Origin of the sequence: Spirulina major PCC 6313, from assembly GCF_001890765.1 — a bacterium.
In the GTDB taxonomy this organism is placed as follows: domain Bacteria; phylum Cyanobacteriota; class Cyanobacteriia; order Cyanobacteriales; family Spirulinaceae; genus Spirulina; species Spirulina major.
Window position 1 is genome coordinate 4,479,338 of the sequence record NZ_KV878783.1, and the last position, 230,686, is coordinate 4,710,023.

The following is a 230,686-nucleotide window of genomic DNA, read 5'->3' on the forward strand; positions in this document are numbered from 1 at the left end:
GTCAGAGGGGTGGTATCGCTCAATCCACCCGGATCATTGTTGCTGTCTGGGGTGATGATCAGTTCATCTCCCGGTAATGTTTGGGGTAATGGATCATCGGGAGATTGTAAGAAGCGATCGCGGTTCGGGTTGGCTTCACTTTGGGCCACAGTATTGAACCGCAGCAACGGGGCTTCGATTGTAACCGCATCCATGCGAGCCAGATCGGTACGGGTGAAAAGAGTTTGAGCCGATGTGGCTGTGGGTGTGAACGTACTACAAAGAATGAGCGTGGTTAACAGGGTCTTGGCTTGGGTCATGATCGTAACGTGGTAAGCTGATCAGCATCTAAATTGCATTGACTGAGTTTCCTTTATTTTTGATATTCCGATGCCACTTAATCACTAGTTCTCCTTCATTTAGTAATTTATGTAACAAAATCTCTAACTCTTGAATCGAATCAAAAAATCGGTTCGCGATAAATTCTTTCGCTGAATGCCACACCAGTTCTATCAAGTTGTAGTCTGGACTGTACTCTGGTAAGAACTCGATAATTAAATTCGGCATCTCTTTTTTTATTTTTTCTAAAAACTCTTTTGTTTTATGAATACTTGCATTGTCTAAAATAAGAACAATTTTACAGCCATCTTTTTCAAAGTCTTCTGCATTTTATCTTCCCCAGCCCATTCATATTTTAGATGTTCATAAAACTGTTTTAGTACATGATAAAAGTTTTCTCCTGTCCCTTTTTTTAGAAAGTCTACATACCGTTTCTTATCAGACAAGCGTAAACCCCCCATCACATTGATTCTCCCTTTTCTCCGTTTTCCTGATACCTTTTTTCGCTTTCCTTTCTTTGTCCAGTTTTTTCCCCTAATTGGTTTCAATCCAAAGCCAGCTTCATCCCAAAACCATATCTGGAGACGTTCTGGCGATTCTTTTGCTATTTTTACATATTCATTCAACTTTGTTCTAAATAATGCTCTTTTCTCTGGATTTTGCTGATCTTCTAAGCTGTATTTTGACCAAATGTACACAAATTTGTTTTTTTTAGAATCCTTCTGACCTGACTAGAACTCAATTCAATTCCAGTCTCTTGCTCTAAATGCTTTGCTAATCTCTCTGCTGTCCACCTTCCATATTCATACCCAAATTCTTTCGGTTCTTTGTCGATGATTTCTATCAATAATTCTATATACTCAGGTGTAGCTTTATGGAAATTCCCTTTCATTCTTTCGTCAACCAGGCTTTTCAAATTATTCGGATCTCCATGAGTACACCAGTAGGCAACTTTTCTTAATGAGCAACCCAAAAAATCGGCAATCTCTTGATATTTTTTGCCATCATTTCTTAATAAGAGCATCAAGATTCTTTCTCGAATATCTGGATTCTCCTGATACTTGAGTTCATGCTGCAATATTTTTTTCTCTTCCGTGGTTATATAGTTTTTAATCGGCATATCAATATGGTATTGTTTTTGTACTATTATATGTGATTTGGATGCCGATTAGCTTACTCCTCACAGGTAAAAATCAAAAGAATTGAACATTGAAAGAATCTAGGGTGACTCTATCCACAGCAAACGCTAAATCATTCAGCAACGGCTAGGGTTGAAATGCCTTGGGTCAGAGGCCATTTCAGCGTAAAAGCCAGGCGAATTAGAGACACCCAATGTCTGCCCATAAACCCTAGGATGACTGGACAATTCTCATCGCCCAGTCGCCTAACTTTGAAAATCATCAATGACGTTGAGCGACAAGATTTAAAAACTGCTGAAGGGCAGAAACTGCGCACCGTCCCCATCGTTATCATTCATCGGCAGACAGTCTTCATCAAGGTCGATTCCATCAGTCGCATTGAGGTCTTCTTCGATTTGTTCCCCGTCTTCTTCGTCGTCTTTTTCGAGTTCGATTTCTGGGATAGTTTGACAACTATTACTTCGCAGGAATTCATCAGTTAGATTCTCGGTTTCTTCTTGAGAATCGAAGAGATCGGCATTAAAAGCAGTAGCAGCAGCAGCAGCAACAGGAGGATTGGGATCAACCGCCCCAAATTCATAGGCTCCGATATCCACCTTGCCGTTAAAAATCCCCGGAATAAAGCCCCGTTGATCCCCACTATTGCGAATGCTGGGGACTAAGCCATTATTCCCCGCGTCAATGGCCGGGCTACCGGCCAAGAGGGCGTGGGTTTGGGTGGGGCCGCCGTTATTGGCCAGAGGGCCGAGTTTAGGGTCAACGCCGATGATGTTGTTGCTGCCGGTAATGGTTGCTCCGGTAGAGTCTTCAATCAGGCTGTTAGTGGCAGTTATCGTTCCTCCCGCTCTTAAATCTGGTGCGGTGCCGTTGTCGGTGTTGTTGGCAACAATACTGTTTGTTAAGGTGATGTTGCCGTTTTCCGCAAACAAACCACCACCAACGTTACCAGCACTATTACCACTCACTGTACTGTTCGTTAAGGTGATGTTGTTGTGTCTCGCAAACAAACCACCACCAACGTTACCAGCACTATTACCACTCACTGTACTGTTCGTTAAGGTGATCTTGCCGTATGCCGCAAGCAAGCCACCACCAACGTCGTTACGAGCACTATTACCACTCACTGTACTGTTCGTTAATGTGATGTTGCCGTATAGCGCAACCAAACCACCACCACTACCAGCACTATTACCACTCACTGTACTGTTCGTTAAGGTGATGTTGCCGTTTCTCACAAACAAACCACCACTATAACCAGCACTATTACCACTCACTGTACTGTTCGTTAATGTGATGTTATTTCTCACAAACAAACCACCACCAGTGTTAACAGCATTAACACTCCCATTCTGAATGGTTATATTCTCAATCGTCGCATTGGTTGCCGAGATATTGAAGACCCGCGAATTTCCTCCCCCATCGACAACAATTTTGCTCCCTCCATCCAGTGTTAAATTATTCGTTGCCCAAAGAATCTCTCCATTGGTTCCTGATCCTGTCCCTGCAAGGGTAATTGTCCCACTCACCCCAAACGTAATCATGTCTCCTGCTGCTGCATCGACTTGAATCCGTTGTCGCAACGACCCTGCCCCTGTATTATTTAAATTGGATACTGTTAATGTAGCTAATTTCCCATCCCATCCTGAAAGCGTCTCTGCCTCAAAAGGATTGCCTGCTTCTATACTTCCCGTGCTGGCTTCTAACGTCCAATCACCGCCATAGTTCGCACTCCCCGTCGCATTCGTCGAAGCCGCCACATCCATCCCGGTGAGATTCGCCAAAGAACTGACCAACGCCTCGCCTGTGGCTCCCAACGCCGTGAAGCAACTGTACAGCAGTAAATCTGCACCTTCGCTAAGACTGGCTGACCACATCGCCAACTGTTGCGCCTGATCATTAACCGTCTCATCCGTAATCCAGGTATTCCCTAACCAGAAATTCCCCTCATTCCCCTCCGCTGTGATGCTCACCGCGTCCACTTGACCACCCTCGGCGGCGATGTCTGCGAGTTCTGCGGTGATCACCTCAATGCCGTTTTCGTCGCGGTCGATGATTTTAGCGATCGTTCCTGCTGCACCACCATAGAGCAAGTCATAGGGATTATCGGCGCGGGAGTCAATCACGCTTAACGTGTTGGTTCCACCTGCTTCCGGGAGACGTACAACCGTTGTGTCGCCTTCGACTAAGGCCGGGTCGGTGACTTTAACCTGATTGGCGGCGATCAGATTGACATTTTCCGCCGTGACCCGGTTTGCGATCGCTACCTCCCCATCCACAACCTGCATCTGAGACCCCACCAGCCACAGTTCACCGTTTTCAGTGCGGACGACTTCGTTCGCCATGCCGAGGCTGTGGCTGCCGTTGAGATAGCTGGGCAGGTCTGCGGCGCGGATGCCTAGGGGGGTATTGGGTTGAACCTCATCGACGGCCAGAGCATCAAACAAGAAACTCAACACCATGCCCTCGTGTTTGAGGGCGACTTGGCTTTGGCCGGGGACGGCAGCGAGAGTAATGGTTCCATTGGGGGCGGCGATCGCTCCGGTGTTGATCACAGAGCCGCCCACCATCCAAAGGCTACCGCTATTGACGCTGAGGTCAGCGGTGTTGATGATTGCGCCGGGTTGAGCAGAGTCAAAGATGAGGCTGCTGGGGTTGCCGATTAATGTGGCGTAGTCGTTGCCCCCCACAGCGTTAAAGAATGCATCACCAAACCCGATCCGGTTGGCGGTGGTGACTCCGAAACTGCCGGGAACGTCGAGGCTGGCTCCGTTGGTGAAGACCCATCCGGCAGGATTCATCAGGAATAAATTAGAGTTGCCGCCAGAGAGTCGGATTAAGCCCTCGATGATGCTCGGATCACCGCCGACAACTCGACCCACGACATTTTGAATGGCGGGGTTACTGAGGAAATCAGCGATTTCGCTCGGTTGTAAGCCGAATTGTTGAAAGGAATGAAATAAGTTCGCTCCGGCTTGGGTTCCGCCGCCGATGGTATAGGTGTTGCCGTTGTATTGGATGATGCTGCCAGTTCCATCGGGCGCGGGGGTAATGCTTTGGGCGATCGCATTTTGGGGAATGCCCAGAGAACCTAGGGTTAAGAGGGGAAGAAGGGTACGCTTCAGGTTTTGGGCTGATTGACTGACAAAAGAAGTGGTAGGGATAGCTAAAGAGGTTGCCCTGACTGAAATACAGAGAATTAAGAAATGGGAGTCAGTCCTCTAGAATTGAGTTACCACAACAAAACTCTGGAGAACTGTGAAAAAAACTCCCAAATTTACAATGCCCTGAAAACCTGGTTGGGTCAAGACATCCCCTGGGCGCATCTGAGCCACCTGACTACCTGCATCTGGATGGTCATCGCCGTCATCCAAACCGGAGCAGTCAACCTCACGAAATGGCTGCCGTATCTGCCCTGTCGAGGATTGTTTGCCCAAAGTAAACAGCGGCGAGTCCGACGCTGGCTGGGCAATAGCCGCATCAATATTCATCGACTCTACAAACCCATCATCAAAGCCGCCTTAGCCGATTGGCAGGATGAGGTGATGTACCTGAGCTTAGACACCTCACTATTTTGGGATGAGTATTGTCTGATTCGGGTGGCTGTGGTGCATCGCGGTCGTGCTTTACCCCTAGGCTGGCGTGTGTTGGCTCATCCCAGTGCCTCGGTTGCCGCCAACACCTACCGAGAACTGCTCCAAGATGTCGCTCGACTCCTACCGCAAGGGGTGAAGGTGGTGCTGCTGGCTGACCGTGGCTTTGTGCAGACGGAGACTATGACGCTGGTGCGCACCTTCGGCTGGCATTATCGCATCCGCATCAAAAGCAATACCTGGCTTTGGCACTCTGCCAAGGGCTGGAGACCAACCAAAAGCGTTTCATCTCAAACCCGGTGAAGCCCTCTGCTGGCACAACGTCAAACTTCACAAAGGTGGAATGGTATGGTCCGGTTCATGTCATTTTCGGTCGCAACAATGTCAATGGCGAGTTTTGGGCGGTTGTCAGTGATGAACCGACCCACCTCCAGACTTTTGCTGAGTATGGTCTCCGGTTTGATATCGAGGAGGCGTTTCTCGATGAACAGTCTGGGGGGTTGGCACCTCCAATCTTCCCAACTTCGCTCAGTTTGTGTTCTTTCCCGTCTCTGCTTCATTCTGGCTCTGGCGACTCTCTATGTCTCAGCTCAGGGTCTTGAGGTTGTCCAATCGGGCAAGCGTCGCTGGGTTGACCCCCATTGGTTTCGCGGCAATAGCTATTTTCGTATCGGTCTTGAGTGGATTCGTACTGCTCTCCTTGAGGGCTGGCGCTTGATTCGGCTTGTTGCTTTCTTTTCTAATTCTGACCCTGAACCGGCTATGGCTTCTCGTCCTCAGCATCGGCAACGCTCTTATCGCCTTGAATTCCAGTTTTGCTCTTTTTCTTACTCCCCTGACTGAATCTTTTGTCCGTCAATCAGGGTTTTGGGAGAATATCATCACGCTTTAGGAATTGTTAATAAGTAACAGAGTCAGCGCGACATAATGACTCAAGACACTGGGAGTATGCCAAACTTTGCCGCAAAATACAATGTCAGGATATACCATTTTAAAATTCGCTTTGACCAAGAGCTGCGTTTGTTATGAGCGATCGCCTTTCCCTTGCACCGATCGCCGATCGTTCCATTGGATCAGAGGAAATTTCAACCCAAAAGTAAGGAGGGTTGAGGACACCGAATGTCTGCCCCAAAACCCTGACTGGACAATTCTCATCGCCCAGTCGCCTAACTTTGAAAATCATCAATGACGTTGAGCGACAAGATTTAAAAACTGCTGAAGGGCAGAAACTGCGCACCGTCCCCATCGTTATCATTCATCGGCAGACAGTCTTCATCAAGGTCGATCCCATCAGTCGCATTGAGGTCTTCTTCGATTTGTTCCCCGTCTTCTTCGTCGTCTTTTTCGAGTTCGATTTCTGGGATAGTTTGACAACTATTAGACTTCAAAAACTCATCGGTGAGATTCTCGGTTTCTTCTTGAGAATCAAAGAGATCGGCATCAATAGTGGTACTGTTCGCAGCAGCAGCAGTAGTAGCAGCAGCAACAGCAGCAACAGCAGCAACAGGAGGATTTGGATCAACCGCCCCAAATTCATAGGCTCCGATATCCACTGTGCCATTAAAAATCCCCGGAATGAAGCCCCGCTGATCCCCGCTGTTGCGAATGCCGGGGACTAGGCCATTATTCCCGGCATCAATGGCCGGGCTACCGGCCAAGAGGGCATGGGTTTGGGTGGGGCCGCCATTATTGGCGAGGGGGCCAAGTTGGGGGTCAACACCGATGATGTTGTTGCTGCCGGTAATTGTTGCTCCGGTGGAGTCTTCAATCAGGCTGTTAGTGGCAGTTATCGTTCCGAACGCTTTTAAATCCGGTGCGGTGCCGTTGTCGGTGTTGTTGGCAACGATACTGTTCGTTAAGGTGATGTTGCCCGCATACAAACCACCACCCCGATTATTAGAACTATTGCCACTCACTGTACTGTTCGTTAATGTGGTAGTGCCGCCGTCCGCATACAAACCACCACCGTCACCACCAGCACTATTGCCACTCACTGTACTGTTCGTTAATGTGATATTGCCGTTCGCCCACAAACCACCGCCAGGACCATTATTACCAGCACTATTGCCACTCACTGTACTGTTCGTTAATGTGATATTGCCGTTCGCATACAAACCACCACCACTATTACCAGCACTATTGCTACTCACTGTGCTGTTCGTTAATGTGATGTTGTTCGCACGCAAACCACCACCAGGACCACCAGCACTATTGCCACTCACTGTACTGTTCGTTAATGTGATGTCGTTTCTCGCAAGCAAACCACCACCAGAACCACCAGCACTCCCCCCTGAAATCGTCAGATTTTGAATCGTCGTGGTTCCTGTGTTTGCCGTACTCTCAAAAATTTGGAACGTATTGTTACCCTGAACCGTTGACCCATTGCCATCAATCGTCAGGTCGGCTTGTGCCCATGTAATGTTTGAAATCCTGCTCCTGCTGCCAAGGTGACAGTCCGCGCCGAATCAAACAGAATCAAGTCCCCAGCCGTTGCCGCTCCAATCTCAACCCGCAGGGTTCCCGCCGTATTATCATCTGCGGAACTCGTCACTGTTCGGGTTGCCAACTTCCCATCCCAAACACTGAGGGTAAGATCACTAAACGGTGTGAGGACTTCAATGTTTCCCGTGCTGCTTTCTAAGACCCAATCACCGCCATAGTTTGCGCTCCCCGTCGCATTCGTCGAAGCCGCTACATCCGCCCCCGTCAAACTCGCCAAGGAAGTCATCAGCGCGTCACCCGTCGCCCCCAATGCCGTGAAGCAACTGTAGAGCAGTAAATCCGCGCTATCGGTCAACGCCTCACGCCACGCCACAAGTTGAGCGCTGTAGTCCTCAACCGACTCATCCGTAATCCAGGCATTCCCTAACCAGAAATTCCCCTCGTTCCCCTCGGCTGTGATGCTCACCGCGTCGAGTTTGCCACCGTCTGCGGCGATGTCTGCGAGTTCTGCGGTGATCACTTCAATGCCGTTTTCGTCGCGGTCGATGATTTTAGCGATCGTGCCTGCTGCGCCACCATAGAGCAACGCTTCCGGGTTATCGGCGAGGGAGTCAATCACACTTAACGTGTTGGTTCCTCCCGCTTCGGGTAGACGCACAACCGTTGTGTCGCCTTCGACTAAAGCCGGGTTAGCAACTTGCACCCGACCCGCTGCAATCAGATTGACATTTTCCGCCGTGACCCAGTTTGAGATCGCTACCTCCCCATCCACAACCTGCATCTGAGACCCCACCAGCCACAGTTCACCGTTTTCAGTGCGGACGACTTCGTTCGCCGTGCCGAGGCTGTGGCTGCCGTTGAGATAGCTGGGCAGGTCTGCGGCGCGGATGCCTAGGGGGGTATTGGGTTGAACCTCATCGACGGCCAAAGCATCAAACAAGAAACTCAACACCATGCCCTCGTGCTTGAGGGTGACTTGGCTTTGGCCGGGGACGGCAGCGAGGGTAATGGTTCCATTGGGGGCGGCGATCGCTCCGGTGTTGATCACAGAACCGCCCACCATCCAAAGGCTACCGTTATTGACGCTGAGGTCGGCGGTGTTGATGATTGCGCCGGGTTGAGCGCTGTCAAAGATGAGGCTGCTGGGGTTGCCGATTAATGTGGCGTAGTCGTTGCCCCCCACAGCGTTAAAGAAGGCATCACCAAACCCGATCCGGTTGGCGGTGGTGACTCCGAAACTGCTGGGAACATCAAGACTCGCCCCGTTGGTGAAGACCCAGCCGGCGGGATTCATCAGGAATAAATTAGAGTTGCCGCCGGATAGCCGAATGAGTCCCTCGATGACGCTGGGGTCACCGCCGACAACGCGACCCACGACATTTTGAATGGCGGGATTACTGAGGAAATCAGCGATTTCGCTGGGTTGTAAGCCAAATTGTTGGAACGAGTGAAATAAGTTCGCTCCGGCTTGAGTGCCGCCGCCGATGGTGTAGGTGTTGCCGTTGTAGTGGATGATGCTGCCAGTGCCATCGGGCGCGGGGGTGATGCTTTGAGCGATCGCAACTTGAGGAATACCTAAAGAACCTAGGGTTAAGAGGGGAAAAATGGCATGCTTTAGGTTTTGGGGAAATATCATTACGCTTGAGAAATTATGAATCGTAAAAAGTCAGCGCAACATAACGACTCAAGACACCGGAAGTATGCCAAACTTTTCAGCGAAATACAATTTTTTTTTCTACATGGGTAGTTTTTTAGCGTTCGTTGTGCTCAATTGCGGCGCTGGTGATGTGCGATCGCGCTTCAGAATGCACAGGGATTGAGAGGGCGATCGCTCCATAGGATAAGATTTACTTTTGCCTTGACCCTACCGCCATGACCTTAACACTCTACAATACCCAAACTCGCAGCGAAACCCTGTTTACTCCCCTGGAGCCGGGCGTTGTCACCTTCTATTGTTGTGGGGTGACGGTGTACGATGCCTGTCATTTGGGCCATGGGCGATCGTACATTGTTTGGGATGTGTTGCGGCGATATCTGCAATGGCGAGGCTATCAGGTGCGATATGTGCAAAACTTCACGGATATTGATGACAAGATTTTGCAGCGGGCCGAGCAGGATGGGGTGACGATGGAGGCGGTGAGCGATCGCTACATTGCCGAATATTTCCAAGACATGGATCGCCTCAATATTCTCCGCGCCGATGCCTATCCCCGCGTCACCGAACATATCCCCCAAATCTGCGACCTGATCGCCACCCTCATCGATCGCGGTCTCGCCTACGCTGCCGGGGGCGATGTCTACTACAGCGTTGAGCATTTCCCCAGCTACGGCAAACTCTCCGGCCGTAAGTTAGCCGATCTGCAAGCCGGGGCCGGGGGCCGCGTCAGCACCGATGAACCCGGAAAAAAGCGCCACCCCTTTGACTTTGCCCTCTGGAAAGCCGCGAAACCGGGCGAACCCTCCTGGGAGTCTCCCTGGGGAGCAGGGCGGCCTGGTTGGCATATTGAATGCTCGGCGATGGTGAAGTCAATTTTGAGCGATACCATCGACATTCACACCGGGGGCAGTGATTTGATTTTCCCCCACCACGAAAACGAAATCGCTCAATCCGAAGGAGCTACCTCGCAACCGCTGGCCCACTATTGGCTGCATAACGGCATGGTGAAAATTGGCGGCGATAAGATGTCGAAATCCCTGCAAAATTTCGTCACGATTCAAAATTTTCTCGAACGTTACCCTGACCCGATGGTGTTGCGGTTGTTCGTTCTTCAAGCGCAGTATCGCAAGCCGTTGGATTTCACGGAGGAGGCGATCGCATCGGCGGAAAATGCCTGGCACACCCTCAAGGATGGGCTACGGTTTGGCCTGGAGTATGGCGATCGCTTGGGCTGGCATCAACCCGATCGCCGCGAGACCGACTACACCCGCCGCTTCCGCTCCGTGATGGATCAAGACATCAACACGCCCAACGGATTAGCGGTTTTATTTGAATTGGCGAAGGAGTTACGGCGGGTGAAAAATATCCTCGTTCACGAGGGCGAAATGCCCAGCAACACGGGGGATCTTGAAGCCCAGTGGCGAACCTTGGTAGAGTTGGCGGGGGTGTTGGGGTTGGATGCGACCTTGAACGATGGCGAACCGGCCGAGGTGTCTGGGTTGAGTGATGGGGAGATTGACGGCTGGATCGCCCAACGGACGGCGGCCCGAAACGCGAAGAATTTTGCCGAGAGCGATCGCATTCGTGACCACCTCAAAGCCCAAGGCATCGTTTTAGTCGATACACCCACCGGCACAACCTGGCATCGCGAGGCCTAACCTCCCAGAACTGACGCACATTCTTGCCCCAATTCTTCACCCCTAACCCCACTCCCACCGGGCTACTGTTCATCCAGAAATGGATTGACTTTTTCCGACCTTTTCAGACTTGACAGTCGCAACCTTGCGGCTCAAGCTGGTGGATAGGGCTTTTGGGAAGAGGATTTAGGGTCGGGTTAATATCCAGTGTTTTGGAGGTTAGCGGTATGGATGAGGTGGTGCGGAAGGTGGCGGCGTTGGGGTTGCCGGGGATCATCCTAGTGGTGACGATGGCAACGACGGGTTTAGCCGGGGCGGCGGCGATTACGGCGGCGTTGGCTTTTCTGGGGCCGGGGGGGATATTGGGAGGAATTGCCCTCTTGGGGGTGACGGGTTTAATCACCGATGCCCTGACAAAGGTGGGCATTGAGCAGTTTTTGCTAAATATCTATCAACATCGCTCTAAAACCGAGGCGCGATCGGCTTTGCTTCGAGAAATTGATCGGTTGCCCATCTCCAAAGATTTGGCGCGATCGCTCAAGGACAATTTATCTTGATTAGGTTATAAATAACATGAAATATCACAAAATCATTTCTTGCTTAACATCTGTTTTGCTGTCCATGAATATTTTGTTGATCAGTATTCCTGGGCTAACTCAGGATAGTTCAACAGCAGCACAACATCGCCCGATACAGAAAAATTTAACTCACGCAATTGAGAAAAGAGTCATTAAAGAAACTGTGACTCATGCTCCACAAATTGGGAAAGCGATCATTCAACATCCCAAAACAACGGTGAAGGTTGTTAAAACAGGGTATGAAGTTTACCGTGATTACAAAAAAGTCAGTCAGGGTGTAAAACAGGTAACATCACGGCTATCTCAGAGTGATTAAAATATAATTACCGAAAAGCTGATTTTTTGTTAAATAAGGACTCAATCATGCAAACTATTAAACGAATCATTCTCTCTGTCATCGCTTGTTGCCTCATCTGGACAATTGCCCAGCCTGCACTGGCAACCAAAGCAGTAGGATCACCAAGTCATGGCTATTATTGGTTACTAACTGATAATGGTCGCTGGCAATGTCGTTCAACATCTAACCCACGCATCCAGCCTCATAAGAAATGTATCGAAGCTGGAGCAATCAAGCCTCAGTAAAGTTAACCCTTTACTTCTAAAACTCATGAATCTATTTTTCTGGATTAATTCAATCTTCTTGCTGAGTCAATCAACTGCTGAATCAGCATTAGCTTGCAAACCCATTGGCACTGCTGAGTTGATCTTGATTGTTAGTTTGCTTGCTGGTCTTTTTACCTTAATTGCTACTGCTGCACCAGGTGCAATTACTCTGGGTACTGGAGGGCTTTTTGCAAAAATGGCTTTACCTGGTGTTCTTGCTAAAATTATTGCCAGCTTAGGAGTCGGAGCTTCAATGACACAAATTATAATTCCTTTAAAAGGGTTCCTTGAAATAGCAGCCGTCGTCAAGGTTGTAGATGCAATCAAAGCTATCCTAGAGTGTTATTCACCTTGAGGTCATATTTTGTTCAAATATGCTTTCACCTATTTCAGAAACTCTTTACCATGAAAAGACAAATCAAAAATATTCTAGGCTTTACGACAAGCGCGATCGCTGTGCTAAGTTTAACCACTAGCGGAACCGTCAGCCAAGCTCAAACACAAACAGAACCCATTCAAACCATTGCCCAAGCTAATCCAGTGGTTCATTGTTTGGTTGTCAACATTGAACGAGGACAGTTAGCCGTTCGCCGCCGTCCCAATGGAGAAGCAATTGCGGGGCTAGATAATGATAATTTAGTTCGGTTTATTGATCATCAAGATATGTGGTATTACATTCGCGTAGTTCGTGGCCCTAATCCACGAGTGAATGGAATTGAAGGATGGGTAAATAGTCACTATGTTGAGTGTGCCTGGGATTAGTATTTAAGTCAGTTTTAATCTAAAAATCACGAGGAATCATGAAAAAACGGTTATTTTTGAAATCCGCCTTGGCTTTATTTTCGACGGTTGTAGGCTTGAATATTTTTGCGATCGCAATTGCAAGACCTGCTGTTCCTTTTGGCTGGATTCTCGTTAATGTTGCCGCAGTAGATGGTCTGATGGGAGGACGACTTGAGGTTCCTGATAGAAATACAACGGTTGACGCGGGAGGTGGTTTACGGCGCTATGATGTTCACATTGCTAAAATGTTTGAAATCACCTACTACTCTTGCCAAGAAGCTCGGCGCGATGGATATGAATTTAATGGGTATTCTTGGGATTATTCGGCGGGTAATGGCTCAATCGATATGGGACGATTTCCGATCACTTGTCGTTTAGCTCAAGATATTGTCACCGCCTATGGTTTAGGCAATCCAGAACGAACCGAAATCACCTATTATCGTGCTGATAACGTTGTAAATATTCCAACTCTGAATATTGTAGGTGGCAAAGTTGATCGGTGGCGGCAATTTACACACAATTTTTTACCCCGTTAGATTTGGATATTTACATACTCAAGAAATTCTTAGGAGATTAAAATGAAAAAACTTCTCATTAGTTTGGCACTCGGACTCATTACAACAGGTTTAGCTCTAACAACAGCACAAGCACAATATCGTACACATTGTTTTGCTCACTTAACCGCAAGCGATCGCAATGCTCGTAGATCGCAATGCTCGTATTACCTTACGCTCAGGCCCAGGAACACAGACACGAAACCTCGGTTATGGTTTAGTTAATGACTTTGTTTACTTAATTACAGACAGTCCTCCAGAATTAGAGTATGTTGTTGATCGTGCTGGTTATACATGGTATCGCGTTGAATTTTCTGAAAGCAGGGCCAAGGGGTGGATTAGGAGTGATTTTTTAAACATTCGATGTCACCACACCGAAGATTAATCAATAAGCACGAATTGATGGGGTGAGTGAAAACAGTGGGGGGCGGGGTTGGCGTGGGGCGAAAAATTTTTCGCCCCTACAATTTTTAATTGAAAAAATAGGTTGGAATTGGTAATGATCCCAATTAGCACTGAATTTAAGATAATGCTTTCTTGGTGCTGCTGGTTAACAGGGAAGGAGGCAAAACCTCCAAGCGGGTATGACTTAGCAGAGCCAAGCAACAAGGGAAATGGAAAATTTGATTAAATAATGGAAAATTTGATTAAATAACCGTAGGGGCGAAAAATTTTTCGCCCCCATAACCTCAGCGATCCACGACTAAATCCCCGCTGCTGATGCCCTATAACCCACAGATCCATCATCGCCAATCTATCCGGCTGCGGGGCTATGACTATAGCCAGATGGGGGCATACTTTCTTACCCTTTGCACCCACAACCGAGAATGCTTTTTTGGAAGAATCACCAACAACATCATGCACCTCAACTCCGCTGGGCAAATCACCCAACAATGTTGGCAACAAATCCCTACCCATTTTCCCCATGTTCAACTTGACCAGTTCATCATTATGCCTAACCACATTCACGGCATTATTTGGATTGTTAACCCCCCCACCGTAGGGGCGAAAAATTTTTCGCCCCAATCTTCGCCCCAACCCCAAGGCACATCAAAAACCATTGGTTCCATTGTTCGAGGTTTTAAAATTGGTGTCACTAAATGGATGCGACAAAACACCTCTATTTACCAAATTTGGCAACGCAATTATTGGGAACGCATTATCCGTAGTGAGCCTGAATTACACCAGATTCGAGAATATATCCAAAACAACCCCCAACAATGGGAAACCGACCAGTTATACCCACCCTTCTAAACAAAATTGAAGAGAGGCTTTGAATGGGAGGCAAGCCCCGCGTGGGGGCGAAAAATCTTTCGCCCCTACAATTTAGGGGGAAGATCTAGGGTTAACGTCATGTCGCGCTCCACAACACTGGCCCCAAAACCCCGCCCTCGTTGAGGCGATCGCCCCCTTAAACTCATGACTCCTACCCAATCCGAGCAGCAAAATTAGCCCCCCCAGCATTCGCTATCCGTCAAGACAGTATTAATCTTTGTAAAAACTGGCACACCCATTCATAAAATCCCCCCTTAGCTCTGGAAAGACTAGATAGAACGTCCACTGTATTTCTGGGGTGGGTTAATCATGTCGAGTGCAACCTGTAGCGGTCACGCCTCCTGTCCGAAGTGCGAAAAATACACCATGATTCGGGAGAGTGAGAAAGTTTTTAAATGTCTCAATTGCGACTTTAAAAAGGATTTTTCACCCCCCAAACCTCAAAAACCGCTGCCGATCTTCGCTATTTTGATCATTGGTGGCGGTCTCGTTGTGTTTTTAAACTTTCTCCACGAAACCCGCGATCATCACACTCCCTACGATCGCCAAACGCCCCAAGCGATCGCGCCCCTTTCTAGCCCAGCCGCCAAGATCGCCCCACAAACCGCATAAAATAAGAGTCCAGTACAGTGTTAGGACACCATCCCGTAGGAGCAGTAACCGTGGAATCCCGCTATCAAGCCGATGCGATCGAATCAAAATGGCAACAGTATTGGGCTGAACAGGGGTTAGACCAGACATCAACCGACCCCAGCAAGCCGAAATTTTACGCCCTGTCTATGTTTCCCTACCCCTCCGGGAATCTGCACATGGGCCATGTGCGCAACTATGTCATTACCGATGTGATCGCCCGCTTGAAGCGGATGCAAGGGTATCGCGTGCTGCATCCGATGGGGTGGGATGCCTTTGGCTTACCGGCGGAAAATGCGGCGATCGATCGCGGCATTCCCCCGGCGGATTGGACATTACAGAACATCGCCCAGATGCGCGAGCAGTTGAAAGAGTTGGGGCTCTCGATTGATTGGGAGCGCGAGGTGGCCACCTGTGCGCCGGACTATTACCGTTGGACGCAATGGCTCTTTTTGCAATTTTTTGATAGTGGTTTGGCCTATCAAAAAGAGGCGGCGGTGAATTGGGACCCCATCGATCAAACGGTGCTCGCCAATGAGCAGGTGGACGCGGATGGCAATTCTTGGCGGTCTGGGGCGAAGGTGGAGCGGAAACTGTTGCGGCAGTGGTTTTTAAAAATTACCGACTATGCCGAAGCCCTGTTACAGGATTTAAACCAGCTTGATGGTTGGCCCGATCGCGTCAAACTGATGCAAGAAAACTGGATCGGCAAGTCCGTCGGGGCCTATTTAGAATTTCCCATCGTGGGCAGTGAGGAAAAAGTGGCGGTGTTCACGACGCGCCCCGATACGGTCTATGGTGTGACCTATGTGGTGTTGGCTCCGGAACATCCGTTAGTGCAGCAGGTGACGACGAGCGATCGCACCGCTGCCGTGGCCGCCTTCATCGCCGCCATGGCCACCACCAGCGAACAAGACCGCACCGCCGAAGACCGCCCCAAACGCGGCATCCCCACCGGGGGAATGGTGGTCAATCCCTTCACCGGGGAGGCAGTGCCGATCTGGATCGCGGATTATGTGCTGTATGAGTACGGTACAGGGGCCGTGATGGGGGTTCCCGCCCACGATACGCGGGACTTTATCTTTGCGACCCAGAATGAGTTACCGATTAAAACCGTGATTATTCCCGACGGGGGCGATAAAGACGAACCCTTGACGGCGGCCTATACCGAGCCGGGGATTATGGTGAATTCTGGCGCGTTCGACGGTACACCGTCCGTTGAGGGCAAGGGCAAGGCGATCGCCTTCGCCGAGGCCCAGGGCTACGGCAAAGCGCGGATTCAATACCGGCTGCGGGATTGGTTGATTTCGCGGCAACGGTATTGGGGTTGTCCGATTCCGGTGATCCATTGCCCCAGTTGTGGGACGGTTCCGGTTCCGGCGGATCAGTTGCCCGTGGAACTGCCCCGACAGGTGGAATTTTCGGGGCGTGGGCCGTCGCCCTTGGCGAAGATTGGCGATTGGGTGAATGTGCCTTGTCCCAGTTGCGGCGAACCGGCCCAGCGGGAAACGGATACGATGGACACCTTTATTGATTCGTCGTGGTATTTTCTGCGCTATACCGATGCGTTGAATGCGGAGACGGCGTTTAGTGCGGCGGCGGCCAATGATTGGATGGCGGTGGATCAATATGTGGGGGGAATTGAACACGCGATTTTACACCTGTTGTATTCGCGCTTTTTTACGAAGGTGTTGCGCGATCGCAACCTGATCACCGTCGATGAACCCTTTAAACGCCTCCTCACCCAAGGCATGGTACAGGGTCTCACCTACAAAAACCCCAAAACGAGCAAATACATCCCTTCAGATCTCGTCAACCCTGATGATCCCAAAGATCCCACCACGGGCGACCCGTTGGAAGTCTTTTACGAAAAAATGTCCAAATCGAAATACAACGGCGTAGACCCCAAAGCCGTTTTGGGCAAATATGGGGCGGATACGGCGCGGATGTTCATTCTTTTTAAAGCGCCGCCGGAAAAGGATTTGGAATGGGATGATGCGGATGTGGAGGGGCAATTCCGCTTTTTAAATCGGGTGTGGCGGTTGGTGCAGGAGTTTGCCGGGACGACGACCCAGGCGAGTAGCGGCGAATTAACCAAGGTAGAGAAGGAGTTACGGCGGGCGATTCATGGCGCGATCGCCGCCATTTCCGAAGACCTCGACGGCGATTATCAATTTAATACCGCCGTTTCGGAGTTGATGAAACTGAGCAACGCCCTCAACGATGCCACCTGTACTGCGTCCCCCGTCTACCGCGAAGGGATTCACACCCTCTTGCCGTTGCTCGCCCCCTTCGCCCCCCACCTCGCCGAAGAACTCTGGCACCAGTTGGGGCAATCCGGCTCAATCCATCAACAACCCTGGCCCGAAGCCGATCCCGATGCCTTAACCGTGGACGAAATTCCCTTAGTGGTGCAGGTGATGGGCAAAAAACGGGATCTGATCCAAGTCCCCGCCGGAGCGAGCAAAGCCGAACTCGAAGCCTATGCCCGCGCCTCGGACAAGGTGCAGAGCTATCTCCAAGGCAACGAGATCAAGAAGGTGATTATCGTGCCGGGCAAACTGGTGAATTTCGTGATTGTGCCGCGTTAACGGGCGTAAGGGTGACCGATTCATAAACACAGGCAAGGGGCTTAGGCCCCTTGTTTTCGTTGGGAGGCCATGCAGTGGTGAGCCGCCAAAATCCTGCTGCTGAGTGCGGAGAACCCGCCGCATCTGTCGGTTGTCCGCATCCGGATAATTTGAAACAAATTAGGGGAATTTATTTTTCCTGATGGTCACAAGAAACTCCGTATCAGGAAATAGATACCTGACACGGATGTTAATTATGTACAAGTACATTGTAGTCGTACTTTTGACCATTGTTTCAGTTCCCTTTGCCGGACTGAATAGTTTCGCTCAAGTCTCTGATCTTGAAACTCAGAATGCTCAACTGGTTTTTGAACCCTCAGAAACGTGTGGTGATCAGTGTAGCGATCGCGGCAGTGGCCGTCGTGATCAATACAAAGACACAGCAAACGAAATGAAGGAGCGAGGCAGTGGACGACTGGAAACAGACTCAAAAGATAGCAAATAAGGGCATCATTTAAACCAATCATCAGGGACACAATTGTGTGTCCCTTTTTCATGGCCCATTGTGACAGAATAAATGGGAGATTTACGATCTTTTTGGCAGGGTAAGGGTGTGGGTAATCACTGTTTTTAAGCGGGTGCGATAGCGTTCCCAGGTGTAGATTTCAGCACGACGGCGGGCGGCGCGACCCATGGCGGCTAATTCGTCGGGATGCTCAACGCACCATTGCAGACGAGATGCGATCGCCTCAGCATCACCGGCCGGAATGAGCCAGCCTTCAACGCCATCGGTGAGGATGTCCGCCGCGCCGGAATTGGGGGTGGTGATGATTGGCAAACCGCAGGCCATGGCTTCGAGGAGGACGAGGGCGAGACCTTCGATCAAGGAAGGCAGGACGAAAACGCTGGCGCGGTGGTAGTGGTGGATCAGGTGGTGATGGGGGATGGAGGGGTGGTAGGTGAAGCGATCGCGCTCCGGATCGAGCCAACCGGGAGGGAATTCGTTAATCCCGACGAGGTGCAGTTCCGCCGCGAGGGGTTGGAGCGATCGCCACCCTTGGATGAGGTGGTGAACCCCTTTGCGCGGGCCGACCCGACCAACAAAGAGAATCCGAACCGGGCGATCGCGCTGGGGGGATGGATAGAGATAATCCACCGGCGCACCAAAGGGAACGACGCTCACCCGGTCAGGGTCAATCCCGGTGGGGGCAAGGGATTGCTTCACTTGGGTAGAGGGGACGATGATGCGATCGGCGTGGTGCAACTCGAAATCCTTGCGGGCCAGTTTAGCGGCGGGTTCATGGAGAGAAAGCAGGGCGGGGGCAAGTTCGGGGAAGCGGTCCGCCTCGGCCTGTTGAATCTGTTGGCTGCGGCGATAGTAGACAATGGGCAGATCATAAAAGCAGGTGAGACCGAGGGAAGCGGCGATCGCAAACATCGCCGCCGCCCCATCTTCATAGGCATAGACCCCCGCCCAGCGGTGCAGATGGTGCCGCGCCACCGCCCGATCCACCCCCCGATAGACCCAATCCGTCAGCCGTTGGGGATTGTAACCACAGCGTTGGGGCAGCCCCGTGCGCAGGAGCAGGAGGCGAAGAATTTCGCGAGTCGGGTAGGGATAAAGCGGCACACCCGGCGGCGCGATCCAGGTGCGGCGGCTGAGTTCCTGGGCGAGGGCGGGGGCACGGTGGCTTAACGATTTGGCCCAGGGGCGATCAGGATTGTAGGCGAGGCTGGTGGCGATCGCCCCCAACTCCCCCAATTCCGCCAAGGCTTGGGCCGCCTGTCGCGCAAAAGGATTACCCGTAGGATGAATCAGACCAATCGGCATAGTGTTGTTGCTGCTCGTACCATAACTGTTGCTCTCGCCAATTCTCCACCCGTTCCAACCACGGCAACATAAAAATAAACCCGGTGTAAAACCAGTAATACAACGAGAACGTATTATGAAACACCATTTGACTGATAAATAAAATCAAGTGAATCAACGTTCCAGCCAAGGCTAAATCCCGCAAAAATCGCCGTTTTAACGCAAAAAAAGTCAGCAATAATGCACCAATGATCGCCACACGCATCCCATACCAAAACATAAAACCGATCGGGCCCAACTCCAGCGCCACCCGTCCCATTTCCGGTTCTAATTCCACCGGCAGCGGACTCCCCGCCGCCAACCCTAACGCCCCTCGCAACGACAGCCCCCCCACATGGGTGGCCCCCGCCCCATAGCCATCTAATCCCGTCAAACTCACTAAATCAAAGGGCCCCACAAAACCCAGAAAAATCCGACTCCCTAAATCTGAGTTAGAGGCAACCCGCGCCCAAAAAGATTCCACCACCTGCCGAAAGCCAAACCAAAAAATCGGCCCCGCCACTAATACAAAGGGAATTAAGCGACCCGTCCAGATCAACAGATTTTCTGGTTTGTTAATCGCCCGCATCCCAAAATAGCCGATTAAAAATAAAATCGCGGTGATCACAGGGGTGCGTGAACCCGTCATAAAACTATTGAGCATGAGGAGGAAAACGGTGCAATATAAAATCAGTTGCCAGCGACGTGATTTAGGAACCGAGAGCAACGGGATGATCAGACCAAAACAGGATGAAAGATAACCTTGGTAACTATTGAGATAGGAGAATGTGCCAGTAATGCGGACATTGAAAGATCCCCCAAAGCCAAAGGTAGCGATCGGCTCATTTCGCCCTGGAATGTATTGATTGATCGGGCTATCAATGGGGCTAAAAAATTGCACAATGCCGAGGATACCGACGGGAATAAAAACGGCAAGGTGATTGCGCAGAAAAATATACAGTTCTTCTTCCGATCGAAATAAGGTCGGCAGCATCCACAGCATGGGGATGTAGAACAGATAGGCTTTAACACCAAATAACCCGACAATGACTGATCCTAAGCGAGGATTGAAGGCTTGAAAAATACACCAACCAGAGGCGAGAAGAATCAGGATTGTAATGAAGTTGTTTTGGAGGGGATGGCGGGGTTCGTCGGGGTTGGGATAGAAGTAATAGCGGAGATAGGCCCCGAAAAGGACAAAGTCTTTGAGGAAGTAAAGGGCTTCACTGGCTTGAGGTAACACCCATTTTCGCAGTGCTCCATCAAAAATCAAGATGAAAAAGACGGATTTCACCGCTCGTCGCCAATCTCGAAATGAGACATAGATAATGATAGTTAAGACGATAAAGCCAATCAGCAACGTACCCAATGAAAAGTCCTCCCTGGTGAAAAGCAAGCCGTAGGATTCTAATGTTTGACTGACTTCTGGTGGGAAGAAAACAAGTCCAAGGGGTAGATGCGGCATAGTGGGGTTCCCATCAATTAAAGACCAGGATGTCAAATCAAATTAACCGTGATTTCACGATTTTATCGACTGGAGCGCCTTGAGGTAGCGGCGGGCTACGGTGTGGCGTTGGTGGGCGTGGAGGTGGGGGGGGATGTGGGGGTGGTAGTGGGTCCATGGGTCGGGATGGGTGAGGAGGGTGGTGAGGGCGGTGGCTAGAGCGGCGCGATCGCCGTTCGGAACTGTCACACCTCCAGGGCCGATCGCATCCTTTAATCCGCCATCTTCTGACCCCACCACGACGCAGCCACAGGCGAGGCCTTCGAGGGCAACGATGCCGAAGGGTTCGGGCCAGCGGGAGGGAACGACAAGGATGCGATGGCGATTGAGGTGGGCGGCGACGGCGGCGGGGGGAAGGGGGCCGGTGAAGGTGAGGCGATCGCTTAATCCTAATCGCTCGCCTTGGGCTGCGAGGGCGGCGCGATCGGGGCCGGAGCCGACGAGGGTTAACTGAGGGAAAAGTCCCGCTGGGGCTAAATCTGCGAGGGCATCGAGGAGGAGGTCTACGCCTTTGTCGGAGACGAACCGCCCGACAAAAATCAGGTCGCGATCGCGCCTCGCGGTGGGATCAATTTGAAAAATATCGTCGGCGTAGGGGTTGCCGATCACGATGGCGGGGCTGGGAAGATGGGCGGCGATCGCCTGACTAGCGGCAATGTTCACCGCAGCAAAGCGGGTGGCGAAGCGTTTCAGGTGGTCTTGCCAGGCGGTGCGGCCATTGGGGCGACGATACCAGGTTTGATGACTAATCGCCCAGGGTTTGCCCAGGAGCAGGATCGGCCCCAGCCCTTTTAAACTGACACAAATATGGACGACCCAATCCGCTTCCCCCACCAGTCGCCAGAGTTGGATCGCGCTTGGTTGGCGGACGACGGTGAAGGGGTACGATCGCGCCGCCGGATCGGGGGTGTGGCAAAGGACGGTGACGCTGTCCCCTAGGGCCGTCCATTCTGTTGCCAACATCTCGGCAACGGCTTCAACCCCTCCAACGCTGGGGCTAAATTGGGGTGAATAGATCAGAATCTTCAATCCTGGTGCTGGCCTCGGAGCGGTGGGTTTGGATCAGGCTAAGGATGCCCAGTTGCGGAACTATCTTCCTAGTGTATCTTGGATGCGATCGCCCCTTCCTGCCCACCGCCGCACTGCCTGCGCACCCACGCAAACCCCACACGATCTGAAAAAACGAGGAGCGATCGCCCCTCGTTTTTGAATCAATATTTAAGATTAAGGAGAGTTCAGATTGATCCCGACAACGGCTCGATCCTTAGCGTTTGATGGACTTCGCCATTTGGCGGAACATATCCATGGTGCTGTCTGAAGCCTTCCGGCGCGGGGTTTCTGACGGTGCAGAACTTGAGGGAGAGACTTCCGGAGTGAATGCCGTGGGCTGGGATTGATCGGCATCTCGCTTTTCCATGGAGTTGATCTCTGTACTGATTTCAAACCCGCCGCCGTTGCCTTTGCTTTTGGGGAATTTGTGGGTGACTTTGTTGGGAGTTCGCATATATTCGATGTCGCCGAAGGTTTTCGCGTCATCGGGATCGAGGAAAAAAGCGCCTTTTTTTGCCATGGTTCCAAGGGTGAGAGATATATTGCAATTGATTACGAGTTATTAATAATTCTAATGTATTTTGTGAAAAAATGTAACGAAAGATGTTGTGATCTCAAAAACATCGGGCTTGCTGTGGTCTAAAAAGCCCGGTACAAGCACCATACAGAGGGTCAAGAGGCTAAATCTTCGGTGCGATCGCGATCAATCCATTCTGAGAGGTCGCGAGCGATCGCATAACGTAGCTCAATCGGCGCTAAGAATACCGTGATTGATGCCGGTGGTTCCGTTGCTGCGGTGCTGTCGTCCATGGCTTGAAAGGGATCATCCGTGCGGCGATAGACATAGATCGACTGTTCATCAAAACTCAACTGCCCCAACACCAGCACCGTCGGCACGATTTCCCCGCGACGATCGACGGTAATCGCAGCCATCGGTTCACCGAGGCCGTATTCTCCTAAATCCTCTGGGGCAACGTCGAGTTGCTGTTGACGCTGACCCTCGGTGAGGATGTTGGTTAAAAACGAAACCGTGGCGGCGTTGGCGATCGCCCGTTCCGGCTCCGTCATCCGCCAGAGATTTTGCGTCCGGGACTGCTGTAGGACGATGCGCTCATCCGGCGTAGTCACAATAATGCGACGAATTTGGGCGACCTCTAAGGCCGGCACAAGGCGCGATCGCGCCGCGTCCTGTCGCCGTTGTTGCTGAGGGATGACCCCCTCAACCACATACACCACGCCACCCAAAACCAAAGCCGTCAGCAACAATGCCCAAGTCGTGCGGGAAAAATGCAGAGAAAACACAATGATTTTATTGATCTCAGTGAATCTAGTTCAGAACTCAGCGACCCTTAGCACCCTCGATACTTAGCCCTGGGGGGACGACTCTCCTTGGTACAGGCTAGGCGGGTTGATTATCCCCCCCCAAAGCATAGAGGATCGCCATCCGCACCGCTACCCCGCTGGTCACCTGCTGCGACACTAAACTCACGGCGGGATCATCCATCACCTCCGAACTCAACTCCACGCCCCGATTCACCGGGCCCGGATGGAGCACTTTCACCGTGGGGCGGCAGAGTTGGAGGCGATCGCGCGTAATCCCATAGACACGGTGATATTCCCGCACCGTTGGTAACAGATGCTGCGCCATCCGTTCCCGCTGCAACCGGAGCGCCATCACAAAATCCGCATCCCGTAACGCCGGTTCTAGATCCCAATGCACCTGCACCGGAGCCAACCGCGCAAACCCTTGGGGTAACAACGTCGGCGGCCCAGCGAGATGCACCTCCGCCCCCGCTGCGGTCAAGCTCCACACATTCGATCGCGCCACCCGCGAATGGAGAATATCCCCGACGATCGCCACCTTTTTCCCCGCGAGTAACTTTAATCGCGGCGTTTCTTCGTCCAGCGTCGTGCAGAGGGTGAACAGATCGAGCAACCCTTGGGACGGGTGTTCGTGTTGACCATCGCCCGCATTGAGCACCCGCACCCCGGATTGGATGCGGTCGAGTTCGGTGGCGATCGCCTGGGGCACACCGGCCTGCTGATGGCGAATCACCATAATATTTGCCCCCATGGCCAGATAGGTTTTCGCCGTATCGAGGATCGTTTCGCCTTTGGTGAGGGAGGACGTACCGGGCGCAAAATTGAGAATATCCGCCGAAAGCCGTTTCGCCGCCAGTTCAAAACTGCTGCGGGTGCGGGTCGAGGGTTCAAAAAATAAATTCGCCACCACCTGGCCCTGCAAGGCGGGGACTTTTTTCGTCCGTCCGGCCAAAACAGCACGAAAGCTCGCCGCCGTCTGGAGGATGGCATCGTATTCTGAGGCAGTAAAATCAGCTAAACCGAGGACATGGCGGCGTGTCCAAACTAACGTAGCGGGCATAACAGGCGAAAAAAGGGGCAACGCTAACCTATCACCCTTTTGGGGTCACTGTCTGCGATAGGGTGCTCGGATTGCGATCGCCCATCCTCAACTAAGGACAGCGGGGAATCTCAATCAAAAACTCCGATCCCTGTCCTGGTGTGGAGTGGCAGCATAGTCGCCCCTGATGCCGTTCGGTGATGATTTGATAGCTAATCGACAGGCCCAGACCCGTCCCTTTGCCCACGGGTTTGGTGGTGAAAAAGGGGTCAAACAAGCGGGTTTGGATCGTGGGGTCAATGCCGGGGCCATTGTCCGTAATGCGAACGCGAATCCAATCTGCGGCGGTGTGTTCGGTGTGGATCGTAATCTGACTGGGGGCATCGGGGTTGAACTGGGTGCGATCGCGCTCCTGCAACGCATCCACCGCATTACTGAGAATATTCATAAACACCTGATTCATCTGGCCGCCATAGCAATACACCGGCGGTAGTTCGCCATACTCTTTGGTAATCACCACCTCCGGCCGGTGGCCCAAGGCCTTGAATTGATTGCTGAGAATCAACAAGGTACTATCTAACCCTTGATGGAGATCCACCGGCTTCACCCCGGCTTCGTCCATGTGGGAGAAGACTTTCAGAGATTGAACAAGCTGTTGAATGCGGGACGTGCCCATGGTGATCGACTCCACCAGTTTCGGCAGATCGCTGCGGACAAATTCGATCTCGCAGCGATCGCGTTCCGCTTGGATTGCGGGGGTGGGGTTGGGGTATTGGGTTTGGTAGGTTTGGAGCAGGTTGAGGAGATCGGTGGTGTAGTCCCTGAGGTAGGACAGATTGCCATGGATGAAGTTGATCGGGTTATTGATTTCATGGGCAACCCCCGCCACCAGTTGCCCCAAACTGGACATTTTTTCCGTTTGGATCAGTTGGGTTTGGGTATTTTGGAGCTTGCGGAGCATTTTACGGAGGTTGAGGGCTTGGCGTTTGAGTTTGGCTTCGGAACGTTGGCGATCGCGAATATCCCGCCCCATCATCGCCAACCCCAAGGATTCCCCCGTCTCCGGGTTGTCGATCATAAACACCATCAAATCCATAGCGATCGCTCGCCCCGTCTGAAAATGCCGAAACCGAAACTCTCCTTCCCATGATCCCGACTGCATCACCGTCTGCATCACGTCAGTTTGATAGGATTGAAGATCCTCCGGAAACAGGAAATCGCTCAGATGCAGCGTCGTCGCCTCCTCCAAATTTGGCAACCCCACCAACCGTAACCCCGCCTCATTCAAAAAGAGAATATCCCCCTCTTTATGGGCGACACTGATCAACTCCGAGCTATTTTCCACCAACACCGCCAAGCGTTGCCGTTCGGCTTGGATTTTCTTGCGGTGGGTAATGTCCGTCGTGATTCCCAAAAAGCCCACCACATCACCGTGATCATTGCGAATCACATCCGCCCGCAGCAAACATTGTCGCAACCGACCCCGACAGGACCGCTGCTCCACTTCCCCAATCCACGATCGCCCCTGCTTTAATGTGATCAACACCTCTTGATACACCGCCGGATCAGAAAACAGGGCCCCTAGCCCCCCTGCGGCCCGTAACTCCGCCACACTCAAGCAGTCAAACAACCGACAAAACGCCGCATTTTGATAGCTCGGCTCTCCTTGCAGGTTGGTAATGGCGATCGCATGGCTGCTACTTTCCACCGCGTATTTATAACAGAGCAACGCTTCTTCCGTCGCCCGCTTTTCCTGGAGTAGCTGCAATTCCGCTTCCTTCACGGGGGTGATATTCATTAACACCCCGTCCCAAAGAATATCTCCATTGGGCAATAATTCCGGCTGCGACGAACCATAGACCCAGCGCACCTGACCACTGGGCAGCCGTAACCGTCCTTGCCAGTGCCACGGTTCGAGGGTCGCTTCGGATTCGTTAAAGGTGGCGATGAAACTGGCGCGATCGCTGGTGTGAATCGCATTGATCAACACCTGGGGATCGGCTTCGATGCGATGGGGCGCGATCCCATATACCGATTCACAACTAGGACTCACGTAGGGAAACCGCACAGTTCCGTCTCGCTGCTTTAAACATTGATACACCACCCCTGGAATATTGGCTGCAATGCGCTGGAAGGGGTTGGGTGATGAGGGTGATGTCAAAACGGATGTTGTGGATGAGTTTGATAAAGGTGTCATTCAGCTTTAAATCGGTAAAAACGGCAAATACTAACGGATGTGATTTAAAAAAGCGGGATCAAAAAAAGGGGTTAAATAAAAAGGAGCAACAGATCGATGGGACGTAAGCACGCCGTAATGGGCGTTAGACCTGCGATCAACCGCAGAAACTTCATGAACTTAGAGAATATCGTCATCGGTATAACGGCGGAATAATCCACTCCCGACGCGGCATGACCTCATTTTGTTCATGGAAATTCATAAAAATCCTGGCGTTTTCTGCTTATTATCCGGCTGCTTTTCATGAATTGTAATTTTCTCTTCAAAATTGTTAATTGTAAATTACAAAAATTAACGAGCACGGCAATGGATCGATTGTCCCAGACAGAATGACGATCTGCCTCCGAAACTCGCCCCAATAACGGCGGTACACTGGAATGGATTAGTCCTGCATCTAGGGATTGCTGATGACCACCCTCGATCTTTCTGTGATTGCCCTGGCTCCGGGACAATTGCCCTTTCGTTTGGAGCATTTACCGCCGCCGGTTTATTTTGTGGGCGGTACGGTGCGGGATGCGTTGTTGCAGCGACAACGGCCGGATTTTGATGTGGATTGTGTGGTTCCGAGGGACGCGATCGCCACCGCGCGATCGCTGGCGGATGCCTACGAAGCCGGGTTTGTGGTGCTCGATGCCGAGCGACAGATTGCGCGGGTGGTGTTTCCCAACGGTACCGTGGACATTGCCCAAATGGTGGGGGACAGCCTCGAAACGGATTTACAGCGGCGAGATTTTCGGATCAATGCGATCGCCTACGACCCCCACGCCCAAGAACTCTTCGACCCCCTCGATGGCATTGCTGACCTCGAAGCGGGTGTGATTCGCATGGTGGCCAAGGCCAATCTGCGCGACGATCCCCTGCGCATTCTTCGCGCCTACCGTCAGGCCGCCCAGTTGAACTTCACGATCAAGCCCAAAACCCGCGCCGCTCTCCGCAAATATGCCCCCCAACTCACCACCGTGGCCGGGGAACGGGTACAGGCTGAGTTAAACATCCTCCTGTCCACAGCTCACGGTGCGGACGGGATCGAGGCAGCGGATCATGATGGTGTGCTGCACCTGTGGCTGCCGATGATTACCCCAGCGGCGATCGCTCATTTGCGGCAAGTGGAGCAAGTGGCGTGGCTGTTGGGGAAAATTTGGGATGAGTTTTCGACGGAATTAACCGCCTCAGTTACCCCCACGGCCCTCTCGCGCCTCAGCTTGGCAAAATTAGCCTGTTTACTGGCTCCCGCACCTGAGGCGATCGCGCCCACCTTAGCCGCCTTAAAATATTCTCGCCTCGAAACCCGCGCCGTCGAAACCGCCCTCCGCCATCTCCCGCCCCTACTGGGCTTGGCGGATCAAGAGATGAGTTTGGCCGAGCAATATTTTCTCTTTCAGTCCGTGGGGGATGTATTTCCGATCGCCGTCGTCTTGGCTGTAGCGATCGCCTCCTCCCAGGATATTCTCCGGGAAACCCGCGCCGTGGGGATTATCGCCCCGTTGGTGAATGCCTATCTTGACCCCAATAGCCAAGTGGCGCACCCGACTCCGCTGGTTTCGGGAACGGATCTGATTAAACATCTGTCATTATCTCCATCCCCCCAAGTCGGAACCCTACTGACTCAAATTCAGCTTGCCCGCTTGGAGGGCACAGTGACCACAGCCCAAGAAGCGATCGCCTTCGCCAAGGCCCAGCTTCCCTCCCTGTAAGTCCTGGTCTTTTCATTCCATCCAACCCAGTTCAGTTTAAAAATCATGGTTTACTCCCTTCGCCTCGCCTCCCTCTCCCTCGCCGCAGGTCTCACCCTGCTCCTCGGTGGTCTCAACACCCCTGCGATCGCCAATGGTCGCACCGCCGCCGATTGGTCAGACACGGAAAAACAAGGCTTCTTAAACGGGTGTCAATCCCGCGCTAATCCGCCCGGTGTCTCGGAGCAACAACTCCCCGCCTACTGTCAATGTGTCCTCAATGCCCTCGTCCGTAACGCCGTCCCCCTCAGCGACATTAACGCCATCCGCACCAACCCCAACCCCCGCGAATGGTCGCCCGACGTGCGCCAAGCCATGGTAAGCTGCCTCCCCCGCCGTTAAGCAGCACCCAAAAAAAGGGGTGCAATCACAGCAAGCGTCCATTAAGAACAAGAACTGGATTACACCCCTTGGGAACACGAGTGGTTTGTGTTGGGTGATTGGTGATGACTCTTCTAAGATCGCCGATATCCCAGGCGAGTGACAAGATCACTCCCGTTCAACCTAGAACTGAGAGTCAGTGATCCTAAACTGATCTTGCGATTTTAAAAAATATAGAGTAAACAAAAAACAATTTAATCAGCCCAGATCAGGCGGTTTTGTTCCCTTAGATCTGGGCTGTTTTGTATTTTAAGCGTTGAAAATTTGGCTCTCTTCAAGCTGCCGCCCTCACCCTAAATCCCTCTCCCAAGCAGGGAGAGGGACTTTGAATCCGGCTCCCCTTCGCCCTTTTTGGGAGAAGGGGCTGGGGGATGAGGGCAGATAAAGCAGTCAGTGGTAAAAGTGGGATGCTCCCCCTAACACAAGGGCAATGGGGTCAATTAACGTGCAGTCTGGATCAGTGAAAAGCCTGGCTTCTCAGTTCACTAGAACTATGATTTTTTCGTGAAACTGTTGGAAACATTGCCTTACCCGAAACTCACGTCGATTATGATTGAGGGATGTAAGCTCTAGTGCCGCGTCAAGGAATAGTTTTAGGAGACTTGTAGGGTGCTGTTAGCGAAGCGTAACGCACCGTCACGTTGAACTTCAGACCTTCACTAGATGAGCAATGGCGATTTACGAATGTTTCACCGTAACGTCTTACCCAGTGTAGGGAAAATAGTTGGGAGAGGGTCACCTCCTGGTTTGATTAAATGGCGCGATCGCCACCAAAACTATCAGGGTCTGTTTCAACAATCCACTCGCTATGAAAACGCCATCTACACCATGGTTCATGTTCGGGATCATGAGCGCCGCAATGATTGTGGCAGGACAAAGCACGACCCAGGCGCAATCCATCATCGCCAACCCAGACAACACCGGCACCACCATCATTCAAAACGGCCAAACCTATCACATTCAGGGGGGACAACAGGCCGGCGCCAACCTGTTCCACTCCTTCCAAACCCTGGGGTTAACCAGTGGCGAAATTGCGAATTTCCTCAGTAATCCGAGCATTATGAATATCTTTGGGCGGATCACTGGGGGTGATCCGTCGATGATTAATGGGTTGCTGCAAGTGACGGGGGCAAACTCGAATTTATACCTGATGAATCCGGCGGGGTTTGTGTTTGGGAATGAGGCGCGGCTGAATGTGGGCGGGGATTTCTTTGCGACGACGGCGGATCGGATTGGGTTTAATGGGGGGGCGTTTAATGCGTTTGGGGAGAATGATTATACGACGTTAATCGGTGCGCCGAATCAATTTTTGTTTTTGCAGGAGAATCCCAGCGCGATCATTAATACGGGTGTTTTAAGCAGTCAAAATGCGGTGCATCTATCGGGGGGAACTGTGCTGAATGAAGGGCGCATTTCTGCTGCGGTGGTGACATTGGCGGCGATTCCGGGGACGAGTTGGGTGAATCTATCGCAGCCGGGGTTGTTGTTAAGTTTGGATCTGCCCAGTAGCGCGATCGCCCCCTCGCAACCCCTCAACCCCCTCACCCTTCCGGCATTATTAACTGGAGCCGTCACTAATGAAGGCAGCATCCAAGGCGACAGGGTGGATCTCTACGGAGCCACGGGAGTTACTACCGCCAGCCCGGATGATGTGCAGGGTGAAACGCGGGTGATTCGCTGGAGTGAAACTGGGGAAAACCCTAGCCAAGCGGTGTTTATTGATGGCCGGGTGAGCAGTCCGGAAACGCTGCTATTCGGTGGCGCGGCGGGAACCGTGACCCAACTGGTGAATGGGGATGAAAATGGCGTGACGGCGGTGGGTGAGGGTTTGGGTGCGATCGCTGCCTCCGTGGGTGAGTTGGAGTCGGTGGCGATTGTGGCGGAGGGGAATGTGGGGACTGTGTGGCTGGGCAATCAATGGTTAAAACCGGAGAATTTCAGCGATTATGGAGCAAATTTAGCCACCTGGGGCGATGCTCTCACAGATAATGGTGATCTCTTGCTCTATGGCAGTGGGACAGTGTCGGGCGGCATGGGGATGACCTGGCTCAATCAAGGGGCGATCGCAACGGGGGCGGATGTGGCAGCCTCGGTAGACGCGACGGGACACGCCACCTTAAACGGCAATTGGACTCTAGAAGCGCAAACCGGAACCATCGAGGCCGCGAATCCCTTCACGACCGCCACCCTCAGTAATTGGGAACACACATTATCGGCATTAACCGTCACCGATACGGCGGATACGGTGGCCAATGATGGAGAATTGACGCTGCGGGAGGCGATTTTAGCGGCGAATACCGGGGGCGCGATCGCAGGTCAACAGGGCAATGCAGGAACGGACAAAATCCGGTTTGATACCACCGGAACCTTCGCCACGCCCCAAACGATTACCCTCCAGTCTGATCTCGACACGATTACCGAAGATTTAGTGATTACGGGGCCAGGTGAAGATCAATTAGCCATTGATGGTGATGGTGTTGTGAGCAACATTTTCAATGCCGAGACCCCAAACTTCACGGTGGAACAATTGACGTTGCAAAACGCAGCGACAGGAATTTACCACAGCAGCCCGACGGGTGAATTGACGGTTAACCATGTGACGATTACGGATATGGGGTCTAGGGGGATTGAGCGTGATGTGAGGGTTCCGTCTGCTTCAGATAGCATCTTTAATCCTAGTTACGACACACGGGTAACGGTCAATCATGCTACCCTCCGCAACGCGGGGATTCTCAGCGATGCCGCCATCATGGAAATCCATGACACCCAAATCACTGGGAATTCGCTTGGTATTCATCATGTTCCTTGGTTTGGTATGCCCATGCCCCCTCCCCAGGGTCGCCCTAAACCTGTTGACGAGATCGCCCGTTTGCACATTACCGATTCCGCGATCGCGAATCTTACGGGTCGTAGTTTGCGTTCGGCCGTTAGGTCTGGCCGAGGGGATGTGATCATTGAACGCACCACGATCGCGGATATCCCACTCTTCGCCTCCGGTTCAGCTTTGAGGATAGATCATCGCGATCGCAACAATGACCCCGCCCAAGTCATCATTAACGATTCCCTCATCGCTCGCAATTCCGGCTCCATTGACGCCAGTGGCATGACGATTCGGGGAACTGCACCGATGGCGGTCACCCTCGCACGGACAGAATTTGTGGATAACGAGGGGGGGACATTGCAGTTGAGGTCGGGTCAGACGAGGCAGGGTGTGGATGATATCTATATCTCGAATGGTAATGCGTCCTTTGCAATTACGGATTCCGTGGGGGATGTCAACCTCGATATGGGCGGCGCTGCCGAGGAGTTCAAGATTAATAGTCGGGGGGCAATTAATCTGAGTAGTTCGTTAGTGGTGCAGGGGGATTTAAGCCTCATTGCCGAGGGAGACATCAACACCAGCAGCTTAACAACCACCAGGTTTGGCGAGGATGGGGGTGATGTGACGCTCATTAGTCGGCAGGGCAGCATTAACACCACCAGTAATGGATCGGTGGGCGCGATTTATACCCGGTCGTTGTTGGGCAATGGCGGACAGGTGACGCTACAGGCGGCAGGGGAGATTGTCACGGGCGCGATTAACACCGAAGCCCAAGCCGGAGCCGGGGGACGAGTCACGCTCCAGAGTGACGACACCATTCGCATTGATGGCACGGTGGAAAGTTCGTTTGTGGATTTTCCGGCGAGTATTTCCACCGCTGGCGCAACCCAAGGCGGCACTATCACGATCCGCCACGGGGGGCAGGGCATCATTCCCTTTATTGTCGGCGATGCTCGTGTGAATGGCACCAGCGACGCGATCGCCGCTGGCAGTGGCTTTACCGTCGCGACCACCCAACGGTTTCTCCTAGAACATCGTCAACCGGGCATCCTGATCACCCCTGGGCTGATTAATACACCGCTTGATCCGGTTAACACCAACGCTTTGAATGTGATCAGCGGATCTGATCCTGTGCGTTCCCTGAACCCCATCGACTTTACGGTTAACGCCGACGTTTGGGGGTTCATTGCCGGAGCTAACCCGGTGCGCCCCCTGAACATCTTCGACTTTGTGCATTCAATGGCTCGTCAAATGGGAGCCACAGTCACGAATGTATCCTATGGCGATCAGCAACATTCTTCAGAAGTCGGTGAAGGTGAAAGCATCCTACTTTCAATCACTGAAAATGTAGTAGATGCTTGGCTCAGGGTGAATGGACTCGCCGTGCAAATTGAGGAAAAAGGGGTAAACCAACCAAACCTAGGGCAAGTGGATCAGTTGATGAGTGATAGTTTTAAGGCCCTACTGGGGAACGAGTCTTTGGAAGGCGAGTCTTTGGATGACGAGTCAGCGGTGAGTGAAGAGGACGCGAGTAGCGACGAGGATGACGACACGAATTCCGTTGCCAACATTCGCGAAATCTTCCAGCGCATCACCGCCCAAACCGGAACCGTGCCCGCCCTGGTCTATGCCATCAGTCAGCCGGATTTTTTAGAATTAATCGTCATCACCCCTGATAATCAACTGCGCCGCGTCGTGGTTCCTGAAGGCGATCGCGCCACCCTCCGCCGCACCATCGCCCAGTTCCGCCGCGCCATCCAAGACAAAACCGACGACTATCTAATCCCCGCGCAACAACTCTATGATTGGCTGATTCGCCCCATTGAAGCCACCATTGATGCCCTCGATGTGGATAATCTCGTCTTCTCCATGGGCGAAGACTTGCGAGCGTTGCCGTTGGCGGCGTTGCATGATGGCGATCGCTTCTTAATTGAAAAGTACAGCATCGGTCAAATTCCCAGCTTGAGCCTCACGAATAGTGATTATCAGCCGCTTCATGATGCCAGCGTCTTAAGCATGGGGGCCTCAGAATTTAAAACATTGGAACCCTTACCCGCTGTTCCGGCTGAACTTGCGATCGTGCAAGCGATAAAACCCAGTGTCACGTATCTCAATGCAGAGTTTACCTGGGATAATCTCTATCGCGAAAGCAATCAACGACAGTTTGAAATTGTCCATCTCGCCACCCATGCCGAATTTCAACGCGGCTCCGCCACCAATGCCTATATTCAACTCTGGGGTGATGAGCGGATCACCCTCAAAAGCTTGCGCGAATTGGACTGGCACGACGCGCCCCAAGTGGAATTATTGGTGTTGAGTGCCTGTTTAACGGCGTTGGGAGATTCCCAAGCAGAATTAGGATTTGCCGGACTAGCCGTACAAGCCGGGGTTAAATCTGTGTTAGCGAGTTTGTGGCAAATTTCTGATGTGGGAACCTTGCAACTCATGCATGGCTTTTATGAACACCTACACAATCCGCAGATCACCACCAAGGCCGAGGCCCTGCGTCAAGCACAATTAGCCATGATTCGCGGCGACTTTGACCCGCTCAATCGTCAGGACATTCGGGCAACATTAACACCAGAAATGCAAATTGATCTTCAATCTTCAGCCCTCAGCCATCCCTATTATTGGAGTAGCTTTCTTTTGGTCGGCAGTCCGTGGTAAAAATGGCAGATCATTAGGACTAATGGCGGGATTGAAGGGTTGAGTTTATAATTTGAGTGATGCTAAAAAATGTATGAAAAAATATTACTAATTGTTGCATTCAGAATGCCATAACCTCCGCTTGGTTAGAGTCAATTAAGGGGAATCAATTAATATAGCGGATTGCGAAAAGATGAGAACGCGACTTCCCCCTTTAAAAGGGGGATTGAGGGGGATCTTTGTACCGCAATTTTATGAAAACCGCTATATTCCAGATCAAACGTTTTAATCTCTCCCTTGGAAATCATGTTTTTTTCACTCCTACGTCCCTTGATTCAACAGCATCCCCAACGAGTTCTGGGGATTATCTCTGTTCTGCTGATGAGTACGGCGGTTCCGGCGATCGCCAAACCCGAATCCGCCCCCGAAAACCAAGGCGGCACAGGACAGCCCACCACCTCCCGCACTGTCAGCGGTGGCACGCGGAGCGAAACCCTCCTCGCCTGTGCTGCGGTTGATGCTGGGTCTTCGAGGGCGGCGTTTGTCCCGTTGATGCCTGAAAATGGCACGATCGCCACCCAAGCCGAACGGGTCAATCTCTACATCTACATCCCAGCGGGGAGCGATCGCCCTGGACGGTTAACCCTGCGCGATCGCGCCACCAATACCCTCATTTTTGCCCAACCCGTCAGCAGCCTCAGTGGCGGCACGATCATGCGCTTTGTCCTACCGAATACCGTCCAACTCACCACCTCCGAAACCCCGGAACAGGGCTACAGTTGGGAACTTCAGGTCTATTGTGATGAGTTTAATGACGAAAAAGATGTGCGCGTGACGGGGGAGATTCATCGTCTTTTACGTGAGAATGCGATCGCCCCCCCCATCCTGTGGCACGAAACCCTCGAAGCCGCTTACGCCCAACGGGAGAGCAACCCGGAACCGTGGCAGCAAATTCTCGCCGCCCATGCGATCGCCCCCAACAGTGCCATTCATAACTATGCATGGGATGCTACCGTAGCTACAGACCCTCTCCTTGCAGACAAATAGTCTTAAGTCGCTACCGAATTCACGATTCATTTTGAAAACAATTCGTGGCCTAGTCACTCAGTATCCTGGCTTTTGTGTTGCCACCATTCTCGCCACTGGACTCGTCCTCAGCCTGCGCTATGTGGGCTTGTTGCAACCTTTAGAATGGGCAGCCTACGATACTTTTTTGCAAACCATAACCCCCACTCGCTCCCACCTCGACGATCGCATCAAACTCGTCACCATTGACGAAGCTGATCTACAAGCCAACGGCCAAGCCCTCATTTCCGATCGCGCCCTCGCCACCGCCCTGCGCCGCCTCGCGGCCCAACAGCCCCGCGTCATCGGCCTCGACCTCTATCGCGACTTACCCGTCCCCCCCGGTCATCCCGAACTCAAAACCGCGTTGCGCGACATTCCCAACATCGTCGGCATCCAAAAAATTGGTCAACCCACCATCGCCCCGCCGCCCATCTTAGCCGCCGATGGTCGCGCCAAGGCCAGTGATTTTTCACTCGATGGTGACAATCGTATCCGGCGGGCCTATCTCTTTTTACAAGATGCCAAGAATCAACCCATATCCGGTTTTGCCGCCTATTTGGCCCTGTGGTTTTTAGAAGACGAAAAAAATATCAAATTCACAAAGTTATCTCCCGATCGCTGGCAACTCGGCGCGGCCACATTTCAGCGATTCAAGGCCTTTGATGGGGGGTATGTTCGTGCCAATGCGGAAGGATTTCAATTTTTAATTGACTATCAAAACCCCGTTCATCCCTTTGAAACGATCCCGTTACGTGAGGTATTAGCAGGAAATTTACCGGATGATTGGGGGCGCGATCGCATTATTTTAATCGGCACAACCGCCGAAAGCATGAATGATCTGTTTGCCACTCCCTTTAGTGAGTTCGGTAATACAAGTACACCAAAATTAATGGCTGGGGTTGAAATTCATGCCCGGATTATTGCCCAACTCTTAGATGTTGCCCAGGGAACCCGCCACCTCAGAAAAACCAGCCCGGAATCACTGGAAATTCTTTGGATTATGCTCTGGTCATGGCTGGGAGCGAATTTCATCGGGCCCTATACTCGCAAAAGTACGATGCGAACAACCTGTACCCCTCAGCAACAAGTCCAGCTTTTAGGGGGTGAAGTTGTCATCATTGGTGCTTGGCTAACTCTCCTAATTGGTTTTAGTTATGGTGCATTTGTCGGGGGATTTTGGATTCCGGTGGTGCCACCGCTGATCGGTTTTTTAGGGGCTGGATTAGGGAGTTTAATTCACACGGCCAATCAGGTCAAAACATTACGCATTCAAAATCAATTATTAGAAAATTTGGCGAAGGTTGATTCCCTCACTCAAGTCGCCAATCGACGTTCATTGGACGATTATTTAAAAATCCATTGGCAACAGGCACAACAACAACAGCATCAGATTGCTGTGATCCTCTGTGATCTTGATTATTTCAAGCAATATAACGACACCTATGGCCACTCTGCTGGAGACGATTGCCTCCAGCAATTTGCTCAGGTTTTGTCGCGCCTTGTCCCGAATCACATCGGTTTAGCGGCTCGCTATGGTGGGGAAGAATTTGCGATCGTGTTGCCCTATGGGTCACGTTCAGACGTGGAGACCCTCACCACCCAAATTCATCAGCACACCCGACAGTTAGCGATCGCTCATTCTGCCTCTGGGGTCAGTAAAACGGTGACGGTGAGCATTGGGGTGAGCCACGACATTCCCACGCCGAAAGATGATCTCCAGGAGTTTATCAATCGCGCCGATTGCGCTCTCTACCACGCGAAAAAACAGGGGCGCGATCGCACCGTCTTTTTTACGAACACCTTAGCTTAAGCTGGGTTTCAAGGGTGATGCATCGTGGATGACTGTTACGAGCGGCGGCGGAATTTTTGGGTGAGGCGGGTTTGGAGCATTTTGAGTTCGGGGAGGCGGAGTTGCATGGCGGAGGTGGTGAAAATGACGAGGGCGACGAGGGTTCCGAGGCTCAATTGTAAAACCACTACGGCGATGTTTTGGGTGTCGAAGAAGCGATCGCACAATCGACTCACCCCCCAACTGCCGAACCCCGCCAGCGTCGCGCTGCCCATCAATCCCAACAATAAGAGACCCCATTCCACCAACGGCAACCCCCGCAACCGTCGATGTAAAATCCCAATAAACAGCGCCATTGAAACGATATTCACCCCGATCGTCGCCATCACTAACCCCGGCGTTTGGAACGCATTCACCAAGAAATAATCCAACACCCCATTGAGCAGAATATTAAACACACTGATCCGAAACGGCGTTTCTCCGTCCCCCAGGGCATAAAAGACCCGCACCAACACATCCCGCCCCAAGTAGAAAAACATCCCCACCCCATAGGCCATCAACACCGGAACCACCAACCGCGAGGCTTGGGCATCAAAGGCAAACCGTTCGTAAATGATCCGCACGATGGGCCCGGCTTGGGCGATAAAAATAGCCGTCAAGGGCAGCATGGTTAAGGCGGTGAGGAGCAGGCCTTGGCGGATGCGGATTTTGAGGTCGTCCCACTGTTCCGGGGCGGTGAGGCGGGAGAATACGGGCAACATCGGCACAAGGATCATGTTCGACAAAATCCCCACCGGAGTCAGGACAATGAAGTTGGCGTAGCGCATCGCGGCGGCGGCTCCGGCGATCGCAGAGGCAAAATACAAGTCCGTGTAGACGTTGATGTGCAACATCCCCGATGAGAGGGTCGCCGGGCCCATGACTTTCATCACGTCGCTCACACCGGGAATGCGCCAATTGAAGCGGAGGCGGAGGGTGCCGAGGTTCGATTGCCATTGGGCGATCAGTTGGGCGAGCCATTGCAGCAGGCCGCCTGCGAGGGTTCCCCCAGCGAGGACGAGGCCGCCCAGTTGAGCAAATTCTGGGGCATTGACGCGATCGCCCAATTGCCAAATCAAAAACCCCACCCCGCCGATAATCGTCACGCTCGAAAACAGGGGGCTAACACTGGGGAGCCAATATTGATCGGCGGCGTTGAGGGTTCCAAAGCCGATGCCGATCAAGCCCGCCAACATCGCCAGCGGGGCCATGATCCGCAGTTGCAGGACGGCCATGGCGCGGGTGGTGTCATCGAGACCGGGGGCCAGCACATCGATGCAGGGGCCTGCACCGAGGATCAGGCCGACGGTGACGAGAAGCAGAATGGCGGTGACGAGGGTGGTGACGGTTTCGACGATGGGGGCGGCTTCGGATTTGTCGCGCTTGGCGAGGACGCTGACGAGGGCACTGTGGAAGGGGCCATTAATGCCGCCAAGAAGGATGAGGAGAAAGCCGGGGATCACGTAGGCGTAGGCGTAGGCGTTGACGACGGGGCCAACTCCAAAGGCGGCGGCGATCGCTTGTTCACGCACCAGGCCGAAGACTTTACTAATCAGGGTGGCGATCGCGACGATCCCTGCAATCCCGGCAAGGGAACGAGAAGGTTTTGGCTTCATGGATGACTACGATGTTGAAACCGCATGATGAAAAATCTTTTGTATCTAAACATACAGCCCCTAGCGTGGAATCATTGATGGCGTTTTAAAAACAAAGTAGAACAAAGTAGAACAAATTATTTGTCTAGAGTGAATCATTCTATAGTGATTCCGCTAAGCTGGGAATATATTCAGCCATTGACGACTTTCTACGTCAAAATCCTCTCAATCTACCACTACGCAACGCTAAATATCAGCCTTCGGGGCCGGGTGCATGCTTCTGAATCAATTGTCTTTCAGATCTTTACTCCACTACCTATGTTTATTCGGCTGTTTATCGCCTTGGTCTCGCATCCGGCTGAGTTCCATTGACCCAATACCTTGATATGCACCAAAAAGCCTGTGTTCGTGAAATCCATGCCGCTGTAATTAATATCAGCGGTCGTCAACGGATGCTCTCCCAACGGGCTGCCCTCTATGCCACACGCTATGTCTATAGCCATGACACGGCATTCCGAGATGAGTTGATCCACATCATCGCCAAGATGGAGGCGGCTCATCAGGGCCTGCTGCGGGGCGATGCTGATTTGAAGTTGCAGGGTGAACTGTCGATGGCGATGCAATGTATCTACTTCCAAGCTCCCTGGCAGTTGAATGACCAAGTGCGGGACTTTATCCAGGCGGGTCGTCAGTTAGCGATCGCCCCCCTCGCCAGCCTTACCCCCGATTGTGACGATTTAACCCGCATCCAAACCGCAGCAGACGGGCCCCTCTTGGCCGCTCTCGATGCAGCGGTGAGCCAATATCAACAGGAAGCCGAGGCGCAAATTCAAGACCTCGATCAGCAACAGCAGCGGCTCTTTAGCGAGGTGCAAACCGCCCACTTCCACACCAAAGCCAAAGCCAAAGCCCTCCAAGAGGCCCTCGATCAACTGCAATCGGCCCAAACCCAACTCCTCCACGCCGAAAAAATGTCTAGCCTGGGCCATTTAATGGCTGGCATTGCCCATGAAATTAACAACCCCCTCAACTTCATCCATGGCAATCTTAACTATGCCAAAGAGTATTTAGGGGATCTTTGCCTCGCCTTGCAGTTTTATCAAACCCACGCGCCCCAATTCACGGCACAAATCCAAGAAACCTTTGATGATTTGGAGTTTGTCCAAGAGGATTTCGCTAAACTGTTGCAATCGATGCAGATTGGCAGTGGTCGCCTCAAGGAAATTGTGTTGGGGCTGCGGAATTTTGCGCGATCGGATGAGTTGATTCTCGAATCCGTTCCCCTCCGGGATGGGATTGAGAGTACCCTGATGATTCTGGGCCATCGCTTGAAAGCCCAGGGCAATCGTAAACAGATTCAAATTCAGCGGCATTATCCCCCGAAACCGATGCAAATTAAGTGTTTCACGGGTAAGCTCAATCAGGTGTTTATGAACCTGTTGAGTAATGCGATCGATGCGTTAGAACAGGCGGCGGATCATAAACCATCGGATTGGCAGCCGCAGATTACGATCGCAGTCATGATTGGGAAGGGCGATCGCGCTGAAATCATCATTCGCGACAATGGTACAGGAATTCCCGAATCGATTCAAAACCAGATCATCACTCCCTTTTTCACCACTAAACCCATCGGCAAAGGCACAGGATTAGGCCTCTCCATTAGCCATCAAATCATCGTGGACTACCATCAGGGCACATTCCAATGGTCATCGATTCCCGGTGAAGGAACGGAATTTCACATCACGATTCCGCTGCACTTGACGGACACCGCCACGCTCAATAACCGGACTCTCTTCGCTCAAACTTAACCAGGGGTTTCCCCAGGGGACAGCAGGGCAATCATCAGGCATTCCCAAGCGAGGCGGGGCTGTCCGTAGCCGAGAAGGGCGCGGCGGGTGGCTTCAAAGGCGGCGAGGGGTTCCGGGTCGTGGTGTTGCTGCCAATGTTCTTGCTGCCAATAGTCGAGGAACCACAGTTGAGTTTCAGGCTCTAGATCGCTGGCGAGGGTTTTGGCCCGCAGGAGGGCATTGGTGACAGTGGTGGGGGGATGACGGATCAGGTTGAGGAGTTCCGGGGCGAGGGTTTGCCGTTGTTCCCAGGCGAGGAGGGCGGCTCCGGGGCTGCCTTGGGCGATCGCTAACAACGCCTCATCGGCGATCAGGTCATCAATATCTGCCTGTTCCTGACGACGGAGCACCTCGGTTAAATCCGCCCGCGACAGGCGATAAAAGGGAATCCGCTGACACCGTGACACCAGCGTGGCGAGGAGATTTTCCGGACTGGGGGCGATCAGGATTAACGTGGCTTGGCCCGGTTCTTCGAGGGTTTTAAGTAGGGCATTGGCGGGGCCTTCGGCCATGGTGTGGGCCGCTTCAATCACCACCACCGATCGCGAGGCTTCTAAGGGTGGGCGGGCGAGGAAGTGGGTGATCTCCCGGATTTGCTCGATGCGAATTTGGGGCGGGGTTTTCCGTTTGACCCCGGCGGCGGCGGCTTCGGCGGGGGAGAGGAGTTTGCCTTGGTGTTGATAGGTGGGGGAGACCCAGAGGAAATCGGGGTGATTTTGCTCTCGGACTTTGCGCTCAATGGCCAGGGCACGTTCCGGGGGACGGTGGTGGCTCAGGAGCAGGGTGGCGAAGCCTTGGGCGGCACGGCGACGGCCAACCCCGGCGGGGCCCGCAAAGAGGTAGGCGGGGGCGATGCGATCGCAAGCGATCGCCCGCTCCAACAGTTCCACCGCCGCCCCCTGGCCCACTAACTCCGCAAAGGGTTCTAACATCCCTCAGCGCCTACGCACCACCCCAACGGGCCCGATAGGGACGAATATCCAAATGGATCAAATTCGGATAGCTGCGATAGATGCCCATACCACCGGGCCAATTACCCAAGCGTGATGCTATTTGCCGCCCCGACATCCCAGAACGCAGCAGATCCACCGCCTCACCGGTTTTATGGCGCGAATATCTCGCCCCACCCGCTCGGCTATTCCACGGCTCCGGCCGATACCAACTCGTCACCGTCATCGGAAAACCCCCTAAACGGGCCCGCACATCCTCCAACCGTTGCGCCAACGCCAGGATGTTATCCACATGGGACTTATGTTTGGGAATCCGTTCACCATTGTGCAGCGCCTCCCGCCAGGTGAAATTGCCATTGGGCAAAATCGGATCACTGAGGAAAAACGTACTCGTGTAGCCGGGGAGATTGAACCCATCGCCGCGATCGTTGGTTTGGGGGGCTTCGTCCTCCGGCTCCATTTCCAGCGGCTGCCCATCTTGCCAAATTTCGATGTGGTCGTTAAAGGCATACCAGGTATTAAACCCATTGAAGGTCACATTTAACAGCGCCGCTTTGACATGGTTGCCTTCTTCATCCCAACTGTGGAGGGGCAGTTGTTCCCCTTCTTTGATCTCGTATTTAAGATTGGCATCGGTGATCTGGCTGCTATCGACGGTGTCTTGCTTTAACACCGTGTCGCGAATAATTTTTAACGCCAGCGTCGGGACGGGTTGGCCCATGAGCAAGCCCCAGGTTTGCGGCCCCACAATGCCATCAACGGTGATCGACTTTTGGCGTTGGAAGGTTTTCACCATTTCCGCGAGGCGATCGTCATAAATACCATCGATCGCTGCCCCCAAACGATATTCTAAATAGCGCACCGCCACCCCATCGGCATGGTTGGGGCGTAAAATCGGCTGGGACTGAATTTCATCTAAGGCTTTCCAGGTCAACACCACCGGCCGGCCCGCTGCATTAATTCCCACCAACTGGTGAAAGCGTTGGGTCGCCGATTCGGTGGCGGGGCCCGTGAGTCCATCCTCAACCAGAGCTTGATTGTTCGCGTCGGTGATTTGCAGTTGATTGAGGGCTTTTTGCAGTTTAAGCACTTGGGCATCGCTGCCTCTGGTGCTGGTACTGCCGCCGGTGCTGCCGCCGGTGCTGCCGCCGGTGCTACCGCCGGTGCTGCCGCCGGTGCTGGCTTCATTGGGCAGTTTTCCGGCGAGGCCTTGGACGATCGCATTCACCATTGCCTCGGTGTTGTACAGCTTCATATCCTTTTCAGAATCAATGAAGCAGCATTCAATCAAAATGGCTGGCATATTGGTAGACCGCAGCACATACAGATGGGCCCCATCTTTAACCCGCCGATTCGTAAAACCAAGCCGCACGATATTATCAAGCACCGGCTGGGCAATTCGACGGCCCGAACTGCTAATCGCATACACTTCTGTCCCATTGGCGGAACCATTAAAGGCATTGAAGTGAATCGAAACATACACGTCAACATTGTTGGCATTGGCGGTATTGACCCGCTTGCGGAGTGAATCCATCACACTGGTTGCACTGCTGGGCGTACAGTTGACCGCTTCATGGCCAACGGCGCGCAGTTTATTGATTACTTGTGTACCCACTTCCTTGGTGAGACGGTCTTCACTGCCATAGCGTGACGATGCACCAACGTCGGGCGGGGCATTATGTCCCATATCAATGCCAAACTTCATGGGTTGCTCCTTATCCAGTCAATTGAGGTTAATGGGGATGAGTTGTCCGAAGACATCACAATATTAGGATTACCACGGAACCTCGGAAACAGTGTGTTGGCTTAATATCACTTTGTGCGAAATCCGTGCGTTGGGAATCGGGTGACAGGTGCGATCGCTACCAATTCAACGCCTCCACAATCAAATCCCCCAACAACACCGGATCAAACGGCTTCGTGAGCACCGCCTTCACCCCCAATTCTGCATAGCGGCGCTGTTCAGCCGCCTGCACCTTCGCCGTCAGAAAAATCACCGGAATTTCCTGAGTCTTTGAATCAGCCTGTAATAGCTCCCAGGTGGCAGGGCCATCAAGATCGGGCATCATCACATCCAGCAAAATCGCATCCGGCATCTGATCACAGGCCAACTGAAACCCTTCGGTTCCCGATGGTGCAGTAATCACTTCCCAGTCTTGATTAATTTCTAAGCTCAGTTGAGCGACTGCTCGAATATCTGCTTCATCATCAATAATTAGAATTTTGCGAGTTCCCATGGTTTAACGCTCAATAGCCCCAAGGATAGAATTGTACCAAGCTTGGTCAAATTCCTTGCAGGTCTAGGCAACTGTATTACTGTAGACACTCGATCGTGACGGGGGAAATCGATTGGCCCCTCTAGCTTTGCCCTAGGGGAGCCAATCGAGCAGTAATTGGGTCACTTGCTGACAGTCAAAGGGTTTGGGAATAATGCCATAAATCCCCATTTCCCCTAGGGCCTGGCAGTCACTGGCCCGAACGCGATCCAACATGACGGCTAAAACGATGTTGTGTTGGGTCGTTAACTGCTGAAAGCATTTGAGGAGCTTATGTTCAAGGGACAGGGTAAAGGGCAGATTCAAGAGGATGACTTTGGGCATCAAGATGGGAATCAGAGCAAGCCCTTCATCATAGGAATGGGTTAAATAGACCTGCCATGTCGTTGTCAGTTCTAGGCTGGTTTGGATAATGGCGCGGATATCCGGTTCAGGCTCAATCACTAAAATGTCACAGGCAGGGGTGAGGGCATGGTCAGAGAGCACAGGACAATGAGATGGCTGGAAAGGAAACCGGCAATAGGGGGGGCTAGTCGTTGCGGAAATCATTAAATCCTTCTTCCTCATCTCCCTAATGACTAGATTGGATGGCTTACGTCAGGAACTGGATGTAACACTCGTCACGATTCAATGTAATAAAGGTCACAATAGGGGCAAAGTTGTGAAAATCCTGTGAAGATGATGGGAAAATAGGGCCAAATTGATGTTGCGCTGTGTTGTTTTTGGCGTGGGTGTGATAATCCCATTGAGGCGACCTGGGGCTAGGGTTGGTTATGGGTGAGAGCGTCTTTTGTCTCCCGTGGGAAGCGGCGGCGGGAAAGGATGTCACGTTTAAGGGGTGCCGTCATGTCAGATCAGAATACGCTTTTGACCCAAAAGGTGGCCGCAGGTTTGCTGCTGTGGTTGTTTTTTGGGATCTCGTTGACGACGTTGGGCTATCCGTTGCTGTTGAATATTGTGGTGGGGGCGATCGCAGGTGGTGCAGGGATTTGGATCATCACCTGGTGGCACGACACCAGCCCGCCCACCCTGTCCGAAGACACCAGCGAAGAAAGTACCTGGGGGTTTAGCTCCCTGTCTCCCCTCGTGCCCAATCGTCGTAACACCCATGCCCCCGGCATTGAAGAAGCCCAACGATTGCGCATCGAAGCCGAAGCCCGCCGCCGCCAAAACCCTAACCGCCGCCGCCAATTTTTCGCGATTCCGAGGGTCTTTCGCCGTCGAGGTCGGAGCCGCCGCCGTTAGGGAAAATCCTGGAAATATCCGGTGCTTTCGGCTCTGAAGTCAGAGAATCCAACAGGTTCACCCGAAACTTTTTTAAAATGGTTAGGAGAACGGAGCCACCCATGCATAGATTATGGGTACTTCGTCCCGATGGGTTCTTTGGGAACCGTTGTAGTTAAGGAGATTGAATGTTTAAGACTGTATATCAGGCAACTCGGCGAATACGCTTTTTAAAATCCATTGTCGTCATTGGCTTAATTGTCTTACTCAGCTTTGGCCCTGCGTCCGATGCGTTGGCGGCTCGGAGTGGGGGACGGATGGGCGGTGGCTCGTTTCGGATGCCCAGTCGTTCGCTGCCGAGTCGTTCTGCACCGATGAGTCCGGCGGGGGGCGGCTACGCACCGCGAGGCATGGGTGGCGGGTTTGGTTTTCCGTTTCTGATTCCGTTTTTCGGGTTTGGGGGCGGCTTTGGTGGGCTGTTCACGATTGTGATCGGTTTGGCGTTGGTGAATTTCATTGTCAATGCGTTCCGCAATAGTGGCTTTGGTGGTGCGGAGGGCGATCGCACTCCCTCAAAAGTCTCCGTGGCCAAAGTCCAAGTGGGCCTCCTCGGCTCCGCCCAAGGCCTCAAAACGGAACTCGAACAATTAGCCCAGAACGCCGACACCGGCACGGCCAACGGCCGCGCCAATGTCCTCCAAGCCACCAGCTTAGCGATTCTCCGCCATCCGGAACTGTGGGTCTACGGGGCCGCAGAGTCGCAATACACCGCCCTCGAAGCGGCCGAGTCCACCTTTAACCAATTGGCCCTCACCGAACGCAGCAAGTTCACCGCTGAAACCCTGTCCAATGTAGACAGTGCCCTCCAACAATTGGAACTCCAAGTCAAGACCCCACAGGAGGCCTTAGTGGAGCAAGGCGAAGTGGGAGAATATCTAGTTGCGACGATTATTGTGGGAGCCGTGGGCAAGCTGGATTTACCTAAAGTGACCGATGGGGACAGCCTCAAAACGGTCGTGCAGCAGCTTGGCAGTGTGGGAGGCGATCGCCTTTTGGCCGTCGAAATTCTTTGGACACCCCAAGCCGACGGCGATACCCTGTCCACGGACGACATTTTGGCCAACTATCCCAACTTGACCCTGATTTAACTGCAAGATTTAACTGCAAATTGATGCCTCAGACTTGGCCGTCCGGTCAACCTCTGTTCACAGTCAAAACCCCCCGATCAATCATGATCGGGGGGTTTTGATGATGCGGAACGCGAGACTTGAACTAGGCTAATGCCGTTCATATCGTCCGAAACGCTTGAGAACATGTCACCCTAACCATCTACCGGAATCTACCAATTAATCAATCTGGTAGATAAATGGTAGACACTAATGCAACGAAAAACGGTAAATCTAACGACGATACCCCCATTAGTAAATCTAATGAATACAAGGGGTATGCTGATACACTTGAACTCTACAAGCGTAAGGCTAAGGATTGTCCCAAGGGGGTACGTTTGAAACTGCAAAAATCTAAATTTTTGATGATTCAATTCATTAACCCTGATACAGACAAAATCACGGTTAAGTCTAGCGGTGAACAATTTGATGACGCTGGCATTATTAACGCTGTAGATAAATGTTGGAAAATTAGTCAAGCGTTAACAGAGTTTACCGTTAGCGGGGATTTCTGGAATTGGTATGAGGAAACGATACTATAGCGTTTTCGTGACTCATGAGGCAAGTGGATCAATACCCCTTCTGGTATTCCTATGAACAAATCTATGCCACTGAAGAGCTTGACTTGATGCCATCCTTCCTCCCAGAGTAGCTTACTGGTTAAGGCGACAATCGTTGAGTCTAGGGGAAACATTGTCAACCGTTTTAGGTTGCTCCCTTTCTGCTTTTTTTGCTCCTTCTTCAGGTCTTCATACAAGTCGATGAATATCTTTTTTCTCTCAACTTACTCGCTTTGGAAAACGTAGATATATCCATCCCTATTCCTCGGTTGTTCAACCTTTTGAATAGGTCTCTCATACTAGTTACGCTCTGATCCATGGCAAAGGATAACCATGTTGATACAAAAGTTTGCGTATTGAGGACTGGATAATCATCTTGCGGCAGTTTTCCGAGATGTTTTTTGACGATTGCAGGGAAATTAGATAAAATGGTTCTAACTTTTTTATTGGATTTACAAGCTCTCATTTTACTAAATTGAGAGCTTCTTTTTTTGTTTTTCTTCTGGCATTCAACACTTCTGCATTTAAGGAATTCAGAAATAGGTGTACACCCTCAAAGATTGGGGGTGTTTTTTTTGCGATCGCTGTTGTGGTCGTTACCAGATGATTGTCCTGTAACCGCGTTAGCTGTCCCACAGAGAGACATTCCCTCTGGCAACAAAGAAGAATGGGTCACAGACTAGCGAACACAGTCGATGGGGTAAGCGTAGGCACGGAATGGACGTAGGGAATGAGTACCGTAGCGACCGTTAACGGTGTGAGTGTCTGTGATACGCTCTCCCACTGCCTGAGAGAATGCCTCTGATTCATCATCGGTGCTTATTCCCTGTACCACTGGTAGCGTCTACCAGATTACCAATGGGTATAATGGGCTTAGTAGATTTTTGGTAGATGGCAAAAAAAATAGCCCTAGCAAATCGCTAGAACTATTGACCTTAAAGGGTTTACTGTTTATGCGGATGGCGAGACTCGAACTCGCACGGGCAAGCCACACGCCCCTCAAGCGTGCGTGTCTACCAATTCCACCACATCCGCTTTTGGTTGCAGTCAACTTTCGTCAACGAGAAACTAGCATAACACAAGTTTTCTGCAATGACAAAGCCCTTTTTTGTTACGGTAGAGGGTGGAATTTGGATGGCTGAGGACGAAATCTGTGACTGTACGAGTACGAATTGCACCAAGCCCGACCGGGAATCTCCACATCGGAACGGCTCGAACGGCTGTGTTTAACTGGCTGTATGCCCGTCGCCAGGGGGGGACGTTTATTCTCCGGATTGAAGATACGGATACGGAGCGATCGCGCCCTGAATACACCGAAAATATTCTCAGCGGTTTGCAATGGCTGGGGTTGCAGTGGGACGAAGGCCCGATCCACCAATCCGATCGCCTCGATCACTATCGCCAAGCGGTGCAAACCCTGCTGGACAAGGGCCTCGCCTATCGTTGCTATTGCACGCCGGAGGAGTTGAATGCGTTGCGCGATCGCCAAAAAGCCCAAAGCCAAGCCCCCCGCTACGACAACCGCCACCGCACCCTCACCCCCGACCAAGAAGCTGAATTTGTCGCCGCTGGGCGCAAGCCGGTGATCCGCTTCAAAATTGACGACGATCGCCAAATCATTTGGGAGGATCAGGTGCGGGGCAAAATGGTGTGGCAGGGGCGCGACCTGGGCGGCGATATGGTGATTGCCCGGACTCCGGCGGGGGATGAACCCTTTGGGCAACCCCTCTATAACTTGGCGGTGGTGGTGGATGATCTGGAGATGCAGATCAGCAATGTGATTCGCGGTGAAGACCACATCGCCAACACCGCCAAGCAAATCTTGCTTTACGAAGCCCTCAGCGGGACAGTGCCGACGTTTGCCCATACGCCGCTGATTCTCAACACCGAAGGGCGCAAGCTCTCGAAACGGGACGGGGTTACGTCCATTGATGATTTTCGGGATTTGGGTTTTACGGCAGCGGCGATCGCTAACTATATGTGTCTCCTCGGCTGGACTCCCCCGGATTCAACCCAGGAACTGTTTACCCTAGACGAAGCTGCCGCCCAATTTGACCTCGATCGCGTCAACAAGGCCGGGGCCAAATTCGACTGGGACAAACTCGATTGGATCAACAGCCAATACCTCCACAGTATGCCCATCCCTGAACTCACGGATCTGCTCATCCCCCACTGGCAACAGGCGGGCTACGCCATTGACCCCCAAGATCGGGACTGGCTCGAACAACTCACCGCCCTCGTGGCTCCCAGCTTGACCCGCTTACCCGATGCCGTCGCTGAAGCGCAACTCCTCTTTGGGGACAGCCTCAGTTTTGATGAAAAAGCCACCGCCCACCTTCAACAAGCGGGCGTGAAAGAAATCATCACCGCCGTTCTTGATGCCCTCAACAGTGAGGAAGAGTTCAGCCTCGACCGTGCCAAGGCCTTAGTGAACACCGTGACCAAAACGGCCAACGTCAAAAAAGGGTTGGTGATGAAGTCGATGCGGGCGGCGTTAACCGGGGCATTGCAAGGCCCGGACTTGATGCAATCTTGGGTGTTGCTCCATCAGCAGGGGCGCGATCGCACCCGTCTCCAGCAAACCCTCGCCCATCTTGAAGCCTAATGTCCCCCAGGAACGCTTAACCCAGCGCGTTAAGCGTTCCTGCTGTTCACTCCTTGTCGATTACCATGAACTCGCCTCAAGCCGCCGACCTCACCCCCATTATCGAATCCCTTGGCATTCCGCAGATTCAGCGCCATCTATTCCTCTGTACTGACCCAACAAAGCCGAAATGTTGCCCCAAAGAGGATAGCCTCACCGCCTGGAATTATTTAAAAAAGCGGCTTCAGGAGCTTGGCCTCGATCGCCCCACCGAACTTCGCCCGGACTGCATTTTCCGCACCAAAGCCGACTGCTTACGAGTCTGTACCCAGGGGCCGATTTTACTCGTCTATCCCGATGGGGTGTGGTATCGCAACGCCATGCCGGAGGTGATTGAGGAGATTATTCAACGCCATGTGCTCAAGGGGGAAGTGGTGGCAGAGTATGCGATCGCTCAACATCCCCTCCCCGATCCACCGCCCTCACCCTCCGTATGATCCCGGTATAATTGCCTCATCAACAATTAACAGGTCTACGCGATAATGAAGAAAGGTGATAGATATAGCGCACTAGCCAAGGCAGTTAGGATATTCAGAAACTCTGAAACAAGGGGCTTAAGCCCCTTGTCTGTTCTCAAAAATTTGTCCACTGCTCTCAATCCCCATTGACCAGTGATCTTCAAGAGTATTCTTCAGAATTTCAGTGATTAATGGTTTGACGCAGAGATGAACCGATATCCATTCATCACCATTCAGGGTTAATTTCACATCATCTTCGCAACACAATCACAACATTGACAGAGGGTCAGAATCATGAAGGAACCAAAACGATTGGCTAAAACAAAACTTTTACTGGTTGATGATGACCCAAACCTGATTCTTTTGGTGAAAGACTATCTCGAATTTCGAGGCTATGAAGTCATCACCGCTGAGAATGGTCGGATTGCCCTAGAGATTCTTGAAGCGGCCGATCCAGACATGATCATTTGCGACATTATGATGCCGGAAATGGACGGCTACACCCTCGTTGAAAAGGTGCGGAGTAATCCAAAAACCAACTGGATTCCGTTCCTGTTCCTGTCTGCTAAGGGCCAGAGCCAAGACCGGGTGAAAGGATTAAGCCAAGGGGCGGATGTGTATATGGTGAAGCCCTTCGAGCCGGAAGAATTGGTGGCTCAAGTGGAATCGTCCCTCAAGCAAGCGGATCGGTTGAGCCAACATTACAAAGGCACGGACGCGCCGCCGACGATCCATGTGCCCCATGATGTGAATCTGACTCCGAAGGAACTCGAAGTGGTACAAATGGTGGCCCAAGGGATGTCAAATCGAGAAATTTCGGTGCATCTCAACGTCAGTCAGCGCACGATTGAAAGCCATGTGTCTAATATGCTGAATAAAACCAGCTTGAATAATCGCACGGAGTTAGCGCGGTGGGCGATCGAAAGTCATCAGGCTTAAACACGTTGCGATTCAACCGGCTCCGTGTCCCGATCAAATGGGCCGATCGCGGCACAATCCGGCGCTTGATGATTTTGGGTGGACTGTTGATCCTATTGGGTTTAGGAGGGTATCGGGCGATGATTTGGATACCGGGCCAGAGTTATCGCGGCGAGTTGCCACCGTTGACCCCAGCGGTGGAGGCGTTGGCGGTGGAGTTGCGCACGGAGGTGGAGGCGATCGCATCTCGGCCGCACAATTATGTCGCCTATCCCGAATTAGTCCGGGTCGCGCAATACCTCGAAACCACCCTCGCCCAAACCGGCTATCCCGTGGAAGTGCAAGAATACAAGGTCGCAGATCAAACCTTTCAAAACCTGATTCTCGAAATTCCCGGCCAGACGAAACCCGATGAAATTGTGGTGGTGGGGGCCCATTATGATTCCGTGGTGGGTGTGCCGGGGGCGAATGATAACGGGTCAGGGGTGGCGGCGGTGCTCGCGATCGCCCGTCGCCTGGCCAATCAAGGGAGCGATCGTACCCTCCGCCTCATCGCCTTTGCCAACGAAGAACCCCCCTTTTTCTGGACCGATGACATGGGCAGCCTCGTCTATGCCAAACGCTGCAAAGCCCGCCAAGAAAAGATCGTCGCCATGGTCAGCCTCGAAACCCTCGGCTACTACGACGACACCCCCGGCAGCCAAACCTACCCCCTCGGCCTCCTCGATCGCATCTATCCCATCCAAGGCAACTTCATTAGTTTCGTCGGTAACTTCGCCTCCGCTGCCCTCGTGCGGCAGGTGGTGGGCGCATTCCGCACCGTGGCTCAATTTCCCTCGGAAGCGGCCATCCTGCCCAATGCCGTCGCTGGCGCAGGCTGGTCAGATCATTGGTCATTCTGGCAACAGGGCTATCCCGCCCTGATGGTCACCGACACCGCCCCCTTCCGCTATCCCCACTACCACACCCTCGACGACACCCCCGACAAACTCAACTACGATCGCTTTGCCCGCGTCGTCCAGGGCTTAGAAGCTGTCATCCAAAGCCTGATCAATAATTGACGTACTCCCCCGCATAAATGACGGGGGATTCTGGGTTCAGACAGCAATTGCAGGCGTAGCCCGTCTTATCTTGCCTAGCCCAATGGACAACGCCCTGCCCATAAGGTGCTCACCCCGGAATTTTACTTCGCGCTAGCGAACGCTTTTATTGTATCACCACCGAATCAATTCGGTTATTCGCTTATATCCCCCGAATAAAATTCAGGGGGCTTTACGCATCACGCTCGTAATAGCGGATGACTGGCGCAGGGGAATCTGGATGATGAACGTGCTGCCTTGTCCTAACGTAGAGTGGCAGAGGAGTTTACCCTGATGTTTTTCCGTCACAATTTGATAACTAATTGATAGTCCTAGCCCCGTGCCTTTGCCAATGGCTTTAGTGGTGAAAAAGGGATCAAACAAACGGTTTTGGGCGGCTGCATCCATGCCTGGGCCGTTGTCTGCGATCGCCACCTCTACCCACTGGGTTTCTAAAACCCTGGTGCGAATCGTAATCTGATCGGGGTGCGCCTTGATCCCATCCACAGAACGAGTCAGACTCATTTCATCAAAACCATCGATCGCATTGGCCAAAATATTCATAAAGACCTGATTCAACTGACCCGAATAGCATTCCACTAAGGGTAATTCGCCATACTCTTTTATCAACTGAATCGCGGGGCGATCGCTTTTAGCCTTGAGGCGATGTTGCAGAATCATCAAGGTACTATCAATCCCCGCATGAAGATCCACTTCTTTAATATCCGCCTCATCCAATCGCGAAAAGGTGCGTAATGATTGGACAATTTCTCGAATTCGCTCACTTCCCACTTTCATCGAGGCAAGTAATTTCACAAAATCTGCTTTGATGTAGTCTACATCGAGTTCTTCAAGTTGTTCTTGGAGTGCGATCGAAGGGTTGGGATATTCTCGCTGATAGACTTCAAGAATTTTGATGAATATGGATACATACTCATTGGCATAGGTTAAATTGCCATAAATAAAATTAATTGGATTATTGATCTCATGGGCTAACCCAGCGACTAATATCCCCAAACTCGACATTTTTTCGGCTTGAACCATGCGAGTTTGAGCCTTTTGTAAATCATGCAATGCTTGGCGCAGTTCAGCGGTGCGTTCGGTCACTCGTGTTTCGAGTTGTTCGTTGGTTTTTGCCAAGGCCGCAAAGGATTCCTCTAATTGTTGCACCATCCGGTTAAAGGAGTCAGACAATTGGGCAATTTCATTAATCTTAGACGTGTCTAACTGTTGCGATATTTTGCCCGTGGCGATGTTTTGGGCGGCGCGATTGAGCTTGAGAATGGGCTGACTAATCCAACGCGAGGTGTAAATACCGAGCCAGGTTGCGATCGCTAATGCCACCCCACAGAGCACAATGGTTGTGCGCGTATTGGCATTGATTTGCGCCATAAAATCCGACTCTGGCATCACCACCACAATCAGCCAATCTAAACCCTGGAACTCTAACGGAATAACCCGGACAAACTGCCGCTCACCCTCTAGGGTGTAGCGAAATTGGACCGGCTCGGTTAGTTCACTAAAATCGGCAACCTGTTGGGTGAATGCAGCCACTGTTGACTGAATCGCGGGGTATTGACTTTGACGGGCCGAAAGCCGCTCCACCTCCCCATCGGGGTCATCCCCTGGAATATAGGGCTTTTCGGTGGTGGATGATGCCACCAATAGCCCCGATCGCTCCATGATAAACGTTGTGCCATGGGGGGAACCGGGCACAGATTTGAGAAACTGACCTATGCCCGTGAGGAGGTAGTCCACCGCCAGCACGCCCTGAGGATTTCCCGACCCATCAAAAATCGGGTGGGTGGCGGAAATGCCAATCTGGTTATCGATAAAAATATAGATATCACTCCAACTGGGTGCTCCGGCAGCGATCGCATCCTTGTACCAATCCCGACGGCGGGGATCATAATCGGGTTCGGAATACAACAACTCCGTGCGTTGCCCCTGATCATTCGTCAGCCAACTTTGAAAATCCCCCGGCACAAAATTCGGCGTGCCCTCAATCGTCACCGCTGCGGGTTCTGATTCTCGCCCCGCCCCAATGTACCCCCCTTGGGCACTGGCAAAATAAATATATTGCACATCGGTATAGACCCGAATTTGTTGCCAAAAGCGACGTTCTAAACCGCTGATATCTGTTGTGTTTAAGACATTAATTCGTAACGATTCAGCATTAAAGGTATTTAACTCGACAGGTTTTTCTAAATAATTATTCAGGTGTTGAGTAATGCGATTTTCAACCTCAAGTTGCAGTTGTTGAACTAGATCGTTCACTGCTTTTTGGCCATTGCGGAGTGAGAGCCAGCCGGTTAAGCCCACAGCCACAGTAATTTGCAACAGAAAGGGCACGATCAAAATTGATCGTAACGGAATTTTCATCGCAACTATGGATGATATTGAATTAATATTTTTTTCAGACATAGGAATGAATTAAATGACGTTTTAATTGATCTTGATTGATCTTGCAAAATAATTACCCTGGATCGCTTTTCCTTAATGTCCTGCAAACAAAAAGCAGAATCCTCAGGAAATAATGCACCGGATCGGGATGAACGCACTGGATAGGGTGGGCTGGATACGGTTGAGATCAAAGCGAACCGTCACCATCCGTTTACCAATGATGGCACATCAATTATGAAGAGAGTCTGAATCCTTCCGGTGCGATCGCGCTCCTAGTGCCGTGTCAATACTTAGTATTTGGATCGTTTTAAATGTTCAACGCTCCATGGGATGGTGCATTATGCTTCGCTAATAGCACCCGACAGTCAACCTAATTCTTATCCTCGACGTGCCTCTAATGGACTGTCTAGCCTCAGATGGCAAGTAACTTGAAGACTGAGCGAAGTCGAAGTCTGGTGCTCCGGGGTTCGACGACCCTCATCTCTCTGGATAACAACTCACCTTTTTAAGCTAGACAGTCCACTAGTCTGCGGTTCCGGCTTGAATTGATTCGACGCTCGCTTTGATTTCATCGAGGGTTTTGAGCACTAAGCGTTTCGCCTGTAACGACCAACCCCAGCGTTGGATTTTAATGGCCAGAAAAAAGCCGATCCCCGTGGCGAGAAAATCTAGGGGTTGCTGGGCTGAAATGCCAAATAATAATCCCAAACCGCCAATTCCCCAACAGGGCAGGGCTAACACTTGGCGATTCGTTTCGACGATTTGGGCGAGGAAATGGGTGGGAATTTCGGCGGCGATTTGATCCCGGATGGCCTGCTGTTGGGGATAGGGAACGACGAAGCCAAATTTGCGGCGCAATTTTTCGATTTTGCGGGCTTCGGTGCTGTATTCCGTGAGTTGGTCTTCGGCGAGTTGGATCAAGTGTGCGGCTGAACTCATAGGTTTTGGCGAGTGGGGGGATGGAAAACGCAATGACGGGGGAGCGATCGCACTGTCAGTAACGTTATGGGGACAGGAACAACGAAAAAACAGGGTTTCAGCCCTGATTGATGCGAAGACGCATTGCGATCGCGCCGAGGCTCAATCCCTCAAGATCGGTCACTCTAGTATACCCGGCTCTTGATTCCCATTGATGCGATCGCCCCTCAATTCACCGTCCGGTAGGGTGCGTTAGGCGGTGATTCATGTCAAATCTCATCAATTAGTGTTCATTCCGCCGTAACGCACCATTGTGCTAACACTATAAATCTCTTACGTGAATACCGTGTACGATGCCACCTTCTGCATCAAATCGTGGTTTGATAATTGAGAAGTAACGCTCATCATTTTGCTCGTACTTCTTGAATGTGGCATAGGCGATTAAATCAGCAAGTTGAATCAATCGAGATGCTTTTGAGTCGAGAAAAAGAGGAACTTCCGAAAAGTTGCGAATAACCCCCCAGGTATAACCAACAGTTCTAAAATCTGTCGCTAGAGTTTGTATGGTTGTCTCATAAGTTGATTTATCAAAAATTATGATGCCGCGTTGAGTATCACCCTTTTTATGAAGTCGGATTAAGTATCGATCAAAGCGACTTGCGATTTGCTCGAATGCAACTTCTACGGGATCTTGAGGAGAAACCGAAGACTTGAGAACAACGCTGGCAAAAGCTCGATTAGAAGGGTGGGAAGCCGTCAACACCTGTAACGCATCTTCCATCGCACGCTCTCGCTCTTCTTTTGGATGCCCTCGCCATCGCCCCTTTCCCTTCAACATCGGGTTTCCATGTAGTTCCATCGAAGCAGGATCGGCCGGGTCGAAGCGAGCTGCAATTTTATCTAACTCTTGTGCAATCCAGTAACCTTGTCTTTCAAATGTACAAAATCCGGCTAACACAAAGAAATGTTGATTAGGGTCATGAACTGAGCCCGACTCATCGACATAAAGTAAGTACATTGAAAACGTCCACAGAAAGACAGCCAAGGAAAGACCATGCTTTCACGATCCTGAAAAGGACGGATCTCTCGGCTGTAAGGTCGATTATAGCTCATTCCTTTGTGTAGCTGTAAGCTTCCCCCGACTACGCTACGCTAAAGTCCGTTAGGGTGCGTTAGGCGGTGATTCATGTCAAATCTCATCAATTAGTGTTCATTCCGCCGTAACGCACCATTGCCAAGACACGTTTTAATTTGTGCAATATGAAGATGACGTAGGGCTGGCAATGCCCACCCTACAACTGCCGACAGTCTGCTTTGATTGTGTGTTGGAGTTCTGCGGCTTCGGAATTGCTTAAAATACCTGAAAATTTTGCGAGGGGGTGGGTTTGGCGTGTTGCTTTCACCCGATGCAAAAAATCGAGCATCACTTGCACTAAATCATCGGGGGCTTGTTCAAGTTCTTGGATCAATTGCTCACGGTTTGTCATCTGTTTAAGATTTTCCGGCAACCTAAGATAGATGATCCTAGTATATCCGACTGTTCAATTTACGATCTGTTGGGCATTTGGTTGATGATGTCCTGGGTTTGGACGGAAACGGTACAGACGCGCCGGATTAAATTAATGACGGTTTCTTTGTAGTCGGCGAATTTGTAGGTGTTGAATTGGTCACGGATGGTGGGGTCTTTGGGTTTCTTTTCTTTATGTTGGTCTAAGACCCATTCGATCGCGCTCCGATTCCCTAATTTATACTCCCATGCGATCGCAGGAATGCCCTGGATTGTGGTTTCGGCATCGAGGGCGATCGCGCCTTTTGTTTTGTCGGGTTTGAGTTTGGGTTTATTGAGTTGGCCGGGTTTGAGGGGGATGTCGATCTGTTGGAGGGGGTAGGGGTCGATGGTTTCGTAATTGAGGTGCAATTCCATCAATTGTTTGCCCCAGGTTGCCCACTGCCAAAAGTCATCATAGAGGGGCAAGCGGGGAAAGTCGCGTTTGAGGTTTTGTTCGTATTTTTGGCGGTAGTGGGGATGATGCAGGATGGCGTAGGTGTAATGAAAGATATCGATTTTTTGAAGGGTGGTATCGGTGTAATGGGTTTGGATTTGTTCTAGTCCCCAATCGGTAATATTATCGTGACGGTTTCCGTCTTTGTCGTAGCGATAGAGTGGGAGACATTGCGCGGCTGTGCCAACTAAATGAACATCGGGAATACAGTTAGTGCAAGTCACCATAAAGGGCGATTGTGTGCCTGAATCAGTGCAAAAAATAGATAAATTGTAAATATCTGAACTCGGAAAAAATTGGTTTATCAGCCCTGGCATTCTATTGAGATTCTTATCAAAATAGATGAATTTTTTAGAATATGGTCTATAAACAGACTTTCTGATTTTTGACTTTTCAATTTTTTTGGGAATTTTATTTTCAAGATCTTTTTTTAGTTCTCTGTCCCATTTTATTTTAGAATCGAGATCCTTCTCTTTTTTTTGCATTTGTTTCATGTAACATTCACAAAAAAATCTTATTTTTTCTGTTAGAGCTTTCTGAGATAAATCAAAAACCCATTCATCTCGTCCAGTTTCAACCCCTCGCGAAAACAACTGAAAAACCGCCTGATCCGATCGCCCCGCCTTCACTTCCTTATCAATCAACGGTAACAACTCATCAAAATCATTATCCGTCAAATTAATCCAATTATTCTTTTTATCCGGCCGCACATGGTCAAAATTTACATCTTGTATTTTTACGGATCTTAAAAAATCAAGTTTTTTATCTCTCAACTCATGAACATCAAATGGATGACAGTACGAAATCTTACATTTCTCCTGTGATGGCGTTTTAATCAAAAATCCGATCACGATTCCAGTCATTGCACTAATGCCGAAAATTGTATGCTGTTCCCCGATAAAAATCCCATCACGTCCTGATATTTCTCGAACATTGCCACCAAGATCGATAAAATACGCATAGGAAAATTCTTCTTGGACACATTTCCGAAATCCATCAAACGCACGAGAATCTAAAAAAGAAGAGTTTGTAATAAAGCAGATAATACCGTTTTGCAGCCGATCCGATGCCCAGCGATAAAACCGCACATACATATCATAGAGTGAGATTTTATTTTGAGCCTTTCCCTCTTTTACATAGGTCGCTTTCATCCGCTGATCAATCGATTTGTAAGGACGATTTGCGTTATCTTCATTAAAATTTGCTTGCCAAGCATTGTAAGGTGGATTGCCAATAATCACTGAAATTTCGCGATCGTTTTGGCGATTGATCCGTTTGGTATTCTCCAACGTCATCGCAAACAAATCCATCTGCTTGTAATGGTACGCCGTATGATCCAACGTATCCACCAGACAAATATTACTAAACTCCTGATATTCCCCCATCTTTTGCTGATAGGTAAACTCAATATTGAGATTCGCAATGTAATAAGGCAAAATCGCCACCTCATTACAATGAATCTCATGGAGATATTTATACTGCAATCGATGGGGATTTAAATACTCGATCAACTCCGTAATAAACGTCCCCGTCCCCGTCGCCGGATCGAGAATATTCACCCCCTCATCCTCCAACAACATCCCAAAATGTCGATCTAACAAAAAATCCGTACTCTCGATCATGAACTTCACAATCTCATTCGGCGTGTAGACAATCCCCAACCGATCCGCCGCCTTCGGATTGTACGCCTTGTAGAAATTTTCATAGATTACCTTGAGAAACTTTTGTTTCTCGTGATGATTGGGAATATTCACCGATTCCCGCTTAATCACCGCATAATAGGGTTCGATACTCTTCAGCGTATCCCGCCGCACCGAACGCGAAAAAAACGTATCAATCACCTCAGAGAGCGATCGCGCAATATTGTTTTCACGGTGAAACTGCGCCTCATTGAAAATATTCGTAAAAATATCCTCAGATAAAATGTGCTGAATCATCATCTCCGTCACATCCGCCGCCGACACCTCCGGATTAATCGACTGCTGACAAAGCGTTAAAAACCCCGCCCGCTTCGTTTGAAACGCCGGGTTATCCTGCGACGCTTGGGCAATGCGCGATCGTAACTCCTCCGCAATGGTTGGCACATCCGTCTTAAACTGCTCCAACGCCTCCCGAAACCCCTTCACCTCCGGCCGCACATAATTAATAAACTCCTGCAACAGCCGATCCAGCGCCGCCGCATCCTGCATCGACACCCGCAACTGCTCCCGCCGCGCCTGGATTAAAACCGCCGTTTGGGAATCCTCAAAAATGATGTTGTCCTGGGGGTAGCCCTTCGCGAACTTTTTCGCGATCTCCTCATCGAGATCGTCCTGTTCATCCTTACTTTCCCAATACCCCCAATCCAACCGCAACGCATCCTTCACCGTCCCATCAGGCCGAATCCGCAAATTGCGATATTCCAACTCCGGAATCAAAAGAAAATTCCGCGTTTTACAATATTCCCCCAACAAGGTCTGAAACGCGCCCCGAATCGATGACTCATTACTCGACCCCCCGTAACGCTTTAACTCAGCTAACTGACGTTGATATTGCGTGACCAACAGCTTCGACATGGCGCGATCTCCTTAAGTGAGACAATCCCTCACCTCACTTTAATCCCTCTCCCACAGGGCGAGGGCGTTCGGCTCCCCTCTCCTGCGAGCGAGGGGCCGGGGCAGAGGGGCCGCATCAATAGCAGGAAAGCCGTTCCTAAAGAATTACTGCAATTCTGAACGGGTCACGAGATTCGTCCATCAAGATAGAGTGTGAACCCTCATACCCTGCTGAATCACACCATGCTTGAACACGATGTCATCATTGTTGGCGGTGGCCTTGCCGGATGTCGCGCCGCCTTGGAAATTAAACGCCGTGATCCCAAGCTGGATGTGGGGTTAGTGGCGAAAACTCACCCGATCCGCTCCCACTCCGTCGCCGCCCAAGGGGGGATCGCCGCCACCCTGAAAAATGTTGACCCCGAAGATAGTTGGGAAGCCCACGCCTTCGACACAGTGAAGGGTTCGGACTATCTCGCTGATCAAGATGCGGTGGAACTGCTCACCCGTGAAGCCCCCGATGTGATTATTGACCTCGAACATATGGGGGTGCTGTTTTCGCGCCTGCCCGATGGCCATATTGCCCAGCGGGCCTTTGGGGGCCATTCCCATCAACGCACCTGTTATGCAGCGGATAAGACGGGCCACGCGATTTTGCATGAGTTGGTGAGTAATTTGCGATCGCAACAGGTCAAGGTGTACGACGAATGGTATGTGATGGACTTGATCCTTGAAGACAACGAAGCCAAGGGGATCGTGATGTACAACATTCTCAATAGCCATCTCGAAGCGGTGCGGGCCAAGGCGGTGATGTTCGCCACGGGGGGCTATGGCCGGGTGTTTAACACCACCTCCAATGACTACGCCTCCACGGGGGACGGCTTGGCGATGTGTGCGCGGGTGGGGCTGCCCTTGGAGGATATGGAGTTTGTCCAGTTTCACCCGACGGGCTTGTATCCCGTGGGGGTGTTGATTTCCGAGGCGGTGCGCGGTGAAGGGGCCTATCTGCGCAATAGTGAGGGCGATCGCTTCATGGCCAACTATGCCCCCAACCAAATGGAACTCGCCCCCCGCGACATCACCTCACGGGCGATCACCCTCGAAATCCGCGCCGGGCGGGGCATTCATCCCGACGGCAGCGCGGGCGGGCCCTTTGTCCATCTGGATTTGCGCCACATGGGGAAAGAGAAAATCATGAGCCGTGTTCCCTTCTGTTGGGAAGAAGCCCACCGCCTGCTAGGGATCGATGCGGTAGAGCAACCGATGCCCGTGCGCCCCACGGCTCACTATTCCATGGGCGGCATTCCGGTGAATACATCGGGCCAGGTGCGCCGCAGTGCCGATCATCTCGTCGAGGGCTTTTTTGCAGCGGGAGAAGCGGCCTGTGTGTCGGTGCATGGGGCGAATCGCTTAGGGAGTAATTCCCTTTTAGAATGTGTGGTCTATGGGCGACGCACAGGGGCGGCGATCGCGGCATACGTCCAAACCCGCAAACTCCCCACCTTTGACGCACAGACCTATTGCGATCGCGCCCAAACCCGAATGCGCCAACTCCTTGAACAAGACGGTGACCTCCGTTTAGGGGATTTGCGCCAACGGTTCCAAGACTGCATGAGCGAACATTGTGGCGTATTCCGCACCGCCGAGATCATGGAAGCGGGCTTAGAGAAAGTCCAAGCGTTAAAGGCAGAATACGGGCGAATTCAATTGAGCGATCGTACCCTCGCCTGGAATACGGAATTGATCGAAGCGATCGAACTCCAGCACCTGATGGTTGTCGGCGAAGTGATCCTCACCTCCGCCCTCCACCGCACCGAAAGCCGAGGTGCTCACTCCCGCGAAGACTTCCCCACCCGTAACGATCAAACCTTCCTCAACCACACCCTCGCCTACCACTCCGCCGCCGGTGTTGATCTCGCCTATATGCCCGTGGTAATCAACCGCTTTGAACCCAAAGAACGCAAATATTAAACAGTGGGCTAAGCCCAAAATAATCAGAACCCTTAATACTTTACGCATAAATCAATTAAAGTGTAATTTATGCGCAAAAAGTAGTACTGTACAAAAAATATAATTTGATATGCAATTTCAAAAAAATAAAAATCTTATTAGTTTTCAGGCTTCAAAAACTGAAATCTTTCTAAAAGAGATAAGTGAACAAAATAAATCTTTAATAAAACACTTTTTAAATTCTTTTGTCACAGATAATGCTTTGACTAGAAAACTTGTAAGCTTTCAAGGTAATAAAGTTCGTGCATATTACAGATGGTACAAATACAAGGAGGCTTTTTCCGCAGACTTAGTAGAATATCTTTTTCGTAAATACAGCGTGCCTAATGGTAAAATACTTGATCCTTTTGCTGGCGCAGGTACATCTTTATTTGCTGTTTCAGCCATGGGTTATTCCACAGAAGGCATTGAACTTTTACCTGTAGGACAAAAGATTATAACAGCAAACATACTCACTAGAAGTGATAAAACGCAAAAAATCATCGTTGTATTAAAAAAATGGCTACGTGAAATGCCTTGGAATCACCAAGGCAAAGCCAAAAATTTTGAGGTACTTCGCATAACTGACGGTGCATATTCTCAGATTACACATCAAAAAATCAGAAGGTACCTCAATGATTTAGAAAGCGAAGAACCTGAAACAAAAGAAATATTATTTTTTGCACTTTTATGTATTCTTGAATCAATAAGCTACACAAGAAAAGATGGTCAATATCTTCGCTGGGATTATAGATCGGAACACAGATCTGGTAAAAGTAAGTTTGATAAAGGGAAGATTTATTCATTTGATGAAAGTATCATAAAAAAACTAAATGAAATAATAGAAGATATGAGTTACAAAAAGGATGCAATTGATTTATTTTCACTCTCAAAAGAAAATACACAAAACGGGAAAATCAATTTACACAAAGGCTCATGTTTAAATATTCTACCTAGTTTAAAAAATAATGCTTATTCAGGAATAAGTAGCTCAGGCAAGAAAGAGTGAACTATGTAACAGAATATTGAGGTTGTCGCAGATTGACATATTCAGTGGAGTGAGCGTTTTGTTGTGCCCGAGCATCAAGTCCAAAAATGACCTCACAAGCCAACTCCTTCTCTGACTCAAACATCTGACCAACCAACTCATCTCGCTTGAGATGCTGCCACTCCAACTCAATAGGATTCATCTCTGAACAGTAGGGGGGCAGGAAGAAAAGATAAAGCCCCTGAGCTTGCCAAGTAGCAATCTGGGCTTGAACAAGCTTGCTGGTATGAATGGAGCCGTTGTCCAGCACAATGACCCTTATCCGTCCGGTTTTCGAGAGGATGTCAGCGGCACTCTGGGCTTGCTGGTTCATCAAGGCGATGAAGTCATCGCTCTTAAAGCTGCCTAAAACCAGAGAGTAGATGAAGGTGACCAATGGCTGCCACAAACCGATGATGCTGAGCCTCTTGCCTCGCTTGCGAGTCTGCTCCTGTCGTTTTTGCTCACCTCGGAAGTAATAGCTGTAACTGGCGGCACTCCATAAACAACTGCCGGATTCGTCGCCGTAGAGCAAGTCAATCTCCCCTGCTGCCGCAGAGAGTTCGAGCATCTCTAAGTCTGCTTGCTTAATCGCCCGCGTTGCTGGGTCTTGGCGCTCTCGGTGACTCTGACGTGTCCGCTTCCATATCACCCCCTTTTTTTGAGCACCTGACGCAGATGGTCTGGGCTCAAGCTAATGCCTCTGTATCGTTTGAGTTTCTTGGCTAACTGTACGCTGTTATAGGTTCGCTTTTCTTCACGCAAACAGGTTTCTAGGTACACCATGTCGGCTTCTGTCCAGGTGCTCTTTTTTCCTCTTCCTGGTGCATCCCAGAGTCCGCCTAAGCCCTTTTCCTGCCAACGTTTGAACGTTTTCCTCACTGTCCCTACATTCCAGTGCAAGTGTTGGGCTATCTTTTCGACGTACCATCCTTGATGGCTGAGTCTCAGAGCTTCTGCACGGTCTTTGACTCTCTGTATTACTGTGGTTGCTTTCCTTAGCTCCCACAGGGTTCTTTCTTCCTCTGGGCTTAGAAATACTCTCATCCTTGCTCCCATAAGTACACCTGTTCTTTATACTCACTCTTTACATCTCTCAATCTACCTCTCTTTTTCTACCCTGGCCTACTTACGTATAAGCTTGTCTACTTGTAATAGAGGGATGATGAGGAAGCCTCAGATGAGACAAGTCACGCGGCGATTCGGACATAGCTAAGGGAAAGGTCGATTTTTTAAATCCAAGTAATAAGTTGATTTACCAGTCAGTCATCGATTTACGCTCTACAATTGATGCAATTAGCTCTTCTTCCAAAATCGTTTTCCTCTTTTCTAGAACTGCGTTCTTTGCGACTTCCATACTCGCTCGAATAATTTCGGCCTGACTTAAACCTGCTGCGGATGCCAGAATGTCATCCCAAATTTTCCAGTCCAACCGAAAGGTTATAAGACGCGATTGAACCAATTTTTTTGTAACTTCAGGACTAGGCAAATCGTATTGAATTACATCATCAAAGCGTCTATATAAAGCCTTATCTAGAAGATCAGGATGATTGGTTGCAGCAATAATTAAACTATCGCTATCATCATTCTCCAAAAATTGCAAAAAAGAGTTTAAAACACGTCGAATCTCACCAACATCGTTTTTGCTAGAACGCTGTGATCCAAGCGCATCAAACTCATCGAAGAAATAAACCCCGCGAGTAGACGACATTGCCTCAAAGATCAGCTTTAGTTGAGTTGCTGTTTCACCCATGAACCTTGTGAACAGTCCCTCATACAGCACTGTAAAGAGAGGGAGCTTCAGTTCTCCAGCGATTGCTGCGGCTGTCATCGATTTACCTGTTCCCGGTGCCCCTACCAAAAGCAGCTTACGACGAGGGTTCAGATTATGTTCTTTCAAGAGGGTTGAGTTTGCTTGTTCAGTTACAACCCTCATCAACCTTTCATACAATTTCTCAGAAAGTACCATGTCCGCTAGACGCAAATCCGAATATCGGGCAGACAGCAGGTTAAGTAAATCGCCCTTCGGCTGGATTAGAGGGACTGGCCCACCTTGCTTGTTGACAAACCGAGATCTTTGGTCTTTCGCTTGATCGACTAAATTCCGAATCTCCTCAGCAACTTTTCCATGTCCTTGACGGGCCTCATGGGCAGCAACCTGCATTGCAACAGTAAAAAACTGCTGCTCTTCACCTTGTATATGACTCTTCAAGAGAGCGATGACTTGACGAGCGGTAGACATAATACAGGATGGGCACTTGAGTAGAACCGTTTTCCATATAGTGCCTTAAAAAAACTCCTCTCGTTAAAAAAAGTAACAAATAATCACTTAAAAGCTTTATCGAGATTGCAACTTTAAGTGGTTAGGCGGGGACTTCGATGCGGGTATCGCTGCTCAGTTCAAAGACCTCGTGGATCGCGTTGAGGGCGGCGACCCCTTCAGCGGCGGCGACGACGCAACTGATTTTGATTTCTGAGGTGGCGATCATTTTGATGTTGAACTGTTGCGCGGCGAGGGCGGCGAACATTTTGGCGGCGATGCCGGGATGGCCCTGCATGCCCGCACCGACGATGCTGACTTTGGCCACATCGGTATCGATCGCTACTTCCCCCGCGTCCCAGGTGGAGACCATGGGCATCAGGACGGCGCGGGCCCGTTCCACATCGGCGGCGGCGACGGTGCAGGCGATGTCGCGGGTGGGGGTGTTGTTGATGATCCGGCAGCGTTGGGATTGGATGATCATGTCCACGCTGATCGATTCGGCGGCGAGGAGGCTGAAGATGTGGGCGGCCATGCCGGGGTGGTCGGGGATGTGGCGGATGGCGAGTTGGGCTTGGGAGCGATCGAGGGCAACGCCGCGCACAGGGGGGAGGTCAGCGACGGAGGCGGGATGGGTGAGGCTTTGTTGGAGGGTGGAGGTGCTGATCTCGAAGCTGTCGCAGAGGGCGGCGATCGCGCGATCGCAATCCTGCGCCCCAATCACACAACTCACCTTCACCTCCGAGGTGGAGATCATGTCAATATTCACCCCAGCATCGGCGAGGGTTTTGAACATCGTCGCGGCAATCCCAGGGCGGCCAATCATGCCCGCCCCAACGATGGAAATTTTCGCAATGTCGCGCTGAACGAGGACTTCGGCGGCATCGCTGGGGTGATGGTCGCGGAGGACGGGGGCGATCGCATCGGCCACGGCTTCGGCAGGGGTGAGCAAGCCTTGCACGACGGTAAAGGCGATATCGTTGGTGTTGCCCTCGTGGATCGACTGGATGATTAAATCCACATCGACGTTTTGGCGGGCGATTTCGCCGAAGAGTTTCGCTGCAATGCCGGGGCGATCGGGGACGCGCAAGAGGGCGACTTTGGCCTGATCGGTGTCGAATTCCACCGCATCAACGGCTTTGGTAATTTCAAGATTGTGGAGCGATCGCGCCTGGGGCAGCGGCGACACCACCCGCGTCCCCGGCTCATCCGTCCAACTGGACAGCACCACGAGGGGAATCCCATAGTTGCGGGCAATTTCCACCGCCCTCGGATGGAGCACCTTCGCCCCCAAACTCGCCAATTCCAGCATTTCATCGCTGGTGATTTCCGGCATCAATCGCGCCGTGGGCACGAGGCGCGGGTCAGTGGTGAGAATTCCCGGCACATCGGTATAAATTTCGCATTGGCTGGCCTGGAGGGATGCCGCGAGAGCCACCGCCGAGGTATCCGAACCGCCCCGGCCCAGGGTGGTAATTTCTAAATCCGTGCTGCGGGTGATGCCTTGGAACCCTGCCACGACGATCACTTTGCCTTCGTTGAGGTGACGGCGGAGGCGATCGGTTTTAATTTCTAAAATGCGGGCGCGGCTATGGTCGGATTCCGTGACAATGCCCACCTGTGCCCCGGTGAGGGAAATCGCCTCTTGCCCCAAGGCCTGCAACGCCATACTGAGGAGGGCGATCGTCACTTGCTCCCCCGTCGAGAGCAACATATCCAGCTCGCGGCGACTGGGGTTGGGGGTGATGTCGTTGGCTAAACCCAGGAGGGTATCGGTGGTTTTGCCCATGGCGGAGACAACCACCACCACTTGATGACCGGCGTTGACAGTGCGCTGAATCCGTTGGGCTACGGCTTGGATGCGTTCCACTGTCCCGACGGACGTACCACCATATTTTTGAACAATAAGAGCCATGGCGAAATCTAGGGGAGCAAGAGAGTCACGTTATTTTAACCCCTCACTTTAGCAAAGGATATCCGGGCTGATTCAAGAGATTTTGTGGCGAAATGGATGAAGCCTTGAGTTTGGTAGGGCGATCGCGGGGGGATGGAGCAGCGATCGCTTTAAATTTCGTAATGTATGGTGATGGACTATGGTGATGGACAATGGAGCCGCAATCTGAAGCCATGACTCCAACGCAGACAGTGGAAATTTAATTTCCCATTGTGTGAGTGAGCCAGAGGCTCACACTACCATGACATTGATCCTCGTGCGAGCTTCTAGCTCACTGCTCAGTCTTCACGTTTGAGCGGTATTCACCCAGATTTGGAATCAAAACTGAAGCCCCTAACCCCCATCCTCCGGATTTTTATGGCCCAACAACCAATAGGTTTTCATGTCGCCCCGCCCGCGCACATCGATCGTGCCGCGTTCTTCACAGTCGAACTGATCGGCGATTTTTGCGTAGGTGGTCGCGGTGAGTTGAATCCGTCCTGGCATCCCTTGGGATTCCATCCGCGAGGCAATATTCACCGTATCGCCCCAAAGATCATAGCTAAACTTGCGAATCCCGATTACCCCTGCCACCACCGGCCCGGTATGAATCCCAATCCGCAGGTTAATCGGTTCACCGTCAGGATAAGTGAAACTACTAATCGCTTCTTGAATATTGAGGGCAAAGTCTGCGATCGCACTGGCATGATCTTCAAAGAAAATCGGCAAGCCCCCCACCACCATATAGGCATCGCCAATCGTCTTAATCTTCTCCAAATGATGCCAATCCGCCAACTTATCAAATAACGAAAAAATCCGGTTTAATAAATCCACCAACTCCGTCGCAGAAAGGGTCGAGGATAAATGAGTAAACCCCACAATATCCGCAAACAACAATGTCACTTCGCTAAACTGTTCCGCCACCAACCCCGTTGATCGTTTCAACCGTTGGGCGATCGTATGGGGCAGAATATTGAGCAGTAATTGTTCCGAGCGATGTTGTTCAGCCCGCAAAGATTCTTCGGCTAAGCGTCGCTCCGTCGTATCCGTCGCCACCGAAAGAATTTCCACTAATTCACCCTGTTCATCATAAATTGGTTGATTCGCCCAAGTCACCCATAATCGCTGCCCATCGCTGCGAATATTCTCATTCTCATGGACTCGATTTTGATTGGGATTACGCACAATTTCGGCTAACATCTCGCGTAAATCATTACCCGCTTGATCTTGGGGGGCGATAATCGTTCCCATAATATTTTTGCCAATAATTTCCGCTTCAGAATAGCCAAAAAATTCACAACCACGACGATTAATAAAGAGTAACGTCCCGTCGGGTTTCCAGCGGATAATCGTCGAACTTACATTTTGAATGAGGTGGCGAAATTCTGCTTCGTTTTTGCGCAGGGTTTCTGCGGCCTTTTCCCGCTCGGTAATATCTTCGGCAATACAGAGAATATACCGAATATCACCATGTTTATCCCGTAATGGCAGTTTAATTAAACGCTGTCGAAGAATATCCCGATAGTGATCACGAATGACCTCATGTTCATGAATAATGGTTTCTCCAGAGGCGATGATCTTTTGATCTTCTGTGGTAAATTGTTCGGCAATTTCTGGGGTTTCTAAATCATAACTATTAAATCCTAATGTTTCTGTGGCTTTCAACCCGTAGAGTTTTTCAGCACCGGGATTCCAGAGTACATAACGAAAGTCATTTTTTGCATCTTTGACAAAGATGGCGAGGGGAATATTTTTAACGATGGTGTTGAGGAATTGTTGGGAGCGATAGAGGTCTTGTTCGAGGGTTTTACGTTGGGTGATGTCGCGGGCAACCCAGAGCACGGTGGTGTCGGTGATGGCGGAAATGGTGGCAGCAAACCACAGTTCGCACTGGGTTTGGGGCATGAAAACTTTGTATTCTGTGGTGATACTGACGGTGTTGGCGAGGGCGGTTTGGATATAGCCTAAAAACTCATCGGCTTGTTCAGGGGGAAAGAGATCATGGTTGGTTTTGCCGATCATGGTTTCGGCGGGTTGGATCAGGAGGGCGGGGTTGGTGGAGGGAATTTTGAGGTAGCGTCCGTCGGCATCGGTGATGAAGACGAGTTCGGTCATGGCGGCGAAGATGCCCCGTAATTCGACTTCGGCTTCGGCCAGTTTGGCGGTGCGGCGTTGGACTTGCTGTTCAAGGAGGGTGAAGGATTCGGTGAGTTGGCTGGACATGGCGTTGAAGGCCTGGGCCAGGAGTTGAATTTCGGTGATGCGACCATGGCGGACGGTTTGATCGAGTTTGCCAGCGGCGATCGCTTGACTGGCGGTGATCAAGCGGGTGATCGGGCGGGTGATCCAGCGGGAGGTGAGCAGACCGAGAAAAATGGAGCAGATCAGGGCTAGGGCGCAGAGTTGCAGGGTGGTGCGCGTGTTTGCATGGATGCGTTCCATGAAGTCGGCTTCGGGGACGACGACAATGATCAACCAGTCGAGACCTTGATCATCACCGAGGGGGGTGACTTGGATGAATTGCCGTTCGTTGTCGAGGAAGAATTCGAGTTGTTGGGGGCGGTCGAGGGTGGTGAGGTCAGGATAGCGTGTTTGGAGGTGGGTGGCGGTTTCGGAGAGGAGGCGATCGCTACTATTGATCGCTTTAATCCGCAAGGTTGTCCCGTAGGTCATCAAAAACGGTTGATCGAGGGTGGAACTGGCCACCAACAGCCCCGATCGCTCCATGATGAAGGCCTGACCCGATGCGCTAATCTCCAGGGTTTTCAAAAAATTCCCCAGGGATGCGAGTTGTAATTCAGCACTAAACACTCCGATCGGCTCACCATCAGGGCCATCGATGGGTTGACTGAGGGGGTGGGCGAGGGATTGGGTTTCGATGCGGGTGTAGATGTTGCCCCAGGTGGGGCGATCGGCGGCGATCGCTTCCTGAAACCAGAGTTGTTCGCGCACATCGATCAGCCGCGCCTCGGTCTGAGGCACTGCCTGAAGCTCCCCCGCCTGATCCCACTGCAACTGACGCAGGAACGGCGGGTTTTGGAGTTGTACCCAGCCCTGAATCGTGCCATCGGCCAACCGTTTGACGCTGATTAAATCCCCCGCCACACTCCCAAATTGCAGCGTACTCAACTCCGGAAACAAGGTCATTTGTTGCTTAAAGGTGGCGAGTAAGGGGTCCCAATTTTGCCCCTGGCCATCCCAAAACCCCACTTGCACCGTGTTAGCGTTGAGTTGATTCACCGTTTCCGGTCGGGTAATATACTCCTGAAGTTGTTGCTGAATCCGAGCCGTCACCTCGCTCCGCAATTGCCCCGTCACATCATTCACCGCTCGCTGACCATTGCGCACAGAGAGCCATCCGGTTAGTCCCACCGCCACCATAATTTGAATCACAAAGGGGAGGACTAACAGGATGCGGAGGGAAATACTCTCAGGGGGCTGGAGAGTCCAGCGTGTAAACCACTTCAAACGATATTTTCAGAAGAATACAACAGCCTTCTTAATCAAACCATTTTTGAACGAGGGCTTTAATCTCACCATTGTCCTTCATTTCCTGAAGGACTGTATCAAACTTCTCGGTGTAGGGAGAGCCTTTCGGGAACGCGATCGCACTCCCCGCCGTCTCCGTGGGAACCCGATCCCCCAAAACCAGATCCGGATTTGAGGCGGTATATTTTTCCGCCACATTGCGCTCCACTACGATCGCATCCACGGTTTTTGCCTTCAAGCCCTGGATCAATTCCCCCACCTTCGCCATCGGCACTAAGGTGATTCCCTCCATCGCCGCCACAGCTTCCGCTTGAATCGTTTTTTCCTGAGCACCGATGGTCTTGCCCTGCAACTCATCTACCGTTGCGATCGGATTGCTCCCCATCGCCACAATCACACTTTCATTTTCGTAATAACGCTGGGTAAAGTCCACCCGCTCTAGACGTTCCGCCGTCGGACTCATCCCCGCCATCACAAAATCCACCTCTTCCGCTTCGAGGGCATCAATCAGGGTATCAAAATCCATATCACGAATTTCTAGGTCGTAGTTCAACTCTTCAGCGATCGCTGTGGCAATATCCACATCAAAACCGACAATTTCACCCCCTTGATCCTTAAACTCATAGGGGGGATAGTCCGCCGAGGTTCCCATCACCAAGGTTTGGGGGCCACTACAGCCCAGAATCACCCCACAGCTTAGAATCGCGAGACTGATCCAACGCCAACGGATCATAATTTGTTTCCAGTTCATCGCCACCACGTTTGTTCACAAAGGTACTGTCATACCCTATGCTCAATTGCCCTGTCAATCCGGATAATTATTACGAGGATTTACAAACAGGGGGCGATCGCGTCAGCGATCTAGGCGTTGACAAATTCTGAGAGCCAATGGACGAGATTAAGTTGATGGAGAATGATTTGGCGAGCTTCAGCGATCGCCTCCTGAGCCTCGTGCCAGGCATCAAGAGTAGACGTAACCTCCCGAAGATAGGCCGCCCCCGCCGCATCTAAACTGGGCAAGCGCAAAAAACTCCCTGGGGGCAGGAGGCGATCGGCCGCCGAGCCACCATGATAAATCGGCAAACACCAGCCCAGCAGCGCATCCCACAGCTTTTCACTCACATACCAATCATTATCGGCGTAGTTTTCAATGGCGAGATTGTAATAGTAGGGGCCGAGGGCGTTGGCTTTGTTCACCAATTCGCCGCGACCTTGGGCCCAGGCCGGAAGACCGCGCCCATAGAGATCAAAGGGGGTTTCGGTGTCGCGCAGGAGTTTGAGAAAGGCGAGGCGATCGCGGTGGCATTGGGTGCGGTTGATCCCGGAGGTAATCCAGCAGCAGCGTTCAGTTTTTTCCGGTGGGCCGAGGCTGTCCAGTTCCCGAAAACCGCGATTATAGTACCAAATGGCGGGCATCGGCTCTGGGGTTGGGGCCCAATCATCGGGGCCGGACACATAGCCGCAATAGTGCTGGGCTTGGGCGTAGGCGGTGCGGCGATCGCGCTCTTTTTCCGGGAAAGGCGGTTCACGGACGAGGGAAATAATCCGCTCTTTGGGCAGTTGAGCAAGGCGATCGCGCACCTGGGCATTCCGTTCTACTTGGGCTTGTCGTTGGGCGCGAACACTGCGCCGCCAGCGTTGCCCCAGGGGAATCGGGGTGGGTTCGGTGGGAAAATCGTGAAAATTATAAAGCAGCAGATAATCCGGATTCTGAGCCGGGGCGAGGATTTGGATCTTGCCCCACCGGCCGCAGGGGTGGGGGGTTTGGGACCAGAGCCAATCCCGTTGGGTCAAGCCCCCGTAACTGCTGATCATGCCAATGGTAAGCGGTGCGGTCATCGTCGGTTCCCCACATTCTCGCTCTAGCCTAGCCGATCTCGTTGCGATCCTCGCGACTGAGCCTCTGACCCACAATGAACCAAGCGCAAAACCTTGGAATTATTGCAGTCACAAGGTTTAGGACATCTAAAAGATACTTTCGGCTCAAAGACAATCGAGGGCTGAGCTTATCGACGGGTCAATGATTCTCAAAAAATCCCTGTAACCCTTAGATATTACAATCTGCAAGTCTTGACGCAAAAGAAGAACCAATCTCTTTCGATCCTCCCCAAAACCCTCTCCACCAAACCCACCACTCCCCTCCCACACACAACCCTGGGAGGTGTCCCTCCGGTGCTTGGGTGTTGAACGTTAAGTCTTTGTAGGACAACCAAGATTGCCTCTTTCGCCAGCCCACCGCATCCCCGAACGCTTTCCAGACCTGTTCATCATACTGCCTGGTTCCGCCCAACGTTTGATAAATCCGCTTCTGGATGCTAAACCCAAAACGCCCTTGGCTGTAATTCACCCAAAGCTGATCAATGGCGCGTAAATCCTCACAAGGGAACTTTTTAATATTGTCAATATCAAGCCAGCCTTCCTCGGTGCGGTTCGCCACTGCCAATATTTGCTTGACTGTTTCTTGATCCGCGTTCCGCCAATCCCCCGCCTTGAGCAACTCCGCCAACCGTTGATAGCGTTTCGGAACCCGAAGTGAGGCAGGCCGAGTTTGGGTTTTAGGCAGAGATGAACTCGTTTGAGGCGTTTGTGGTGAACGAACAGCAGATGGTTGTAAATCTTGCAGTACCGCTTGGGCAGATTGCGATCGCCTCTTTGGAGCTTGCTGGATTAAATGATCTAAAATTTGACCCAGTTCATCACTGACTGCATTTCCATTAAGAAAATCACGCCAAGCCCATTCCATTTCATCAGAATCGTACAAATCAAAGGGACTCATCTGCGTCAGTAAATGCAAACACGTTACCCCTAAACTATAGAGATCACTGATAAACTTAGCCTTGCCCATTGCTTGCTCTGGGGCGCAATATTCCGGTGCACCAATGATTGTTCCTGTCACTGTGCGCTGAACTTGCTTTAATACTTTTGCTGCGCCAAAATCAACTAAAACTAATTTTTGATCCGATGATTTCCGAATGATATTATCTGGCTTAACATCACGGTGAATCACATTTTTGCCATGTACAAAATCTAAAATCCCCAATACATCAATCAGTAATTCCCGAATTTGTGGCTCAGAAAAGACACCATTTTCTGCTAATTCTTGATCTAGCGTTTTACCATTGACGAACTCTTGCACTAAATACTGTTGGCCCTCGTCCGTAAAATAGGCCAACAATTCGGGAATTTGCGGATGATGCCCCAATTGTTCTAATTGTTCTGCTTCTTGGGCGAATAATTCCGCTGCTTTGCCAAGGCTGGCCGTTCCTTGCGCTTGGGGTAACAACTGCTTAATGACACAAAACGGTTTCGAGGGTTTATCTTCATCGACCGCGAGAAAGGTTCGCCCGAACCCACCCTGACCGATAATTTTTTTAGCCCAGTACCGCTCACGGAGAAGGAGTTTTTGGCCACACTTGACACAAAATTGATGGCTTTCAGGATTAGAGGGGTGGAGACAGGCGGGATTCAGACAATGACGCATAGTGGGGAACGCGATCGCAATACCGTTAAATTTTATCCTGCCTGGGTTGGAATGAAGGCGGAGCCAAGTCACGAGATAACGAGAGAATGAGGGGGTTAGAGCGATCGCACCAACCGCACCCCCACAAAAATTTCCCGCACCCAAGGCTGATACCAATTGCGAAAACTATTGCGCAGCCCCCAGGGTCGCGTCGCCCAACTGCCGCCGCGCATTACCTGATGTTGCCCATCAAAATAGGCCGCCGAATAGCCCCGATAGGGATAGGCCTCAAATCCTGGATAGGGCGCGAAAGGGGTCGCCGTCCATTCCCAGACATTGCCCAATAAATCCCAGCAGCCCGTTTTGCTTTGGCCTTGGGGGTAGGCATTGACGGCGGTGGTGTGGCCGATCTGGGTGTCAAAATTGCTGTGGTGGGGTTGGGGGGGATCTTCGCCCCAAGGATAGGGCCAGAGGGTTTCGCCGCTGCCATTGCTCCCGGCGGCTTTTTCCCATTCCCATTCCGTGGGTAGACGTTTGCCGACAAAATGGGCATAGGCTTCGGCTTCGTAGTAGCTGATGCCGCAGACGGGGTGGTGCTGCCCGGTGGGGTCGGGTTGCCAATGGAGGGGTTGGGTGATGGCGTGGGTGGTGCGCCATTGCCAACCGGCCGCGCTCCAATGGTCGGGGTTTTGGTAGCCGTCGGCGGCGATGAACTCGTGATATTGGCCCTGGGTGACGGGGAAGCGATCGCATTCAAACCCATCCACCCAAACCCGTTGGGCCGGTCGTTCATTATCCTGGGTTTCGATGCGATCGCACCCCACCACCACCGTTCCGGCGGGAATGATCACGCTGTCAAAGTCGGGACTGGGTAAGGCGGTCGCCGGAAGCGGGGGTAAACCGGTGGCGAGACGATGGAGAAAGGCCACGGTTTCGTTATGCTGGCTTTCGTGCTGCAAAAGCCACACCCAGAGCCGGACTTGTTGGTCTACCGGAGCGCGATCGAGATAGGCCAACACTCGCGATCGCACCTCCGCCAGATAGTCTAAAATCCAGCCCCGATCGGGTAAATTTTGCCGTTCGGCCTTGGGTAAACTATCCGCCGCAAAAAGACGATTGAGGGTGGGATCGAGGGGCTTTTCCCCAGCGCACTGCTGCAAAATCCACAGTTCTTCCGTCCAGCCAAGATGCCCCAAATGCCACCCCAGCGGGCTGTAGTCCGAATGCAGTTGGGGGCAAAAGTGGGAGGCGGTGATCCGGTCGAACAGGGCGAGGGTGCGATCGCGGCAGGCGGCCCAATGGTGACGGAGGACGGTACGGAGGGCAGCGCGATCGCCTTCCGATGTGAAAAGGGCAGGATCAAAGGGGGGTAATGGTGACATCAAGACTTGGTTCCACAATGAGACGACTTTGGGGCGGGCAGGGCTGCCAATTGCCTGCAAATAACGGTTCAGAGGCCAAAATCACCGCCTCCGGATAGTGGGGATCATTTTGGAGCCAGTAGAGGGTTGGCAGGATGTCAAAATTAGCGTAGCGACAGGCGATGAGGCGATCGCCCGTGCTGGCGATCGTGGTGGCGGTAAATTTGCAAAAGGGCGATCGCGCCAAGTCCCCGATTTGATGCAGAGCCGCTGCGATCGCCTCCTCTAAAGGCATTTGGGCCAAATAGGTCAGCACCAACGCATAGAGATATTCTGAATCCGTACTCCCCTGCACCCATTCATCCGCCTTTTCACTGAGCAAATTCCGAATCGGGCGGCGCAAGGTATGGCGAAACTGGTCAATATAGCCGTTATGACTAAACAGTAAATGCCCCTTACTAAACGGCTGGCAATTGCCCAAATCCACCGCCAAACCCGGCGTGGCACTGCGCACATACCCCACCATGCAGCGCGTTTCCACATAGCGCGTCAAATGGGGCAAATTCACATCATTCCAGATCGGGCAGGTGTTTTTGTAGAGATAGGGCAATTCGGCGCGATCGCTGTGATACCACCCCAACCCAAAGCCGTCGGCGTTGAGTAGGGCCTCCTGCATTTCTTGGGGGGCATAGCTTTGCACCACAAGGGAATGGGGCGGTTTAATCACAATGCGATCCAGTTGCAGGGGAGGGCCAAGATACGCCAATAAACGACACATGGGGCAAAAAATGACGATAAACAGAGCAAAAAAAAAGCCGATATCATCAGGCTTTCAGCCTTAACTGTATCCCAAATATTCCCCGGCGATCCGTCGTGGTGCGATCGCAGCCGCCACCCCAACCCGTGATCCTCCCTCGCTAGACTAGGGTGAGAAAATTCGCATCTCTATCCCTTGTTGGCAATTCCATGGAACACCGCCCCCACGAAACCCTGATCACCCACCTCATTGAACCCATCGTGATCCTGCTGACGGGATGGTGTGGCGCGATCGTCCTCGTGGGGATTCTTCTGGATCGCGCCCATCGCTTAGGTGATCCGACCCTGTGGCGGTTCGGTGGGGGGGTGATCGGCGTGGGGAGTGCGATCGCCCTTTGGCATTATTGGCGCAATCATCCCCCCAGCATCACCCCCCTTCGCCATGCCACCCACCCCGCCCGCCCCGCTGAAAAACTCTTTCTCCTCACCACCGCTGCGATCCTGGGGCTAAACCTGATCCTCTGCACCATCCTCTATCCGTACAACGTTGATAGTGCCGCCTATCTCCTGCCCCGCGCCCTCTACTACATCCAACACCAAAGCACTGATTTTTTTGATGCCAACTATTGGGCCCAAATTACCCATCCGGTCTATGGGGCGTATTTGAACATTGCCGCTTGGATGCTGTTGGGCTGGGAACAGTCGGTGAATTTGGTTCAATATTTAGGCGGTGTGGGGGGCGCGGTGGCGATTATGGGGATTGCGTTGCAGTTGAGCGATCGCATCCTGCCCGCCCTCCTCGCCGGTGGTGTCTTTTTGAACCTAACCATTGTCAACTTGCAAATGACCACCACCCAAGTGGAGTTATTAATGGGGGGATTGTTGGCCGGGGCGGTGTTCTTTGGCCTCCGGTGGGTTCAACGCCCGACCCTCCGGTATGCTCTACCCACGGCCCTCTGTTTTGGTCTGGCTCTGGGGATGAAAAGCTCGGCCTTGCTCTACGGCCCCGCCTTGGTATTCTTGCTCCTGTGGTATCAGGGGCGATCGCTGCGTCGCCCCTTCCTCTGGACATTTTGCGCCGTTTTATTGGGCGTGCTGCTGATTGTCTTCGCGACCGCAGGCTATGCCCAAAACCTCCACCAGTTCGGCGACCCCATCGGCCCGGAACTCGTCTACACCGAACATTCCCTCCCTGACATTTCCCTCCCCCAACGGCTGCACCTCGGCTTGATCAACATGGTGCGCTACGGCTCGCAACTGATTTCCCTTGATGGTCTCCCGGCCTGGGGGTGGATTCACTCGATCCATTCTGGGTCACAACGCCTGTTCCTGTTCCCCTTTCAGCAGGTGGGACTACCGATTGACCAAACCCAGTGGGCGCGATCGCCCTTCCTCCTCGATCAACCCCTTGCCCAGGAAGATGTGTCCTATTGGGGGGTGTTGGGCCTGTTGATTGTTCCGGCCCTTGGGTTGGCATGGATGCGATCGCAGCGATCGTTCCTGCCCCTGTCCCTCAGTTTCCTGATCTTCCTCGCCACCCAAGCCCTCACCTCCCAATACGACCCGTGGCGGGGTCGCTATTTCATTGCCGGGGCGGTGTTCGCCGTACCGCTGGTGGTGCAATGGTGGCAGCTTGACCGCCCCCAGATCATGCAGCGGGGGGTGGCGCTGTTCACCTCGCTGATCTTGATTACCGCGTCCATCTCTTCGATCACCACGCTCCTGTTTCGCGAAGCCTACCCCCTAATCCCCACCCAACAGGGAGAACAGCATTGGCCCTCGGTGTTCCAACTCAACCGCATTGAACAGTTAACGCGGGGCAATTTACCCCTCGCCCATGCCTTGGAGCGGGTGGGGAACTGGCTCGACGCACACCCCCAGCAGCGGCTGTATACGGTGCTGCCCGAAAGTTTCCCCGAATATCCCCTCTTTCAGGGTCAAACCGTTGTTCCGTTGAATGGTTTTATGGCGGGGTTCAAGCCAGGGGCGATCGCATCTCTGCCGCCGGGACTCCTGCTCTATCACGACACCCTTTACACCGCACCTCAACCCAGCGATCGCGCCTTTGGGCAGCACCTCTGGGGTCGGGTGATGGGGGATGATCCGCCGCCCCCATGACTTCAGGCCAACGGGCGGTTATAGCAGTGGTCGAGATCGCTAGGCCAGGCAAGGGGCTTAAGCCCCTTGTTCTGAGACATACCCTTGTCCTAATCTCTTCGACTCGTGCTATATCAGTGCGGCTGGGTTTGCCAAAACTCTTCGATGCTGTGGCCGAGTTCATTGAGCATTTCGTGGAGGAGGGGCAAACTGAGGCCGATCACGTTACTGTGGCAGCCGTCGAGCTTTTCCACAAACAGGCCGCCTTGGCCATCGATCGCAAAACACCCGGCGCAGTTCATCGGCTCCCCGGTGGCCACATAGGCTGCAATGATGCGATCGCTAATCGGGGCGAATTTAACCTGAGTGATGCCGCAACGAATCACCGACTGGCCCGTGATGCCGTCAAACAAGGCATGACCCGTGTAGAGGGTTCCCACCTTACCGCGCATCTGTTGCCAGCGTGCGATCGCGATTTCCGGCGTTGCCGGTTTACCGTGAATTTCCCCCCCAATCGACAACACCGAATCACACCCCAACACCAACGCCTGCGGATAGCGCGGCACAACCAATTCCGCCTTACACCGCGCCAAGGTATTCACCAACTCCACCGGATCAGCGATCTGCACTTGGTCTTCATCAAAGCCACTTTTACAGGTCAGAGCAGGAATTCCCGCTTGGGTGAGGAGTTGGTGACGGGCGGTGGAGGCAGAAGCGAGTACAAAATCCATAACACAGGTGCGATCGGGTTGATCCAAATTTTGCCACGATTTATTGATTCCAGCCGTCGCCGGGTTGGTAACTGTGCATGATCCGTCCGGCACTGTGGCGTAGGGGATAGTAGCGTGATCCGATTTCGCTGCCATCGGCGGTAAAGGGATCAATGCCGATCCCGTTGCGACCCCGTTGGACTCCGGAACTGTGGAGATAGCCCGCCGCGCCCGCATAGAGTGCCACATGGGAAATGCGGTTTTTTTCCGGTTCTTGGAAGAAGATCAGATCCCCCGGTTGGAGTTGATCAAAAGCGATCGCGGCTGTAAATGCCCCCTGTTGATAGGAATCGCGGGGGAGCCAAACCCCAACGGAGGCAAAGGCCGCCTGCATCAGGCCGGAACAGTCGTAATCGGGCGCGACCGTGCCGCCCCAAAGGTAATGATGGGGTTGAGCCATGGCAGCGCGGGCAAAGGCGATCGCACCCTCGATCCGGCGTTCAATCTCATCCCGTTCAACACGCACGGCGTGATAGGCCATGGGGGCGGGTTCGATCAAAGTGCGATCGCTCAACGCCAACCACGCCGGATAATCATCCTCACAAAGTTGCACCCGCACCGCATCCCCTTCTGCACCGATGATCCGCAATTGACGACCCGCCACCGCCTGAGTCGCCAACCCCGTACAGGCCGACGATGTGTAGAGATTAAGATTTTCGCGACAACGATACTCCCCGCTAGGAGAGGGGGCAAAATGAGGAGAAGTTGGCATCACTCAAGGATTTCATGCTGTTTTTTCAGAACGACGCGACCCTCGAACAACTCGGACAGGATGTACTCGCCGCCGCATGGGCCAAGTTTCCAGGCCTCGCTCGCAATCAGATCGCGCTCACTTGGATAGTGTATGACGATCCGGTGATTGTGAATACGGGCGGTGCGATTTCCTCCGGGGAGTTTTGGGGCTATCCGGTGCGGGGCTTTAGCTATCGGGGCGTTGAGCGAATTTATCCGGCCAGCGTGGTCAAGTTGTTTTATCTGGTGGCGATTCAGGAATGGCTCGAAAAGGAGATGGTCAGCACGTCGCCGGAACTAGAGCGGGCCATTGAAGATATGATCGTCGAGTCGAGCAACGATGCCACGAGTTTAATTGTGGATGTCCTCAGTGGGACGACGAGCGGGCCAGAGTTGCCGCCGGATCTATTCGCGGCTTGGGCGAAACAGCGTCAGATTGTCAATCGGTATTATCAAGCCCTGGGCTGGGAAGAGTTGCGCGGGGTGAATATTAATCAAAAAACCTGGGGCGATGGCCCCTACGGACGCGAGCGGCAATTTGTGGGGGAAACCTTGGAAAACCGCAATATGTTGACGACAGATGCGATCGCTCGTCTGCTCCATAGCATTGTGGGGGGCGTGGCGGTATCGCGCGATCGCTGCCAAACAATGATGAAACTCCTCCGGCGCTCCGCCCAGGCCAGCGAACTCCCCTCCAACGAAGAAAACCAAGTGATGGGCTTCATCGGGGAAGGTCTGCCCAGTCAAACCAAGCTCTGGTCTAAGGCCGGTTGGACTTCCCGCGTCCGCCACGATGCCGCTTACATCGAAGCCCCCTACACTCAACCCTATCTATTGGTCATCTTCACCGAAGGCCGCCTCAACAGCCAAAACCGCGAAATCATCCCCTTCCTCTCCCACACCCTCCTCCAAAAAATGACCGAACTCTAGCCCCAGCATTCAAGCCCCAGCCCAACTGACGAATGGGCTGGTTTCAAGCGGAGATGGTTAGCCGTAGACAGCTTGATAACTGGCTGGTGTGGGGAAGCTTTTGAGTTTAACCGCCGTCAGGAGTCAAAGCAGCCGTTTCTCACAACGAATCAGCTTTTCTCTCATTCCTTTTGTCTCCATGTTGAAAAAATTTTTACATCAGTTACGGGTGCAAGGACGACGCTACCGCCATCGGATTTATCTCGCCCTGGCGTTAATCACTCTCCTCCTGACTCAGGTTTTGTCCGGAGTGCAGGGTGCGATCGCCCAATCGCCTCCCCTCGTCACCCCCCTGTCCACCCAAGGCAGCCAAATTATCGATGCTCAAGGCCAACCCGTGCTGCTGCGGGGCGTAAATTGGTTTGGCATTGAAACCGAAACCCATGCCCCCCATGGCCTCTGGGCGCGGGGATATCGGGAAATGCTCCAACAGATTCATGGGTTGGGCTACAACGTGATTCGCTTGCCCTATTCGGTGCAAATGTTGCGATCGCAAACCGTGAGCGGCATTGATTTTAACCAAGGCAGCAACCGCGAGCTACAGGGTAAAACCCCCCTGGAAGTGATGGATCTCGTCATTCAAGCCGCCGAACGCGAAGGCTTGCTCATTCTTCTCGATTCCCATCGCCTCAATGATCAGCGCATTCCAGAACTTTGGTACGGGGACGGATTCAGTGAGCAGGACTGGATCGGAGCGTGGGAACAATTGGCCCGACGATATCGCAATCAAAAAAACGTGATTGGTGCAGATTTAAAAAATGAACCCCACGGGGCGGCCAGTTGGGGAACGGGCGATCGCGCCACAGATTGGCGTTTAGCCGCCGAACGGGCCGGTAACGCAATCCTCACGATTAACCCCCACTGGCTGATTGTGGTCGAAGGGGTGGAAAAAAATGTTCCGGGTCAAACCCTTACGCATTGGTGGGGCGGCAATTTGGAAGGGGTGCGCAATTTTCCGGTGCGGTTGAGCCATCCGGAACAGTTGGTGTATTCTCCCCATGAATACGGCGCAGGCGTTTACAATCAGCCCTGGTTTAATACCCCTGAATTTCCGAATAATTTAGAAGCTCGCTGGCACACGGGGTTTCAATACATTGCTGAGGAGAATATCGCCCCGATTTTGATTGGTGAATTTGGCGGTCGGCAGGTTGATGCACAGTCCAAAGAAGGCATTTGGCAGCGTCGTCTGGTGGACTATATCGACAAGCACCAATTGCATTTCACCTACTGGAGTTGGAATCCTAACAGCGGTGATACGGGCGGCATCTTGCGGGATGATTGGCAGACGGTGGATGCGCCAAAGCAGGCACTCTTACAACCCTTGCTGGGTCAATCGCTCACCGCGACAAATCCAAGCCCAGAACCCGCCCCCGCTCCTATCCCGACCCCAACTCCCACGCCGCCCCCAACTCCCACGCCAACCCCTAATCCTCAACCCCCCACCAGTGCTGGCGCGATCGCAGCCAAGGCCGTCATCCAATCGGATTGGGACGATGGATTTTGTGTCAATTTCGAGGTGACGAATGGTGGGGCGAATCCCCTAGACTCGTGGCGGCTTCATTTTCAGATGAACCAAGCCACGATTAACAACAGTTGGAACGGGGACATCCAACGCCAAGGCACACAATACACGATCACCCCTCCAGGCTGGGCTCAGGTGCTCCAGCCGGGTCAAACCAATAACAGTATTGGGTTTTGTGCCCGCAAGACTGGGGCGGACTATCAACCGAGGGCGATCGCAGTTCATTAACTCCCCCCAATGCAAAACAGTGGGTTTCTCGCTGGGAGAAACCCACTGTTGCGATTGGTTGGGAATTAAATCAGAGGGGCGCGATCGCACCCTCTCCGCACCCCTACGCAGCCACCAATTGCCGATCCAGTTCGAGAAGTTTTTGTACCCGGTCTGCGGTGCTGGGGTGAGTGGAAAAGAGTTTCGCGAGGGTGTCGCCACTGCCGCCGCCGAAAATCAGCAGGGTTTGAAAGGCAGGATTACCGGGCATCGGCTGTTTTTTGGCCGCCTGTTCGAGGCGTTGCAAGGCACTGATCAAGGCGCGGGGATTCCCTGTCAAACGGGCGGCACCAGCATCGGCGCTGAATTCACGGGTGCGCGAAATGCCCAGTTGTAAGATCGTCGCAGCCAAGGGGGCGACAATAATCGTCAGTAATAGACCGAAACCGTTGCTATTTTCGCGATCGCGCCCACCACCAAAGAACATCAGGCTATAGCTGGCCATCTGAGCGAGGAAGGCGATCGCCCCGGCGATCGTGGCGGCGACGGCTTGGGTCAAGGTGTCGCGGTTGATCACATGGCTAAGTTCGTGGGCGAGCACCGCTTCTACCTCCGCCGGGGTCAACATCTTGAGCAGTCCTTCCGTGACGGCGACGGCAGCATGTTCCGGGTCGCGCCCGGTGGCGAAGGCGTTGGCCGCTTCGGTGGGAACCACATACACCGCTGGCATCGGGAGATCCGCTTTGCGGCTCAAGGTTTCCACAATGCGATAAAGATCCGGGGCTTGGGCGGCGGTGACGGGTTGGGCTTGATAGGCCGCGAGGGCGATGCGATCGGAATAATACCAAGAGCCAAAATTAGTCAGGGCAGCCAGTCCGACCCCCAGGATCGCCCCGCCCCAGCCGCCAATGATCGTGTAGCTAATCCCGATCAGCAGCGCACTGAGGACAGTCAAGAGAATCAACGTTTTGGTTTGGTTAAACATGGCGGTTTGGGAGGTTGCTTTGTATGACTTGATCCTAGCGATCGCACTTCCTCCCCGGCTAGGGTAAAATCCGTCCTTGCAAGGGTCGGGCAAACCCGTAAAACGGCTTAAGATTTGATCCCGAATCGGTGCAGATTTCGCATAATCGAAAGTATCAGTTTCAGCCCAAGGAGAATCTATCCATGAGTGACACCAACACCACCGAACAGCCCCGCCCAGGTATCCGCGTCGAAGAACGCCCTTGGGGAACTGTCACCGTCCTCGAAGAAGGCCCCCGCTATCGGATCAACCGGATCGAAGTCAAGCCCCAGCACCACATCAGCACCCAAATGCACTACCACCGCAGCGAGCACTGGGTAGTCGTGTCGGGAACAGCACGGCTCATTTGTGACGGCAAAGAAACATTATTAATGCAAAAACAATCCACCTATGTGCCGATGAATGTGCAGCACCGGGTCGAAAATCCGGGGGTGATTCCCTTGGTGATGATTGAGGTACAAAATGGGGAATTTTTGGGCGACGAAGATATTATTCGCCTGCCGGATCAGGAGAGTTAATGACCCCGTAATCGGTGGGTTACGGCGGATTGCTAAATTGCAGTGATAACGGGAGTTTAAGCCGCCTAACCCACCCTACAATCAAGCCTGATTTTAGCAATGCCATCACACTGCATTTATAGCAATCAACAAGGGCATTAAGACAGGCAAAGGGCTTAAGCCCTTTGTTCCAGAGTCTCTGAATGTCCTAACCGCCCTAGCTAGTGCTTTATTGGCTCATGATGGGAAATAGGGGCAGCCTAATTCAGGGGCGCATCGGAATCCGTGGTCCTGGGTGGGGCGATCGCACGTTGCCGTCGTCGCACCGCCCAAGCGATCGCACCCATGCCCAGCCAATAGGGGCTGTAGACCAACAGCCACACCCCCAAGCGCAGGAATCCGAGGGTAACGCCCTGGAGGGAATCACTGGCCTGCTGCCAGGTTGCGCCCAATTGGGAGGAGAGGGGCGGGCGAGTGGAAGGGGCGATCGCGGTGGTTTCTAAGGTCATCGTCAGGGTGGAAAATGCCACTTGATTGCGGAGATGACTAGCCTGGGCATCGATTTGCTCAATCTGTTGGCGCACCGCACTCACTTCCTTGGAAACCGTGAGCACATCCGCCATCGAACCCGATCGCTCCATAATTTCTAACAAACTCGCCTCCGTGCGCCGCAAATTCCGCAGCCGTGCATCCAAATCCACCAGTTGATTGCTCACATCTTCGGCGGTGATCCGTTGCTGACGGATGGTGCCAATCGTCTGTAAATCCTCCATCGTTCGCTCTAACTCCGCTTGGGGAATGCGTACCTGTAAAAAGGCTTGGGGTGAGCGGCGATCGCCCTCATTCAATTCCAAGGTCAACACATCCCCCTGCCGTTGCCGTACCAGTGCCGTCAGTTCATCCAACGCCGTCCCTAAGGAATCCACCGCCAGAGTCACCTCCGCCCGTTTAATTAATTGGGGTAGGGTTGCTGTGGGGGCGGATTCACCCTGAAAACTCGCCGCATTTTGGGGGGCACTGGCTGATTCCGTCTGTTCCAGGGCAACATCACCCGCCACGTTTGATTCCAGCGAGGGAGCCGCGCCACAACTGGCCAAAGCCAGGAGGCTCACCCCCGCTAGGGTGAGGGATTGCAACGAGTGGATCAGGGGACGGGATGCAGAACCCATGGGGAACCTCCAAGACAACAGTGCTACACTTCAACTCCACTATGGGCGACTTCGGATAGAAGGCAGCACTGGTTACCATTTTGGTAACGCTAGAATTAATCGTGCTGGGCAAAGAGGGGTAGCGCGATCGCTTTACCCTCCTCCGCACTTAACAGGTGTTCGGCCGCGGCGAGCATCGCCTCGCGGTAAGTCTGCAATGATTCATGGTTATCTAAATAGGTTTGCAGGGCTTCGATGGGGTCAAGCGATCGCGCCGCATTCAATTCCGGCACGCGGGGACGCACCAACTGACTCACCAACTCCGGACGAATGCTGTAGTGATGGGCGATCGCTAACGCCTCGTGAAACGCTTGGGTGTCCACCTGATCCAATTGTTCGGGGCGAATTTGATAGATTAAGCGCACCACCGCATCGGTGATCGGAGCCTTTTGAATCGCCCGCACAATAGCCGTTTGGGGGTCATCGAGGCTGGACACATCGAGCTTAATCGTCCGGAAGGGGCGCACCTCAACGGGGCAAAAGTCCCATTGCACCGATCCCTTCGTCACCGTCACCACCACATAGCCCTTCTCTTCCTTTTCCTCACTAAAATCCACCCGATCAATACTGCCGGGATAGATGATCGGCGGGTCATTGTTGGGGTTGAGGTTTTGGTGTTTATGGACATGGCCGAGGGCCACATAGTCCAGTTCCGGGCGAATGAAGAGGCTCGCCGGCAGGGTGAACCCCTTGCCCACCGCGAGTAATCGCTCGGCTCCTAGGGTGGCGCGATCGGCCATGACATGGGCGAGGAGTACCGTGGGCAGGGTCGGGTCACACTGGCGAATTTCGGCTTCGAGGACGATTCGTAAGCGGTCGATCAGTTTCTGGTTGACCTCATCCATGGCGAGGCCTGCGGTTTCCGGCTTGGTGAGCAGGGCGGCATTGTTGAGCCAGGGTAGGGTAATGATTTGGATCGGGCCGTGGGTGGTGGGGATGGTATGGGTAGCGATCGCATCCCCAATGATGAACCCCGGCACGGCCAAGGTGCGATAGATCGATAAACTATTACCCCCCACGCCCTGGGCCTGTTGATCATGGTTGCCCACCAATAAAACCGTGGGAATCCCGGCATCGGCCAAACGCCGGAACTGGGTCGCAAACTCCCGCTGCACATAGGGTAACGGGGTGGCATTGGGAAAGGCATCCCCGCCAAACAGAACTAAATCCACCGGCTCGGCCAGGGCGCGATCGATACAAGTCCGCAAGGTTTGGACGAAATCCTCTAGGCGTGAATTTAACCCCGTTTCGGGATTAATCCGGCCATGGTTGAGGCCGCTGCCGAGGTGAATATCTGAAAGATGCAGAATTTTAATCGGGGTGGGGGAATCGGCTTGGGTCATGGGAATTTTGAATCAATCATCTGGGTGGGTAGGAGGGATCGGCGGGGACAGTGGGGAAAACGTGGCTTAACTGGCGAGGGTCAAATATGATCCGTTTGTACCTTTCGCCACTTCGATGCGGTGTTGAAAGGCCTCTTTAAATTGGGGCATGTGGGTGACGGTGAGAATACAGGCAAAATCCGGCGCGATCGCATTAATCGCCGCCACTAAGCGATCGCACCCATCGCCGTCCTGGGTCCCAAATCCTTCATCAATAATCAACATCTGCAACGCCGCCCCCGATCGCTGGGCCAACAATTTCGCCAACGCCAACCGAATCGAAAAATTAATCCGAAAACTTTCCCCCCCCGAATAGGTTTCGTAGGGGCGCGTCCCCTGAGCATCGGCGATTAAAATATCGAGGGTGTCGATCATTTTCGTCTTTTTTTTGCGTGAACTTGACCCCTTACCCGCCCGCTGGGTGACAAACTGCACATGGAGTTGATTCCCCGTTAAGCGTGTCAAAATCCCATTGGTTTCCGCTTCTAATTGAGGCAATAAATTCTCAATCATCAACGCCTGAATCCCATTTTTACCAAAGGCTTTTCCTAACTCTTCATAGACTCGGATTTGATGCTTAATTTGCTTTAATTCCCCTTGCATTGTGTTGTGATCCTGTTCGACTTGGATCAGTTCTTCGAGTTGTTGGTCTATTTTGCCCTGTTGACGTTTGAGGTCATCCAGTTGACTTTGGCGGCGGTGAATCTCCTGCTCTAGACGCTCAATTGCGGGGCGATAGTCCGGCAGGGTTTGCATTTGTTCAAGCAGGGTGGCAAGTTCCTGAACGAGGGTTTGTCGTTCGCGGTCTTGTGTGGCTAAGCGTTGGGCCATTTGCGCGGCTTGGGCTTGTAAGGGGGGGTAGTCGTTTTGGGCGGTTTGGAGGTGATGATGGTCGAGTTCCCATTGTTCATGGGTGCGAATCTGTTGCCGCAGGTCTTGATGGTGTTGGTGATCGTAGCCCAAGGCCGCGAGGCGATCATCAAGGGCTTTAATCTCCTTGGCGAGGTCTGAGGTGGTTTCGAGATCAGCGATCGCTTGGTGATCCTGTTGGAGGCGATCGCGCAATTCCGGCATGAGGCGATCGTAGTCTGCCTGCTTTTTTTGGGCCTCTTTTAATTGGTTGGCCTTGGCTTCTGCCCATTGGAGTTTACGTTCTTGGGCGCGGGCGAGGCTGTGGGTTTTTTCGTCGTAGTTTAAGTCAGCAAGGGTGGCTTGCAGTTGGGTTAATTCCGTTTGAATGTCTTGGGCATAGTGACCCGCTGCGAGGGTTGCGTCGAGGGTTTGCAATTCAGCATCAATCTCCCAGAGGCGTTCTTGAATTTCGCCAATCCGTTCGAGGCGATGATCGAGGGTATTGGCCCGTTGGCTGAGGGTGTCGTAGTCCGCGAGTTCCCGCTCTAGTTCCGCTTGTTCGGCCTGGAGGCGGGTTTGGAGTTGCTGACAGTCGGTGAGTTGTTCTTGGATCAGCCACAGTTGTTCGCGATACCGTTCCTGTTCGGTCTGATTTTTTGCGAGGACATGGGCGCGATCGCTCTCGTCTAAGGGGCGATCGCAGAGGGGACAATCCGCCCCCGGTTGCTGCAACAACTGCCATTTTTGCTCTAGCTCCACAATCCGCCGCTGCAAGGCCTGATACTCCGCCTCTAGCCCCGTTTGTCGCCCATGCTGCGCTTGGGTTTTCGACCGCACCCGCTCTTGATAGGTGCGTTTGTGGTCTAGGGCGGTTAATTGGTCTCCCACGGTCAAAAGCTGTTGACGCAAGCCCGCCCCCGCTGCCTTTTGGTGTTGTAATGTTTCCCGTTCGCGCTGGAGTTGCTGCTGTTTGGCGGTGAACTCTGCCCGCGCTTGGCTTAATTGGATTTCGAGTTGATTGTGCTGCTTGAGGAGGGGTGAAACTTGGAGTTGGAGTTGATCCAAAGCCTGCACCCGTTGACGGCAGGCGGCTAATTCTTGACACCGTTGCTCGATGCTCTCGGCCTGATTCAAGAGCGGATCAAGGTCGCGGCGTTGGGCTTCGACGGCGGCGAGTTGGGTTTGGGTTTCGCGGATATTGAGTTGGATTTGGTTGCGGGCTTGGCTGAGGTCGCGCTCTAGGCGTTGGCGGTCTTGGCGGGCGGTTCGGTCGGCGGTGAATTGACTGGCGAGGGTGGCTTCTTGCTCGCGCCATTGTTGGAGTTGATGGTGATTGGCGGCGATCGCCTCTTGATTGTTCAACAAGGCCTCTAGGGCCTGCATCCGTCGGGTCAGGGCTTGATGATCCTGTTGGAGGCGATGATGATCTGCGTCAAAATCTCGGAGGCGGCTTTCTTGCCAATGGCGTTGCTCGGCCCAGCGATCGCGTTCATGATTTTGTTTGCGTAACTCCTTCAGTTCCTGTTGCTGTTGGCTGTGCTGTTGTTCGAGGTTTGTGAGGGCGGCGGCAATGTCGGTTTGCTGTTGAGCGATCGCGCCTCGCTGGGCAATACGCTCCGTAAGAGGGTCGAGGCGGGGCAGGAGGGCGGCTTGTTTCACGTTTAAGGCTTTGGCGGTCTCTTTGGCGCGATCGGCCAGGCGTTCGTATTGGTCGAGCTTCAGCATATCTGCGAGGATTTTTTTGCGATCGCTCGCCCCCCGCAACATAAACTCATCAGCCCGTCCCTGGCGCAGATAAGCCGAATTCACAAAGGTGTCATAGTCCAACTTCAGCACCTCGATAATCTTATCTTGGGTGGCTCGTATCCCTTTCTCGGTCAACGGTCGAAAATTACCTTCACCACTGTCTACCTGAAATTGCAACTCACCACTGCGGCCCCTAGGGCGCGATCGAATCACCCGATAGGTCACCTCACCACTGATAAACGTAAAATCCACCCGCACCGACGTTGCACCGGTTTGAATCACATCATCATCACTACTGGCCCGGCTTTTCCCCCACAGCACCCAGGTCATCGCTTCGAGGAGTGAGGATTTCCCCGCCCCATTGGCCCCACAAATGCAGGCCGTATGTAAACCCCGAAAATCAAGGGTTGCCTCGCCGTAGCTGAGAAAATGTTTGAGGGTCAGTTGCAGCGGAATCATACCAGCACCTTTACGCTACATACCAATTAGGGTTTACATGAATACAAATACTCTATCCCGATCCTGAATGGCAATTAAAGCGTTTGGTTGAGCATCGGAAATGTCCTAGGCTCGCAGCGGCGATCGCACCGGGGAAACTTTCAAAAAAATTATGGGGTGCAATTTTCCGGCATTCAAATTCTTATGTTAGTCTAGTAGTGAGGGTTCCATAGATTTTATCCATACGGTCAACACGTTGGGCGGTGGCATACTTCACCCCGTGTGAGTCACGAGCAGGTTAATTCATTTAAACTGCGGTGCGTCAGGGTATTCTGCTTGTAGCGCTGTATTCGAGTTACCGTTGTGGTAAAGAGATAACAAAGCAATAGATGCTGAGCAATAGCAAACGCAGATATTGTTCCATTGTTTGGGGTTCACCATGATGATTTGCTCCGTTTGGATTGACCAAAACAGCGCGAATGATTATGGTTACTTCAATTGATCCAGACCTGATTGCCTTGCGAAGATAGAAGATCTGAACCCCCCGAACTCATTGATCCTGAGGGATGGGGGCCTCACCGTCGAATAATGATTTGATTATTAGAACGGTTGGGATTTGTTCAACTTCACTCCCTTCAGACAGTTGACGATGAGTAATTATGCTGATGCGGTGCTTGTCAGGGCGCTCCTCATCATACACCATTGTTAATCTGACGCAAGTGCCCTCAGTGCTTGAGATGACACGCTGGAAAAAATATCTGTTGCTTACTGAGCGCGGCGATAGGGGATGCGATCGCACCCCTTGCCGAACTCAAGCCTCTCAACCCCACCTGATTACTATTCCTATCCGTGGAGGCGCACCGATGATGATTTTGATGATGGCCACAAGCTACTTATTGTTGGTCTACCTGTTGTTGACATTGGCGCAGCGTGGGAAACGGAGCCGGACATCAGTAACCCCAAAAGGTTAATTGATCCGAGGGTATCACTGAGCGCCTGACTCGTTTCCCAGGGGCTTGATTGAATCAAGACGATTTCCGCTGTTCCTTTCCTCACCCGCTTGAGTCCACCGGCTGAACGGATGCAGATTCTGACTGCACCGTCGGCAGGTGGACTTTTTCAACGTTAAGGGGTTGATTGAGCCATTTTTGCGCCAAGTGGGCAAAGGTGGCCGGGTCACCGCTGACCCCAAACCGATGGTCAACGGCTAAGGGCTGGGTGTTGTGTAGGCCCATCAGGTGGAGTTCCCGCGCTGCCGCTTGGGCGACGAAGGTGGCGGGGTTAATGCAGCGGACGGTGGGGGGCAGAATCCGGCGCAGGACGGGGGCGAGGTGGGGGTAATGGGTGCAGCCGTAGATCAGCGTGTCGATGTTTTGGGCGAGGAGGGGGGCAAGATAGTTTTGGGCGACCTGTTGGGTGTAGGGGTCGTGGATGCGATCGCTCTCAATCAACGGCACAAAATCCGGGCAATCCATTTGCCAAACCTGTGCCGTGGGATCTGCTTCGTGAATCGCGTGGGGATAGGCGAGACTCGCCACCGTTGCCGATGTCGCAATCACCCCCACCCGCTGCCCCCGATGCACCGCCGCCTGCGCACCGGGCAAAATGATTCCCAAGATCGGCATCGGAAATTCTGACTGCACTTCTTCGAGGGCGAGGGCGGAACTGGTGTTACAGGCCATGATCACCATCTTGGTGTTTTCGGCCGTCATCCAGGTGAGAATTTCCCGGACAAACTGCAAAATTTCCGCTTTACTCCGAGACCCATAGGGTAATCGCGCCGTATCCCCGAAGTAGAGAATGGATTCATGAGGCAAGGTTTGTTGGAGAGCTTGGAAGACGGTGAGGCCTCCGAGTCCACTATCAAACACACCAATTCGATTGTGTTGCATGTTGGTTACGGCGGATGTATCGTTAACGAGCGAATTTAGAGTAAAACCGCAGCGATGGCTGAGTTTTTGCTCAAATCGCACCTCAGTATAGCCTCGACGGACAGGGTGCGATTAATTTTGTTGCAGGTAGAGCAAGATCCCCCGTGCGATCGCCTGGGCCATTTGGCTGCGGAATTGGGGATTGGCCAAGCGGGGTGCATCTTCGCGCCCGGTGACAAAGCCCACTTCCACGAGCACCGCTGGCATTGATGAATTACGCAGCACATAAAAGCGGGCTTGCTTCACGCCCCGATTGCGAATCTGAATCGATTGCAAAATACTGTTTTGAATTGATTGGGCGAGGCGATACCCCGATGAATAGTAAAAGGTTTCAACCCCGTTCACATCGGGGCGGCTCATGCTGATGGCGTTGGCGTGGATGCTGACGAAAATATCAGCGCGGGCACGGTTGGCGATCTGGGTGCGTCCCGCGAGGCTGATGAAGCGATCGTCGGAGCGAGTCATGATCACCTGAACGCCCTGCTGCTGCAAAATCTGGGAGACTTCGAGGGAAATCGGCAAGACCACATCTTTTTCCCGCAGACCGCCAATGCCGATCGCACCCGGATCACGCCCCCCATGGCCGGGGTCAATGGCCACCAAGTCGCGGCCACTGGGTCGGGGCAGGGGGGTAGTGGGTTGGGGGGTGGTACGGGGGGGGATCGGGGTGGGGGGGCGCGATGTGGTGGGGGGAATCGGGACGGGGCGGCTGGTGGTGGTTTGGCGATCGATGGCCAGGGCGAGGAGGTTGGGGCTGAGTTGCCGGAGGTCGCCTACATCAAAGTTGGTGGCAGGATACACCAAAATTTCGACGGTGCTGCCCCGTTGCCGGACGCGCAATTGGGAGATGGGGCTGTTGACGGGGAGTTGAGATTGGGCGACGGCATCGGCGACGCGGGCGTTAGGAATCAGAATTTGATAGACGCGATCGCGCTGATTCCATTCCTTAGTGCCGCTGATGGCGCGATCGCTCCGAATCAGGAGTTGATTGCCCACCCCCAGTTCAATGGCATTGATCGTACTCACCGCCTGCGCTTCCAAGCGGGAGGAACGCGGAGCCGGGCGCGAGGTGAGCGTGGGGGCTGGTAATTGCACCTGCCAACGGGTGGGTGTTTGGCCCGTGATTTCGATTTGTTGTGGATCGAGGGTGTAGCCCTCCGCCAGTTCGATCAGGAGGCGACTGTCTTGATCCGTCATGGGCACAGCTTGGATGGATGCGATCGCCCCCGCCGCCCCTTCCGGCAAACGCAATTGATCCGGGTCTAACTGAGACAGATTCACCCCCGGCAGATCAATCACCAAACGAGTTGGATTTTGAAGCAAACGCGCCGTTGGCTGAACAGCCTCATCGGTGCTAAAAACAAGACGATTTTGGTCTGATTCAAACTGCCAAAAGATTAGACGTGCCGCCTCCACAGGCATTGCCCAAAACCATAAACCTAAAACACTCGAAACAAGGCTGAAGCGTGTGATGAGGTGGGATGGCATATCAGACTCAATCTAAACGGTAGTGAGAATAGGACTTATCCGCCTGCCTCCGAAGTCTCCGAGGCAGTGGGCTCCGGGTCACGAAACACAATACGTAACAGGGGAGGGGCCAGGAAGGTCGTGGAAATCACCATCATAATAATGGCGGCTTCCGTCGATGATGATAGCACTCCACTCTCTGCACCTACACCCGCAAAGACGAGGCCCACTTCTCCCCTCGGAATCATGCCAACACCAATGGCTAACTTTTTCAAGTCACCCTGTTGACCAAACACGGTAAATCCTGTAATCACCTTGCCCACGATCGCCACCACAATCAGGAAAGCCGCAATCACCAAGCCTTCGCGATTCGTCGGATTCATCGGGTTCAGCACCCCCAAATTCGTCCGGGCCCCCACTTCCACAAAAAACACCGGCACCAGTAAATCCGCCACCGGAATCACCTGTTTTTCTAACTTGGAGCGTTGGGAGGTTTCCGCCAGAATTAACCCCGCTGCAAACGCACCAAGAATTGATTCCAACTGAATCGCTGTCGCAATATAGGACAGGATAAACACCACCACCAACGCCGTCAGCAGTAGTTCACCCCTGGTCTTCATTTCTCCCACCAAATTTTCGTAGATGGGTTTAATCACATAGCGACCGAGCAAAATCGACCCCACCAAAAACGTTCCGGCACTAATGATCAGATAAACAATATTTATCACCTGCACTTCGCCGGTTTTCGCCAAACTCGCCACCACCGCCAGGACAATAATGCCCAGTACATCATCGAGCACCGCCGCCCCGATGATAATTTGTCCTTCCGTAGACGACAGTTTGCCAATTTCAGCGAGCACCTTCGCTGTAATGCCGATGCTGGTGGCCGTTAATGCTGCCCCGGCGAAAATTGAGGGAACAATGGGCAGATGAAACAAATAGACCAAGCCGAGAGTTCCGGCGGCAAAGGGAGCCACAACCCCAACGATCGCGACGACCACGGCCTGGGGGCCAACGCGGATCAGTTCATCGAGTTTGGATTCGAGGCCAATTTCAAACAGGAGAATAATCACCCCCAGTTCGGACAGCACTGAAATCACTTCACTTTGCGTTTCAAAAACTGCACTGGCCCCTAAGGGGGTGAGGGTGGTGGTCAGTTCAACAAATTTGATGATCAGTGAATTTTCAGCGGCGATTCCTTCGCCAGGGAACACCAGGAGTTGGAGGGCCGAGACCCCGACGACAACGCCGCCGACAAGTTCACCGAGCACCGGGGGAAGATTAATCCGGGCGCAGAGTTCCCCCCCAATTTTGCTGGCTAGATAGACCACAACGAGGCTGAGGAGGACGCTGGCAAGCACCATCGAACTGTCGGCTGATTCTGACGCTGTCGCTAGGATGGGGACGGATCGAGCAGCATCGAAGGTGAAGAAGGGGATGGAAAATAATTCAACCATGGGTAGGTCTAACAACAGTCACGTTCTCTTTACTGTACAAGGCCATTCACCTATGCTCTTCGCCTGGGTGCTGTGGCTGAGACTACCGAAGCGTGAATTTGGAGACGGCAGAGGTCAGCCCCACCGTTAACCTCGTGGCGTGTCTAGTCCAAGATGGCAATTGACATCCGCCCCGGCGTGAACGCACGGGGATTCCATCTATTTCAACAGATCAAAAAGTAACTCGAAGTCTGAGCGAAGTCGAAGTTTGAGCGAAGTCGAAGTCTGATGCTCCGGGGTTCGACGACCCTCACCCCTCTGGGCAATGACTCACCTTTTAACCCTGTCAGTCCACTAGTGCCGTGACATGTCTTAATTAGTGATTATCTTGTAATCCATGAAACTCTTTCCCGGTGGGCAGTGTCTACCCTACGCAAGATTTTTCTAATGTCCTTTTTTAACCCTGTCAGTCTACTAGACTGTGTGACTGACGGGGTGCGGCTTACTGTTGGATCAAGGTCAAGTCGGCCGTTTTGGTTTCCGTGCCTTGATTCGCTTGGACGGTGACGCTGTAACGCATGCCACCTTGGACAACCGGCGGCCGTGGCACGGTCACACCAAACGTCCCATCCGCCTGCACGGTGGCGGGCACGGCATCGAGCAGCTTTGTGCCGCTCCCCAAGCGGATTAAGCCGCCGAGGGCGCTCGGTGCGTCTGCGGTCACCGTTACATTCACGGTAGACCCTGGTGTGGCTGTCCCCGTGAGGCGGAACCCGTTGGCTGCATTCACCCGTGCATTGTTGGTGTGGCTGGTGATCGTCACAGCTAGAGGGGCGGCGGCGGGGGTGGTTTCGATGGGGTTTTGGGAAACGTTCGAGGTTTGGGTTTGTTGGACGGTGGCGGTGGTGGGGGTGGGGTTGAGGGCGAAGGCTTGGGCGGCGACGCTGTAGACGACTTTGCCACTTTTCTCGAACCGACCGACGACGATGCCTTCACTGACGCGATCGCTCGCTCCCACCGGGAACGTGACCCGATAGACCCCCGATGCGGTTTCCGTCGCGCTCAAGGTTCGCACGGTTTGACCATTTTGCACGAGGAGGACGGCGACCGTTGCTCCCGGTGTGCCCTTCAGTTCCGCCATGAAGGTGTCGCCATTGACGAGGGGCTGGGTGCTGGCGTTGTGGGTAACGCTGGCGATGGTTAAGGCCACATCAACGACATTGAACGACCATGCAGCCCGATAGCTCACCCCTTGGGTGTTGGTGAATTCCACTTGGACGGTGTGGCTTCCCGGTGCGAGGGGTTGCTGAGGACGATAGCCGAAGGTGTTGGTGTTGGTGTCAATAAAGCTCTGGGCGGTGACATCCCGACCATCAAGGGAGACCTTGAGGGAATTGGGGTTTACCAGGCGAGCGTCATCAAATTTCCAGGTGATGGAGCTGTTGTTGGGGACTTCTTGTCCCGCTGGCGTGGCGTTGACGATTTGTTGGGCTGCACTGGGTTGAGGTGCGATCGCCATGGGTAAAAGCACACTCGCACTGGCCAGTACACCCAAACTGAGACGAGACGAAAAATCGATAAACTTCATAAAACTTAAAGAAAGGTTAAGTAAAAACAATGACAGCAGACGCAACATCAGCACGGGTCTACAGAACAATGGCAAACCCACCAACGCCTGATCCCTAGACCGTTACCGACACAAATTACTCTATTTCGTAACCGTGCCACTTTTCCATTATCCGCATTGAACCGGAGCGTTGCCCTCTGCCGAAAGCGTCATTTCTCGTGAATTAGATCAGCAGAAAGTTTGTAGTTTTGTATACTAGAAAGGAATTTCACTTATTTTTGCGCATAGAGGCGTTTTAAGGCTTGTGAGTCAGTCTCTGCTTTCCACCGATGATGTAACCGGACAACGCTACGATCCTGAAGCGATCGCACAATACTATTACCGACGACCCTGGATTGTGATCGGACGCGCCATCTCCGTCGCATTCCTCTTGGGTACTTTTGCAATCCGTCTCATCCTCGATCGGTGGCGAGACCCGCAGCACAAAAACAAACCCAAACGCGCCACCGAACTCCGCGACATCCTGACCCAACTGGGGCCCACCTTCATCAAAGTCGGTCAAGCCCTATCCACCCGACCGGACTTGATTCACCCTGACTTCCTCGATGAACTGATCAAACTCCAAGACCAACTCCCCCCCTTCGACACCAAAACCGCTTTTGCGATTATTGAGCGCGAACTCGATCGCCCCGTCCAGGAAATCTACCAAGACATTTCGCCCCAACCGATCGCAGCCGCCAGCTTAGGCCAGGTCTATCGCGCCACCCTCTACAGCGGTGAAGCCGTCGCCGTCAAAGTCCAGCGTCCTCACCTCTTGCCCGTGGTCACCCGCGATCTTTTTCTCATGCGCTGGGCGGCAGGGTGGCTCGCACCTTGGCTCCCCTTAAATTTGGGCCATGACTTGAGTTTGATTGTGGATGAATTTGGCGGCAAACTCTTTGAAGAGATCGACTACATCAACGAAGCCCGTAACGCAGAACGCTTTGCCACCAATTTCCGCGATGATCCCACCGTTAAAGTCCCGGATATCTATTGGCGTTACACCAGCCATCGTGTCCTCACCCTGGAATGGATCAACGGGTTTAAACTGACGGACACTGAAAGCGCCAAAGCCGCTGGCATTGACCCCAATGAAGTGATCAAAATTGGGGTGGTTTCCGGCCTCCGCCAGCTTTTAGAATTCGGCTTTTTCCACGCCGATCCCCATCCCGGAAACCTGTTTGCGATGGCGGATGGCCGCATGGCCTACATCGACTTTGGGATGATGGATCAACTTGAAGAAGAAACCAAAGAAACGATCGCAGCCTCGATTGTGCATCTGATCAACCGGGATTACTACGCCCTCGCCCATGATTTTAATGTTCTTGGCTTCTTGACCCCAGACACGGATATGACCCCGATTATCCCAGCCCTAGAGCGGGTGTTGGGAAATGCGATCGGGGAGAGTGTTGGGAACTTTAACTTCAAAACCATCACCGATGAATTCTCAGCGTTGATGTATGACTACCCCTTCCGCGTGCCGGCGAAATTCTCCTTGATTATTCGCTCCCTCGTCACCCAAGAAGGCCTCGCCCTCACCCTTGATCCCAACTTTAAAATTGTCGAAATCGCCTATCCCTACGTGGCTCAACGCCTCCTGAAAGGGGAATCCCCCGCGATGCGTCGCCGCTTGTTAGAGGTGCTGTTCCAAGATGGAAAATTCCATTGGGCACGGTTAGAAAATATGCTGTTAATTGCCCAAACTGATGGGCAGTTTGATTTGCTGCCCACGGCGCAATTGGGGATTCAATACCTGTTTTCAGAAGAGGGGCAATATTTGCGCAATCAAATTTTGCTGGCGCTGACGGAAAACGATCGCCTCCACACCGAAGAAGTCCAACGGATTTGGAATTTGGTGAAGCATGAATTTGAACCGAATCGCCTCCTCCATGTGGCGTGGAATGCGTTTCGGGATCTTTCCTCTGAACAGGTGGCTGCGTTTGTCCGCCCAGACTCCACTCAAACACCCTCTGCGGCCTAGGTGCGATCGCACCCCTCAACCTGCCTTTGATCTCCCTCATCAGAGCAGAGCAGCGAGCTAGAAGCTCGCACTACAGAGGATCACAGTTCTGGTCGTGTGAGCCTCTGGTTCACTCCTGCCCGATCCAGACTCGCAACTTGGGTTATGGATAAGCCGTCAGTCCCCCGGCGGGACTAACCCACGGTGGCGGTGACGATGACGTTGTATTCTTCCTCAAACACGTCTTTTTTGTAGTCCAAGCTCCACAGTTCCAATTCACAGGCATCGTTGGGGTCGGTGGGGTAGAGATGGAGGCGGAGGGTGTCATGGTGGGAATCGTAGGTGCAGTGAACGCGGGAAATCGCCCCAATTTGACGGCGATCGCACGCCACCGCTAACCGGAGAATCGCACTGAGTTGATCGACCCGTTGGCGATCGGGTTTGTTGAGGCCGTGATAGGCGGGGTGCTTTTTCTTGGGTTTACTTTTGCGGTGGTAGCGGGCGATGTTGGCGATTAGTTCCACTTCCAGATCGGTATAGCCCAAAAGTTCCGCGTGACGGATCAGATAGTAGGAATGTTTGTGGTGGGCGGCGTGGGAAATATATAGACCGCTGTTGTGGAGCATCCCGGCAGCCCAGAGCAATTCGCGCTCGTTCTCGTTCCAAAAATGGAGCTTGCCGTGGAGTTGGTCAAACAGTTGCACCGCGAACTCGGCCACCCGTTCGCTGTAGTCCAGTTTGACGTGATATTTTTGGGCGATGCTGTAGACGCTGCGATCGCGCACCGCACTTTGATACTGCAACTTATCAGCAATCAGTTGATGGGTGAGCATCCAATCAACGATAATCCCTTCCCGTAACGCCCGCTCACAAATACTGATTTCCTCTAGCCCTAGCATTTCCATCGCTTCGAGCAGAATCACCGCCCCCGCCACAATAATTTCAGCCCGTCGCTCAGACATCCCCGGAAACACAGCGCGATCGTCATAGTCCAACTCAGCGAGCTTTTCCGTCAGGTCTTCGAGTTGCGCCCGCGACACAGTGTAACCATTGAGAGGATTGGGCGGTTCGTCAGTTTGGGAGCGGGCTTGCAAAATCGCCAGGGTTTCAATCGTGCCGGACGTGCCGATCATGCGGGGCACTTCGCCGGGTTTGAGCTTAGCCAAAATTTGCTCCACGGGCCGCTCCAACATCCCCCGCACATAGGCGCGGAGGTAGGTGAGTTCTTCGGTTGTGATCGGGTCGGTGTGGACGAATTCTTGGGTGAGGCGCACGGCTCCCACTTTGGTGCTGCTCAGGAAACGGGCATCTTGGCGATCGCATAAAATCAACTCTGTTGAGCCGCCGCCAATATCAATAATCACATGGGGTTGCGCCGTGAACTCCAGCCCCGACAGCACCCCCAAATAGATCCGCCGTGCTTCTTCGGGCCCCGAAATGAGGTTAATTTGCAGCCCCAAGGTCTCCTCCACATCACGGATGAAGTCCTGACCATTGGGAGCTTCGCGGGTGGCACTGGTGGCAACAGCAAGGAGATGTTGAGCACCGAAACTGAGGGCAAGATCTTGACAGCGACGCAGGGCGGCGAGGGCGCGATCGATGGCTTCCGGGGTGAGCTTGCCGGTTTTTAGATCGCGATCGCCCAAGCGCACCGTGTCTTTTTCCTTAGCGATAATCGAAAAACTCGGAAACTGGGGTTCAATTTTCACCACCACCAGATGAATCGAGTTCGTGCCGATATCGATCGCCCCCAGGATAATCGGCTCGGTGGCGGTGCGGGGGTTGGTCTGCGGGGTGAGCGATTCGGCCATAACAAAATTGGATAAGCGGTCTAGAGCGTCTCTAGTGGCTAGTGTACGGGCAGAGGGTGGCCGACGATCTGCCTTCGTGATGTTCTGTTGCGATCAGCTCTGACAAAGCCTCCCCAAGCAATAGGATAGGCGGCCAGAGTTTAACTCCACTCAACCCTCAGTACGCTAAATATAGAACAACTCCCCTCGTCCCATGGCTCCGCCGTGGGATGGACAACAGGCGGCAGAGCCTCCCATAACCAGGCGGCAGAGCCTCCCCATCGTCATGACTTGGCAGAGCCAAATCACGAGAAAATCCCAACTTCCCCAAACCCTCCACCACCTCAGCCAAAATTTGTGGGCTTGCCCAGCGCATTCAAAAGCGGCACAAAAGCAGTCCTCAGTAGTCAATGGCCCGTGAAATCGTTACCATACCCCCACGAATTTCCCACCGGGTTGGGGTGGGTTGTCCGTAGGGGCATGGCTGGGCCGTTGCTGGATCGCGCCAGGGGGTTAGCGGGCGAAGTGGCGGCGCTGGCGGATGATCACTAGGGTGATGATCAGAGCGGCGAACCAAGTGCCGGGTTCAGGAACCGTGGTGTTGCCCATGACGCTGGGGGGTTCTTGGAGGTCTTCGCTGCCATCTTCCACGGTGCGATTAAAGCGGTCTTCTCCCTGTTCTGCCTCCTTGAGCATGTTCCGCTGTTCATCGTTGACGAGGACGATCATGGAGGAATAGGGAGTGACGATCGCAGTCTCTTTGGCGATCGCATGGAGTTGATCCAACTGTTCCGGCTCGGTGGTGTCCGTCTCGCGGCTGAGGTGATGGATCAAGAACCGAGCCGCGAAGGGGGTAAAGCCATCGGGCGGGGTGGCGGTCGGGTTATCCGTGGGGGTCGCCTCCCAGCGATACCCATCCGCTAATGTGATCGGCTGACCCGATAACTCCGTCATGTGGTAGAGCATTTCCGGAATCGAGCCAGCCGCCCCGCCGCCGCTGGTCTGGATCGCAGCGAGGATGGCATCATCGTAGGCAGCCGGGTAATGATTGCCCAGATGCACTGTCCAGAGGGGCATCTCTAGCGCGGGCAGGCGATCGGAATCGTCGGCGAGTTCGTAACTGCCGCGATCGGAGAGCAAAATCACCGCATCGTAGGGCGCATTGTCGCGCAGTTGGGCAAATTGCCGCACCATGGTTTTGAGTTGGACGGTGCCATAGAAGGGGGTGCGATCGAGGCTTGAAATCCCATCGCGAGGAACAGCATAGGGGTCAATCCCGGCCGTCGTAGCCACATAAAAATCGGCTTCATTATTGGCCAGGTCGCCATCCGTGAGGCCATGCTTCTCGATCCACTGCACAGTTTTGGCGAGTTCTTGCCGTTGTTCGTTCATGCTGTAGGAGCTATCGAGGACGATCGCTAGCCGCTTACCTTGGGGTTCGCGGAGGGGTAAATCCGCTAGAGGTTCAGCGGTGATAGTGTAACCGGCGAGGGTTGCCGTCTGGGGTTGGAGGGGACTGTCTGGGGCCGATCCTTGCGCCTCAAACCAAGTTGGGATGTTTGGGGCGGCTTCCCCATTGCGGAATCGTGTCGTTGTGTCGTCCCAGAAGACATTACGGGCTTCGCTCAGTTGTGGCAGCGGCCAACTGTTGGCACTGCGTAGGGTGCGATAGGTGAGCCAGAGATGGAATTTAGCGGGTTCAATGCCGTTGTTGCGTTCCCATTGGTCGGGTTGGGCGGGGATGGGGAAGGCGCGGAGGCGGTAGTTGCGGGGGCCCACTTGTTCGAGGAGGGCGGGGTCGATGGGGCGTTCGCGTTGCACTTGGGAGGTGTAGACGGCTTGGGCGGCTCCCCGTGGCGAGACTTGGAAGGGGTAGCGATCGCTCAAATTCTCCGTTTCTCCCAACCAAATCCCCGTAATCACGGCACTTTCTGGCAGGGAGAAGGAATAGAAAATCTCTTCCACTTCAAAGGTTTGGTTGACATAGACTTCATGAAGTTCCACCTCTGCCCAATCGCCAGCGGGGGTGATGGTGAGGTCTTGGCGTTCAAGGTGGACTTTTTCCTCGCCAATATTGAGCACCCCAGCATTAGCCGCATCGAGCATGGTGGTGGATTTGAGGGAGTTGAGGATGGCGGCCTGTTCGCCTTTTTGGATTGGGGTGTCGAAAAATTGGGCGTAGAGTTCGCTGGCGCGATCGTTATCGTTGCGATCGCCGTTATACAAAAACGCAAACAACAGCAGATCCTGAAACTCTTGCAGGGTTTGGGCCACACCGTCTGGCACTCGTAAGGACTGTTGATATAGCCATTCAATATTACTGGTGTCTTGATTCGTCCCCAAATAGCGATAGGGATGGAGATAGGCATTGAGGAGGCCGGCACGAATGGCGGGGGCATTTTCCAGGAGGGCTTGGCGGGCTTGGGGGGAGGAGATATCTCGCTCTAAGAAGGCAAAGGCGCGGTTTTGGGGTTGGCGATTGAGACCGCCAGCGATCGCAATCCACGCGGTCAAGGTCGCCACCGCCAGGATCATCGCCGTTTTCCGCCCCCGTTGAGCTGCAAATTTCCGCAAAATCCCCCGCCCAGAGTCCACATAAAACAGGATGAAACTCATCGGCATCGCCAGGAAAAACACCACACTCAGGCCAAACAAGGCAGTGAAAAACAGACCCTGAAGCACCGTATCCAAGCTCCCCTGGGCCAAATTCGCCCAAAACCACTGCCACGATTCTCCCAGACCCGTCCAAAAATACTCAGAGGTGATCCAGTCCGCCAACCCCGTCAGCACAAAGCCCGCCACCGGCACAACATAGAGCATCAACAGCACCCCAACATACACCCCCATCAAAATCACGAGGGTTTGGGCTGCCGCTTGGAGGGGCGCGAGGCGGCGCGGCAGGCCGTCCCGATCGCCCCAATAGCCGGTGATTTGTGTGACGCTAAAGGTGGCGATCGCCACCAGCAGCGACCCCAAGAGCCAAAAGCTGGCGGGGTTTAGTTCCCGTAGCACGAAAAAGCGCAGCAAACAGAGGACAAAGAGGGGCGCTTCAATGCCAAAAAAGAGGCGAGTTTGGGCCAGGGGTTGCTTGAGTAGTTTGGTGTAGGCGATCGCTGTACAGATCGGGGGAATCGCTAAAAAGCCGATTAACGTGATCGCAAATTCCCGTTGGATTTCCCCCGATGCGATCGCCTGGATCGTCTCAACCCCGAACTCTGGCAACCACATCAAGTACAACACCACCAGAAAACACAAATTCCAGAGTCCAAAGATGCTGTAATGAACCAGATTCAGCAGCGGTTTTACGGTTTTCCAGCGCATGGTGTCTCTCCAAATGAGGGGCCTTGTTCTACTCTCACCGCAAATCTCCTGAATTTAGGAAAATCTTAAAAATTGTTACGACGATGACCCGCGATCGCCCTCCATACCGACCCAATCCCCGACCGGCCAAGCCATCACAACAGCACCCAGCCTCAGGACGGCTACGATGAGCGACAATGAATCTCAGGGTTCTGATGTTGTTTCTGGTGCGGCATGATGCGTATTTTAAATCGGGTTAGTCTTGCGATCGCCGTCGGCACGCTGGGCATCAGCGGGCCTGCATCGGCTCAAATCGTGCCGGATCAGACCCTAGGGGCTGAACAATCCATCCTGAACGACACCCTGATTCAAGGCGGCGCAATCCGTAACACGCATCTATTCCACAGTTTTCAAGAATTCAACGTCGGCAATACCCAACGCATCGACTTTGCTAACCCCACCGGTATCACAGATATCTTCAGCCGCGTCACCGGCTCCAACCCCTCCCACATCTTCGGCACCCTCGGTGTACTCGGCCCTGCCAATCTCACCCTCCTTAACCCCAACGGCATTCTCTTCGGCCCCGATGCCCAGCTTGATCTTCGTGGCTCTTTCACCGCTACCACCGCCCACCGCATCCCCTTCAGCAATGGCTACGAATTCGGCACAGAACAACCCCAGTCACCCCCCTTGCTCAACATCGGTGTACCGTTAGGGCTGCAATACGGCACAAACCCCGGCAATATCGAAAATTTTGCCCAGTTAGCAGCGGGGCAAAATTTACACCTCCTCGGCGGCGATGTCATCCTGCACAATCAACTCTCGGCAGGTGGGAATTTAACCCTGGAGGGTCAGGGGACAGTGCAGATCCGCGATCGCACCGATCAACCCTTCATCGCCGCCGCCCAAGGTGCGCTCACGATTAAAAGCGATCGGATCGACATCTTCGCCCTCAACCACCCCGAAAGCGGCCTCTTTTCCGGCAGCGACATGACCCTCCGCAGCGACAACCCGATCATCGGCGATGCCCACTATTGGAGCGGGGGGAATTTTAGCGTTCAAAATTCAGATCGGTCTCCCGGTGATTTGATCAGCCCCCATGATCCTGTGATTCGGGCATTAGGCGATGTAGTCATCCGCACCTATATCGGCACATCCTTGCATCTGCTGGCAGGGGGCAAGGTACAACTCCAATCCGTCCAAATTACAGGGCCAGATAGTACCGGCAATGCGATCGCCCCCAGTGGCGGCCTCTATCCAGAGCTTGCGGCTGTCACACTGTCTAATGGCACAACAATCACCATTGATGGAGTCTCTCAGCCGGTCTTGGATGTGCGGGCTGGGGTTCAGGCGAGCGTGCTTGCGCCAGAAGACAGTATTGGTTCAAACTTCACAACCGCAGATGGAACGCGATTTCCCACCATCACCACCGCCGATATTGAGATTGGTGTGATCGCGATCGCTGATGACGGGCTGATCCTGCTCACCAATCGTTACAAACCCAATACAGCCATTCCTGACGGCGACATCACACTCTTTAGCGGCGGCTTGATCAACGCCGGCACATCCACCGGTAATGCTAGCGCAGTCGTTCTTGATGCACGCCGTGCTGTCAATATTGACGGCGAGATCAATACATCATCCACCGGAGGCAATGCCGGCAATGTTAGCCTCTTGGCTGCCGATCAGATGACGATTGATGGTGCCATTCAGGCTGCATCATCATCGGGTCAAGGCGGCGATATCAACCTGATCTCAGCGGATGACATGGCGATCAATGCTGAACTACAAGCCACATCTGGATCAGGTCAGGGCGGAAATATCAACCTCATTGCAGCAGATGGCATGGCGGTCAATGCGGCGATCCAAGCCTCATCCCAGACAGGTGATGCTGGAGATATTAGCCTCACCTCATCGGGGCAGACGACAGTGAATGCTGAACTACAAGCCACATCTGGATCAGGTCAGGGCGGCAACGTTCATCTATCGTCGGATCAACTGCTGCTCAATGCAGGCCTTCAGACCTCCTCATCGTTAGGAACAGCCGGATCAGTAACCTTGACTGCCTCAGATCGATTAGATGTTAACGCCACAATCGAAGCGGTATCATCATCGGGTCAAGGCGGCGATATCAACCTGATCTCAGCGGATGACATGGCGATCAATGCTGAACTACAAGCCACATCTGGATCAGGTCAGGGCGGAAATATCAACCTCATTGCAGCAGATGGCATGGCGGTCAATGCGGCGATTCAAGCCTCATCCCAGACAGGTAATGCTGGAGATATTAGCCTTACCTCATCGGGGCAGACTACGGTGAATGCGGATATTCAGGCGACATCCTCATCGGGTCAAGGGGGTGATATATTCCTGCGCTCTACCGTTGGCGGTCTGACCGTTAATGCTGATCTTTCAACATTTGCGGGTGGGGGTGATGCCGGTGATATTGACTTGATCGCAGATCGGGGGAATGTGGCGATCGCTTCCAGCCTGATCCGAGCCGACACCTTGGGAGCCGGACAAGGGGGGAATGTAACCCTCCAAGCAGCCCAAGGTCAGATCTCCATTGACGATTTTTCGGAAGTCTCTTCCCGAACCCTGGGCAGCGGCAACGGTGGCATGGTGGACGTAAACGCTACCAACCTTCGCATTACCAGTAGCTCTGCCCTGTATACCACTAGCACCAGCAGCGGGCGAGCGGGTGATATTAATATCAACGTAACCGATGCAATTCAGTTGGATGGTGGATCTATCTTTGCGAATACCTTTGGTGGAACGGGCAATGCAGGAAACATTGACCTGAAGGCTCGGACATTATTGGCTGCCAATGCGTCTCGAATATCCGCCTTTAGCCAAGGGGATGGTAGCGGTGGCACAATCACCGTGGAAATTGCCGAGCAGGTGGATTTAATCGGCAACAATGGCGGCGCAACGGGACTGTATTTAGGTGCTAATGCGACCGGAGACGCGGGCAGCTTAAGCCTGAAAACAAAACGGTTAAATCTGACAGATGGAGCACAAATCTTTGCATCAACTGCGGGTGTGGGTCAAGCGGGTTCATTGGACATTCGGGCAGCAGAATCGATTCAAATTCGCGGCACAACCCCCAATGGTTTCGTGAGTAGTCAACTGGCTTCAGACACATCCGGTAGTGGTAACGCTGGAAATTTTGTGATTCAAACGGCTCGGCTAGCGGTGCTAGACGGGGGTAAAATTTCCGCTTCAACGAATAGCTTTGGTCAGGCGGGTACGATGCGGGTGACGGCTTCTGAGTCACTGTGGGTACAGGGAACGGGGGGGAATGATTTGCCTAGTCAGATTATTTTTACGTCCGATGGGGCGGGGCGTGCCGGGGGGATTGAGATTAAAACCGGGGCATTGGAGGTGCGCGATCGCGCCCGCATCACCGTCAGCGGCACCGGGTCCGGCATTTCAGGAGACTTAGGCATCAATGCCACTTCAATTAATTTGCTCAATCAAGGACAACTCCAAGCGTTCACAGAAGCCTCAGCAGGGGGAAACATCCGCATCGTTTCAACAGACGCGATTACCCTGCGGTTCAATAGTGAGATTTCCGCTGAAGCCTTTGGGAACAGTAACGGTGGCAACTTGTGGATCGAAACCAATGGGATTATTTTCGGAATCTTGTCTGAAAATAGCGATATTGTCGCTAGTGCGGTGAGTGGTCAAGGGGGGGCGATTTTCGCTAAAGCCCTATTGATCTTAGGATTTCGTGAATTCCAAGGTCAGCGCACCTCAGCAAGTGACTTCACGGCTGATTCTCTCTTTGGGGTGGATGGTGTCACATCAATTACTGTCGAAGATTTCCAACCCGAACTCCAACTCCCCACGGATTTCGCAGCCGCTGATTTTGCACCGGCTTGTGCTCCCCGCCGCCCCCAACAGGAGGCGAATCCCAACAACACGTTTCACATTGTCGGCTTGGGTGGCCTCCAAAATATCCCTAGTCATGTACCCAACACCTCACCCCCAACCATTCCATGGCTCACCATCCAGGCTGAACCAGCAGCTTCCCCAGAGGAGGGCCCTGCGATTCGCGTCAACGTTCACAACAACCAGGATGATCGAGTACATCAAGAGCACAGTGGAGCGATCGCCTGTTATCCGCTGCTGCTGATGGATTAAAGCCCTCCATCAGTCCAAGCAATCAGGAGGGCTTGGGGGGAAAGGTCACCTCTGCACTAGCGTTTGCGGCGTAATTTTGCTGCCATCCCCAGGGTAAAGGCAAAAGCAAGCATGGTTCCCGGTTCGGGAGCAGAAACGCGCTCGTCGGTAATAGTCCGAATCCGGATGTTACCCACTTCTTGGCTTAAAACAGCCGGCAGCATAAAGGGCGGGCGATCAAAAAGATTATTTTCTGCATCACGATTATCAAAATGACCAAAGATCTTGAAACTTGACACCGCTTGACCAAAGCGTTCAACAAAATCAAAGCTATCTCCTGGACTTAGATTACGAATAGTGACGAGTTCACTAGTATTCGGGTCTGTAACTTGAATGGCGTACCGGTTGTTGGCGGAGATGCCGCAGGGAAAGTCAGGGATTTGGTGGAAGTGTGTACCATCTAACCCTTCAAACTCAAAGCCAGTATAGGCTGGGGGGTCGTACCATTGGTTACTTTGAACGTCGTAGAACAGTTTCCAATCACCATCCACAGCATCGGGAGCGAGGGCTTTGAGTTGATTATGGGTGACGGCACAGTTGTTATCTTCGGTGATTTGGCCTTTAGTGTTGAAGTCGCCAACGAGGAGGCCGCTGGTGTCGCTGCCGGTGTTATCGTCTTCGCTGATATCTGGGTTAGGGGTGGTGTTGGAACTCATGGAGCCGAGAAGTGACATGGCATCGTTGATACATTCTTCGATGATTGTGGCGATGAAGTTGCCGACCATATCAACTTGTTTCGGAAAACTGAAGCCAAAAATATTGTCACCTTCACCAAAGAACTGGCTGAGGTCAAAGCCTTCATTTTCGAGGTCATCCCGGTTGCGAATGGTGACATCAGCAACTTTTGTGCCTGACCCGGCGGCGATGACATTGGCGATCTGATTGTTTGCACCGTTGGTGAAGTAGCTGTCGTTATGGCGTAAATCTCCGACCCAGGCGTTGGGATGTCCCCCAGATCCGGTGACTGCGTTGTTGTGAATTGTGAAGTTACCGTAGCCTGCGTTGCTGCTGGAAACACTTGCACCACGGACTCCTTGGTAGAGGCCGGCTTCTAGGGCCCCTGAATCGTTATTGGGTGAAAAGCGAACGCCATACATTTGGTTAGTGTTGAAGGCACTTTCCAGATCCCCAGCTCCGGTGAAGTCGAAGAACATATCACCCCAGCCAATGTTGCCATCGGGGACGGGGTAGCCATTGAGCACGGTGGGAACGGTGCGACCGGTGAGGGGGAGATTTGCGTTTAGTCCGACCCAAATTTCGTTGGTGGTGGTGTTTTCTTTGATGGCGAGGCCGAACATTTCGTAGATGGTGCCGCCGTAGTTGACGGTTCCGGGGTTGTTGAGATCCCCTGCGATGCTGTCATAGCCCACATCGATCGCATAATGCCAACCGTTATGGAAAAATCCGGCTAGGCTAGGGGGTGCGATCGCACCCACGGCAGTCAAGGCGAGAATGCTGCTGGTTAAACCTTTGGATAATTGATTCATCATTCACTCTTGGTAACAATACAAACCCATCTGAATATCCCGTGTGATGTGCTCAAACAACACACAACCTCTCATTAAGATCTATCAGGCGATCGCGCCTAATATTATGCAGCGCCGAAAAAATTAGGCAGCACCGGAAAACCTGTGGTTAAGGTTTTAAAGCATATTCCCATGGTGTGATGAAAATATTTTGTATCGCTCCTTGCATAACGACTGGCCAAAATCCCTGAGGAATAGGTGTAGAGGCCCACCCTCAAACGTTGTTTATTCCCTTTCTTGTCACCTAAGCCTTATGTGTGATCTTGAAGCAGAGCTACAGCATCTAGTATCTCAAGCGCAACAATATCCGCTCCAGAGTACTCATCGTCGTTTGCTCTGCGATCGCATTTACCGTACCCTGCGAGATTCTAAACGGTTGGTCTATCCTCCCGTCCCGCCACTCCTGCAAGGTTCGTACGGTGAAATCTACAACACAGCACTCCAGCATCTGTTTGTCTATCTCTATAAAAATGTGGAATCTTATAAACCAGACCGAGGCGGTGTTTTAGCCTGGGTGAATTTTCTGCTCACTCGGCGCTTTCCCGATGCGATTCGCGAAGTTTCGGACTTAAGTAAATATGCGGGGAAACCCGTACGGATTTATTCTCTTGATGAACTGGATCATGAACCATATCCCCAACCCACCGAAAGGTTAGAAACAACACCTCAGGATGTCGTGAATTTACTTAGGGAAGACCCTGGTGATCAGTTTCAAAACAGTCATATCAAGGGTCATTCCTATGCCACATTCCAGGCGATCGCCCTCTCTCGGATTGAAGGATATAGCTGGCAAGAACTTTCAGAGCAATGGTCGATTCCGATTCCTACTCTCAGCGCATTCTATCAACGCCAAATCCGAGCCTTCTTGCCCCATTTCCAAGCTCATCTCTAAGCCTCAATCACTCTGTGCCAGGAGTTCAAATTCATGTCCACTCAACCCAATTTACCCATGATTATGCCGATTACCATTGAAGCTCACCAAGTGGCACAGCGATACTCTGGTGATGCCTTGCCACAGAGTGCAAAACATATTTATCTGAATACCTTAGCGATCGCCGTCGTCAGCGACTATCTCAACGCCCTCGGCATCACCACCGACCCGGCCCAGAGCGACAGCACCAACATCGTACTCCGCACCTTAACCCCAACCGCCGCCCTCTATATTCCCAATTGGGGACAGCTTGAATGTCGTCCCGTTCTCCCCACCGACACCCACTGCTATGTGCCCCCAGAACTCTGGGAAGAACGTCGGGGTTATGTTGCCGTCCAGTTTAATGCTGAACTCACCGATGCCACTCTGATCGGTTATTTACCCGTTGTTGCGGATGAATTTGTCCCCCTCCAGCGCTTTAAACCCATCGAAGCTCTGGTTGAAGCCATCTCCAGCACCCTCTACCCCTTGAGCCAATGGTTTAATGACATCATCGCCACAGGCTGGGAAACCGTTGAAGCCTTGTTTCACGACCACCATCAGCCCGCCTTGGCCTTCAGAGCGGTGCATCATGCGACCCATCCGACTTTGCGTCGGGGCAAGTGGATTCAGGTTGAACGGGGGGAGCATCAAATCGCCTTGCTGATTGAGTTGACGCAAACCCCAGACCCGGATTTAGATATTGCGGTGCAGGTGTTTCCGCAGCGCGATCGCATCCTACCCAACGATCTCACCCTCGCCATCCTTGACAACACCGATCAACCCGTCATGCAAGCATTAGCAAAAGAAAGCCCAAGCTTGAGTTGTGAATTTACGGGCCAACCAGGAGAACAATTTAGCGTCAAGCTGAAAATGGGAGAATTTAGTTTAGTGGAGGCATTCTTGATCTAGAGTCTGTTATTCGATCGGGTTTAACCGCCCTAACAGTGGGACATTGAGCCTTTTGGCAATGCTAAAACCACTGCTGTTAGAGAGTTAGAGAGTTTCACTATTTAATCAATGACACACCTCAGTCAATAATGACGATTCACACAAGCGAATGATGATTAAGCGAGTAGAGTTAGAGTTTGATGGCTCCCTTGAAATAGGGTTTCGTGTTGCCCTGACTCTGGGTGAAGACGGTGCAGCACCGATGTTGAGGGAGCGGGGCAATTTACCCCCAGCCCCGGAACTGCTCCGTCAACTCCGACACCATTGGATACAGACCTATCGCCCCCTGGGTGCGCCCTATAGTTGTCGCTGGCAAGGGGAACCCCAGGATTTTACCTTTCGGATTAAACCCAAGCGCGTGATCAGTGGTCGGCCATTGCAGGAGCAGATTGCCCTGTGTCATGATTCGGCCCGAACCTTGACGCAGCATTTCAATGAGTGGTTAATGGCGAAGTCATTTCGCAGGATTGACCTGATGCTGCGGGAACAATTGCATCCCCGTGACATGGTGCGGCTGTTGCTGCGGACGAATAGCTTGGAGTTTAAAAAGCTGCCGTGGGATGAATGGGATTTGCTCGATCGCTACCCCCAGGCAGTGGCTTCGTTTAGCCCGTTGGAAACTCGCGAGGTTTTGATTCCGCCGATTACTCAAACTGGCACGGTACGAATTTTGGCGATCTTAGGTCATAGTGCGGGGATTGATGTGGAGCGCGATCGCCGCCTCCTCCAACAACTTCCCTACGCCGAGCCGGTTTTTTTAGACGAGCCAACCCTGCAAGATATTAACGATCGCCTTTGGACAGAATCATGGGATATTCTCTTTTTTGCGGGCCATAGCGAAACCCAAGGGGAGCATGGCGTGATTCACATCAACCCCACGGAATCCCTCACCATTGAGCAACTGTGGTACACCCTCCGCCAAGCGGCTCAACGGGGGCTACAACTGGCGATTTTTAACTCCTGCGATGGGCTAGGACTCTCCCAACGGTTGGATGATCTCCATATTCCCCAGATGATTCTGATGCGCGAGCTTGTCCCTGATCGCGTTGCTCACCAATTTTTGACCTATTTTCTGCACACCTTTGCGGCGGGGGAACCGCTGTACGTGGCGGTGCGGCAAGCCCGGCAACGGCTGCACGATGAACTGGAGCGGGATATTCCCTGTGCGAGTTGGCTGCCGGTGATTTGTCAAAATCCCCTGGTGATGCCGCCAAGTTGGGAGCAGTTGGCGGGCCAAGGGGAAAAACCGGAGCCGTCCCCCATGCCCTCACCACCGCAGCGGCCGCGACCCCGGTTCTGGGGGTGGGGGGTAAAGGTGGGGGTGCTGGTGACGATCGCGATCGTTACCCTGCGTTGGTTGGGGGTATTCCAGCCGCTGGAATGGTGGGCCTATGACACGATGCTGCGATCGCGCCCCTCCGAACCCCAAGATTCCCGCATCGTCATCGTCGAAATCACCGACCGCGACCAACGCCTCAACCCCCACGCCGGAACCACCCCCAACTCGATCACCGATGAGGTGCTCTATCGCCTCCTCACCAAAATTGAATCCTATCAACCAAGTGCGATCGGTCTTTACAAACTCCAAGATGGTGATGCCGATGCCCAAACCCCCGAACTACAAACCTACTTAAAAAACACCCCCCACCTCTACGGCGTGTGTCAACGCAACATCAAGGAATCCGGGAGTTCCATCCCTGGCTCACAATACATTGAAGACGAGCGCCATGGCTTTGGCGACATCACGCTGGATCGCGATGGCGTAGTGCGTCGTCAGCTTTTGATCCTGGACTCTTCTGTAAAATCAACCTGTCACGCCATTAATGCTCTGAGCTTGAAAGTAGCCCAGCATTATTTCCCCACGATCTCAAACCCGGATGAGCAATTCACATCAGACGACATTTTACAATTCCATCATCCTGATATGGATTCCCCCCAACTGATCCACAAACTTCATCAACACCGGGGCTTTTACCACCCCCAACAGGATCACATCATTACCTATCAAATTCTGCTTAACTATCGCCAGCGTGACGATCTTAAAACCATCGCCCAAACTCTTTCAGTGACCGATGTTTTAACCCTAGAGGATCGCCAACTCGACGGACTGTTTCGCGATCGCATTGTCTTGATCGGCGTGAATCGAAGCGCATCTCCGACCTATCAAGACATTAACCATCAACCCATTCAACCGCTTTTCATTCAAGCCCACATGGTCAGCCAATTGTTGGATGCGGCGATCGGGGAGCGTCCCATTTTGCACTTGGCCAACCCAATCCAATCCTTGGCTTGGATTGGGTTGTGGTGTTTGAGTAGTGCGGGGTTAATGGTGTTATCCTGGCGAATATCCTGGCGGCCAATCGTGGCAATCGGTTGCTTATTAGGCATCGCAATTCTACTCAGTTGGCAGAGTTTAATATCTGGCTTAGTCTTGCCGATTGTGCCTGCATCGCTAGGGTTAATCACGGTGAGTTTAGTGATGCTCTATTGGGAGCATCCCACTTTGGCAGCCCTCACCCTAAATCCCTCTCCCAAGCAGGGAGAGGGACTTTGAATCCGGCTCCCCTTCGCCCTTTTTGGGAGAAGGGGCTGGGGGATGAGGGCAGATAAAGCCGTCAGTGGTAAAAGTGGGATGCTCCCTGCTCTATTCCTACAGTTTGCCTGTGTGGTCAAACCTTTGGCAGTCAATCATTCAACGTGATCAGAAACCCAAAAATCACTAAAAATACTCAGTTTTTGAAAGCATACTATGAAATTTCCGTGCCGTTCGGTGTTGTGGTCTATGGTGTATGTCATGAGTGGGATAAGTGCGATCGCCCAGACCTTTTCCCCTTTCAACATCCAACCTCCCCCCGATGCAGACAGCGATAATCGTGGCAGTGTTGGCCCTGAGCGTCGCGACTGTGAAACCTTAGCCAACGTGTTCATGCCCATCGTGCCGAACTACAGCACCGCCACCGATACAGCACCGAGGCAACGCTACGGCTGGAGCAGCCCTGATCAGCCCACCCTCTGGTTTTATCTACCCTACGAAACCGCGTTCATTAAGACAGCCGACTTTAGTGTGTGGCGATTGGAGAGTCAAGGGGAACCGACATTAATCTACGATGCGATCATTGAGCAGCCACAACGTGGGTTTTTCAGCATTGTCCTAGATGACCAAAGTCAACCCCTCACGCCGAACACCTTGTATCAAGTCACGGTTTATGTAGAGGCCTATTGTGATCTCACATCCCCCATTATTGGAGACTCGGCCAGCACCTGGATTAAAGTGATCGAGACCGAGACTCCAGCGGCGGGGCTACCGGTTTCAGCTCAAGTGGCGGATTATCTCGATCGCTCCCTGTGGTACGACGCAGTTAATCTGTCACTGCAACAGTATTGCCGCGATCAGACCTCGACAGAGTTGGCAGCCTTGTTACAGGCTGCCTTAGGAGAGTCATTCACCTTCCCAGAGCAAGCCGAATGTACTACTGCCAGTTTCCAATCAGAATAAATGAACTCCAATGTTTCGGCGCAACGAGTCCCGATTCAGGATCTTGAAGGAGGGCGAGTTGGGCCTGCTGGAGGGCTTGGGCGCGGGTAATATCAGGGGTTTTGAGGGCGGTATAGAGTTCAGTCATGAGGTTAGCGGTGGAGCGATCCGGAACTTGTCGTAAAGACGCGATCGCGCTTCTGGCCCCTGTCTGTACCGCCATGCCCGCCAACCCTAGGGCTGCCCGTCGATCTCCCGTCGCCGTTTGACAGGCACTCAACACCAACAGTTGAATTGCCTCCGGTGTGCTGGCAGCGCGATGTTGCAGGAGGGTCGCGATCGCAGTCAAATCCACCTGTTGGTCTTGGGTCAAAATATAGGTCTTGTCCGGGCTGGAACTAAAAAAACCATGGGTCGCCAGATGCACAATTGAAAAGGGTTCGGTGCGAAGATTTTCGCGCAACGCATCGAGTGTGAAGGCTTCATCTTGCAATACTGTCGCCTGTTCGGGCCACAGGGTTTGGATTTGCTTCAGTTCTTGCGCCACAAAGGGCAGTTGAATATTGCCGGTTTTAAACGCTTGGCTATTGCCCGTCAGGAGAATATTGAAACGGTCTGGCGGTGGTAGTTCAGAGTTCGCATAGAGAGGCAGCCCAACATTAACAGCGAGGGCATAGTTTTCTACTAAATACTGTTCGCCATCGTAGAGGGCAGCCATGGGAATATTTTGAAAGAAGCGGTCGAGACCGAAGATGAGCGTATCTGCGCCCGTTTTTGCCAATTCGGGAGCAATGGGGGCAATGAACTGCTGATACAGTTGATGGAAAATGGGGGAATTTTGGGGCGTGCGATCGCGATGGATTGCCCAATGAAGTTGCGTGATCTGACGATTTAATTCTGCTTCGGTCATTGCACCCGCAGAGCGTCGAATGAGCATCCCACTCTGAGGGTGTTTGAGGATGATTTCGAGGCGATTTTCCGTCAGGATGGGATAGATTAGTACCGCATTACTCGACTCTGTGGCTTGGGCTAATTCGGCGGCTGTTTGATGATCACTGGCTTGTAAATTACACCGTAAATAATCTTCAATGGTTGCCACTTGTAATTCAGCCAACACATCCGTGACTCGCTGTAGGTCGTCGGGGCTTGACGCTGATTCGGTGTTTCCGGCTTGTTTGGGGGCGGCTGCACTGTCCGAGGCGAGCAGTAACGCCATTAACTCGCGATACACTGGCTCAACCCCATTACGAAAGGAAAACCGAAATTCAGACTGATTGAGGCTGACCAAATCGGCGCGAATTTGATCGAGAATATCGAGGGTGTTTTCATAGGCGGCGATCGCCTCCGGTCGCCTGTGGGGCGATCGCGCCAATAGTCGCCCCATCTGCCATTGAACTTGATAGAGCAAGGGTTTATGGTGCAAGGGTTGCGCCAACCAAAACGCCGCTTCGGTGCAGGCTTGGGCTTGAGATCCCTGTCCTTGTTTTTCCTGGAGGGTTCCTAGGTATAAAAAGGCATAGGCCGCCACCAGCGCATCGGTGGTCTGGCTTGTGGATGTGTCGCAAATGGACGAGGAGGAACCGGGGACATTAACACTGTTGAGGGTATCGGTGAGGAGGTGGGCGATCGCCTCCTGGTGGTCGGGTAGTTGCCCCGTGAGGTCGTAGTAATTCAGTAGTTGATCCGCAAGGTTGAGTTGTTGGAAGAAGCGATCGCGGCTCGGCGGTTGAGTGTGGAGATCGGCGGCAATATGGGGGGTTTGGGCGATTAAATCCCTCAGATGAGATGCTGGAAACGGCAGGGAGGGAGCGGCTTGGAGCACCTCCACCAACAAACTGATTTGATTCATTTGGGCTTGAGTGCGTAAAGCGGGATTTTGTTGTGCTGCTGTTTGGTAATGCGTGAGGGCCGCTTGAGCGTAAATAGCCTGTTGATCTGGCCCCGTGCTGAGACTGGGGACGCGATCGTGGGCATCCCTTGCCCAGGCGAAGCTCGCTCGCTCTAGGTTACCGAGTTCTAGCCGGATGTCCGCCTGAAGTTGGGGGGCGTTGAATGGTTCGGTGAGGGCGATCGCCTCGTTTAAAAGCTGTAACGCCTGCCACAGGTAGTTTATCCGTTGATCATCTTTGCGGGCTTCGATCGGTATACTCACCAGATTTAACCGCTGATCAAATTCCCCCACCCCTTGTCCCAATGCCGCTAATTGTCGATAAACCTGGGCTTTAAACGGGGAAGGAGGGGCAACCTGTACCTGTTGATATAAGGGTATAATGCGCTCCATCGCAGCCCGATATTGCCCTAGGGCTTCTAGGGCTTGCACTTGATGGAGGCGAGTCCGTTGGGTGTTTTGGGGTTGACGCAAGGGGCTAAACATCTGTTCGGCCGTTTCCCAATCCGTTAGGGCTTGGGCGTAGTGACCGAGGGAAAACTGAACTTGGCCACGCACCTCATAAAAGGCGGCTCGGAGGCGGGGCGGGGTATTGGGGTGCAGGAGAGATTCAATGCGGTGGATGTGGGGTTGGGCAGCGGTGGGGTGGGCGATCGCTAAATAGGCCGATGCTAAATTCAGACGGGCGATGATCTGTTGCTCCGGTTGTCCGGCGAGTTCTGAGATGAGCGGTTCTAACTGGGCGATCGCCTCTTGGTATTGCCCCGCCTGGTACGCTGTCGCGGCGGCTTCTAGGCGTGACTCCACCGTAAACCCGGAACCCGACAGCAGTAACGTCCCCGCGATTAAAAGGGATTGTATTGCAGTTGAAAATAGAGGCCGTTTTCTTGCCATGTTGCGTTTGTGTCTTCAAGGTGAATTAAAGGAACGCCCCAATCAAGGCGGGCGGTCAACTGTCTGAACAGCGACAGTTGTAAGCCTGACCCGATCGAGAGCAAGGTTTGAGTTTGGGGTTGTGTGCTGCTGCCACTGTTCCAACCTGTGCCGATGTTAATAAAGGGAATGAGTTGCACCGCCCAAGCGCGATCGCCCCCCTGCACAATCGGCACAAACAACTCCACCATACCGAGCAAGCCGTTATCGGTGAGCAGTGCGTTTTGACGATAGCCGCGTATCGTATTCTGACCACCGAGGCCGAACTGTTCCCCCGATAGCAGGGGGCGATCGCTCAGTTGCACCTCCCCCCGCACTATCAGCCGCTTTGTCCCCAAGAGTTTCACCCATTGGGCTTGACCGTACCAACTCAGAAAGCGACTATCGGGGGCAGTGCTGTTAATCGTGGCATCGAGGGCATCAAGGCCAAGGCTGAATTGCGATCGCAGGGCAAAAACGAATGTCTGGCCTTGGGTTGTCCAGTCTTGAATCAACCGCAGGGCCAAGATGCGGGTACGTCCCTCCACATCCGCCCCTGGTGCGAGGGGAAAGGGAATGTCTAGCAACGTGGTCTGGTTGTGACTGTGGGACAGTTGAAGTCCTACGGCAAACTCGTCGGTTGGGGTTTGCCAGAGGGGATGCCGCAACCCCAGATTGAGGTAGTGGGATTGGGATTGAATATCAAGGCGATCAAAGGGAGATTCAATAATCGTGCTGTCAGCAATGCCGCCGTTGGTGTAGAGGGTGGTGTTGTGGGGGCTGACGGGGAGGGTGTAACTCCAGTTCAGGCTGTCGCTCCCGGCGGTGCGGCTATAGTCTAGGCTGGCCACATCGCCCCACCCGGAGAGATTTTGCACCCTCACGGTTGCCCCTTGACGATCGCTCCCCACACTGGGCGATCGCTGATTATCACTCTGGATAGATAGCCCAACTTGATCGCGGCTTGTCACCACCACCCGCAAAATATTCGTGCCATGTTCAGGGCCCGCCGCTAGGTTGGCCTGTACCTCGCCAATGTTTGGGTCACGCTGTAACAGTTTGAGGGCGTTTTCAATTGTGCTTTGCTGGAGGGGGGTGGTGGTGGCAAGGTTGAGGCGCGATCGCACATAGTCCGCTGTTAATTTCCCCTGCACTTCCACCTGAATATCCGTCATCCGACCCTCTAACACTTGAATCACAATGACGCGATTGTCTGCCCGATATTGAGTCTGCGGCGGCAAAAACGCCCCCGTGGTGATGTAGCCCTGTTGAACATAAAGGTCTGTAATCTGGGCGATCGCACGTTGGAGTTCCACCATTGACCAAGTATTCGCCGCCCCCAGCCTCGGCACCGTTGCCAAGACCGCCTCAAACTCCGCCGCCGTAAAAACGGTACTGCCCGCCACGACGATGCGATCAACTCGATAGCGTGTGACATCAGGCGGGGTCGATGAGGGCGGCGGAGTGGAGTCAAGACCCGGCAACAGCGGCGGAGTCTCCGTGGGAAGATCGGGGACATCGGGCAGTGGGGGCGCAGGCTGTTCAGGACGCAGATCAGCAGGGGGAGGGGTTTGGGCTAAAAGTGAGGGGGGACACAATCCACTCAGGAGCAGGCTACCCACACAAACGCTAGCAACGATTGGATAAGTGCCTTGATTCTGCACTGAAGTATTTTGAGCAGTTCTACAATTTAGATATCAGGCGATCGCCCCTAGTTTTATGCATAATTGCTGATTTCGATGCCGTGGGTGAGCCTCGGTTTGCACTTCAAACATCACGCTGGGGGTTGATCTGCGATAATCGCACTGAATCATTCGCGATCGCGGGAGTATCAAAAATTCATGGCTAACCTGTTGCTGGCGTTGATTGGAGGAGCGGCCCGCCACGCTCGTAACCGCTTTATTCAGCAGACCCAACGCACCGCTGCGATCCAAACCGAATTTTTAGCGCAGTTGCTTCAGGTCAATCGCAACACCGTTTTAGGGCAGGCCTTAGGCTTAGGCACGGTGCAAACCCTGTCAGACTTTCGCCAGCAAGTGCCAGTGACGCAGTACAGCACCTATGAACCCTATGTAGAGCGGATGTTTCAGGGGGAGCAAAATGTGATGACCCCCGACCCGGCGATTTATTTCAGCATTACCAGCGGTTCAACGGGAAATCGCAAAATGTTGCCGATTACGAAGCGATCGCGCCAGGCCGTCAGTCGGGCGAATCAGGTGGCGATGGGGTTTGCCGCCTGGGTGGCGCAGCGCGATCGCCGTCCCTTGGGGAAGATGTTGTTTAATAATTCGGCGCGGCCCTTTGGCTATTCCCCCCAGGGCATCGCCTACGGGCCGATTAGTGTGGGGGATATTAACCTGTTAGGGCCGATTTATCAGCAGGTGTTCGCGCATCCGGTGGATGTGTTGCGGATTGAAGACGGCGAAACACGCAACTATTTAGCGTTGTTGTTTGCGTTGCGCGATCGCAATCTTGGCCTGCTCAGTGCCACCTTTCCCCTCTATGCCCTCACCTTCTGCCAAGCGATCGAACACCACGCCCCCAGCCTCATCCACGACCTCAAAACCGGCACATTACCCGACTGGCTGCAACTGGATTCCGCTCTCAAGCGCCGCCTCACCCGCCAATGGCGCAGCGACCCCCACCGCGCCGCCGAACTCGCCCAAATTTTCCACCATACCGGCCATCTCTACCCTAAAGACGCTTGGCCCAAGCTCTCGTTTATGATCACGGCGCGGGGCGGCACGTCGGACTTTTATTTTGAGCGATTCCCGGAATATTTTGGCGATCTTCCCATCTTTGGGGGGACTTATTCCTCAGCGGAGGCGGTGTATGGAATGCATCGGGATTTTGGCACCGATGGGGCGATTTTGGCGGTGAATAGTGGGTTTTATGAGTTTATCCCTGAATCGGAATGGGAGGCGACAGAACCCCAAACGGTGCTGCCCCACGAAGTGAATGTGGGCGATCGCTACCGCATCCTCGTGACCGCCCTCAACGGCCTCTATCGCTACGACATCGGCGATGTGGTGGAAATCGAAGGGTTTTACCATGACGCACCGATGCTGATTTTTCGTCATCGTCGCGGCGGTCTCCTCTCCGCCACCACCGAAAAAACCACCGAATATCACCTCGTCGCCACCTTCAACCAACTCCAAACCGAATTTAACCTCACCCTCACTTATTTCTGCGTCACCCTCTCCGACGACATCCCGCCCCATTATCGCGTCAACATCGAACTCGCACCGGGGCAAGTGTTAAACAATCCCGATCGCTTTATCCACCGCTTTGATCAGATTCTCGCCAGCGTTCACGCCTCCTATGCCTATCGTCGCCCCAGTCCCATTCCTGACCCCCGCCTGCGCATCTTAGCCCCCGGCAGTTTTAACGAACTCCGCCGCCGCTCCTTGGCGCGGGGCGTGCTGGAATCGCAGTTAAAGTTACCCCACCTGACGAGCGATCGCACCTATCTCGATGGCATCACCGTCGAGCGAGAAGTCGTGATGCGATAGCGTCAAAAATGGTGATCAATCCCGCCCAGTCGGGAAGCAACCTGATACAATTTCCCTCTAAACGATGGTGATCACTCATGGCATACTGGCTGTTTCAAGGCAACCCAAAATACTACCGGATTCAGGATGCGATCCGGGATTTTGATGAAATGCCGTGGCTCACAACTCGCTATGCCAAAGAAATCGCCCTGGGGGATGGGGTGATCGTTTGGATTGCGGGCAAAGAAGCGGGGGCCTATGCGATCGCAGAAATTAGCGGCCTGCCGGAATTGATGCCGAATCCGAGCGATCGCGCCTATTGGATCGACAAAAGCCGGATCGGCACGCGCCCCCAAGCCCTGCTCCGCTTCACCCACAAACTCACCACCCCCATCCTCCGCACCACCGTCCGCCAAGACCCCATCCTCAAAGACCTCACGATCATCCGCGCCCCCAACAGCACCAACTTCCGCATCACCCCCGCTCACTGGGAGCGCTTCCACACCCTGATCGCTGAGCCCACGGCTTAATCCACGCCCCCCAACCGTCAAGCAAATGATCAACAGGACTCCCCACTGCTTAGAAATTCGCCCTGGACTGGCCATTGAGCGTGATCGCCTTGCGACTCTCTGCCAACAGTGGCAGATTATCAAGCTTGAACTGTTTGGTTCCGTTCTCCGGGATGATTTTCACCCCACCAGCGACATCGATATTCTTGCTACATTTCACCCCACAGCTCGGATTACATTTTTTGACCTCGATCAGATTGAAAGCCAACTAAGTCCCCTACTCCACAATCGCCCCATTGACCTCACCACGCGGCGGGCGATCGAACAAAGCCACAACCCGATTCATCGTGCTGCCATTCTTAACCATACCCGCCTCATCTATTCCCTATGAATCGCGATCGCGAATATCTCCTCGATGCGATCCAAGCCTGCACCCTGATTCTTGAGTTTAGCCAAGGGCAGACTCAAGACATGTTTAATCGTGATCTAAACATGGCTTTGAAATAATTATTTCAAAGTATCGTGAAAGTGCCTTGCCGCCACACTCTGATTTATTTATAGATCATTTAAGTTATTATTTGAAAACTAAAAATTAGTATCATGAGCATTATACGCTATAGCAATTTCAGGTGAGACATGAGATTTAGATCTGGCGTATATCATGACTTTCACCCTTGTGTCTCTCATGAATTAGTTCAGATTGCTATATTTATAGTTTGATTAGCCAGTCACATAAAGAAACAACTTGAGTTTCGTTTGTTAAATTAGCTCCATTTGAAAGAGTATTATTATTCAGTTGCTGATAAATCTCTTGTGCCATAGCATTCTCAATTGCTGCACCAACAAAAAAAGTTTTAGGATGATAGCCTTTAGCAGAAAATGAAGTTCTAATTCTATTTAATGCTGAGTTTGCAGTTTTCCAGTGCTCATCTGCCCCAGCCGGGTCAATACCACCCTTCAATTCTCCTAAAGCAAGATATTTTTTAGGATCATGATGTGCTGAATTACTATTTTTGCCAGATACAATTTCATTTGGTGAACAATCGAATAAACAAAGATCAACATTCTTTTTTACTGTTGGCACGGTCAAGTTATAGAGTAAGGTTCGTTTATTTTGATTGGATACCCAATGTAAACCTTTAACATATTTTTCGACTTCAGGCTCAGAATTAAAATGTGTCCATTTTTTTGTTTTAGAATCAAGATATTCAAAATCCATTCCGCTAATAGAGCATGTGGCAATCAAAATTCTCGTGAATTTCCATTCTCCCAACACACCGGCAAGGTTTCTCATGCTACCGCCCAGTGAATCACCTTTCGTTAGCAAAAAACGATAAACTAATTCATCTACGAATGCTTTTCCAGATGGTTCCAGAAAATTTTCTATTAGACCATTTATTGCTCTTTTTCTATCATGTTCTTGTAAATATTTTTTTGCTTTTTCAGAAATTCCAGATGCTGTAAGCAAAGAATTTTTGATTTCCAATATTTCTAAGTAGCTCAGGCAAGAAAGAGTGAACTATGTAACAGAATATTGAGGTTGTCGCAGATTGACATATTCAGTGGAGTGAGCGTTTTGTTGTGCCCGAGCATCAAGTCCAAAAATGACCTCACAAGCCAACTCCTTCTCTGACTCAAACATCTGACCAACCAACTCATCTCGCTTGAGATGCTGCCACTCCAACTCAATAGGATTCATCTCTGAACAGTAGGGGGGCAGGAAGAAAAGATAAAGCCCCTGAGCTTGCCAAGTAGCAATCTGGGCTTGAACAAGCTTGCTGGTATGAATGGAGCCGTTGTCCAGCACAATGACCCTTATCCGTCCGGTTTTCGAGAGGATGTCAGCGGCACTCTGGGCTTGCTGGTTCATCAAGGCGATGAAGTCATCGCTCTTAAAGCTGCCTAAAACCAGAGAGTAGATGAAGGTGACCAATGGCTGCCACAAACCGATGATGCTGAGCCTCTTGCCTCGCTTGCGAGTCTGCTCCTGTCGTTTTTGCTCACCTCGGAAGTAATAGCTGTAACTGGCGGCACTCCATAAACAACTGCCGGATTCGTCGCCGTAGAGCAAGTCAAATCTCCCCTGCTGCCGCAGAGAGTTCGAGCATCTCTAAGTCTGCTTGCTTAATCGCCCGCGTTGCTGGGTCTTGGCGCTCTCGGTGACTCTGACGTGTCCGCTTCCATATCACCCCCTTTTTTTGAGCACCTGACGCAGATGGTCTGGGCTCAAGCTAATGCCTCTGTATCGTTTGAGTTTCTTGGCTAACTGTACGCTGTTATAGGTTCGCTTTTCTTCACGCAAACAGGTTTCTAGGTACACCATGTCGGCTTCTGTCCAGGTGCTCTTTTTTCCTCTTCCTGGTGCATCCCAGAGTCCGCCTAAGCCCTTTTCCTGCCAACGTTTGAACGTTTTCCTCACTGTCCCTACATTCCAGTGCAAGTGTTGGGCTATCTTTTCGACGTACCATCCTTGATGGCTGAGTCTCAGAGCTTCTGCACGGTCTTTGACTCTCTGTATTACTGTGGTTGCTTTCCTTAGCTCCCACAGGGTTCTTTCTTCCTCTGGGCTTAGAAATACTCTCATCCTTGCTCCCATAAGTACACCTGTTCTTTATACTCACTCTTTACATCTCTCAATCTACCTCTCTTTTTCTACCCTGGCCTACTTATCCTAAACCAATAAGTAGTGATCGAAGTAATCCTCTGCGAAATCGGGGAAGTCATGCCAATAAACTTCGTTCTGAGCTGAGTAACGTTCTTGAGGCTTTGGAACAGGAGAGGAAGTCATCTGCTTCCGAAGTGGATGTAGTAGGTGAGCCTGGATTCTATTTGGATGTAGAGTTTAGCGTTTCTGAGAAGGACAAGGTGCTTCAAAGCATAGAAAATCTTAGGGGTAAGGCTAAGATTGAGTTGATGTCAGTTAGCGTTTCTCCAAATAGCAATGAATATTTAGAGGCGACACTATTTGTTCCTGATAGTAAGAAGAATGATTTCACGAAAAAAATTACTGCCTATGAGAATGAGGAAACAAAAACTGGCAAACCAAAAAATGAAACTCTAGTTAGCCGAATAGAGTCCTTTTTCTTAAGTTCTGTTACTTCATTGTTTGTAAGGATTCAGGTGGGGGGGGGTTGACAAATCAGAAAAAACAGCTAAGTTAGCACAATGAAGCCCATCGAGATTCCCCCAGCCGTCGAACGAGAGCAACTGAGACAAGCATCATCAGAGGTGCTGGTGGAACTGGTGTTGCGGCAACAAGAGGTTATTCAGCAACTAGTCTGGGAAATAGAGCGGCTCAAGAACAACGCCAACAGCGATAGCGAGAGTTCATCGAAACCCCCATCAAGCGACATCCACAAACGCTCAGAACACCAACCCCCAGAAAAAGAGCCACCAAGCCAAGGAAAACGTAAACCCGGTGGGCAACCCGGTCATCAGGGAAAAACTCGCAAAGGGTTTGGCAGAATAGACCGCTACGAAATGGTGCGAGCACAAGTGTGTGGGTACTGTGGGAGCCAAGAGTTGAGCCTAGTCCCCCGAAAAACGCGCCGCCATGAAGTAGCCGAGTTAATCCAACCCGCCATAGAAGTAGTGGAGTATGAGCAGCAGTGCTGCTGTTGTAGCCGATGCGGACAGGAAACATGGGGAGAGCTACCGCCGCAAGTGCTGGGAGGTCAAAGCTTAGGAGTCGGGCTGCAATCCCTGTTGGTGTGGTTGGGGAACTACGCTCACATGAGCTATGAAAAGCAGCAGGAATTCCTAGAGGAACTGGGGAATATCACCGTGGGAGTAGGGACATTACAAGCGACCAACGAAAGGGCATCCCAAAGCGTTAAGCCGACAGTAGAGGAACTGGGAAACTGGGTGAAACACCAAGACTACGCCCAAGTGGATGAAACACCATGGCTAGTCAAGGGAGTGAAAGAGTGGATGTGGGTAGTGTGTGGGGTGGGTTTTTGCCTCTTCCACGCCGCTGATACTCGTTCAAGGGCGGAATTAGAGACCCTATTAGGTCGAAGCTTTGATGGTGTACTCGTCTCTGATGACTTCAGTGTGTACAACGGTTATGAGGTGAAAGCCCAGCAGAAGTGCTTGGCTCATCTGAGGCGGCACTTCAAGAAAGTCTGCAAGCTCAGGCATGGAAAAAATCCAGAGTTGGCGAAGGCATTCCTGGATTTGATTGACACAGCCTTTGAGCAGCATCGTCAGTGGCGTGAAACCGAGGATGGGGCTGCCTATCATCAATGGGCGGCGGGCTTTATCTATGAGGTGAAGGCGGCTGTGGAGCATTGGCTCCCCCTGGCTGGGCATGAGGCGGGCTTGTTATTGCGCTCTCTACGCGATAAGGCAAATCAGTGGTGGTATTTCCTGTCCCATCCAGAAATTCCCCCGGATAATAATCGTGCGGAACGCTCGTTGCGGTTGGCTGTAACCAAGCGTAAGGTTTGTGGTGGCTCGCGTTCGATGGCAGGTTTTGCCCAGACGGCAAGGTTACTGAGTGTGATTCAGACTTGTCGGACTCAAGGGCGTTCGGTGTTGAGTTTCTTGAAACAAGCTTTGATGGCGACGGCTTCTCCTGAGCAAGTCTCCATGCCTTCCCTCATCCCTGCTACCTGAATCCTTACCATTGTTTACCGACGAGAAGTCACTATTTCCGCAGGATCAAAGTGTGTTGGTTTGGTGGGAGGTCTGGCTCAGAGGTGATCGAAAGGAGAGCTTTGATGAGATCACTGAGCGACTGGATGTTCGGGTTCAGCCACATTCCGTTAAATTTGTCGAACGTGAAGTGGTTTTAGTGCTGGCTAATGTTGTTCAGCTTGGGCAAATTATCCGTAAGTGTGATGCGATCGCAGAACTCAGAATTGCGAAGGATCTGCCATCATTCTTTTTTGAGAATAACGAGCTTGAACAGCAGGAGTGGATGAATGATCTACTGAATAAATGTGTATTTGAGAAATCTCCGAGTGTCTCTGTATGTTTGTTGGATGGTGGTGTGATGAGAACTCATCCATTGCTAGAACATAGCCTCAGCGAAGATGATATGCATAGCTATGAGCCAATATGGGGGACTCACGACACTCGTGAAGGGCATGGCACAAATATGTCTGGGCTGTTGATCTACGGAGAACTATGTGAAGCTCTGGTTAGTAATCAAAAAATCGAAATTTCGCACTGCTTAGAATCAGTAAAAATACTTCCCCCGCAAGGGGAAAATGATCCTAATCTGTATGGATGGATCATGCAGCAAGGTATTAGCCGTGCTGAGATACAAGCTCCATTCCGAACACGGGTGATTTGTATGCCAGTGACCAGTGAGGGAGCAAATCGAGGAACACCTTCCTCTTGGTCTGCGGCGATAGATAATTTATGCTTTGGTCGAGATGAAATTTCTGATAAATTGGTGCAACGGTTAATAATTTTGCCGGTTGGTAATATTCGTGATGCGATCAATCGTAAGGATTATATTGACAATAATGATAGTGCATCTGCTGAGAATCCGGCACAATCTTGGAATGCCTTAGTCGTTGGGGCTTTTACTGACAAGGTAAATATAGTTGATTCTGAATATCGTCATTGGGAGCCAATCGCGCCCGCTGGTGATCTGTCACCCCGTAGTAGAACATCTTGTGTTTGGGGTCGTCAATGGCCTAACCGCCCGGACGTTGTATTTGAAGGGGGAAATCTCGCGACAGATGGATCTTGTGCAGGTGAAGTTTTAGATGATTTGAGCTTGCTCACAACTCATCATAAATTTAATCAACGTCTATTTACATTATTTGGTGATACCAGTGCATCGACTGCTTTAGCAGGATATTTTGCGGCACAGATTCTAGTTCAAAATCCTGACTATTGGCCAGAGACGGTGCGAGCCTTGATTGTTCACTCAGCGACTTGGACAGCGGCGATGCGAAAGCATTTGCCTGCTACACCACAGCAAAAAGACAAAAGTATTCTGCTGAGGCGTTATGGGTATGGTGTACCGAGTTTGGACAAGGCACTTCGGAGTGCGAAGAATGATTTGACCATGATTGTTGAGGATGGGTTTCAGCCCTTTCAGAAGAAAGAAAATCAGTCCAACATAACAACGAAAGATATGAATCTTCATACTCTTCCCTGGCCAAAGAATGAGCTGGAGTCTCTGGGTGAGAGGGATGTTGAGATGAGGGTGACACTTTCGTACTTTATTGAGTCGAACCCAGGCGAACGAGGTTGGGTTCGCCGCTATTCTTATCCTTCCTATGGGCTAAGATTTGCTACTAAAGATGCAACTGAGACACTTTCGGCTTTCAAGAAACGGATTACTAAAGATGCTCATGAGGAAGGGGATACAGTTTCCTTTAAAGAGGATAAAGGTTGGTTTTTAGGTACTGAATTGCGTAACCGAGGTTCCTTACATTCGGATATTTGGACGGGGACTGCTGCGGATTTGGCAGCCAAGAATGCAATCGGTGTTTATCCAGTGGGAGGATGGTGGAAAGAGCGCCCTATACATAACCGATGGAACGAGCAGATTAGGTATGCGCTGATTGTTTCGATTCGAGTAACAGGGGAAGGGGCTGATATTTACACACCTGTTGAAACTGTGGTGAGGCAAAAGTTGGCGATCGAGATTGAGCCTTAAGTGCCAGAGAGAGACGTGTTGGACGATTTCAGATCGCGCCCTCTTATTCCGTAACGGCGGCGCGGAGGAGGATGACGGTGGCGTGAACTTGGGCGGCGATCGCTTCGGGGATGTTGCCGTGGATGGCGTGTTGGAGCATGCCTTCGCGGCTGGCTCCGAGGACGATGAGGGAACAGGCTTCGATCTGGGCGAGTTTGACGATCGCATCGGCCACATCCTGCGATCGCATCGGCAGGGGAATCACGGGACAATCTAGGTCTTGGCTGAGAGAGGCGGCCATCTGTTTCAGGGGTTGAAAGTGGAGTTTGCCTTGGGAGGGGGGAAAGACTTGGGTGAGGAGGATGTCGCCGGGGGCAATCAAGCGAGTCAGGGCGGGCAGATAATGGAGGGCACGTTTGACATTCGGGCCGCCGGACATGGGGACAAGCCATTGGCTCGGGCCGTGGTCAGCGATCGCCGGGTAAGCGTCAGGATTGCGACCGGGCTTGATTAACATTACTTCACAGGGGGCCCGCTGTACCAAAGCATCGAGCACCGTGCCGAAAATGCGGCCGGGGGTGTTGGTGCTGCCCTTCCAGCCCATGATCAGGCGGTCGATGTGGCGATCGCGAATTGTATCGAGGATGGCTTGGCTGGTGTCTTGGGCGACGCGGATTTGACAATGGACGGAGATCGGGAAGGCTTGGGCGATCGCTTCTACCCCGTGCAAAAGCTCCCGGTGGGGGGTGATATCGACCTGGGCCTGGGCGGGGGCAGTGTGGCGGGGGACTTTGATAATCGCGAGACATTCTAATTCAAACTCTTCGGTGGCGGCGATCGCGGCTGCAATTTTCACCAAATACGGGGCCGTATGGGGATTCGCCAGCGGTAACAAAATCCGGCCCTTGCCAATGGCGGGCGATCGCGTCTGATACACCGCATAGGAGGGATGCGATCGTACCTCCGTCCCATCCGGCTTGCCCCGCAAATGATCCGCCGTCGCATGGATCAAATCACTCCGGGTAATAATTCCTAGCAACTTCTTCCCCTCCGTCACCGGCAAATGGGACACATGATAGCGATCCATCAAATAAATCACATCCCCCACCGGAATCTCCGGAGCCACCGTCACCGGACTCGCCGTCATCACCTCCCGCACCAACTGCTGCGGCGACAAATTACTCAGCCCCGCCAAATGCTGCTCCGTAATCATCCCCACCACAACCCCCCCCTCATCCACCACCGGAAAACCATGGTGAAACGACTGCCCAAACAGGTTATACACATCCTGCACCGTCATCGTCCCCGTCAGCGTCTCCACATTCCGCTGCATCACATCCCCCGCCCCCATATCCGTCAGCACATCATTGCGCCCCGTCTCGTCTTTCAGATCAATCCCATTCGCCTTGAGCAGATGTTGATAAATTGACCCGGACTTGATCGCCTCCGCTACCCCATAGGCCATCACCGCGCTAATCATTAACGGCAACACGAGGCGAAAATCCGTCGTTAACTCAAACACAATCACGATCGCTGTAATCGGAACCCGCGCCACCGCCGTAAAAAACGCCCCCATCCCCACCAACGCATAGGTGGTCGGCGACCCGGCATGGAGCACCATAAACTCAATTTCCCCAATCAAATACCCCAAGGCCGACCCCAAGACGAGCGTGGGTGAGAACAATCCCCCCGCTGCCCCCGACCCATAGGCCACGATTGTCAGACCAAAATGAATCATGAAAATTAACAGCGTTTTATCCCAACTCACATCCCCCGCAATCAAAAAATCCCGCAGCCCCGCATTGTTTAAAAACGTCGGCGGGGCAAGGGCAATCACCAGGCCGGAAATACAGCCCGCCGCCCCAATCCGCCAAGACATGGGCCATTGCAAATGTTGGTTAAAGCGCAGACAGGCAAGAATCCCCTGGTTAAACAGCACCCCCAACACCCCTGCTAAGGCCCCCAAGAGGAGATAAAAGGGAATTTCGGCGGCGATGAATTGGTTAACCAGCACGGGGTTGAGCATGGTGGCGGGAAGGTTGAGATCCGCTGAATCTAAGAGACGGGAAACGACTGAGCCGGTAAAGGATGCGAGGATCGCGGTTTCTAAGGTGAGGCCGGACATGTCCCGCGACAGTTCTTCAACGACGAACAGCACCCCGGCGATGGGGGTGTTAAATCCGGCGGCGAGACCGGCAGCAGCACCGGCGGCGATCATTTGGCGGCGGTGTTGGGGGGAGGTGGGAACCCATTGGCTGAGTTGGGCGGCGAGGGCGGCTCCGATGTGGACGGTGGGGCCACGGCGGCCGAGGGTCAGACCGGCTCCGAGGAGGAGGACTGTGGCGATCAGTTTCACCACGGCGACGCGCAAGGAGAGGAGGACGGGAAATTGAGCAAGGGCGGCTTTGACTTGGGGGATGCCGCCGCCTTTGGCATCGGGGGCGAGGGTTTCCACGAGCCACCCGGCGCACCAACAGATGCAAAACCCAAACAGGGGCAGTATGAGGGGCCAGCGGCCGTAGAGTTTGGGGAAGGATTCGATCAGTTCGATGCGAAAGATGCCGACGGTGGCGATGCCTTTTTTGAGGAGGAGGGCGGCGATCGCAGAAATACACCCGATTAAACAGGCTTCTAAGAGGGCGTAATGGTCATCAATGATGTAATTACCCCAATGATGCTGGGAAATCCACCGATTCAACCGGGTGGATAAAGACCGCTTCATGGCGACGAGTTCCACGCATGATTCGGCCTCAGAATACCGTGAAACGGTCGGCATCATGCCAGGAGATGGGAAGTTTTGGCGGGAGTGCTATAGTGTGAAAAAGACACTATAGCAATATGACATTAAATCTGGGCTTTCAAAACAGGGAGTGCGAGCATCTTGCTCGCTACGGCTCAATCTCAGCGGGCAGCTCAATCTCAGCAGGTAACTCAATCTCAGCGGGTAACTCAATCTCAGCGGGTAACTCAATCTCAGCGGGCAAGATGCCCGCACTACAGGATTTATGGCTCAATCTCAGCGGGCAAATCAATCTCAGCGGGCTTTCAAAACAGGGAGTGCGAGCATCTTGCTCGCTACGGCTCAATCTCAGCAGGTAACTCAATCTCAGCAGGTAACTCAATCTCAGCGGGTAACTCAATCTCAGCGGGTAACTCAATCTCAGCGGGCTTTCAAAACAGGGAGTGCGAGCATCTTGCTCGCTACGGCTCAATCTCAGCGGGCAACTCAATCTCAGCGGGTAACTCAATCTCAGCGGGCAAGATGCCCGCACTACAGGATTTATGGCTCAATCTCAGCGGGCAAGATGCCCGCACTACAGGATTTATGGCTCAATCTCAGCGGGCAAATCAATCTCAGCGGGCTTTCAAAACAGGGAGTGCGAGCATCTTGCTCGCTACGGCTCAATCTCAGCGGGCAAGATGCCCGCACTACACAGATCGCTATTTCTTAAGCAACGGTGGGGTTAATTATGCAAATGTATCTCAATCACCAACGGCTGACGTTACGGCCTCAAGATGCGATCGCCAAAGGTGGCGAAGCGGATATTTTTCGCTGGCAGAATGACGCGATTAAACTCTTCAAAGCCCCCGACCATCCCGACTATCACGGTTTTCCCCAGGCCCAACAGGCCGCCCAATTCCGCCTTGACCAACATCAAACCAAACTGCGCCAGTTTCCCCAAAATTTACCCGATCGCGTCATTACCCCCACGGAGTTAGTCACCGATCGCGCCGGGCGGATTTGGGGCTACGGGATGCCCCTGGTGGAACCGGCGAGGGTGTTGCGCCAGTATAGCGATCGCGCCCTCCACCGGAGCGGCATTGGGAATGGTGCGATCGCTCAAATTCTCCAAGACCTCCATGGCACGATCGCCGCGATCCATCGGGTCGGCGTGGTGATGGGGGATTTTAATGATTTGAATGTGTTGGTGCAGGGCGATCGCGCCTATCTGATCGATGCCGATTCGTTTCAGTTCGGCGGTTTTGCCTGTACCGTCTTTACCGCCGCCTTTGTTGACCCCCTCCGCTGCGACCCGACGGCTAACGCGCTGATGCTCAATGCGTCCTATCACTCGGAAACCGACTGGTATGCCTTTGGGGTGATGGTGATGCGATCGCTCCTCTGTGTTGGCCCCTATGGTGGCGTGTACAAACCGAAAAACCCCGCCCAGCTTGTCCCCCCCGCAGCCCGTCCCCTGCACCGGATCACGATCTTTCATCCAGAGGTGAAATACCCCAAACCCGCCTTACCGATCGAAAGCCTCTCCGATGACCTGCTGCACTACTGCTATCGGGTTTTCGTGAACGATCAGCGCGGCCCCTTTCCCGTGAAACTCCTTCAGGATCTCCACTGGCGCACCTGTCCCCAATGTCAGCTTGAACATACCCGCGCCGCCTGCCCCGTTTGCACCCATGCAACGATCACCCCTGTTCCCCCACCGTTAACCCAAACCGTGCGCGGCACAGTCACCGCCACGGTGCTCCATCGTACCACCGGGTTAATTTTGGCGGCGCAGGTGGTGGGGTCACAGGTGCAATGGCTCGTCCATGAAGCGGGACAGTTTAAACGGGAAGGGGGCGCGGTGATTTTAGCGGGCGATCGCGATCCATCCCTCTGGGCCGGACTCCAAGGCCGCACCACCCTGATCGCCATGGCGGGACAAGCGATCGCATTTCACCCCGACCAGTCCCCGGAACGCCTCGCCGTTGATACTCACCAAGGACAGCCCCAACTCGTCACCAATGGGCGCGATCGCTTCTGGCTCCACAATGGTCAACTCCTCAAAGCCGGACGATTCGGTCCAGACTATTGGGGCGATGTCTTGGCGGGTCCAACGCAGATTTGGGTCGGCGCATCCTTTGGCGTGGGCTATTACCGGGCGGGTCATCTCAGTGTGACGTTCACCTTTGCCGTCGGGCAACCAGGCATCAATGACCAAGTGCGCCTCGATTGGGGACGGGGCCAATTAATCGCGGCGCACTGCACGGTGGGAGCGGTGCGATCGTGGCTCGTCTGGGCGATGCAAACCGACGGCATTACCTACTATCACGGGGCGGTCATCCACTCCACAGGTGCGATCGAGGCCCAAATCTGCGCCGCCCAAGGCGATGCCCCCTGGCTGGAAGCCTTCCGCACCCATTGCGCCGTCGGTGCAGCTCTCTTCGCCGCCACCGACAGCGGCATCGTCCGCGTCGAAGTCGATCAAGGACAAATCCACGTCGTTAAAACCTTCCCCGACACGGAACCCTTCGTCAGCACCGAAACCCAACTCCTCGCCGGAGACGGCGGCTTAATCGCCATCAGTCCCCAAGAAATTATGCGGTTGCAATTAGTGTAGGGAGAGGTGCGATCGGGCTTGAGGGTGAATGTGTGTACAATAGATTGTTTGTGTGTATAATTTTGAATTAAAAATCTACATGATTAACAAGCAAACAACCTTAATTCACTGCTTGATTAAGATTAAAGGCTGATAAACAATTACAAATTGCTGTAGTGCAGTACTCGACAACGAACTTAGGAGATTGTTGCTTGAATACATTACGAAAATTAACACTTAAGGGATTTAAATCTATCAAAGAAATTGATCTTGAATTGAACCCTTTGAATGTTTTAATTGGAGCGAATGGAGCCGGCAAGAGTAACCTGATTTCATTTTTCAAGATGATCAATGAAATGATGGCTGGCCGATTTCAACATTACGTCGGCATATCAGGGCGGGCCCAATCTTTTCTGCACTTTGGTTCTAAAGTGACTCTTCAAATTGAAGCAAAACTAGAATTTGAAGTTGAAAATGGTGTCGATACCTATTCGTTAAGACTGTTTCATGCTGCTGCTGACACATTGATTTTTGCTGAAGAAACCTTGAGTTATCTTGAAACTGGTCGAGACAGTCCGAGGGTAGATGATTTGGGAGCAGGACACCAAGAAACTAACATTAATAAAGCAATAGAAGACGAAAAACAAACTGCAAGAGTTCTTAAATATTTACTTGATCGCTGTCGAGTGTATCACTTTCACGATACATCCCCGACAGCCGGTGTTCGCCAATCCTGCTATGTAGGTGATAATAGATGGCTGATGCCAGATGCTAGTAATTTAGCCGCTCTACTTTTAAGATTTCGTGAAGAGAATGGGAAGGCAGCGTATCAGCGTATTGTTGGAACGATTCGGCTAATTGCACCTTTTTTCGACGATTTTGTGCTTGAACCCGATGCATCTCATCATGTCCTTCTTAATTGGACTGAGAAAGGGGCAGATCGAGTATTTGGGCCACATCAGCTTTCAGATGGAACGTTACGTGCTATTTGTCTAGCTACATTACTACTGCAACCTGAGCATGAATTCCCAAAACTTATTATTGTAGACGAGCCAGAGTTAGGTCTTCATCCCTATGCCTTGACTATCATTGCAGATCTTTTTAGTAAAGCCTCATTACACACACAAATTCTCATTGGTACTCAGTCTAGTTCTTTCTTAGATAACTTTTATCCTGAAGATATTATTGCTGTAAACCGGGACGGGAAAGAGTCGAAATTTGAGCGGCTACATCCTGAAGAGTTAGAAACTTGGCTAGATGCTTATAGCTTAGGAGAAGTTTGGGAGAAAAATGTGATTGGTGGAGGGCCACATTAATGGTTCGCCTTTACTTATTTGCTGAAGGGCAAACGGAGCAAACCTTTGCTGACACCCTGATCAAACCACATTTAGCACAGTATAATGTGTTTATGAATAAACCTGTACTTATTGCCCACGCTAGAAAAAAAGGCAAAGTACATCGCGGGGGTGGCTGGAACTATATCCCCATGAAAGATGACATCATCCGTTTTCTGAAGCAGGATCAAGCTGAAGATGTATTTTTTACAACGATGATTGATTTATATGCACTTCATGCTGGATTTCCAGGTTTAGCTGAATCCGAAAACATGAGATATAATCCTTTTGAAAGAGTTGAATTTTTAGAGCAAAAATTCGCAGACGATATTCATGATCGGAGATTCATCCCCTATCTTCAATTGCATGAATATGAAGCGTATCTTTTCTCCGATCCCGACTGTTTTAAATATCTTGATGCTGAGAACGATCGCGGAATCAGTGCCCTTCATGATATTGCTAATCAATATGAATCACCAGAGTTGATTAATGATGGGTCTGACACAGCACCGAGTAAACGTATTATTACTCAATTCCCTGATTATGAAAAATCTAAATCTACTTTTGGACCACAGTTAGCTGAACAGATTGGCTTGCAGTCAATCCGACATCAATGCCAACATTTCCATAACTGGTTAACTCAACTTGAATCTTTGGATGACACGAGTAGGTCGAGCGGCACTGAACAAACATGATATTCAGCGATCACGCCACCACTCAATCATCTGTGTGAGTTCCATAAATCCTCTGCATCTCGATACAAGATTGCTATAGCGATACGTTCGTTGGGATTGAGTTAGGGTTTTCGGGGAGGCGCGATCGCTAGCTGACTTTATTTTCTGAATCAGAACAGACAGAGAGGTTTTTGCTGGTATAACTGAGGTATGACCTGAAATCAAAGTCACGATGAAAACTGCAATTTCGCTGCCAGATTCAGTGTTTGAGCAGGCCGAATCCCTTGCCCAGCAGTTAGGCATGTCTCGTAGTGAGCTTTACACAAAAGCACTACAGGCATACCTCAAAAAACACGATCGCGCTCAAATTCTGCTCAAATTGAACCCAGTGTATACCACAGAATCCTCTGAACTAGAGCCAGAGATAGTAAGGATGCAAGTGATGTCACTTCCTCATGAGGAGTGGTAATGTATCGAGGTGAAATTTGGTGGGCTAACCTACCCGAACCCGTGGGTTCAGAACCTGGATATCGTCGCCCTGTTCTGGTTGTTCAGGATGATGCGTTTAACCAGAGTTAGATTAGCACGGTAATCGTTGTGGTAATTACGTCCAATCTTCAATTGGCAGCAGCACCGGGTAATGTGCTCTTGCCTCGTAATGCATCAGGTTTATCGAAAGAATCTGTTGTTGATGTTTCTCAAATTATCACGCTTGATAAGACATTTTTAGTTGAGCGAATTGGGTCGCTCCCGAATTATGTGCAGGAGGAGATAGATGAGGGGTTACGGACAGTTTTATATCTTTAAGTGAAGATAGAAATACGTGCAAACACTCAACCCAACTGTGGGGTGTTTACCCTGGTGATACGCTCGTTTGGATTGGGTTAGGGTTTGGGGCCCCGATCGCGCCCTCCCAATGGACTAATCCGCCCTGCACATGGCTAAAATCGGCTCCGGTTACGTCCGCATTTTGGAAAAATGTGCCGCCGTATTGGGCGATCGCAGTTTCGAGGAGTCCCGTCCATTGCCAGGTGATGGCGAAATAGAACAGGGTGAGGAGAGTGAAGACCCAGCCGAGGGGATGGCCGGTGGTGAGACCCGCGATCGCTGTCGTCCAGAGGAGAAACACCGCGCTGCCAGAGGTGAGAGCGATCGCGGTCGGCCCCACGATCGCCCCCAATCCGGATCGCCACCGTCCACTCAACCCGACCCCCACGCTCAAACCCAGTACCGCCCCCACAATCGCGGGAATCAACGCCTGATCAAACCAAGTTCCGCCGTAAAAAAAGCCGATTAATATCCCCACGCCGCCACTGCCCACCGCGATGCGATACCGGGAGGGCAGCGCGATCGCCGCCCCCGTCCCCAGACTCACAGTATGCAACGTGATCACTAACATCCCCGCTGTGCCCTGCATCGGTTGTCCCAAAGCTGCGAAGATTAACCCCGTCACAGCTTGGCCCGTGAGCCAAGCCGTGAGGGCGATCGCCGCAATCAGTTGGGCCCATTGCCAGGGCGATCGCCCCAGCCGCGCCCCTCGAAATGTCGCCCCCCGGAGGATCGCGCCGCGAAAATCCGCCCCCCGCAGATCCGCGCCGTGAAAATCGGCATTGGTCAAGGTTTGGCGGCGAAAGGAACGATTTTGTAAATTGGAAGCAGAGGAGGCCATGGAATGACACCGTTAACACGATTCAAACAATTTCTATTTAAATTATGGCGGAGACGAGGGCTGAGTGTGGGAGGTGCGATCGCGCTTCTCATCGCTCTGATCCTTTACACCGTCCCCACGCTCCAACGTCCTCCCCGCACTGACCTCCAGCGGGATCTGTTTCAGGGGGTGCAGTACGATCGCACCGTGCTCGACTCTCCCCGCCCCTTGGTGATCCACACCCTCACCATTGACCTCACCGTCCCCGGTGTGCGCCTCATCGTTTCCCCCGGCGATCCTGACCATCCCGGCCAAACCCGCGCCGCCACCACGACCGACTTTCTGCGCCAATCCCGCGCCCAAATCGCCATCAACGGCAGTTATTTTTACCCCTTTATCGAAAATACGCCGTGGGATTATTTTCCCCATGGGGGCGATCGCGTTTATGTTCTCGGTGAAGCGATCGCCGACGGTATCCCCTACGCCAAGCCCCGCACTGACTGGCATCCGGTCTGTTTTGGCCCTACGCAACGGATGCAGATTTCCGCCGATACCACTTGCCCTCCCGATACTACCCAGGCCCTCGCGGGTCTCCCTCGCCTCCTGATTAGCGGGACATTACCCGATCGCTCCGCCAACCGCAAACCCTACGCCCGCACCATTGCCGCCACCAACGCCACCGGGACAACACTTTGGTTAATCATCGTGGATGGCAAACAACCCTTTTACAGCACAGGGATGACCCTCATGGAGGCGGGCCAATGGGCGCAAGAGTTGGGGGCGACGGATGCGATCGCCCTCGACGGTGGCGGCTCTGCAACTCTGGCCTACGAAACTCCCGATGGCCCTAAACTCCTCAACGCCCCCATCCACACCAAAATCCCCATGACCGAACGCACGATCGCTAATCACATCGGCATCTACACCAAACCCTGGGATTAATGCACCATTTGCCAGGTGAGGGTTTCGCCAGGGTTTAAGGGCACAAGTTCCGAATCGGGGAAGGGTAATGCGGTGGGGATTTGCCAGGGTTTTTTCGTGAGGGTGATCTGTTGAGTATTTCGAGGGAGTTGATAGAAGTCGGGGCCGTGGAAACTGGCGAAGGCTTCGAGGCGATCCAGTGCATCCACACTGTCGAAGGCTTCGGCGTAGAGGGGCAGGGCATGGAAGGCGGTATAACACCCGGCACAACCGCAGGCGGTTTCCTTGCGATCGCGACTATGGGGTGCACTGTCTGTGCCGAGGAAAAATTTGGGATTGCCAGAGGTGGCAGCCTGGAGGAGGGCTTGGCGATGGGGTTCGCGTTTGAGGATCGGGAGGCAGTAAAAATGGGGCGAAATACCGCCTTGAAAGATGCGATTCCGGTTTAACAAAAGATGCTGCGGGGTGATCGTGGCGGCGGTGCGATCGCTCCCGCGCACAAACTCTACTGCGTCGGCGGTGGTGATATGTTCAAGGACGATGCGGAGGCGGGGAACGCGATCGCGCAACGGGATGAGATGGCGATCAATAAAGACTTTTTCGCGATCGAAAATATCCACAGCGGGATCGGTCACTTCGCCATGGAGCAACAATGGCAACCCTAACGCCGCCATGGTTGCAAAGACGCGATCGCACTTCCGAATATCTGTCACCCCGGAATCGGAATTCGTCGTCGCACCGGCGGGGTAATATTTCACCGCTTTGACAAACCCCGATTGTTTCGCCGCTTCGATATCTTCTGGGCGAGTTTGGTCGGTGAGATAGAGGGTCATCAAGGGTTCAAACTGTTGCCCTGGGGGAATCGCGGCGAGAATGCGATCGCGATAGGCCGCCGCCTCGGCCACCGTGCGCACCGGTGGCTTCAGGTTCGGCATCACGATCGCCCGCCCAAACTGCCGCACCGTATCGGGTAAGACCGCCCGCAACGCCGCCCCATCCCGAAGATGTAGATGCCAATCGTCCGGTTGGGTGAGGGTGAGAATGTCCATAGTGCCAATGCTCCGATGAAAAATAGGTAGAGATCCCCCCGGCTGTGCCGACCCCCTTATTAAGGGGGTTTTGGATATTCCCCCCTCCTGCCGCCTGATGAGAGGCAGAGCCTCTGCTACTCATAACCTGGCAGAGCCAGGTCACGAGGGTTAGAGGGGGTTTGGGTGTTCCCCCCCCCTTAAAAAAGGGGGGCGGGGGGGATCTAAACCGTTTGGGTTTGGGTTTGGGGTTGACCTTGGGGCTGGAATTGGAAGAGGGAATAGACCACGTTCCGACGAATATCGATCATCGTTTCGAGGAACATTTCATAACCCTCCTGCTTGTATTCGATCAGCGGATCTTTTTGACCATAACCCCGCAGCCCGATCGACTCCCGCAGCGCATCCATGGCTTGGAGGTGTTCCCGCCAGAGGGTATCAATTTGCTGCAAGATGAAGAACCGCTCCGCCTGGCGCATCAGGCCGGGCTGGATTTTGTCGATTTGGTGTTCTTTGAGGTCGTAGGCTTTGCGGACTTCTTCATGGAGGAAAGTTTTAATTTCCCCGATCGTCATGTCTTCGAGGTGTTTCGGCTCTAGATCGGCAAGAAGGTAGATAAACTCCTTGGTTTTGCCAACGAGGTCATTGAGCTTCCATTCTTCGGGGGGAAGTTCTGGGTTAGTGTAAGCGTCGGTGATGTCGTCCATAGTGCGCTCAGCGTAGCCGATCACTTGTTCTTTGAGGTCGAAGCCTTCGAGAACGCGGCGACGCTCGGCATAGATGGCGCGGCGTTGGTTGTTCATCACTTCGTCGTACTCGAACACCTGTTTCCGGGTGTCGTAGTAGAAGGTTTCTACTTTTTTCTGGGCACCTTCGAGGGAACGGGTCAGCATCCCGGATTCGATGGGCATATCTTCTTCGACGCGGAAGGCATTCATCAGGCCGGCGACGCGATCGCCCCCAAAAATCCGCAACAAATTATCCTGCAAACTGAGGAAAAATTTCGTCGAACCGGGGTCACCCTGACGACCGGCACGGCCCCGCAATTGGTTATCAATCCGGCGGGATTCGTGGCGTTCGGTGCCGATGACATGGAGGCCGCCCAGTTGAATCACTTCGTCGTGCTCTTTGCCGGTGAGGGCTTCGTATTCGCGGCGGATCGTGTTGTAGACTTCCCGCAGTTTTTCCAGCACCGGATCATCAACGGGGGCATTTTCAGCGGCGATCGCAATCTTCTCTTCGGCTTCCAATTCCGGCATACTCTGTTCACCGTACTGCTGCACTGCCAGGGCCACCACATCCTTGAGCATCGTTTTCGCCTGACTGGACAACTCCGTCGGGAAAATATCCGAAGATGCTTTCCAAGTTTTTGGCGGCTTAGCCTCATCCCCGAAGCCAGGGGCGGATTTCCGTTTCCCCTTCGCCCCCGGCACACTGACCATCAATTCCTTGTCTTCGGGCATGACAATCTTGGGCATCAGGTATTCCCGCACCTTGAGGCGGGCCATATAGTCCGAGTTCCCCCCCAAAATAATATCCGTCCCGCGACCCGCCATATTGGTTGCGATCGTCACCGCCCCTTTACGACCCGCTTGGGCGACAATTTCCGATTCCCGCTCCACATTTTCCGGCCGCGCATTGAGGAGATTATGGGGAATCTGCAACCCTTGCAGCAACTTCGCAAGGACTTCCGACTTTTCAACGCTCGTCGTCCCCACCAACACCGGGCGGCCCAGTTCGTGCATCTCTTTGCATTCCATCGCCACCGCTTGCCACTTCGCCTCTTCCGTCTTATAGACCACATCCGCCATATCAAAGCGACGGGTGGGCAAGTTGGTGGGAATAATCGTCACTTGGAGGTCATAGATTTTTTCAAATTCCGCCTCTTCTGTTTTCGCCGTCCCCGTCATCCCCGCCAATTTCGGATAGAGCAGGAAGAAGTTTTGATAGGTAATCGTGGCGAGGGTTTGGGTTTCATTTTGAATCTTCACCCCTTCTTTGGCCTCGATCGCTTGGTGCAGACCATCACTCCAGCGGCGACCCTTCAACACCCGGCCGGTAAATTCATCCACAATCACAATCTCGTCATCGCGCACGATGTAGTTCACATCGGGGATGAAGAGTTCTTTCGCTTTAATCGCGTTGAAAATATAATGCGCCCAAGGATCTTCGGGGTCGTAAAGATCCGTCACGCCGAGCAGTTCCTCCGCTTTGGCAAAGCCTTCGTCATTGAGCAAGACGTTACGGGCTTTTTCATCGACTTCGTATTCCCCGGTTCCCTCTTCTTCGTTTTGGGGGAAGAGTTGGCGGGCAATTTCGGCGGCGCGGAGATATTTTTCCGTGGGGCGTTCCACTTGGCCGGAAATAATCAACGGGGTGCGGGCTTCGTCGATCAGCACGGAATCCACTTCGTCGATCACACAGTAGTTAAAGGGCCGCTGTACCACGTCATCCATGGCGGTGGCCATGTTGTCGCGCAGATAATCAAACCCCAGTTCGCTGTTGGTGGCGTAGGTGACATCACAGGCGTAGTTTTTCTTGCGTTCGGCGGGACTCATCCCCGCTTGGATCAAGCCGACGCTGAGGCCAAGGAAGCGGTGAATTTGTCCCATCCATTCGGCATCACGGCGGGCGAGGTAGTCGTTGACGGTGACGACATGGACACCGTGACCGCTGAGGGCGTTGAGGTAGGCGGGGAGGGTGGAGACGAGGGTTTTTCCTTCCCCGGTGCGCATTTCGGCGATTTGGCCGCTGTGGAGTACCATGCCGCCGATCAGTTGTACGTCGAAGTGACGCATGCCCAAGACGCGCAGGCCGGTTTCACGAACGACGGCGAAGGCTTCGGGGAGGATATCATCAAGGATATCGCTGCGTTCTAAGTCGGTGCGAGCTTTGGCGAGTTGCTCTTTAAATTCAAAGGTTTTGCCCCGCAGTTCATCATCGGATAGGGCTTGAATGTCCTCTTCGATGGCGTTGACATCGGCCACAAGGGGTTGAAATTTTTTGAGTTTGCGAGTGTTGGGATCGCCAAATAAGTTTTTAAACATACCTCTTAAAACAGCCCCATGGGTGAGCGGTGGTTTTCGATTATAAAACGGTGATGTGGGCAATGGAGCGCGTTGAGTCTTGTTGCGCTGTCACTACGGCCTACAGATAACCATGGTATCATCATGGGCTTTGAGTGCAGGGGGCGATCGCAGGGTTAGCGGCAGGGTCTTGGGGTGATAGGTAAATGAGCAAGATGCAGATTGATACAGCAACGATCATTGACGGATATTCCCAGGGCTATTTTCTGATGGCGGATGAGCAGGAGGAGTTGGGCTGGTATACGAGCCAGAAGCGGGCGCTGATTCCCTTAGATGAGCGGTTTCGGTTTCCAAAGTCGTTGCGGCGATCGCTGAATCAAAATCGTTTCACGGTGGCGATTGATCGGGATTTTGCGGCGGTCTGTGCAGGCTGTGCGGCGCGGGAAACAACTTGGATCTCGCCGGAACTGCAAGACATTTATTTCCAGTTGCACCGGGCGGGCTGGGCCCATAGTTTTGAAACCTGGCAGGGCGATCGCCTCGCAGGGGGGATTTTGGGGTTGGCGATTCGGGGGGCCTTTATTGGCGAGTCGATGTTTTTTCACATCCCGGAGGGGTCGAAGGTGGCGATGGTGAAGCTGGTGGAACATTTGCGATCGCGCCAGTTCACGCTGTTTGATGCCCAACTCCAAAACCCCCATTTGGAACGTTTCGGAGCCTATGTGGTGGGCGATCGCGCCTATCAAGTCCTGTTACAGCGAGCCCTAGCCCAACCCTGCCGCTTCGTATAACGCCTCACACATTCCCATCATCGAACAACGCATCCAAGTCGCGATATGCACTCACCACCCGCAAAATTTCCACCCCATCCCTCACAAGCTGATACAAAATGATATAGCCCTCCAACGGAAGCCCCCACAATCCCGATAATAACTTCGCTAAATCGGGAACTACACATCCAGCAACTTAGACAAGGGGCTTAAGCCCCTTGTTCTGTGGCTGTAAGTTAGAAAATTGGGATAAGATCCTTATGCTAGTTCCACTTGACCTAATAAAGATGTCAAGAATTCCTTAGCTTGACTAAACTTTTGAGACAATAATTCATTTAGATTAGGTACATCTTGACCTTCATACACACGCTTTGTGTAGTCTTCCATGACAGCTATCCAAATAGCGGCAAGAACAATTGTTGAAAATGTTGCTTCTAGTGCCGACAAGACATTTAGGGCAGGAAGATTTGCGATAAGATTCACACCTGAAAGCTGTTGTAAAATTTCAATAATATTTTCTTTGAATGGAATGATTTCTGCGTTTTGTCCGATAATGGAAACGACGTGATCCAAGATCTGTTGCACACTTTGTATGTTGTTATAATCTAATCCTGGTAGATGAGATAAGACGTTTTCCATGATTCCGTCAAACATTGCGAAAAAACTGTAAATCCCAGCCACTTGTAGCAGTTGTTTAATATCTTTTTTGGAAAAACTATGTCCAAAATTTTTGGTGATGTCGTGGAGCATCCAAACTTGCAATCCTGCTGAAAACTTGGATTTCACAAATGGAGCGAATTGCGCTCCGATAACACCAGTTAAACCTAAAGCACACCAATGTACGGCAACAATTTTCTTTTGTCTGATTGCATTTTGGATGGCTCGCTCAGCAATTTCATTCAACAAAGTCTCTGTTTCATGTAATAAATTCTGACAACCATGCTGCTTAACATTGCCGCGTACTGTTGGTGTTGGCTCTGCCATCACTGAAGAAGTATTGCGAATGCATTGAGTCTCTTGCAGTAAGTTTCTGAGATTTTTGTCTTTCTTATCAAGTGATTTTGTAATAACAGCGATTACAGGGACTAGGTCAGAGACATCTTGAATCCATTTATTATCAATGTCTGCTTGTCTTGTCACTTGAGAGTTTACACAATACCAAACTACATGAATTTGATCCTTGGGTTCAAGCTTATTTTGCTTTTTAATGAAATCAATAATTTGTTTTTTGCCTGACTCGGTTTTTTTATTTTTCCACTCTAACCCTGGAGAGTCATAAAGACAAAATGGCAATTGTGAATGCTTATATGCTTTAATCTCAGACGTTACGTTATTACTGATTGAATCGCCAACATTAAGCAATGTTTGTATGAGTGTACTCTTGCCAACACCTGTGTCACCAATTAAGAGAATATTGCATTGCTTGATTCTTCGCATTGCTTCTGGAAACCTTAGTCCAAATTGAAGTGTCATGATTTACTGTTTCATCGTACTTGAATTATAAATAGACTTTACCCGATAACCTGATTGATTGACAAAACTTTGAAACACCTTGCTTCATAAGCATTTCAGCGATCACTCCTATAAAAGGCTATGATCTAGTGCTGGTAAGGCTTCTGCTGATTTATATACAGTGCCAAGATACTGTCCGATCAGGGGACTTCGACCACAAAACGCTGAAGTCTATGTATAGTGGGGGATTTCGAGATTCAGATATGATCTTTTGTCAGTCAATCAGCCCGCCACCACCAACCCCAAAACCAAACCACCCCAAACCCGCCGCGACCAACCCATGAGTTCAAACCTCAGTCCTCTCACCTCATCAATTTAATGCAAACCCGCAGCCCCTAGGCCGCTTATTGAGTTACAAGACGCAGAACGACAAATTTCGCAAATGCCGTCACTCGTAGTGTGTTCACATCCTCAACACCTTCACAATCCGCTCCTGCTCATAGACTTCGTACACTAAACGGTGTTGCTTGTTGATCCGACGAGAATAATAGCCAGCCAAATTCCCCGCCAAATTCTCGTAAGGCGGTTGGTAGGGGTTTTTCACCAAAATATCGAGCAATTTTTGCGCTCTACGCTTCAGATCTGCCGCCGCTAGCTTCTTCGCATCCTTCGCCGCCTGCTTGGTCAAAACAACCCGCCAAGTCACCACTCTAAATTCTCAAGCTCAATACAATCTTGGAGCGGTGTACTCGCTTCCTGCTGAATCGACTCCACCAAGCCCGGAATACTGCCGAGATATAACAATTCTTGCATTGCATCCCAGTCCGCTTTAGAAATCAACACCGCCTCATGGCTTGAGCCGGTGATGAGTACCGGGCTGCGACGTTGCGACACCTCATCAACGAGCTGGTTGAGATTATCTTGGGCTTTGCGAATGGGTAATGAGTTCATGGGTTTAGTTAACTCCAGAGAACACAGCATCATGATTAACAGAAGTATCCGTAAACCCACTGCCCTGGGTTGCTGGTGTGATTCGCAACCGTTTGCGCGGTTCAATTACGTAACCCTGACGCACCAGAAAATCGTGCAAGGCAATCTGCATCGCCCGGTCAAGGGAGAGAGATTCCTGCTCTGCATATTGCCCCAACGTCTCCAGCAATTGCTCAGGTAAAGCTAAGTCAACGGGTTCCGGCGGAGAAATAGTCATGGTTTAACGCTCGCTACTAACTTGATTTCTAGATTACTAATTTTGCTTGGCGCGATCGCGCTCTCAGTCGCTCAATCACCTGGCTGCTCTCAATCCCTTCTCCACGAGCCAATTCCGCCTGAGCAACCTTTACCTGCTCTCGTGTTTGAGCCAACCATGCCTCATAGCCGCGATTGCGCTTTTCGAGCAGTCGCAGAGCCTCCGCGATCACCTCATCGGCACTACCATACTGACCACTAGAGAGCTTATTCTGAACAAATTGTTCTTGGTCTGGGGTTAACGCGATCGCCATATTTACCTCGACATCACATAAGACCTACTCAAAATTGTAGCAACCCCGCCACCCCTAACCCTCAAACCAAACCGCCCCAAAAGTGGCGCGATCGCTAAAATAGAGCCAATACACAGAGTCTCCTTCCTATGGCAACCATTACCCTCAACGTCCCCGACGAACTGGTTCCCCAACTCAACGCCATCGGCGATCGCCTCCCCGCTCTGCTGCAACAATGCCTGCAAGCCCCCCTCCCCAACCACGTCTATCATCACATCCTCAACTTCATTGCCAGTCGCCCCACCCCTGACGAAATTGCCGCCTTTCGACCCACTCCCGAAATGGGCGATCGCCTCCGCTGGCTCCTCGATCGCAATCAAGCCGGAACCCTCACTGTTACTGAGCAAGCCGAACTCGACGAATACGAACGGATTGAACATCTCATCGTCATGCTCAAAATCGGTAACTTGCCGCACCTGACGCGCCAATCATGAGCTACATTCCCGCTGCTCTGCGCCGCCTTGTGGTTGAACGGGCCAACAACCGTTGCGAATATTGCCAACTCCCCGATCAGGTTGGCTTCTATCCCCATGAACTGGATCATGCGATCGCCCAAAAACACCAAGGCAAAACAGACGCAGATAACTTGGTGCTGGCGTGCTGGCGTTGTAACCGCCACAAAGGCAGCGATTTAGGTTCCTTCGATCCTGAAACTCAAGAGTTTAGTTTTTTGTTCAATCCTCGCACTCAAACTTGGTCGGAGCATTTCAAACTTGAACAGGGTGAAATTTGTGGCTTGACACCCGAAGGCAGGACAACAACTCAGTTATTGCAATTCAATCTGCCGGAGCGAGTGAAAGAACGCCAATTCTTGGAAACTTGTGAAACTTAATTTTCGCCACACTGCGCTTGCAACTTCTGTTGCACCTTGGACGGCAACTGCGATCGCAACGAATCTGCCAACGCCTCGCCTGCTGCCATCTGCGCCCGAATCTCGTCTAGATGATCGTGATAATACGCCAACGCCGCATAGATATCTGCCAGCGTAATGGTTGTGTGTTCTGCAACGATCGCCTGTGGCGACAGACCCATCTCCTCATGCCAAATCACCACATCCTGAACTCGGATACGATGACCAGCAATTCGTGGTTTACCGCCGCAGACACCCGGTGTGATTTGAATATGTTCTGTGATGGTTGCAACCATTGACTTCAGAGGGGCTGTAGGTACTGGAATTATAGCAACCCCGCCACCACCAAACCCATGCGTTCAAACCTCTGTTATCTCATTGCACCAATTCAACCCAAACCCGCAGCCTCAGAGCCGCTTATTCAGTGACAGGACGCAGAACGACAAATTTCGCAAATGCTGTCACTCGTAGTGTGTCCACATCCTCAACACCTTCACAAGTCGCTCCTGCTCATGGACTTCGTACACCAAACGGTGTTGCTTGTTGATTCGACGGGAATAGTAGCCAGCCAAATTCCCCACCAGCTTTTCGTAGGGTGGCTGGTAGGGGTTTTGCACCAAAATGTTGAGCAGTTTTTGTGCTTTATGCTTCAGATCGGCCGCTGCTAACTTCTTGGCATCCTTCGCCGCCTGCTTGGTCAAAACAACGCGCCAAGTCACCACTCTAGATTCTCAAGCTCAATGCAATCTTCGAGCGGTGTACTGGCTTCTTGCTGAATTGACTCCACCAAGCCCGGAATGCTACCGAGAGAAAGCGACTCTTGCATCGCATCCCAGTCCGCTTTAGAAATTAATACTGCCTCATGATTTGAACCTGTGATCAGTACCGGGCTGCGACATTGCGACACCTCATCAACGAGCTGGTTGAGATTATCTTGGGCTTTGCGAATAGGTAATGAATTCATTTTAAGTTCCACACTAATTTTGCTTGAGTTGGCGCGATCGCGCCCTCAGTCGCTCGATTACCTGACTACTCTCAATCCCTTCTCCACGCGCTAACTCCGCCTGGGCAACCTGTACCTGATCTCGTGTTTGAGCCAACTATGCCTCATAGCCGCGATCGCGCTTTTCGAGCAGTCGCCGGGCTTCAGCAATCACCTCATCAGCACTGCTGTATTGGCCACTAGCAAGCTTGTTTTGAATCAATTGTTCTGGGTCTGGAGTTAAAGTGATCGCCATATTTACCTCGACATCACATAAGACCTGCTCAAAATTGTAGCAACCCCGCCACCACCAAACCCAAAATCAAACCGCCCCAAAAGTGGTGCGATCGCTAAAATAGAGCCAATACACAGAGCCTCCTTCCTATGGCAACCATTACCCTCAATGTCCCCGATGAACTGGTTCCCCAACTCAACGCCATCGGCGATCGCCTCCCCATCCTGCTGTAACAATGCCTGCAAGCTCCCCTACCGCATCACGTCTATCACCACATCCTCACCTTCATCGCCATGCTCAAAATCGGGAATTCACCGCACCTCGCTCGCTCAATGCAGATTCATCTCAAATTGTAGCCAACCTTAATCAACCCAAATACTGCCAATTGCCCCAAAATTTATGGCGCACGGGGGTGACGTAGTGGCGCAAAACGGTACGATCGCCCGCGTAGCGATCGCGCCAGTGGAATTCATCCTCGCGGCCCATGATGTGGCGATCGCGCTCTAGGGGTTGTGCGCCGTCCCGATGGAGGGTGAGGTGCATCATGGTTTGTTCGGTGAAATAATTGGGCGGGCCGTCGAGGGCGAGAAATCGCGCCATGGCTTCGCCCCAGTCGGGGACGCGCCGGAAGAGGATGAAGCCGCCGTTAATCGGTTCGCGATCGGGGAGGCCGGTGAGAATGCGGCGATCGAAGGCGGGGTCTGCGTCGGGGAGATAGAAGGAGTGCTCACCGGGGGCGGTGAGGCGATCGCGCAATTCCCGCGCCCCTGGAAAAAAGAAAATATCCGAATCGCTGTAGATGGTTGGCCCCTGGATGGGGATTGAGAGGATCATCATTAACTTTTTGCCCATCGGGTTGAGGTGGGCGTAGGTGGTGACTTCGGGTGGTAGAGCGGGATCGGCGAAGTCCGTGAGGGGGATGACTTGAACGCAGGGATGAAGGTTGGTGAGGAGTTGGATTTGGGCGGGGGTGTAGCTGCCGTCCGAGACGATCACGTAGCGATCGGGCACACCGGCATAGGTGAGGAGCGATCGCACACTGGCCACCTGTTCCGGGAGATCGCGATCACAGGAAAGGGCATAGACCGAGGCGGGGAGGCGATCGCCCCACAGCCCCGGACGGCGAACAAGCTGCGGCAATCGCGCCCGATACCAGCGCCGCATTAATGCCCCTTTCCACCGCGCCGCCCGATAGGCCAGATTCACCATCGTTAACCCTCTCCTCCTCGTAGGCTTGCCTTCCAGCGGATCAGATGATGTATCCCCGGCAGCTTGGCGAGATGGGACTTGAGCCAGAGGGAGGGCGTGAGGTGGAATTGCGATCGCAACACCGCCACCTGTTCCCGAAACACCCCTAATCGCCCCTTCGCAAAACTATCCGCACACAAACTATACAGGCAGTCCCGCGCCTTCGCCCGCACCTCCGGAGCCACCTCCGCCCCATAGACCTGCTGACAGAGCCGAAACGCCTCCCGCGCCCAGATTTCCATCTGTTGCGTTGATTTACTCTGCTCATGTAAACGCCAATGGGCGAACAGATGGGGCGTGAAGGTGAAGCGATAGCCCCGCAGCAACAGCCGCAAAATAAACTCTTGATCCATACAGTGGTGATAGGTCAGATCCAACCCCTGCCCCGCCTCGACAAGGGTGCGACGAAAAAAAACGGCGTGATTGGTCACCGCCGAATAGGGGATCATCGTGCCCACCGTCGCCTCGGTCACAGGGTACGGAAACAGATAATCACCCGCCGCATTGATGTGATCGAGGCGGCCATAGATCACCTCGCTATCGGGCTGCTCCGTGAGGGCGTGGGCGAAATGGGCAAAGGCATCGGGGGCATAGGTATCATCGGAATTTTGCCAGCCGATCCAGTCCCCCGTTGCCCGTTGTAACCCTTTGTTCACGGCATCGGATTGCCCCCGATCGGGTTCGCTGATCCACTGCACCCACTTGCGATACATCTGGAGAATCTCCAATGTTTGATCCGTACTGCCGCCATCAATAACCCAAATTTCGAGGGCGGGATAGCCTTGGAGCAGGATCGATCGCAACGTGGCTTCCAGATAATCCCCTTGGTTGTAGCTGGGGATGACGATGGTAAGTTTGGGGCAATGGGGTGGCAGGGGATGGGGATCGGGGGGCGCAATCCAAGGCCAACGGGGGGCGCGATCGCCCCTCGGTTCCGGTAAATGTAACACTTTAAACTGAGTCTGTTCCATCGCTCACACCTCACCACGTTTCAACCCCCCCCCTACAGCAAAATGCCCGGCCCACCGGCCGAGCATTGTCGCATCATATCGCTAGCAGATCACCGCGAGCGGCAATCCGGAGCGCGATCGCCAACTACTTCGTTTCCGAAAACTCAGCATCAATCACATCATCGCCACCGTCGGACGCACCGCCACCCGGCGCATCACCTGCTGGATCTTGCGGGCCTTCAGCCCCCGCCGCCCCTGCCGCATCTTGGTAGACACTGCTACCAATGGCGTAGAGCACCTGTTGCAGTTCAGGCATCACGGTTTGGATCTTGTCGTCGTCTTCGGTTTGGACGGCTTCGCGGAGATCCTTGAGCAGAGCTTCGGCTTTTTCCTTCTCAGCAGCGGGCACTTTATCACCCAATTCCGTGAGTTGTTTTTCCGCTTGATACACCAGCGTATCGGCTTGGTTCTTGCGATCGATCTTTTCGCGGCGCTCTTTGTCGGAGGCGGCGTTGGCTTCCGCTTCCTTGACCATGCGATCCACTTCCGTATCCGGCAGCGTCGAAGCCCCCGTGATGCTGATCGACTGTTCTTTACCCGTGCCCTTATCTTTCGCGGTCACGTTGAGAATCCCGTTGGCATCGATGTCAAAGGTGACTTCAATTTGCGGCACACCACGAGCAGCGGGAGGAATGCCATCGAGGCGGAAGGTTCCGAGGCTCTTGTTGTCCTTGGACATTTCCCGTTCCCCTTGGAGAACATGGATTTCCACGTTGGTTTGTCCGTCTACAGCCGTGGAGAAGACTTCCGATTTTTTCGTGGGGATCGTGGTGTTGCGGGGGATGATTTTGGTCATCACGCCGCCGAGGGTTTCCACACCCAAAGAGAGGGGGGTCACGTCCAGGAGGAGAATGTCTTTGACTTCACCGGCCAAGACACCGCCTTGAATTGCCGCACCCACGGCCACCACTTCATCGGGGTTGACGCTTTGGTTGGGGTCTTTGCCCAGGACTTTTTTGACCACTTCTTTAATGGCCGGAATCCGGGTCGAACCACCCACGAGGACGATTTCATCGATCGCACTCTTATCCAGCTTCGCATCACGCACCGCGTTTTCCACCGGAATCCGGCAGCGATCGATCAAGCTGGCGCAGAGTTCTTCAAACTTGGCGCGGGTGAGGGTGATGTCGAGGTGCTTCGGCCCGTCTTGGGTGGCGGTGATAAAGGGGAGGTTAATCTCCGCTTGAGTGACGCTCGACAGTTCGATTTTGGCTTTTTCAGCGGCTTCAGTGAGGCGTTGCAGGGCTTGGCTATCTTTGCGTAGGTCAATGCCTTCGGTGCTCTTGAAGTTTTCTGCCAAGTAGTCCACGATGGTTTTGTCGAAGTCGTCACCGCCCAAATGGGTATCCCCAGAGGTGGCAAGCACTTCAAACACACCATCGCCCACTTCGAGGATGGACACGTCAAAGGTCCCGCCCCCCAGGTCAAAGACGAGAATGGTTTCGTTGCTCTTCTTGTCTAAACCGTAGGCCAGGGAAGCGGCGGTGGGTTCGTTGATGATCCGCAATACTTCGACCCCCGCGATTTTACCCGCGTCTTTGGTGGCTTGGCGTTGGGAGTCGTTAAAGTATGCCGGTACGGTAATCACGGCTTGGGTGACGGTTTCACCGAGGTATTTGCTCGCGTCTTCGATGAGTTTCCGCAACACTTGGGCGGAAATTTCTTCGGGGGCGAATTGTTTTTCCAAGGCGGGGCAGTCGAGTTTGACGTTGCCGTTGTTGTCTTGGAGAACTTTGTAGGAGACTTCGGTGGTCTCGACGTTGACTTCGCCGTGTTTGCGACCGATGAAGCGTTTGACGGAATAGAAGGTGTTGGTCGGGTTCATTACGCCTTGACGTTTGGCGATTTGGCCGACGAGGCGATCGCCATTTTTCGCATAGGCGACAACGGATGGAGTGGTTCTAAACCCTTCCGCGTTGGCAATGACGGTAGGCTTGCCGCCCTCCATCACAGCGACGCAAGAGTTGGTGGTGCCGAGGTCAATTCCAACGACTTTTGCCATAATTTTTTTGGTGCTCCGGGCTATCTACAACAGAGTTACAGTGAGGAAGGCTGTTCCACCTTGGGGGGAAAGTCTTCTACTGTTCAGTAGTTAGTTCTATACTGACGGGGAGAGTCCCTTCTCTGTAAGTAGTGTTTCCCGAACATTACCGCTACTAGGGGGTGATGTCGCTGTTGCTGGTTTTCTAACACAATTTTCTATGGACATTGAGGCGATTCGCGCAGGTCAACTAAAAGATCTCCCTGGGGTGGATCTAGAAGATGAAGATTTATCGAATGCATCCCTAGACCGCGTTAATTGGGTGGGAGCGAATTTAGTCGGTGTCAATTTTTCCCATGCGTCTTTGAAGGGTGGCCGGTTTGATGGGGCAAATTTGCTGGGGGCGCAGTTGTTGCAGGTGGATGGCCGGGCAAATTTTGTCGGGGTCAATCTGATGCAAAGTGATTTTTCCCACGGAGATTTGCGGGGGAGTAATCTGCGGGGCAGTAATTTGATGAGTGCAAAGGGGGTGCAGGCTTCGTTGGCCGGTGCGTTCTTGAGTGGGGCGAATTTGACGGGGGTTAATTTTCAGGGGGCGGATTTGCGGGGGGTAGACCTGCGGGGCGCGACGCTGAATAGTGCCAATTTGAAGGGGGCATGCCTGGCCCAGGCGGATTTGCAGGGGGCGAATTTAAGTGAGGCGAATTTGGAAGAATGTGACCTGCGGGGGGCCAATTTTGCGGGGGCGAATTTGGTGGGGGCGAATTTGCTCTGTGCGGATTTGCAGGGGGCGGATTTTACGGGGGCGAATTGCGATCGCGCCTGCTTGATCGGTACAACTCGCGGCCCCATCCCCCAACCCACCGAAGCAACCCCTAGGCAGTGATGGCCTGATAGGCGGGGATGCTGAGGGTGAATTCAGTGCCTTGGTCAGAGGAGACAAAGGTTAATGAGCCGCCGTGGCGTTCGGTGATGATCTGATAGCTGATCGACATCCCCATCCCGGTTCCTTTGCCGATCGCTTTAGTGGTGAAGAAGGGATCAAAGATCCGCGATTGGATCGTTTCTGGAATCCCTGGGCCATTGTCGCGAATCCGAATCACCACATTGCCCCCGGTTAAATCCACCCCAGTACTGATCGAGAGACTGCTGGGTTTTGCTGCGCAGGCAGCACGATCGCGCTGTTGATCCCGCTCTTCCATCGCATCGAGGGAATTCACAATGATATTCATCAGCACTTGATTCAACTGCCCCGGATAGCATTCCACCTTGGGCAGATGGCCATAGTTCTTATTGAGGGTCACAGCAGGGCGATCGCTCCGTGCCTTAAATCGACTTTGCAAAATCATCAAGGTGCTATCAATCCCCTCATGGATATCCACCGCCTTCACCTCCGCCTCATCCAAGCGGGAAAAGGTGCGCAACGAGGCGACAATCTCCCGAATTCGTTGGGACCCCACCTGCATGGAATTGAGGAGCTTGGGCAAATCCTCGCGCAAAAAGTCAAGATCTAACTCGTCGATCAGATCTGCCAAATCCGGCGGGAGGTCGGGATACTGGACTTGGAAGGCGGCGATAATTTCCAGCAGACTGGCGGCGTATTCGGTGGCGTGGGTGATGTTGCCATAGATGAAATTCACCGGATTGTTAATTTCATGGGCAACCCCCGCCACCAGTTGCCCCAAACTCGACATTTTCTCACTTTGAATCAGTTGAGATTGGGTGCGCTGGAGTTCGTGGAGGGCGGTTTCAATTTCGGCGGCTTTTTGCTGGGCAAGGAGTTCGGCGTTTTTGCGTTGGGTGATATCGAGGAGGGTTCCATAAAGACGGGCGGGGGTGTGGGGGGTTTGGGGCGATCGCGCAATCCGAACCTGCACATGGCCCACCACATGGGCACTTTTTAAAATCCGCAGTTCAAGATTTTGGTTGTGGCCGGTTTCTTGGGCTTGTTCAAGGGCGGTGTGGAGCAGGGGGCGATCGTCGGGATGATAAAACGAGAGCCAAGTATTGAGGGGGAGCGGTTCCGAGGTAGGCGGACGGCGAAAGATGCGAAACAGTTCTTCAGAGCCGGTGATCTGATCCTGGGCGATGTCGTAGCTCCAGTTGCCGATGTGGGCGAGGTGCTGAGCTTCTTGGAGGTTGTTGGTGGTTTGCTGGAGGGCACGTTCAGCGGCTTTGAAGTCGGTGATGTCGGTGTTTACGCCCACAAAGCCTAAAATCGTGCCGTCATCATCGCGGATCACATCAGCCCGGAGCAAGACATTGAGGTGTGTGCCGTTTTTGGTGCGTTGCATGACTTCGCCACTCCAGGGTTGACCGGCTTGGAGCGATCGCATCACCGCCGCCGCCGCCGCCGGATCAACAAACGCCGCCGCCATGCCCCCCGCAGCTTGGAATTCTGCCGCTGACCCATAGCCGTACAGATTATTAAAGGCTTGGTTGTGGTAGATATGCACGCCCGCTGGGGTCGAAATGCCCACGGCATCGCTGGAACTGGCCAGGGCTTGTTTATAGAGGCGAAGTTCTTGCTCGATCTGCTTGCGATCGCTAATATCAAACATCACCCCATCCCAGACAATGCTGCCATCTTCGTAAACATCCGGCTGCGAAATCGCCTCAATCCAGCGCGTTTCCCCGGAGGTTTGGTTTTGAATTCGCCCTTCATAGCGGAATTTCTCTAAGGTCGTCGCCGACTGATAAATTAATGTCGCTAAACGCCGTTGATCATCGGGATGGGTCGCCACCAGTCCGCTGGCCATCGCCTCCGGCGGACAACCAAAAATATCATGACTGCGGGATGATGCGTAGAGGAAGTAGCCCTCTGGGTTATCCGATTGCACAGCGTATTGATAAAGCATTCCCGGCAGGTTTTCCGCAATATTTTGCAGACGTGATTCCGTGTTTTTAAGGCAGGTATTTTTTTCGTCCACCAGGGTTTCAAGGCGCTCATTGGCCTCCCGGAGTTGCGCTTCAATCTGTTTCCGGGGGGTAATCACTTCGGTAAACATAATGATGCCGCCGACGTTGCCATGGTCGTCATACCAGGGGCGAATTTCCCAGGTGAGCCACTCGGTTGAGCCGTCTTCGCGGGTAAAGGAGTCTTCCTCACAACGCTCGATGACCCCAGTTAAGCAGCGTTGATGGATGGCTTTCCAGTTGTCGTCAAGGGTGGGGAAAATCTCGTAATGCGATCGCCCAATCACCTCGCGATCGCCCAAACCATACTCTTCAATCCACCGCCGACTCGCCAATAGATACCGCATTTCCGTATCAAACATCGCCACCGCCGCCGGAGTATGCTCAACAAATTGATAGAGTTGATTTTCCCGCGATTGCAATTGACCTTGCACAGACACATGTTTTTGCTGCAAGGACTGCAAAGAGGTCTGCTGTTGGGTAATTTGGGTCTTGAGGCGATCGCGCAGTTCCTCTAGTTCAGTGGCCTGCTGCTGCACCTGGGCAAACAAGCCCGCCTGCTGCAACGCAACCCCAAGATGGCCGCCAATCTGCCGGGCAAACTCCACCTCATTCTCCTGCCACGGACGAGGCCCCCCACATTGATGCACACAGAGCAGCCCCCAAAGCTGCTCACCCTGCAACAATGGCACCACTAAATTCGCCCGCACCTGAAACTGATCCAGCATCTCTCGATGACAAGGACTCAAACCCGCCGCTGCAATATCCGCCACCACTTGACAGTGCCCGTTGACATAGTCCGCCGCAAACTGCTCTCCAAAACAATGATCGTGAACACGACAGGACACCACTGACGTAAAACGCGGGTCAATGGACTCAATCACAAAAGTGCCATCGTCATAGCCCGATTTGGGGTCAAACTCAAAAACCGCCACCCGATCCGCCTGCAACAGTTGGCGAACATCTGTCACCGTTGTTAGCAAAATCTCTTCAATATTGAGGGATGCTCGCACCCGTTCAATGGTGCTTGAAATAATGCGTTGTTGCTTGAAGGGTTCGAGCCGTTGGTGCTTAACCTGTCGGCGTAGGGCCTCAAGTTCGGCTTGCAAAGCGGTGTAGTCGGCATGACTGAGGGTGATGGCATCAGAGGACACAGGACAAGAGGTCTCCCATTAAAGGTTATGAAAACGGTGCAGGTTTAAATCTGTTTCTCGATTGTACCTACAAGCTTTCTTGAACCGGGTCAGACAATTCACGGAGAAATGCCGTCAGGGAAATTACAATTGTTAATGATTTTCATCAGGTTGAGGGGGTGAGGCAGCGGCTCCGGAGACTTATTGGGACTGAAGCAGGGCCGTGACCACTAAGGTTGTTCCCTGTTGCTCAAGGACATAAACCGTTTGTTGGGGGGCGATCGCCTCACTGTAGGATTCTGCCCTGGCTGCCCAGGATGTCCCCTCGTAGAGCACACGCCCCGTTTGACCCGGCAGGATGGGCGTGAGGCTGATCGCTTCAATCACAAGGGGATCGCGGTAGCCTTGGCGCTTACTCAACATGGGTCGCACCCAGATCACCAACATCGTGGAAAGAACCATCCAGTACAACAGTTGGAACTGAAATTGATTTGCTAAAAATCCGTAGCGCCAGGTGAAAAGGGCGAGAATGAAGGCGATCGCACCGGGAAAGAGTCCCGCGTACCGGAGGGAACGCCTGGACAGCATGCACACCTCTGCCCCATAACAGCCGATCCCAATCAAACACCAAATCAATGGAAACGGAAGAGCCATGATAATTTCAGAACAATGAAACTGATTCAGGAAGATTCACCAGTTTCCTACTTCATTCCTTACGGTGTTGATGGATGGGTTGAACAGCGGGTGCATTCTAGTGATGCAATCCCTCACCCAACCCTCTCCCGCAGGAAAGGGCTTTTGGCTCCTTTCGCCTGCGGGAGAGGGTTGGGGATGAGGGTGTGCCCGTTTTGGGGTAATGACGATCGCGCTAGACCACGGCGATGGTTTGGAGGAACTGCCCTAACGATGCGATCGCCTGATGGGTGAGGGGTAAACTATCAATCACCATGCCGGTACAGAGCAGCATCATATAGAGAATGGAATATTTAAATGCTGATTTGGCGAGGGGGAGATCGGAGGGGTTTTGATACAGTTGCCAAACTTTTTTGAGGAATCCAAATCCTAAGAAAGCAGCGATCGCACCATAGACAATCCCCAATTCACCCAAGGGATAGATCAACAAAAATGAGCAAGGAATCACCAGCAAGGTATAGATCAAAATCTGCTTGACGGTTTCTTCTTCCCCTGCGACGACGGGCAACATCGGCACATTCACCTGGGCGTAGTCTTCCCGAATCATCAAGGCCAAGGCCCAAAAATGCGGGGGAGTCCAGAGAAAAATCAGGGCGAACAGGAGCCAAGCGGTAAGGCTAAGATCCCCCGTGACGGCGGCCCAACCGACGAGGGGCGGAATTGCGCCCGCTGCGCCTCCGATGACAATATTTTGGGAACTATAGCGTTTGAGGACGTGGGTATAGATCACCATGTAGAAGGCGATGCCTGCCATGGCGAGGAGGGCGCTGAGGAGGTTGACGAAAACACAGAAGAGGGTGAAAGAGGCGACCCCCAGGGCGATCGCAAACACCAAGGCATGGCGGGGCTGCACTCGACCGGCGGGAATCGGACGTTTGCGCGTCCGTACCATGTCATAGTCAATATCTTGGTCATAAATGCAGTTCAGGGTTTGAGCCGACGCGGCGGCTAGGGTTCCCCCTAGGAGCGTCACCGCCAATAGCAGCGGATCAACATTTCCTTTGGCGGCGATCCACATCGCCGCAGCGGTGGTAATCAGGAGGAGGGGAATAATCCGGGGCTTGGTGAGTTGGAGGTAGCTTTTGAGTACATCACGAATGTTTTCGTGTTTCGGGGTGTAACTTGTCCCAATCATGAAGTCGTGTCCTTACGTGATAAATGTGTAGAGCGTGGGAGCTTGAATGATGCAGGGGCATCACAGCGGGGGCGATCGCCAACCTAGATTAGGGTTGGGATGCCAAATCGCGACGGGCAACGACGGTGAAAACGGTCAAAACCCCCAAGAGGGCAGCACCCACCGCTTGATGGGTGACGGTGAGGGGTTCGACTTGGAGATGGAGGCGATAGGTGGCTACGCCAATGAGGGCTTGGAGGGCGACGAGGCTACCGGCCGCGATCGCCAATTTACGCAAACTCGGATGTAAGGCCGGGGTGCGGAGTGCCATCCCAACGAGGAGCAGGGTGGCGAGGGTGGCAGGAACCACGCCGAGGAGGTGACTATTCATCACCCAGCAGCGATCGGAGCGGCTCAGGCATTGGTGCAGGGCCCATTGCGAGGCCACCAAGCCCCCCAGGAGACTTTGGCCGTAAACCAAGACCGTGGCGGTCATGCCGAGGAGCGGGAGGCGGCGGGCTGTGCCAGTGCCGTTGTGGGGCAGGAGGGCGGTTCCCATGACCAAGAGGGTGCAGAAGAGGAATAAGGCCGTGCCGAGGTGGGCGGTGACGATATCAAACCGGAGCATTTGGGTGACGGTTAATCCGCCGAGGATGCCTTGGAAGACGATCAGGAAAAGCGCAAAGCCGCTGGCCCAGGGAACCCAGCGGGGCAAGGATTGCCGCCACCACACCGACAGACCCAACAGTGCGATCGCACTTAAGCCCACCAAACCCGCGTCCAAACGATGGAACCATTCTAAAAACACTTGCAGATTCATCTGTTGGGTGGGGACGAGCTGGCCATAACACAGGGGCCAATCGGGGCAAGCCAGTCCCGCATTCATCACCCGTGTCGCACTGCCGATCGCCATCAAGAGGAAAACAGCGATCGCCATTTTCCAGATGAAACGACGGAGCCACACCTGGGGCTGCGAGCCGTCGGTCGTGGGGGTGAGGACAGAAGAGGAACGAAAAGCGGAGTCTGTCATGGGCAATGTAACAATCTGTTTACAAAAAAGGAGTTTAAACTCAGGCCATAGAGACTAGCTTAAAAACTCAGTCCAGTGCAGTTTCAGAATCCCTCAAGGTATCAGGATTAAGAGCCGTGATAATTCCCTTAAAACGGGAATTTCATGACACATCTACCATCAAAAGCAGAAATGTACCTACACTGTAACGAGCTTCTGAGGATTGAGAACAAGTTTTATGGATTTTTCAAGAAATCCTTATTTCTCCAAACGTGAGCATCGCACAATCCTAAAAAAAAGATTAAGAACCCGCTGCGGAAATCAAGATTTTTCACGGGATTTAATTAATATTTCTTGATTAAACTAGCCTTGACGTGAGCGATCGCAGCGATTTACTTCTGTTTCGCCTCTTGATGGAACAGCGAGTCAGAAGCTCGATAGAGAAGCACTGTAGTGTGAGCCTCTGGCTCACTCCTGCCCAAGTTTGCAACACGCCTGCACCATCAGATCTCAATTTTCGGGGGAGTAGCGAGATTACGGTAGAAGTAGCGAGATTACGGTAGAAGTAGCGAGATTACGGTAGGAGTAGCGAGATTACGGTAGGAGTAGCGAGATTACGGTAGGAGTAGCGAGATTACGGTAGGAGTAGCGAGATTACGGTAGGAGTAGCGAGATTACGGTAGGAGTAGCGAGATTACGGTAGGAGTAGCGAGCTAGAAGCTCGCACTACAGAGAATCAATACAGGACAGAGAAGCGATCGCACCAAGTGCTAAAACTAATGAAGACTGCTCCATCACCTGGCTTGAATGCGAATGCTTGCCCTCCTCCATCGTCTTCGCCTCCAGTGGTTTCTCCTCACCCGTAGCCTCGGCTATGGCACAGATTTCACCACAATTCTCTACAAGATCTACCTCAACCACGACAAAATCATTCATTTCCGGCGGGGCTTTCCGGTCTATTCCCTCTCGACTCCGGCGGTGTTCAGTGCTCCGGCGGCCAACTTCCTCGCCCGCGCCCTCTACCGCACGATCCAAAATAAAAACCTGCCGAACTTGATGAGTTTTGCGGTCAATGATGACTGTAACGCCGCCTGTGAGCATTGCAGTTTTTTCGAGGCAGTGGACGATCGCGCCCGTTCTCCCCTGAGTTTTGAGCAAGCCTGTGATGCGATCGCTCAAGCTCAGGATCTTGGCGTTTCGGTGCTCAACTTCGTCGGCGGTGAACCGTTGCAGCGGCGGGATTTACCGGATCTGATTCGCTCAGTGGATCGGCAACGTTCAACAACGGTGCTGTTTACGAATGGGTGGCTGTTGAGCGATCGCGCCCGTGAACTGTCCCGCGCTGGCCTCGATAGCATCTATGTCAGCCTCGACGCTGCCGACCCCGAACAGCACGATCGCATTCGCCAAACCCCCGGACTTTTTGAACGCGCGATCGCGGGTCTCAAAGTCGCGAAAAAACTCGGTTTCTCCGTCGGCATCTCCACCACCCTCACCCCCGAACGCTACGCTGCGGGCGAACTGCCCCGGATCATTGAATTGGCGAAACGGTTGGGGGTGCATGAAGTGCTGGTGTTCGACGCGCTGCCCAGTGGTCGCTATCAAGACCGGGAGGATTTAGTGAGATCCCCTCAGGGTCCCGATTGGGTCGAAGCGATGATGCGATCGGTGGCCCATTACAACCGCGATCGCACCTATCCCGGCATCGTCTTTTTCGCCCACTTCACCAGTCACCGCAGCGTCGGTTGTTCCTGTGGCACGAGTTATTTTTACCTCTCCCCCTACGGCGATGTGATGTCCTGCGACTTCAACGCCCACAGTTTTGGCAACATCACCACCGCCCCCCTCTGGCAAATTTGGGAACACCTCACCACCACCCCCGACTATTGCAGCGCCAAATGGGGCGGCTGCAAAGTGAAAGATCCGGACTGGCGCGATCGCCAATCCGAACCAACCCACCCCGCACTTCCCGCTCCCCTCCCAGGAGGGGATTAAGCCTTTCAACAGATTAGACTTTGATCCTGATTCTTATCTCTGAAATCCTATGCTCAACTCCCTAATCTTCGCCCATTGCAGCTTTGATAAAACCCCCACCACCGCCATCATCTTGTTTGAGATCGCCACCCTCATTACGACGGGAATCGCGGTCTTTTTCTTGGCAAAAATTCAGACAAAAATCGTACCGCGCTTCCTGATCATGGCCGTTGCGGTCTTACTCTTTGAACTCTTCACCTCGCCCATGTGGCTCAACCAAAAAATGGGAGTTTGGGCGTATATTTATCTCGATGTCAGTTGGATTTTAACCCTAGGCTGGACGGGGTTGATTTTAACGGTGGTGACGGTGAGCGATCGCCTCCTCCCCCACTGGAAAGAATGGCAACGATTCCCCATTTATTTGGTGATTTTAACTATTTTAGTCAGTGGTTTAGAAATGGTGGTGGTTAACTTGGGAGTTCGTGTCTATGCCCCGGAAGTTTTAGCCAGCTTAACCGGGATGTTTCTCTTCGGAGTTCCCCTCCTTGATGTCTTCTATTACACCCCTGTTTTTACAGGGTTAGTGATTAGTTTTTATAAATATTGGGGCTTTGTCTTGGATGATGAACCGTTAATTCCCAGTAAAAAACGGAAATGGTTACGGAGTATTGGTATTGCCTTTTTAGCGGTGTTTCTCTTTGAAGTGATGATTCAGCCCATGGTGGACAATAATCAATTGCCCCAATGGTCTTATGTCTTTTTTGATATTAGTGTCTTACTCACAGGCCTATGGGTGGCGGTGATTGGCATTGCGGCGGTGGTGGTGGATCGGTTCTTTTTACATTTGCCGATTGTGATGCGCTTCTTAATTGCCTTGGGGGTGACGGGTGCGATCGCACTTCCCATTGAAGCCTGGTTGATGGATCAGGGCTATCGGGTCTATGGCGAAAGTGCGACCCACAATTTTACGGGATTTGTGACCCCGATTTTTAACGCTCCGGTTGAAGTTGCCTTTGCCATTCCCTGTTACATGGCGTTAATTATTGCCTGCATTCGCTATTGGGAAACGATTTTAGATAACCGCCTTTAACCTTATCCGCTGCAATCATGAAAACGACTCCTGAAACGTCTTTTTTAAACTGTGTTTTGATAGGGTTTGCCCTGAGTTTTCTACTGCTAACGATTGTTGGGCTGTTTAACAACTTCTCGATGTTTGGCGGGCTGATCATTATTGGCGTTTCGATTGTTTGCACCTTGGGCGTGAGTTTGGTGCTGTGGGTTCCTCTCTGGTGGCTGCTTGGCTGGATTGTCTTGCGCTTGCTCAAGGCCAAAGCCGCTGCGCCTACGGTGGCAATGGTTTCAAACAATCTGCGCCCCTTAATGACCTACATTGAGCAGGCGCGATCGCGGGGCTACAGTGATGACCAAATCCAACGCCGCCTCACCCAGGAAGGCTGGAGCGAAGCCGAGGTAGAAGCTGCGTTACAGCCGACGGTTTCAGCCTGATTCGGGATTGAATTCCCGCGCCAGGGTCAGGAAGGATTGACCACAGGCTGAACCCTTCGTGATCATTTCATCACCTGAGAGATTGCTCAGGTGAGTCTTTGTCCCTTAAGATTAAAAGTTGCTTTGTTGTTGAATCTTGATCGAGTGACTTCTCGTTATTGTTGTCAACATGACCCGATCGTTGGTCTTGGGTTAGAGCTGCTCTGATCTACCGAGTGCCAACAACTGGTTTGCCCGTAGAACTGTACTTTTTACTGTTACTGCTGGGTGTATTCACCCATTCAATTAATTATTATGACTGATGCAATCCGAATTCTGATGTGTGCGCCGGATCATTACGACGTGGATTATGTGATTAATCCCTGGATGGAAGGCAATATTCATAAGTCCTCGCGCGATCGCGCCGCTGAACAGTGGCACAAGCTCTACAACGTGATTAAAGAGCATACCGCAGTGGACTTGGTGGAACCGGCCAAGGGCTGGCCCGATATGGTTTTCACCGCCAACGCGGGGTTGGTGTTGGGTAAAACGGTGGTGCTGAGCCGCTTTTTACACCCGGAACGCCAAGGGGAAGAACCCTATTTCAAAGCCTGGTTTGAAGAAAATGGCTTTACGGTGCATGAGTTGCCCTCAGATTTGCCCTTTGAAGGGGCGGGGGATGCGCTGTTTGATCGGGAAGGACGTTGGCTCTGGGCGGGCTATGGGTTCCGCACTGAATTGGATTCCCACCCGCTGATCGCTCAATGGTTGGACACAGAAGTGCTGTCGTTGCGCTTGGTGGATAGCCGCTTTTATCACCTTGATACCTGTTTTTGTCCGTTGCGCGGCGGGTATTTGCTCTACTATCCGCCGGCCTTTGATGCCTACTCTAACCATTTAATTGAGCGGCGGGTTCCGGCGGAAAAACGGATTGCGATCGCTGAACCCGATGCCGTCAACTTTGCCTGTAACGCGGTCAACCTCGAAGATATCGTGATCATGAATAACGTTAGCGAGGGGCTAAAACAACGCCTCGCTGACTGTGGCTTCACCGCCATTGAAACGCCCTTATCAGAATTTCTCAAGGCCGGCGGTGCGGCGAAATGCCTCACCCTCCGCACCACTGAACCCATCCTCGAAAACGTCCATGCGGCCGTTTCTGTGGAAACCCGCACCATCCAAATGCAAGGCCATCTCTTGGATGCAGGCACGCTCAACCGTGCCTTGGATCTGATTGTGGAACGGGGCGGCAGCTTTAAGGTGTTGAACTTTAACCTCGGCACGGAACGCCAAAGCACCTCGATGGCGGAAGTGCGGGTCTCTGCACCGGATCGCCACGTCATGGAAAATATCATGACGGACTTGATCGAACTGGGGGCGGTGGATCGTCCCAGCGAGGAGAAAGATGCAGACCTTGAAGCAGTGTTTGCGGCCGGGGTTGCGCCGGATGATTTTTATGTGACGACGATTTACCCGACGGAAGTGCGCATTAATGGGCAATGGGTGCGGGTGGAGCAACAGCGCATGGATGGTGCGATCGCCGTGCGCAAAACTGAGAACGGCATCACGGCGCATTGTAAACTGCTGCGGGATCTCACCACGGACGAAGAAGTTGTGGTCAGCGTTCACGGGATTCGCACCGTGCGCAAAGTGGATGAGCGCAAAAAACAAAACCGCACCGAAGAGTTCAGCTTCATGGGGGCGGGGGTCTCCAGTGAGCGGCGGGTGGAATTGGTCGTTGAGCAAATCGCCTGGGAACTTCGCCATATCCGCGATCAAGGTGGCAAAGTGGCCGTCACAGCGGGGCCGGTGGTGATCCATACTGGCGGCAGTCAACACTTGGCGCGGTTGGTGCGCGATGGCTATGTCCAGGCTCTGTTAGGGGGGAATGCGATCGCCGTTCACGACATCGAACAGGCCATGATGGGCACATCCCTCGGCGTGGACATGAAACAAGGCGTGCCCGTCCACGGCGGCCACCGTCACCACCTCAAAACGATCAACACCGTGCGGCGTTACGGTTCCATTGCTAAAACCGTGGAAGCCGGGGTGTTGAACCGAGGCATCATGTACGAATGTGTCAAAAATAACGTGCCCTTCTGCCTCGCGGGTTCGATCCGTGACGATGGCCCGTTGCCCGATACGGAAATGGACTTGCTCAAGGCCCAAAATGCCTATGCAGAACTGATCGAAGGCGCAGATATGATCCTGATGCTTTCGACAATGTTGCACTCGATTGGGGTGGGGAATATGACCCCGGCGGGCGTGAAAATGGTCTGCGTTGATATCAATCCGGCGGTGGTGACGAAGTTGAGCGATCGCGGTTCCGTGGAATCCGTGGGCGTGGTCACCGATGTGGGGCTGTTCCTCAGTCTCTTGGTGAAACAGTTGGATCAACTCACAACCCCCTACGCTGCTGCGGTTTAAGGGTTGGATGAATTCTGAAAATGGGAGCGAGTCGGCTCCGATTGAGGGGGGGCGATCGCAAGTCTAACCGCAAGGGTGAGGGGTGCGATCGTCCCCCATTTTGATCATCAGCAACCGTGCCCGTTACGATCTATTCATCACACCCTTCTCTAGAGAACTGAATTAAACCCTTTCTAAACATCCCTAAACACGACCGATCCGGTCTATTTTTGCAGCATAAAGCGGCAGAAAATTGTTTTCGCAGTTCTGCCCTTTTCCACTACACTGACGGGAGATAAACAATCGTTAATATTCAACACTCCCCAAAGTCTATGAAATTTTTACAATTGCGATGGGTCTTAATTTTTCTGCTCGGTTTCGGGCTGACCCTCACCGCCTGCGGAGAAGATGTCGCCGAAGAACCGAGCGACACTGAAGACACAGAAATAATCGCAGAAGAGGACACGGATACGGAAGAAATGGAAGAAGCAACCTTAGAACCCGCCCCAGAAGGGACTTTTGCTTTTACCGTTCAAGAAGTCCTATCCACCAGTTTCCCCGAACAAACAGGCTACGATGTTGAAATGGTAGCTTGTCCGGAAGCTATTGAACTCGAATCTGATCAGCCGTTTGAATGTGAAGTCCTGACCACGGCAGGATTCACCACAATTGTGGATGTGTTTCCCAATCCCGCAGCAGAAACCTTTGATTGGCTAACAAGAGGGCTGAATCTTGTCGCCATTGAAGACGCGATCGAAACTCAAATGTCAGATGCTGATATGTCTGGAATTGCAGACTGTGGTTTAGACGCAGATCCCAATCCCTATCGTGAAGTTGAAGTTGGCAGCACCTTTGATTGTATTTTTACTTCCGAAGACAGTGAAGAAACAACGATTATGGTCACCGTCAATGATGACCAAGGCAATGTAACCTTAAGCACACGGTAATTTAGTCGTAAGGCTAAGCTGTTGGCTAAATTAGATTCTTAATGAATATTCAATGGTTTAATTATGTTGGATTATTCATGAACTCAGTAGGTGTAGCGGGTGGTTTACAATCTGAATTTCATACTGTTCTGTTACGATCGCACTCCTACCCACATATTTCCCTAAGATTGGGCAATAAATTCATCAAAAATAGCCGTCAAGGGGCGAGGTTTCCAGCCTAATTGATCTTTTGCTTTTTGACCACTGACCCGCACACACCGTTCATAAACATAGTGGAGGCGTTCGCGGCTGAGAGGTGGATTCCAGCCGAAAAGATGGCCAAGGGGATCGAGGAAAAAGGTGAGGAAATATACCAGGGCTTTGGGGGCTTCTTTGGGGGTGGGGATGCCCGTTTTCGAGCCGAGGTAGGCAAACATTTCGCGGGTGGGGAGGTCGTCGGTGGAAATGATGTAATGCTCACCAGGGGGGCTTTTTTCCGCCGCGAGGAGCATGGCAGCGACGAGATCATCCACATGAACGATGCCGGTGATGCGATCGCCCCCCACCCAAAACGGTAATTTTCCCTTTAAAAACAACTGAATCACCGGCCCAAAATGCGGATCATCCACCCCAAAAATCCCCGACGGCATCACACTCACCACCGGAAACCCTGTCGCCGCCGCTTGGTTCACTAACTGCTGTGCGTCGTATTTAGTGCTGTCGTAGGCCGAGGAAAACCCCTGTTGGCGACGTTGAAACGTTTCAGTAATCGTCTCACCTTGGGTATCGCCATAGATGCCGATCGTGCTGCAATAAACCATTTTTTGCACCTGGGCAACTTGGGCAGCCGCCAGCACATTCCGCGTCCCCTCCACATTCACCCGCGCCATCCGTTCCCCATCCACAATCCCCAAATCTACATAGGCCGCCGTATGAAACAGCCAATCTACCCCCACCATCGCCCCGTCCAGACTGGCGCGATCGCTCACATCGCCATAGGCCAGTTGCACGGGTAAACCGGAGATGCGATCGCAATTACTCGTCTTCCGCACCAGCCCCACCACCTCAAACCCACCCTCGATCAACGCCCGCACCAAATGCGACCCCGTGAACCCATTCGCCCCCGTCACCAATGCTTTCATCGCAAATCCTTACAAATCAATTTCCGCCTATTGTGCCACAGGTCTCCGCCCAACCTGCCTCAACCCCCTAGAATTCTCGCGCCTCACTCCCTAACGAAGGAGAACAATATCCAAGAGCAATCCCCCCTCAAACTTATCCAGTCGCTTTTAATTCAGCAGAACTAACCAATCCCTACAAAATACGAATACAGGAACTATACAGAAATTTTCCGTATAACATTCCCATAGATATGTTATGCAGATAAAATCCGTATATAGCAATCCTATTTGATTCATGAACAGGCAAGGGGCTTAAGCCCCTTGTCGGCGGGGATGATAGATTGACGATTGATTGAGGATCGCTATAGGGATGATGGGATGGAAAAAGTTCGTATAATTTGTGGTTATGTGTACTTTATCTGCAAGCCGTAGAGGGGATTCTGATGACCGATCATTTCGGTTCTTGTCTGTGTGGCACTGTGAGATTTGAGGTACAAGGCAACTTCGACAGCTATGCAAATCGCTGGGTTACGCCAACAGGTTGATCCGCATTGGCATCGCGGCATTAGCTACCTCAAGATGGGGGTGCGGTAGCTTCGCGGTGTTCTCCATAAAGAACGGCAACGTCTGCCTTTGCTCCCGCTGCTTCCCAAAGATCCTGAACCTTGTTTTGCCTCGCATTTGGTTTACTCGAATTCGTTCCCTATCCTGTAAGCCTTGAGCTATCTGTCACTCACTAAGATGTGTCAGGCAGCCAGGCCTGCTCCTCTCGCGCTCGGTTCATGAAATCTTTCTATTTTTCGAGGTGTCCGGTATAATATAAAGGAAAAATCATTCTTTCTTGTCTTTTCTTGGAGTAGGACAAAAATGCCTAATATTGTTATCGATTTAAGTTCCGGTGATATGCTTGAAGCCGGATTTGTGGGAGAAGATCAGCAGCGTACTGCCATTAAACGTTCTTCCCCTGGACTAAAAATCTCTGACATGACAGCTTTTGAGAATGATCTAAATCAGGTATTTTCTGCGCTAGGGGTTCGTTCTCAGGACTGTAAAGTACTCCTTTCACAATCCGCCGCTTACCCCTATTTTTCCCAACGAGAAGCGATTGTTAGCTTACTCTTTGACAAGTTTGGGATTCAGGGTGCTTGGGTTATGACAGATGCTTTGTTGGGGTTATTTGCCACAGGTAGCTCAACAGGAGTAGCAACAATTTGTAATAGTAATGAAACGCTCATTGTTCCTTATTATTCAGGTATGTTGTCTAGTTTTGGTGCTAACCGCATGGCTCCCAATGTGAGTGCCGCTGATGCTGGTGAGTTCTTGTTTAATTCTGTGATGAAGTGTGATTTTGATATTCGTGCAGAGCTATACAATCGAGTTATTTTGATGGGAGATAACGTTCCCTCTGAAGCTGTTGCCAAGGATTGGGAAAATCAGTTGCGGAAACTTGCTCCCCGCGATGTCACTGTCAAAATGACTATTCCTGATAATTATCAAAACTTAATTTGGCAGGGGGGGTCTTTAGCGGCGGCACATCCTTCTATGGCTGATCTCTTATTCACTATGGCTGAGTATCAAGCCTATGGAGTGACTGCTGTACATAGAAAGACACTTTAAGAAGATATTTTCACAGCTCCTTTGTTCCTACGGTTAAGAAGTTTTTTTGGATGAAGCAACTGGGTAGGGCATCTCGAACAAAAGATTCTCTTAAGACAGAAGTGTTGAATGCCAGAAGAAAAACAAAAAAAGAAGCTCTCAATTTAGTAAAATGAGAGCTTGTAAATCCAATAAAAAAGTTAGAACCATTTTATCTAATTTCCCTGCAATCGTCAAAAAACATCTCGGAAAACTGCCGCAAGATGATTATCCAGTCCTCGATACGCAAACTTTTGTATCAACATGGTTATCCTTTGCCATGGATCAGAGCGTAACTAGTATGAGAGACCTATTCAAAAGGTTGAACAACCGAGGAATAGGGATGGATATATCTACGTTTTCCAAAGCGAGTAAGTTGAGAGAAAAAAAGATATTCATCGACTTGTATGAAGACCTGAAGAAAGAGCAAAAAAAGCAGAAAGGGAGCAACCTAAAACGGTTGACAATGTTTCCCCTAGACTCAACGATTGTCGCCTTAACCAGTAAGCTACTCTGGGAGGAAGGATGGCATCAAGTCAAGCTCTTCAGTGGCATAGATTTGTTCACAGGAATACCAGAAGGGGTATTGATCCACTTGGGTTTGGGTCAAGGTCATGATAGTAAATACGGAGAGGAAACCATAGCAGCAACGCCGGAGAATGGAGTTGCCGTCATGGATAGGGGGTTTTGCCGTTTGTCTAGAATCCAGGAACTGAAAAAACAAGAGGACAAGTACTTTATCGTCAGAATAAAGAACAATATCAAGTTAGAGATGCGGGAGAATGGGAACTATAGGGTGGGAACAGGAGAAGAGCAAGTAGAAGCGAGAGTAGTGATATTCAGTGACAGAGAAGCAAAGACAGAATTCAGACTTGCAACAAATATTCCAATAATGGAAAAACGGAGAGCAAGTAATGAAGAGATTGCAGATTTCTATCGATTACGTTGGCAGATAGAGTTGCTATGGAAGTTTCTAAAAATGCATCTAAAGCTGTCTCACTTAATCACAAAAAACAAGAATGGCATCGAGATACAAATATATAGTTGTTTAATAGGATATCTGATACTGCAATTGACTGAAATCCCAAAAGAAGCGGGAAAGAGTTTGTTAGATAAGCTACGCTATTTGCAAGCGTTCATGTGTGAGCAAATCAGTTATGTACATTGGTTTAGAAAGTTAATTCCACGATGTTGATTTTGGCTTTTCATAGGATTAGTGTGTCCAAATTCAACTAGAACAAACGTAAGGATTCAGGTACTTGAAACGCAGTCACAGCAAGGCTTTCAAAATCGAGGTGAGTTCTAAACTAACAGTTCATTCTCAATAATTACGCAAGACTAGGGGTTACAGCCTTATTTATTGAGAATAACAAAATAGCTCAAAATAGCTGAAACCCATACTGAGCAGTGCTTACAGCCAAATCCTCATGACCTGAATGCTTACGAACAAACAAACCATTCAACACTTCTGGGGATGATGGTATGGAAAAAGTTCATATAATTTGTGGTTATGTGTACTTTATCTGCAAGCCGTAGAGGGGATTCTGATGACCGATCATTTCGGTTCTTGCCTGTGTGGCACTGTGAGATTTGAGGTACAAGGCAACTTCGACAGCTTTTATCTTTGTCATTGCAGACATTGTCAAAAGGATACAGGCTCTGCTCATGCAGCAAATTTATTTGCGCAGTCAGCCAAATTGACCTGGCTGGCGGGTGCTGACGCGGTGAACTCCTTTACACTTCCGGATACTAGTCACAACAAAAGCTTTTGTAAACTGTGTGGTTCAGCATTGCCAAGCATTCAGCTTGCAGGTTTGCTGGTTGTTCCGGCCGGGTGTTTAGATACTGAAGTTTCTATGTTACCAACAGCACATATTTTTACATCCAGCAAAGCCCCTTGGGATGGGGTATTTGGGGAAGTGCCAACGTTTGAGAAGCTGCCAGAGTGAGCGACAAACACATCACCCATGACCGTGAGAAAGTTGGAAGTATTTCAGCTTGTATTTTGCATGTCTATAGCAATCCTATTTGATTCATGAACAGGCAAGGGGCTTAAGCTCCTTGTTGATGAGGAGATAAGATTTCCGATTGATTGAGGATTGCTATATTGGGTCATCAGTTAGCGCTAAAAATGTATCTGCTCTAGAACACATAAGTCCAATATTTACCGGATAAATTCCTGGAAACGCACCAAGATTTTAGACTTTAAGCAAGTGATTGTAGTCTAAAAACGACCGTGCACACTGACCGCCGAAAGTTGATCGGTTATGGTGCAACGATAATCTGCGGCGGGTAATTGGAACTGTTTAAAAAAACGATCGCACCTCCTCCCGTCCTCCACCACGCCAAGCCGGGGGGCGGGAGTATGAACAAATACGACAGAATGTAGCGTTTTTCAGCATTTTTTGGAGTTCAGCCTCATCTCGCTAGGGTCGGCCCGCCTGGCTTCCTATACTGAAACTAGACCCAACCCTGGCGGTACAGTGAAGAGAGCAACCAACGCCGAACAGAAGAGCCGCTTATGTTTGGGTCATTTGCACACCATCGAAAGGCCAAAATCATGATTTACGATGTTGCCATCATTGGCGGCGGTGTGGTCGGTTGTGCCCTAGCGCGGGAATTGATGCGCTACGCCCTGAATGTTGTTTTGATCGAGAAAGAGATCGAGGTGGGTTTTGGGGTCAGTAAGGCGAATAGCGGCATTATCCACGGCGGTCATCACGGCGATCCGAACACTCTGAAGGGCAAGCTGGAATGGGAGGGGAATCAACTGTGGGATACGCTTTACGACGACTTGGGCTTTGGGTTTAAGCGCATTGGCGAAATTACCGTGGCTATGGCCGAAGACCAACGGGCGACGCTGTACCAACTCAAGGCCCAAGGCGAAGCGAAGGGCGTGCCGGGGTTGGAATTGTGGGAGCGCGATCGCCTCCTCACTGAAGAACCTCACCTCTCGGATCAAGTGGTGGCGGGACTCTATGCCCCCACCACAGGCGTGGTCAACCCTTATGAGGCCTGTTTTAACCTGATCGAAAATGCGGTACAGAACGGCCTCCAACTGCGCACCAATACCCCTGTAACGGGTCTCACCCGCAGCGATGACCATTGGCAGATTCACACGCCCGGCGATGCGATCGCGGCGAAATTTGTGCTCAATGCGGCGGGTCTGTTTGCCGATGAGATTGCGGCGATGGCAGGTGTGGGGAGCTTTAAGATTACGCCGCGTAAGGGTGAGGAATATTTGCTGGATAAGCGTTTGAAGGGGTTTATTCAACGGGTGATTTTTCCCTGTCCCACGCCGGTTTCTAAAGGAATTTTGGTGATTCCCACCTATGACGGGACACTGATGGTGGGGCCGACGGCGACCTTAATTGAGGATAAAACCGACCTGACGACAACGGCGGTCGGTGGGGCGCAGGTGTTTTCCCAGGTGACGCAGGTGGTGCCGGGCATTAGTGCGCGGGATTGTATTGCGGAGTTTGCGGGGTTGCGGCCGGTGGCGGATGGGGAAGATTTTATGATTGGCCCCACGAGTCAGCCGGGGTTGATTAATGTGGCGGGGATTCAGTCGCCGGGCTTGACGGCGGCTCCGGCGATCGCCAATTTAGTGTTAGACCTGCTCCGGGATGAGGGCTTATCCCTGAATCCTAAAGATGACTTTAATCCGGCGATCGCGAAACCGATCCATTTCATGAGCCTCGACTATGGCGCACAACAGGCGTTAGTGGAGCGCGATCGCCGCTATGGCCGCATGGTCTGCCGCTGCGAACTGATCACCGAAGGGGAAATCGCCGATGCGATCGCACGCGGGGCGAGAACTCTCGACGGGATTAAATTCCGCACCCGCGCCGGGATGGGCCGCTGTCAAGGTGGCTTCTGTTCCGGTCGCTGTATGGAACTGATCCACCAGATGACGGACATTCCCATCACCGAAATCACGAAGCGCGGCGGCGATTCTTGGCTGGTCTGCGATCGCGTTGAAGTAGCGGAGGTATCCCCATGCTCATGACTCAACAACGGCCCCTAGAGGATCAATACGATGTCATTGTCGTCGGTGGCGGCCCGGCGGGGATGTCGGCGGCTTTGGGTGCGAAAGCAGCCGGAGCCGATCGCATCCTCATCGTTGACCGTGAAAAAGAACCCGGCGGCATTTTGCTGCAATGCATCCATCCGGGCTTCGGCCTGCAACAGTTCAAAGCCGAACTCACGGGCCCCGAATATGCCCAGCGCGTCCACGAACAAGTCCAAGCCGCCGACATTCAGATCGCCTCTGATACCTATGTCCTCGACATCACGCCCGATAAACAGGTGCAAGTGATGTCCGGCAGCGAGGGCATGAAGTTAATCCAAACCAAAGCGGCAGTGCTGGCCATGGGCGCACGGGAACGGACGCGGGGCGCGATTCGTACCCCCGGACGGCGGCCCGCTGGGGTGTTAACGGCGGGGTTAGCGCAAAAGTTCGTTAATTTGATGGGCGTATTGCCGGGCCATCGGGCGGTGATCCTCGGTTCGGGGGATATCGGCTTGATTATGGCGCGGCGGCTCACCCTCGAAGGGGTGGACGTGGCGGGGGTGTTTGAAATTATGCCCTATGCCAATGGGTTAAACCGGAATATTGTCCAATGTTTGCAGGATTTTGAGATTCCGCTGCATTTACAGACGACGGTGGTGGATATTCAGGGGCGCGATCGCCTCGAACGAGTCACCGTCGCCCCCGTGGATAACCATTTTCAACCCGACCTCAGCCGCAGTTGGGATATTGACTGCGACACACTGCTGCTCTCCATTGGGTTAATCCCGGAAAATGAACTATCGCGCCAATTAAACATCCGCATCGATCCCGTTACCAATGGCCCGGTGGTGGATAGCCGCATGGAAACTTCACGGGATGGGATTTTTGTCTGTGGGAATGTGGTGCATATTCATGATTTAGTGGATTTTGTCAGTGCCGAAGCGAGTTTGACGGGGCGCAATGCGGGGCTGTATGTGACGGGCCAACTGCCGCCACCGGATAATATTCGCCTTGTTCCGGGGGATAACGTCGGGTATTGCGTCCCGCAGACGATATCGAGCGATCGCGACCATACCGTGTATTTGCGATCGCGCCAACCGATCGAAAACTGCACCCTCCGCCTTGGGGATGTCTACGAGAAAACACTCCGGTACGTGTTCCCCGCTGAGATGATCAATCTCAAGGTCAAACCCCGCTTCCTCCAAAACTTCCAGGGCGATTCCCTCCGCATCGACCTCTTACCGGCCGACGGTTAACCCTATATCCCAATTATCAGGAGCAGCTTCAGCCTGCCCAAGGAGACCCCAATGACCTCCCGTGCTACTGAACATGATGACACCTTGAGCCATTACCTCTGCATCGGCTGTCCCATGGGCTGCCGCTTAGAAGTGGAGACCGAACCCGATCACCCCAGCGAAATCGTCGAAGTGCGCGGTTTTTCCTGCCGACGCGGGGAACAATACGCCCACCAAGAACACGTTGAACCCCGCCGCATGGTAACCACCACCGTGAAAATTAATAACGGCACCTGGGCACGTGTCCCCGTGAAAACCCTCGAACCCATCCCCAAAGGCCAGGTGAAAGACCTCTGTATTGCCCTGCGTCAAGTTTGCTTGACGGCCCCAGTGGAGCGGGGGGCGGTGGTGTTGGCCGATGCCCTGGGGACGGGGGTGGATGTGGTCACGTCGCGATCGATGGCTGCCACTCGTCAGGCGATCGCAGTTTAACCAAAACGCTGGGATTCAAGCCCTCACCTTCCGTGTTAATACACCATCTACGACTCCCCTAGTTGATGAAGCTTGAATCCCACACCCCTCTAACCGCTCGTCATTCCGTCGATACAATAGAGTGAACTAATCCTCAATCTGTAGTGATGCGCTCATGCAAGTAACTCTCAATCCCATCCAAACGGAAATCCTCGAAACGTTAGTTCAACAAGGACAATATCCATCCTTAGAAATGGCCTTAAATGCTGCGTTATTAGGGCTATTAGATGACGTGCCGGGGGGAGCAGACTCGCCGCAGTATGCCGCGTGGGTTGAGCAGACTCGCCAACAAATCAATACAGCACGAGCACAAATCGCAGCCGGAGAGGTACAGACCGTGGATCAAGTGTTGGCAGAATTACGTGCTAAGGTGCAGCGGGCAAAGGATTCGACTCCATGAAACGGTTGATTATTGCGCAGGAGGCCAGTCGAGACTTAGCCGCAATTTCTGATTATTTTTTGGACAAAAGTGTGGATGCAGGGGAGCGTTTTGTCGAAAAGTTTGGTCAGAAATGTCAGTATTTAGCTCAATTTCCCTACCTTGGTAAATCCTATACTTTCATTGACCCGGATTTACGAGGAATCTCAATGCTGGGATATATCATTTTCTATCAAATTGTGGATGAAGGGATTGAAATTTTGCGGGTTGTGAGTGGATATCGAGATGTTGAGCAGGTCTTTCGCGATTCGGAATTTTGACGGCTCCGGTGGAACAGGGACGGGGGTGGATGTGGTCACGTCGCGATCGATGGCTGCCACTCGTCAGGCGATCGCAGTTTGACGGCTCACCCGTTCCCTGCGGTATGGTTGAAACATTACCTTGGGGTTGTAAAAGACGCGATGGATAGTTCTGAACCAGCAACATCGACCACGCCGGATCAGCCGCGCCAATATACGGTGTGGTCGGATTTGCGGGCGATGCGGCTCTTGGCAGAGTTGCAAAAAGATGTGCAGCAACTCCAGGCCGCCCAAGCCCGATGGCAATTTTTGGTCATGGTGGGGTTGGTGGTGTTGGCGGGGGGATTAGTGGCGATCGCATCTGTCCTCACATTGGCCTACAGCGACATTCAGAACCTCAAATCCCCGGCATCTGAACCCCAATCTGCTCTATCTTCTGAGAGTTATGACGGCTGATTCTCAACCGAGTCCCCTTGTTCATCAACCCCGTGCTGAGGCTGAAACCCTGCCCCTCAGCACCGAAGCCCTGGCCCAGGAAATTCTAGAACTCAAACTCGAAATTCTCTCGGCTTCGGATCAACAGGCGGAACGGATGGCGCGGGTGCGATCGCAAGTCCGCTGGTTAATCATTGCCCTGCTGGTGACGATCTTCGGGGGCGGCGGATTGTTCGCCTTCCTCACCTGGCAACAACATCGCCAAATCACCACCCTCCAACAGGATTGGCAAGTCCTCGTCGCCAGTCGCCAAGACCTCGCCACCCTCCAAGGCGAACTCGACGACCTCCAAAGCAGCCTCCCCACCGACCTCGCCGCCAATTGGAACGACCTCCAAGCCCAAACCGCCGACCTCGAAACCCAACTCGACCGCCTCGAAACTGCCCAAACCAGCCAAGGCGAAACCGTCACCGAACTCACCGCCCTGATGGACAATCGCCAAGCTGCGATCGCAGCCCTCACCCAAGCCCTCACCGCCCTCGTCGATCCGCCCCAACCTGAACCGACCCCAGACCCCCCAACCGATGCAGAATCGTGAGGCTCATCCTCAATCTGTGGTGAAGCGATGTCCCGCATCGATGCGTTTACGACTGCACTCACGCGGTTCAACTCATCTCGCAGGGGTCAGACCCGCTCAGGGGGTTTGAGCCAATGCCACGCCGATCATACTGTCACGGGTCACGAGGGGGATTAACGCCTCTTCCGCCCAGCCGTCCGTGCCATCGGGTCGCACCGGAATCACCAAATAGCGTGTATCCGCCGTGCTATCCATGACGCGCACCTCAATGTCATCGGCCAGCAGAGTGCCAAATTCTTCCTCTAGCACGCCCCGTGGATCGATCACCACCCGCTGACGATAGGCGGTGCTTTTGTACCAAGACGGTGGATGATAGCCCAGAATCGCCCTGGGATAACAGGAGCAGAGGGTGCAGACAACGACATGATGCACCGATGGCGTATTTTCCACCACCTCAAGACGGTTAATTTCCACCGTGTCAATATCCATTTCGTGACACGCCGCTTTGCCATCCGCCAGCAGCCGCGCTTTGAACGGAGGGTCAACCCAGGCACGGGCGACTAAACGCGCCCCCAACATGGGGGTGACAGAATCTTGGCGCTCGATTTCCTGCCTGACCTCCGCTGCTGTAAAGTAGCCCTTTGCTTCGAGCAGCTTTTGAATCACGGCTGTTCGTTGTGTCCAATAGGCTTCATCGTCATTAACGGGAGCATGATCATGGTCATGGTCATGGTCATCGAGAGGCTCTACATCGTTGGAGAAGGGAAACTGATTCTGGGCTTGTGGGTTCGGCATCGGTCAGATTGTCCTCAAGATCAATAATTCAATAATTATGTCAGCGCGGTTAAACGGCTCGTATTTTAAGCGCAGCCATACACCGCACGCACAAGGCTGGCGAGGCGTTTCATCCCCTCGGCGAGTTCGTCAGCGGTGGCGGTGAGGCTAAAACGGAGGCATTGCTGTTTATGGGGCCAGTCCTCGGTTAAACCGGGGAAGAAGGTGGAACCGGGAACCGCGATTACGCCGACGGTTTTGAGTTTTTGATAAAAATCCCAATCGGTCATGGGTAAATCTTGCAGCCAGAGCCAAGCGAAAATGGCCCCTTCGCCGCGATGGAGGAACCAGGGCACAGCGTCGGGCATGGCTGCATCGAGGGTGGCTTCGAGGATGGCGAATTTGGCTTGGTAATGGGGGCGGATGATGTCGGTGGCGATCGCGCCTAAGCGACCGGAACGGATGGCGATCGCAGCGATCGCTTGGCCATAGCGTGGCGAATGAATACAAAGATTCGTTTGGAACGCATCTAAGACTTCAATAATTGCCGGATCACCGATGGCCACGCCGATCCGTTCCCCCGGCAATCCGGCTTTAGACAGGCTCAGGCAATGCACCGTGTTGGGGGTGAGGATCGGACTCATCGGCGTGAAATTCAAGGCTGGGTAGGGGGGCGCATAGGCGGAATCGATGAAGACGGGGACATCGTGGGGGGCGGCTAGATCAGTAATTTGCGCCACTTCGGCATCGGTCAGCACATTCCCCGTCGGGTTACAGGGACGGGAGAAAATGACGCAGCCCGTTTGGGCGTTGATCTGGAGTTGGCTGAAGTCGGGGCGATATTTAAAACGGTGCTGGAGGGCATCAAGGTCGAGATGGGGCCGATAGGCGAGGAGGGCGTTGGGGTTGAGGCAGATGCCGCCGTAACCGGTGTAGTCAGGGCTGAGGGGGAGGACGATATGTTTCAGGTGTCCGTCGGCATCCTCACCACCGAAGGCATTGGCGGCGTAGAAGTAGAGGGATTGCGAACCGGGGGTGATCAGAATATGGCGATCGCTCAATTCCCAGCCGTAGCGGTGGCGAAAATCGGCTGCGATCGCCTCAATCAACGGCCCATAGCCCTGGCTCGACCCGTAGCGGCTCACCACTTCGCCATAGTCATCACTGGCCAGCAGTTCCGCCGTACAGTCCCGCCACAACTGTTCTACGTCCGGCAACAACACCGGATTCCCCGCACTGAGGTTAATAAAATCCTGCCCCGCTCCCGCCCGCAGCGTCTCCACAATGTCTTTCATAATCGCCCGCACTCCGGTACGGCGCGACATTTGCAGTCCCAATTTTGTCAGAGCAGGATTCATAATTTCTCACCACAATACGAGAGGATTCAAAGATGACATACTCCCGGCGCTGACCTTTGGTATGATGCGGGGCTGCTGTCATTAGCTCACCGTAGCAAAAAATTTTCCCGCCTCAGATCCCCTGAAGCAAATGTTATCGATCGCCCTCCCCAGGCTCATCGCCCCACGGCCGCCCCTGTGGGTGTAGCGGGTTTAATCTACAGGCGGATGCACGATCAGGGTTTCTAGCTCACTTAGGTTATTGAGAATAACCACCTGTTGCAGCCAATGGGTCAGGGTGGTGGTGTCGGTAGTGGCGGCGATCGCAGCCCGTAGATTCGCCGGAACCCCCCCAAAGCGATGGTCAATCAATTGAAACAGCACCGCCCGCAAACAGCTTTGTACCTGTTCAAGGGTTTGGTTCCGGAGGCGCACCGCTTGGGTGAGTTCTAAGAGCAACCCCGCTAACATCCCCAGTTCATCTTCACGGGCGGCTACTAGTTCTAATTCTTCCGGGTCGGGGGTAAAGGTTTGGCTTTCCACCGCCGCCGCAACGGTGGAGGCGATCATGTAAATCTGCTCTAGGGTGGTGGCACTTTGTTGATGATTGTGCTCTAGGGCATCAATCACTTGGTTGTAGCGGGTGGCAATATGGCCCGCCTCGGTAAAGGGTTCGACGGGCACGCGCTGACTGAGATCAAAGGTGCGAGCTTGGTAGTCCATCACCTGAAACAGGTCGTAGGTTTCGGTTTTGGCCTGATGTTCGGTGATATTTAACCCCAGGGCTTCGGCTTCGGCGCTGACCCGGAGCGGCCAGACACTATTGATGAGCTTAAACAAAACCCACGTCACCCCAAAGGCCCAGAGAAAAGAACACCCCACCCCCAAACCTTGCACCCCAATCTGAGCCAAACGGCTGCTGGCCTCAAGGGCATCGGAGTTACCAAAGAGGCCGACGGCCAAGGTTCCCCAGGCTCCTGCTCCACCGTGAACCGCGATCGCATCCACCGCATCATCAATCTGTAACCGTGCCATCCACCAGGACACCAAAATCATCGCCGCCGCCCCCGTCCCCCCAATAATCACCGCGATCGGAGTCGTCACCATCTGACAACTGGCCGTAACCGCCACCAACCCCGCGATCGAGCCATTCACTAAGCCGTCTACTTCCACATGGCGATGCTGAATCCAACTCAGCACCCCGCCGACAATCATGCCACTCACCCCCGCCATCATCGTATTGAGAATAATCCCCGGCACGGCATCATTGAGGCTTAATTCACTGCCGCCGTTAAACCCAATCCAGCCAAACCAGAGCAGCAACGCCCCCAACACCGAAAACGGCAGATTTGATCCTTGGATTTTGATCGCTTTCCCCGCCTCAAACCGGCCATGACGCGCCCCCACCGTCAGCAGCACCGCCGCACTCACCCACGCCCCCACACTGTGAACCACCGTAGACCCCGCAAAATCGATAAAACCCAGTTGCTTCAGCCAACCGTGATCATTCCAGGCCCAATGCCCAAAGAGGGGATAGACCAACGCCGCCACCCACGTTGCGATCGCTAAATAGGCCGTAAACTTGAGCCGCTCCGCCAATGCCCCCGAAATAATCGTCGTCGCCGTGCCACAAAACATCGCCTGAAACAAAAACAGCACCGCCACATCCGCAGGCTCAACGTTAGGGGTAAACTGGGACAGACCGACCCACCCCCGCCACGAAGCCCCAAACATTAACGCATAGCCAAACAGCCAAAAATACGCCACAGACAACCCAAAATCGGCCAGATTCTTCACCGCCACATTAATGCTGTTCTTCGAGCGGGTCATCCCCGACTCCAAACACATAAAACCGGCCTGCATCAAAAAAACCAAGCCCGTGCAGAGCAATAGCCAAAGGGTATCGATCATCGCTTAAAACGTGGCTCCTCGATAACGTCGTTTATTTTTGAGTTCGGCATGGCGTGCAAATTGGGGAATATCACTCTGATGCCCCAGAATGATCAACGTATCACCCACATTTAAAACCAACGACGGATTAGGATGTACCGCCACGGTTCCGTCTGCCCGTTGCAGTGCCACGATGATAAACGTACCCTTGCTGCGCACTTCAATTTCCCGGATGCTTTTCTGGGCAAGGCTTGAATCCGGCTCCACCATCAGTTCATCGAGTTGCACATCAATGTGATTGAGCATTTCGTCGAGTTGGCGACGTTCTTCGGCTTGGGCGAAGAAATCAACGGTGGTGGGGCGGGTGATCAAGCTGGCCATGCGAATCCCACTGAGGGCGGCGGGGAGGACCACGTGATCCGCCCCCGCGAGGCGCAGTTTTTTTTCGGTGCTGGGGAGTTCGCCCCGTGCCAGGATCAGGAGATTGGGGTTTAAGCCGCGAGCGGTGAGGGCGATAAACACATTGTTGGCATCATCAGGGAGGACGGTGGCGAGGACTTTGGCGGTGCTAATGCCGACGGATTGGAGGCTGAGTTCTTCCGAGGCGTTGCCGGTGTAGGTGAGGTAGCCGAGGTCTTCGGCTTGCTGGATGCGATCGCTTTGGGTATCCACCACCACAAAGAGTTCCCCTGTTTGGGCCAACTGTCGCGCCAACACTTGCCCAATCCGACCAAATCCACAAATAATCGTGTGATTATTTAATGTGTCAATACTGCGCTGCTTCCGCTGGGCATGGAGGGCGCGATTAATTTCACCTTCAGTCAACATCTGGACAAATCCTCCCACCAAATACACCGCTGATGATGTGCCCGCAATGATCACAATAATGGTGAAAATTTTCTGGGTGGGAGTTTCTAGGGGTTTCACTTCCCCATATCCCACCCCAAAAATGGTGATCACCACCATATATACGGCTTCGAGCACCGTCCACCCAAAGACCATATAGCCCACTACAGCAAGGGCGATCGTCATTAAAAAGAAGATCGCGCCCATTTGAATGCGCTGTAATGAACCTTGCATGATGAATCCAGCAACGGGAATGATTCATAGTAGGGCGAAGGTTGTCCCTAAAAAGGTATCCCCTGCATCATCTTTTGAGTTTAGGGGCGGGCTTGGCTAAGGAACCAAGGGGGATGGGTGTGCTCATGGGGAAGGCGAGACGGCTGCGGTGCATCCTACTTTTGCCGATTCATCCTGCTTGCCAGTTAGCCCCCTGATCCCTAGCCCCCTTCGACATCGCTCAGGGCATCATTTCTCCCGCAGGAGAAGGGAGCCAAAAGCCCTCTCCTACGGGTGAGAGTTGGGTGAGGGGTTGGATAGCTGGGATGCACCCGACGGCTGCGGTTCCTACATGGGTTGGGCCAGGCGGGTATCGAGGGCCCCCTGTTCATTGAGGGCGTAAAGATCATCACAGCCACCAATGTGCTCGTCGTTGATGAAGATTTGCGGGACGGAGCGACGGCCGTGGGCGCGTTCGGCCATGGCATCACGGGCGGCATTGTCGCCGTCGATTTTATATTCTTGGAATTCTACGCCTTTCCACCAGAGCAGGCCTTTGGCCGCAATGCAGTAGGGGCAGGTTTGCCAGGTGTAGATTTCCACCTGGGCTTTGACTTGGTCGGGGTGACGACCAAGGAGATCATTGAGCCATTCAAAATCCAACATGGGCAAGGGTTACATTCTCAAAACTTGTTTTTCTGATTACCGATCATACTCCCTTGGCTTCCGGGGGTGGGGAGTTGGGGCTATCTCTGGCGAGGACTACCGCTGATACAGTAATCAATCCGCAGAGGATGGGGTTAAGGGGATTGGCAGCGGGGACAGAAGTGGGTGGAGCGGCCGGTGATTTTGATCCGGGCGATCGTATTGCCACAGGTGCGACAGGGTTGGCCGGTGCGGCCGTAGACTTTGGCGGTGTCGCCGTAATTTCCCGGTACACCGAGGAGGTCGAGAAAGTCGCTAAATGTTGTGCCACCGTGGGCGATCGCATCCTCTAAAATGCGGCGGATTTCACCATGGAGGCGCTGCACTTGCTCCGGGGTGAGGCGGGAGGCGATCGCATCCGGGCGCACGCCACTGGCAAAACAAACCTCATCGGCGTAGATATTCCCCAACCCTGCCACCAGAGCTTGATCCAATAATGCCGCTTTGATCGTGCGTTGGGTACGGCGGATTTTTTGCTGTAAATAGTCTGGGGAAAACTCCGGGTCAAAGGGTTCCGGGCCGAGGCGGGTTAACCCCGTGATGATCGTTTCGCGGGCAACCCCAGGCGGCACAACCCACACCTGCCCAAAGGTACGACTATCCACAAACCGCAACTCCTGACCCTTGGCACAAAACACGCGCAGTCGGGTATGTTTCGACAGCGCCTCATCCTGACGCACCCAAAACAGTTGGCCGGTCATCCGCAGATGCACCCCCAGCCAGCCCCCGGAATCCAGTTGGGCCAATAAATATTTACCGCGTCGCTGCCACTGTTGTATCGAGGTGTCGGTGAGCCACGCGGTGAAATCGCCATGAGAAAGAGGGTAGGCAAGGGTGCGATCGCGCAACACCTCGCCCCCCTCGATTAAACAATTCAGAGTTTTTTGGTTTAAACCCCGACGGACTGTTTCAACTTCTGGGAGTTCTGGCACGAACCCTGAACCTTAAGCTTTCGCTTTCTTTTCAGGAGCCGCTTTAACCACAACTACTTCGCTTTCGGCAAAGTTGTTGGTGGCAACGCCAGAGTAGTTAACTTTATTAAAGCGAACGATGACGGGGTAGATGATGCCACTTTTATCGACAGAGGCAACCGTACCGACATCTTGATACCAGTAGGATTCTTTCCGTAAAATCTTGACTACATCACCACGCTTTGCCATAAAACTTGTCTCCATTAACAGTCTGGAATTTATCTAAACTCAAGCCTACACGTAAAATTGATGCTTTGCTCACCCAGGCTTTTAAGTTTTATGAAGAACGCTGCACCTTGAGAATGGGGGAAAAAGTAGGGCAGAATAACGGTTGTAGCCGAAACCCTAGGGCAGTTCCCTGAGGCTAAAGATGCCTCGTCAGGCTTCTTTCTGTAACAGAATATTACAAAAAATCAGTAAACCCTTCAGGCCAACAGCAGGGAATGAATCGGAATTTAACCCCAGATGCTGGGTCGGAATTCAGGTGCGATCGCTCAAAAAAAAACCGCATTCCTTGCTAGGCTTTTAGAGCAACGGATAACCACCCTCAACCGCAAACGATACAAGCAACCATGGTGCAACCCGCAGACCTCTGGCCCAGCGTCCTTCAACAACTTCTCGATGGCCAGTCCCTCACCCAAGACCAAGCCGCCCAACTGATGACCGGCTGGCTCCAAGAAGACATTCCCGCTGTCCTCTCTGGGGCGATTTTGGCCGCGATCCAAGCCAAGGGTGTGTCCGTCGATGAGTTGGCGGGGATGGCTCGCGTTTTGCAATCGCAGTCCCGTCAACAGGATGCGATCGCCCACAGCACCCCGGTCATCGACACCTGCGGCACGGGGGGCGATGGGGCGCACACCTTTAACATTTCAACGGCGGTGGCCTTTGTCTGTGCAGCGGCGGGGGTCAAAGTGGCAAAACATGGCAATCGTTCCGCGTCGAGTAAGGTGGGGTCGGCCGATGTGCTCGAAGCCTTGGGGATTAACTTGGGTGCTGCCCCGGAACAGGTTCACGCTGCCTTGCAAGCGGTGGGGATCACGTTTCTCTTTGCCCCCGGCTGGCATCCGGCGATGAAAGCCGTCGTCCCGTTCCGGAAGACGATGAAAGTGCGGACGGTGTTTAACCTCCTCGGCCCATTGGTGAATCCGCTACGCCCGACGGGTCAGGTGATTGGGGTCTATGATGTGCAGTTTGTGGAGCGGATGGCGGGGGCGTTGCAGCAGTTGGGGATTGAAAAGGCGATCGTGTTGCACGGTCGCGAAGGTGTGGACGAGGCTGGACTAGGGGGCTTGACGGATCTCGCCACGGTGCAGCAGGGCGTTGTGACCACCGATGTCCTTGATCCCCAAGCTCTAGGGTTAGCGGCTGCACCCTTGACGGCGTTACGGGGGGGAGAAGTGGAAGAAAATACGGCAATTTTGACCGCCGTGCTGCAAGGGAAGGGGACGGAAGCGCAGCGGGATGTGGTGGCGTTGAATGCAGCGATCGCGCTCCAAGTGGGGGATGTGGTTCCCTTTCTCGACCACAGTGCTGGGATAGCCAAAGCGCGGGAGATTCTCGACAGCGGGGCGGCCTGGGCTAAGGTGGAAGAACTGGTGACGTTTTTACGCCCTTAGATCCACTGCAAGACAACCCACCCGTAACCCGGCGAGATCAGGCTGTAGATCTAGGCTAATCTTGACCCGACCCTGTACCCCATGGAAATATTACTAGCCTTGTGTTTGGGCATTACCCTCAGTGCTGCCTGTGGATTTCGGATTTTTATCCCGCCGTTGGTGATGAGTGTGGCGACGATTTATGGAGATTTTACGCCCGCGCCTCAATTCGTCTGGCTGGGAACATTCCCGGCTTTATTGACGCTGGCGATCGCCGCCACCGTCGAAATCGCCGCCTACTATATTCCTGCCGTTGATAATGCTCTGGATCTTGTGGCCATTCCCACCGCGATCGCCATTGGTACGGCCCTCTCCGCCGCTACCTTGGGGGAGATTGATCCTGTCTTACAATGGACAATCGCGGCGATCGCTGGGGGCGGCAGTGCGGGGGCGGTGGAAAGCTTCACCAGCGTCACTCGGTTGGCATCCACCACCATGACCGCTGGGTTAGGGAATTCCGTCTTTTCCTCCGTGGAATTGATCAGTGCGATCGCCCTCTCCTTGCTCGGCCTCTTCGTGCCTCTCCTCGCGGGCATCGTCGTGATCATCGTGCTGTGGATTGGCATCCGGCAAACCCGTCGCTTTTGGCATCACCGCCGTCGTCAACAGGCCATCCACGCCGATCAATCCCCATCAACCCCCAACAAAAATCCCTAAAGTGCTTCCAACATCACTCTAGGGATTAAACGTAGCTTATTTGATATCGAGGAGACCGTGGCGCACACCATAGAACACACGCTGGGCTAAGGTGCGATCGAGAACATCTAGGCCATCGCCCTGTTCTTGCAGGATTAACTGCATCCGTTGATGATCGTAACGGGACAGAGTCCGATTGCTGAGGGCTTGCATACTTAATTCGCGAATACTAGTCATAGTGTTGTCTCCCACCCGATTTGCTAAAAAAGTTGAATACTAAAAACACGGTGTTATGTCGTTGATCTCATTATGTCTGACTGTGGGAATCTCAGGGGTGATCTCTCGTCTTCGATCCGCGTGATCTTAAGAAATCATGAGGGTGACTGATAACGATGTAAACCGTGATACGAATCACCACCGTCTCCCCCGGTCTCAACCATCCCACACCCTCTAGACTGGCAAGTCCCGCCCATCCTGACCATGAGTTACTGTCTTAATCCCCTCTGTTCCACCCCTCAAAACCCCAGCAATGCCAATTTTTGCCAACATTGCGGCCACGCCCTCCGCCTCAACCAGCGTTATCGCAGCAGGAAACTCCTCGGCCAAGGCGGCTTTGGGCGTACCTTCCTGGCCCAGGATGAACACCAACCCACCCCCACCCCCTGCGTGATCAAGCAATTTCACCCCATGGGCCAACCCCACAGCCCCAAAGCTGCCCAACTCTTTCAGCAGGAAGCGGTGCGCTTGGCAGAGTTGGGCCATCATGACCAAATCCCCGCCCTCTATGCCCATTTTGAAGAACAGGGCGAACAATACATTGTGCAGCAATATATTGAGGGTCAAAATTTGGCCGAAGAATTTCAGCAAGAGGGGGTATTTTCCGAAGCTCAGGTGCAGGAATTGTTACTAGATCTGTTACCGGTGCTGGCATTTGTGCATCAGGGTGGGGTGATCCATCGGGATATTAAGCCGGAAAATATCATTCGGCGGCGGTGCGATCGCCGTCTCATCCTCGTGGATTTTGGGGCGGCGAAATATGCCACAGCGACCGCCTTGGCGCAAACAGGGACAATGATCGGCAGCGCGGAATATACCGCACCGGAACAGTTGAAGGGGCGAGCAACCCTCAGCAGCGATCTGTATAGTTTGGGGGTGACCTGTTTGGCGTTGTTAACGGGACTATCGCCCTTTGATTTATTTGATGTCCATGAGGATCGCTGGAATTGGCGGGCTTATCTTGATCAGAATCCGGTGGGGGATGGGTTGGGGGTGGTACTCGATCGCATGGTGGCCAATGCTGTTAAGGATCGCTGGGGCAAGAGTGAGGAGGTTTGGGCTGCTGTGGCGAATCTGTCCGCCGTGCCCACAGGGGACAGTTTTCAACCCCTGATCGACCTCTTGCGAACGGAACAATGGCAGGCGGCGGATGCGGAGACGGGGCGACTGTTGTTGCAGTGGGCGGGGCGCGATCGCGACGGCTGGTTACGCTTAAAAGACGTGGCGCGTCTCGCCTCGGAGGATCTCGCCGAGTTGGATCGCCTCTGGGTCGAGCAGAGCCATGGTCTATTCGGATTTTCCGTACAGCGGCGCATCTATGAACGGCTGGGGGGAAAGAATCTCTATCACCGTTATCAAACCGTCCGCTGGCAAAAATTTGGGGATATCGTCGGGTGGCGAAGCAGCGATCGCTGGCTGCCCTACGCCAAATTAGAATTTCACAGCCACGCCCCCCAAGGCCACCTCCCCCGCCATTGCTTCAACATCACCGGCCGCCGCGCCCAAGTCTGGTTTTACGGTTGGCCCCACGCCCTCTGGAAAAACGTCACCACCCTATTCAACACTCTGCCCCCATTTCCCTAACACCCAGCAACCCGATCCATCCTTCAGCACCGCACCGGATTCAGCGCCTCTCTCTCATTGTAAAAACGGAATCACAATCACAAATTGAGTCCCCTGACCCGGCTGTGAATCACACCAAATTTCGCCCCCATGTTTATCTACGATAATTTGATGACAAATCGATAATCCAAGTCCCGTGCCTTTCCCAACAGTTTTGGTCGTAAAAAATGGATCGAAAAGTCGTTTCCTGATCGATTCATCAATGCCTGAACCATTATCGGCGATCGTAATCTTAAGCCATTTTTCATGATCTTTGAAAATTGCACTCGTCGGGATCACCTCTGCCTTTAATTCCTCTTGAGAGCATACTTGAGTGTGAATATTAATCCATAACTCAGTCGTTTTACGCTCCGTAGCCGATTGAGCCTGATACAACGTATCTAACGCATCAATCGCATTCACCAAAAGATTCATGAATACTTGATTAAGCTGTCCCGGATAACAATACAATAACGGCAGATTTCCATAGTGCTTTTGAATGGTGATGGCAGGGCGATCGGAATGAGCTTTGAGACGACTTTGTAAAATCATTAACGTGCTATCCATACCATCATGAATATTAGCTTCCTTTTGGTCCGCCTCATCTAATCGTGAAAAGGTGCGCAAAGATAGTACAATTTCACGAATTCGCTTCGCCCCTACCTGCATCGAGTCCAGCGCTTCCGTTAGATCCTGCTGCAAAAAATCTAATTCTAATTCTGCTTGGAGTTTAATCACATCCGGATGGGGTTGGGGATGATGATGTTCATAACACTGAATCAACGCCAATAAATCTTGCACATACCGTGACACATGGGTCAAATTTCCAAAAATAAAATTCACAGGATTATTGATTTCATGGGCAACCCCTGCGACCAACTGCCCTAAACTCGATAATTTTTCGGTTTGAATTAATTGACTTTGAGTTTTCTTCAGGTACACCAATGTCTCGTTTAATTGCCTATTTGCTTCAACCAATTCATTCGTTCGTCCTTGCACCTTCTCTTCTAACAAATTATGAACTTCTTTAAGATGATTTGCCATCGTATTAAATTCATGGGCGAGAGCTTCGATTTCATCTCCAGTTTGAATATCAACATGCTGATCGAATTGCCCTGACGCAATTTCTTGGGTTTTACGACTTAATGTTCTGATTGATGTACTAATTGGTACAAACGTAAACTTAAATTGCAAAAAAACAATGAATACTGCAACAATCACACCACTATAGCGAGCAATATTAAGCCAAAATGTCAGGTCATCAAAATACTGATCATTTTTATCTTCTTGGGCAATCAGGATTTGATTGATTGAATCGAGCGTGTCAATAAATTGAGCTTTACTTCTATCAACATAAGAGATTTTTTGTGCTAAAGATGTAAGCTGAGTACGATCATGATACTCTTGATTAGCAATGGCAAGTAAATTCTGATGCTGTTGCAATAAGGGATCAACCAGATCCGGATCTTGCAACAATGTTTTTAGTCTTTTTAGATTTTTCCAGATATTTTTTTGATCATTCGGTAGCATCTTGATCATGGATGCCTGATTAGGATTTAAAAGTAAGCTATTTTTCAAGTTAGAGACTTCATCTCGAATTTGAACTTCTAGCATATCCACCACATCCAAGGCTTCATCTGTAATATCATCACGGTCTTCAAAGCTCTCTTGTAGGGATTTTCCTAAAAAAGTGCTGCCACCAATAAAAGCAACAATAATTGCAATCACTGAAAGTGAAGAGAGTAAAAATTTTGTTTCAATTTTCATAACGATTCATTTGAATCCGTTTTTTGAGAATTTTTTGATGCCCTTACAGATAAACAATAATCTGTGATCTTTTTGTAAAGCTTGAATATATCGAACAATTGTGAAAATGCTGTGAATGCCTGATCTGAAACGGGTGAATTTTTCGGCACGGTGAAATTCTTCAAGAGCTTACCGGACTGCTTCAGGGGAGGACAGGAAAAGTAAGGCTTCCTGAATGCCCTCTTTTCAGGGATGCTACGGCTCATATAGCGATCCTAAATTAATCGGAGATCTTATTTCCTCATCAACAAGGGGCTTAAGTTCCTTGCCTGTTCATGAATCAAATAGGATTGCTATACATCACCCAAGGTGCAAGTCTGGATCTATCAGGAGTGGGCCAGAGGCTCACACGATACCGTTTCCTCTGCCGTGGTCAGGACTGTTGTGCTCGTGATCTGCTGGATTGTGCGAGGGTGTGCAGGGCGGCGATCGCTGTTTCGGCCTGATCACAGGGCACAAAAATATGGTCGTGAAAATAGCCTGCGATCACGTTGGCACTGATGTTGTATTGGGTGAGTTGAGTGGCGATCGCCGCCGTTAACCCCACGGCATCTAGACTGGAATGAACGGTTACGGTAATCCCGCAAAACACGGATTCATAGGGGAGGTGCTGCTCTTCTGCTTTTGCCCTGGGAATCACGAGGGTGAGGCCTTCTCGCTCTTGCAGGGCGGCGATCGGCTCTAGGTCAGCGCGATCGCCGTACTGTGCCCCCTCAAAGGTGCAAAACACATATTCTCCGTCGATTAATTCCGGAGCGAGCGATCGCAATAATGTTTCAAAATCCCGTTCGCCGCTCATCGATGCCTTCTGAAATGAGTGAGCGATCGCCCATGATCACCTGACCGATCTATTCGTAATCGAAAATAAGAAATCATCAAGATTAACGAGTCAGAATCAGGGCAGGATCACGATATTCCGCATCAATATTTGACCCGGTATAGTGAGGAACCCAGCCCTCAGTATTGGAAAAAATCCGAATCGCTTTCACATTCGGTTCACGCCCTGCATCAAACCAATGTTTTGTCCCCTGGGGCACTGAGATTAAATCCCCCGCCGTACATAGGACATTAAACACCAGCTCACCGTCTAAATTAAACCAAAATAACCCCCGACCCTCCACAAAAAAGCGTACTTCATCTTCGGCGTGGGTATGTTCAGCGAGAAACTTTTCCCGGATCGCGGGGTAGTTTTCAATGCCGCTGTGAATATTCACCACGTCCGCCGTTTGATAGCCATTGGCGGCCATGTAGGGGTCGAGAACATCACGATAGGCGGCAAGGATTTCCTCTGGGCTGGCGGTTTGGCTGAGTTGGGCGGGGGTGTCCCACTGGGTGAAGGTGATGCCGTGGGATTGGAGAAAGGCGGTGATGTCGGTGATGGCGGTGAGTTTGAGATTGGTTTGAGGTTGGACGAGTTGAGTCATGGCGAGGGTGGACGTTATTCGGCGTAATTTAAGGCTTAATTTTGAGTAATTCAAGTTCGCATTCTAGCAAAAATTCCCATACTTCTAAATGGCGTTTGGCGGTGGCGAAGTCGTGCCCCCATGCATAGAGTCCATGTTTCGCGATCAAGAGACCGTAATTTGTTAATTCAGCACGGCGGGCGGTGAAGCGATCGCACAATGTCACCATATCCTGCTGATTCACAAAAATGGGTAACTGAATCGCTGTATCGTGGGTTTTGTAGCCCTTAATTCCTTTAATCACTTCATACCCAAAAAATGAGATCTTTTGCTGTTCAGCAAACAAACCCGATAATACAGTAGAGGCGACAGAATGGGTATGTAAAACTGTCGTTACCTCTGGAAATTCACGATATAAACAACAGTGAATTAACGTTTCGGCTGAAGGCTTAATCGTGGCAAATGCCGGCAGCGGTTGACCATCTAAGTTAACCTGTAAAAAATCCTCAACGCCAAACTGGGACTTATCCACCCCGCTGCGGGAAATAACCACATCCCCCGCATCATTGCGATAGGAATAGTTTGTTGAGGTGGCGGGGGATTTGCCTTGGGCGTGGAGTTGGGCGATGAGGGTGCAGAGTTGCTGCGATCGCTGAGTATCATTCATAGACAGAGCAAAAAATTGCGTCTCAAAATTGTAGCAGGCTTAATCCTGTGATCGCAGCACCGGGATTACGCAGTTGAGGGGTTTGATCAATACAACAGTGTCAATTTTCTTATGGCCGTCATGTCGATACCGTGAGATGAAGTTCTCTCCCCGTGAATGGGTTCGGCGCTTTTTTGGTGAATTCTGCGTCACATTAATCACCCTTGATTAGCTCAACGCCTCGTGGAAGATTAGACGCGATCGCATCTCAACCCATTCACTGATTTCTTTCCCGTTTCGCCCGCTGTTCTGCTTTCGTTTGTGCGGCTTTGTCCCATCTTTTCGGACTTTCCCAAGCTGCGATCGCCCAGAGCATCACCGCCGCCGACGGCACAGGAACCCCCATCACCCATAACGAACACCTACACCATCCACGGCAGAACCCAAACGGGCGCGAATCTCTGCCACCGTTTTGAACAATTCGGCCTCACACCCCTAGTTCAGATAACTTTCTCCGACTTGATCAATAAAAATTTTACCCATTTTTTGATATTCACGACGGAGTGCTTGAATAATATGTTGCTTCCCTACCTTTTCCTGGGTTGCAGCCGCTAAAAAAGCAGACATCAACGCAATATTACGAATATTAGCCCCTGTAAGTTCAAAATGGTGGGCTAAAAACTGCAATCCTAAATCCGGCTCTTGCGGAGTTTGGTGAGGAAAAACTTTTTGCCAAATTTGATGGCGCTGCTTTTCGTTGGGCAATTGAAACTCAATAATGAATTGCAATCTTCGCATAAAAGCATCATCCATATTACCCCGTAAGTTAGTTGTCAAAATAGCCAGACCTTCATATTCTTCTATTTTTTGTAAAAGATAACTTACTTCTAAGTTGGCGTAGCGATCGTGAGCATCTTTGACACTACTTCGTTTACCAAAAAGAGCATCTGCTTCATCAAATAATAGGATTGCATTGGCATTTGTTGCTGCTGTAAAAATTTGGTTAAGATTTTTTTCGGTTTCACCAATATATTTACTCACCATCTGGGATAAATCAATTTTGTAGAGGTCTAGCTCTAGCTCTTTGGCAATAACTTCTGCTGCCATTGTTTTTCCTGTACCCGAAGCCCCAGCAAACATAACATTTAAGCCTCGCCCCAGAGATCTTTGTGCTTTAAACCCCCAGGTTTCCCACACCAAATGATGATATTGAATATGATTGCAAATTTCCCGTAATTGTGTTTTCTGAGGCAGTGATAAAACAATATCATCCCAGCAATATGTGGGCTGAATCTGCTGAGATAGGGTTTTGAGTTCATGACCTGAAACTCTCCGCGCTGCCATAAATAATTGCTCGATTGAAGGTGGACTAGAGTCTAACGACACAGCGGGATGATAATGTTGCCATTGGGCTTGATTTACCGCAGTCAGCACGGCATTTTCAATCTGTCGCGACGTGAGTCGAAAGCGATCGCTTAAACGATCTAATTCCAGATCATCAACATGAATATCTACAGTTTGTAACTGATAGTGCCAATACGCACGCCGTTGTTCAAAGCTAGGAACTGGAAAGGCAACTTCAATGACACCATGCAAATCAATTTCAGCATTTTTATGATTCTCTATCCCAGACAGAATAACGATACCTGAGTAAGTGTTGATCTCTGCTGTGAATACTTGATATAAAACTCGATTTTCTTTATTTTGTAGATCATCAAGTTGGTCAATATATAGCAATGCATTTTGAAATTTAGCATCACGGAGTAATAACTGGATAATTTCGATGAATTCATTGACTTTTGAAGTTCCAATTTTGGAAAGAGTTGCCGTGAGTAATGGTGTTCTCAATGCTTGAGCGATCGCGCTTGCAGTTTGTTGTTTACCGACCTGATCTACACCGTGAAAGAATAGTGTTAATGCATCTTGATCAACCTGAGCGGCTTGGACAAAATCTAGCAGGGATTGAGGGATTGATGTGCGATGGGTAATCGCATGATTTTGAACTGCTTCAAGGGGTTTGAAGCAACAAAAGGTCTTCAATCTAGGGTCTAGTCCAGACTCCCCTAGAAGTAGACGAACTACACCTGGATCGAGCTTAATGATATGGGCTAAAAGAGAAGGTTCCGCTTGATTGGGGTCAGGAACTAAATGCAGTAAACCCTGTTGAATGAGGGGGGCATCGGGGGCAAAATGCGATCGCCGTTCTAGTTTCTCGATCGTGGAACCACACAACACATTCAAGCTCAAATCAACCGTCGGACGTTTGGCGCGAACATCGTCTTGTAAGTATACATAGATACGCTCATAGCGGCGATCGAGTTCTGGGGCAAGGGCGATCGCAATAATCCCCAGATCAAACGTCGTGAGCGTAAATGTTTTCACTAACCAAGATAATGATCGTTCTTCTAAACCGTGCTCAAAAGATAGGTCGATCTCACTGAGTTCAGGCTGTGTAAATAGAGGTTGGCCTGGCGCTTGTGCGAGTAATTTGGCAACTTCTGCCTCATCAATTTGGATGCCTCGATAAGGATTCTGCTCCCCCTCCGTCTCAACCAGCGATTGTGCGATCGCGACCGCTGACTCTAACCGAACATCCAGCCACTTCAATAAATCAACTAACGAACCTAAGTCGGCTTGTGCCATGAGTGATTCTACGCTTTTTCTGATGTCTCAGGATTGGGAGATTCAATCATTGCGATCGCAGTCTCTGGGTCAACATCTGTAAACATCACTTGTAAAAGACCAGGGAGGTAGCGATCGAACGTCACAATATTCAGTGAAAGACAGTCTTCAATCATGGGATCTGGGTCAAATTCGCCTGCAAACTGAATACTAGTTTTAAACCGTACTTCACCATCAGATAAATCCAGCTCAAAGTTACCAAACTTCAAGCCAAAGTTTGCACGAGTCAAAAACTCTTGAATCGCAGTTAATTTATCCGCTATCGCTTTATTCGGACAAATCGAATAAATGATGATCTGTTGATGCTCATTAATGCACTTCACCATCGTGCTCCAAGTTGCAGCTTGTCCATTGACATCGAGCCGTATGGTGGAATTTCTCACCTCATGAAATTGCCACTCTTGTTTTTTTAGGATAGATATTGTGGATTCTAATAACATAATTTTGGCGACGTAAATAGGAAAGAAGATTTCAAGTAGAAGAATTGAAGATACTTACTATTCTACCTTTGGAACTCATAATAGATTTTTTTAAATTTTTGCAAGCTCTTGATCAAGATTATCATCCAACTTGATGATTTCTTTGGTCAACTCTTGTTCTATTGATTTAAGATCACCTTGATTATTTCTCATGTCAGAAATTGTATTGATTCCTTGACCAAGTTCTAATTTTTTGTCATCCCATCCAATTACTGCTTCAACATTTTCGAGAATCTTATCTGCTTCTTCTTTGGCGCTTAATGCACTCTCAAGAATTTCAGAATGCTTCTCATACTTTGCGGTGTACTTTTCTTGCATCTGTTCTAATTGCTCCATCCTCTTAATGAAGCTTTTTGGATCTTGAATACCAAGTTCAGTGATTTTCGAGAGTGCTTTACTTTTTATCTCTTCTGTCATTTCTCGCTTTGTTTGTAAGGCCTTATTCTTGAGTCCAGAAACCTTGTCTTGTAACTCTGTTTTAATACTTGAAATAGGAGCTACCTTTTGCTCCACATCATGAAGTTTGATAGTCAGCATATCTTTTGCATGTTTCGCCTTTTCTTTTATTTCATCCTTCTCTTCTTTCAAGGCATAATATTTATCCCAAACTCCTGATGGTATATGTTTTTTGAATTTTTCTTTTACTTTTTCTTTTGCTTTTCCGACTTTTTTAAATGTTTTAACAACTGATTTACCTGCTTTTTTTGCTGTGCCTTTTAATGTGTCCCAAACACCATCTTTTGAATTGTTTATTTCTTCCTGGCTTTTCTGCTCTTTTGCTTCTATTTCCTCTACTTCCTTTTCTATTTTTGGTGTAATCTCAGACTCAGATTTCAAATCCGCTAATTCTTGCTCCTTGTCAAATAACTCTCCTGAAAGATAAAGTAATTCTTGATATCGTGATATTTTAACACTCAGTCTTTCTAGCTTTTGAATGTATTTCTTATTTTTACTAGTTTCGTTTCCAATGACATCCTTAGCCTTCTTAAACACCTTGATATATTCAGCACTTACGTGATCAATAATTCGTTTTCGCTCTTTTCCACTCCCTGGAATATACTGTTGTGCATCTTCTAAAAGTTGTTGTGCTTCCTTAGTATCAACTAAATCATACGTTCTCTTGAAATCGATTGATTTTTTGTCTAGCTCAAATGATAGACATCCTTCAAACGTTGGCTTGCCTATCTTGAGTCCACCATTCTCATCGAATTCAAGATTGCCCTTCATTGAGCCGCGCCCTAAACTCAACTCTCCACGAATAGCATACAAGTCCTTCGTAAAGATATATAGTGCTTTGGCTTGTACGCCTGCTCCCATTGTTATTTTGAATTCAGCACCAGCGTAGTATTCAGATTTTAAGCCCTTGGCATCAACTTTTTTGCTTTCTTCGTCATAGCCTAACTTGCCATCAATTTTGAGTCCTCCCTTTGCTTCTACTTTGCATCCTCCTTCAATAAATGCGTTGAGCGCAGCAGCGTAAACTGTGCCCGCACTAGCATTTCCTTTGAGTGCAATCTCGATGGCTCCTTTGATCTCTGGATTAGCAGCCAAGTCCCAATATTTCTCTTTACTTTCTTTTTTGACCGTGCCACTCAAGCTCGCACCCAGACTTCCTTCCACCTTGAGCGAAATACCAGCCTCAACAGCACCAGGAACGATGGGATAATTGAAGGCTAAATCTAGCGGCCAGTTCATCAGATCTCCAGGGAACTGAATATTACCTTTGGCACTAAGCTCTAAACTATCAACCCTTAATTTTCTCTTACTCTCAGCATCTTTTTGCGCAAGGATAACTGCACCTTTCCCTTCAGCAGTAAAATATTTACCCAGTTTTAACTGCACCCCACCACTTGCTATAGTGCTGTATTGCTGTTGTCTTCCTTCAACCAGAACAGCAGGATTTGTAATTGCGAAAATATCACCAATAGGGATTGTACTAATAGTCGCTTGTGCTACATCCCAATCAACACCATCCTGATCAATTCTAGCATTTTTTACTGATGCGCTAGCATGGTTGAGGGATGGAATACTAATGCCAGCTTGGCCAATAGTTACCTTGGGATTTTTATGGTCGTAGTGGATGTCTTTGGCATTGAACTTGAGAATGTTGGCAATGGTTCCATCAAGACCCACATCTTTGTGTTCAACAGTGACTTGGCCATTAATGTAATTGAACGTGAGATGACCACTCCCATTCACTTGCACTAAGTCGGAAGACCCAACGTTAACACTGAAGTCACCTTCAAAGTTGGAGTTGTACTGCTTGGATGCGCCTTGAATTTCACCTTTTGCTTGCTTGAGCGTGACGTAGTTGCCCAGTAAGGGAATTTGATTGGCATTTAATTTGATGGTGTTCCAATCTAAGCCAGTTTTGTCGATCTTGGCGGCTGTTACCTTGGCGTTAAAGTAGTCTTTATTCTTATCTTCACTATTGGGAATGCTGACTGCTGCTTCCTTGATGGTGACGATGTTGGTTTTGTGGTCGTAGTGGATGTCTTTGGCATTGAACTTGAGAATGTTGGCAATGGTTCCATCAAGACCCACATCTTTGTGTTCAACAGTGACTTGGCCATTAATGTAATTGAACGTGAGATGACCACTCCCATTCACTTGCACTAAGTCGGAAGACCCAACGTTAACACTGAAGTCACCTTCAAAGTTGGAGTTGTACTGCTTGGATGCGCCTTGAATTTCACCTTTTGCTTTCTCTAAGGTGACGTAGTTGCCCAGTAAGGGAATTTGATTGGCATTTAATTTGATGGTGTTCCAATCTAAGCCAGTTTTGTCGATCTTGGCGGCTGTTACCTTGGCGTTAAAGTAGTCTTTATTCTTATCTTCACTATTGGGAATGCTGACTGCTGCTTCCTTGATGGTGACGATGTTGGTTTTGTGGTCGTAGTGGATGTCTTTGGCATTGAACTTGAGAATGTTGGCAATGGTTCCATCAAGACCCACATCTTTGTGTTCAACAGTGACTTGGCCATTAATGTAATTGAACGTGAGATGACCACTCCCATTCGCTTGCGTTAAGTCAGGAGAGCAGAACGTTACATCTGAAGTCACATTCAGAGTCAGAGTCGTACTGCTGGGATGCGCCTTGAATTTCACCTTTTGCTTGCTTGAGCGTGACGTACTCACCCAGTAAGGGAATTTGATTGGCATTTAATTTGATGGTGTTCCAATCTAAGCCAGTTTTGTCGATCTTGGCGGCTGTTACCTTGGCGTTAAAGTAGTCTTTATTCTTATCTTCACTATTGGGAATGCTGACTGCTGCTTCCTTGATGGTAACGATGTTGGTTTTGTGGTCATAGTGGATGTCTTTGGCATTGAACTTGAGAATGTTGGCAATGGTTCCATCAAGACCCACATCTTTGTGTTCAACAGTGACTTGGCCATTAATGTAATTGAACGTGAGATGACCACTCCCATTCACTTGCACTAAGTCGGAAGACCCAACGTTAACACTGAAGTCACCTTCAAAGTTGGAGTTGTACTGCTTGGATGCGCTTGAATTTCACCTTTTGCTTGCTTGAGCGTGACGTAGTTGCCCAGTAAGGGAATTTGATTGGCATTTAATTTGATGGTGTTCCAATCTAAGCCAGTTTTGTCGATCTTGGCGGCTGTTACCTTGGCGTTAAAGTAGTCTTTATTCTTATCTTCACTATTGGGAATGCTGACTGCTGCTTCCTTGATGGTGACGATGTTGGTTTTATGGTCGTAGTGGATGTCTTTGGCATTGAACTTGAGAATGTTGGCGATCGCACCGCTCAACGTTACATTATTTTGCGGACAACTCCATACACCGTTGTCATAGTCAATCGTAAGCTGGCCATTACCTTGAACTTGAACCAGGTCAGATGAACCCAAGGTCACATCAAAATCACCTTTGAATTGTGATTTGTACTGTGCGGCTGCTCCAGCAATTTCAGCACTAGCATTGTTGATCGTTGCATAGCTCCCTAAGGAGATATCTTTGGCATTTAGATTGACTTTTTCCCAGGTCAGTCCCTGAGCATCGATCTTAGCTTTTGTAACGGAGGCTTCTGCGTTGTTGAGATTGGGAATTGTGATTCCGGCTTTCGCAATATTGAATGATTTTTGAGCGCGATCGTATGTAATATTTTGGGCATCGAACTTGAGAATATCCGCAATAGTGGCACTGATGCCGATATTTTCACTCTTGTAATCCCACTGCTTTGTTTGACTCTTATAGCTCAGTTTTAAAGTGCCTTTGGGCTGAACAGCGATCGCACCAGTGCCAAGGTTGAGTTCAATTCCTCCTTGGATATCTAAGTTGCGGTGATTAGAATCCTGTTGAACATTGATACTGGGTTGAACCACTTTGAGCCAAGAACACAGTTCAATTTCACTAGGATTAGAGTCGAACCAATGGGGAGAAAATGCTTGAATTTCTCGCACAAGCTCTGGAAGCAAATCGATTGTCTCTACTTTCTGTGTAGGTTCTGTTTTTTGAGGACTATCTACCTTCCGCTGTAACGTTTTGAGGGGTTGATTTTGCTGGACTACGTGGGTGAGTTCGTGGGCGAGCAAGGCTTGGCCTTTGGGACTTCTGGGTTGATACGCACCCTGCTTAAAAAAGATATCTTTTCCGGTGGTGAATGCCAGGGCGGAAATCGAACGATTGAGTTGATCGGACTGTCCATCAGTGTGAATTCTGACGCGGCTAAAATCCACACCAAAAGCCTGTTCAAGGGGTTCACGAATATCTTCAGCGATGGGGTCGCCTTTGCCCTGTTGCTGCTTAATGTTGGTTTCGAGTTGTGGCGCGATCGCCCCCCCTTGATTACCACTGGGGACAGAAAGCACCTTCGGCATCACTGCTGAACTGCCCGATCCGAGAGAACTAGCGGCGGGGGCCTGGAGCCGCTGCACCACTCGCGCCGCCACGCGATCGGCTTCGTGCTCATGGCGATCGCCTGCTTTCGTTAAAGTCAACTTCGCCTGTACCGGGAATTCCTGGGACAGCCCCCGGAATACGGGGCGACTGGGGGCAGCACCGTTTGGCGCAAGATAACGAGATAGCAGACCCGACCCCTTCGACGGCTCCTGGGTTTTGAGAAGATGACCCAAAGCCTGATTGCCGAGGGCGAACTCTGGCGTATCCAGCGGTACAGCAGAGCGTTGAACAGCAACAATCGGCGACTGACTCACCATTGCTGTGGTCTGCTTGGCTTTATTTTTTCGTGAATAAACCATAATGACCCTATACCTCTGTGCCGCTAACCTTTAATCCCACGAAATCCTTAAATAATGCCCAATAATCTATAACAGTGTCATCAGATTCTACGGAATGATCATTGAAATTCTTCACCCATTATGTCCCCTTTACGCGCATATTTGTTGTAATAAATGTACCCGTTCCGGAATATTGAGGAACAGGATCAGGAATCGGCCCGGCGGGCGTGGGTTGTTGAGCGGGAGCCATCACCTGAAATTTCGCTGTGAATGTGCTGCCTTTGAGTAACACGGGCTTATGATTTGACTTCGTGCGCTTGGCTTTTTGATCGCCCCCTAGGGACGCAATGCTCAGCATCCCCACACCCGGAATAGGGTGAGAAGCTGTGATGTAGGGACAACCGGGAACCATGACGGTTTTTTCATCTCCATCGACACAGACCATTTTTTTATTAATCATACCTTTCCCCGTTCCCGTTAAATTACCCGGAATAACCGTCACGATCGCAGATCCAAACGTCGGATTAAACATCGCTAAATCTCCTGTGGTCAAAATAAAATCTGCCATTGAACCTCCAATTTACCCCGTCCTAAAACTCTTAAGATCAAGCTATTCAATCCACACCTCCTCTTGATGCGTCATAGTCTCTAACATATAGGGCGTTAAACGTCCGAGAATTGTATTCCCCGTCACCAGACCATCGCCCTGAGCTTGGCAAATTTCGAGGGCATGATCGCGAGAATTCAAGGCAAAATCCTCAGCCACAATCACCAAAGATAAGGGCTTTGTATTGAGGGTAAAATTGAGCTTGATCGTGACCCGTCCCGTCACTGCGCCATCGTTGAGATTATCGAGGACGACGAAAAAGCCACGGGGATTGTCGAGGAAGCGTTGGTAAGGTAGATGGTGGGTTGCCCGTATCCCCCAGGAGAAAAATTCCAGTTCTGGGGTAAAGGGTCGGAATTTCGAGGTTTGGGACTGCATCCGGAGAATGAGCAGATGGCTGATTTGGCGGGTTGCGATCGGATCAGCCCCATCCACTTCCACCAACGCTTCGATTTCAATGCGCCGCTTGGCAGGGACATTGAACAGGCGGAAGTTGTAGAGTGTTTCTTCCCATTGGGAGGTCGTCACCAGGCGCATCGTATGACCGATCGCAGGGCCGAGGCGCGTGTTGCCGATCTTGTATTCACTGTGGGGAATACAGACCTGAAGCGGCTGTGCGTCAGCATTCCTGGGGAGTTGGAAGCCCTGGCCCACCTCAAAACCAAGGCGGGTATTGCCCTGCATTTGGTCGGGTCGGGGGCGGGGCTTGTAGATGCGGAGGCGGGCATCGTGAACCAGGCGCATCGTGTCACCGATCGCAGGGCCAAGGCGGGTATTGCCGTCGATGGGGCTGATCTGAGCGCGATGCAGTTCGAGGGGGGGCGCGGACTGGAGCCGGAAGCCCTGACTGCCTTCAGCGTTGAGGCGGGTATTGCCGGGCATCGCTGTGAGGCGATTGAGGGGGCGATAAATCCGGAGGTTGGGCTGGATGGTAAAGGGTGCGTCAAACAGAGGGGCCGTAAATGGCTGCTGGTTGAGGTTAAAGTGCAGGGTGACGCTGAGGGTTCCGGAGAGGGTTTCATTACTCAAATTCGCCAACGCCACAAAAAAACCTGTGGGATTTGCCAAAAGTTTTTCATAAAACACCGTCTGGCGCACCACCGGCCCCAATTGACTCCCCGGTGGCTCTAGTACCGCCGTTTTACCCTGAATCCGGATCAAGATTTGCTCCGCCAGCCGAGGATCAAAAGATTCATCCAGGATGACGCGGGCCTCCACCGACACAATCTGCTGCGGCGGTTGGTCAAACATCGTAAACGGATAGCAGGCCCCCCAGGTTTTGCTCAGGTGCATCGTCAGGGTGAGAATCCGCAGGGCATAGAAGGTATGGGCGGGCTTCTCCTGGTTAATAATCGCCTGGGCAGCGCGGCATTCTCGCCAGTAGCGATCGGGCTGCAAAACTTGATTGCTGGGCAAGACTAACTGCACCTGAAAATAATGGGGGCGATCGTCAAATTCCATGACGGAAATCGTGCGATCGGGATAGCTCAACCCCGAATGCTCCAGATAAATCGAAAGCATTTTTTTCAGCCCCCGCACCGTGCCCCGAATCCGATACAACGGCACCATCTGGCTAATAAATTGCCGCTTCACCGCCTCATCCCAATCCTCCCGTAGACTCAGGGCAATCCAACCCGCCAGCCAGGGCAAAAATTCCGCCGGAGTCTGTTGGGGGTCAAGATAGGTGTGGATCTGCCCGATGATCGTTTCTAAACCATAATTCGCCCCTGACTCACGGGTGATGATTTGGGGCTGAAAAGGTTGGGGTTCATGGTCAGGCACACCCGTGAGCACCTGCTCAAAGGCGAGTAAGAATCGCCCCAAAAACGGATCGGTCTGGAGATAGGCGGGAAGATAATCAAGATAGCGGCTTAGGGGGTGTTGGGTTGCCATTGGTCTCCGAAGCGTTGCAGGGTGGGTAAGGCGGCGATCTGAATCTGTACCAGTTCGTGGGCTTGGAGCATCAGGCCCACCAATTGACCCTGATCGTTAAACTGTTGCCGCACCGGGTCTACTCCCGTCAGTTCAATGTCTTCTACATGGTCAACACCGGGCAGGTCATCGAGGAGTTGATAAAGCTCCGATAGGTAAATATCCGCGCCAAAGGGATAGCCTTGACCTTGCCAAAATTCCTCAGAATCCAAGGGGGCAAAAAAAGCGTGAATCTGACGCTCGGCCTCGCGGCGGACATCGGGGGGTTTGGCACTGTCCTGGAGGTAGAGGGTGGCGGCTAGGGTCATGGTGATGAAACTGGGTTCCACCACATGGAGCCGGGTGGTAATCAAACGGCGTTGGTCAAGGAAGCGTTTGAGATCCTGACGCAGGCGCATCCCCACCGCTGCATCGGTTTGGGGATGGCGGGGCAGGATGACGAGGCTGATATGGGCTTCAATGGGTTGATTAATATCGGCGTTTTCTAGGTCGCGTTCGGGTAGACAGTTGACCCGCGCGATCGCACCTGCGGCCCCGAATTCGCGCTGGGCATATTGGGTTTTCGCCCAATCGGAGAGGATGAGTTGCTCAAAATCAGGATTGGTGACGGCGCGATAGGGTCGTCGCAGGTCGGCGAGGGTGGTTTGGATTTCAGTCTGAACGAGGGTGAATTGCTGGGCGGGGCTGAGGTCGGGGGGCAAGACCCAGGGCCGACCTTTGAGGAGGCTTAAAAATTGGGCTTGGTTTTGTTCCGGAACTTGATTGACTCGGTAGAGCACCATTTCCGTCAGCCAGGCCAGGAGTTCAATGAGGATGATCCCGGTGTCGGCGGGGTTGTGGTCTGTCCATTCGGGGGCTTCGATGGGAATTTGGGCGATCGCATCCACCACCAAATCGGCGTAGGTGCGATCGTCGAGGTCGGGTAAAGGAATGGGCATGGCTTAGGGGGTGGCTTCAGGAAGTTGGAGGGTAATCTGGTGCGTCCCGGAATAGATCAGGGTTTGACGATCAATCGGTCGGTTGGCTGGGTCGATGGCCAGGCTGCTGACATAGCTCACTCCTGGCACGGTTTCGAGGGCGGCAAACAGATCCGAGCGATGGGGAATGCGCCCAAAATCCCAGCCCTGGCCCTGCCGCCCGCCTGTGAGGGGATGCAAAAACTGCTGGAGTTTCGCCTCCACTGCGGCTTTGACTGTGCCTGCATTGGTGATGCTGACGGGAACAATATCCACCGTGACCCCGATCGCCTGCCATTTCGGCCCACAGACCTGTAGGCGCATCGTGGCCACAAACCGCGCTTGGAGAAATTGCTCCACTTGGTTGAGGAGGGCGAGGGTGGGCAGGGGTTGGGGGTCATTGCTTTGGGGCACGATGATCAGTCGCACGCGCCCGGCTCGGATCTCGTTTTCGTGGTCAAAGACATCAATTTCGTTGCCGGGAACTGAAGCGGTGGGTGTGTTGGGGTGATTGGGGTCGATCCACAGTTCTTCCAGGAGCGGATTAAAGTCAGGGGTGAGCATTTCCGGGGTGATCACCTGCACCCGTGCGACTTCGACGGCGGCATCGTAGGCGAGATCGGCAAAATCTTGGGCAGTGACGGCGCGATCGCGGTGGCGCAGCCGTTGGGGCGATCGCACCTTCAAACGGGCGAGGGATTCTTGATCATTGCCCCCTTCGGCAGCTTCCCAGTTGATCACCCCGGCCACGTAGGGGATCGTGGTTTTGAGTTCGACAATGGTCTGGGCCGGTTGGTTGCCGCGATCGCCCCCCCCGGTGCGGTAGCTCAAGCGGATATTGTTGCGACCCCGTGGCGGGATCATCCCCGCCTGGCCATTGCCAAATTGAATCCGTCCCCGCTGGCGTTGGGCTTGCCCTTGCGTAGCAACATTGAGGGTGTAATGGCGATCGCCCGCCGCCGAGCTATAGAAATCCGGCACTTCCTGCCAACGCACCCACACCGCTTCGAGTTCTCCCGTTTCATCGTAGACGGGGGTGATGGCCTCCGTCCCCCACTGTTGCCGGAGTTGCTGTTGTTCCGCCTCCGAGGGGAAACGGCCTTCCTCAATCTCTAACGCTTGTCCCGCCAAAATCGGCGCTTGGCTGGCGGTGACGACCTGGCCCGGTTCAAATTGACTCGACCCCAAAATCTCGGCATTGAGGGTAATCGCCTGTCGCGCCCAAGTTGTATTGGTGCGGGCGTTGAGCAAGCGCGGGGGAACGGTGAGATCGGCGGAATCCCGAACTTTCGCAAATAGATAGCGCATCAAGCCATACAGCCGAAATTCTTCCACGCGAATCGCCCAGTGCCAAAGATCAATCAAAACCAAGGGAATCTCGGCCTCGGTGTTGGGCTGTTGCCGTATCCGGAGCCAATAGTGCTGCTGCCCAAAGTGGGGGGAGGCGATCCAGTCCGTGGGGCCAATGAACTGGACTAAGCCCTTCTCCGTGAGGGCGGCGGTTTCATCGCGCACCGTCAGCGATCGCCACCCCTCCGGCGTGGGATATTCCCACACCAACCGACGACCATCCCCCACAGTGCGATGAGTACCGGGAGCCACCTCGTCCGGTTCGGGAGACTGGACTTGGAAATAGAGGGTACTCGGACGGTTGGGAAAGGCTTGGTTAAAGCCGAGATAAAAGGCAGAATCCCGGTGCAAGGGTGGCGTGAGGGGATAAAACGCCCGCGTCACTTTTACCCCGGCTTTGTGATCTGCCGTTAATGCTGTGGTGAACACCACCCAACTGGAGGCGGGATCAATCAGTTCAATTTGCCCCCGTTCCCCCGACCCATCGGCAAACCGGAGGAACTCCCCTAGGGCCAAACCCTTCACCTCTTCAAGTTGAATCCGGCGATCGCCCGCCCGCGCTGGCCGATGGAGAAAGGCTACCAGCGGACTCCCTGCGCCATAGGTAAAGTCGTTGTAGGCCAGGGCCACGGCGGGCTGCTCTAAAAAGAACTGATAGGTTACGGTCAGGGCGGCCAAACAGGGCGGATCGACCACATCCGGGCTAGGTTCGGCAATGGTGAATTTACCCAAGACCCGGCTGCCGATGCCATAGGCTTGGCGGGTGGCCCGGTTGACTGTGATGCGGTTCTCATCGGGGGAAATGGCTGTCACTTCGAGATCCTCCCGGATCAGCAGATCACGACTATCCTGAAGCCGAATCGTATCCCCCACCTGGATTTCGTCGGTACTATCCACGACAATTTCCGTTTGCCCGGCGGCGTTTGCCGTTGCCAGCAAGGTGATCTCGTTGTAGGTGACATAATGGCGCACCCGGCCCCGGCTACCGTAGCGGCCTTGCACCAGCCGCGCCCGCAGCCAATAGGTCGGCTCTGCGGTATGGGGACCCTGGGGCGGGAGGGGGTCAGGAAAGCGGAAAGTGCCTTGGGTTCGCCCCGCCACAAATTGCGGGGGTTCCGAGTTCCGCAGCCAATGGAATTGGGCGGGGTCGGGATCGGGGAAGATTGCCGTCCAAGTTTGGCCATCCCCCACATCCCACACCAACTGAAGATCCTCGCTATGGCTGGGGGCATGGCTGAGGGTGGCGTTGAGGGCGATCGCCACCCCCGGCTGAATCAAACGCGGATCAAGGGCAACTTGAAACGTATCGTTATAGTCCGGTGCTGTCCCCAAGGGGTAAAAATCTTTGCTCAGATCGAGGGTGATGTTGTTAAACAGACAGTCCTGGGGCGTTTGGGTCTGGTCAACGCTAGCACTCACCAAAATTTGCAAAATTTCAGGCAACGCTTCCCGCCGATGGCGATAGAGCGTGATGCGGAGCCATTTTCCGGGGCGGCCATTCACCTCAACCTCTTTGAGCTTGGGGAGTTGGGTCAGGGTGATGAAGACCTGGGCGGCTTCGGTTTCCACCGCAACCTGGGGGAGGCGTTGCCACTGTTTACCGTCCCAAGTCTGCCAAGCCAGAAAGCGGGCGGCAAGCTGAGTCGCACTCTCTGGGGAATCGGTGGCGATCGCGAACTGGACGGTGGTGAGTTTGGGCAGGTCAAACACCTCGGCCCCGTGGAGATATAGGTAATGTTCAACGGGGCGATCGCCCTTCAGCACTTCAAAGGCGGGCGGCACTGGGTCAGGGAAGACGTTAGCGCACCTATCGCTGTAATAATCCCGATCTTCGATCACAAACATCGCCTTGACCTGCGTTGCCGTCACCAACAATTCCCGCTCCGTTTCAAAAATCACCTCCGCCTCTTCCCCCTCCGGCGGCGGCGCAGCAATCTGGGTCAATGCCGGGACGAGGGCATCCACAGGACTCCCTGCTGCTAGTTCAAAGGTGAGGGGCGATCGCGCCGCTTGGGGTGGAGTCAGTTGCGTCCCCACCAAATTCATAAACGCCAACCGATTCCGTTCCGGAATTTGATTCAGACGCTCCTGGACCAGACTCGCCATCCGCCCAAAAATGCGCACCAAGGCCAAACCCACATCCCCAGAATTGGGAGCGGCACGCCAAGGCGTATAGGACTCCGCTAGGCTCTGAGTCTGCTGGACAAGTTCTGCGTAGCTACGCTGGTCAAGTTTGGGCGGCTGGGAAGACATCGTTTACTGGAGGTAGAAAGGATAGACAAGGTTAAAGGCGTTGTTCGTCGTCCGTACCCGATAGTTAATCGAGATCTGTAACAGGTTGGGTTGCCCCGGTGCTTCCACTGGCTCAATGGCCAGGACATCAATCCGGGGTTCCCAATCCAAAAGGGCTGATTCCACATCACTGATAATTTGCCCCACCGTCCCCGCCGTATTCGGCGCAAACACCTGATCATGGATGCGACAGCCAAAATCCGGTCGCATCACCCGTTCCCCCCGCGCCGTACTGAGAATCGCCCAAATAGACTGGCGGACGGCTTGCTCATATTTGGCGGTGGCGATTTGGTGTTCTTCCTGCAATTGAACCGGCAACGTCCAACCCACACCGAGAAAATCAATATCCACTACATCACCTCCAACGCACCATTATTAACCTTGACCCCCGCCGAACAGTTCAGTTCTAAACCAGATTGGGCCTTAAATTCCCCTTTCGTTTTGGCTTGAATATTGCAATTTGCACCGGCATTGATTTTGCAATCACTTTGGGTTTTAATCTCCAGGTTTTTACATTCGAGCAACATATCATCATCTTTACTTTTAATCGTTACTTTTCCTTTCGCTTCAATGGTGAAATCTTTTTCCACCTGAATCGTCATCGCATCATTTTCACAATCAATCGTGATTTTATTCTTACCACTTTTATCTTGAATGATCAGTTGCTCTTTATCTTCGGTATCGTCGAAGATAATCATGTGACCACTGCGGGACTTGATCAGGCGTTTGTTATTTTCCCCATCATCATTTTTTTCCGGGGGTTTATCTTTGCCATTCCACAAACTGCCTAAAATGTAGGGGAAAGCCATATCACCATGTTCAAAGGCGACGAGCACCTCATCATCCACTTCCGGCAGAAAATAGAAACCGCGATCGCCCCCCGCCATCGGAGTCACCACCCGCGCCCACGGACTTTCATCCTCATCCGTAAGCCAGGGGAATTTCACCTTAACCCGTCCTAAGTTATCGTCATCTTCAACATTCGTCACCACCGCGATCGTCACACCATAAAAACGGGCGGCAGGATCATTGGGCATCAGTAAATCGAATCCGATCATAAAGCAGTTCTCCGCGCAGTGAATAGAGTGGTATAACCAAATTTTTGGGAATAATGGTGTTCCGTCGAGGTGACATAATATTCACCACTAAAGCGTTTGCCCACGCCTTTGACCTCGATCACTTTAGCAACCCGAAGCGTCGGCAGACCGGGGCAAGTGCCTTCGGCGGTGATGTAGGCGATCGCCATATCCTTAAACTGACCCAAGGCAATTTGATCCGCCTCCGCCTTCGTCACCACAGGCTGAGTGACAATTGTGGTGATGGAATCTCCGAAGGTTTTAACCGCTTTAGGCCCCGTGGTTTTGCCCCCCATTTTGCTCCCCTCTTTCCCCGCCGCTGCCTTGCCCAGCACCTCCTTTTTATCATCGGGCAACCAACCACGCACCTCCACCTTTTGGACTTGGTTCATACTACTTAAACGGGGCATGAACTCACTTAAATTTTCTTTAAATTTCAATGTCAACACTTTTTGTTGATCATTTTGAGGCGGTTGAAAATAAATATTTTTTTTCTCAATCGTAATTTCATAGCCGATCCGTTCAGCCCGACCACTGAGAAACTCCCAATCCGTTTGATTATGCTGAATCACATAGTCATGTTTGACTTCACTATCTTTCGTGTTCGGTGTGAGGCCACGAGCACGGGCAATTTTACTAAAAATGTCACTATCCTTCATTTTGGTAAAGGATTTACTATTTGACCCTCGTAATAAACGATGGCGTAAATCATGGCCTCGCACAATTAAACGCGGCCGTTCACCCTGCCGAAATTCCGGCTCTAAACCCGTAATTTCACCAAAAATTACGGTCTTGAGTTTGTTGACATAACCCATTTGAATCTCGACTTCCTCCCCCACATCAAAGGAACTATCATCAACCCAAGTAAACTTACCTTTTTGTAAATCCCAGGTCATAAACTCTAAGGTAAACATACTCGGTGCTTCAATGTCTTCAAACACCTGTACCGCGATCAAATCCTCATCTGCACCCTTCGGGAGCTTCTTCCCGCCAATGCTGACTTTGATATTGGGTATGAGGGTTTCAACGCCGGAATAATCTGCCATTTCTCAACTCAAAATCGGTAAGGGTGGAATGGTGAGCACCAATCCGGGGGTGATTTGGCGCGGATTGTAGAGCCGATTTTCATCGGCAATAATCCGCCACAAGGCGGGATCACCGAATTCTTCCTGGGCAATGCTGCTCAGGGTTTCACCCCGCTTGACAATACGCACCGGGTCGTCAATCAGGTTTTCGGCCTTTTTGCGTTTTTCGGGATCGGCCCATTCCCGGAAGGTGCAGTCGAGGGTGGCGCGAACCGGTGTGCCGTCTTCCCAAAAGTGGGTTAGGGTTTTGGTGATGCTTTCAAGAAACCCATCGGGGAGCAGAATATTACTTTTGCCGCCTATTTTGCCCCACACCAGTTTGCAGCGGGGTGGCCGCTTTACACTTTTCCCGATCTTCGGATGGGTGAGGTTAAAGATTTTTTTGGTATGTTGCTGGACGTTGTCCGGTGGATCGCCGCTCAGGGTGGTGTCAAAAAACAGAGTGATGCTCAGGCTTGCCAACTCTTTGGACGCATTGGGATAACCGTCTTGATTGAGAGACCACCCGGTTTTATTAATCGTGACCTGGTTGGGGTTGAAAAGCACTTCGATTTCTTCGGCAAAGTCGCCTTCGTTGTCTTTTTCGGCTTTGATTTTGAGTTTTTCTAACGCCATTGTCGTTGCCCTCCTCGTCGCTCACGTTCTACCACTAATCGTTTCAACACTTTGCGCTCAACTTTGGCTACGAGATCATCGATGTTGACTGCTGCCGGGGTTGTCTGCTTTGCCACTTGGGTTGTGGTGGATTTTGCCCGTGGCCCTGTTGTGGAGCTGCTTTGCTGACCGGGGGATGCTGTCGCTGGGGGGGGGTTGGGCAAGGCTGGACTGATGACAACGGGACTGTTGGGGGTTTGACTACGGGTCTGTGCGGCGCGATGGGTTTCTTGACTGACGGCGGTGCGGTGCGATCGCACCATCGGCCCGGACAACACCAGCGGCTCTAGATTTTGCGGGTTAAACTCTGTTTTCACCTGGACGGTGGGTAAGGGGATGCTCTGGGTTTGGGGTGTTGGTGTAAGCCTCTGGGATCGGGTTGCTGAGGGTTGAATGGGTGACACCGCTGTTTTGAGAAGTGAGGAAGATCCTGCCTCATTCCTTTTTTCTCTTTTCTCTTTCCTCAATGGGGATTGTTTTGGCGGTGGGGATACTGGTCGTGAGGGTTGAGCTTGGGCGGTTACACCTAGGGCCGTGGGGGTACTGGGGGGGACTTCCAACGGGCGGGAGAATACCGCTAAAGCCGGTTGCTCCTCGTGGGCTGGATTCCTTGACGATGGGAGGGGTTGAGCGATCGCCCTCGGTAACGCTGGTGTGGCTGATGCTGCCATAGGGTTTGCCGCCTGGGAGGTCGTCACCACCAGTTCTGGGCTGGTGTTTCTCCCTATCTCTGCATTGACCAGGGGGGAGATGGGTTGAGGCATTTCCACCGATTGCACCCTTGACCCAGGATGGTTAGCATCGCTCGATGGTTGCACCCTGGGCGTTATCGGTTCTAGGGCTTGCACCAGCGCCGCTGTTTGGGGCATCGTTGCTGTTTCAGACTGATTCGGCAGGACGAAAGTGAAATCCTGTCCCTGTTCTGAAGGGGTTGCTAAGACTTGAGGCGAGATTGCAACCCGGTTCGGTACGGCGATCGCTCCTGACCCCTTGGCTCCATCGGCTTGATCCCCCTCAATCCGGTTTAAGCCAAGGAAAATCGGCTGATCTTGGGGATATCTGCGATCGCCCCCATCTCTAGGAACAATAGTGGCGATCGCCTGTTGTGGATGGGCTAACGGGTTCTCTTGTTCTGCCCTAAAATTCTGAGCATGGAGCACGATGCTTGGCGGTGGGGCGGGGTCAAGGGAGGGAACAGAGACGACCGCCGGGAAGCGGGGCGGGGTGAAGGGGGTCAAAATTGGCTCAGTGACTCCCGCTGGTACGGTGGTTAGGGGAGCGGCGATCGGGTTCGAGGCAGCAAGATTGAGGGACGTGAATCCCGATGAATGGGGGCTGAGAGCCAAACCCTCGGACGGGGCAACCATCGGCAAAGTAGCGCCCGCTGCAAACTTGGCTTGAACGATCCCCTCCGTGAAGGGGCGGGTCTGAATTGTGGGTAAGGCGGTCGTCTGGGGTTGGATGTCTGGCTTCGGGGGTGGAAGTGCTTTCGCGCTCTGGTCTTCACCACCATTCAGGGGTTGGGCTGCGCTCTCCATTTCCAGGGGTTGGACTAACTTGGCTCCGGTTTCTAACTTGGCTTGAATCACGCCCGTTGTCTGGTTTGTGGCAAGGGGGGCGATCGCTCCACCAATCGGGGCCGCAGCTTCTGAACGAGCGGATTTTAAACTAGCGGATTTTGAAGTAGTAGATTTTGAACTAGCAGATTTTGAACTAGCAGATTTTAAACGAGCAGCTTCTGAACTAGCAGCTTCTGAACTAGCGGATGGCTGCACCAGGGGCATAGAGTCTGGGGTGGGAGACGCAGAATCAGGACTGAGGGGAGTGGTCAGGATTTCAGATGTGGCAGATTGTGCCGGACTTGGGGCGATCGCAGAAACGCGGTGATCCTCTAACTCAGAATGCCCTGACTCATTTTGATTAACTGCTGGTGGCATCGTGGCCAACGGTAGATCTCTAGGCAAGGGGTTGAGGTTGGGCTGATCCAAACTCAGGGCCGCTTGCATCACCTGAGGATCAAACGCTGGATTTTTGATAACGGATGATTGATCAATGGGTGAAGCCGTGACGGATTGCAGCGACTCAGCGGCCTGAACAGGGGCGATCGCGTTTTGATCTTCCCCTATAGCCAAGGGTTGGGCTGGGGTGGCTCCGGTTTCTAACTTGGCTTGAATCACGCCCGTTGTTTGGTTCGTGACAGGGCCAAGGGGTGCGATCGCCTCCACCCTTGGGGCCGCAGCTTCTGAACGAGCAGATTTTGAGCGAGCGGATTTTGAGCGAGCAGATTTTGAGCGAGCGGATTTTGAACTAGCAGCTTCTGAACTAGCAGCTTCTGAACTAGCAGCTTCTGAACTAGCGGATGGCTGCACCAGGGGCATAGAGTCTGAATGAGCAGAATCAGGACTGAGGGGAGTGGTCAGGATTTCAACTGTGGCAGATTGTGCCGGACTTGGGGCGATCGCAGAAACGCGGTGATCCTCTAACTCAGAATGCCCTGACTCATTTTGATTAACCGCTGGTGGCATTGCGGCCAGCGGTAGATCCCTAGGCAAGGGGTTCAGGTTTGGCTGATCCAAACTCAGGGCCGCCTGCATCACCTGAGGATCAAACGCTGGATTTTTGATAACGGATGATTGATCAATGGGTGAAGCCGTGACGGATTGCAGCGACTCAGCGGCCTGAACAGGGGCGATCGCGTTGTGATCTACCCCCATTTCCAGGGGTTGGGCTGGGGTGGCTCCGGTTTCTAACTTGGCTTGAATCACGCCCGTTGTTTGGTTCGTGACAGGGCCAAGGGGTGCGATCGCCTCCACCCTTGGGGCCGCAGCTTCTGAACGAGCAGATTTTGAGCGAGCAGATTTTGAGCGAGCAGATTTTGAACGAGTAGATTTTGAACGAGCAGATTTTGAACGAGCAGCTTCTGAACTAGCAGCTTCTGAACTAGCGGATTCTGAACTAGCGGATGGCTGCACCAGGGGCATAGAGTCTGAGATAGAAGAGGCAGAATCAGGACTGAGGGGAGTGGTCAGGATTTCAACTGTGGCAGATTGTGCCGGACTTGGGGCGATCGCAGAAACGCGGTGATCCTCTAACTCAGAATGCCCTGACTCATTTTGATTAACCGCTGGTGGCATCGTGGCCAGCGGTAGATCCCTAGGCAAGGGGTTCAGGTTTGGCTGATCCAAACTCAGGGCCGCTTGCATCACCTGAGGATCAAACGCTGGATTTTTGATAACAGAGGGTTGATCAATGGGTGAAGCCGTGACGGATTGCAGCGACTCAGCGGCCTGAACAGGGGCGATCGCGTCGTGATCTTCCCCCATTTCTAGGGGTTGGGCTGGGGTGGCTCCGGTTTCTAACTTGGCTTGAATCACGCCCGTTGTTTGGTTCGTGACAGGGCCAAGGGGTGCGATCGCCTCCACCACCGGGGCCGATGTAGAGGGCATTGATCCTCGATCCGCTTCAGGGGGCGATGTTTGCAGTCTCCCTTGAGCTTGGGGCGTGGAAAATTGATCAGTATGGTCTAACGGCAGAGGCGGCGTGACACCATCCAAGGGCGCGGCATCCGGTGAAATCACAAGATCGCGCTGGGCTTGAATGATCGGTGCGGTTGTCGTCACGATAGGGGCCAGGGGCGCGATCGCTGTTTTGGGGTTCCCCGTTTCGGTTCCTATTTGCGGAGCTTGGGACGGCTCAACGCGAGACAGATCCGGCGGGATCGAGGGTTGCATGGGTGTGGCAACGGCGATGGGCAAATCACCCTCCCCTGAATCCGTCTGATTCTTGCCTTGGACTCGCTGGGGTTGATCTTGCGGCCAATCATCGGCGGCTGACTGATCCGCCTCGTTAACTTGAGCGTAGACAATGGGGATATCTTCGGTTTCGAGATCGGCGATCGCTGACCACCGCGCCAACTGCTGATCCAGCAACGGCAACCGATTCACCAAACGCTCGGCACGATCAATCAACCGATCCGCCATCCGATGATTCGTCACACCGGGTTGGTGGATGGGTCGTGTCAGCCGCTGTACCAGTTTGGGGTCAAGATCCATCACGATTGTCCAGACTTAATGAGATTAATTATTCTTCTGAACTTTTTGTTCATAAATCCCGCGATGTACCAATTCCATCCGCTCAAACGCCACCTCTGTTCCGGTACTCGCATTTAATTGTGGCCCTTCCCAAGCCACCGGATACGCTTTAGAAATACGCCAAGCGATCGCATCCGACTGTTGGCTATCTTTGAGAATAATCGTGGCATTTTTTAGCTCCACCTTTCCCCGCGTCACATCTTGATACCACTTCCATAAATCATCCCGCTCCGCCAAACCACGAACCAGCACTAAATTAGGAGAATCCACATATTTCGGAAAACGGTGAACCCGATGATTCATGCCCCCCTCCACATATTCTTCTAACTCTATTCTGCTGCTCAAGCCCTGCACCTCAGAAAAACCCCCCACCGTTATCCCTTTAATCTCAACGATAAAGTTAAAGGGCATATAGGGATCACGGGATTTTTCTTGATCATTGCCACCTTTTTTTTGAGATTTAGCCATAGCTATTTTGATTCAATCAGTTAATCCACAGCAAAACTGAAGCTGTCTTGCCTTCAAAATCGTTTTTTCCCGGAATCTTGGTTGATTTTTTGATTAATTTGGGCCACCTGTTCAACCCATTGTTGCCGTTCCCAATGTTCCATCTCCATCACATTGCCATAGGACCAATGAAAATGATAGGAAAGGTAAGCTACCTCCTCAAGCAAACGCTTATGGGGGTAGCTTACTACTCCCCCACAGAGGCGGTCTCCACTTCAAACTCACCATTACAGTGAGGGCAAGCAACCCGAAACCGGGTATGACCATTTTGGTTGATGCGTTGATAGAAATCTTGGAGGTAGGCTAAATCACCGGAAAATAACTCCTCAATAATTTTGGTATTGAGTTGGTCGATTGTGCCCAATCTCGTGATTACCCTCGCAAGGAGAATAATCACGAGATAGCCTGAATTTCGCTGTACCCTCGGATCGCGTAACGGCGTAATTTCATCACTCGCCCGCGAGAGCCGCATGACTCCTTCACGATGCAAAATTCCTTCCGCATCGAGATAACCATGGGGTAATGTAAAGGGAAATTCAGTTTGATGCATGACTTACTCCGTTAACCAATCGTCACACCTTCATGAACCAATTCCAATGATTCAATCGCCACATCACTAGCGGTTGCATTGAATTCAGGGCCATTCCAATTGGTGGGCCAGCAATTTTCGAGGTTCCAGCGAATTAATTCTTCCCCTTTATCGTCGGCCAAAATGATCGAAACATTCCGCCGTTCCGTCTCACCTCCGAGCATTGTCTCTAGCCATTCCCAAAGTTCATTATTGTCTGTCATGCCGCGCTGCAGGCTGATGTTGCCATGACTATTCAGTCCCGGCAGTTGACGTTGGGCAAGATTTTTATCAGTGCCTTCTCGATACATCCCGGCTTCACGGGTGCTGGTTAACCCACTACATTCCCGGAAGCCTGCGTGGACAATGCCGTCCCATTCAACCCAAAAGTTATAACCGTTATAGGGATCGTGGGTGTCTTTAATATTAGGCATGGGTTTTAGGTCTCCTTAAACTTAGAAAAACGATGAACAAAACTAAGCGAAGGTGATGCCGCTGCTGTTATGAACGAGCGAAATCACGATAAATTCTGCGGGGGTGGTGGGGGCAATGCCCACTTCTGCCACGACTTGGCCCAAGTCCCGCACGGAACGGGAGTTAGTCTCTGCGTCGCATTTGACATAAAACGCGGCTTCTGGGTCGTTGCCTTGGAGCGCACCCTGTTGCCACAGGGTTTCACAGTAAACGGTGAGTTCGCGGGCAAGGGTAATCCAGAGGGCAGAGTTGTTGGGCTCAAACACAATCTCGGCGAGGTTGTGGTCAGCCCACCGCAGCATGGTGATGATCAGCCGTCGTACGCCGACATAGTGCCAGCCAGGGACGGTGCTGGTGGTGCGTGCGCCCCAAACTCGAATCCCACGACTGCGGAAGCTGCGGATGCAGTTCACGCCGGGGCCGGCTTTGACGTTGAGGCTGGCCCAATCGTGATCGGAGAGGGACAAATTCAGATCCAGTACACCTTCGAGGATGTAGTTAGCGGGGGCACGGTGAACGCCGACTTCGCGATCGCTGCGGGCGTAGACCCCAGCGATGTGACCACAGGCGGGAATGGGGTCGGGGCTGGATTCGACGATCACCCAGGGGGCGTAGATTGCGCCGTTATGGCCCACCAATTGCTGACGCTGCTGGTTGAGGATGGCGAGATCGGCGGTGTCGCAACTATCCAAGATGGCGAAGCGATCGCCCAGTTGGTCACAATGTTCTAACACCATGGCTTGCAGAGTGAGGATGGCGGTGAGCGATCGCGTCTGCATGATATCAGGCACACAGACGAGATCAATCTCCTCTAGAGCCTCAATGATCTGTAAGCCGTGATGGAGGTTAGCCATTGTGAGCGGGGACGGCGAGGCTGGCGTAGCGTCCGCCGGAACCAGCAACACATAGCATTGTTCCCCACCGTTCGTAAAAAAGCCCTGCACCGCCTGGGCTAAAAAATGACTCGCGGCCCCAAACCGCCGGAGAAATTCCGGCCAGATCGTCAGCCGTTGGGGTTCTGGCAATGTCTCGCCCTCCCCCTGAGCCACCCCTAAAAACACAGGCACACCCGTTGTTACGCCATCCCAAGCCACTTGACGTAGGGCTTGGAGCGATACGCCAGGGGCAATCAATGGAGAAGAATCAAAAGGGTTCACAGGTCAGTGGGGGCTAAGAACGGGGAGGGATGCGGATGTTACTGCTGAGTTTCCGTCACGATCTGGGAGATACGGAAGATCACAAATTCAGCCGGTTCAATCACAGAAACGCCAATTTCCGTGATCACTTGGCCAAGTTTACGAACATCCATCGGGTTCGTTTCGGCATCACATTTCACATAGAATGCCTCTTGCACCGTCGTCCCAAAGAGCGCACCATTACGCCATTCGTTGGTCAGAAATGCCGTAATATTACGCCGAATTTGGGCCCACAGTTCGGGGGTATTCGGTTCAAACACCACCCATTGAGTCCCCTCATCAATAGATTCGCGGAGGTAGTTAAACTGACGGCGAATATTGACGTATTTAAAGTCAGGATTATCCTTACCGGCTCCTAGGGTTCGTGCGCCCCAAATCCGAATATTGCCGTTGAGGTTGCGGATGCAATTAATCCCCACTTTGTTGAGGGGTTCTTGCTTGATTTTGCTAACGGCATATTTCAAACCCATTGCGCCTAAAATTGGCTCGTTAGCGGGTGCTTTATGGACTCCTCGCAGATTATCCACACGGGCATAAATTCCGGCTACATAACCACTAGGAGGCACAAATTTTAATGCATTACTAATCGGATCAAAGACTTGAATCCAGGGGTAGTAAATGGCGGCGTAGTCAGAGTTACCGAGAATTTTGCCATTTCCCGGTTCGAGTTCGTCGAGGGTAATCTCTTCAGGTGTATCAAGGATGGCAAAGCGATCGCCGAGATTCCGACAATGGGCATCCAATTCTGACAAGGTTGATGGGGTGGTGACACCGGGTGCAGCTACGATCGCAATTTCATCAATGGCTTCAAATGCATCTAATGCATCCTTAATGTCTTTTTCTGCTGCGATCCACACCACAAAGCAACGGGTTCCCCCATTCTTGAAAAACCCATAAACTGCATGGGCTAAGGTGTTTTGGTCAGGATCAGTTGAAAAATCACCAAAGAAGCTTTTGAACTCGCCGAAGTTTGTACAAAGCTTGACTTCCTTTTCCGCCGCAAGTTTGGATTTGGGGCTAGCCGCTGCATCGGTCGCTGAGGTCGCTGAGGTTTCATCTCCTGTATTTTCAGTACTGGTCTCTTCGCTGGCATCGGTTGGAGACATAATTCCAATGAAACCAGCCGTGCTTGTGCCAACTCCTGCGATCGGGGCGAGTCCCGATCGCACTTCTTCGACATAAACGCCCGGTGATAAATATGTAGGCATTCTCCTTATTCCTTATCGTTGAGGATAATAATCATGAAGCGAATCACGCTTTATTTAGGACTGGACAACAAGCTGAACATCACATTGTTTGATTTCGCCAGGTTTTAGAACAACGTGCTGCTGCTGTTGTGTATAGCCTGATGCAGAAAAGTTCAATGTCAATGTAGGTGAAGCTAGCTCAAGTCCGACGAGCCGATAGTTCCATGCTTGCTGTTGATTCTGTTGCAAATGACCAGAGGTTAAGGTTTGAGACTTATTTTCTGAACAATGCACTTTTGCCATTTTAATGGGCTCTTGATTGACAGCATCAATGACCTTACCCAATAGTGTTGTTGGCGGCAGTTCAAACTTGAGTTTGAGTATATCAGAAAAAACTGATGTTTCTGATGAATCAAGAGAAGACGGAGTCTCTTTTATCTCTACATCAAGGATGATTTGTCCATAGCATGAACCTGCCATCGGTAAGGAGGCTTCTAGTTGATAGAACCCAGCGGGTAAATCAGTAAAATAGAAGGAACCATCGGCACGAGATTGAGTGCGTCCATAGTTGGTTTTCTGGGCATTCCAATCCTGTATTGATACGGTATCTAATAGGGATTGAAAGGCTGAAAATTTGTCTGAGTTACTGATGTCTGATGCCCCGATCATGGCTTGCAAGTGATTCAATCGGGCTGTGCTGCTGATGGTGGGATCAAACAATTTGGCCTGAATGTCTTGCCCGTTGGGGGGAACAGATACCGGAGGGCGTGGGGGCGATCGCCACCGTACCCAACGCTCCGGTAAACCAAAGATTCGCACTTTGGTTAAGAGTGGCTGGATGAAGGCATCCGGGGCTTGGCGAATGGTGATCAAGGCTCCGGCTAACCGCTCTTGGGTCAGGGCATTTTGTACCCTGCCTGCCAATGTGACGCGGCGGTGACGCGGGTTCGATCGGTGGGATTGCTGGATCGTCATGGGCATTGGTTTAACCATCGGTGGGTGAACCTCACGACAAGCGCAAGAATTGGGGACGATGTTCGAGGACGAGGGGGACTTCTTCGGGGTCTTCGGTCAGAGGAACTGCGATCGTCGCGGTGCAATGTAACGAGACCTTGGGCACACCGCCCATCACTTGCCAGAATTCCCCCAAACTCTGGAGGTAACCCGATTGCAAAACGGTGAGTGTGACCGGGAGAATGGGGTCTTGGAGACTGCCCTGGAGTACGGCTGAGGGAAGCACGGGATGGCGCAACAAGAGGCGCATCAGTTTGCTCAAAATATGGTGCTCTTGTTGGGGGTCGTTGGCGTTGACCCAGACGGTGATCAGATAAGAGCAGTCAATCCGAGCGGGGGGCTGGAGTTTGATTGCGGTGCCGTTGTCTTGGCGCTGCATTTTCCACTCGCGGCTCCGTCGCTCTAGGTTTTCCCGCACATCATACAGAAACAGATTGATCGCGGGTTTTTGCTGGATTACGCCTTCTAGGGGTTGCTCAAAACTAATGGCGACCTGGGTTTCGCCCGAATTTTGCAGGCCGGGCAGTTCCTGGAGCAAGAAGGTTTTTAAACTGCTGTCGAGATCATCTAACATCGGGTTAATCCTCGGAGGTTAGATCGGGTAGGTCAGGGGTGGGGGTTGTTGGATTTGGTTGCGATCGCTCCCTCTCCGACTCACGATCAGGAGCGGCGGCGAGTTCTTCTTCCAGCACTTGGATCGCGCCCCCAATCCGCAGTAAGGTTTCGCGTAAACTAAGCTGTTGCGCCTCCAAATTGGCGAGGGCTTTTTGCCCAGCGGCGTATTCAGTTTTGAGGGCTTGCAGTCGGTTTTGCAGTTGCGATCGCATCGAATTTCACTCACTACACGATACGGATGCTTAAACGAAGTAAGGCAGTTCTAAATCATGGGTTCCGATTTCCCGGAAATAAATGCGATCTTCCCAATCGTCCCAGCCACCTTTATCAGAGTGAGCGGTGTTTTTACGAGTATCAATTTTGACGCTGAGATACTGCGTCATGCGATCGCCGGGTTCAGGATTTCCTAAGGCATCGTCGATGAGCTTGGCCGGAATGCGAGCTGCTATGTACTGCGAACCCTGCCGACCATTCCAATGGCGCGCAAAGGGGTTGTCATAGCTTGCCAGGAATCGATCCACCGGAACATCTTTTCCATTAACAGTGACTGTAATTCCTGTGTGGACAGAGTTATTCCAACTGTTATTGAGTACAACCATAAACAGCAGCTTATCTCGCCCGGACGGAACAATCGGAACCATCAATTCTCCATAGGTTTGATCATCAATGGCTGCTACAATATCGCCATCCTGTCTAGCAGAATGCCAAAGAAGCGTATCGCCTCCATTGAGCTGCCAATGGTAGACCACCGCAGATTGAGTCGCATGACCCCAGGGGTTGGTGCTAAAGGCCACTCCAGAAGTCCAAAAACCGGTACTGGCCTCTTTGTGTACCAATGTGACTTGGCCCGAATTCCCAATGGGAATGGGCAGCCACTGATGCTGGGTGGATGACGTATCGCTTAAAGAACCATCGGGGCAGTAGTGATTAGACGCTCTCCGACCCGCAGTCCAATTCCCTAAGTCCTGGAACGCTCTCCCTTTCTTTGAATATTCCGCTTTAACGGTGTGCCAGTGGTCTACACAGTCAGCAAGCCTGACCCACACTGTGTCATAGCCGGTTGGAACAGTTAGCAAGGCTCCTCCCTCATCTTCCTTACCACATCCATACTGGATCGCTGTACGCATGTAGTATGGACCTTTATTTGTATGCTTTGTGTTGTCGTAATTTTGGGTTAGTTTCCACTTCTTGATTACTTTGGCTTGTTCTGCCTCGAAAATATCTTGGTAGATGATTGTGGGGTTTTCTGATTCCGCCGTTGGATTATTGGGGTCGATTGCTGCTGCTGGATACATCCGATGGCGCATTGGGTTGATCAACTCGAAATGTTGAACCCGCATCGTTTCATGCACCGTTACCGTTCCAGTTGCCCGCTCCACCGTCAAGCGCGGCCACTCCACTCCATCCTCTGACGCAATCAATCGTAACGATGCCGTTGGATCGCTCTCATCTTCTGACCCTTGAATCTTCCAGCCCACCATCTTGCCGTCTTTTTCGCTGAGGCGAACGGGGGGAGCTTCTCCTGTGGGTTTCCCTGCGTTCGCTAAGGCGGCAGCAATGTGATCTTTAACCGCTTTTTCCGAGGGGATCACATTCGGGCGATCAATGGCTGGAATACTTTGGGAAATACCCTCAATCAAGGTTTCTCCTAACTGTAATGCTCCGGCGATCGTTAAGTTGCCTTGAATACTGAGATCCTGACCATTACTCCGCAGCGTAATATCCTGAGTCGCACTCGGTAAACGCACCCCAGAATACTGCCGCACCGTAACATCAATGATCACTTGACCCTCTTCAAGCATCACCTTCGCCAAATTAATCGTTTTGGCATCTTCGGTGTGGATTGCTTCTAAAGTCAGCAGCGGCACTTCTTCAAAACGGGTGAAACTATCGGGAATTTCTGGCTGTTGCAGAATTTTGGGTTCTTGGTGATAGCGCAGACAAAGCCAGCCTAAACCGCTAATTTTGCGAACCACATCCTCCGGCAAAATCACCAAATTGCCTTCCCCGTCGATGGCGGTTCCGGACTTGATGACGACCTCCGGCTGACCCGCGATCGCCTCCACCTCCAGACCTTCAACAATCCCCGCCAAATGGAGACGACTGTTAACGTAGCGTTGGCGATCGCTCAAATAGCGATGGGCCAATTCAAAATCTTCATCAAGTAGATACTGGCCCGGAAAATAATTAGGGCGTTGTAGGGCGAAATTCACCCAATCTTGTTGTGATGGCATACGATTTGAAGTTCATAGAAATAGAGTAACTCAGCCTAGTAAAACAGACTATTCTACAAAGCCACCATTGACTTCAACGTCAGACGTTCTGCATCCATAAAAAGAGTTAGAAGCATCATTGCAACATCAATCCCAAGCGATTGATAAGTAGGCAAAAAGCTCAAGCCTCTTATTGACTATAGCGATCCTAAATCAATCGGAGATCTGATCTCCCCATCAACAAGGGGCTTAAGTCGCTTGCCTGTTCATGAATCAAATAGGATTGCTATAGAATTTCAGAGCTTCTAATTAATTTAGGATTGCCATAGATTGTAAACATACAATCTTTTTTAGGACTGACAAGCTTTAACTAATCAAGGCTTATCCCGAAAACATTATTGATCATCAAAACAATACCTTAAAATTTATCGATGGCAACAAACACCAATAAAAAATCAAAGCATTTCACAATAACACCACACGATTCAAGATCAAGGTATCAAAAGAACGTTAAACATTTAATTAACCGCTATCGCATTTCTTGAGACTATCAGCACATGAATTTCCCTTAAGCCTTCGTTGCCAGGGACAATCAGAGTCCTCATAAATCGAGATAACGCCGGATCAAATGTTATTTCAAACCTTCGATTACTTTACTTAAGCTGAATAATATCACACCATTTTACTATCCACCAAAAAAAAGCTATTAAGTTTTGTAATGATCGATGAATTTATATGGAATTCTTTGAAGTGATATGATAGGTCGGAGGTCGATCCTCAGTCATCCAAGACCTCTATTTATACGGTGTGTCAACCCCTTGCAGACCCATTAATCGCTTGGGATTTTGATCCATCAATTCCCGATAATCCGCTTCCCAAGGGAGATTAGAGTTCTCCTGTGTCGTAAAAACACGCTCTAAATTCTCATGAAATAAATTTAACTGACAACATTCGTTTGTCCGGTTTGGAGGGGAAGTAACTCCTATGGAATGGGGTACTTTAGCCGCAGTCTTGGGCTGGAAAGACTCCAACCCAATTGCACCGAATTGCATCAAGATGTATCGTTTTTTATTCTACAATCAGAGTTTAATTGATGTGATCCGGCTTGAGGTTTACTGCTCTGGGGCGATCGCTCTAGAACGAATCTCGGCGAGGGGAAACTGAGCCGGTGGTTCGGAGAGATAGCGGGAACTGGGTTAGGGACAACGGGCAGGTTGGCCGGTGGGTGCGTTGGCGATCGCATCAAACCCGCTATTATTCGCCCCCACATCCGCAAAGCCGACAAAATTCACCGTCGATCCCCCCAAAACAGCCAAATTCAAATCATCCCCGCCCGCGAATACACCGGGGTTATCGCTGCGATTGCCCGTAAAGGCGGCAATACAGAGATTACCAGCGGCGTTATTAGTTTGGACAAAGACGCTATGCTGGCCCGCCTGTTGAATGAGATTGTTCGTAATGCCCACATTCGTTAACGATCCCCCATTATTACGAGCGTGATGCGTAAAGCCCCCTGAATTTTATTCGGGGGATATAAGCGAATAACCGAATTGATTCGGTGGTGATACAATAAAAGCGTTCGCTAGCGCGAAGTAAAATTCCGGGGTGAGCACCTTATGGGCAGGGCGTTGTCCATTGGGCGAGGCAAGATAAGACGGGCTACGCCTGCAATTGCTGTCTGAACCCAGAATCCCCCGTCATTTATGCGGGGGAGTACGTCAATAAAGACAAAAATTCCCTGGGCTAGATTACCCGCCGTTGAGAGGGTATTGCCGACAACGGTGACATCTCGCAACATTCCATTGGCATTGCTGCGCAGAAAAACACCTGTGGAATCACCGATGGCATCGTTAGGGCCGGTGGTGGTGACGGTATTTCCAGCAACCATCACATCATTGAGGGTGCTGTTTTGTGTGGAAACGAAAATACCACGGGCCGCAGTGCCAGCGGTGGTGACGGTGTTGTTGGCAACGATCGCCCCGCTCAATGTGCCACCCCCATCAGCCCGCAGAAAAATGCCATCGCTATTAAAATTCACTGCTTCGACGGTATTGCCGGTAATCGTGGTGTTGCGAATCATGCCGCCATTGGCATGGAGATACATCCCTTCGCCATTGCTGCCGGTGGTGGTGATTGTATTACCGGTAATGATCGTATTGCTCACCGTGCCGCCCCCGTTGCCATGGAGAGAAATGGCATGGGATTGATTATTGCCTTGGGTGGTGATTTGATTGCGATCGATGGTTGCGTTACTGACATTTACCAAAATTCATGGGTCTAAAGCCCCGTCCTTCCAGGACGGCTTTTTATGGTTTATGATTAGCATAGCGGATAGGGTAATCAACCGCTTTAAAAACCCGATGCTACCTAACTCGTAGCGACTGAACCTTGGAAATTGAATCTATGGGGTTCTACTTCATTGTTCTAGACCTCCCTGCAAGTAGATAAAAGATTCACAGGGACTAGACGAATCAGTTTTTGGCAAATATTGCTGCCAATCCAAACAAACTTTGGAGCAATCCAACTACGGTGGGGCACACCGAAAGTAACGCTTGGGGAGAGAACCACCTCTATGTAGGACTTCGCAAGGAATCCTAGGTAAGTGGACTCGGTGAGCCAAGAATCCCCGTGCCTTTAGGCCGGGGAGTGTCAAGCCGAGAATGCCCCGCTGATTAACACCCGTGGTGATCACGTTAAAGCCAGACAGTTGTCTATTGTTCCCCATCGCCACCTGACCTGTAAACCCACCATTGGTAATCGTCGCTCCGTCTAAACGGGGTAGGGTTCCTGTGCCTGATCCGGGTAATTGCACCTGACCCACATCTGCAATATCGAGGGATTGAACGACTCCGGTGGAGAGCACCCGCACCTGATCGGGAATGATAAAGCCATTCAGCCCCGGATTTGTGCCCCCATCGACATAGATCACATCATTGCCAGCGGATTGGGAGATCGCCACCCCGGCGGTCACTTCCCCAAAGGGATTTTCAAATGTCCCATCTCCCCCCACGGCTCCCCCCGTCACATGGAGAAAGCGCCAAAACTCCCCCGTTGCCGGATTGCGGGCGATTTGATCCGTGAGGCGATCGCGCATCACCGTTGTCGTCACTTCTTGCTGATGATCCAGGGCGATCGATCGCTTCTTGCCGTTCCACCCCGCGCCCCAAACGCGCCAACACCGTTGGCGATGGATCGGTCTTGGCCGATTGCCCCCCCAAGACTGCCCCTAATTTCACCGTTAACTGTGTCCCAAAATGGCCATCCGTCGAGACCGTAATTCCCGCTGTCCAACGATCATTAAACTCCCCCAACAACCGCCCCCGCATGCCTAAATAGCGGCCCTTCCGGGGAATATTCAACCCATAAACACCCCAATAACTATAAATACGGCCCGTTTCCCAAGCCCATAACGAATAACCCGCCTCTAGATCCCACCCCGCCACAGCGGTTTGAAATTGGCGTGTTGTCGTTAACGTCTTTTGTCGGAGCAGGTCATAGAGCAAACGTTCCTCGGTAAACCGGACATTTGTAGTTTGATTCGCGGTGGTCGCGACTTGATTTTGGGCAACCTGACGACGGCGATCGCCCACCGGCAGATAGCCATTAAACCGCCCCACCCATCGGGAACTTTGCAGATCTCCGCCAAAACCCAATTGGTGAAAACTCTCTTTAAAACGGGTGCGCCGCAGATCGTAACCCACATAACCCCCCCCAAACGAGATCCGCCGTGGGCAGATATTCCCGATAACCCAACCGGAAATTTCCCCCCCATTGATCCTCCGCAAACCCTAAGAGGCGAGCTTCAGCAAAAAACGTATTCAGTTCAGGGGTTTGGGCAAAGTTCAGTCCATTCAACGACTGCCCATGCACAGCCATCCGCCACGCGCTGCAATGTATCACCTCGATAGCCTTGCTCTGCCTAGATATGCTCCAGGGTGGGTTCGTTCAAGGGGGTATCTGTGCAACCATCATGCGGACTACAATGCGATCGGCATCAACCAAATGCCCACACCCAAGCCAGAAAAACCACTGTAGCCAGTTACACAAACAAGACCGAAAGCACCCTTTACTCTGCACATAGGATAGTAAGCGAGCTTGCGTCTGATGGGCTACACCCCGCAATTTTCAGTAGTTTGGAACAATTTAGGCCTCTTTGCCCAAGGGATTTTTCTCACCTTGCAAATTGTGGTCGTTGCGATCGCCTGCGGTCTTCCCCTTGGGATTGCGGGCGCATTGGGGCGCACCTCCCACAATCGCCTGCTGAATTGGCTGGCCACCGCCTACGTGGAATTTTTTCGCAATACCCCTTTTCTGATTCAACTGTTCTTTTTCTTCTTTGGCCTGCCTAGTATTGGCGTTCGGATGTCATCCTGGCAGGCGGCGGTTCTGGCCTTAGCGATTAACTTTGGGGCCTATGCCACCGAGATTATGAGGGCCGGAATTGAAGGGATTGAGCACAGCCAAATTGAAGCGGGGATGGCCTTGGGGTTTAATAAAATGCAGATTTTTCGCCATGTGATCCTCGTCCCTGCCTTGGGAAAAATCTATCCAGCCCTGGTGAGTCAGATTGTGATCGCGGTGCTGTTTAGTAGCGTCGTGTCGCAAATTTCCGCCGAAGAATTGACCTTTGTGGGCAACTTTTTACAATCCCGCACCTTCCGCAGTTTTGAGATTTATCTCGCCATTTCCTTGATGTATGTGGGGCTGGTTTGGGTGATTAAATTAATCGCCTATGGGATTCAACAAAAGTTTTTTGCGTTTACAAAATATATCCGTTAGTCCTTTAAGCCATTGAGTTGTGCAAGAGTTTACCCTAGCCCAAATTCTGACTAATTTGTTGATTGCGACGCAATGGACGATCGCACTTTCGGCGATCGCATTTGTGGGGGGCGGCTTGGTGGGGTTTCTGTTAATGTTGATGCGCATTTCCGCAAACCGGGTGATTAAAGGAATTAGCATCCTGTACATCGAGTTTTTTGAAGCCACGCCGCTGCTAATGCAGCTTTTCTTAGTCTTTTTTGGGATTTCTGTCCTATTTGGGATTAACTTTTCTGCCTGGGTGGCTGCGGCGATCGCCCTCACCACCTACACCAGCGCCTACCTAGGGGACATTTGGCGGGGTTCCGTCGAAGCCGTCCCCCAGGGACAATGGGAAGCATCCAAAGCCCTGGGAATGGGTTATTTTCAACAGTTTCGTAAGGTAATTTTGCCCCAGGCGGTGCGCTTGTCGATTCCCTCCACGGTGGGGTTTGCCGTGCAGGTGGTGAAGGGAACCTCCCTCGCTTCCGTGATCGGCTTCGTTGAACTGACGCGATCGGCTTCGTCGATTAGTAACGTGACCTTTCAGCCGTTTTTGGTGTATTCCATCGCAGCGGTGATCTATTTTTGTCTGTGCTTTCCCCTCTCGCTCTGGAGTCGGCGCTTAGAGCGTCAGTTTTCCTACGATCGCTAAACGTCAAACGTCATGACCGCCAGCGATCGCATTCCTGCTTAAACTTGTTTTTTCTCTGTGAGGATCGTTTATGTTCACCGCAATTTCTCGATTTTTTAGTCATACCCTCGGCCTGTCCCCCCGTTGGCGATCGCTACTCATGGCGGTTGTTTTGAGTAGTCTCTTCACCCTGGGAATTGCCTCCTGTTCCGCAGGGTCCATCACCTCCCAAGACGTAGCCGGCAGCACCACCACCGCCCAATCCGATACCGCCCCCGAAGATTCCGAAAGCACCGCCCCCGCCGGGAACACCCTCGATAGTATTTTGAGCGCAGGTGTGATTAAAATCGCCGTCCCCCAAGACAGCCCACCCTTTGGGTCAGTGGGAACCGATGGCGAACCCCAAGGCTACGACATTGAAGTCGCCAAACTGATCGCCACAGACTTAGAAGTAGACATTGAACTCATCCCCGTCACCAGCACCAACCGCATTCCCTACCTCCAAACCGGACGAGCGGATCTGGTGATTTCGAGCTTAGGCGCAACTCCCGAACGGGCCAAATCCATCTATTTCTCCTCAACCCCCTACGCACCCTTCTTCTCTGGGGTCTATGGCCCCACCGAGGCTGAGGTGTCGAGCTACGAAGACCTGTCCGGTTTCAGCATTGGTGTCACTCAAGGGTCCCTCGAAGACCTCGAAGTGACCGAAAAAGCCCCAGAAGGCATTGAAATTCGTCGTTTTGAAGACAACAGCATCACCATTTCGGCATTATTGAGCGGGCAAGTGGATCTGATTGCCGCCGGTAACACGATTGTGGGCCAAGTGATTCAGGATAACCCAGAGGCCGGCATTGAGAATAAGTTTGTGATGAAAAATTCCCCCTGTTATATCGGCGTGCGGCGCGGCGATCTCGATATGTTGGAATGGGTGAATGTCTTTATCCGCCACAAACGCTTTTCTGGAGATTTCGATACTCTATCCCAAGCCTGGTTTGGTGAGCCACTGCAAATCCCGTCATTCTAAGCATGCCTGATCCGATAGCAATCCTCTGAGTACAGGACAAACGTTGAAATGTACGGCGGCATCTTGATTTTGATGGGGTGGGAGCATCCTGCTCCCTATGTTGTCTGATCCCAGCGGGCAAGATGCCCGCACGACAGACTATGGATTTTGATGGAGCGTGTTGAGTTTTGCTATTGTTCCACCCAACCTAGTGGACTGTCTAGCCTCAGATGGCAAGTAACTTGAAGACTGAGCGGAGTCGAAGTCTGGTGCTCCGGGGTTCGACTCCGCTCACCCCTCTGGATAGCAACTCACCTTTTTAAGCTAGACAAGACACTAGTCGTGTTAGGCTGATTATCTTGGATTGCAAACGTCTAGGAACGATCACAAGGCTAAAAACCGACAGTCCTGGAAGCAGTTAAGGGTAAGCAGGCAGCGGAATGAGTGGGCGGATTGCCGACTGCGTCATCCAATCTAACGATTTGGTCGCCTCGGAAGACTTGAAGGTGAACGGGTTAGTCTGCGGTCGGCATCGGGCTGAGTCGATAGTGAGGCGGGTTTGTATCCTGCGCTTTGGACTAACTACCGTGGGGCTACCGTGGGGCACAGGGGAAGTTATCCGCTTGGGGAGATTAGACCTCTGGTGGGGTTGGAGCAGTCCGGCTCGGTTCAGTCCGGTGGATGAACCCAGAATCCCCGTCGCCGTCTTCGCGGGGAGTGTCAAGCAATTGAGTTCAGCATGGTTTCAGGATTGATTGTGGTTTGTGGGCCTACGGCCAGCGGCAAATCGAGTTTAGCGTTACGTCTTGCGCAACGGTTGCAGACGGTGATTATCAGTGCAGACTCGCGGCAGGTGTACCGCGAGTTTACGATTGGCACGGCCAAGCCGACGGCGAGGGAATTGGCCCAAGTGCCCCATTACTTAATTGATGTCTGCGAACCGACAGACGTTTTGACCCTGGCAGAGTATCAACACCAAGCCCAGGCCGTGATTCATACCGCAGCAACGCCGCCGCTCTTGGTGGGGGGGACGGGACTGTATATCAAGGCAATTACGAAGGGTCTCAAAATTCCCCCTGTGCCGCCCCATCCGGATCTGCGATCGCAATTCCAATCCTTCGATCAACCCTATCGCTACCGGCTTTTACAACACCTTGACCCCGATGCCGCCCAGAAAATTCACCCCAACGATGCCACCCGTACAATCCGCGCCCTCGAAGTGTTTTATGTGACCGGGTTGCCAATCTCGCAACAACAGGGGGAAAATCCGCCCCCCTATCCGATCGTACAGATTGGCCTAGATTGCGATCGCCTCGATCACCGCATTCAACACCGCACCACAGCCATGATCGACCAAGGACTCGTGGCAGAAGTCGAAACCCTCTGTCAACGCTATGGCGAAGATTTACCCCTCTTAAACACCCTAGGCTATGGCGAAGTTTGTGCCCTGTTGCGGGGAGAATTAGCCCCGACGGAATTAGGAGATCGCATCAGTCTCCATACCCGCCAATTTGCCAAACGTCAGCGAACATGGTTCCGGGCCTATCCTGAAATCCATTGGTTTGATGCCGACCACCCCGATCTTTTTGAGCAGGTTTGGCAATGGCTGACTGAATCCCAATCAAACAGTTGATCAACGTAAGTAATTAATGTGATCCATATCACGTGGATCGCCTTCGGTGATCGATAACATTAGAATTATCAAAATTCTCTCGCTAAAGTATTAGCAAAAAACGTTGCTAAATTTAGGTTACAGTGTTTATCCTGATACTAAGGAAGACTTTAAAGTTAGTGCAGTGACCTTGTTTACTGTGATATTTACGTAGACACCACCATTATTGAGTTTTATGTATCAGCCCAAAATCATCCTCGGAATTGTCGGAACAGCGATCGCATCTCTCAGCGCCGCCCTGCCCGCTCATGCCTTCTCCATCTATTTCGGACAAGATGCCAACCCCAACCCCACGGACTTTGCCAATACCTTCGACGACATCGTCAACTCCAGAGCGGCTGAAACTGCTTTTCTAAACGCCATTACTGGCGAGGGAACCGAAGACTTTGAGGGCTTTACGGCATTTTCCGATGCACCGCTTGATATTTTCTTCGATGCTGTGGCAACAGCAACCCTGAGCGGGGGAGGTGTCGCGTCCGAAGTGAAAACGGTTGATAAAAGCCTATTGGATGATCCTGGCACGCCCGCCAGCGTCAAAGCCGATATCCTCCGCGAAATTGAGAAGGGGCGAAACGCATCTTCTGGGACGCAATATTGGCTGACCAATGGTGCGCAAGACTTCCAGGTTAACTTTGATACTGAAGTGGCGGCCTTTGGGTTCTACGGCTATGACTTGGGTGATTATGATGCCACAACGTATCTGGATTTGTACCGTGGCGGCGAACTGATCAGTTCTCTCCTGATTCCCAATGGTGAGACGGCTGGGATTAACGGGTCAGCTTTCTACTTTGGGTTTGTGGGCAATGGTAACCAAACCTTTGACCAAGTGAACTTCCGGATGAATGGAGTGACAGGAGATGAGTTTGCGTTTGATGATATGACGGTGGGGAGTCAGCCCGTGCCTGAACCCGCAAGTCTTTTAGGCTTGTTGGGGGTGACGGCGGCAGTGACCACGCTCTTGAAGCGTCGGGATGCGTCCAAATCTGAATCCTAATCCTAAAAACCAGTACCTCCTTTGCTTGTCCCCCCTGCGATCGCATGGGGGGTTTTCTCTGCGTCATGATTCTTAAAGATTGCCAATCTCGCTTAAAATACGGACAAGCAAATTCATCCTCCTTCATCCATTGTGACTATGCAGGCGCAAGCCCCCGCCCCCACTGTGCCGTCTTCCCTAATCCCCCGTGATGTGATTAATGCACCGGGGGGACTGAATCTTGATGTGGGGCTTTGTCTGAGTGCGATCGCCCTCCTGATCGGTGCTCACTGTGGGTTCTGGCTCTGGGGTTGGTGGCATTGGGCTTGCTTCACCTGTAGCCTGGTGGCGATTCATCTCTCCGGATCAGTCATTCATGATGCCTGCCACAACGGAGCACACTCGAATCGCATCGTGAACGCCACCCTTGGTCACATCAGCGCCCTGATTATCGGTTTCGCATTTCCCGTCTTCACCCGTGTCCACCTCCAACACCACGCCCATGTCAATGATCCGAAAAACGACCCGGATCATTTCGTCTCCACCGCTGGCCCGCTTTGGTTGATCGCGCCGCGCTTTTTTTATCACGAAATTTTCTTTTTTCAGCGGCGACTGTGGCGCAAGTATGAGTTGCTGGAATGGTTCCTCAGTCGGGCATTTTTATTCGGGATTACCTGGGCATCGTTGCAATACGGGTTTTTCTCCTACATTGTCACCTATTGGTTTTTGCCAGCGGGAATTGTCGGGATGGCGTTGGGTTTGTTTTTTGACTACCTGCCCCATCGCCCCTTTGTGGAACGGAATCGCTGGTTAAATGCACGGGTGTATGCCAGTCCGCTGCTGAATTTGCTGATTTTGGGCCAAAATTATCACCTCGTCCATCACCTTTGGCCGTCGATTCCCTGGTACAAATATCAACGGGCCTACAGCCTCGTCAAACCGACCCTCGAAGCGAAGGGCAGCCCGCTACGGTTGGGCATTTTTGAAAGCCAGCGCGACTTTTGGACGTTTCTCTATGATGTGCTGATTGGGATTCGCTTACCCCAGGCGTGGCAGCGGGCTTGGGTGAAATGGTGGACAGCACGGCGATCGCCCTCCACTCCTTAACGATTATCGTGTTTGGGGTTGGGGGGTGTCACCGTTGAGGACGGCGCGATAGAGGTCTTCGAGATAGGCGATTTGGGTGACGTGGTTAAAATTCTGTTCCATGTGCGATCGCCCCCCTCGGCTGATCCGCTCCCACAGTTCATCCGATTGCAACAGCTCTAAACAATGGTGCGCGAGGCCGTCCA

The 230,686-nt window shown here is 52.1% G+C and carries 191 protein-coding genes, 1 tRNA gene and 3 pseudogenes (2 of these 195 cut by a window edge); 80 read left to right on the forward strand and 115 right to left on the reverse strand.

What is annotated here, in order from left to right; translation table 11 throughout:
* The 3 genes and pseudogenes from SPI6313_RS19895 to SPI6313_RS24535 form a co-directional block, all read right to left on the reverse strand.
* Window positions 1-299, reverse strand: partial view of a ShlB/FhaC/HecB family hemolysin secretion/activation protein gene (locus SPI6313_RS19895; RefSeq protein ID WP_245788910.1) — the 5' portion only. Its footprint begins 1,483 nt before the window's first position; only the first 299 of its 1,782 coding nucleotides appear in the window; it begins with the start codon at window positions 297-299; the stop codon falls past the left edge of the window.
* A gap of 28 nt (window positions 300-327) precedes the next feature.
* Window positions 328-1,438 (reverse strand): annotated as a pseudogene (locus SPI6313_RS19900) (IS630 family transposase).
* Between the two features lie 303 nt (window positions 1,439-1,741).
* Window positions 1,742-4,654, reverse strand: coding sequence for a DUF4347 domain-containing protein (locus SPI6313_RS24535; protein ID WP_342751678.1), 2,913 nt, complete (start codon window positions 4,652-4,654; stop codon window positions 1,742-1,744).
* Window positions 4,655-4,660: 6 nt separating this feature from the next.
* On the opposite strand from SPI6313_RS24535, the gene SPI6313_RS24135 reads away from it, so the two are divergent.
* Window positions 4,661-5,350, forward strand: coding sequence for a transposase (locus SPI6313_RS24135; RefSeq protein WP_217650684.1), 690 nt, complete (start codon window positions 4,661-4,663; stop codon window positions 5,348-5,350).
* 180 nt (window positions 5,351-5,530) lie between these two features.
* A complete protein-coding gene (locus SPI6313_RS24140; protein ID WP_217650686.1) occupies window positions 5,531-5,890 on the forward strand; it encodes a hypothetical protein in 360 nt (119 codons plus the stop codon).
* Window positions 5,891-6,252: 362 nt separating this feature from the next.
* Here SPI6313_RS24140 and SPI6313_RS19915 read toward each other — a convergent pair whose 3' ends face one another.
* The gene (locus SPI6313_RS19915; protein ID WP_072622562.1) at window positions 6,253-7,233 is read right to left on the reverse strand and encodes a choice-of-anchor Q domain-containing protein; all 981 of its coding nucleotides are present in this window, start codon (window positions 7,231-7,233) and stop codon (window positions 6,253-6,255) included.
* Between the two features lie 209 nt (window positions 7,234-7,442).
* Window positions 7,443-9,125, reverse strand: coding sequence for a DUF4347 domain-containing protein (locus SPI6313_RS19920; RefSeq protein ID WP_072622563.1), 1,683 nt, complete (start codon window positions 9,123-9,125; stop codon window positions 7,443-7,445).
* Window positions 9,126-9,361: 236 nt separating this feature from the next.
* Here SPI6313_RS19920 and cysS point away from each other — a divergent pair, with 236 nt between their 5' ends.
* The 11 genes from cysS (at window position 9,362) to SPI6313_RS23135 (ending at window position 18,281) form a co-directional block, all read left to right on the forward strand.
* Window positions 9,362-10,804 (forward strand): cysteine--tRNA ligase, encoded by a 1,443-nt coding sequence (gene cysS, locus SPI6313_RS19925; RefSeq protein ID WP_072622564.1) that lies wholly within the window; start codon window positions 9,362-9,364, stop codon window positions 10,802-10,804.
* 206 nt (window positions 10,805-11,010) lie between these two features.
* Window positions 11,011-11,340, forward strand: a complete 330-nt coding sequence (locus SPI6313_RS19930; protein ID WP_072622565.1) for a hypothetical protein — start codon at window positions 11,011-11,013, stop codon at window positions 11,338-11,340.
* A 64-nt stretch (window positions 11,341-11,404) separates the two neighbouring features.
* The gene (locus SPI6313_RS19935; protein ID WP_217650687.1) at window positions 11,405-11,677 is read left to right on the forward strand and encodes a hypothetical protein; all 273 of its coding nucleotides are present in this window, start codon (window positions 11,405-11,407) and stop codon (window positions 11,675-11,677) included.
* A gap of 47 nt (window positions 11,678-11,724) precedes the next feature.
* Complete coding sequence (locus tag SPI6313_RS23130; RefSeq protein ID WP_139276707.1) at window positions 11,725-11,943, forward strand: hypothetical protein; 219 nt, start codon at window positions 11,725-11,727, stop codon at window positions 11,941-11,943.
* Between the two features lie 25 nt (window positions 11,944-11,968).
* Window positions 11,969-12,319, forward strand: a complete 351-nt coding sequence (locus SPI6313_RS19940) for a hypothetical protein (RefSeq protein WP_139276708.1) — start codon at window positions 11,969-11,971, stop codon at window positions 12,317-12,319.
* A gap of 50 nt (window positions 12,320-12,369) precedes the next feature.
* On the forward strand, window positions 12,370-12,726 hold the full coding sequence (locus SPI6313_RS19945) for an SH3 domain-containing protein (RefSeq protein WP_072622568.1): 357 nt from the start codon (window positions 12,370-12,372) through the stop codon (window positions 12,724-12,726).
* 38 nt (window positions 12,727-12,764) lie between these two features.
* A complete protein-coding gene (locus SPI6313_RS19950; protein WP_217650688.1) occupies window positions 12,765-13,283 on the forward strand; it encodes a hypothetical protein in 519 nt (172 codons plus the stop codon).
* Between the two features lie 738 nt (window positions 13,284-14,021).
* Window positions 14,022-14,555 carry a transposase gene (locus SPI6313_RS19960; protein ID WP_072622569.1) on the forward strand — a complete coding sequence of 178 codons (534 nt, stop codon included), beginning with the start codon at window positions 14,022-14,024 and terminating at the stop codon, window positions 14,553-14,555.
* Between the two features lie 330 nt (window positions 14,556-14,885).
* A complete protein-coding gene (locus SPI6313_RS19965) occupies window positions 14,886-15,188 on the forward strand; it encodes a hypothetical protein (RefSeq protein ID WP_139276710.1) in 303 nt (100 codons plus the stop codon).
* Between the two features lie 50 nt (window positions 15,189-15,238).
* On the forward strand, window positions 15,239-17,797 hold the full coding sequence (leuS, locus tag SPI6313_RS19970; RefSeq protein ID WP_072622571.1) for a leucine--tRNA ligase: 2,559 nt from the start codon (window positions 15,239-15,241) through the stop codon (window positions 17,795-17,797).
* A 235-nt stretch (window positions 17,798-18,032) separates the two neighbouring features.
* Window positions 18,033-18,281 carry a hypothetical protein gene (locus tag SPI6313_RS23135; protein ID WP_139276711.1) on the forward strand — a complete coding sequence of 83 codons (249 nt, stop codon included), beginning with the start codon at window positions 18,033-18,035 and terminating at the stop codon, window positions 18,279-18,281.
* An 81-nt stretch (window positions 18,282-18,362) separates the two neighbouring features.
* Here the strand turns inward: SPI6313_RS23135 and SPI6313_RS19975 are convergent, their stop codons facing one another.
* The 7 genes from SPI6313_RS19975 to SPI6313_RS20005 form a co-directional block, all read right to left on the reverse strand.
* Complete coding sequence (locus SPI6313_RS19975) at window positions 18,363-19,607, reverse strand: glycosyltransferase family 4 protein (protein ID WP_072622572.1); 1,245 nt, start codon at window positions 19,605-19,607, stop codon at window positions 18,363-18,365.
* Window positions 19,576-20,994, reverse strand: a complete 1,419-nt coding sequence (gene wzy, locus SPI6313_RS19980) for an O-antigen polysaccharide polymerase Wzy (RefSeq protein WP_072622573.1) — start codon at window positions 20,992-20,994, stop codon at window positions 19,576-19,578. Before wzy ends, SPI6313_RS19975 begins: the two co-directional genes overlap by 32 nt.
* Window positions 20,995-21,144: 150 nt before the next feature.
* On the reverse strand, window positions 21,145-22,158 hold the full coding sequence (locus SPI6313_RS19985; RefSeq protein ID WP_072622574.1) for a glycosyltransferase family 4 protein: 1,014 nt from the start codon (window positions 22,156-22,158) through the stop codon (window positions 21,145-21,147).
* A gap of 235 nt (window positions 22,159-22,393) precedes the next feature.
* Window positions 22,394-22,699, reverse strand: a complete 306-nt coding sequence (locus SPI6313_RS19990) for a hypothetical protein (protein ID WP_072622575.1) — start codon at window positions 22,697-22,699, stop codon at window positions 22,394-22,396.
* Window positions 22,700-22,851: 152 nt separating this feature from the next.
* Window positions 22,852-23,481, reverse strand: a complete 630-nt coding sequence (locus SPI6313_RS19995; RefSeq protein ID WP_072622576.1) for a DUF4340 domain-containing protein — start codon at window positions 23,479-23,481, stop codon at window positions 22,852-22,854.
* 97 nt (window positions 23,482-23,578) lie between these two features.
* Entirely contained in the window at window positions 23,579-24,562 is a 984-nt protein-coding gene (locus SPI6313_RS20000; protein WP_072622577.1) for an aspartate carbamoyltransferase catalytic subunit, read from the reverse strand.
* A 91-nt stretch (window positions 24,563-24,653) separates the two neighbouring features.
* Window positions 24,654-26,702, reverse strand: coding sequence for an ATP-binding protein (locus SPI6313_RS20005; protein WP_175551193.1), 2,049 nt, complete (start codon window positions 26,700-26,702; stop codon window positions 24,654-24,656).
* Window positions 26,703-27,184: 482 nt separating this feature from the next.
* On the opposite strand from SPI6313_RS20005, the gene SPI6313_RS20010 reads away from it, so the two are divergent.
* The 5 genes from SPI6313_RS20010 to SPI6313_RS20030 all read left to right on the forward strand — a co-directional run bounded on the left by SPI6313_RS20010 (window position 27,185) and on the right by SPI6313_RS20030 (window position 37,236).
* Window positions 27,185-28,471, forward strand: coding sequence for a tRNA nucleotidyltransferase/poly(A) polymerase-related protein (locus tag SPI6313_RS20010; RefSeq protein WP_072622579.1), 1,287 nt, complete (start codon window positions 27,185-27,187; stop codon window positions 28,469-28,471).
* 45 nt (window positions 28,472-28,516) lie between these two features.
* A complete protein-coding gene (locus tag SPI6313_RS20015) occupies window positions 28,517-28,852 on the forward strand; it encodes a hypothetical protein (protein ID WP_072622580.1) in 336 nt (111 codons plus the stop codon).
* 847 nt (window positions 28,853-29,699) lie between these two features.
* Window positions 29,700-34,379 (forward strand): CHAT domain-containing protein, encoded by a 4,680-nt coding sequence (locus tag SPI6313_RS20020; RefSeq protein WP_084669126.1) that lies wholly within the window; start codon window positions 29,700-29,702, stop codon window positions 34,377-34,379.
* A 285-nt stretch (window positions 34,380-34,664) separates the two neighbouring features.
* Window positions 34,665-35,405 carry a DUF928 domain-containing protein gene (locus SPI6313_RS20025; RefSeq protein ID WP_072622582.1) on the forward strand — a complete coding sequence of 247 codons (741 nt, stop codon included), beginning with the start codon at window positions 34,665-34,667 and terminating at the stop codon, window positions 35,403-35,405.
* Between the two features lie 31 nt (window positions 35,406-35,436).
* Window positions 35,437-37,236 carry a CHASE2 domain-containing protein gene (locus SPI6313_RS20030; protein WP_072622583.1) on the forward strand — a complete coding sequence of 600 codons (1,800 nt, stop codon included), beginning with the start codon at window positions 35,437-35,439 and terminating at the stop codon, window positions 37,234-37,236.
* 35 nt (window positions 37,237-37,271) lie between these two features.
* Here SPI6313_RS20030 and murJ read toward each other — a convergent pair whose 3' ends face one another.
* Window positions 37,272-38,870 (reverse strand): murein biosynthesis integral membrane protein MurJ, encoded by a 1,599-nt coding sequence (gene murJ / locus SPI6313_RS20035; protein ID WP_072622584.1) that lies wholly within the window; start codon window positions 38,868-38,870, stop codon window positions 37,272-37,274.
* Between the two features lie 347 nt (window positions 38,871-39,217).
* On the opposite strand from murJ, the gene SPI6313_RS20040 reads away from it, so the two are divergent.
* Window positions 39,218-40,657 carry an ATP-binding protein gene (locus SPI6313_RS20040; RefSeq protein WP_139276713.1) on the forward strand — a complete coding sequence of 480 codons (1,440 nt, stop codon included), beginning with the start codon at window positions 39,218-39,220 and terminating at the stop codon, window positions 40,655-40,657.
* Here the strand turns inward: SPI6313_RS20040 and SPI6313_RS20045 are convergent.
* From SPI6313_RS20045 to SPI6313_RS20060, 4 genes are all read right to left on the reverse strand, one after another.
* On the reverse strand, window positions 40,654-41,628 hold the full coding sequence (locus tag SPI6313_RS20045) for a DNA polymerase III subunit delta' (RefSeq protein WP_072622586.1): 975 nt from the start codon (window positions 41,626-41,628) through the stop codon (window positions 40,654-40,656). The two genes, SPI6313_RS20040 and SPI6313_RS20045, sit on opposite strands and share 4 nt — an antisense overlap.
* A gap of 10 nt (window positions 41,629-41,638) precedes the next feature.
* Window positions 41,639-43,351 carry an N-acetylmuramoyl-L-alanine amidase gene (locus SPI6313_RS20050; protein ID WP_072622587.1) on the reverse strand — a complete coding sequence of 571 codons (1,713 nt, stop codon included), beginning with the start codon at window positions 43,349-43,351 and terminating at the stop codon, window positions 41,639-41,641.
* A gap of 157 nt (window positions 43,352-43,508) precedes the next feature.
* Window positions 43,509-43,883, reverse strand: a complete 375-nt coding sequence (locus tag SPI6313_RS20055) for a response regulator (RefSeq protein ID WP_072622588.1) — start codon at window positions 43,881-43,883, stop codon at window positions 43,509-43,511.
* A gap of 132 nt (window positions 43,884-44,015) precedes the next feature.
* The gene (locus tag SPI6313_RS20060; protein ID WP_072622589.1) at window positions 44,016-44,408 is read right to left on the reverse strand and encodes a response regulator; all 393 of its coding nucleotides are present in this window, start codon (window positions 44,406-44,408) and stop codon (window positions 44,016-44,018) included.
* Between the two features lie 360 nt (window positions 44,409-44,768).
* Here SPI6313_RS20060 and SPI6313_RS20065 point away from each other — a divergent pair, with 360 nt between their 5' ends.
* From SPI6313_RS20065 to SPI6313_RS20075, 3 genes are all read left to right on the forward strand, one after another.
* On the forward strand, window positions 44,769-45,167 hold the full coding sequence (locus tag SPI6313_RS20065; RefSeq protein WP_072622590.1) for a hypothetical protein: 399 nt from the start codon (window positions 44,769-44,771) through the stop codon (window positions 45,165-45,167).
* Between the two features lie 167 nt (window positions 45,168-45,334).
* Window positions 45,335-46,294 carry a DUF1517 domain-containing protein gene (locus tag SPI6313_RS20070; protein ID WP_072622591.1) on the forward strand — a complete coding sequence of 320 codons (960 nt, stop codon included), beginning with the start codon at window positions 45,335-45,337 and terminating at the stop codon, window positions 46,292-46,294.
* 218 nt (window positions 46,295-46,512) lie between these two features.
* Window positions 46,513-46,854, forward strand: a complete 342-nt coding sequence (locus SPI6313_RS20075; RefSeq protein WP_072622592.1) for a hypothetical protein — start codon at window positions 46,513-46,515, stop codon at window positions 46,852-46,854.
* 972 nt (window positions 46,855-47,826) lie between these two features.
* Here the strand turns inward: SPI6313_RS20075 and SPI6313_RS20080 are convergent.
* Window positions 47,827-47,907 (reverse strand) — tRNA-Leu (locus SPI6313_RS20080).
* Between the two features lie 118 nt (window positions 47,908-48,025).
* On the opposite strand from SPI6313_RS20080, the gene gltX reads away from it, so the two are divergent.
* The 4 genes from gltX to SPI6313_RS20100 all read left to right on the forward strand — a co-directional run bounded on the left by gltX (window position 48,026) and on the right by SPI6313_RS20100 (window position 51,953).
* Window positions 48,026-49,477, forward strand: a complete 1,452-nt coding sequence (gene gltX / locus SPI6313_RS20085) for a glutamate--tRNA ligase (RefSeq protein ID WP_072622593.1) — start codon at window positions 48,026-48,028, stop codon at window positions 49,475-49,477.
* 65 nt (window positions 49,478-49,542) lie between these two features.
* Complete coding sequence (locus tag SPI6313_RS20090; RefSeq protein WP_072622594.1) at window positions 49,543-49,953, forward strand: (2Fe-2S) ferredoxin domain-containing protein; 411 nt, start codon at window positions 49,543-49,545, stop codon at window positions 49,951-49,953.
* Window positions 49,954-50,268: 315 nt separating this feature from the next.
* The gene (locus SPI6313_RS20095) at window positions 50,269-50,913 is read left to right on the forward strand and encodes a response regulator (RefSeq protein WP_072622595.1); all 645 of its coding nucleotides are present in this window, start codon (window positions 50,269-50,271) and stop codon (window positions 50,911-50,913) included.
* 68 nt (window positions 50,914-50,981) lie between these two features.
* The gene (locus SPI6313_RS20100; RefSeq protein WP_072623251.1) at window positions 50,982-51,953 is read left to right on the forward strand and encodes a M28 family peptidase; all 972 of its coding nucleotides are present in this window, start codon (window positions 50,982-50,984) and stop codon (window positions 51,951-51,953) included.
* Between the two features lie 201 nt (window positions 51,954-52,154).
* Here SPI6313_RS20100 and SPI6313_RS20105 read toward each other — a convergent pair whose 3' ends face one another.
* From SPI6313_RS20105 to SPI6313_RS20125, 5 genes are all read right to left on the reverse strand, one after another.
* Complete coding sequence (locus SPI6313_RS20105; RefSeq protein ID WP_175551195.1) at window positions 52,155-54,353, reverse strand: ATP-binding protein; 2,199 nt, start codon at window positions 54,351-54,353, stop codon at window positions 52,155-52,157.
* Between the two features lie 543 nt (window positions 54,354-54,896).
* Window positions 54,897-55,313 (reverse strand): hypothetical protein, encoded by a 417-nt coding sequence (locus SPI6313_RS20110; RefSeq protein WP_072622597.1) that lies wholly within the window; start codon window positions 55,311-55,313, stop codon window positions 54,897-54,899.
* Window positions 55,314-55,614: 301 nt separating this feature from the next.
* Complete coding sequence (locus tag SPI6313_RS20115) at window positions 55,615-56,310, reverse strand: DUF3800 domain-containing protein (protein WP_072623252.1); 696 nt, start codon at window positions 56,308-56,310, stop codon at window positions 55,615-55,617.
* Window positions 56,311-56,584: 274 nt separating this feature from the next.
* Window positions 56,585-56,779: a hypothetical protein gene (locus SPI6313_RS20120; RefSeq protein WP_072622598.1), complete on the reverse strand. Its 195-nt coding sequence runs from the start codon at window positions 56,777-56,779 to the stop codon at window positions 56,585-56,587.
* 59 nt (window positions 56,780-56,838) lie between these two features.
* The gene (locus SPI6313_RS20125; RefSeq protein WP_072622599.1) at window positions 56,839-59,850 is read right to left on the reverse strand and encodes a type ISP restriction/modification enzyme; all 3,012 of its coding nucleotides are present in this window, start codon (window positions 59,848-59,850) and stop codon (window positions 56,839-56,841) included.
* A 222-nt stretch (window positions 59,851-60,072) separates the two neighbouring features.
* Here SPI6313_RS20125 and SPI6313_RS20130 point away from each other — a divergent pair, with 222 nt between their 5' ends.
* Window positions 60,073-61,800, forward strand: a complete 1,728-nt coding sequence (locus tag SPI6313_RS20130; protein ID WP_072622600.1) for a succinate dehydrogenase/fumarate reductase flavoprotein subunit — start codon at window positions 60,073-60,075, stop codon at window positions 61,798-61,800.
* 109 nt (window positions 61,801-61,909) lie between these two features.
* Window positions 61,910-62,827: a DNA methyltransferase gene (locus tag SPI6313_RS20135; RefSeq protein ID WP_072622601.1), complete on the forward strand. Its 918-nt coding sequence runs from the start codon at window positions 61,910-61,912 to the stop codon at window positions 62,825-62,827.
* Window position 62,828: 1 nt separating this feature from the next.
* Here the strand turns inward: SPI6313_RS20135 and SPI6313_RS22540 are convergent.
* The 9 genes and pseudogenes from SPI6313_RS22540 to egtC form a co-directional block, all read right to left on the reverse strand.
* Window positions 62,829-63,904 (reverse strand): annotated as a pseudogene (locus SPI6313_RS22540) (IS630 family transposase).
* Window positions 63,905-64,100: 196 nt separating this feature from the next.
* Window positions 64,101-65,087, reverse strand: a complete 987-nt coding sequence (locus SPI6313_RS20150; RefSeq protein ID WP_072622602.1) for an AAA family ATPase — start codon at window positions 65,085-65,087, stop codon at window positions 64,101-64,103.
* Between the two features lie 121 nt (window positions 65,088-65,208).
* Window positions 65,209-67,020 carry an aspartate kinase gene (locus tag SPI6313_RS20155; RefSeq protein ID WP_072622603.1) on the reverse strand — a complete coding sequence of 604 codons (1,812 nt, stop codon included), beginning with the start codon at window positions 67,018-67,020 and terminating at the stop codon, window positions 65,209-65,211.
* Between the two features lie 372 nt (window positions 67,021-67,392).
* On the reverse strand, window positions 67,393-70,506 hold the full coding sequence (locus tag SPI6313_RS20160; protein ID WP_072622604.1) for an adenylate/guanylate cyclase domain-containing protein: 3,114 nt from the start codon (window positions 70,504-70,506) through the stop codon (window positions 67,393-67,395).
* 31 nt (window positions 70,507-70,537) lie between these two features.
* The gene (locus SPI6313_RS20165; RefSeq protein ID WP_245788914.1) at window positions 70,538-71,278 is read right to left on the reverse strand and encodes a transporter substrate-binding domain-containing protein; all 741 of its coding nucleotides are present in this window, start codon (window positions 71,276-71,278) and stop codon (window positions 70,538-70,540) included.
* A gap of 110 nt (window positions 71,279-71,388) precedes the next feature.
* Window positions 71,389-72,366, reverse strand: a complete 978-nt coding sequence (locus tag SPI6313_RS20170; protein WP_072622605.1) for a glycosyltransferase family 10 domain-containing protein — start codon at window positions 72,364-72,366, stop codon at window positions 71,389-71,391.
* Window positions 72,367-72,574: 208 nt separating this feature from the next.
* Complete coding sequence (locus SPI6313_RS20175) at window positions 72,575-74,008, reverse strand: serine/threonine-protein kinase (RefSeq protein ID WP_072622606.1); 1,434 nt, start codon at window positions 74,006-74,008, stop codon at window positions 72,575-72,577.
* A 95-nt stretch (window positions 74,009-74,103) separates the two neighbouring features.
* Window positions 74,104-75,369: an SUMF1/EgtB/PvdO family nonheme iron enzyme gene (locus tag SPI6313_RS20180; RefSeq protein ID WP_072622607.1), complete on the reverse strand. Its 1,266-nt coding sequence runs from the start codon at window positions 75,367-75,369 to the stop codon at window positions 74,104-74,106.
* Window positions 75,347-76,126 carry an ergothioneine biosynthesis protein EgtC gene (gene egtC, locus SPI6313_RS20185; RefSeq protein WP_072622608.1) on the reverse strand — a complete coding sequence of 260 codons (780 nt, stop codon included), beginning with the start codon at window positions 76,124-76,126 and terminating at the stop codon, window positions 75,347-75,349. The genes SPI6313_RS20180 and egtC overlap by 23 nt, the downstream gene beginning before the upstream one ends.
* Before the next feature lie 188 nt (window positions 76,127-76,314).
* On the opposite strand from egtC, the gene SPI6313_RS20190 reads away from it, so the two are divergent.
* Entirely contained in the window at window positions 76,315-78,222 is a 1,908-nt protein-coding gene (locus tag SPI6313_RS20190; protein WP_072622609.1) for an ArnT family glycosyltransferase, read from the forward strand.
* Between the two features lie 113 nt (window positions 78,223-78,335).
* On the opposite strand, the gene SPI6313_RS20195 is transcribed toward SPI6313_RS20190, so the two are convergent.
* Window positions 78,336-78,932 carry a Maf family nucleotide pyrophosphatase gene (locus SPI6313_RS20195; protein ID WP_072623254.1) on the reverse strand — a complete coding sequence of 199 codons (597 nt, stop codon included), beginning with the start codon at window positions 78,930-78,932 and terminating at the stop codon, window positions 78,336-78,338.
* Window positions 78,933-78,972: 40 nt separating this feature from the next.
* Window positions 78,973-79,683, reverse strand: a complete 711-nt coding sequence (locus tag SPI6313_RS20200; protein ID WP_072622610.1) for a C40 family peptidase — start codon at window positions 79,681-79,683, stop codon at window positions 78,973-78,975.
* A gap of 14 nt (window positions 79,684-79,697) precedes the next feature.
* Between SPI6313_RS20200 and SPI6313_RS20205 the strand changes: the two genes are divergently transcribed.
* Both SPI6313_RS20205 and SPI6313_RS20210 read left to right on the forward strand, forming a co-directional pair.
* Entirely contained in the window at window positions 79,698-80,633 is a 936-nt protein-coding gene (locus SPI6313_RS20205) for a serine hydrolase (protein ID WP_072622611.1), read from the forward strand.
* A 178-nt stretch (window positions 80,634-80,811) separates the two neighbouring features.
* Window positions 80,812-82,422, forward strand: a complete 1,611-nt coding sequence (locus SPI6313_RS20210) for a cellulase family glycosylhydrolase (RefSeq protein WP_072622612.1) — start codon at window positions 80,812-80,814, stop codon at window positions 82,420-82,422.
* 103 nt (window positions 82,423-82,525) lie between these two features.
* Here SPI6313_RS20210 and SPI6313_RS20215 read toward each other — a convergent pair whose 3' ends face one another.
* Window positions 82,526-83,386 carry a M48 family metalloprotease gene (locus SPI6313_RS20215; protein WP_072622613.1) on the reverse strand — a complete coding sequence of 287 codons (861 nt, stop codon included), beginning with the start codon at window positions 83,384-83,386 and terminating at the stop codon, window positions 82,526-82,528.
* 182 nt (window positions 83,387-83,568) lie between these two features.
* Between SPI6313_RS20215 and SPI6313_RS20220 the strand changes: the two genes are divergently transcribed.
* Window positions 83,569-83,943, forward strand: a complete 375-nt coding sequence (locus SPI6313_RS20220; protein ID WP_072622614.1) for a phosphomannose isomerase type II C-terminal cupin domain — start codon at window positions 83,569-83,571, stop codon at window positions 83,941-83,943.
* A gap of 239 nt (window positions 83,944-84,182) precedes the next feature.
* Here the strand turns inward: SPI6313_RS20220 and SPI6313_RS20225 are convergent, their stop codons facing one another.
* The 7 genes from SPI6313_RS20225 to SPI6313_RS20255 form a co-directional block, all read right to left on the reverse strand.
* Complete coding sequence (locus SPI6313_RS20225; protein ID WP_072622615.1) at window positions 84,183-85,091, reverse strand: DUF4349 domain-containing protein; 909 nt, start codon at window positions 85,089-85,091, stop codon at window positions 84,183-84,185.
* A gap of 95 nt (window positions 85,092-85,186) precedes the next feature.
* Window positions 85,187-86,473 carry an exonuclease subunit SbcD gene (gene sbcD / locus SPI6313_RS20230; protein WP_072622616.1) on the reverse strand — a complete coding sequence of 429 codons (1,287 nt, stop codon included), beginning with the start codon at window positions 86,471-86,473 and terminating at the stop codon, window positions 85,187-85,189.
* Between the two features lie 66 nt (window positions 86,474-86,539).
* Window positions 86,540-89,569, reverse strand: a complete 3,030-nt coding sequence (gene sbcC / locus SPI6313_RS20235) for an exonuclease subunit SbcC (protein WP_072622617.1) — start codon at window positions 89,567-89,569, stop codon at window positions 86,540-86,542.
* A gap of 1,031 nt (window positions 89,570-90,600) precedes the next feature.
* Entirely contained in the window at window positions 90,601-91,440 is an 840-nt protein-coding gene (gene murI / locus SPI6313_RS20240; RefSeq protein WP_072622618.1) for a glutamate racemase, read from the reverse strand.
* Window positions 91,441-91,551: 111 nt separating this feature from the next.
* Complete coding sequence (locus SPI6313_RS24860) at window positions 91,552-92,967, reverse strand: N-acetylmuramoyl-L-alanine amidase (protein ID WP_072622619.1); 1,416 nt, start codon at window positions 92,965-92,967, stop codon at window positions 91,552-91,554.
* 35 nt (window positions 92,968-93,002) lie between these two features.
* On the reverse strand, window positions 93,003-94,403 hold the full coding sequence (locus SPI6313_RS20250) for a cation:proton antiporter (protein ID WP_072622620.1): 1,401 nt from the start codon (window positions 94,401-94,403) through the stop codon (window positions 93,003-93,005).
* Between the two features lie 481 nt (window positions 94,404-94,884).
* A complete protein-coding gene (locus tag SPI6313_RS20255) occupies window positions 94,885-95,970 on the reverse strand; it encodes a hypothetical protein (protein ID WP_072622621.1) in 1,086 nt (361 codons plus the stop codon).
* Between the two features lie 283 nt (window positions 95,971-96,253).
* Here SPI6313_RS20255 and SPI6313_RS20260 point away from each other — a divergent pair, with 283 nt between their 5' ends.
* Complete coding sequence (locus SPI6313_RS20260; protein ID WP_175551196.1) at window positions 96,254-97,969, forward strand: ABC1 kinase family protein; 1,716 nt, start codon at window positions 96,254-96,256, stop codon at window positions 97,967-97,969.
* A gap of 173 nt (window positions 97,970-98,142) precedes the next feature.
* Here SPI6313_RS20260 and SPI6313_RS20265 read toward each other — a convergent pair whose 3' ends face one another.
* Window positions 98,143-99,759: a Ppx/GppA phosphatase family protein gene (locus tag SPI6313_RS20265; protein WP_072622622.1), complete on the reverse strand. Its 1,617-nt coding sequence runs from the start codon at window positions 99,757-99,759 to the stop codon at window positions 98,143-98,145.
* A 492-nt stretch (window positions 99,760-100,251) separates the two neighbouring features.
* Window positions 100,252-103,059 (reverse strand): TIGR02921 family PEP-CTERM protein, encoded by a 2,808-nt coding sequence (locus tag SPI6313_RS20270; protein ID WP_072622623.1) that lies wholly within the window; start codon window positions 103,057-103,059, stop codon window positions 100,252-100,254.
* 213 nt (window positions 103,060-103,272) lie between these two features.
* Here SPI6313_RS20270 and SPI6313_RS20275 point away from each other — a divergent pair, with 213 nt between their 5' ends.
* Window positions 103,273-107,184 (forward strand): two-partner secretion domain-containing protein, encoded by a 3,912-nt coding sequence (locus SPI6313_RS20275; protein WP_072622624.1) that lies wholly within the window; start codon window positions 103,273-103,275, stop codon window positions 107,182-107,184.
* 56 nt (window positions 107,185-107,240) lie between these two features.
* On the opposite strand, the gene SPI6313_RS20280 is transcribed toward SPI6313_RS20275, so the two are convergent.
* Window positions 107,241-108,713, reverse strand: a complete 1,473-nt coding sequence (locus tag SPI6313_RS20280; RefSeq protein WP_139276715.1) for an XDD3 family exosortase-dependent surface protein — start codon at window positions 108,711-108,713, stop codon at window positions 107,241-107,243.
* 289 nt (window positions 108,714-109,002) lie between these two features.
* On the opposite strand from SPI6313_RS20280, the gene SPI6313_RS20285 reads away from it, so the two are divergent.
* The 4 genes from SPI6313_RS20285 to SPI6313_RS20300 all read left to right on the forward strand — a co-directional run bounded on the left by SPI6313_RS20285 (window position 109,003) and on the right by SPI6313_RS20300 (window position 114,106).
* Window positions 109,003-109,641: a sigma-70 family RNA polymerase sigma factor gene (locus tag SPI6313_RS20285; RefSeq protein WP_072622626.1), complete on the forward strand. Its 639-nt coding sequence runs from the start codon at window positions 109,003-109,005 to the stop codon at window positions 109,639-109,641.
* A gap of 33 nt (window positions 109,642-109,674) precedes the next feature.
* Window positions 109,675-110,571, forward strand: coding sequence for a DUF1822 family protein (locus tag SPI6313_RS20290; RefSeq protein WP_072622627.1), 897 nt, complete (start codon window positions 109,675-109,677; stop codon window positions 110,569-110,571).
* A gap of 148 nt (window positions 110,572-110,719) precedes the next feature.
* Window positions 110,720-113,164, forward strand: coding sequence for a CHASE2 domain-containing protein (locus SPI6313_RS20295; RefSeq protein ID WP_072622628.1), 2,445 nt, complete (start codon window positions 110,720-110,722; stop codon window positions 113,162-113,164).
* 195 nt (window positions 113,165-113,359) lie between these two features.
* Window positions 113,360-114,106: a DUF928 domain-containing protein gene (locus SPI6313_RS20300; protein WP_084669128.1), complete on the forward strand. Its 747-nt coding sequence runs from the start codon at window positions 113,360-113,362 to the stop codon at window positions 114,104-114,106.
* Here the strand turns inward: SPI6313_RS20300 and SPI6313_RS20305 are convergent.
* Window positions 114,081-116,867 carry a CHAT domain-containing protein gene (locus SPI6313_RS20305; RefSeq protein WP_084669129.1) on the reverse strand — a complete coding sequence of 929 codons (2,787 nt, stop codon included), beginning with the start codon at window positions 116,865-116,867 and terminating at the stop codon, window positions 114,081-114,083. The two genes, SPI6313_RS20300 and SPI6313_RS20305, sit on opposite strands and share 26 nt — an antisense overlap.
* Window positions 116,819-118,507, reverse strand: a complete 1,689-nt coding sequence (locus SPI6313_RS20310; protein ID WP_072622631.1) for a ShlB/FhaC/HecB family hemolysin secretion/activation protein — start codon at window positions 118,505-118,507, stop codon at window positions 116,819-116,821. The genes SPI6313_RS20305 and SPI6313_RS20310 overlap by 49 nt, the downstream gene beginning before the upstream one ends.
* 219 nt (window positions 118,508-118,726) lie before the next feature.
* On the opposite strand from SPI6313_RS20310, the gene SPI6313_RS20315 reads away from it, so the two are divergent.
* From SPI6313_RS20315 to SPI6313_RS20325, 3 genes are all read left to right on the forward strand, one after another.
* Complete coding sequence (locus SPI6313_RS20315; RefSeq protein ID WP_072622632.1) at window positions 118,727-120,397, forward strand: GH3 auxin-responsive promoter family protein; 1,671 nt, start codon at window positions 118,727-118,729, stop codon at window positions 120,395-120,397.
* Between the two features lie 77 nt (window positions 120,398-120,474).
* The gene (locus tag SPI6313_RS20320) at window positions 120,475-120,906 is read left to right on the forward strand and encodes an EVE domain-containing protein (RefSeq protein WP_072622633.1); all 432 of its coding nucleotides are present in this window, start codon (window positions 120,475-120,477) and stop codon (window positions 120,904-120,906) included.
* Window positions 120,907-120,931: 25 nt separating this feature from the next.
* The gene (locus SPI6313_RS20325) at window positions 120,932-121,276 is read left to right on the forward strand and encodes a nucleotidyltransferase family protein (protein ID WP_072622634.1); all 345 of its coding nucleotides are present in this window, start codon (window positions 120,932-120,934) and stop codon (window positions 121,274-121,276) included.
* Window positions 121,277-121,594: 318 nt separating this feature from the next.
* On the opposite strand, the gene SPI6313_RS20330 is transcribed toward SPI6313_RS20325, so the two are convergent.
* From SPI6313_RS20330 to SPI6313_RS24870, 3 genes are all read right to left on the reverse strand, one after another.
* A complete protein-coding gene (locus tag SPI6313_RS20330) occupies window positions 121,595-122,389 on the reverse strand; it encodes an AvaI/BsoBI family type II restriction endonuclease (protein WP_084669131.1) in 795 nt (264 codons plus the stop codon).
* A 15-nt stretch (window positions 122,390-122,404) separates the two neighbouring features.
* The gene (locus SPI6313_RS24865) at window positions 122,405-122,980 is read right to left on the reverse strand and encodes an IS630 family transposase (protein WP_281248455.1); all 576 of its coding nucleotides are present in this window, start codon (window positions 122,978-122,980) and stop codon (window positions 122,405-122,407) included.
* A gap of 90 nt (window positions 122,981-123,070) precedes the next feature.
* Window positions 123,071-123,481: a helix-turn-helix domain-containing protein gene (locus SPI6313_RS24870; protein WP_072621690.1), complete on the reverse strand. Its 411-nt coding sequence runs from the start codon at window positions 123,479-123,481 to the stop codon at window positions 123,071-123,073.
* Between the two features lie 170 nt (window positions 123,482-123,651).
* Between SPI6313_RS24870 and SPI6313_RS20345 the strand changes: the two genes are divergently transcribed.
* From SPI6313_RS20345 to SPI6313_RS20355, 3 genes are read left to right on the forward strand one after another with little or no spacing between them, the layout of a single operon-like run.
* Window positions 123,652-124,020 carry a hypothetical protein gene (locus SPI6313_RS20345; RefSeq protein ID WP_072622635.1) on the forward strand — a complete coding sequence of 123 codons (369 nt, stop codon included), beginning with the start codon at window positions 123,652-123,654 and terminating at the stop codon, window positions 124,018-124,020.
* A 30-nt stretch (window positions 124,021-124,050) separates the two neighbouring features.
* Window positions 124,051-125,502, forward strand: a complete 1,452-nt coding sequence (gene tnpC / locus SPI6313_RS20350; RefSeq protein WP_072622636.1) for an IS66 family transposase — start codon at window positions 124,051-124,053, stop codon at window positions 125,500-125,502.
* Between the two features lie 10 nt (window positions 125,503-125,512).
* Window positions 125,513-127,507 carry a S8 family peptidase gene (locus SPI6313_RS20355; protein WP_072622637.1) on the forward strand — a complete coding sequence of 665 codons (1,995 nt, stop codon included), beginning with the start codon at window positions 125,513-125,515 and terminating at the stop codon, window positions 127,505-127,507.
* A 43-nt stretch (window positions 127,508-127,550) separates the two neighbouring features.
* Here the strand turns inward: SPI6313_RS20355 and SPI6313_RS20360 are convergent, their stop codons facing one another.
* Window positions 127,551-130,265, reverse strand: coding sequence for a chloride channel protein (locus tag SPI6313_RS20360; RefSeq protein WP_217650691.1), 2,715 nt, complete (start codon window positions 130,263-130,265; stop codon window positions 127,551-127,553).
* A gap of 691 nt (window positions 130,266-130,956) precedes the next feature.
* Between SPI6313_RS20360 and SPI6313_RS20365 the strand changes: the two genes are divergently transcribed.
* The 5 genes and pseudogenes from SPI6313_RS20365 to SPI6313_RS20385 all read left to right on the forward strand — a co-directional run bounded on the left by SPI6313_RS20365 (window position 130,957) and on the right by SPI6313_RS20385 (window position 135,619).
* Window positions 130,957-132,825 carry a hypothetical protein gene (locus SPI6313_RS20365; RefSeq protein WP_072622639.1) on the forward strand — a complete coding sequence of 623 codons (1,869 nt, stop codon included), beginning with the start codon at window positions 130,957-130,959 and terminating at the stop codon, window positions 132,823-132,825.
* A gap of 191 nt (window positions 132,826-133,016) precedes the next feature.
* Window positions 133,017-134,120, forward strand: coding sequence for an AAA family ATPase (locus tag SPI6313_RS20370; protein WP_072622640.1), 1,104 nt, complete (start codon window positions 133,017-133,019; stop codon window positions 134,118-134,120).
* Window positions 134,120-134,833 carry a DUF4276 family protein gene (locus SPI6313_RS20375; RefSeq protein WP_072622641.1) on the forward strand — a complete coding sequence of 238 codons (714 nt, stop codon included), beginning with the start codon at window positions 134,120-134,122 and terminating at the stop codon, window positions 134,831-134,833. The genes SPI6313_RS20370 and SPI6313_RS20375 overlap by 1 nt, the downstream gene beginning before the upstream one ends.
* 211 nt (window positions 134,834-135,044) lie before the next feature.
* Window positions 135,045-135,281, forward strand: coding sequence for a ribbon-helix-helix domain-containing protein (locus SPI6313_RS20380; RefSeq protein WP_072622642.1), 237 nt, complete (start codon window positions 135,045-135,047; stop codon window positions 135,279-135,281).
* Window positions 135,281-135,619 (forward strand): annotated as a pseudogene (locus SPI6313_RS20385) (type II toxin-antitoxin system PemK/MazF family toxin). The gene SPI6313_RS20380 and the pseudogene SPI6313_RS20385 overlap by 1 nt, the downstream one beginning before the upstream one ends.
* Window positions 135,620-135,665: 46 nt before the next feature.
* On the opposite strand, the gene SPI6313_RS20390 reads toward SPI6313_RS20385, so the two are convergent.
* Window positions 135,666-136,481 carry a pentapeptide repeat-containing protein gene (locus tag SPI6313_RS20390; protein WP_072622643.1) on the reverse strand — a complete coding sequence of 272 codons (816 nt, stop codon included), beginning with the start codon at window positions 136,479-136,481 and terminating at the stop codon, window positions 135,666-135,668.
* Between the two features lie 3 nt (window positions 136,482-136,484).
* Between SPI6313_RS20390 and SPI6313_RS20395 the strand changes: the two genes are divergently transcribed.
* Window positions 136,485-137,402, forward strand: a complete 918-nt coding sequence (locus tag SPI6313_RS20395; RefSeq protein WP_072622644.1) for a phosphodiester glycosidase family protein — start codon at window positions 136,485-136,487, stop codon at window positions 137,400-137,402.
* Here SPI6313_RS20395 and pyrC read toward each other — a convergent pair.
* Window positions 137,399-138,430: a dihydroorotase gene (gene pyrC, locus SPI6313_RS20400; RefSeq protein ID WP_072622645.1), complete on the reverse strand. Its 1,032-nt coding sequence runs from the start codon at window positions 138,428-138,430 to the stop codon at window positions 137,399-137,401. The genes SPI6313_RS20395 and pyrC overlap by 4 nt on opposite strands.
* A gap of 203 nt (window positions 138,431-138,633) precedes the next feature.
* Entirely contained in the window at window positions 138,634-141,456 is a 2,823-nt protein-coding gene (gene secA / locus SPI6313_RS20405) for a preprotein translocase subunit SecA (RefSeq protein ID WP_072622646.1), read from the reverse strand.
* Window positions 141,457-141,650: 194 nt separating this feature from the next.
* On the opposite strand from secA, the gene aat reads away from it, so the two are divergent.
* Window positions 141,651-142,226, forward strand: coding sequence for a leucyl/phenylalanyl-tRNA--protein transferase (aat, locus tag SPI6313_RS20410; RefSeq protein WP_072622647.1), 576 nt, complete (start codon window positions 141,651-141,653; stop codon window positions 142,224-142,226).
* Window positions 142,227-142,463: 237 nt separating this feature from the next.
* Here the strand turns inward: aat and SPI6313_RS20415 are convergent, their stop codons facing one another.
* The 5 genes from SPI6313_RS20415 to SPI6313_RS20435 all read right to left on the reverse strand — a co-directional run bounded on the left by SPI6313_RS20415 (window position 142,464) and on the right by SPI6313_RS20435 (window position 145,156).
* Window positions 142,464-143,678 carry a GTPase gene (locus SPI6313_RS20415; protein ID WP_072622648.1) on the reverse strand — a complete coding sequence of 405 codons (1,215 nt, stop codon included), beginning with the start codon at window positions 143,676-143,678 and terminating at the stop codon, window positions 142,464-142,466.
* 442 nt (window positions 143,679-144,120) lie between these two features.
* Window positions 144,121-144,363 carry a Txe/YoeB family addiction module toxin gene (locus SPI6313_RS20420; RefSeq protein WP_072623256.1) on the reverse strand — a complete coding sequence of 81 codons (243 nt, stop codon included), beginning with the start codon at window positions 144,361-144,363 and terminating at the stop codon, window positions 144,121-144,123.
* Window positions 144,360-144,608 carry a type II toxin-antitoxin system Phd/YefM family antitoxin gene (locus SPI6313_RS20425; protein WP_072622649.1) on the reverse strand — a complete coding sequence of 83 codons (249 nt, stop codon included), beginning with the start codon at window positions 144,606-144,608 and terminating at the stop codon, window positions 144,360-144,362. Before SPI6313_RS20425 ends, SPI6313_RS20420 begins: the two co-directional genes overlap by 4 nt.
* A gap of 4 nt (window positions 144,609-144,612) precedes the next feature.
* On the reverse strand, window positions 144,613-144,864 hold the full coding sequence (locus SPI6313_RS20430) for a hypothetical protein (protein ID WP_072622650.1): 252 nt from the start codon (window positions 144,862-144,864) through the stop codon (window positions 144,613-144,615).
* 28 nt (window positions 144,865-144,892) lie between these two features.
* Window positions 144,893-145,156, reverse strand: a complete 264-nt coding sequence (locus tag SPI6313_RS20435) for a type II toxin-antitoxin system ParD family antitoxin (protein ID WP_072622651.1) — start codon at window positions 145,154-145,156, stop codon at window positions 144,893-144,895.
* A gap of 128 nt (window positions 145,157-145,284) precedes the next feature.
* Here SPI6313_RS20435 and SPI6313_RS20440 point away from each other — a divergent pair, with 128 nt between their 5' ends.
* Together SPI6313_RS20440 and SPI6313_RS20445 are read left to right on the forward strand one after the other, a co-directional pair.
* Window positions 145,285-145,629, forward strand: a complete 345-nt coding sequence (locus SPI6313_RS20440; protein WP_072622652.1) for a hypothetical protein — start codon at window positions 145,285-145,287, stop codon at window positions 145,627-145,629.
* A complete protein-coding gene (locus SPI6313_RS20445; RefSeq protein WP_072622653.1) occupies window positions 145,626-146,027 on the forward strand; it encodes an HNH endonuclease in 402 nt (133 codons plus the stop codon). The genes SPI6313_RS20440 and SPI6313_RS20445 overlap by 4 nt, the downstream gene beginning before the upstream one ends.
* Here SPI6313_RS20445 and SPI6313_RS20450 read toward each other — a convergent pair.
* The 9 genes from SPI6313_RS20450 to dnaK all read right to left on the reverse strand — a co-directional run bounded on the left by SPI6313_RS20450 (window position 146,024) and on the right by dnaK (window position 151,522).
* Entirely contained in the window at window positions 146,024-146,341 is a 318-nt protein-coding gene (locus SPI6313_RS20450) for a DUF433 domain-containing protein (RefSeq protein WP_072622654.1), read from the reverse strand. The two genes, SPI6313_RS20445 and SPI6313_RS20450, sit on opposite strands and share 4 nt — an antisense overlap.
* A 165-nt stretch (window positions 146,342-146,506) precedes the next feature.
* Window positions 146,507-146,764: a Txe/YoeB family addiction module toxin gene (locus SPI6313_RS20455; RefSeq protein ID WP_072623257.1), complete on the reverse strand. Its 258-nt coding sequence runs from the start codon at window positions 146,762-146,764 to the stop codon at window positions 146,507-146,509.
* The gene (locus SPI6313_RS20460; RefSeq protein ID WP_072622655.1) at window positions 146,761-147,009 is read right to left on the reverse strand and encodes a type II toxin-antitoxin system Phd/YefM family antitoxin; all 249 of its coding nucleotides are present in this window, start codon (window positions 147,007-147,009) and stop codon (window positions 146,761-146,763) included. The genes SPI6313_RS20455 and SPI6313_RS20460 overlap by 4 nt, the downstream gene beginning before the upstream one ends.
* 13 nt (window positions 147,010-147,022) lie before the next feature.
* The gene (locus SPI6313_RS24875) at window positions 147,023-147,145 is read right to left on the reverse strand and encodes a hypothetical protein (RefSeq protein ID WP_281248440.1); all 123 of its coding nucleotides are present in this window, start codon (window positions 147,143-147,145) and stop codon (window positions 147,023-147,025) included.
* Entirely contained in the window at window positions 147,146-147,283 is a 138-nt protein-coding gene (locus tag SPI6313_RS24145) for a ribbon-helix-helix domain-containing protein (protein WP_217650692.1), read from the reverse strand.
* Between the two features lie 2 nt (window positions 147,284-147,285).
* On the reverse strand, window positions 147,286-147,507 hold the full coding sequence (locus SPI6313_RS23140) for a hypothetical protein (RefSeq protein WP_139276716.1): 222 nt from the start codon (window positions 147,505-147,507) through the stop codon (window positions 147,286-147,288).
* Between the two features lie 121 nt (window positions 147,508-147,628).
* Window positions 147,629-148,471 carry a hypothetical protein gene (locus tag SPI6313_RS20470; protein WP_072622656.1) on the reverse strand — a complete coding sequence of 281 codons (843 nt, stop codon included), beginning with the start codon at window positions 148,469-148,471 and terminating at the stop codon, window positions 147,629-147,631.
* 2 nt (window positions 148,472-148,473) lie between these two features.
* Window positions 148,474-149,481: a glycosyltransferase family 2 protein gene (locus tag SPI6313_RS20475; protein ID WP_072622657.1), complete on the reverse strand. Its 1,008-nt coding sequence runs from the start codon at window positions 149,479-149,481 to the stop codon at window positions 148,474-148,476.
* A 124-nt stretch (window positions 149,482-149,605) separates the two neighbouring features.
* On the reverse strand, window positions 149,606-151,522 hold the full coding sequence (dnaK, locus tag SPI6313_RS20480) for a molecular chaperone DnaK (RefSeq protein ID WP_072622658.1): 1,917 nt from the start codon (window positions 151,520-151,522) through the stop codon (window positions 149,606-149,608).
* 199 nt (window positions 151,523-151,721) lie between these two features.
* Here dnaK and SPI6313_RS20485 point away from each other — a divergent pair, with 199 nt between their 5' ends.
* The gene (locus SPI6313_RS20485; protein ID WP_072622659.1) at window positions 151,722-152,387 is read left to right on the forward strand and encodes a pentapeptide repeat-containing protein; all 666 of its coding nucleotides are present in this window, start codon (window positions 151,722-151,724) and stop codon (window positions 152,385-152,387) included.
* Here the strand turns inward: SPI6313_RS20485 and SPI6313_RS20490 are convergent.
* The 4 genes from SPI6313_RS20490 to SPI6313_RS20505 all read right to left on the reverse strand — a co-directional run bounded on the left by SPI6313_RS20490 (window position 152,377) and on the right by SPI6313_RS20505 (window position 158,387).
* The gene (locus SPI6313_RS20490) at window positions 152,377-155,571 is read right to left on the reverse strand and encodes a PAS domain S-box protein (protein ID WP_072622660.1); all 3,195 of its coding nucleotides are present in this window, start codon (window positions 155,569-155,571) and stop codon (window positions 152,377-152,379) included. The two genes, SPI6313_RS20485 and SPI6313_RS20490, sit on opposite strands and share 11 nt — an antisense overlap.
* Window positions 155,572-155,751: 180 nt before the next feature.
* The gene (locus SPI6313_RS20495) at window positions 155,752-156,138 is read right to left on the reverse strand and encodes an NfeD family protein (RefSeq protein ID WP_175551198.1); all 387 of its coding nucleotides are present in this window, start codon (window positions 156,136-156,138) and stop codon (window positions 155,752-155,754) included.
* 280 nt (window positions 156,139-156,418) lie between these two features.
* Window positions 156,419-157,378, reverse strand: a complete 960-nt coding sequence (locus SPI6313_RS20500) for a heme o synthase (protein ID WP_072622662.1) — start codon at window positions 157,376-157,378, stop codon at window positions 156,419-156,421.
* 88 nt (window positions 157,379-157,466) lie between these two features.
* A complete protein-coding gene (locus tag SPI6313_RS20505) occupies window positions 157,467-158,387 on the reverse strand; it encodes a COX15/CtaA family protein (protein ID WP_072622663.1) in 921 nt (306 codons plus the stop codon).
* Between the two features lie 792 nt (window positions 158,388-159,179).
* Between SPI6313_RS20505 and SPI6313_RS20510 the strand changes: the two genes are divergently transcribed.
* The 5 genes from SPI6313_RS20510 (at window position 159,180) to SPI6313_RS20530 (ending at window position 165,178) form a co-directional block, all read left to right on the forward strand.
* A complete protein-coding gene (locus tag SPI6313_RS20510; RefSeq protein WP_139276717.1) occupies window positions 159,180-160,361 on the forward strand; it encodes a radical SAM/SPASM domain-containing protein in 1,182 nt (393 codons plus the stop codon).
* 49 nt (window positions 160,362-160,410) lie between these two features.
* The gene (locus SPI6313_RS20515) at window positions 160,411-161,430 is read left to right on the forward strand and encodes a hypothetical protein (RefSeq protein ID WP_072622665.1); all 1,020 of its coding nucleotides are present in this window, start codon (window positions 160,411-160,413) and stop codon (window positions 161,428-161,430) included.
* Window positions 161,431-161,447: 17 nt separating this feature from the next.
* Window positions 161,448-161,846 (forward strand): hypothetical protein, encoded by a 399-nt coding sequence (locus tag SPI6313_RS20520; protein ID WP_072622666.1) that lies wholly within the window; start codon window positions 161,448-161,450, stop codon window positions 161,844-161,846.
* 294 nt (window positions 161,847-162,140) lie between these two features.
* Window positions 162,141-164,252 carry a bifunctional arginine dihydrolase/ornithine cyclodeaminase gene (gene argZ / locus SPI6313_RS20525; RefSeq protein WP_072622667.1) on the forward strand — a complete coding sequence of 704 codons (2,112 nt, stop codon included), beginning with the start codon at window positions 162,141-162,143 and terminating at the stop codon, window positions 164,250-164,252.
* Window positions 164,253-164,563: 311 nt separating this feature from the next.
* A complete protein-coding gene (locus SPI6313_RS20530) occupies window positions 164,564-165,178 on the forward strand; it encodes a hypothetical protein (RefSeq protein WP_072622668.1) in 615 nt (204 codons plus the stop codon).
* Between the two features lie 161 nt (window positions 165,179-165,339).
* Here SPI6313_RS20530 and SPI6313_RS20535 read toward each other — a convergent pair whose 3' ends face one another.
* Window positions 165,340-166,299 (reverse strand): NAD-dependent epimerase/dehydratase family protein, encoded by a 960-nt coding sequence (locus SPI6313_RS20535; protein WP_072622669.1) that lies wholly within the window; start codon window positions 166,297-166,299, stop codon window positions 165,340-165,342.
* A gap of 846 nt (window positions 166,300-167,145) precedes the next feature.
* Between SPI6313_RS20535 and SPI6313_RS20540 the strand changes: the two genes are divergently transcribed.
* From SPI6313_RS20540 to SPI6313_RS20585, 10 genes are all read left to right on the forward strand, one after another.
* Complete coding sequence (locus SPI6313_RS20540) at window positions 167,146-167,895, forward strand: acetate and sugar kinases/Hsc70/actin family protein (RefSeq protein WP_072622670.1); 750 nt, start codon at window positions 167,146-167,148, stop codon at window positions 167,893-167,895.
* Window positions 167,896-168,082: 187 nt separating this feature from the next.
* A complete protein-coding gene (locus tag SPI6313_RS20545) occupies window positions 168,083-169,108 on the forward strand; it encodes an IS4 family transposase (protein ID WP_072623258.1) in 1,026 nt (341 codons plus the stop codon).
* 352 nt (window positions 169,109-169,460) lie between these two features.
* Window positions 169,461-169,862 (forward strand): GFA family protein, encoded by a 402-nt coding sequence (locus SPI6313_RS20550; RefSeq protein ID WP_072622671.1) that lies wholly within the window; start codon window positions 169,461-169,463, stop codon window positions 169,860-169,862.
* A 611-nt stretch (window positions 169,863-170,473) separates the two neighbouring features.
* Window positions 170,474-171,922, forward strand: coding sequence for an NAD(P)/FAD-dependent oxidoreductase (locus tag SPI6313_RS20555; protein ID WP_072623259.1), 1,449 nt, complete (start codon window positions 170,474-170,476; stop codon window positions 171,920-171,922).
* Window positions 171,913-173,181, forward strand: coding sequence for an NAD(P)/FAD-dependent oxidoreductase (locus tag SPI6313_RS20560; protein ID WP_072622672.1), 1,269 nt, complete (start codon window positions 171,913-171,915; stop codon window positions 173,179-173,181). Before SPI6313_RS20555 ends, SPI6313_RS20560 begins: the two co-directional genes overlap by 10 nt.
* Before the next feature lie 51 nt (window positions 173,182-173,232).
* The gene (locus SPI6313_RS20565) at window positions 173,233-173,652 is read left to right on the forward strand and encodes a DUF1667 domain-containing protein (protein WP_072622673.1); all 420 of its coding nucleotides are present in this window, start codon (window positions 173,233-173,235) and stop codon (window positions 173,650-173,652) included.
* A 154-nt stretch (window positions 173,653-173,806) separates the two neighbouring features.
* Window positions 173,807-174,091 carry a hypothetical protein gene (locus tag SPI6313_RS20570; protein ID WP_072622674.1) on the forward strand — a complete coding sequence of 95 codons (285 nt, stop codon included), beginning with the start codon at window positions 173,807-173,809 and terminating at the stop codon, window positions 174,089-174,091.
* A complete protein-coding gene (locus SPI6313_RS20575; RefSeq protein ID WP_072622675.1) occupies window positions 174,088-174,390 on the forward strand; it encodes a type II toxin-antitoxin system RelE/ParE family toxin in 303 nt (100 codons plus the stop codon). Before SPI6313_RS20570 ends, SPI6313_RS20575 begins: the two co-directional genes overlap by 4 nt.
* 141 nt (window positions 174,391-174,531) lie before the next feature.
* Window positions 174,532-174,825: a hypothetical protein gene (locus tag SPI6313_RS20580; protein WP_072622676.1), complete on the forward strand. Its 294-nt coding sequence runs from the start codon at window positions 174,532-174,534 to the stop codon at window positions 174,823-174,825.
* Window positions 174,815-175,402 (forward strand): hypothetical protein, encoded by a 588-nt coding sequence (locus tag SPI6313_RS20585; RefSeq protein WP_072622677.1) that lies wholly within the window; start codon window positions 174,815-174,817, stop codon window positions 175,400-175,402. Before SPI6313_RS20580 ends, SPI6313_RS20585 begins: the two co-directional genes overlap by 11 nt.
* Window positions 175,403-175,498: 96 nt before the next feature.
* Here the strand turns inward: SPI6313_RS20585 and SPI6313_RS20590 are convergent, their stop codons facing one another.
* From SPI6313_RS20590 to SPI6313_RS20620, 7 genes are all read right to left on the reverse strand, one after another.
* Window positions 175,499-176,176, reverse strand: coding sequence for a nitrile hydratase subunit alpha (locus SPI6313_RS20590; RefSeq protein WP_072622678.1), 678 nt, complete (start codon window positions 176,174-176,176; stop codon window positions 175,499-175,501).
* 65 nt (window positions 176,177-176,241) lie between these two features.
* The gene (locus SPI6313_RS20595) at window positions 176,242-177,513 is read right to left on the reverse strand and encodes a valine--pyruvate transaminase (RefSeq protein WP_072622679.1); all 1,272 of its coding nucleotides are present in this window, start codon (window positions 177,511-177,513) and stop codon (window positions 176,242-176,244) included.
* Window positions 177,514-177,705: 192 nt separating this feature from the next.
* Entirely contained in the window at window positions 177,706-179,403 is a 1,698-nt protein-coding gene (locus SPI6313_RS20600; RefSeq protein ID WP_072622680.1) for an ammonium transporter, read from the reverse strand.
* 3 nt (window positions 179,404-179,406) lie between these two features.
* Window positions 179,407-180,462, reverse strand: a complete 1,056-nt coding sequence (locus tag SPI6313_RS20605; protein ID WP_072622681.1) for a potassium channel family protein — start codon at window positions 180,460-180,462, stop codon at window positions 179,407-179,409.
* Between the two features lie 327 nt (window positions 180,463-180,789).
* On the reverse strand, window positions 180,790-181,107 hold the full coding sequence (gene grxC / locus SPI6313_RS20610; RefSeq protein WP_072622682.1) for a glutaredoxin 3: 318 nt from the start codon (window positions 181,105-181,107) through the stop codon (window positions 180,790-180,792).
* Between the two features lie 134 nt (window positions 181,108-181,241).
* Window positions 181,242-182,078 carry a DNA-formamidopyrimidine glycosylase gene (locus tag SPI6313_RS20615; protein WP_072622683.1) on the reverse strand — a complete coding sequence of 279 codons (837 nt, stop codon included), beginning with the start codon at window positions 182,076-182,078 and terminating at the stop codon, window positions 181,242-181,244.
* Window positions 182,079-182,090: 12 nt separating this feature from the next.
* Complete coding sequence (locus SPI6313_RS20620; RefSeq protein ID WP_072623260.1) at window positions 182,091-182,306, reverse strand: photosystem I reaction center subunit IV; 216 nt, start codon at window positions 182,304-182,306, stop codon at window positions 182,091-182,093.
* A gap of 383 nt (window positions 182,307-182,689) precedes the next feature.
* Here SPI6313_RS20620 and trpD point away from each other — a divergent pair, with 383 nt between their 5' ends.
* Both trpD and SPI6313_RS20630 read left to right on the forward strand, forming a co-directional pair.
* Entirely contained in the window at window positions 182,690-183,733 is a 1,044-nt protein-coding gene (trpD, locus tag SPI6313_RS20625) for an anthranilate phosphoribosyltransferase (protein WP_072622684.1), read from the forward strand.
* A gap of 81 nt (window positions 183,734-183,814) precedes the next feature.
* Window positions 183,815-184,429, forward strand: coding sequence for a DUF4126 domain-containing protein (locus tag SPI6313_RS20630; RefSeq protein ID WP_072622685.1), 615 nt, complete (start codon window positions 183,815-183,817; stop codon window positions 184,427-184,429).
* Window positions 184,430-184,465: 36 nt separating this feature from the next.
* On the opposite strand, the gene SPI6313_RS20635 is transcribed toward SPI6313_RS20630, so the two are convergent.
* A complete protein-coding gene (locus SPI6313_RS20635) occupies window positions 184,466-184,645 on the reverse strand; it encodes a hypothetical protein (protein ID WP_072622686.1) in 180 nt (59 codons plus the stop codon).
* Between the two features lie 243 nt (window positions 184,646-184,888).
* Here SPI6313_RS20635 and SPI6313_RS20640 point away from each other — a divergent pair, with 243 nt between their 5' ends.
* On the forward strand, window positions 184,889-186,268 hold the full coding sequence (locus tag SPI6313_RS20640; RefSeq protein WP_072622687.1) for a serine/threonine-protein kinase: 1,380 nt from the start codon (window positions 184,889-184,891) through the stop codon (window positions 186,266-186,268).
* Window positions 186,269-186,322: 54 nt separating this feature from the next.
* On the opposite strand, the gene SPI6313_RS20645 is transcribed toward SPI6313_RS20640, so the two are convergent.
* The 4 genes from SPI6313_RS20645 to mtnB form a co-directional block, all read right to left on the reverse strand.
* Complete coding sequence (locus tag SPI6313_RS20645; RefSeq protein ID WP_072622688.1) at window positions 186,323-188,053, reverse strand: ATP-binding protein; 1,731 nt, start codon at window positions 188,051-188,053, stop codon at window positions 186,323-186,325.
* 412 nt (window positions 188,054-188,465) lie between these two features.
* Window positions 188,466-188,891, reverse strand: coding sequence for an ACT domain-containing protein (locus tag SPI6313_RS20650; protein WP_072622689.1), 426 nt, complete (start codon window positions 188,889-188,891; stop codon window positions 188,466-188,468).
* 82 nt (window positions 188,892-188,973) lie between these two features.
* On the reverse strand, window positions 188,974-189,516 hold the full coding sequence (locus tag SPI6313_RS20655; protein ID WP_072622690.1) for a 1,2-dihydroxy-3-keto-5-methylthiopentene dioxygenase: 543 nt from the start codon (window positions 189,514-189,516) through the stop codon (window positions 188,974-188,976).
* Window positions 189,517-189,544: 28 nt separating this feature from the next.
* Window positions 189,545-190,162, reverse strand: coding sequence for a methylthioribulose 1-phosphate dehydratase (gene mtnB / locus SPI6313_RS20660; RefSeq protein ID WP_072622691.1), 618 nt, complete (start codon window positions 190,160-190,162; stop codon window positions 189,545-189,547).
* A gap of 308 nt (window positions 190,163-190,470) precedes the next feature.
* Between mtnB and SPI6313_RS23760 the strand changes: the two genes are divergently transcribed.
* Complete coding sequence (locus tag SPI6313_RS23760) at window positions 190,471-190,617, forward strand: hypothetical protein (protein WP_175551199.1); 147 nt, start codon at window positions 190,471-190,473, stop codon at window positions 190,615-190,617.
* 19 nt (window positions 190,618-190,636) lie between these two features.
* Here SPI6313_RS23760 and SPI6313_RS20665 read toward each other — a convergent pair whose 3' ends face one another.
* From SPI6313_RS20665 to SPI6313_RS23775, 29 genes are all read right to left on the reverse strand, one after another.
* Entirely contained in the window at window positions 190,637-192,784 is a 2,148-nt protein-coding gene (locus SPI6313_RS20665) for an AAA family ATPase (protein WP_072622692.1), read from the reverse strand.
* An 8-nt stretch (window positions 192,785-192,792) separates the two neighbouring features.
* Window positions 192,793-193,263: a type III secretion system chaperone family protein gene (locus SPI6313_RS20670; RefSeq protein WP_139276718.1), complete on the reverse strand. Its 471-nt coding sequence runs from the start codon at window positions 193,261-193,263 to the stop codon at window positions 192,793-192,795.
* A 90-nt stretch (window positions 193,264-193,353) separates the two neighbouring features.
* Entirely contained in the window at window positions 193,354-196,365 is a 3,012-nt protein-coding gene (locus tag SPI6313_RS20675; RefSeq protein ID WP_139276719.1) for a hypothetical protein, read from the reverse strand.
* Complete coding sequence (locus SPI6313_RS20680) at window positions 196,334-196,741, reverse strand: hypothetical protein (protein ID WP_072622695.1); 408 nt, start codon at window positions 196,739-196,741, stop codon at window positions 196,334-196,336. Before SPI6313_RS20680 ends, SPI6313_RS20675 begins: the two co-directional genes overlap by 32 nt.
* Entirely contained in the window at window positions 196,741-198,138 is a 1,398-nt protein-coding gene (locus SPI6313_RS20685) for an eCIS core domain-containing protein (RefSeq protein ID WP_175551200.1), read from the reverse strand. The genes SPI6313_RS20680 and SPI6313_RS20685 overlap by 1 nt, the downstream gene beginning before the upstream one ends.
* Before the next feature lie 499 nt (window positions 198,139-198,637).
* Window positions 198,638-199,066, reverse strand: coding sequence for a hypothetical protein (locus SPI6313_RS20690; protein WP_072622697.1), 429 nt, complete (start codon window positions 199,064-199,066; stop codon window positions 198,638-198,640).
* A 42-nt stretch (window positions 199,067-199,108) separates the two neighbouring features.
* The gene (locus SPI6313_RS20695; RefSeq protein ID WP_072622698.1) at window positions 199,109-200,998 is read right to left on the reverse strand and encodes a phage tail protein; all 1,890 of its coding nucleotides are present in this window, start codon (window positions 200,996-200,998) and stop codon (window positions 199,109-199,111) included.
* On the reverse strand, window positions 200,977-201,975 hold the full coding sequence (locus SPI6313_RS20700; RefSeq protein WP_072622699.1) for a baseplate J/gp47 family protein: 999 nt from the start codon (window positions 201,973-201,975) through the stop codon (window positions 200,977-200,979). The genes SPI6313_RS20695 and SPI6313_RS20700 overlap by 22 nt, the downstream gene beginning before the upstream one ends.
* A 3-nt stretch (window positions 201,976-201,978) precedes the next feature.
* On the reverse strand, window positions 201,979-205,596 hold the full coding sequence (locus SPI6313_RS20705; RefSeq protein ID WP_072622700.1) for a baseplate J/gp47 family protein: 3,618 nt from the start codon (window positions 205,594-205,596) through the stop codon (window positions 201,979-201,981).
* 3 nt (window positions 205,597-205,599) lie between these two features.
* Window positions 205,600-205,986: a GPW/gp25 family protein gene (locus SPI6313_RS20710; protein WP_072622701.1), complete on the reverse strand. Its 387-nt coding sequence runs from the start codon at window positions 205,984-205,986 to the stop codon at window positions 205,600-205,602.
* Window positions 205,986-206,693, reverse strand: a complete 708-nt coding sequence (locus tag SPI6313_RS20715; protein ID WP_072622702.1) for a phage baseplate assembly protein V — start codon at window positions 206,691-206,693, stop codon at window positions 205,986-205,988. Before SPI6313_RS20715 ends, SPI6313_RS20710 begins: the two co-directional genes overlap by 1 nt.
* Complete coding sequence (locus SPI6313_RS20720) at window positions 206,690-207,757, reverse strand: phage late control D family protein (RefSeq protein WP_072622703.1); 1,068 nt, start codon at window positions 207,755-207,757, stop codon at window positions 206,690-206,692. Before SPI6313_RS20720 ends, SPI6313_RS20715 begins: the two co-directional genes overlap by 4 nt.
* A gap of 3 nt (window positions 207,758-207,760) precedes the next feature.
* Complete coding sequence (locus tag SPI6313_RS20725; protein WP_072622704.1) at window positions 207,761-208,411, reverse strand: CIS tube protein; 651 nt, start codon at window positions 208,409-208,411, stop codon at window positions 207,761-207,763.
* Window positions 208,402-212,502: a hypothetical protein gene (locus tag SPI6313_RS24555; RefSeq protein WP_245788922.1), complete on the reverse strand. Its 4,101-nt coding sequence runs from the start codon at window positions 212,500-212,502 to the stop codon at window positions 208,402-208,404. Before SPI6313_RS24555 ends, SPI6313_RS20725 begins: the two co-directional genes overlap by 10 nt.
* Before the next feature lie 24 nt (window positions 212,503-212,526).
* On the reverse strand, window positions 212,527-213,009 hold the full coding sequence (locus SPI6313_RS20740) for a phage tail protein (RefSeq protein ID WP_072622707.1): 483 nt from the start codon (window positions 213,007-213,009) through the stop codon (window positions 212,527-212,529).
* Between the two features lie 53 nt (window positions 213,010-213,062).
* Window positions 213,063-213,215 carry a DUF6760 family protein gene (locus tag SPI6313_RS25240; protein ID WP_342751657.1) on the reverse strand — a complete coding sequence of 51 codons (153 nt, stop codon included), beginning with the start codon at window positions 213,213-213,215 and terminating at the stop codon, window positions 213,063-213,065.
* 20 nt (window positions 213,216-213,235) lie between these two features.
* Window positions 213,236-213,598, reverse strand: a complete 363-nt coding sequence (locus SPI6313_RS20745) for a hypothetical protein (RefSeq protein ID WP_072622708.1) — start codon at window positions 213,596-213,598, stop codon at window positions 213,236-213,238.
* Between the two features lie 11 nt (window positions 213,599-213,609).
* Complete coding sequence (locus SPI6313_RS20750; RefSeq protein ID WP_072622709.1) at window positions 213,610-214,050, reverse strand: phage tail protein; 441 nt, start codon at window positions 214,048-214,050, stop codon at window positions 213,610-213,612.
* Window positions 214,051-214,092: 42 nt separating this feature from the next.
* Entirely contained in the window at window positions 214,093-215,247 is a 1,155-nt protein-coding gene (locus SPI6313_RS20755; RefSeq protein ID WP_072622710.1) for a phage tail sheath family protein, read from the reverse strand.
* Window positions 215,248-215,285: 38 nt separating this feature from the next.
* Window positions 215,286-216,494 carry a phage tail sheath family protein gene (locus SPI6313_RS20760; protein ID WP_072622711.1) on the reverse strand — a complete coding sequence of 403 codons (1,209 nt, stop codon included), beginning with the start codon at window positions 216,492-216,494 and terminating at the stop codon, window positions 215,286-215,288.
* 54 nt (window positions 216,495-216,548) lie between these two features.
* Window positions 216,549-217,346, reverse strand: a complete 798-nt coding sequence (locus SPI6313_RS20765) for a peptidase associated/transthyretin-like domain-containing protein (protein ID WP_139276721.1) — start codon at window positions 217,344-217,346, stop codon at window positions 216,549-216,551.
* Window positions 217,347-217,479: 133 nt separating this feature from the next.
* Window positions 217,480-218,061, reverse strand: coding sequence for a Pvc16 family protein (locus SPI6313_RS20770; protein WP_072622713.1), 582 nt, complete (start codon window positions 218,059-218,061; stop codon window positions 217,480-217,482).
* A 4-nt stretch (window positions 218,062-218,065) separates the two neighbouring features.
* Window positions 218,066-218,314 (reverse strand): hypothetical protein, encoded by a 249-nt coding sequence (locus SPI6313_RS20775; protein WP_072622714.1) that lies wholly within the window; start codon window positions 218,312-218,314, stop codon window positions 218,066-218,068.
* A 30-nt stretch (window positions 218,315-218,344) separates the two neighbouring features.
* Window positions 218,345-220,336: a hypothetical protein gene (locus SPI6313_RS20780; protein ID WP_072622715.1), complete on the reverse strand. Its 1,992-nt coding sequence runs from the start codon at window positions 220,334-220,336 to the stop codon at window positions 218,345-218,347.
* 1,175 nt (window positions 220,337-221,511) lie between these two features.
* Window positions 221,512-221,781 (reverse strand): hypothetical protein, encoded by a 270-nt coding sequence (locus tag SPI6313_RS20785; RefSeq protein WP_072622716.1) that lies wholly within the window; start codon window positions 221,779-221,781, stop codon window positions 221,512-221,514.
* 116 nt (window positions 221,782-221,897) lie between these two features.
* Window positions 221,898-222,581, reverse strand: a complete 684-nt coding sequence (locus tag SPI6313_RS20790) for a hypothetical protein (RefSeq protein ID WP_072622717.1) — start codon at window positions 222,579-222,581, stop codon at window positions 221,898-221,900.
* Between the two features lie 258 nt (window positions 222,582-222,839).
* Complete coding sequence (locus tag SPI6313_RS23770; RefSeq protein ID WP_175551203.1) at window positions 222,840-223,409, reverse strand: hypothetical protein; 570 nt, start codon at window positions 223,407-223,409, stop codon at window positions 222,840-222,842.
* Entirely contained in the window at window positions 223,303-224,016 is a 714-nt protein-coding gene (locus SPI6313_RS20800) for a hypothetical protein (RefSeq protein ID WP_072622719.1), read from the reverse strand. Before SPI6313_RS20800 ends, SPI6313_RS23770 begins: the two co-directional genes overlap by 107 nt.
* Window positions 223,985-224,191, reverse strand: coding sequence for a hypothetical protein (locus SPI6313_RS23775; protein ID WP_072622720.1), 207 nt, complete (start codon window positions 224,189-224,191; stop codon window positions 223,985-223,987). The genes SPI6313_RS20800 and SPI6313_RS23775 overlap by 32 nt, the downstream gene beginning before the upstream one ends.
* A gap of 228 nt (window positions 224,192-224,419) precedes the next feature.
* On the opposite strand from SPI6313_RS23775, the gene SPI6313_RS20810 reads away from it, so the two are divergent.
* The 7 genes from SPI6313_RS20810 to crtR all read left to right on the forward strand — a co-directional run bounded on the left by SPI6313_RS20810 (window position 224,420) and on the right by crtR (window position 230,501).
* Entirely contained in the window at window positions 224,420-225,094 is a 675-nt protein-coding gene (locus SPI6313_RS20810) for an amino acid ABC transporter permease (RefSeq protein WP_072622721.1), read from the forward strand.
* Window positions 225,095-225,113: 19 nt separating this feature from the next.
* Window positions 225,114-225,767 carry an amino acid ABC transporter permease gene (locus SPI6313_RS20815; RefSeq protein ID WP_072622722.1) on the forward strand — a complete coding sequence of 218 codons (654 nt, stop codon included), beginning with the start codon at window positions 225,114-225,116 and terminating at the stop codon, window positions 225,765-225,767.
* Window positions 225,768-225,837: 70 nt separating this feature from the next.
* Window positions 225,838-226,770: a transporter substrate-binding domain-containing protein gene (locus SPI6313_RS20820; RefSeq protein WP_084669135.1), complete on the forward strand. Its 933-nt coding sequence runs from the start codon at window positions 225,838-225,840 to the stop codon at window positions 226,768-226,770.
* A gap of 419 nt (window positions 226,771-227,189) precedes the next feature.
* Window positions 227,190-227,504, forward strand: a complete 315-nt coding sequence (locus tag SPI6313_RS24150; RefSeq protein ID WP_072622723.1) for a hypothetical protein — start codon at window positions 227,190-227,192, stop codon at window positions 227,502-227,504.
* Window positions 227,489-228,382 (forward strand): tRNA (adenosine(37)-N6)-dimethylallyltransferase MiaA, encoded by an 894-nt coding sequence (gene miaA / locus SPI6313_RS20830; protein WP_072622724.1) that lies wholly within the window; start codon window positions 227,489-227,491, stop codon window positions 228,380-228,382. The genes SPI6313_RS24150 and miaA overlap by 16 nt, the downstream gene beginning before the upstream one ends.
* A 214-nt stretch (window positions 228,383-228,596) precedes the next feature.
* Window positions 228,597-229,415: a PEP-CTERM sorting domain-containing protein gene (locus tag SPI6313_RS20835; protein ID WP_072622725.1), complete on the forward strand. Its 819-nt coding sequence runs from the start codon at window positions 228,597-228,599 to the stop codon at window positions 229,413-229,415.
* A gap of 138 nt (window positions 229,416-229,553) precedes the next feature.
* The gene (crtR, locus tag SPI6313_RS20840) at window positions 229,554-230,501 is read left to right on the forward strand and encodes a beta-carotene hydroxylase (RefSeq protein WP_084669136.1); all 948 of its coding nucleotides are present in this window, start codon (window positions 229,554-229,556) and stop codon (window positions 230,499-230,501) included.
* 3 nt (window positions 230,502-230,504) lie between these two features.
* Here the strand turns inward: crtR and SPI6313_RS20845 are convergent, their stop codons facing one another.
* Window positions 230,505-230,686, reverse strand: the 3' portion of a protein-coding gene (locus SPI6313_RS20845; RefSeq protein WP_072622726.1) for a glycosyltransferase. Its footprint extends 976 nt past the window's final position; the window shows 182 of its 1,158 coding nt (coding positions 977-1,158); the start codon falls outside the window, past its right edge; its stop codon occupies window positions 230,505-230,507.

Coding starts and splice junctions, on each gene's coding strand:
- SPI6313_RS20275 (WP_072622624.1), top strand. CDS start 103,273: ATGATGCGTATTTTAAATCGGGTTAGTCTTGCGATCGCCGTCGGCACG.
- SPI6313_RS19940 (WP_139276708.1), top strand. CDS start 11,969: ATGAATCTATTTTTCTGGATTAATTCAATCTTCTTGCTGAGTCAATCA.
- SPI6313_RS20670 (WP_139276718.1), bottom strand. CDS start 193,263: ATGTTATTAGAATCCACAATATCTATCCTAAAAAAACAAGAGTGGCAA.
- SPI6313_RS20820 (WP_084669135.1), top strand. CDS start 225,838: ATGTTCACCGCAATTTCTCGATTTTTTAGTCATACCCTCGGCCTGTCC.
- SPI6313_RS20530 (WP_072622668.1), top strand. CDS start 164,564: ATGAAATTTTTACAATTGCGATGGGTCTTAATTTTTCTGCTCGGTTTC.
- SPI6313_RS20390 (WP_072622643.1), bottom strand. CDS start 136,481: ATGGCCTCCTCTGCTTCCAATTTACAAAATCGTTCCTTTCGCCGCCAA.
- SPI6313_RS20115 (WP_072623252.1), bottom strand. CDS start 56,310: ATGTACTTACTTTATGTCGATGAGTCGGGCTCAGTTCATGACCCTAAT.
- SPI6313_RS20760 (WP_072622711.1), bottom strand. CDS start 216,494: ATGCCTACATATTTATCACCGGGCGTTTATGTCGAAGAAGTGCGATCG.
- SPI6313_RS20220 (WP_072622614.1), top strand. CDS start 83,569: ATGAGTGACACCAACACCACCGAACAGCCCCGCCCAGGTATCCGCGTC.
- SPI6313_RS20050 (WP_072622587.1), bottom strand. CDS start 43,351: ATGAAGTTTGGCATTGATATGGGACATAATGCCCCGCCCGACGTTGGT.
- miaA (WP_072622724.1), top strand. CDS start 227,489: ATGGTTTCAGGATTGATTGTGGTTTGTGGGCCTACGGCCAGCGGCAAA.
- SPI6313_RS20570 (WP_072622674.1), top strand. CDS start 173,807: ATGCAAGTAACTCTCAATCCCATCCAAACGGAAATCCTCGAAACGTTA.
- SPI6313_RS20445 (WP_072622653.1), top strand. CDS start 145,626: ATGAGCTACATTCCCGCTGCTCTGCGCCGCCTTGTGGTTGAACGGGCC.
- SPI6313_RS20100 (WP_072623251.1), top strand. CDS start 50,982: ATGATTTTGGGTGGACTGTTGATCCTATTGGGTTTAGGAGGGTATCGG.
- SPI6313_RS20300 (WP_084669128.1), top strand. CDS start 113,360: ATGAAATTTCCGTGCCGTTCGGTGTTGTGGTCTATGGTGTATGTCATG.
- SPI6313_RS20620 (WP_072623260.1), bottom strand. CDS start 182,306: ATGGCAAAGCGTGGTGATGTAGTCAAGATTTTACGGAAAGAATCCTAC.
- SPI6313_RS20440 (WP_072622652.1), top strand. CDS start 145,285: ATGGCAACCATTACCCTCAACGTCCCCGACGAACTGGTTCCCCAACTC.
- SPI6313_RS20540 (WP_072622670.1), top strand. CDS start 167,146: ATGCCTAATATTGTTATCGATTTAAGTTCCGGTGATATGCTTGAAGCC.
- SPI6313_RS20515 (WP_072622665.1), top strand. CDS start 160,411: ATGCTCAACTCCCTAATCTTCGCCCATTGCAGCTTTGATAAAACCCCC.
- SPI6313_RS20155 (WP_072622603.1), bottom strand. CDS start 67,020: ATGGCTCTTATTGTTCAAAAATATGGTGGTACGTCCGTCGGGACAGTG.
- SPI6313_RS20665 (WP_072622692.1), bottom strand. CDS start 192,784: ATGGCACAAGCCGACTTAGGTTCGTTAGTTGATTTATTGAAGTGGCTG.
- aat (WP_072622647.1), top strand. CDS start 141,651: ATGCAGATTGATACAGCAACGATCATTGACGGATATTCCCAGGGCTAT.
- SPI6313_RS20780 (WP_072622715.1), bottom strand. CDS start 220,336: ATGCCATCACAACAAGATTGGGTGAATTTCGCCCTACAACGCCCTAAT.
- crtR (WP_084669136.1), top strand. CDS start 229,554: ATGCAGGCGCAAGCCCCCGCCCCCACTGTGCCGTCTTCCCTAATCCCC.
- SPI6313_RS20725 (WP_072622704.1), bottom strand. CDS start 208,411: ATGGCGTTAGAAAAACTCAAAATCAAAGCCGAAAAAGACAACGAAGGC.
- SPI6313_RS19945 (WP_072622568.1), top strand. CDS start 12,370: ATGAAAAGACAAATCAAAAATATTCTAGGCTTTACGACAAGCGCGATC.
- secA (WP_072622646.1), bottom strand. CDS start 141,456: ATGTTTAAAAACTTATTTGGCGATCCCAACACTCGCAAACTCAAAAAA.
- SPI6313_RS20425 (WP_072622649.1), bottom strand. CDS start 144,608: ATGAACTCATTACCCATTCGCAAAGCCCAAGATAATCTCAACCAGCTC.
- SPI6313_RS20210 (WP_072622612.1), top strand. CDS start 80,812: ATGTTGAAAAAATTTTTACATCAGTTACGGGTGCAAGGACGACGCTAC.
- SPI6313_RS20295 (WP_072622628.1), top strand. CDS start 110,720: ATGATGATTAAGCGAGTAGAGTTAGAGTTTGATGGCTCCCTTGAAATA.
- sbcC (WP_072622617.1), bottom strand. CDS start 89,569: ATGATTCCGCTGCAACTGACCCTCAAACATTTTCTCAGCTACGGCGAG.
- SPI6313_RS20505 (WP_072622663.1), bottom strand. CDS start 158,387: ATGACAGACTCCGCTTTTCGTTCCTCTTCTGTCCTCACCCCCACGACC.
- SPI6313_RS20695 (WP_072622698.1), bottom strand. CDS start 200,998: ATGGCAACCCAACACCCCCTAAGCCGCTATCTTGATTATCTTCCCGCC.
- SPI6313_RS20360 (WP_217650691.1), bottom strand. CDS start 130,265: ATGATGCCGACCGTTTCACGGTATTCTGAGGCCGAATCATGCGTGGAA.
- pyrC (WP_072622645.1), bottom strand. CDS start 138,430: ATGGACATTCTCACCCTCACCCAACCGGACGATTGGCATCTACATCTT.
- SPI6313_RS24150 (WP_072622723.1), top strand. CDS start 227,190: ATGAGTGGGCGGATTGCCGACTGCGTCATCCAATCTAACGATTTGGTC.
- argZ (WP_072622667.1), top strand. CDS start 162,141: ATGACTGATGCAATCCGAATTCTGATGTGTGCGCCGGATCATTACGAC.
- SPI6313_RS20065 (WP_072622590.1), top strand. CDS start 44,769: ATGTCAGATCAGAATACGCTTTTGACCCAAAAGGTGGCCGCAGGTTTG.
- SPI6313_RS23770 (WP_175551203.1), bottom strand. CDS start 223,409: ATGCGCGATCGCCTCACGGATCAAATCGCCCGCAATCCGGCAACGGGG.
- SPI6313_RS20110 (WP_072622597.1), bottom strand. CDS start 55,313: ATGAGTTCAGCCGCACACTTGATCCAACTCGCCGAAGACCAACTCACG.
- SPI6313_RS20745 (WP_072622708.1), bottom strand. CDS start 213,598: ATGCATCAAACTGAATTTCCCTTTACATTACCCCATGGTTATCTCGAT.
- dnaK (WP_072622658.1), bottom strand. CDS start 151,522: ATGGCAAAAGTCGTTGGAATTGACCTCGGCACCACCAACTCTTGCGTC.
- SPI6313_RS20630 (WP_072622685.1), top strand. CDS start 183,815: ATGGAAATATTACTAGCCTTGTGTTTGGGCATTACCCTCAGTGCTGCC.
- SPI6313_RS20280 (WP_139276715.1), bottom strand. CDS start 108,713: ATGATGAATCAATTATCCAAAGGTTTAACCAGCAGCATTCTCGCCTTG.
- SPI6313_RS20560 (WP_072622672.1), top strand. CDS start 171,913: ATGCTCATGACTCAACAACGGCCCCTAGAGGATCAATACGATGTCATT.
- SPI6313_RS23775 (WP_072622720.1), bottom strand. CDS start 224,191: ATGGCTGTGCATGGGCAGTCGTTGAATGGACTGAACTTTGCCCAAACC.
- SPI6313_RS20690 (WP_072622697.1), bottom strand. CDS start 199,066: ATGGCAGATTTTATTTTGACCACAGGAGATTTAGCGATGTTTAATCCG.
- SPI6313_RS20165 (WP_245788914.1), bottom strand. CDS start 71,278: ATGAACTGGAAACAAATTATGATCCGTTGGCGTTGGATCAGTCTCGCG.
- mtnB (WP_072622691.1), bottom strand. CDS start 190,162: ATGAATGATACTCAGCGATCGCAGCAACTCTGCACCCTCATCGCCCAA.
- SPI6313_RS20175 (WP_072622606.1), bottom strand. CDS start 74,008: ATGCGTCATTGTCTGAATCCCGCCTGTCTCCACCCCTCTAATCCTGAA.
- SPI6313_RS20495 (WP_175551198.1), bottom strand. CDS start 156,138: ATGCTGTCCAGGCGTTCCCTCCGGTACGCGGGACTCTTTCCCGGTGCG.
- SPI6313_RS20365 (WP_072622639.1), top strand. CDS start 130,957: ATGCAAATGTATCTCAATCACCAACGGCTGACGTTACGGCCTCAAGAT.
- SPI6313_RS20510 (WP_139276717.1), top strand. CDS start 159,180: ATGCTTGCCCTCCTCCATCGTCTTCGCCTCCAGTGGTTTCTCCTCACC.
- SPI6313_RS20205 (WP_072622611.1), top strand. CDS start 79,698: ATGCTGTTTTTTCAGAACGACGCGACCCTCGAACAACTCGGACAGGAT.
- SPI6313_RS20565 (WP_072622673.1), top strand. CDS start 173,233: ATGACCTCCCGTGCTACTGAACATGATGACACCTTGAGCCATTACCTC.
- tnpC (WP_072622636.1), top strand. CDS start 124,051: ATGAAGCCCATCGAGATTCCCCCAGCCGTCGAACGAGAGCAACTGAGA.
- grxC (WP_072622682.1), bottom strand. CDS start 181,107: ATGTTGGATTTTGAATGGCTCAATGATCTCCTTGGTCGTCACCCCGAC.
- SPI6313_RS20125 (WP_072622599.1), bottom strand. CDS start 59,850: ATGTCGAAGCTGTTGGTCACGCAATATCAACGTCAGTTAGCTGAGTTA.
- SPI6313_RS19950 (WP_217650688.1), top strand. CDS start 12,765: ATGAAAAAACGGTTATTTTTGAAATCCGCCTTGGCTTTATTTTCGACG.
- SPI6313_RS19965 (WP_139276710.1), top strand. CDS start 14,886: ATGTCGAGTGCAACCTGTAGCGGTCACGCCTCCTGTCCGAAGTGCGAA.
- SPI6313_RS20645 (WP_072622688.1), bottom strand. CDS start 188,053: ATGAAAATTGAAACAAAATTTTTACTCTCTTCACTTTCAGTGATTGCA.
- SPI6313_RS24140 (WP_217650686.1), top strand. CDS start 5,531: ATGAACAGTCTGGGGGGTTGGCACCTCCAATCTTCCCAACTTCGCTCA.
- SPI6313_RS20200 (WP_072622610.1), bottom strand. CDS start 79,683: ATGCCAACTTCTCCTCATTTTGCCCCCTCTCCTAGCGGGGAGTATCGT.
- SPI6313_RS20685 (WP_175551200.1), bottom strand. CDS start 198,138: ATGCCGAAGGTGCTTTCTGTCCCCAGTGGTAATCAAGGGGGGGCGATC.
- SPI6313_RS20520 (WP_072622666.1), top strand. CDS start 161,448: ATGAAAACGACTCCTGAAACGTCTTTTTTAAACTGTGTTTTGATAGGG.
- SPI6313_RS20835 (WP_072622725.1), top strand. CDS start 228,597: ATGTATCAGCCCAAAATCATCCTCGGAATTGTCGGAACAGCGATCGCA.
- SPI6313_RS20705 (WP_072622700.1), bottom strand. CDS start 205,596: ATGTCTTCCCAGCCGCCCAAACTTGACCAGCGTAGCTACGCAGAACTT.
- SPI6313_RS20655 (WP_072622690.1), bottom strand. CDS start 189,516: ATGACTCAACTCGTCCAACCTCAAACCAATCTCAAACTCACCGCCATC.
- SPI6313_RS20215 (WP_072622613.1), bottom strand. CDS start 83,386: ATGTTTAACCAAACCAAAACGTTGATTCTCTTGACTGTCCTCAGTGCG.
- SPI6313_RS20715 (WP_072622702.1), bottom strand. CDS start 206,693: ATGATCGGATTCGATTTACTGATGCCCAATGATCCTGCCGCCCGTTTT.
- SPI6313_RS20640 (WP_072622687.1), top strand. CDS start 184,889: ATGAGTTACTGTCTTAATCCCCTCTGTTCCACCCCTCAAAACCCCAGC.
- SPI6313_RS20270 (WP_072622623.1), bottom strand. CDS start 103,059: ATGCGCTGGAAAACCGTAAAACCGCTGCTGAATCTGGTTCATTACAGC.
- SPI6313_RS20190 (WP_072622609.1), top strand. CDS start 76,315: ATGGAACACCGCCCCCACGAAACCCTGATCACCCACCTCATTGAACCC.
- SPI6313_RS20770 (WP_072622713.1), bottom strand. CDS start 218,061: ATGTTAGATGATCTCGACAGCAGTTTAAAAACCTTCTTGCTCCAGGAA.
- SPI6313_RS20315 (WP_072622632.1), top strand. CDS start 118,727: ATGGCTAACCTGTTGCTGGCGTTGATTGGAGGAGCGGCCCGCCACGCT.
- SPI6313_RS20395 (WP_072622644.1), top strand. CDS start 136,485: ATGACACCGTTAACACGATTCAAACAATTTCTATTTAAATTATGGCGG.
- SPI6313_RS20430 (WP_072622650.1), bottom strand. CDS start 144,864: ATGACTATTTCTCCGCCGGAACCCGTTGACTTAGCTTTACCTGAGCAA.
- SPI6313_RS20535 (WP_072622669.1), bottom strand. CDS start 166,299: ATGAAAGCATTGGTGACGGGGGCGAATGGGTTCACGGGGTCGCATTTG.
- sbcD (WP_072622616.1), bottom strand. CDS start 86,473: ATGACCCAAGCCGATTCCCCCACCCCGATTAAAATTCTGCATCTTTCA.
- SPI6313_RS20195 (WP_072623254.1), bottom strand. CDS start 78,932: ATGGATTTTGTACTCGCTTCTGCCTCCACCGCCCGTCACCAACTCCTC.
- SPI6313_RS23130 (WP_139276707.1), top strand. CDS start 11,725: ATGCAAACTATTAAACGAATCATTCTCTCTGTCATCGCTTGTTGCCTC.
- SPI6313_RS19975 (WP_072622572.1), bottom strand. CDS start 19,607: ATGCCGATTGGTCTGATTCATCCTACGGGTAATCCTTTTGCGCGACAG.
- SPI6313_RS20635 (WP_072622686.1), bottom strand. CDS start 184,645: ATGACTAGTATTCGCGAATTAAGTATGCAAGCCCTCAGCAATCGGACT.
- SPI6313_RS20555 (WP_072623259.1), top strand. CDS start 170,474: ATGATTTACGATGTTGCCATCATTGGCGGCGGTGTGGTCGGTTGTGCC.
- SPI6313_RS24860 (WP_072622619.1), bottom strand. CDS start 92,967: ATGCCATCCCACCTCATCACACGCTTCAGCCTTGTTTCGAGTGTTTTA.
- SPI6313_RS20025 (WP_072622582.1), top strand. CDS start 34,665: ATGTTTTTTTCACTCCTACGTCCCTTGATTCAACAGCATCCCCAACGA.
- SPI6313_RS20130 (WP_072622600.1), top strand. CDS start 60,073: ATGCTTGAACACGATGTCATCATTGTTGGCGGTGGCCTTGCCGGATGT.
- SPI6313_RS20700 (WP_072622699.1), bottom strand. CDS start 201,975: ATGCCCATTCCTTTACCCGACCTCGACGATCGCACCTACGCCGATTTG.
- SPI6313_RS20090 (WP_072622594.1), top strand. CDS start 49,543: ATGAACTCGCCTCAAGCCGCCGACCTCACCCCCATTATCGAATCCCTT.
- SPI6313_RS20180 (WP_072622607.1), bottom strand. CDS start 75,369: ATGTCACCATTACCCCCCTTTGATCCTGCCCTTTTCACATCGGAAGGC.
- SPI6313_RS19990 (WP_072622575.1), bottom strand. CDS start 22,699: ATGGCAAAAAAAGGCGCTTTTTTCCTCGATCCCGATGACGCGAAAACC.
- SPI6313_RS20290 (WP_072622627.1), top strand. CDS start 109,675: ATGTCCACTCAACCCAATTTACCCATGATTATGCCGATTACCATTGAA.
- SPI6313_RS20740 (WP_072622707.1), bottom strand. CDS start 213,009: ATGGCTAAATCTCAAAAAAAAGGTGGCAATGATCAAGAAAAATCCCGT.
- SPI6313_RS20435 (WP_072622651.1), bottom strand. CDS start 145,156: ATGGCGATCGCGTTAACCCCAGACCAAGAACAATTTGTTCAGAATAAG.
- SPI6313_RS20225 (WP_072622615.1), bottom strand. CDS start 85,091: ATGGGTTCTGCATCCCGTCCCCTGATCCACTCGTTGCAATCCCTCACC.
- murI (WP_072622618.1), bottom strand. CDS start 91,440: ATGCAACACAATCGAATTGGTGTGTTTGATAGTGGACTCGGAGGCCTC.
- SPI6313_RS20605 (WP_072622681.1), bottom strand. CDS start 180,462: ATGCAAGGTTCATTACAGCGCATTCAAATGGGCGCGATCTTCTTTTTA.
- SPI6313_RS20070 (WP_072622591.1), top strand. CDS start 45,335: ATGTTTAAGACTGTATATCAGGCAACTCGGCGAATACGCTTTTTAAAA.
- SPI6313_RS20055 (WP_072622588.1), bottom strand. CDS start 43,883: ATGGGAACTCGCAAAATTCTAATTATTGATGATGAAGCAGATATTCGA.
- SPI6313_RS20150 (WP_072622602.1), bottom strand. CDS start 65,087: ATGTCTACCGCTCGTCAAGTCATCGCTCTCTTGAAGAGTCATATACAA.
- SPI6313_RS20500 (WP_072622662.1), bottom strand. CDS start 157,378: ATGATTGGGACAAGTTACACCCCGAAACACGAAAACATTCGTGATGTA.
- SPI6313_RS24135 (WP_217650684.1), top strand. CDS start 4,661: ATGGGAGTCAGTCCTCTAGAATTGAGTTACCACAACAAAACTCTGGAG.
- SPI6313_RS20475 (WP_072622657.1), bottom strand. CDS start 149,481: ATGGAACAGACTCAGTTTAAAGTGTTACATTTACCGGAACCGAGGGGC.
- SPI6313_RS19930 (WP_072622565.1), top strand. CDS start 11,011: ATGGATGAGGTGGTGCGGAAGGTGGCGGCGTTGGGGTTGCCGGGGATC.
- SPI6313_RS20375 (WP_072622641.1), top strand. CDS start 134,120: ATGGTTCGCCTTTACTTATTTGCTGAAGGGCAAACGGAGCAAACCTTT.
- SPI6313_RS19935 (WP_217650687.1), top strand. CDS start 11,405: ATGAATATTTTGTTGATCAGTATTCCTGGGCTAACTCAGGATAGTTCA.
- SPI6313_RS20305 (WP_084669129.1), bottom strand. CDS start 116,867: ATGGCAAGAAAACGGCCTCTATTTTCAACTGCAATACAATCCCTTTTA.
- SPI6313_RS20550 (WP_072622671.1), top strand. CDS start 169,461: ATGACCGATCATTTCGGTTCTTGCCTGTGTGGCACTGTGAGATTTGAG.
- SPI6313_RS20415 (WP_072622648.1), bottom strand. CDS start 143,678: ATGACACTTCAATTTGGACTAAGGTTTCCAGAAGCAATGCGAAGAATC.
- SPI6313_RS20590 (WP_072622678.1), bottom strand. CDS start 176,176: ATGCCGAACCCACAAGCCCAGAATCAGTTTCCCTTCTCCAACGATGTA.
- SPI6313_RS20135 (WP_072622601.1), top strand. CDS start 61,910: ATGCAATTTCAAAAAAATAAAAATCTTATTAGTTTTCAGGCTTCAAAA.
- SPI6313_RS20000 (WP_072622577.1), bottom strand. CDS start 24,562: ATGCCCGCTACGTTAGTTTGGACACGCCGCCATGTCCTCGGTTTAGCT.
- SPI6313_RS20170 (WP_072622605.1), bottom strand. CDS start 72,366: ATGACCGCACCGCTTACCATTGGCATGATCAGCAGTTACGGGGGCTTG.
- SPI6313_RS20380 (WP_072622642.1), top strand. CDS start 135,045: ATGAAAACTGCAATTTCGCTGCCAGATTCAGTGTTTGAGCAGGCCGAA.
- SPI6313_RS20045 (WP_072622586.1), bottom strand. CDS start 41,628: ATGTTAGAACCCTTTGCGGAGTTAGTGGGCCAGGGGGCGGCGGTGGAA.
- SPI6313_RS20015 (WP_072622580.1), top strand. CDS start 28,517: ATGGTTTACTCCCTTCGCCTCGCCTCCCTCTCCCTCGCCGCAGGTCTC.
- SPI6313_RS24555 (WP_245788922.1), bottom strand. CDS start 212,502: ATGGATCTTGACCCCAAACTGGTACAGCGGCTGACACGACCCATCCAC.
- SPI6313_RS20325 (WP_072622634.1), top strand. CDS start 120,932: ATGATCAACAGGACTCCCCACTGCTTAGAAATTCGCCCTGGACTGGCC.
- SPI6313_RS20450 (WP_072622654.1), bottom strand. CDS start 146,341: ATGGTTGCAACCATCACAGAACATATTCAAATCACACCGGGTGTCTGC.
- trpD (WP_072622684.1), top strand. CDS start 182,690: ATGGTGCAACCCGCAGACCTCTGGCCCAGCGTCCTTCAACAACTTCTC.
- SPI6313_RS20650 (WP_072622689.1), bottom strand. CDS start 188,891: ATGAGCGGCGAACGGGATTTTGAAACATTATTGCGATCGCTCGCTCCG.
- SPI6313_RS20095 (WP_072622595.1), top strand. CDS start 50,269: ATGAAGGAACCAAAACGATTGGCTAAAACAAAACTTTTACTGGTTGAT.
- SPI6313_RS23135 (WP_139276711.1), top strand. CDS start 18,033: ATGTACAAGTACATTGTAGTCGTACTTTTGACCATTGTTTCAGTTCCC.
- SPI6313_RS20020 (WP_084669126.1), top strand. CDS start 29,700: ATGAAAACGCCATCTACACCATGGTTCATGTTCGGGATCATGAGCGCC.
- SPI6313_RS20320 (WP_072622633.1), top strand. CDS start 120,475: ATGGCATACTGGCTGTTTCAAGGCAACCCAAAATACTACCGGATTCAG.
- SPI6313_RS20595 (WP_072622679.1), bottom strand. CDS start 177,513: ATGAATCCTGCTCTGACAAAATTGGGACTGCAAATGTCGCGCCGTACC.
- SPI6313_RS20075 (WP_072622592.1), top strand. CDS start 46,513: ATGGTAGACACTAATGCAACGAAAAACGGTAAATCTAACGACGATACC.
- murJ (WP_072622584.1), bottom strand. CDS start 38,870: ATGAAGCCAAAACCTTCTCGTTCCCTTGCCGGGATTGCAGGGATCGTC.
- cysS (WP_072622564.1), top strand. CDS start 9,362: ATGACCTTAACACTCTACAATACCCAAACTCGCAGCGAAACCCTGTTT.
- SPI6313_RS20105 (WP_175551195.1), bottom strand. CDS start 54,353: ATGAAAATTCCGTTACGATCAATTTTGATCGTGCCCTTTCTGTTGCAA.
- SPI6313_RS20250 (WP_072622620.1), bottom strand. CDS start 94,403: ATGGTTGAATTATTTTCCATCCCCTTCTTCACCTTCGATGCTGCTCGA.
- SPI6313_RS20750 (WP_072622709.1), bottom strand. CDS start 214,050: ATGCCTAATATTAAAGACACCCACGATCCCTATAACGGTTATAACTTT.
- SPI6313_RS20600 (WP_072622680.1), bottom strand. CDS start 179,403: ATGATCGATACCCTTTGGCTATTGCTCTGCACGGGCTTGGTTTTTTTG.
- SPI6313_RS20485 (WP_072622659.1), top strand. CDS start 151,722: ATGGACATTGAGGCGATTCGCGCAGGTCAACTAAAAGATCTCCCTGGG.
- SPI6313_RS20810 (WP_072622721.1), top strand. CDS start 224,420: ATGGGCTACACCCCGCAATTTTCAGTAGTTTGGAACAATTTAGGCCTC.
- SPI6313_RS19920 (WP_072622563.1), bottom strand. CDS start 9,125: ATGATATTTCCCCAAAACCTAAAGCATGCCATTTTTCCCCTCTTAACC.
- SPI6313_RS19960 (WP_072622569.1), top strand. CDS start 14,022: ATGCCCTATAACCCACAGATCCATCATCGCCAATCTATCCGGCTGCGG.
- SPI6313_RS24870 (WP_072621690.1), bottom strand. CDS start 123,481: ATGGGAGCAAGGATGAGAGTATTTCTAAGCCCAGAGGAAGAAAGAACC.
- SPI6313_RS20470 (WP_072622656.1), bottom strand. CDS start 148,471: ATGGTGAATCTGGCCTATCGGGCGGCGCGGTGGAAAGGGGCATTAATG.
- SPI6313_RS20265 (WP_072622622.1), bottom strand. CDS start 99,759: ATGGCCGAATCGCTCACCCCGCAGACCAACCCCCGCACCGCCACCGAG.
- SPI6313_RS20010 (WP_072622579.1), top strand. CDS start 27,185: ATGACCACCCTCGATCTTTCTGTGATTGCCCTGGCTCCGGGACAATTG.
- SPI6313_RS20585 (WP_072622677.1), top strand. CDS start 174,815: ATGACGGCTGATTCTCAACCGAGTCCCCTTGTTCATCAACCCCGTGCT.
- SPI6313_RS20120 (WP_072622598.1), bottom strand. CDS start 56,779: ATGACAAACCGTGAGCAATTGATCCAAGAACTTGAACAAGCCCCCGAT.
- SPI6313_RS24145 (WP_217650692.1), bottom strand. CDS start 147,283: ATGGCGATCACTTTAACTCCAGACCCAGAACAATTGATTCAAAACAAG.
- egtC (WP_072622608.1), bottom strand. CDS start 76,126: ATGTGTCGTTTATTGGCGTATCTTGGCCCTCCCCTGCAACTGGATCGC.
- SPI6313_RS20255 (WP_072622621.1), bottom strand. CDS start 95,970: ATGAAGTTTATCGATTTTTCGTCTCGTCTCAGTTTGGGTGTACTGGCC.
- SPI6313_RS20460 (WP_072622655.1), bottom strand. CDS start 147,009: ATGAATTCATTACCTATTCGCAAAGCCCAAGATAATCTCAACCAGCTC.
- SPI6313_RS20720 (WP_072622703.1), bottom strand. CDS start 207,757: ATGGCAGATTATTCCGGCGTTGAAACCCTCATACCCAATATCAAAGTC.
- SPI6313_RS20285 (WP_072622626.1), top strand. CDS start 109,003: ATGTGTGATCTTGAAGCAGAGCTACAGCATCTAGTATCTCAAGCGCAA.
- SPI6313_RS20575 (WP_072622675.1), top strand. CDS start 174,088: ATGAAACGGTTGATTATTGCGCAGGAGGCCAGTCGAGACTTAGCCGCA.
- SPI6313_RS20580 (WP_072622676.1), top strand. CDS start 174,532: ATGGATAGTTCTGAACCAGCAACATCGACCACGCCGGATCAGCCGCGC.
- SPI6313_RS20775 (WP_072622714.1), bottom strand. CDS start 218,314: ATGCGATCGCAACTGCAAAACCGACTGCAAGCCCTCAAAACTGAATAC.